Origin of the sequence: Pigmentiphaga litoralis (genome assembly GCF_014651835.1) — a bacterium.
Taxonomy (GTDB): domain Bacteria; phylum Pseudomonadota; class Gammaproteobacteria; order Burkholderiales; family Burkholderiaceae_B; genus Pigmentiphaga; species Pigmentiphaga litoralis.
The window spans coordinates 2,815,090-3,045,775 of record NZ_BMXQ01000001.1 but is presented as its reverse complement, the minus strand read 5'-3'; the positions used below and the strand labels follow the sequence as shown (position 1 = coordinate 3,045,775).

The following is a 230,686-nucleotide window of genomic DNA, read 5'->3' as shown; positions in this document are numbered from 1 at the left end:
TGGTGCGAAGCCGGAACAACTGCCGCAACTGTTCTCACGCTTCTGGCGTGGCGCCCATCGCCGCGATCATGGCGCAGGTCTTGGCTTGGCAATATGCCAGGAAATCGCGCTGGCACATGGGTGGGCGTTGTCCGCACACAGCGCAACTCCAGGGCTGCTGCTCAGGCTAACTTGTAAGACTTGATGGAAGATAAGCAACAGGACGCTGAACGCGCTGCATCTCTGGTATGAGGGCATCGTCGTGTTGCGCTTTGGCGCCTCAGGATCTAGCGGTCCACGCAGCAGTGCCGCGTCTCGCCGAGAGCCCGACAGGGTGCCCCGATCCGCGAAAGCCAAGTTTGATGCTGAAGCCCGAGTTAGTGTTGTAGAACGTGTTGGCTCGGGCTGCCGCTGTGACCTACGCGTAAATGATAGGCAACGTACGTGCTGCCCGCTATTTAGCCACTAGAGCGAGGGGCTGCACATCCCCGCCCGTAGCGCCGTCGGGATACAAGATGCAAAGAATGAGGGAGCAGAAGCCGAAAACTCGCGCAGTCGATGCCGATGAAATGCTTGCGGGTTTGAGCGGCTATCCTTCTTAATCCCGTCAACCGCTACTTGCTGCAAACCAGTGGCGGGGCCGTCCCCGCCCGGCTCGAACACGACCGGCGTACGCTGCTTGCCGGAAAACCCGCAGCATCGTGCGTATGTTATCTCCGCGCTTGCTTATCGCTGGTAACGCAGATTCGGCGCAGGTATGAGTGGCCAAGTACCGCGCTGCCGGTCCGTCTGCGCAAGGTCGTGCAGGGTAGGCAGAACGACCTTCTCCAGGCAGTTCACTCGTTTAAGCTGCTGGCAAAGAAGGCCGGCATTGCCAGCGACGCCGTACAGTACACGGAGCCGCAGAAAGCTGCAGGCCAAGTAAATGCCCCGGAAGACGACCCTGACGGGGTGGAGTCCACGCCCTGTTACTTTATCAGGTCCAAAGGCGCGCTGGCGGTCTTGAAAATGACCGTCAGCGCAGGCATGTGCTCGCCTCGCTCAACCTTGCCTACGTGAGAGCGTTGAATATCGACCAGATTCGTCAATGGGTCCTGCGTCGTACCGCGTACCATGCTTAGCGCGCCCACCCTACACACTGAAGGCCTGAGCCAGTTCGGCGACGAGGGTAGTAGCACCGGGCAGTTGGCCACGCAGGACCGAACGCTTCTAAATATAAGGAAGCGTCGATTGGCGGCATAAGCAACACTAAATCCTGCCCGACCACAGCGGGCAGGCTTACTAGGTGCGCTGCCGCAGACCGTGAAGACGTCGAATGCTGGTGTACCCCGCGCCACCACAAACTCGTCCCATCTATTTAGGGTGTTTCTCCACCCGGCCGGTAATCATAACCTACGCGATAGTAGTAATTGGCGATGAATTTTTTGTTTGCCCCGGGCCCGTCCCGGATTAATGGGATTCGATGAATGTCTGGCTCGACTTCACTGAAATAATCTGCCAGCGTACTGGATTGCAGCTCCTCTTTTTTACGTGCCACCATAATGAAAGTCCGTCCGGAGAACTGATCGGAATTGGCCCAATACGCAAACATCAACCCATTTCCGCCGAAGACTACACCACGTGCTGTCACCTGCATGGGGGTCCGAAGTTTGTCCGGACGAAGCTTGGCTGCATAGTAGGAAATTTTTGAGGCGATGTAGTATTTGTCCATCCCAACAATGACTGGAGCCTGGCCCTTCGTTTGAATCAATCCATCGTTCACGTCCTGGATATGTCGCGTTGCCGTATCCCAACCATTGGAGCGCGCCAGCGACTGAGGATATGGTAGTCCCGGGAAACCTAGAACGGCGTAGTAGAACGCTGCGGCATTGAGCATGAACAAAATCAACAACAAAGGCCTCATCTTGCGCCAGATAAAGTCAGCTCCCCAGGTTTTCCCTCTCAAACTGTCCGCATGAAGAATGGCCCATCCGGCAACCGGAAGCATGGCGAGCCAGATGGGCGCCGTCCAGTTCAGGCGAGGTTCATGTCTCAAGGCATTCAAAACAAAGACCAGCATCGGTACGAGAACCATGCAGGCAATGAACAGCCTGTTCTGGCTTTTGACATGTTCCGACTCGTCAATGGGTCGAGATTGATGCAGCCATCGATTCAGGAACAGCAACGGCACCGCCAAAAGCGGAATCGGCGTGGCGACTAGCAGCATGTTCATCAACAAAATATGCAGGCCGAACGATGGCTCGTTGTATCTGTCCCCCGTCTGAAAGAGGAATGACGCCCAATCATGCTGATAATTCCAAACAATCACCGGCATAAAGACGGCAATCGCCAGCGCGACACTGGCATAGGGTTCCCAACGAAAGAACCAGCGCCATGAGCGCCGGTCCAAGAGCACAAAAGCGAACAGCCCAAGCGCCAGCAAGGCCATGGTGTATTTTGAAAGGAGACCGATGCCTATCGCCGCGCCAACGCCCAACCAGGCGGCGCGATTGCCCATGACCAACGCCCCGTGGGAGAAATAAAGTGCTGCGGACCACGCGGCGATCAAGGAGGCGTCCGGCGTCGCCAATACTCCTGCAACGAAGAAGACGGGCAGCGCCGCCACAAGGGCGGCGGCCATCACAGCAGAGGCCTTGCCCACCAAGCGCAACGCGAACCGATAGATGAATGCAATCGTGATCAGCCCGCAAGCAAAAGATCCCAGCCTGATACCCGCTTCCGTCTGCCCCAAGAAAAACTGCCCCATTGCGATAAGCCACGCGACAAGCGGTGGATGATCGAAGTATCCGATGTCGAGGTGTTCTGCGTAGTTCCAGTAGTACGTTTCCTGTGCCAGCAACGGAAACGTAGAGATGTAAACGACACGAAGCAGCACGGCAACCGCCAGGATCGCTAATGCGGAACGCGACATGAACGTTGTCGATGTCGAGGCTGAATCAGTTCTCGACTTCTCCATGAATCGCCGGCTTGCAGCAATAAAGGCCCACCCAACAGCAACGCCACTAAGATCTGCAAACCCTCCCGGGATACCCATCCCAATGGCAGTGCTGACGATGCCGCCGCGAATCAGCAGAGCGAAAATAGCAATCGTCAACAGCGATGGCCACAAACGTTCTGAACCATGAGCAGCCCACAGGCTTCGGATAGCGAGTAATACATAGCCGATAAAGGCTCCAACAAGATGGGCGGTCCCATGACTTGCCCCCAACTCGATGACAAAAAGTGTACTTGCGAGATCGAGAGTGACGGCAAGAGAAACCCGCCCCATCGAGTGCCATGTACGTGTCGGCATCCTTGTGCCGAGCTTTTTTTCAGAAGACACGCCGAAGAAGGAATTACTGCCCGACGTAAGAGAGTCGGCATTTTCGGCCACGCGGCTTTCGCCACAATGTGGCTGCTTCATTGGGCCTTCCTCCGCCAAGTGTAAGTCGACGTAAGGGCGTAGTTCCATAAGGCGCCCGCAACTGTACCTGCAAGAGTCGCGGCGATCCAGGTGGTGCTGGCATCGAACAGGTACGATGCGATGCCGACATTCGCAAGCCCGCCGATGCTGCAGGCGAGCACGAACGATCCCCAGCCACGCACCCAGTGCCAACCGCGCAGGCGCATGTCGCGGTACGTCAGGATGTTGTTCAACGCAAAGTTGCTCGTCATGGCCACCAGCATCGCAACTGACTGGGACCAGATAAACGGGCTCTTTCCAACCTCGAACAGCATGAACATTATGCCCAGATGGACGCCCACGCCGAGCACGCCCACCAGGGCGAAGTTGAGAAAGCGAACGGGTATGATCCCGCCGAGTCTTTTGTCGAGCACAAGCATGAGAAAATCCCATACGGCTCGGCTATCCATCTTGCTTTCACCCAAGCTCCTGCTGCGGAACTCATAGGAGAGTTCCATGTACCGTAGCGGCTGCGGCCCCGAGGCGAACAAGTCGAGAAGGATCTTGAAGCCGATTCCAGACATTGACCGCGCTCGCTCCAGAAAGGCTTCCCGCCTAATCATGAAGAACCCGCTCATGGGGTCGCTGAGCTTCGTGTTCAATGCCGTCCGAGTAATCCAAGTCGCAACGCGGCTCATTCGAGCGCGTCTCTCATCCCAGTCCCCAATGTCTCCATCGGCGCCATAGCGGCTTCCAATCACCACATCGATGTCCGTGCACAGCAAGTTATCCAACATTTCCGGAAGCAGGTTCTCGTCATGTTGAAGGTCGCCATCCATGACGGCGAAATACTTCGCCGTGCTCGCAAGCATGCCCTCGACACATGCCGAAGAGAGCCCTCGTCTACCGATGCGCTGCACGCAGCGCACACGCTGGTCAAGATTCCCGAGTTGACGCACAAGGTCAGCGGTTCCGTCGGGCGAATCGTCATCGACGAATATGACTTCCCAGGAATAGTCCACGAGAGTGGCCTTTAGCCTCCGGACTATTTCCTGCACATTGTCCCGCTCGTTGAACACTGGAACGATGACGGCCAATTCGGGGCCGGGAGCCGTTTTTATGCTGTGGAACGCAGGCCATTCGGCAGCTGTTTGAAGAAGCTGTTCCTCTCGAAACATACTAGCCCTCGTCTGTAGTTGTGACATGACGACACTATGCAATCACTGGTCTTTCCGAATACTTACTGAAAGGAAATTCCTGATCAGCACGGAATTTCAGCGGAGAAGTTGGGGATGAACTGCCCCCGATTTTCAGGACCAAGGCAACCTAAGTAGGGTCCATTCCTAAGACTGAGGACGGACATCAAGAAGCGACTTACCGACGAGCAGATCATCCGCTTCCTGAAGCAGGCCTCAGCCGGTACCCCGACTGAGGAGCTGTGCCGAACACACGGCTTCAGCGATGCATCGTTACCTGTGGCACCGGAAGTTCGGCGGCATGGACATGCCGGATGCAAAGCGCCTGAAGGCGCTGGAGGCGGAAGACGCCAGGTTCGAGAAAATTTTGGTTAAATCGATGCTGGACATCGCAAGCCTGGAGGTCGTTGCGAGGGGAAAATTCTGAGCCCGCAGGCACGGCGCAACGCGGTGGTGGCCGTGCGGGCCACGACTCAACTCTTCGAACGTCGCACCTGCCGTCTGCCGGGACTGTCGCTCAGCGTGTTGCACTACGCCTCGCACCGCAAGGGCGACGGGTTGCAACAACTTCTGGTAGAGCTGGCCGGCGAGCGCCGGCGTTTCGGCTAAGGGCGTTTGCACATTTTGGTCGAACGCAAGGGCTTCGCGGTTCAACCACAAGCGCGTTCATCGCCTGCATCACGAGGCGGGCTTGCCGTGCGCAAGCGGCGCAGGCGCGAGCGAGTGGCGATCGAACGCCGGCCGCTGCAGATGCCGTCTGACTCCAACTACACTTAGTCGTAAGCGCCCGCCGAACGGACATGCACGCTCCCTCTGCCAAGCTTGCAATCTGCAATGCCTCGAAGGTAAAGATTGCACTCCTACATCCGGACTTTGACGCGACTTTTTAACCGTTGTCCCGGATGGGATTTGCCGGTTGATGCCGCTCTCCAGCTGTCGCCTCATAGGTGCCGCGATAGTGGATCGCGTTATCCGAACGGGTGTTCGACAGATAGCGGTCGAGCGCCCCCAGTCTCTTGGCCGCTGGGTCCATCACACCGGCATTGCCTAGCACGGCCAGGGTGGCATTGTATTGACGACCAAATGCGACGTAAGGGCGACCATGCCTGGCGATTGAAGAGACGTGGGCGCTGGCTTAGGATTGGCGATTCGGAGCCGAACCCGCTTTCAAGCGTGAACAGGGCTTTCAAGTCTCCGCCCGGTTCTTCAGCACCCTGCTTGCCCCAGCGCGACGGCATCAGCCCCGACGTGACGCAGGGCATCCTGGTCACGCTGTTGCCTTCCACATCGGCGCGACTTATGTCCTAGATCCCGATGTCGATCTGTTCCGTATATTTGGACGTTCTGCTGACGACCGTGACGTTACGTTCCGTTAGAAGCGCTTCGAGGGTCCGCAAAGGATTGAGATCAATATCTTGAGCCATTTCCGAGCGTACCCCTAAACGCACGCGATGATTGTGCTAAGACAATCTTTCTGCTCCGACCAAGCCGCCTCAAGCTCGTTCGCTCGAAACAAGGCCTCTTGCGCGTATTAGCGCCAGTGCTTCCTTTTCAATATCGTAGTCATAGAGCGATTTACGAAAAGCTGAGGAGCTCGAAATTTCTTTGTCGCGCTGCCCGAGATCAGTGTATTTGGAGTCATAGCGCAGCCCATTTTTTCGTGCTTCGGCCTGCACCATGGAAGTGCGCGGTCGCCGCAGCGATTCGTATGACTCCAACGCAGCTCCTATCGAACGTTTGTTCTCGCAGTCGTCAAGGAGCACGGCGAGTGCTGTTCCGTCTTCGATTGCCTGATTAGCACCCTGGCCCAAATGCGGGAGCATCGGGTGCGCAGCATCGCCGAGCAGTGCTAGGCGTCCGCTCACCCACTTATCGAGTGGTTTGCGATCGTAAAGACCCCACCAGAAGCACGTTTCGACTTTGCTCAGCAGGTTAGTGACGCGGGAATCCCAGCCGGCGTACGATGCCGCGAGTTCGTCACGGTCACCTATTGCTGACCAAGACTCAGCTGTCGCATTAGTTGTAGGAACGAAGCCGACATAATTCAACAGTTCGCCACGGCGAACAGGAAAGACCATGAAATGCTTGCCATCGCCCATCCAAACCTGGTGCGCCTCCGGTCGCCACTCAGGGATCATGGCTGCCGAAATCAAACCTCTGTAAGCACGACAACCGGCGTATTCGGGGGCTGATGGCTCAACCACGTACTTTTGCAGGACCGAGTTGATTCCGTCGGCCGCTATCACGACATCTGCGCTGGCCACATTGCCATTTTCGAAGGTCAAGTGCGCGCCAGCGGCGTCTTGGCTCAATCCAACGCACCTGTGACCTGTGTGGATCGTGCCTGAAGGAAGGCTTCCTACGAAAGCCGCCAACAGGTCCGCCCTATGCATTCCATACATCCCGTTCCAATTGCTGGAATCGGTGGTCAGAATCTTACCGACGATAGACCCATCCATTCGGTAGTACTCCGAACCTGTTCCAACCTCAGCGCCAACGGCTGCAAGGCCATCACCCAAGCCCATTCGTTCCAGTTGGCGAAGGCTGTTGGGATATATAAAAACGCCTGCGCCGACCTCCCGCAACGCGGTGGATTGTTCATAGACGGCTACGCTAATCCCTCGATGGATTAGCGCTGCTGCGGCGGCAAGCCCGCCAATACCGCCGCCGACGATAGCTACATGGATACGCTCGGACATCACAACTCCCTCATTTGACGGTCTTTTTTGAAGCCGGTCCTAGCAAGTTGCTAATGGCTCGGTACTCTTTGGAAATCTCCTCGGACAGTGCTTGGCCTGACCCCCACTCCTGCACTATTCCTGCTGGAAGCAGTTGTGCCGCGACACTTGGATTTCGGGCAGCGCTTTCCAAGGCAGGCAGGAAGCTCTCAACGATGTTTTTTGGAACACCTACCGGCATGAAGAATCCAAACCAAACGCCCAACAGGTCTGCCTTGTACCCCAACTGCCTTAACGTCGGCACGTTACGGAAAGCATGCAATGGCGACGAAATTGTTAACGCGCGGAGGGTTCCCTCTTCAATGAACGAACTGACCGCACCCAGAGCAAGAATTACGGCATCAATGTGCCTGCCGAGAAGGTCCGTGACCGCGGGTGCCGCGCCCTTGTAGTTGATCGATTCGAATGAAGCGCCAGTTGCTTCCTTCATCAACAGCACGCTTATCTCTCCAACCGACCCAGGCCCAGCGTTTCCAACGCGGAGGCCGTTAAGGCTCTGCTTTGCGTGACTGACCATCTCCTCGATAGTCTTGAACGGAGCATCCTTATGCACGACCAATACCGATGGACTTCTTGTAGTCAACGCTAGAGGCAGCAAGTCCGTCAGTGGATCGTAATTCGCATTTTGCGGATCAATCACTCGTCTTATGGTCAGCGCGCTGTTCTGCGCGTAGAGCAACGTGTATCCGTCATTCGCTGCGCGTATGACGGATTGGGTGCCTAAGGACCCACCTGCACCCGGGCGGTTAGTGATCGTGACGGGAATGCCAAGCCCTTTTGATAGTTCCATGCCCATTAATCGTGCTGCTCGATCAGCAGCGTCTCCCGTCGCAAGTGGGGTCACTAAGTTGATCGGCATGCTCGGATAACTACTTGCACGCGCGATAAGTGGGGCAACCATAAGTGGCGCCAAACCTAAAATCTTTCGTCTCGTTATCATTTTATTAGCTCCAAAAACCAATCTAAACGCCGCACCGCCATGCAACGTCAGCTGTGTGGAGTCGACTCGGGGCCGTTACGCCGCAACCATGATATGCAAAAACTGTGAATCGAAAAACGCTCGATACGGATAACATTGTTGCCCCTGTGGAACAATGATCCGACATGAAACCTCAACTGATTCACCACGTGCGCGTGTTTCTTGAAGTGGCGAAGCTGGGCAGCTTCACTGCCGCCGCTGACGTCCTGGAGATGCAGAAGTCTTCAACGTCTAGGAGTGTTACCGCCCTTGAGAAGGAGCTCGGTGTCAAATTGATCAACCGCACAACGCGGACGTTGGTACTTACAGAAGAGGGAAGGCACTATTTCGAGCAATGTAGCCGGGGGATGCATGAGATCGTCATGGCTACACAATTGGCACAAACCGCACCGGCGAGCGCGAGAGGCCACCTGCGAGTCGCTGCTCCGCCCGATTTCACAGTCAGGTTCACCGCAGAAAAAGTGCGGGAGTTTCTTGATCGCTACCCCAATGTCACGATGGACTTGCACTTCACCCCAAAATGGATGGACCCGCTTGCTGAGCGATATGACGTGACTGTGCGAATGGGAGAGCTTCCTGACTCATCGCTCGTTATTCGGCGTCTTGGAGAGCTGCCAAGGCGCCTGTATGCCTCCCCCGACTATCTAGCTCGACACGGCACCCCACGCGCGCCCGCCGAGCTAACAACTCATCAGTGTGTGCTTCGGAGTGAGCGAGGTTCAGACCAAATCGAACGGCAATGGACGTTGCGGGCCTCTCGCCGCTCCGTAAACGTCGATGTCCAAGGACGAACGGCGGTCAACAACGTCGGCTTTATCCGCAACCTCGCCGTAGCGGGAGTCGGCGTAGCTGTCATGGCGGATGCTTTCGCTGATCCAGATGTGGAAGCCGGCAGTTTGGTCCCCGTGCTATCCAACTGGAGCGCCGCAAGCTTGCCGGTGTACGCAGTGACGGTGTCGCAGCTATTGCCTGCCAAGACTCGCGCACTGCTTGATTTCTTATCTGAGCTTCTCGCTCCGATGCGGAGATAGAAACATCAAGCGTCCAAACGTCCAGACGTGACGCAGACGTCTTTAGGAAGGTTTGCGCATTGCTAGCGCGACGACAACCGTGGATGAACGCACCTAACCCTCAGCCCTTAAGACATTCTCACTTGACCCCATCGCAGTTTTTTGGTGTTAAGCCCTCCGAGAGGTGGGCACATGTGGTCGACCGAGGAGGGCTGCGTTCCTCACTGCTGCCCCCACGAGCAAGGCACTGCATGCAGCTCATATCCGAGCGGCGTCCCGGAAAACTCTGATCGGGATCGCTCGGATCACTGCACCCGCAAATTCGCCACGTAGGCCGGGCGCTGATTCGCATTTAGCTTTTTTCTGCACAAAAACAATTTTTATGCAGAAAAGGTGCTACGATTTCCTTAGAGAATAAGGAGACCATGATGGCCGAACGCTTTAACGTGGGAGGGGTGCTTCTGCCCCGACCTTTCGTGATCCGACGCCTCGGCCACTTTGGCATAAACGTCGACAACTCCGATAGATCGCTGGACTTCTACACACGTCTGCTTGGTTTTCGCATGTCGGACCCCATAGACTTTGGCGCGCGCATCCCAGTAGATGAACGTGCGAGTTACGGCTCTACGTCAGGTTATTTCCTGCGCCACGGTACAGACCATCACTCTTTGGTGCTTTTTCCTCGCACCGTGGTCGACCGGCTTAACCCACACTATCGCACTTGTCCAGAGAACACGACCAATCAGATCACATGGCAAGTCGGGAGCTTGGCGGAGATCGTCAACGGCCACGATTGGTTTAAAAACACAGATAGAAAGGTTCTGCGCGCCGGTCGCGATGTGCCTGGCTCGAATTGGCACTTTTACCCTCCTGACCCTGATGGTCATGTCAACGAGCTGTATTACGGTATTGAGCAGATAGGGTGGTCGGGCCGATCCAAGCCGCTGCAAGTTCACCAGCTGCGCCACGAACGACCCCCAACTTTGCCTTTCCGGTCTGAATACGCAGAAGTCAACGAAGCGATCGCCAACGGAACTTCGCTCGACTCGGGCAATCGCGGTACGGATCCCGCTCCTGAGACATTTGACGTCGATGGTGTGCTGCTCGGGCGGCCCTTCAAGGTTGTGAAGGTAGGCCCGATCCGGCTTTTCGTCGAGGACATCGATAAGGCTATTGCCTTCTATCGCGATGACCTCGGCCTCGACGTCACGCAAGAAGTGAACTACCTAGGACACCGCTGCGTCTTCTTCCGGGCCAATACAGAACATCATTCCCTCGGCGTGTATCCAATCGCACTGCGTGCGCAACTTGACCTTCGGCAGGACACAACGCTGCTGTCTTTTGGCTTGCAGGTAGCTACGTATACCCAACTAAAGGCGGCGTTGCAGTTCTTGCGCTCGAACGGCGTTCAGATCAAAACGCTTCCTTCGGCTCTGTTCCCTGGCATGGATTACCAGGCACTCGCCATCGATCCCGATGGCCATGCTATCCAGCTTTTTTACCGTATGGACCAGGTTGGCTGGGACGGGCAGGTACGACCTGACCAAGCACCAATCGGCCCCCCCGATGTCTGGCCAGATGCAGTCGAACCCGAAAGCGATGTCTACAAGGGCGAGGTTCTACTTGGCCCGTTCAACTAGATCGGTCCTTAGAACCGAACTCCAGGAGACTTTAGTGAAATTCGTCTTAAGCGCTTTGGCGACGGCAATTGCCTTCGCCGCAATGAGTCCTGCCGTCATGGCTCAGGATTTTCCGACCCGGCCCGTCCGGATGATCGTGCCATTCCCGGCTGGCGGTACGGCCGACATGTTGCCCCGCATTGTGTCGGAGAAAATGTCCGCCCATCTAGGCGTCCCTGTCATCGTCGAAAATCGCTCTGGCGCGGGCGGAAACATCGGTGCCGACTACGTGGCGCGGGCGGTGCCCGACGGCTATACGCTGCTGGTGGTTCCGGTGAACTTCTACTTCACCCAGCTGCTGTCAAAAGTGGCGTTCGACCCGATGAAGTTCGTAGGCGTCAGCATCATCGCGACCTATCCGAGTGTGCTGCTTGCCACACGCGAATTGCCAGCCAACAACGTGGCGGAGTTGCTGGCGCTTATACGTACCCGCGACAAGCCGCTAACGTACGCAAGCGCAGGTACGGGCACCAACCAACACCTGAGCGCCGAACTGTTCAAGTCGCTCGCCAAAGCGCAAGTAACGCACGTGCCCTATCGCGGGACGGCCCCAGCGATCACGGACCTGATTGCGGGCACGGTCGACATCATGTTCGACAACATGATTACCGCGGGCCCGTTCGTTCAAACAGGCAAGGTCAAGCTGCTAGCGGTCGGCAGCGCCGAACGCAATCGCAACCTGCCCAAAGTGCCCGCTGTGGCCGAAACGCTGCCAGGCTATGTTTCCAATACCTGGATGAGCGTTGCCGCACCGCCGGGCACGCCCGACAAAATCGTGCAGCGTCTTAATACCGCGCTAGTGGCAGCGATCCACGATCCAGACGTCCAGCAGCGGATCCGCAAATTGCAGGCCGAGCCGGTCGGCAATTCGCCCGCCGACATGGCTGCGGTCGTCAAACGCGATGTTGCCGCGTGGACCAAGGTTATTCAAGACGCCAACATCCAACCCGAGTGACATGACGACCATGACCAAATTTGATTACCGCTTGCTGACGTTCACCACGGCAGATGGATTAGCAAGACCTGGCCTATATCTTGACGGCAGGGTTGTCCCGCTGGACACCTTGCTTGGTCTCGTCGAAGGCCTGTCCTCCATTGACGACCTCCTTGTCGACTGGCCGCGGAGCGAGGAGATGATTGCGGCAGCGCTGGCACTTGGCGAAGACCCGTCGGTCACGTCGTTCCTTCTCGACGACGTCCTGCTGCTTGCACCTTTCACACCAGGCACGATCTACTGCGCGGGCGTCAATTATCGGTGCCATGTCGAAGAAATGGAAAGGGCCCATAACCGCGCGCCGCAACCAGATTTCCGGGAAACCGGCTTTGCGCCCTGGCATTTTCTCAAGCCAGGCCGTGCGTGTGTGGCAGGCACCGACCAACCCGTTGCTCGCCCCGTGGGCTGCGACAACCTAGATTGGGAAGCCGAGTTGGCCGCGATCATCGGTGCGCCTGCGCGAAACGTCTCTGTCGAGCACGCGTTGTCTTACGTGGCAGGCTATGCGAACGCCAATGATTTGTCGGCGCGCGATCTGAGCCGCCGTCCGCAACCTTCCCAAGACTCGCCATTTCGTTTCGATTGGTTGGCACACAAGGCGTTCGAGGGATCATGCCCGCTTGGCCCGTGGATCACACCGGCTCATGTCGTTGGGGATCCACAGGCACTCGATATTCGTTTATGGGTCAATGGCGTGCTGAAACAGGACTCGTCGACGGCCCGCATGATTTATTCGGTCGCCGAGCAGATTTCGCATCTGTCGCAGCACCGCACGCTGTACCCAGGTGATGTCGTGCTGACCGGAACGCCAGCAGGCGTGGGCAACGCGCGCCGTGAATTCTTGCAACCGGGGGACCGTGTGGATGTGGAAATCACGCATTTGGGTCGCCTGCGCACACCGATCCACTGAAGGACCCACGCTATGTACGATTTACTGTCGAGTCCGCTGACTATCGGCCGCAAGACGCTGCGCAATCGCATTGTGCATGCGCCCATGTCGGTGTGTTATGCAGACGATGCTGGCACGATCACCGATGCCATGGTGCAACATTACGCTCGGCGGGCTGCGGGTGGCGTTGGCATGGTCATTACAGAAAACGTCGCCGTCAGTCCCACTGGCAGGCAGATGCCCAGGCAACCAGGGCTGTGGGACGAAGAAGGGCTGCCGGGCGCGCGCGCGTTGGCGAGCGGTATCAAAGCGCATGGCGCACTGGCGGTCATGCAGATCGTGCATGCGGGCCGGTACGGTGGGCCATGGGACCAGTACGAGATGGCTCGGCGAGTCGCACCCTCAGCAATTCCTTTCCCTCTGCCCGGCAAGACCGTCACGCCGCAAGAGATAACTGAAGACGAGATCCAGGAGGTCGTCGCCTGCTTCGCTAGAACAGCCCGGCTGGCCATCGATGCTGGCTTCGATGGTGTCGAGCTTCACGCCGCCGGCGGGTTGCTCATTTCGCAGTTCCTGTCGCCCCGCATGAATACCCGCAACGACCGGTATGGCGGTAGCCACGAGAATCGATGTCGTTTTGCTGTGGAGGTAACGCGCGCCGTGCGAAAGGCCATCGGGCAAGGCGCACTCCTGGGCGCCCATCTGATGGCCGATGAGCTAATTGAGGGCGGCTTTACGCTCGCCCATGCGGTGCAAGTGGGCAAGCTGCTTCAAGACAATGGCTGCGATTTCCTAATGCCCGTCGTCGGCACCTTTGAGACGCTACGCAATGGGCCCCAGGTCGGGATCAACAAGCGGCCTTTATTCCAGCTCCAGCACGCCATCGACATCAAGCGTGGCGTCGAGATTCCAGTGATTGCGAACGGAGGCTTAGGGTGTCCTCATACGGCGGAGTCCATCCTTGCCACCACCGATCTGGCCGCGATCGGCCTGGCGCGTCCACTGTTTGCCGACCCGGATTGGGCCAATAAAGTACTCAGTGGGCAGGCTGCGCAAGTGCAGATCTGCCCGTGCGATACGAATGCCTGCCTGCGGAGTCAGTTGACCGGCGGCTTCTGCGAGATTTGGCCGGAGCATCAGAAAGCGCGGGGGTACTACGGCTTCGACTGACGCTTCAAGCCGCCGAACGGGACAGCGTCGAAAGGACACGCTCACCAGTCGCACGTAAATGGTCGAGCAGGAGCATTGATGCAGTGGTGACGTCGCGGGTGATTACCGCATCCATGATGGCGAGATGTTCCGCAGCAACATCCCGTGTTCCGGGCTGCAAACGCACAGCGAACCGCCGATAGCGTTCGCTTTGGTCGAACAAGTTATCGCACATCGCCAGGATCCGAGGAAAACTGCAAGCAGCGAGCAGCGACATGTGAAATGCCTTATGCAGCACCGTCCACTCTTCGCCACGCGCCCCGTTGCTCACGCGTTCGAAGCGCGCCAAGCTGTAATGCGCCGCAACGATACCGGCCTCCCACGCAGCATTGCCGCAACGTATAGCATCCGCCAGCGCTTCCCCTTCCATGAGTAAGCGCATCCGGGTAATGTCGCGCAGATCGCTGACGGTAAGCGGCGCGGCCCGAAATCCCCGATTTTCTTCGGACACGACCAAGCCTTCAGTGGTCAGTCGATTTAAGGCCTCACGCACTGGAGTACTGGACAGTTCCAGTTCGCGTTGCAACACCTCGATCTTCAACTTAGATTGAGGGGGAAGTTCACCCAAAAGAATCATCCTGCGCAGCTTAGCGTAAGCAACGTCGGAGTTAATCCTTGGCTTCATGGGTGTGGGTTCGATCAAACCAATCTCGGATAGTTGAAACGACATCGTTGCCACACAGGGGTGGCACGTCGCAGGCAAGTTTATCATCGAAGAAATCGTTTGCCGTGGGATCGTAAACGAATCAGTCCGCAACAGGGCTGAAAGCGCGGCGAAGCCTGTAGATAGCAAGGGTTCCCAAGCGCCGCGTCTGGATCCAGAAGACGTCATTAAAGGTATCGCATCAGGCAGAAGAGGTGCGGAGTTTCTTTTTCGCCGCAGAAACCTTGCTAGGTTTGGCTTTTGCCAGCACCGCGGTTTTGATCGCAGGCTTTCGCTTAATGGTGCTTTTGGAGGTAGCAGCCGGCTCTTTAACATTGCGATTGGTCTTGCCGCTGTCCCTGGCCTGCTCGGCAACGCGAATCGAGTGCACCAATCTTTCGAGCAGGCCGACCAATGTCAAGCGCTCATCCTCTGCCAAGTCGCTCATGATGCCTTCTAAGCGGGACCAGTGTGCGGGCAGCACCTTTGCTAAAAACTGTTCGCCTTCGACGGAAATGGAAACCAGTAATGATCGGGAATCCGCCTCGTTCAACACCTGCTTAACCAAACCCCGGCCCCGCAGGGTGCGCACGATGCCTGACAGGTTAGTCGGCTGTACGGCCATCATGGTGGACAGTTGACGCATTGCCAGCGGAACGGCCGCCCGATGCAGCACCGTAAGTACATTGAACTGAGCGCAATTGAGTCCGCTCGGAGCCAGCTCGTCAGTTTGATTCCTGTCGAGCACGGCCATCGCTCTATACATTCCTAGCAGAACGAGCAGGGACGAAGGATTGAGGTCAGGAGACTCTCGAGCACTCAAGTGCGCCTGAAGCCGGAGCCGAACTGGGAGGTTTCCAGCCGAAGGGTCGTCGTTTCTAAGGATGGCGGAACGAGTCATCGAACAACGCTTGGAGATGTGCAAAAACCAAAGGAGGTGGCGCCAGCGCTGGCGCACCGGTGGGTGGCACCAAATTACTGTTGAGTGAGACTTCGGTGGCAGCCAGGGAAGACTCCACGATAGCATGACACATGGCCATGTTCGCCCGCCCCCAGGCTGCGTCATGAACAGTGGGCACTCCTGCCGCAGCACTGACCAACTCGTCCAGGACAGCACTCCGTCCCGCGGGCAGGCCTACAATCGGCAACGTGCGACAGAAGTCATCGGCGAAAACCTGGACTCCCGTCCGGTCGATACGCAGATCGGCCTGGGTGCAGCTTGCCAGCAGCATGCCAAAACATGCTGGATGCTCACCTGGGGCAAGGCGCTCCATTTGTGCTGCAAGTCCGGCGCCATGTTTGATTGAAGGATCGCTTCCGCCGGCACGCAAAGCGCGTCGGGCACGCGCATGACCAGGCAGCGCCTGACGGCCGTTTTCGCCGATGCCAAAAGTTAGTTCTGTCGCGGGAAAGTGGTCGTACCCGCTGTAGAACAGCGTCGCAACAACGCCATCGTCGAAAGACAGAAACGCGCTGTAGCTACCGTCGCCGGGCCGCAGCGGGTCCCAATCGCCTATTGCTGCCCGCAGGGTTCGAGGGCTGCCTCCTGCCAGATAGCGCAGCATGTCGGCGTGATGGACCCCCTGGCGATGGACAACGCCCCCGCCCGCTTCGCGCTGAAACTCCACGGGCAGGCGCGCGCGATACATCCAGTCGGTGGCATTCCACGCGTTCAGTGCACGTAACTGGCCCACCGCGCCGGACACGATGAGTGCGCGCATCAATTGGATGGCAGGCTCGAAACTTTGGGAGTGACCAACCACCACCTTTCTGCCGGTCTGCGCTGCGGTGGACGCGATGGCGTCTGCCTCCATTAGACTGACGCACATCGGCTTTTCAATGATGACGTCCTTGCCTGCGCGCATGGCCGCGATAGCATGAGCCGCGTGATGATGGGTTGGGGTCGCCACATACACGGCTTCCACATCACTGGCTAGCAGATCGTCAATCGACGTCCATCGCGGCACCGACTTCGGTACGGGCGCGGCTTGCAGCGCGTCAATGCGCAGGTCGCACAAGCCGGCCAGCCGCACGTCCGGATGCGCATCCAGATATGGGAGCATGGCCAGGCCGCCGGGCCCGAGGCCCAGGATGGCTAACGAGATGCCCTCGGTCATGGCGCGTCAGGCCATCGCCGTCGACACTGGCACCGAGGCCGATCGACCTTCGGCTTGCCGAAACAAGGTCTGGACCGCGTCACGAATTGGGGAGTATCGCACCGCCTGATGGGCGAACAATTCATCGCGGAACGCCGCCCCGGAGCCATACTTGTTCTGCTCCATGGGCAGATCGATGCACACGTTCGCTGCCGGATCGCGCACAGTACCCAAGGGATCCTCATTCGCTTCGACTCGTTTCAGCTGTTCCAGAAACATCCTACGCAACATAACCACACCCACGTCGGAGGCGCCCAGCGTTTCCAGGCTACGGTCAGCAATGACTCCTTGCCCTGCCCAAGCGGCAATGTCCTGACCATCGACAAAGTCGACGATACGTTCGCCCTTAGCGTCGAAGAGCGGCACGTCATATCGCGGGACCGTGGTCTGGCGCGCAAAGGCGGTCTTGGGCCGGTAGGCCGTGTACCAAAGGTGCCAGGTGTGGGTGTCGTCAATAGGCACGCGTATCTGGAACTGGTCCATCCCGCCGCCGCCCACTCGCAGCATGATCGGGAAGACCAACGGATGGCCCACTTTCCAGTCTTCATCTTCTTCGGTTTGGCCTTCGAGCACACGCCGCTTGATGATGCCGTACTCGAACGGGTCAAAGCCTACCTTCAAGTGCTTTCGTGCCAGCACTTCGACGGGCTCCTTGCCGTTGTTTTCGATCGCGTTGTGCGCATTCATGAAGCGGCCATGCAGCCATTCCACGTGATGGGGGTCGACCGAGTTTTCCATGGCCTGCATGAAGTTAAAGTCGAGCACGCACTCCCCGACGTCGCGGATGGCATCCTCCCATACAAACAGGTCGAAATGCGGCAAGAGGGGGGCAGGCTGAGGACCCATATACGTCCAGACAAGTCCGCCAAGTTCTTGCGCCGGATATGCCTTAATGCGTACGCGTGGATTCAGGCGCGGTTCGGCGGGCTGTTCGATCACCTGACCATCATGCGCGTACATCCAGCCGTGATACCCGCACCGGATGCCCGATTTTTCACAGACGCCCACGAGCAGGTCGGCGCGGCGGTGCTTGCATTGGCGGTCGACCACTCCCACCTTGCCGTCACCGGATCGAAACACCACAAGGTCTTCACCCAGCAACCGGCGCGCCGCTGGACGCTCGCCAATGTCAGCGGAGATGGCAATCGGCATCCAGTAGCGGCGCATCAGATCGCCCATTGGTGTGCCGGGGCCCACGCGGGTCAGGCGGTCATTGTCTTCTTTGGTCAGCATTGATGTCTCCTTATTTATAGATCGGTGCTTGGCGCGTCTAGAAATGACGCCACCTGACGGCGAAATTCCGCGCCCCGCTCGATCTGTGTCCAATGGCCGCATCGCCCCAGTACGACCAGATCGGCGTTAGGCAGCGTACGCGCCATGTGAAGGCTGGTAGCCTCCAGAGGAATGATGCGGTCCTGCGCACCGTGAATGAGCAGGGTGGGTGTCGTGATGCTCGCGAGCGCGTCATCACTCAAGGCCATTGCGTCGACATGACGTTGTCGCGGCGCTGCGAAGGCGGCGTGATAGCGCTCGAGAATCCCCGGCGCGAGGCTTGCCTCGTAACGCATGCGAATTAGATCTTCGTTGACGATTCCTTTGTCGTAAGCAAAAAGGTCCATCAGCTCGCGCATCGACGCGATGCTCGCCTCATAGCCCCAAACCCGGTCAAGTGCGTCGGTGATCGGAAAACGGGTGCCCACTGCGCCCATTAGCACCATGCGCGTGACTCGGTGGGGAACCCGGTGCGCGACACTTAACGCGATCGCACCGCCCATCGAGTTGCCGATCATCGCAAAAGACTCGATGCCCATTGCAGTCATGAAGTCGATCACATGCGACACACGTGCGTCATGGCTGAACTCGATGTCCGCAGGCGCGGCGGTCGCGCCAAAGCCAAGCACATCCGGCGCGATGACGCGATACCGTTTGGCCAACTCCGACGCAAGCGTACCTTGCCAGTTCGCCCTGGCCGACACACCTGGTCCAGACCCATGAATCAGCAGCAAGACGGGACCTTCGCCCGCTTCGAGGTAGCGGGTCGACACGGCGCCATGAATCAAAGTGCGTTCCATAATGTCGCGTTGGAGTCTGTCGCCATTAACCGGTTTGCCTGGATTTACGTCGCTCATGGATTTGCTCCAACCGGCCCGTACTGCACGAAGACCTTGTTCGAATTGAAGACGTCGGTCGGAACCATCTCGCTCCATTGCAGCGGCGCGTTCAATTCTCGCATCGCACCAAGCAAGGCGAACCAATTCAGCAGCTCCTGCTGGCCGGCCCCTTCTATGTCATCCAAAGTGACGCGCTCCCAAGCGTCGTAGTCCCCAGCCCTCAGCGCGGCATAGAGCCGCTCATCAGTTTCAGTATCCGGACGAAGCCGCCACGTGCGGTCGCACAGGAACGCATGGGACCAGCTCGACGATGCGACGAGAGCAATTCGATAGGGACTTGCCTTCAACACCCGCGCCACGGCTGCGCCCATCTGCATAAAGCGTTTGGGCGACGGGGAGGGGGGGTCGAGCTCGACGTCGTGGCTGAACCGTGTGAAGAATCCCTTGGCGGAAATGACCTTACGGCCGTAGCAGTTCAGCGGCATCATGATCACCGGATGCTCGAAGCCGCGGCGATGGTAATCAAGAAACAGCGTTGCGTTGATGAACGCATGTCCGGCGCTTTTGTGATGAAGCGGCTTATACGCGTAGGCCACGTCGATCTCCTGTTGCAGCAGACCGGTTGTCAGCTCCTTCGCTATATCAGGCCGTCCCCTCAGCAGGAATGCCGCGTCCTTGCCTTCACCCCAGACGTTGACCCGGTCGTTCATTGCCGACGATTCGTGGGCGTGATCCCAAGGTTTTACTTCCATGTCTGGATAGGCGCACACGGTCCATGGAGGAATCACGTCTTCCTTGAAGTTTTCGTACTGATCATCGCCCCAGATCAGCACCGCATCAGGCTTGAATGCATCAAGTGCGTCCCGCGCCCGATCGAAGTTGCGAACCAATTCGGCGCGGTGCCGGCCCGCCGCTTTAGCACCTTTGTCGTTGGACCATTCCTCTTGCATCTGAGCCGACCAATTGATCGGGTCTTTTTCATGGGCAGGGATATCGGGATCTTCCAGCGTCCATGCAAGCAGACTCGCCATGCTGGCGTCGGGTACACACAAGAGGGGATAGTGGGACAGGCCCAAACCGAGGATCTCAGCCATTGTTAACGTCCTTGCAATTGACTGTCAGACCTTGGCCGTCGTCAATGTGGTGGGAAAAAACAGGTCGGCGGGCGTAAGCAGATCGCTCGTAAAACCTTGTTCGTGCGCATACCGGCAGATGGCGTTCAACGTCGGAAGGTTCTCTTCCACTCCGTATACGAACGGGTCGCCAAACCGCGCTCGCTCCTCTTCCGCGTAGCTCGACTCCCAGATCAAGCTTGTATTGCACGCGGCACTGTCAAGCAGATGCCCGGTTGCCGGCCGGCGCGCCGCCTCGAACGCGGTGCGCAGGTTGCCGGCAATCCACGGATACGCCTGGAGCAACGCGTTCCGAACAATCAGGACATGCATGATCGGAAAAATCCGCGAGGCGTCGTAATAACGACCTTCTTCAGCACGGTAGTCTGCAAACAGACGCCTAATGGCGGGGTCGCCCTGCGCAAACGCCTCGGGAGGGCGGGCAGTGATGATGGCGTCGATCTCTCGATCAAGCAGCGACTGCTGCAATGTCTTGCCCTCTGCCAATGTCTGGACGTCGAAGCCAGCAGGCGGTACGACACGAGACTTTTCTTTGCGGCCGGCATGCTGAAGGCCGCCAGTGCGCCAACGCACGCTACGGAGGTCGACGCCGTAATGTTCCCCCAGAATCCCGCGTGCCCATAACGATCCGGTCTGGCTCCATTCAGGTGTTCCCACCGTTCTTCCCGCGAGGTCCGAGGCATGCTCGATGCCGCTCTCGGCGTGTACGTAGATCGCACTGTGACGAAAGACGCGGGAGGGAAAGATGGGCAAAGCCGTGAATCCCCAATTAGGGTCCTCGACCGATGCCAAATACGCGCCAAATGAAAATTCTGCGGCGTCGAACTCATGGTATTTGCCCTGCCGCCAGAAGAGTTCTTCTATAGGCATCGGCAAAAAAGTCAGGTCGATTCCTGTGGGACGAACATCGCCGGTGTAAAGCGCCGAAGTGCGGTCGTACACGCCGCCGGCATAAGTGACCGGAACAGGGAGGGTCATGCATGTCTCCTTCATCTGCACGCGCTGCCGCAACGCCGCTCGTCGAATGCGTGCTTGGGTGCTGGGCCTCGCCGACCAGCCCCAATGGCCAGTTCGTTTGCGCATCATATACTGCGTTTATTGAATAGTTCAATCATTGACATATATTTTTTTGGGCACTACGCTGCGATTGCAGCAATACGATGCGTCGTCTTGCACGCAATCCGCCAACATCAGATTGGCGTCACAAAAAGCAGCGAGGAGACCATGAATCTACGACCATCTCTGACCCATGCATTGCGCTTGGCAGGCGCCTGCTGTCTGACCTTGACTGCTTCGGCTTTTGCCGCAAGCGGTGCCTGGCCCACCAACATCGTGAAGATCATCGTGCCTTATCCACCCGGCACGAGCGGCGACCTGATCGCGCGGCGCCTTTCACCTGCAATGGGCCAAGCTTTGGGAACAACTGTGATTGTCGAGAATCGCGGCGGCGCGAGCGGCAACATCGGCATGGCAGCCACCGCAAACGCGGCGTCTGACGGCTATACGGTGATCATGGGCAGCGACATCCAGTTTTCCGTTGCACCGTCGCTTTATCCAAAGCTGAGTTACGACGTGGAGACAAGCTTCGAGCCGGTTGGTCCCGCCGCGCGTTTGGAGCTCGCCTTGATGGCGTACCCAGGCGTGCCGGCAAACAACCTGCGTGAATTAGTCAAGTTAGTCAAAGACAAACCCGGCCAAATTAGTTTTGCATCGACAGGCATCGGTAGTACGCATCAGCTCTTCATGGAGCAACTGAAGATGCAGGGCGGTTTGGACATGATGCACGTGCCCTACACTGGCACTGGACCGGCTACTCCCAACCTCGTTGCCGGAGAGGTGCAGGTTATGTTCTTCGGAATTCCCCAAGCCTTAGCATTGTCGGCGAATGCAAGATTGAAGCCCCTTGCCGTCGGGTCCCTTCAGCGCCTGCCGTTGATGCCGGATGTGCCAACTATCGCGGAGTCGGGGTTTCCTGGCTTCGAAGCAAGCAATATTTGGGCGGTGTGGGCGCCTGCAAAAACGCCGCCTGAAGTTGTGCATAAGCTTCGCGACGCGTTGGAGAAAGCTGTCAACGATCCAGACGTACGAAAGTGGTATGCCTCCACGGGGTTGACGCCAATCGACGGGGGAGTCGAGGCAATGACTACCCGCATCCGAGCAGATCGGAAGAAGTGGGCGGAGGTTATTCGCGCAAACAAACTTCAGGCAACCGAGTGAGGAGGAGAGCCGTGCCTCGATTGTTTCCCTTCGCTGCAACCGTCCTGCTTGCTGCGACCTCTGGTGGACACGCTATTGCACGGCAAGCGGCCCGCACCTGCCCCAGAGGACTACTCTTATGACGGTGCGTTAATAACGGCTATTGGAAACTGATAACCACAGGATGCCGTAGCATGACTGACAAACATCAGCCCTCGACGCTCGGGAAGGAGCCTATGTTGAAAGCGCTTGGTACAGGCTAGGGTGGCGGCATTGCGTTTACGGATGTCGGGGTCGCATCTTAGCGGACAGGCACGCTAACTGTCGTGTTGCACCGTCGATTGGAGGCGGTTGTGGACGAACAGGGGGTCGTCCGCTGGCTGGTGAGCGCGAGCCACACAACCGCGGTTGCGATGGCGAGCGTCATTGCGCTGACTTCGTAAACAGGGAAGGGAAGCGAAACCAAATGCGTATCAAGCATATAGAGATTGAAAATTTCCGGCTCCTGAGGAAGGTCGCGATCGGGCTAGAGGAGCGGACGACGCTGATCGTCGGCCGCAACAACAGCGGCAAGACCTCAATAGCCGAGCTGTTTCGTCGTCTCCTTTCCGAGCGAACTCTGACGTTCAGGTTGGAGGATTTCTCCCTCGGCTGTCATGAATGCTTTTGGACAGCTTTCAACGCGTTCCGGGCCGGCGCAGATGCTCCCGATGTGCTCGGACATCTTCCATCGATCACAATCACTCTTGACATCTCCTATGATGTCGACGCACCCGACATCGGGCCGCTCAGCGACTGCATTATTGATCTCAATCCAGACTGTGCGGAGGCGCGGCTGGTTCTCACTTTTGGTCCGCGAACGACGGCGGCCGAAGCGCTATACGCCGGGATCGTCACGGCAGGCGAAGATGTGGCGGCTGACCGTAGCGCTCTGTTTCGCGCGCTCGGGAGTCGTTTGCCGGCAGCCTATGCGTCGTCACTCGAGGCAGTCGATCCAAACGATCCAAGCAATCGTAAGGCCCTGGAGCCGAAAACCCTGACCGCACTGGTCCACGGGGGCTTCATCAACGCACAACGGGGACTGGACGATGACACTCACCGCGAGCGCGATGTGCTTGGCAAAGTCGTTGAAGTGCTCTTTCAGTCGGCATTGACAGATCCGCTTGACCCGGAAAAACGCACAACCGCCGAACAGTTGCAAGCGGCGGTAGAACAGATCCAGGGTGACCTGCATGCCGGCTTCAATGCGAAGCTGACTTCCCTGCTGCCCACGTTCGATCTGTTCGGCTACCCAGGGCTAGCTGACCCCGGCCTAGTTACCGAAACCAGCTTCGATGTAGAAAAGCTGCTCAGCGACCACACCAAGGTTCGTTATTTGGGAGTGAACGGCGTCACATTGCCCGAGACTTACAACGGCCTCGGCGTGCGCAACCTCGTTTATATGCTCCTACAGCTGCTGCGCTTTTTTCGTGAGTATCAGGCGACGCCGTCGGCTGCCGGAGTCCATCTAGTTTTCATTGAGGAGCCGGAGGCCCATCTGCATCCCCAAATGCAGGAGGTCTTTATCCGTCAGCTCGACCAGATTACGAGCGCGTTTGTGGCGCAGCTCAATGAGAACCGCCCATGGCCGGTGCAATTCGTTGTGACCACACATTCACCACACATGGCGAACGAAGCGCGTTTCGAATCCATGCGCTATTTCTTGTCAATGCCCGACGGTGAAGGCATGCGCCGGTCGGTCATTAAAGATCTTCGGCTTGGAATGGGCGACGCGCCTGTGCCCGATCGGGAGTTCTTGCACCAGTATCTGACGCTGACTCGGTGTGATCTGTTCTTCGCCGACAAGGCCGTCCTCATCGAGGGTACCTCTGAGCGGCTCCTGCTTCCAGCCATGATTCGTAAGACTGACGCCGCGGCTGCTGGTGAGCCACAGCTGGCGAGCCAGTATCTAACAGTGATGGAGGTCGGGGGCGCTTACGCCCACCGGTTTTTCGATCTTCTGACCTTCCTCGAATTGCGCACACTAATCATCACCGACATCGACGCCGTGAAATCCAATGAGAAAGGGAAGCGCGTGGCCGTGCCAGTTGCGAAGGGCGCATTTACGAGCAACGGCTGCATCAAGGCTTGGTTCGAGAATGATGTTTCGCCAGTCGAATTGTTAAAAAAGACGGCAGTTCAAAAGATGGTCGGCGTTCGCCGGCTCGCCTACCAGATCCCCGAGGCAGACGGTGGACCGTGTGCGCGTAGCTTTGAAGACGCCTTCATTCTTGCAAACCCCGACCGCTTTCCACTTGGTGACGGGGATGCAGCCGAACTCGCCTATGAGCACGCCGCTGAGCAGAAGAAGTCGACGTTCGCTTTGGAGCATGCAATCGAGCAAACGGACTGGAACGTGCCCCGCTACATTTCGGAGGGCTTGCGCTGGTTGGCCCATGGCAACCTTGTCGCCCTGGAGCCACTACCGGCGGTCGTGGTCGAGATCGTTGCAGAAGTGGCTGGTGTCGCCATGAATGTCGCAGAGGCTGGCGAGAATGGCTGATGGCGTCGAAAGTCCCGCCGACGCCGCCGGTCGGGTCGCGCTTGAACGGATGTTCGCATGCCTCGACGAAGCGAGAAGCTTTCGTTTGGAGGCGGGTGCCGGTGCGGGCAAAACCTATTCACTCGACAAGGCGCTTCGCCGATTGATTGACCGTCGCGGCTCGGAGCTTCTTCGCCAGCGTCAGCAGGTCGGCTGCATCACCTACACGAACGTCGCCAAGGACGAAATACTCTCGCGTATCGGGGCGCATCCGGCGGTGCGATCAGAGACCGTCCATGGCTTTTGCTGGTCGATCCTGCAAGATTTTCAGACAACGCTCCGTGCCCTTGTGCCCGGATTGCCCGGATGGGCGGAGAGGTTGGAGCCAACGGGTGGTATCGGCGCTCGACGGGTGCACTATGAGTTTGGCTTTCCCAGCGTGGGGAATGAGCGAGTCAGCATACGCCACGAGGATGTGCTGGCCCTGATGACTCAGGTCATGGCATTTCCCAAGTTCCGGGCGGTGCTAACTGCACGTTATCCGGTGCTGCTGATCGACGAGTACCAGGACACAGACGCAGCGTTTGTTGACGCACTTAAGGTCTGGTTCCTCGATCGCGGCGAAGGGCCACTGATTGGACTGTTCGGTGATCATTGGCAGAAAATCTACGGCGACGGATGCGGCTCGGTTGAGCATGACGCGCTTGAGGTAATCGACAAGAACGCCAACTTCCGTTCGGTGGCCCCAATCGTGCAGATGCTGAATCGTATGCGCCCCGATCTGCCGCAGATGGTGAGCGACCCTGACGCGCCAGGCGAAGCGCGCGTCTTCCACACCAATGCATGGCCTGGAGTCAGACGCACCGGACAGGGCGGTGGCCACTGGACAGGTGACACCAGTGCCGACGCGGCCAGAGCCTTTTTCGGTCACATCAGGAGACGGCTCGGCGGCGAGGGCTGGGATTTCTCAATTGGGAAGACCAAGATACTCATGCTCAGCCACAGCGTGTTGGCTCGCGAACAAGGATACGCGAGCATTCCGCCGATTTACGGTCAGTTCAATGACCCCTGGCTGAAGAAAGATGATCCCCATATCAAGTTTCTGACGGACCAGCTCGAACCGGCTTGTGCGGCGTTCGAAGCGCGGCGTTACGGCGAGATGTTCGAGAGATTCGGCACGGGCATGCCGCGCATTCGCAAGCACGTGGACAAGGTCGCATGGGCTGAGGCCATGCAGACGTTGATCGCGCTACGGCTTTCTGGATCGATTGGTGAAGTGATCGAATTTCTCGCCGCGCAGCCACACATGCGGCTTCCCGAGGCGGTGGAAGAACGTGAAAGACTGCTGGCGGAAACGGGGCCTCAACCTGTCGACGGAGAGTCACGGCGTGTCACCCAACTGCGCAAGCTGCGGGCTGTCTCTTACTCCGAGGTCGTAGCGCTAGACCGATTCATTGATGGCCATACGCCGTTTGCAACGAAACATGGTGTGAAGGGCGCCGAGTTTGAGAATGTGCTCGTGGTCGTCGGCAGAGGCTGGAACAAGTACGATTTCGCCCAAATGCTCGCATGGAGCGAGGCCGGCCCGCCGGCGGACAAGTTGGAGTCCTACGAAAACAATCGAAATCTCTTCTACGTGGCTTGCTCTCGGCCGAAGGTTCGCCTAGCGCTGCTCTTCACACAGCTTCTTAACCCTGGTGCCATGACCCGGCTGACGACTTTGTTCGGTGCGGAAAACGTCATCGCGCTGCCCGCGCAACCTGATTAGAGTATGGCTAGGCATGATCGCGATACCACGATAGCGGTGCGGATGCCGAAGTTGGCGTCGTGCTGCCAGCAGGCGAGGGTAACGCGGTTGTTTGGATATCTCTCTCCTCCTAGCCAAAGCGATATGCGCGTCCCGGTTCAAAGCGGACGAGGCCTTAGGAAGGGGCGCCATCCTCCCAGCGGACGGCCCGCAGAAAATCATCCCGACTGAGGGTGCACAGAGCGAACTCGCCACGCCGCAGGGGCGCTCCCAGGCGAGCGGCCACCCCAGGGCTGGCAAGGTAGAAGATGTAAGGGCCAGCATTGAAGAAGACGTGGGCGGTAGCGCGCTTCCACTTCTCGATGAATTGCTTATTCGGGCCCATCCAGCGCATGACGGCGAACTCCTTGCCGTCGAGGTTGGTGACGCGCGAACTAAAATCGAGCGACATGCTGAAATAGGTCTCTAGGAACGAGCTTTCGCTGTGGATGTGGACCAACCAGAACATCCGATGTCCGCGCCGATAAAAGGCATCTCGCGCGATTCGCTCGTCCTCGCTGATTGAGGAGTGCTGCAGCTCGAGCACGCTGGCGCGCGGCTGCCGCTGCCGACCAAGACGTCGGCGCGGTGCAGCTCTCCCGTTGCCGGGTCGCGCTGAGCGACCTCTCGACAGGACATGTCAAAGAATTTCTTTCCAGCCGAGGTGCCAAGGTCCCTCCGGCTCGCTCCAGGGATCGCAGTCGCCTGCCTTGTGCCGCCAGTGAGGCGTGTTCTCCACAGGAATGACGGCGGAGAGCAGTCCACCGCAGTCGGGGCAGGTCGTCCGTTCTCCCTTCGCGAAGGGTGCGCGCTTCTGGTCGCCGACCCAGGCATAGAGCATGTCTACGGTTCCGCTTCAAGCATCAGCGGACGGCCAGCGCAACTTTCCGCGGCCAACGCGCAAAGCTTCCACGAGCCTTGTATTACCGGGCAGGCGGCCCGAGAAAAGGCTGGGTTTGGGATCGACCGCCGGCTTCTTGAAGGCAGCGACCCGCTGGTAGTCGGGGGTTGCAAGCCAGGTCCGTCCATCCCCCTCGTCGGTGACGATCCGGTATAGGCCGGCGGGCGGAGCGGGCTCGATGTCGAGCAGGCGCTTGTAGCGTTGGACGGACCACTTCTGGATGCCACCGCTAAGAGCCTCGGTTCGGAAGCGCGCCCATAGTGCAGAGGTGTCGGGCGTCGGCCAGTCGCCGGCGTCCGTGTAAGCCGTAATCTCATCGGATTCGAGCCAGGCCCGCATCTCCGCCGGGGTGACGAAGACTGGCTCGGCCTCCTCGATGGCCGCCATCGCCGCGCGCCGTGACGGCAGGCCAGCGCGGATCAGCATTGCCATCATGAATCGCGGGACGCCGGTTTCAACCGCCGCCGCCGCGCCGCCCGCCACCGTCTCCGGCGACCAGCCAAGAGACATGCGGCGGGTGCGGACGGCTTCGAGAGCCCAGACCAGGCGATAGGTGAAGGCTTCTTCGACCGCTCGCATGTTCTGCGATCCGATCCTGGAGACCTCCTCGCCGGACACCCAACTGTGCAGAATGGCTTTCCAATTCGCCGGCAGCGCGTTCGTCTTGTCTGAGATGAAGGGGCGCACGAATAGCAGGCGTTCGCCGAGACCACCGAGTGCGTCGACAAGTTCGTCAATGTCGCCGCTTAGCGCTGCCTGGTCTGCCCGGTCGATCAGTTCGGCCAACTCGTCGGCCATGGCGTCGATGGCGAGGCCCGTTTCGAGCCCGACGCCCATCGCGAAATGCCCGCGCCGGGCCTCCGCCGTGGTGGTTTTCCAGATGAGGTCAGCGCGCGCTTCGAATACCATCTTGTGCAAGGGGGCGACGTCGTTGTCTTCGCGGGCAATCTGGCGAGCCCAGAGTGATCCCTTGAGCGCCTCGTCCAGAAGCTTGGGTAGATCGGCGCTGTCGGCGTCCAGCGCTTCGATCAGGCCGAACACGATCGCGTCGAGGCGTTCGACGAGTTGAGACAGCGGCTCCTCGTCGATGGATTCTTCCTCGTCGTCCGTGTCTTCGTCATCGGCGTCGGGGTCGTATTCCACGGCAGCAGCCACCCGCTCGGCCACCTCGGCTTCCTCGTCGAGTGATCTCCAGGCCTCGCGGGCATTGGCGAGATATTCCCAGGCGTCGTCGCGATCCAGCACGCCCTCGCGCGACAGGCGTTCAAGGATCTCGGCGACGATCTGGATGAGGCCGCTCTTCAGAGTTCGGGCCTTTGCGGAGGCAACCAGACCGCGCCATTCGCTCTTTCGCCAGTTGACCCGGTCGAACATGACATGGACGATCAGTCCTTCGACGTCGACGAAGGCGCGCCCGGCGCGGCCCGCCACGTTCGCAAACTCTTCGCCTTTTATCTTCTCGCCCGCGCGATATAGCGCGGGCACCAGCAGGACGGCTGCGTTGAGGTTGAGGCCCTGCGATAGCGTCGGCGATGCGACGATCACCTTCACGACTCCTTCGGATAGAAGGACTTCCAGTTCACGCAGGAACGGGCTCGGAAGCCGGCCATGGTGGATGGCGACGCCCACCTTCAAGCTGGCCACGGCGGGATGATCCTCGCCCAGCCATTCCTTGCCAACCTCTAAGGCACGGGCGATCGGCGCCTCGTCATCTATCAGCGAGTCCAGATAGCCACGCTTGCAAAGGTCCACGACCTGTTTTCCGTAGCTCTCGACCCAGTTCGCCTGGGTGGAGAAGATCAAGGTGCGCTTGCCCTGGCTTGCAAACTCCCACGCCGCGAACAAAGCGAGGTGCGAGTTCTTGCGCGGATAAGGCTTCTTCTCGCGCCCGAGTGGAGGTTTTTCCACGACGAACTGGTCAAGGAAGGGACCATCGTCATCAAGGTCAAGTCGCAGCAGCGCATCTTTGCCGCGCCAGGTGAGTGCCCCGAAACGCTGGCGCGTGGGACGCCAATCGGAACGCACCGGCTCACCCGGTTCGTCGGAACGAATCCAGGCGGTGAGGTCGTCAAGTTCGTCTCCGCTCGGCAGGATCGCTGAAAGACAGACGATCCGGCGTTCGGCCGCGTCAATGCGCCGAAGCAAGCGCTGCACGAGCGTCTCGTAGCGAATTTCGCGCTCGCTCGGACCGATCATGTGGCCCTCGTCCAGGACGATCAGGCCAACATCGTCGATCAGCGACGGATCGCTTCGCAACGCGAAGTCGAGTTTTTCGGGCGTCGCAATGATGATCTCACGAATGCGCAGGACATCTTCATCACCGGCCGAAAGGCCGCTGGCACCATAGAGTGAGGAGACACCGAACCCGAGGGGCGCGAACGTCTTCCTGAAGGACCGTTCGGTTTGAGCCGACAAGGCGCGCAGCGGCGTGACAATCATCACCCGGCGGTCGGTGGACAGGGTCATCAATGCGGCCATCTCTGCCACCCGCGTCTTGCCCGCGCTGGTCGGCAGGGCAACGACCAGGTCGTCCGAGACGTCCGTGGAGCGCTGGGCCGCTTCGCGCTGCGAGGGCCATAGCTCCACCTCCGAGGTCTTGCGGGCGTAGAGCGAGGAGATGAACAGCCGCCGGAGGTCGGGGTACTTTTCCTCTGCACCCTCGGGCGGCTCAGTCGGCAGGTTCTGGTGGAGGGAGTGCTGCCACAGATCGTCGATCAGATGGCGGCAAAGGTTCGAAATCCACCACAGAGGGACGTTCTTAGCGTTGTCGGCCAGGCTGACGGCGGTGGCGAGCATGTCCCGCGCGGATTCGATCGGCTCGACCTCGCCTGTCTCCAGCGCGAAGTCGAAAAACGCCAGGGCCCGGCAGATCGTCGTGTTGAGGATGGTCGACAGCACCTCGTCGACGTCGGGGTCTTGGCCCCGCAGCGCTTCGGCGATCTGCTCATCGCCGTGAGCCTCGTCGTCCAGCCATTCGCGAACGAAGCCGCGCAGCTGGTCGAGATCGCGCAGTATCAGGTGCCGGATCGCCGTTTCGCCCGGCGAGGTGTTGAGGTCTTCCGCCGTCTCGTTGAAGAGCGAATAGGCAACGGCCGAAAAGCCGGCCAGATGGTAGGCCGCGGCAGCGATGGTGCGGCGGAACCCGCGATCGGGCGCGTCAGGGTCACCATTGCGCACCAGGGCTTCGAAAGCGTTGGCGGCTCGCTCGAAGGCCTTGCCCGTTAGGTCTGAAGCTCCATCCTGAGCGCGTAAGGCCATCGCCCCTCGAAGCACGGCGAAACCGTGCTCGGCAAGATCGGTTTCGATGGTTGCGCCAAACGGCGGCGCGTTTTGCGGTAACACGCCCTCTTCGCGCATCAATGACCAAGCCGCGCCGCGATAGAGGAGGCGCCCGAGGATGCCGTCAGCGGTGGCGGTCGCCAGGAAGGCGGTCAACTCGTCAGTCGTCTCCAAGGTGTTCCGCCTTCAAGAACATGCCTGCGATGAAGTCTTGGTGGTCTTCGACGTGGATGTTCACGACGTAGTGGTCCCGGTTGGCCCCAGTGGCGTCGAGATCCGCTTTCAACGAGGCGTGTGGGCCGTTGCCGGAGACGGTGAAGAGCATGTGGTCGATGCGATCGGCGCTCAACGACTTCAAGCCGATTTCGTCGCGCAAGCTACGCCCCAATTCGTAGTCGGCAGGGGTATTGCTCTCTAACAGGCGGTTGGCGACGAACAGCAGGGAGTCTGGCGTGCAACGGCCGCTGTCGCGGTTAAGTACCTTGCGGGCGCTCGTGACGGTGGTCCCAGAGAGCGCCTTGTTGCTCTTGGCTTCGCCTTTCAGGAGCCAAAGCTTCTCGCCGGCCGCATCGTATCCGGCGCCGATGAAGTCGTCACCGCGCATAGCCATGTTGCGGCCGTCCTTGTAGCGGAGGCGGCGCACGGGGACGCGAAGGCCGATTTCTTCCTCGACCAGTTCGGTCGCGAGGATTTCGCCGAGGTCGCCGGATCGACCCCTGGGCGTTTGAGGCATTGCGGCGTTGAGGATTTCACTAGCGACATCGTATCCGAGTCGCTTCACGTCCTCGGCAATGCGTTCGAGTTGATCGTAGTGCGAGCGGATGGTTTCGGCGAGGTCGTCGCTGATTTCGTCGCGGCCGCCATCTTTCTCGACATAGGTCCAATAATGCCTGCGCTTGTCTTTTTCTTTGGTGGACTCGCACCACCTCTCATACAGTCCCACGGCGCTCCCCCGATCAATCGGTCCGACACCAATGCAGTCATGGCTCGCTGGCAAGCGCACCGTGACAAATTCGATTACGCAGTATCGGCGCCTCGCGCAGTTTAGGTCATTATTGTGAGTTGGATGGCTACCCGCGTCCGATGGACCAGCGATGATCACTGACGAGTTTCAGTCATACTACCTGTGGCTTACTTGGTCGGAGAGAAATTTGCCCAACCAGTTGGCCGGCTGCCGATTCCCTGGATCTCGTCACTTAATGAGATCGACAGTTCCACTGAGCCCTCCGAGTTTATGTAGATCTTCGCATGCTAGGCATCGAAGGCGCGGCGGGCCGTGAAGTAGTCGAAGAAGTGGCCCCCTTGCGCAATACGATCGACTTTCGCAGGCGGGTTGAAGGTGTCGTTCTGGGCAGGGCGTCGGCCAGGGAGATTGGAGGAGGGGGGAGTGCGGCGCGATTGCCCCTACCGGCTCAGGTTACGCCTTGAAGCGGGCACCGACGGGGTCCAACGTCGCATCGCAAGTGCACTAATGATGGCATGCTCAAGTTCATAGCATTGCCGTGCGAAGGGCTAAAGTTCGATCACATGGTCGGTATGATTTGCGACGATTAACTATGAGGCCAAAAAAGTCGCTTGCTCGCAAATTGCTCCATCTCCCGAGCAAGAGATCTGCGCTTCTGACGGTGAAAGCAACGGCAACGACCCATGTCGATCACAGGCGATTCCTTCAACCGCGCGGGTTTGGGCGACCTGTTGATGATGGAGTGCCCGTGGTCAAGCGCAGCCATTGGTAACAGAGAACTTCCGGGGCCTCATGCAATGGGTGCAACTGCGAGCAAGTGATTCGAGAAGCTGTTTTCAGTTTCACATCGCCAAGTCGCCCACAGCTTGCACCCCTCAGCCGAACCAATGTCCAGCTCCAACGCCAGCCAGTTGCGCGTCGCCATGACGTGCTTGTCGTGCCCGGGGAAAGGCATCACCTGTGCGACGTACTGCACGTCGATGTTCTGCGGTTGCTTGGCATTGCTGTTCAGCCAAGAGAGGAACAGCCGCTCCATCACGCCCACGAGCGAAGGGTGAACCACAGCAGACGAGGTGAACTGATGTATCTGGGACCAGGTTTCTGCAGCGGGCAGGTCCTTTCGGTAGGCCGTGCCCCACGCCGCTACATGCACGTCGCCGGACACCAGAGACACGCGGATCTTTTTGTCACGAGCCAGCTGGGAGAGCACCTCCAAAAGTCGCTTGCGCTCACCTTCGTGGTCGTCATGGGACCAGTGGTCTTTCAAATCGTCGGCATTGCTGTCCGTGACGTGGTCTTGCCCTAACCTGTCCATGAACAGCTCCGCCAAGGGTAGCTTCGGGTGCACCACTGGCACCGAGGACATGAACAGCAGGTGCTCGCACGTACTCTTGGGTTGTGCGCCCGCGTTGCCGGATTCCAGGCTGCCGGTCCATCTCTTAATCTGGCCCCAGGTGTCCCAGCCCAACACCTGAGTCCGCGAGCGCTCGGTGCGCAGATCGGCCGCCACGAGCGCCACCGGCCCGATGGCGTAGGCCGACGTGAATCCGGGCTGGCCGTCCAGCAGGGGCAGTGCTAGCGCATCCTTGGCGAGCGCCTGGCTCCATATGATGGGTTTGAGCAATGGGTCCTGGCGAGAAAAGCCCGCCGGAGTCGTGTCTTCGAGCTCGGGCAAGTCGGCTAGCGCATGCTGCATCTGAAACACCCAGAAGGCGCGCCGCGCGTGGTGAAACAGCGTTTGAAAGAGCGGGCTGTTCTGCATCTCGCAGCTGTACGAGCCCCAGCCGTCGAAGATGTCGTGGTCGTCCCACATCATTACCGTAGGGATGGACGCCATCGCCGCACTCGCGTCCAGCGTGGCCGTGGGCGACGACCACGGCTTCCTCTCGCTGGGCAACCACCGTTGCTTGTACAGCTCGAAGTAATAGGCCTCGATCTCTCGCTCCAGTGCCTTGGTGACCTTGAAATCCAGCTGCGCCTGCCGAGGCAGGGCCACCCACTGCCGCAACTGCTTGATGTCTTCCCAGATCGAATCAAAGTAGATCTGGTCGCCCCCCATGAGCATCAGATGGAAGCGCTGTAAACCCTTGTCGTGGATGCGCTTCTCATGCCACAGCTGCTCTTTGTCCAGCAGCTTGACATCGCCAGACCCTTGCTTTCTGCGCAACGCGCGGTCGTGGCTGTAGAGCAGGTCTTCCCACACCGCATCGGACGTGCGGATGAGCTTGCGCATTACAGCCGGATCAGAAAAACCGTTGCAGGACACATAGGCCATGCGCGGCGAGAAATCCTTGCCAGGCACCGTCATGTTCCACGTCAGCCCGCCTGGAATGCCGTAACTCACCGTGCGCTCGTTCTTCAAGACTTTGCAGGACAGGTCGTAGCGCAGATAGCGTGCGCCGCGGATAGCCAACAACTCCTTCGGTACGGGACACGCTTTGCCATCCACCTCCATCGCCGGAACGGCCGCGCCTACCTTGAGACCCACGAGCGCGCTCACCTTCCAGACATCGCCTTTTCCGATGCCGCGGAACGACAACACAGGCCCCAGCACAAGATCCTTTTCATTCATGTCGGCCCCCTCAGGTAATCATTTCTTTCGCCACCACCTTGACGATCCGAGCGCGAGACACCGCCCTGCGCGCTACCAGCACCGCCTCACCGGTCTGTTGCAACCATTCAAAAAACCGTTGACTGGCGTGTCGCGTCTGCGAGTCGTCTCGGCAGTTGGCTAAGAAGGCGAATTGCACCTTCTGCACGTCATCGGCCACGAACACCCCGAAGGGGCCGCTCACCACCGTCGCGTCCGGAAACCCCAATAGCGACGTGGCCTGCGTTTCTGTCGCGCCTCGGTGACAGGCAATCAGATGTAATGGCCCCTGCGCCGAAGCTAGCAACCCGATGCGCTGGTGATCCTCTAGGAAGGGCCGTCCCACCAACTCGCGCGCGGCGGCCACGCTGAACGAGGCAGGAATCGCATGAACCACCACCGCTACGTCCTTGCCATCCAATTTGATTACCACACCGCCATCCACCGCCTTAGCGCCCTTAAGCCCGCTCAAGGCCATTTTGAGCGTCGACTCCATAGCAATTTTCCGCTGACGGAAGTCGAGCCTGGTCCAGTCTAGGGCCGCGCCGACGTCGAAGCGCGTCGACGCGGCAGCCTGCACGCCTCGTTGAGTCAGCAATATCACGGCGTCCGAGAGCGCCTCGAACACGCGCTGTTTCGCATCGGCCACTGTTTTCACCTCGCCGCCCCGGAAAGCCGTCTGCCGCGAGAGATACTCTTGGAAGCGCCGGTTGCGTTCGCTCGCCGCGCCCTCGGCATCGGCATCGGCATCGGTCACCGTCGGCAACGCCACCAAACGCACCTTCGCCTGCGCCGAGCGAAGCGCCTCCATGTATTCCGCGTGGCAGATCCCGATGTCCTGGTTGCCTGCGGCCCAACCCGAGTTGCCATTGGACAACACGATTAGCACGTCGCATTCGCGCACGGCTCGCAGACAGGCGTCCCAACTGTCTTGGGTGCCCTCGGCGGGCGGTGCGTCTTCGTTTATCCAGACTTCAAACAGCTTACGGCCTAGAGCTTGGACAGACTCGATATCGGTTTTCAGTTCCTTTCGCAGGTCAGTCAATGTGGTGCTGCTTCCGGGTGGGAAGGCGTCCTGGCATCGGCTGGAGAGCATTACGCGAATGAGAGATTTGGCCAACAAGTGCTCCTGTTCGACTTCCTACTAACTGACAACTTGCGATTTCCAAGTACACCGGCAAGGTGCCGAGCATGTAACTTAGCCAACCTCCACAATGCGTAGAACCATCTGTCGGCTCGGATTGGTCGCCCTGTCCCGCAAGCCCAGAAATTAGCGATATCCACCATGCTGCCCGACCGCCATCAACCCGATACCACCATCAGCGGATGATTCGTGACGGTGCGCAGAAAGAGACTTATGGCACTCAGCAATGCGAGGTGCTCGTTACCTATTCCGACCTTAGATAAGCCCGGCTGAACAATGCTTACACGGAAGACTACTTCTTTCTCCGTGACGCCTTTCTGAGCACAGCCGATTTCTCTAGGCTTCCTCTGATAAATCTTGAAGGGCGACCTCGGCGATGTTGGTTTCACGTACGGCCAGGTGGACAACTAAATTGGTAAAGTTCCAGGTCCATTTGGTGGAATTTCAGCCTGCTCGCAAACCGCGCAGAGGTCCTTTACACGATTGCCGGGAGCCACGCCGGAGGGAAACCTGCAGTGCCAAAGCGTGACTGTAATAGTGTTTTCGGTGTCTTCAATAGCGACTATGTCTGCGCTTTCTTCGGCATCATCATCAATGATGAAAGCCGATTGGCTTCGTGCTAGATATTCGATGAACTTCTGTTGGATTGAGCGGGGCCGAAGCTCCTCGCCGCTCCAGCGGCTTTCTTGATTCAGTAGCATGTCCTCCCATGCGAGCTGGCTGATTTCATCATGGTCGAAGACTTCGGCCAACTCTTCACGTTGTTTTAGCACTATCCCCCTGAAAGCTGCGAGCCATCCGCCAGTCGTACCAAAGGAGGATTGGTGGTGAAGAACTCAACGGCAGGCTCAACCTGTTGAACGCTTCGATGCTTATGCCAGGTCCCTCAACCAGCATGATCGAGTAGAACAGACCTTGAGCAGCATTTTCAGAGCTGCATTTCGATGTCCGCACGACCTAGCGAGAGTGCTCGGCCTGTTCGACGGAGGAACGAATGCGATTCTGAACTGGGAGCAGCAGCCGGTGCCGCCTGGCGTTGTAATCAGAAGTCGTTCGGCCTGACGTTCCAGACAACATCCACGATACCGCTGAACATTGCGTCGTTACTTACGTTCACGCTCCGCGGTCTGAGTTCTGCGCACACTTCAGCCTGATCGCCATTGACCTCAATCCGAGCTGGTACGCCTTTCCCTCTTAAGACATCAAAAAGGAATGCGGCCTGCTCTTTTCCGGCGACGAGGCCAAGACGCACGATCGCAACCCCACCGCTCGCGATTGAGCTTAGTTGGCGCTCTATGGCTTCGACGCCTCGAATACGACTTGGATACCAAGGGGGATGGTGCATGTAAAGTTTCTTATTAGCGGCTGTCGATGCGGCATTTAGCGAAGTGAGTAGGGTGCGAGCAAAAGGCGATGCGCTTATGTCCGATGCTGGCTGAGCTGGTCCGGTCGCCGATTGATCCATTAAGATGCCCCCGTTTGTGTTCCGAGCCGGGGCAACAGGCGGACCGAGGGCGCTGCGGCTGCCGGCGTGCAGCATATGTTCGGACTTTGTCGTCTTCACTTGTTCAACATTTGTACCGCGATGGCCCGAAGGTCTGTGCGCGGATCGCTCATAAGCGCCTGTGATCGTTGCGGCGCGGTGAGAGTTGAGAGGAGGCCTTGACGCTGCGCGGGTGTCGCAACTTCAGAGACGTTGGGCCCGTACTGGGAAAGCATCACAGCTGTAATCTTGTCAGCGCTGCCTGCTGAAGATTGCAGTTGGCTGATAATGAACGCTGGTATTTCTGCATCGGTGACACCGCGCAATCTAGCCCGATGGCACATCAAAGTCCATGTCGAGGGAACTGACCTGCTGGACTTGAAGGATGGCTGCGTGCAGTGGACGCCCCGCTTGTAATCGACCATATCGCACACAAACGAGCGCAGGGTGGTGTGGATCAAGCCGCCATGCGCCTGCTCCTTGACCTGCACCGTCGAGAGAACGTCTGGGTCCTGTTGTGCAACTCCGATCGATGGTCTGTGGAGGGCCCGCCCGAATACTCCGATAGTCTGGCAGTAGCTCGCGCGGTCTTGCACAGCGCTGCGGAGCGCGTGATTTTGGGGAACCGACTGGCCGCATCCGATGTACCGAAACCCTTTGGAGCCGGGTGAGCCGCCGCCAGATGATGCGCGGCTGCTGGACTTCCTTGCGCGTGCCGCAGAGCAGGACGAGCAGTTGCTGCAACAGGTGCTCGTCACCACTCCCGCGAAGCTATACACCTGACTACGCGGCCTGCCGGTGGTGCTATTGACGACCGCGCGAGCTGCGGCCCGCTTGCCGGGCGCTGCACGGGTGAAATAAACGTCCTCTGCCTCAATTTTGGCAATCGCGAACTAGGCCGGCCACGTATTTCACCCGTAGGACAACATCGTCATGGCACCGGCCTTGGCAGCTTCCTGGTCAGCTTCCCTGATGTACCAGATGAACATCCTTACCTTGACTATCTGAGTTCAGCATAGCGACACAAATTTCGAGCGTTGCCTTTGCCCACACCCCATCATGAAGCGGCGCGACGCCGTTTCGCACCGCGCCAATGAGTTCGTCGATCACTTCCGCACGAGGAACGGTAGGTTGCGGTAAGGGTATCCAATCTTTTGTGTAGTGCCCGTACACCTGAATGCCGTGCGGCATGGGGCGCAGGTCACCTTGATCAAGGGAAACGATAATCGGACCGAAATGCTGATGCCAAGATCGATGCTGTTCGGGTCCCGCAGGTTTGGGCGGCTGGTACGACGGCCCGCCATATGTGCTTTTCGCTTTAAGCTCAGCCTCCTCCTGCGCGGACGCTACGGTGTCTAACTTGCGCCTTGCCGAACCATAGACTGAGGGGTCTTTGGTCTGCCCCATCTCACCGGTCCAGTCCATCCACTCGTCCGAGTCAAAGTGGCCGTAGCCGTTGTAGCTAAGCGATGCATAGGCGCCACTCTCGAACCACAGCAGCGCCGAATAAGCGCCCTCGGTCGGCCGCGCAGGATCCCAGTTTCCGACCGCGGCGCGCAGTCGAGTAGCGCGGCTCCCAGCCAGCAACCTCACAATATCCACTTGATGTGCGGCCTGGCTGAAAACTGCACCTCCGCCCTCAGAGGTCATCAACTCTTCAGGCCGACGGGGACGCAGCAAATAATCCGTATAGTTCATCGCCTGGATCATGCGGATTGCGCCAAGTCGTCCGCTACTGACTACCTCACGGGCGGCCAAATAGGGCGTGTCAAAACTGTGACAATGGCCAACCAGCAAATGCACGCCGGCTTGCCTACAAGCATCTATCATGGCGTCGCAAGCTTCCAATGACAGGGCCATCGGCTTCTCGACCAATACGTGCTTGCCATGCGCGGCCGCGAGCCGCGTATGCTCAGCATGGAACTGGTGCGGACTCGCAATGTAGACCACCTCGACATTGCCATCAGCTACCAGGCCCTCGATGGAGTCGTACGTCGGTGCGTCGAAATCACGTGCGAACTGCGCCCGCGCCGTCTCTCGTGTGTCGCATGCAGCGACCAGTTGCAGACGCACATCGCCCAGGAACGTCGGCAACATTAAGGAGAACGCGCGTCCAAGTCCTGCGACGCCGACACGGAGGGGGGGCGAGAGAGCAACGCTCATAGATCCAACACCAGGCGATCGGATTTAGCACGGGAGACGCACACCATGATCTGGTTGTCTTCCTGTTCAGGCATCAGAACCATATCGCGGTGGTCCGCGACACCTTCAAGCAACCCAGTGCGGCAGGATCCACAGGTACCGCTTTCACATGAAAACGGCACTTTGACTTCTGCCTTACGCAGAACTGACAAAATCGACTGACCAACGGGAATTTCGAACTCAAGCCCGGATTTTGCCAGTTCGACCGTAAACGGCGTGTCGTCAGCCCGTTTTTCTCCGCCTTCCAGGAAGCTCTCGAAGTGAATGTTCGCAGGTGACCAATGCCCCGTCATATCGCGAACGGCTTCCATCAGGCCTCGTGGGCCACAGCAGTACACATGACCCTTATTCGGCTTTTCGAGCACCGGCCACAAATCAAACACGTTGTCCGGATCGGCTCCACTGTGGTGCACCTTAACGTTCTTGATCCACTCAGGCGCAGCCAATTCTTGAAGGAACGCAGTCGTCTCGGCCGACTGGCTCAAGTAGTACAGCTTCCAGGGCGCGGGTGGCAACTCGCCAAACGACCGGATCATCGACAGGATGGGCGTGATGCCGATACCGCCCGCAATGAAGATGTAGGCCGATGCCTTCTCGACCAGCGGAAAAGCGTTGTCGGGCAACGATGTGGGCAGCGTGTCGCCTTCCTTCGCCTCGTCGACCAGGCTGATCGACCCGCCCCGTCCGTTCGCATCCCGCTTGACCGTGATGACGTATTTGCTCAGGTCTTCCGGATCGCCGCACAGCGAATACTTCCGGAATTCGTCGTTGGGAACTTGCACCTTGACGTGAGATCCGGGGGTAAATGGAGGCAGATTATGGCCTTCCGGATGCACCAGCTCGAAGCTGCGAATGCCGACCGCCGCATCGGTCGCCCGTGCAATACGCAGTGGCATCATGCTATTTGTATCGTTAGCGTCTTCCATCTCAGGACCTAGATTTTGTAGGATTCGTAGGTGGCAGGATGGAATAGCTCTTCCACGGGCACCTGACGCGACGACAGTCCCTGCACGTGGTGATGCCGCACAAAGGTTTCCAGAGTCCGCATATTAGGTTGCACGCCGTAGGACCAGTAGTCCTCGCCCATCGTCTCTTTCGCGGCCTTCAGTTGCTCTTCAACGAAGGGCAGGGTAACCTTGGTGGCGGACGTGTCCGCCAGCTTGTCCAGTGCGGCAGCCTTGGACTTTTCAAACGCTTTGACCAGCGCCGCCGGCAGCCACGGGTGCTGCGCCGCCAGTTCCTTGCGCAGGCCGACCACATGCATGATGGGGAAGACGCCGGTGCGCTTGAAGTAGTCCTTGGCCACCGCGGTCGGATCATCGAACAGCCAGCCGACATTCGGGTTGTGCCTCGCGGCGCCGCCTGGCGGGCGCGGGGCCATGAAGCCATCGATCTCGCCACGATCCAGCAGGTCCGAAATCGTGCTGCCCTCGGGCGCATCAATCATCGTCACATCGCCCGGCAATTGCAGCTTGATCTTTTCAGGACGGCCCGGCTCGTCAATACCCCCGCGCACCCAGGTCACGTCTGACGGTTTCACACCGTAGTCGTCTTCAAGAATGGAGCGCGCCCAGACGTTGGCCGTCAGCTGGTATTCCGGTACGCCGATTTTTTTGCCCTTCAGGTCACCCGGCGTCTTGATCCGGTCCTTACGCACGTAGATCGATGTATGCCGGAAGGCGCGCGACAGGAAGATTGGCAGCGCAATGTACGGGCATTCGCCCTTCGCATGCTTGACCAGATAGCTCGAGAACGACAGTTCGCTCACGTCGAAGTCGATGCTGCGAAACGCGCGGAAGAACATCTCTTCCGGGTTGAGCAGCATAAAGACCGGATCGACACCGTCGATCTGCACGCCGCCGTCGAACAACGCGCGGTTACGGTCATAGTCGCCCATGGCGATGGAAAGTCGCAGGTTCACATCTGTCTCCGTGACGATCAGGTCGTCTGGTAGTTGCTGTCGAGTTGCGGGGCGTTGGCGTCCGTGGTCCACACCGGGCGGGCGGCAAAGTCACGCCAGTCAGTAGTCTTCGGAATGATTGCCTGGAACGAGCAGATTTCAGACGGAATTCGCAAGTCGCCTGTGCCGATGGCCGGCTGGCCTTCCTGGAACGCCTTGACCGCCTCCAGCATCTGGCGCCGGAACTCGACGATCGCGAAATCGCTGGCGCCCAGCCGGTCGTCTGACCGATTGGCGATTGGGCCCATCGTTACCCACATCGCGATGTCCTGATTTGGAAAGCCCGTGATGCCGGTGAAGTTGCCAGCTTTCATGGCCTGGCGATCCTGCTTGAAACGGTTATCGGCATTGCGGAATGGGTAGTATTGAGCATCAACGTCAATGCCGATCTGCGCGCCCAAGAACTTGCGCCAGGTTTCGGTATCCGGGGCTTTGGCCGGATCGCCCCAGGAAATGAAGTAGAACGCCGTATTCGTGTCGTCCATTGGAACGTTGATGTTGGCGACGTTGTACAGGTTGTTGGGCGGGATCAGCACGGTCCCTGGCGCCACGAATACGGTGGACCGCACATAGTTGTTCTCGGATGCCTTAGTGATCGGCCGGCGAATGGCCGCGTAGCGGAAACCGTAGCCACCCCACTGCACCTGCATGCGCGGCGCCTTGTCGGTCGACGGACGCAACCAGTTCTTGCCGGTCGCTTCGGCACCGCCAACGCGTGCAGGCAGAAAGTCGGACGAGTGCAGGCTGTCGCTGTGCGCCGAATCGATCGCGCCCTCCAGGATCTGCGCCCAATTGCAAGGGATCAGGATCTTGGCAATGCTGACTTTAGTGTCTTTCGTGGGTGCCCAAGGCGGCGGCACGAACTCGGGGATGTTGTCTTGAGGACCCATATAGGCCCACACAAACCCACCCCATTCCTGCACCTTGTAGGCCTTGTGCTTGACCTTCTCCGTCATGGCACTGGCCGACGGCTCGGAAACCATCTCGATCACCGTGCCTTCCACGTCCATTTTCCAGCCGTGATACAGGCAACGCAGGCCGCACTCTTCATTGCGTCCATACACCAGCGATACGCGACGGTGCGGACAGAACTCATCCATGACACCTACGCGGCCTTCGGTATCGCGAAACACTACCAGGTCTTCGCCGAGCACGCGCGCCTTGACGGGCGTGCCATCGGGCTCGCTCACTTCCTCGCTCAGACAGACTGGGGTCCAGTGCCGGCGCATCAATTGGCCCATCGGGGCATCGCCCTCGACGCGGCACAGCAGATCGTTTTCTTCGTTGGTCAGCATGATTTGCCCTCGACAGATGTTTGCAGAATCTTTATTCGATTCGTTAGATATCTAACTAAATTGGAGTGTATGAGAAGCCTGGGGTTTTGTCCAATGCAGGTTGCTCTCTGCTCGAATTACTCAGCTTTGATGCCTGCTGCCTTGATCGCGCCTTGGTAGCGTTTTCCTTCCTCGGCAATGGCCGCGGCGTAACGATCAGCGGGACCACCAACCGGCTCAATTCCAAGGGTGTTCAATTGTTTGATGACTTCAGGCGTCTTGAGAGCACGAGTCACCTCAGCGTTTATTTTGGTAACCGCGTAGGACGGCGTCCCTGTTGCGGCCAGAACGCCGACTGTCACCGCGAAATTGAAGCCGGGAATGATTTCCGAGATAGCGGGGATGTCGGGAGCAAGCGCCGAGCGCGAAGCGGAATTTGTGGCCAGGATTTTTACCTTGCCGTTCTCGGCAAATCCCGACAAAGAAGGCAGGGCGGCGAATACAACGCCGACCTGATTGCCTACAAGCGCCGGCACCGACTGACCCGACCCTCGAAACGGCACATGGCTAATTTGAAGGTTCAGAGCAGCTTTGACTGCCTCCATGGTCAAGTGGTGGCTGCTGCCGATGCCTGATGATCCGTAATTCAACTCGCCCGGCTTACTTTTGGCTAGCGCAACGAATTCCTGAAGCGTGTTGACCTTGAGCTCTGTGTTTGCGGCTAGAAACAACGGCGATGTAGCAACGAGCGATACTGGAACGAAATCCTTGGCTGGGTCGTAGGCCAGGTTTTTATAAATGGCTGGATTGATCGACATCATTGAGCCGTCAGTGACCAAGAATGTGTATCCATCCCTGGGGGCGCTTTTCAACGTCTGGGCAGCAATCACCCCGTTGGCGCCTGGCTTGTTCTCGACGACCACACTCTGCCCCATGTGTTCGGTAAGACGCTGGGCTACGACGCGGGCGACTGTGTCTGGCAAGCCGCCCGGGGCGTAAGGCACCACGAAACGAATGACTCGATTCGGGTAGCTTGCGCCGTCATCGGCTGCGAATGCGGGGCCGATGGCCACGGAGGCCGCCGTCCCAAACAATGCAAGAGCTAGGGTCAGAGGAAGCGGGGTTGCCCGCAGGAAGGACAGGGACATGGAATGCTCCAGAAGCGGATAGGCGCGTGGTGCGCAAATGGGTTGAGTGAGAAGAAGCGTTGAAGGGCATGCGGCATTCGTCGCCGTTATGGCTGCTGATCCGCAACGATGCCCTACGACTTGATGACGTCTGTCCAGCGCGCCAGGTCGCTTGCGGCGAGTGCGCGCAGGGCGTCTGGCGTGGTGGATTTGGCCTCGATGCCCTGCTGAGCCAGTGTTTCGATCACCGCAGGGTCGGCCAGCGTGTTGCGTGTCTCAGTCTGAATCTGGCGCACGACGTCGGCCGGCGTGCCTGCTGGTGCAACTAACGCAATCCAGATGTCGCTGCGGTAGGCCGGGTAGCCAGCCTGGGCAATTGTTGGTACATCAGGGAGCAACTGCGCGCGAGATTCGCCGGCGACCGCCAGCGCCCGCAATTTGCCAGACTTGATGTGGGGAAGAACAGAATTGATCGGCGCAAACAGTACTTGCACTTGACCGGCAAGAACGTCCGCAGTTGCAGGCGCAGCGCCCTTGTACGGCACATGCGTCATCCGCACGCCAGCCAATTTGTTGAAAAGTTCAGCAGACAAATGCTGGGGCGAACCGGTTCCTGAAGATGCATAGTTCAACTTGGTTGGGTTCGCTTTGGCGTAACTGACCAACTGCGCGACATCCTTGGCTGGCAAACTGGGGTTGACGACCAGCACTATCGGAACCGTGCCCAGCAGACTGACGGGTGCGAAATCCTTGGCCGGGTCGAAGCCAAGTCGGTACAACGCCGGATTCACGGACATCACGTTGTTGGCAGCGATCAACAACGTGTAGCCGTCTGAGGGAGCGCGGGCAACGAGTTCAGCGCCAATGTTGCCCGCTGCACCAAGCTTGTTCTCAACGACGACCGGTTGGCCCCATGTCTTGCCAAGATGTTGACTTAAAGAACGGGCGAGAACGTCATTGCTGCCACCTGGCGTAAACGGAACGATCATCCGGATGGGCTTCTTTGGCCAGGCTCGATCGGCGTCTTGTGCGATCGCAGGCAGGGTGACAGCAAGAGCTAGCACGCCGGCGACGGCGAGTCGGAGGGGAGATGGCATGGTGATTCCAGACGTGAGTTAGCCCTTCGCACAGACGAAACTGCGCGAGGGGCGGAGTAGAAAAGTCAGTCGTATCCGTGCGTTCAGCGGCGGGCCCGAAGTCCAATCAAATGAGTGACGAGACCACGCCAGCGCGTCAAAGCGATGAGTGCAGCCAGGACAGCCAACCCGGCCAAAGCTTCGAGCGACATGCTGCCGCCTCCGCTCAGGACGGGACTGGAATCTGCCCGGTATCTTGGGGAAGCCCAGCCGTCGACGTAATCAAATAGGTTTTTGACGCTATTCGAATAGGCCGCAGCGCCACCTGTGTTCATGCAGTTGGCGCAGGGCGTGAAGCCATGCGTTGCGCCTTCAATGAACACCAGATCCTTGTCCTTGGCCGCCGAAGCATCAAATTCCTCTTCGGAGTCCCGGATGAACAGATAGCCTCCCATCCCCATGACAAGGGTTGGCACTGAGATCGCACCTACCGCGCAGATCGTTGAGTTGTTGCTCGAACAATGGTCGATCCCATCCAGCGAGTTTGTAGAGCGCACCGCTTGGGTGGACAGGAACGAGCGCAGCGATAACTGCTTCGTACCGCGGTTGAACGACATCGTCGAAGCCAGCGTATCGAGCTCCACTGGGCTCACGGTTGTCACAAGCTGGCGGTCGATCGAGCCATCGTTGCGGATCAACTTTTGAGGACGCTGGGTTTTGCGCAGTGAAATTTGCGGATCGAGGCTATGCAGCTGCGATGCTCCGCCAGGACCTGCTCCCGGATTGCCGCCATGCGGAATCGCGAATTGATCGTTGTCGGGGAAAGGCCCTTTGCCGGCCGCAATGTCTTTGGTGCGGCGATCAGCTTCGGCGATCAGCGAATTCATGCGGCGCGACTGGGCAGCAAAATAACGCGCTTGGAAGTCGGGTGAGTAAGTCGAGGCGCCCGCAGCGTTATAGCCATTGGCGGGGCTGTAAGGATCAAGCGCCGGATCAAAGGCGCCCGGCGTTTCGCGCAACACCGATCCATTCAGGCTACGAAGCAAGATGACCGGAACACCTGGGTGCGCATCGGCGAGGATCAGACCGTCGGCTGGGGGAAGATTCGCTAGGTCGTTATTGCAGGGAACGATCTTGCGCGTGTCCTGGCAAAAACCGATGCCTTTCTCCGCTACGGCTTGGTAAAAACTTACGGTCGGCCCGCCGCCGCTATGACCGAAGAGGATCACTTTCTCGATCCCCGGCTGCTTACGCAAATATTCGACACCGACCTTTACGTCGAGTGCAATGCGGTCCCAATCGACCTGGAACTCGTTGTTCTCGAAGCGGGTGTTCATGCAGAAAACCGCATACCCGCGCTTGGAAAGCTCCGAACAACCAATGTGGCTCAAATAATTGCCCGTGCGATGCACGATGAGAAAGGCCACCTTCGGATTGGGATTTGCGTCGGGCGTGTAGTACAGCGCCTTGACACCGCCACTCGTGTAGTAAGTCGGGCGGCTTTGGGCCTGAGCAGCGCCGCTTGCGCACGCAACAGCTGCGAGCAAACAGGCCACTATCCTGATTGGGTTCATTGTCTTGTCTCCTGATGTACGTCGTTATGTGCCGCCGCATTCGATGTCGCAGGCGTGCCATGCAGTTGGGCCAGAACGCTACCTCAACCTCTTCTAAAAAAGCTAAGCAATCTAATAATTTAATTAGCTCGCTAATAGAATATTGATTAAGGTTCGGTGTGTCAAGCGCATCGAGCCGATTCGAGTGAGAGGAGAAACCCTTGAGCTGCTTGCAATCGCGTACGAACCGGCAACGCGAAGGCGTGAGCACAAATCGGGAGGAATCCAAGCGGACTGAATTAGGCGCTTCGGAAAATGTCGATTGCACGCCGCAAAGCGCTCTCCTTCGCCACTTAGTTCTTCGCTATCAAGGGCGTTTATAGTGAGTGCCTTGCAGCAGCCCGGCTATGCTTCCGCCGGGTCACCTACCTCTGGCCATCTCTTAAACATGAAGCGTTGCGAAGCATGAATTCAAACGAAGAAACGCGGACCGTCCTCGACCATTGGCGCGAGGCCGTTCCCGACGATCGCCTGGCTCACCTTGTGAAAGACGCGACGCGCGCATTGGTACGCGGCCTTCAGATGCGTCTGACGGAGCATGATGTCTCGTTCGGGCACTGGGCGTTTTTACGGATCCTGTGGGAGTCTGATGGGCTGACGCAACGCGAATTGAGTGAGCAAGCTGGCGTGCAGGAACCGACCACCTTTTCGGCGATGAAGGCAATGGAAGCTTTGGGCTACGTCGAGCGCAAGCACCTGCCGGGCAACAAGAAGAACATGCATGTTTTCCTGACGCGCAAAGGTAAAGCACTGAAAAAGAAGCTGGTGCCGCTGGCTGAAGAAATCAATGACATCGGCACCAAGGGGCTTAAGCCCGCCGAGATCCGTACTGCGCGCAAAGTGCTGCTAGCGATCATTACTAACTTGGCCGAAGACGAGGCGCACGTGAACAATGCCGAACGGCGCATGCCTTCGACGCGGGAGCTCTCCCGACGCATAGCCGAGAGCGCCGAGCTCTGAGTGCGTGAGTTGCCGACCATGTCGCCGCCTCAAGAAGTGCCCCAAAGTGACAAACCGTTCGGGCGAGGCTTTGGCAATTCCAGTGCAGTCGTTTTGATGCTTCTCGTGCTTCAATTGTTGGCGCCGGAGTCGACGATGTCTCTGCGCTACGATCGCGCCGCAATTCTTGACGGCGAGGCGTGGCGCTTGCTTACCGGGCAGCTGGTACACCTTGGCTGGACTCATTGCCTGCTTAACGTAGGTGGGTGGATAGTGGGCGCATTGCTGTTTCCCAAATTGTTCGCCCGCCGCCGATTTTGGCTGGAAGTAGGTGCGATGGCGATAGGCGTTGGGCTCGGCCTGCTGTTGCTTGACCCGAAGTTAGCCCATTACGTAGGACTGTCGGGCGTGATCTATGGTGTGTTGGTGCGAGGCAGCTTGCCATCTGCGGGCCGCGACTGGCGTATGACCACTCTGTTGCTCCTGATAGTCGGTCGGCTTGCCTCCCAGGTTTGGGTTGGGCCCGGCGCATCGGAAGAGGAGATGATCGGCGGCGCGATCATCGTATCTGCTCATGTGTATGGTGCAATGATGGGCGCGTTGCTAAGTCTCGGCCCGCGAGTCCTACGGTAATGACCGCTCTTCTTCGCCTCGAAGGGCGTCTGGTGTGAGAACTGCATTCTCTAGAAGCCATACCGCTCGGCTGGGTTTTCGACCAGGATCTGCTCGAGAACAGCCGTATCAGGAATCCAGGCGGTCATCTGATCAAGCAGATCGGCCGTATCCGGCATCGAACCCTTCAAAGGACACGTGAGGCCAGTCGCTCCCCCATAGCAGGTGGTTAGCGTTTTGTTCCAGAAGCGCTTGAACGAATGGCACCAGGTCGCTGTATGGCGGAGAGGTGTTCGACAACCGGTATCCCGCAGAGAGCTTCACCCAAGTCCTTCCGCGCCCGACGAGCCTCAGCAACGCTTGGAATCCCTGTTGGTCAATGCCGTCGGAGGCTCGCAGAGATCCCAGGTGGTCTATGACCACGTCCACTGGAAGTCGGGCCAAGGTCGACTCCATGTCGGCCAGAGGCACGCCGCCTCCATCGTTCATCACGTGCAACTGCACATGCCAGCCCAACCGCTTAATCCTTTCGGCCAGGATGGGCATCTCGGTCAGCGGGGCGGCTCCCGCATGTTTAATCGTGTAACGCACGCCGCGCACGCCAGCTTCGTGCATTGCGTCGAGGTCTGGGTCCGGCGTATCGGCCCGTAACGCAGCGATCATCCGGGCTGGACGCCCGACTTCGCGCATCGCGTCAAGATGGCGCCGATTATCTACGCCGTACCCGCTTGGTTGAACCAGGACAACACGATCGATTCCCAGCCGATCAAGCGTGCCTGCCAAATCTGCGGGAAGCGCCTCGGGCACATCGAAAGTCCTCGTTGAAGCGAGCGTGTAATCGCTGTTCGGGCCGTAGACATGGACGTGGCAATCGGTCGCGCCCTGAGGCGCACGCACAGTGGGGCGGCGTTCCGAAGTCAACGGTGGTTGGCAAAGGATAGGCATAGGGTGTGCTCGGGGATGTCAGTAGATAAGGGAGCTTGATACGTCACTTGGCAGGCGTTATTCGAACCACTGGTCTTCATGCAGGCGATATGCGACTTCCTTGTTCTTTTCCGAGTAGCCATCGAAAGGCATGCCGTCAGGATCGACACGCGCAAGCACATCGGTATCCGGGTTGACGGCAGCGCCAATGCGCAGCATCACGAGCGGCTCGTTTGCTTCAGCCTGGAACCAGTAAAACGCGCCGCAAGGAATCAGCACGCACTCGTTTTTCACCACACGCCGCGTTTCTCCCCGCGGGCCGTAAAACAAGGCACTGCCTTGCATGACGACAAAGACATGATCCTCGTTCGAATGAGCGTGCAATTCGTTTTCACCGCCGCTCGCATAGGTCTTCAGCACCACGTTCATGTGCCGTGACGCGCCCAGTACCTGATTGGTGCGGCCCTCGATCGGAAGTCTCGCGCGAATTTTAAAAAAACTCGGTACGGCCGACTGCGACAAGCGGGCCATCTCATCTCGCCATTCATCGGCACTATTGGCAATAGGCGCGACGGGAGCAGCTTCAGTTGTGGGCAAACTCGACATGATGATTCCTTTATTGAGGGGCAATGCTGAATTTAAGGGGCGACGCGGAATCGCCGGGTTCATTGGATCTTGATTGCAGCGCGCTCGATGACGGGCTTCCAGCGGGCAGATTCCGCCCTAATCAGCTGCTTGAGCTCTGCGGACGTGCCGGCCTTTGGCACCAGACCGGCTCCCAACAGTTTTTCTTGAACGTCAGGCTTCTTTAAAGCAGCGCTGACTCCTGCCTCGATTTTTTGGATGACCGCGTCGGGTGTCCCGGCGGGAGCAACTAGCGCCATCCAAACAGCTACGTTCATCTCGTGCAAGCGCGGGTGATCGGCCGCTGGGCTCAATGCGGGCAGGTCCGGGATGCGAGTTTGGCTGAGGTTCGCAAGGGCGTGGAGCTTGCCACCCTTGATATGGGGAAGAGCTGTGGCAACGCCGTCGATGACGAACGTGACATCTTGTGAAAGCATCCCTTGGATTGTTCCGTTACTTCCGCGATAGGAGACGCCGACCATGTCCAGCCCCAGCTCACTCTTCAACATCTCGCCAGCCAACTGGGATGTGATAGTTCCGTAGCCATGAGAAATCTTGCCCGGCTGAGCGCGTGCCAATGCAGCAAGTTCATCAAGCGTCTTCGGGCCATCCTTCCCACTGACCAAGATCAGTGGAGAATCGGCCACCTTGGCGATTGGAGAAAAATCTTTCACCGGGTCATAAGAGAGCCGGCTATGGAGGAACTGATTCATGACGAGCGTGTTGTCCACAGCCATTAGCAGTGTGTAGCCGTCAGGAGCAGAGCGGGCGACCAGCTCGGCGCCTATCAACGTATTCGCGCCTGACTTGTTCTCCACAACGAAAGGCTGCCCAAGACTCTCTGAGAGGTGCTGGCCAAGCACGCGGGCCAAGATGCCGGTCGGTCCACCGGGCGGGAACGGCACCACCATACGGACGGGACGGCTGGGATACGCATTGCGCTCGGCAGCATGCGCCGGGGCCGTCGTTAGGACCATACGGGCTGCCATCATTGATGCAAAAGGGCGCCATCTCATATCTTGTCTCCTATCGAATTTTTATAAGATCTCGAGAATATCGTTCGAGTTCTAAGTATTTTATGGACTGTCAGACGATGCGCAATGTGCGATGACGCATTGAGCCTATTCGTTAGATGAATAGGGGAGCGGTGCCCGCAAAGACAGGCTCATTGAAATTCTGAATACTCTGTATTCGCGTCCACCGCTTGGCGGGCCAGCGGGCATGCTGAAGAATCCAGCCAAGCAAAAAAGCCGGCAACACGGCATGCCAACGGAGGACGACATGAACATTGCACATGGACCGGGCGCGTTATCCCGAACGGACTCGTGAGACAAATCAACTATGGGACGCGGGCCCGGCTGGGGCTGATCTTGCCTTCAGGAAATCAGCTCGCCGAGCCGCAGCTGGCCGCATTGATGCCTTCTGGTGTGTCCATGCACACGACCAGACTTGCGTTGACTGGATCGTCGCAGCATGAACTGATGCGGATGGCAGATAGCGTTGAAGAGGCGGCAAGCCTGCTGCGCGATGCTGAACCGGACTTGATCCTTTTCCATTGCACCGCCGTATCGTCATTCAGCGCAGCGCTGGAAGCGCAGCTAGTGCGACGTATCGAGTCATCAAGCGGACGCCGCGCAACCACCACTGCACAAGCCCTCATTGCGTCGCTAACGGCCGTGGAAGCGAGACGCATTGTGATGCTGTCGCCCTACTGCGACGAGGTAAACGCCAGAGAAGCAACGTTCTTCGGAAGTGCTGGGTTTGATGTTTGTTCGGTGGGGGGATTCGGCTTTCGAGGAGTTGCCGACATGATGGCCATTACCCCGGAGCAATGGAAGGAATTTGCGATCGACCATCGCGATCCGTCCGCAGACGCATACGTCATCAGTTGCACGGCGACACGATCGTTAGAGACGGTACATGACTTGGAAGCGACATTGGGGCGCCCCGTTGTGACGAGCAACAGTGCAGCGTTCTGGTACGCCATGGCGCTCATGGGGATCGACGATCCTATCTCGGGAGCCGGTCGGCTTTTGATGCAACCCCTCCGCTCCGCTCGATAACAATTCCGCGATCAGGACAAAACATGCTGCTCAAAAGCCCTTTCACCGTTGTGCTGTCGTGCGCCTTGATCGCTTTGATGCCGATCAAAGTTCTGGCTGACTCAGCGTCGTACCCGTCCCGCCCGGTACGCTTGGTCGTACCGTTTCCCGCCGGCGGGCCAGCAGACATCCTTGGCCGGATCATCGCGCAAGGTCTGAGCGAATCGTTGGGTCAGCAGGTCATCGTCGACAATAGAGGGGGAGCCAATACAGTTATCGGTGCGCAGACGGTCGCCCGTGCTGCTCCGGATGGTTACACATTGCTCTTGGCGATCGATTCCACTTTGGCAATGAATCCAAGCCTATACAGCAAGCTCGCCTACGATCCTGCAAAGGACTTCGAACCGATTGGCCTTGTTGCAGAAGTGCCTTGCATCATTGCCGTAAACAATTCGTTTCCGGCAGAGAATCTCGCACAGTTGTTGGCACTGGCCCGGGTAAGTCCCGGCAAGATCAACTTCGCCCATGGAACTGTGACCATGCATGTGGGCGGCGAGCTCCTCAATCAAATGGCCAAGGTGCGCATGACTCCGGTGGCATACAAGGGTGGAGGGACTTCGATAGTCGCTGTCATGGGAGGCGAGGTCCAGGTGACTATGGAAGCAGCGGCCACTATTGTCCCGAATGCACAGGCTGGTAAGGTCAGGCCGTTGGCCGTGATGGGCGCTCGTCGCATAGCAGCAATGCCCGATCTACCCACAGTCGCAGAATCCGGAGTCCCTGGCTATGACGTCTCCGTTTGGCAAAGTTTGGTCGCACCAGCCGGCACACCTCCGGAGATTATCAACCGACTCAACCGGGACGTTACGGCGCTTATGAATCGCGCAGACACGAAGGCTAGGCTAGAAAAGGTCGGTCTTGCGCCCCTGACGAGCTCACCGCAGGAGCTTGCCGCACTCATAAAAGCAGAAACGGCCAAATGGTCGGCCGTGATTCAGGACGTTGGGCTGCGTATCAACTAGACAACGCACGGCCGAACTTGGGGTAAAGCCTCGCCTACCAGTAGACCAGATCGTGGGATGATCTCGACTTTTGCTGGGTGGCTTTATGGGCTTACACGGACTGGACCTGAACTTTCTGCTGGTATTCGAAGCGCTGTGGGAGACACGCAGCGTGTCGAGGGCAAGCGAAAAACTTGGCCTTAGCCAGCCAGCGACGAGCCACGCACTCGCAAAAATGCGGTCGTTGTTCGATGACGCACTTTTTGTGCGTGTAAAAAACGACATGCAGCCTACTCCTCGCGCCGTCGAGATGGCCCAACCGATCCAGCAGGTCTTGGAAGTTACGCGCGTCCAGATACTTAGCACGCAGCCGTTCGACGCAGCGCGCGCAGACAAGACGTTCACATTCTGCATGACCGACGTTGGCGAAACCGCCTATCTGCCGGCGATCGTCGAAGAAATTCGGCGAACCGCACCGGATGTCCGTCTCAGGACCGTTTCGCCAATTGCCGCCAAGATTGAAGAGACACTTGAATCAGGAGTCGTTGATCTTGCGCTCGGTTATTTTCCTGATCTGAAAAACCAGGGCATGTTTCAGCAGAACATTTTACGGACCAGCGGCTTCGTCTGTTTGACCGATAAAGACAATCCGCGGCTCGACGGCGGGCAGTTGTCTATGGATGCTTTTATAGGCAGCACTCACGTCGCGATCAAGACTGAAGGGCGAAGCCAAGAAGTCATCGATAAGACGATGCAGGATCTGAAGATCAGGCGCCGTATTTTCCTCGTCGTTCCTCACTTTCTTAGCTTGCTAAGCTTGATCCCGCACACGGAACTGGTTGCTATCATCCCGGTGGACGTATCGTTGGCGTTTCAGGACAACCCATGCCTGGTAATCCATCCGCTGCCCTTCTTGAGTCCGACCGTAGAAGTGACGCAGGTATGGCATGCCAAGCATCACAAGGACGCATCGAATTTGTGGTTAAGGACTCTTGTGCGGCGGGTGCTCCAGCATCGTTGATCCGGCGGGGTTGAGCAGCCATTGCTTCCACCGACAGTCGGCATCCATCACGACCTCTAATAGCCGAATCACTCTTGGACCAGATCGTTCATCAACCGTTGCGAGCCAGCAGGCAAGCCCTTGTCCTACCTGACTGCTTCGAACTTTAGCCGCTAAAACTGGCCCACGTTCAAGGATCGGGCTGCTGAAAAGTACCGTACATACTGTTGGGTATGTACGGTACTTTTATGCCGGGTAGAAACTAGCTCGTGCGGACTTCGAGAACATGCCGCCGTTGCGATCATGGCTACTGGATAAGAGGTGGCCAAGTGAATATTCGCTGTCTTTAAGTGCAAAAGCGCATGGGTCAGAGCACATCGCGAAAATTCAGGCGGAAGTGGTTTTGCCATTCGCAGGAGTTATTCCGGCCTGCTCCACTATCCAATCCTCGATTCGGTCATGCCATTTGCGCAAGAGATCTAGCGGTCGCCTTCGATAGTGCTTCTCCGCGATAGCAGACGGTTTATGGCCTTGAATCTGAGCGACTACGCCGACAGGGACTTCCACCCATTCTGCTAATGTGCCGAAGGAGCGTCGTAGGCCATGCAAACTGACGTGCGGTAACTCTGCTGCTGTTAATGCTTTTACATGCGCGGCTCTAGGTTCGGCAATTTTCCCATCCGCTGAGGTTAAGCTTGGAAATACCCAAGCAGTCGGAGCCCAGGACTCGCCGCGCGCTACGAGTACCGCTTGGCGGCGGCCACTTGGGGCCGTCTCTGCTAGATCTTTAAGCTCTCCAAACAGGGAGGCAAGATACGGCGTTAACGGTATGACTCGTCCTCCTGTCCCTTCCACTTTGTCGTCGAGTGTGAGGCTACGCCACACAAGATCAACATCTTGCCACCGCAGACCTGCCATCTCCTTGCGCCGAGCTCCGGTAAGCAGCAGGCTCTGAAGGTATACGGAGTGCACTCGGTTGGGGATCCGCCGGACGGCGTTGAACCAAGCTGGGAGCTGTTCCCGCTGCAAAACGTCGCCTTCTTTTGCCCTAACCCTTGGCACGGCATCTTTTACGTCTCGAGCTTTGTACGCATCGGATGAAGTCAGCCCTGCATATTTTTTGTTGTCAGCCGCCCAACGTAAAAAGGCCCGTAATTGGCGAAAAGAAAGCGCTGCCATTGTCGGCCGTTTGGAAGCTTCTTCCGTCATCCATGGAGCGATCCGTTCTCCCGTCAAATCGGATAACTTAAGCGTCATTAGAGAGGCCAGTGGGCCCGGTTCGGTTAGGCCCTTGCCTCGCTGCCGAGGAACACCGCCTAAGTCAGCGTTTTTCAGATGGTCATCGTAGTGTCGCTGGCTCCAGAACGGTTTTCTAGCACCTATGTATACCGCCCAAGCTTCAGCCAACGTTGCATCTCGGCGTTCAGCATCGACGCGACGAGCTTCATGTGCAGCCTGTTGCTCGGCTCGATGCTCTCGCGGATCAATGCCACTATCTACCAAGGTCTTGAGACGAGCTGCTTCCGTCCTGGCTCGTCCAAGCTCCCACGTACGCACGTCGCCAACAGTTGTACGGATGGTTCTACCGAACAAGCGTGACTCAAAGATGAAAGCCCTCGCTCCTGCCGCAGTGACTCGGAGTCCTAGACCTGGTGCCTTGCTATCCCAAAAGATTGATTGCGACTTGCCAGCGTCGCACGCGAACGTCTCGACGCGCGCCGTGGTGAATGCCTGCTTTGCCATTTTTTCCCTTAAAGGCGTTCCGCCCATGTAGGCGCTATGTAGGCAGATTCTAGGTAAATGGAACAATGTCAGTCAACGTTTGTTCGATCGATTTGATCGTTAAGTCGTTGATCCTGCTGTGTTTTGTTATTTTCCTGCATGGCAATCAACGTAGGTCAACGACAACTTACTCGGATTGAAAATCCGCGTGTCGGTGGTTCGATTCCGCCCCAGGCCACCAAGGTTATTCGCGAAAGGCCAGTTCTTCGGAACTGGCCTTTTTGCATTGGCGGCGAAAACTATGGCATTGGCACCGCCAAAGAGCGCCCCTCATCACCCTCCACGCGCGCTCGTGTTGCGATGTCACCAAGGCAAGCCAAGCCGAATCCATGTCGGCTGTTTTCGGTCGAGGCGCTGGCGCTAGCCGTAAGCGCGGCTAGCGTCCACCCCAGACTCTGTACGCTGACCCGCATTGGCCTTGACCTGCGCAAGCAGCACACTGACCGGATGCGGCAAGGTGGCTTGGTCGACAAGCTTGGCTTGGCAGCGGCATGAATACCCGGTCGCGGCCAGGCGTCCTTGCAGGGCAGGGTGCGTGACGTGCTTTGCCCAGCTCAAGTCGTAGATGTGTTCGGACTGAGCCCGGTTGGCACGCTCGTGACCGTACAAGCCTGCCATGCCGCAGCAACCACTGGCAACCATGTTGATGTCGACGCCAAGGCGTGCGCCCACCTTGACCCATGCTGCAGTGGCTGCCGGTGCGTTGGTGCGCTCGGTGCAATGCGGCAGCACGGCCCACGAGGATCGGGGCGCGGCATCGAAGTTCGGCAATGCTGTCAGATGCTCTGCCAACCATTCCTGGATCAGCATCACTTTGGGTGCCCGGTCTGTGCCGAGCGCCTTGGCATATTCGGCGCGGTACGCAAGCGTCATGGATGGGTCGATGCCGATCAAGGGCACGCCCGAACCGGCAATCTCGTTGAGCAGTGCGGCGTTGGTGGCCGCGGTCTGGTCGAACCTGCGCAGGTACCCCAGCACGTGCTGCGGCTTGCCGTTCGGGCGGTATGGGACTAACCAGGGCAAGAAGCCCAAGGCCGTCAACAACTCGCACAGGTCAAGCACCACATTCGTGTCATAGAACGATGTGAACGCATCTTGGACGATCGCAACACTACGCTGCTTGTCGTCAGGCGTCAGGGCGGCCAGCAACGTGCGTGACGCCAGGCACGCGCCTCGCCGGGAAGCCTCGACGATCAGGTCGGTCCCTGTCAGCGCGGGCAGGGCGACCAGGCCCAGTGTGCCGAGCATGGCACGACCTGCGGGGCTTTGGGTGACTCCGTTGACCAGACGCGGCAACGTTGCTGCCACAGGAAGAAACCGTTCGAGCGAGGCGACGAGGCCGTCTTTCGCCGGTCGCAGATATCGCCCGTGGTACAGCTCCAGGAACCGTGATCGGAACGCGGGCACGTCGACCTTGATCGGGCACTGGCCCACACAGGATTTGCAGGCAAGGCAACCATCCATTGCTTCTTTGACTTCGATCGAGAAGTCCGGCTTGCCTCGGCGTGCGGACCACGCATTGACAGCGCGCCGTCCCACACTCATTACGTTGCGCCAGCCGGATCTTGCACGTGCCTCGACCGCCATCTCTGACGAATCGACACCGTGTTCAGCCAGCATGCGCAGCCATTCGCGCATCAACGATGCCCGTCCTTTCGGCGAATGCCGGCGCTCGCGGGTGCCTTTCCATGACGGGCACATCGCGTCGTCGGGGTCGAAGTTGAAGCAGGCCGCGTTGCCGTTGCAGTGGAGCGAATCCTGATTGGCCGCCCGCACCGCGATCGGAATGGTTCTGTCGATCGCCCCACGCGTCGGCACGGCATCGATCCGCGTCAGGGCCTGCCCGGGCGGTGCGGCGATCTTGCCCGGGTTCAATTGATTGTTCGGGTCGAACGCCGCTTTGATCTGCTGCATGCGCGGGTACAGGTCGCCGAAGAACTCCGGCGCGTATTCAGACCGGAAGCCTTTGCCATGCTCGCCCCACAGAACACCGCGATATTTGCGCGTCAGTGCCACGACCTCGTCCGTGATGTCGCGAATCAAGGCTTCTTGCGCAGGGTCTTTCATGTCGAGGGCTGGACGCACATGCAGGCACCCCGCGTCGACGTGACCGAACATGCCGTAGACCAGTCCGCGCCGGTCCAGCACTGCACGAAATTCGGCAATGTAGTCCGCAAGGTGTTCGGTCGGAACGACCGTGTCTTCCACGAAGGGCACCGGACGGCGTTCCCCAGGCATATTCCCCAGGAGACCCACCGATTTCTTTCGCATGGACCAGATGGCCTTGGCTGCCACCTCGCCGTGCGCCACCGTGTAGCCCCGCCTGCCTGACCCGCTCGCATCGCGTGCCAGCACGGCTTCGACACGGGCGAGCTTGTGGGCCAGCGCTGCCTCATCTTCTGCCAGGAGTTCGACTACGTTGATGCCCTGCGGCGGACCGCTTGAATCGTCTGGAAAGTACTGCGCCACCTCCAGCCAGATCGCGTCCTTGCGCGCAAGGGCAAGGACGGTCGCGTCGACGGTTTCAGTCGCGGCGGCTTCCAGCCGCATCAGTGCGGCGGCATCCCGCAACGCGGCGTCAAAGCTGTCGTACCGGATATTGAGCAGCGCCGTGCAACGCGGAATGGGCGTCAGCGAAATCCTGGCTTCGGTAACGAAGGCAAGGCTGCCTTCCGCGCCACACAACACCGAGTTCAGGTCGAAACGCCCGCAGTGGTCACAGAGATGCACAAGGTCATACCCCGTGACGCAGCGATTGAGCTTGGGGAATGTCGAAGCAATCAAATCGGCGTCGTCGACCCGGATACGGTCAAGCAAGCGATGGACGGCGCCCACCCTGTCCGGACGCGCCTTGGCCAACGCGAACGCAACAGGGTCCAGCGGGCGGGAATCCCAGGCCGTGCCGTCGAGCAAGACCGTCTTCAGTTCAAGAACGTGATCGCGCGTCTTGCCGTACAGCACGGAACCTTGACCGCTTGCATCGGTGGCGATCATGCCGCCAATGGTGGCGCGGTTGGAGGGCGACAGCTCGGGTGCGAAGAAAAGACCGTGCGCTTCGATGGCAGCGTTCAACTGATCCTTCACCACGCCCGCCTGCACGCGCGCCCACCGCTCTTCCACATTGATCTCGAGGATCGCGTTCATGTGACGCGATAAATCGACGGCGATACCCTCCGTCAGGGATTGACCGTTGGTGCCTGTGCCGCCGCCGCGCGGCGTGAACGTCACCGCTTCAAAGCGTGGATCGTTGGCGAGCTTGGCCACCCGGATAACGTCCGCCTCGTTGCGGGGAAAGACGACGGCCTGCGGAGCCACCTGGTAGATCGAGTTGTCGGTGGCGAAAACGGTCCGGTCCGCATGACTTCGGGTGATATCCCCTTCGAATCCTCGCAGCCGCAACTCGGCCAGAAAATCCACGGTCAACGAGGTGGGACGATCACTGGGCGACAGGCGGGGAATCATCAGGCGGGATACTCAGCGTCAGACCGTCGCGGACGCATCACGGCGTGCCCGTTCACTGCGTTGCACAAAGGCTTCCCACACGTCGGGATTGACGATGCGTGGGGCGCGAACCCCCTTGAACATATCGATGATCTGGGTCGCGGCCATGGCTGCCACGTTGTGCCGCCCTTCATGAGACACGCCAGCGGTATGGAATGTCGCCACCACGTTGTCCAGGCTGAGCAGCGGGTGATCGAGCGGGGGAGGTTCGGGATGCCAGACATCCAGGCCGGCGCCGGCAAGATGGCCCGTACGCAGGGCATCGGCCAACGCATGTTCGTCGTGGATGCCGCCGCGAGCCGTGCTGATGAACAGCGCGCCTGGCTTCATTGCCGCAAAGCGCGCTGCATCGAACAGGTTCAGCGTGGTCTCGTCCCGGGGGCAATGCAACGACACGATGTCTGCTGTTCGTACCAAGGTGTCGAGATCGACCGGTTCGGCGCCGCGCGATCGGATGGTGTCACCGGTCAGCAGTGGATCGCAGGCCAGTACCTGCATCCCGAACGCCTTGGCCAGCGCCGCTGTTTTCGTACCGGCGTGCCCGATACCCACCAGGCCCAGCGTCTTGCCGCCGATGTCGCGACCCATGACCGATTCCCGCGAAAACCCGCGCACGGTGCGAAGCTTCCGATCGGATTCGACGATTCGCCGCGACACGGCCAGCATCAAGCCGATCGTCATTTCGGCGACGGCGGAGGCATTGCCGCCAATCTGGCTCACGACCAACACCCCGGCACGCGTACACGCGTCCACATCGACCGTGTCATAACCTGCACCTGTCGAAGAAACGCACAGCAGATCAGGACAGCGTTCAAGCAACGCGCGATGCGCATGGAAGTGCAGCGGCAGCTCGTCCTTGGCGGCAGTGATCTGGTAGACGTGGGCGCGCGTCAGGACGTCCCAGGCCTGACCATCGTTGCCGTGGGTCGGGGCAACCGCCACCGAGATCAAAGGTTCCTGTCGCAACCGTTCGTCGAAAACAGGATTGATCCAGAGATCGAAGCGTGCAACACGCCAGGGCGTCGAGCTGTTCATGACATTGTCTTCCATGCAGGGGATATCAGCCGATCACTCTTTCGGTTGGGCGTTGGCAAGTGCGCGCAGGGCAACCTTGTTTCGTTCCAGCGATTGCTGCCATTGGTCGCCGCCCAGATACGCCAGGACTGGCGCGTCGGCGGACGCCGTGGCGATGAATTCCGGGTCGCGCAGGCTTTCAGCAATGGCCATGTCCAGCCGCTTCACTATCTCGGCCGGGACGCCCTTCGGCGCGGCAAAACCCCGTTCAGAACTCATGGTGACCTTGGTCCCCGTCTCGGTTGCCGTCGGGACCGCGGGCAATGCCGAAGACCGGGTCTCGCCAAACTGGACCAGTGCCTTGAGTTGTCCCGTGCCGTTGCCATGCAGCTCCGGCACTTCGCCGGCGCTGACCAGGCCGAAGCTCAGGTGTCCGCCAAGCACGTCGGTCTTTTGTGCGGCGGTGCCTTTGTAGGGGATGGCATTCACTTCCACCTTGGCTTCCCGCTTTAACAGTTGCAGGGCGAGTTCGCCATTGGTGCCGACACCGTTATGACCAAAGCTCAACGCGCCAGGTTGCTGGCGCATCGCAACCAGCAAGCCTGCGAACGTTGCGACCGGATTATCTGCGCGCGTCACGATCAGCGTGGGATCGTCAACGACTCTGGCAATCAGGGTGAAGTCCTGTGGCTCGTATTGCGACTTCTTGATCATCGGGACATACAGAAAACCTGGCACGTTGATTACCGCCAACGTATAGCCATCGGCCTTCGACTGTTTGACATGGGCGTTGGCGATCTCGCCAGCCGCGCCAGGTTTGTTGACCACGATGAACTGGGCCTTCGGACCTAGCCGTTTCTGCACGAAGGGCAACAGCTTGCGCGCCATCAGGTCGGTGCCGCCGCCGGGCGCGAATCCCACTACCACTTCGATCGGTTTGTCATCGGGCCAGGCAGCCTGGACGGTTGGGGCTGCGGCAACCAGCATGGCTGCGGCGGTAAAGGCAGAAATATTGTGCAGTGTCATCGTTGTCTCCTTTCTTGTGGGAGCATCATCGACGGCACCGCTGTTTCCTTCAAGCGATAAATTCGAATGAAATATCAGTCGTTTTGCGACTTCGCGAACGATGTCAGGCATTCCGGTGGCGACTGGAAGTCGGTCGCGCGGGCCACGTAGTCTTGCATTGTCTCTAGCAAGGTGCGACTGTCATCGGCACGGTGAAAGAAGCAATAGTTCAGGCTCGGCAAGGACGGCTCGCTGTTCAGCGCGACAAGCGTGCCCTCCTTCAACCAGGGCTTCATGAAATGCGAAGGAAGAAAGCTGATACCCATGTCAGCCAGCACCAGTGCGACGATGGCCATCAGGCTGTTGCACCCCAAGGTCCGTTGCAGAGTAATGCCTTGTTCCTGGGACCACACTTCGATGGCACGCGTCAGTCCGGAGCCTTCCGTCATCGTGATGACCGGGTGGCGTTCAAGTTCCTGGCGGCTCAGCACCGTACCGGCGTCGATCCGTCCGGGTGATGCCACCCACGTGAAGTCGACGCGGCCCACTACCTTTGCCGTGACCTGTGCGCCCTGGCCCGGTCCGGGCGCCACGGCAAAGTCCAGTTCGCCACGCACCACCTTGCGTTCCAGATGCCTTGCCAGGTCCACGTAGGGCTCCAGCACCAGGGCAGGGTGGTCCCGGTTCACCATCCGCGTGAACGTCGGCAGCCACGTCAGTGAAATCAGTTCGCTGACGCCAAAGCGGCAGACCCCGGTCAGGCGTGCCCCGGTCAGATCGATGGCACGAAACTGCTCCGACAGATCGAGCATCTGGCCCGCAAGTGCAATCAGGCGTTGACCACATTCCGTCAGTTGCGCACGCCGGCTCGATCGATCGAACAGAGGCGCCCCGACTGATTCTTCCAATTCCGCAATCCGTTTGGATAACGACGACTGGGTCACGTGCAGCCGGTTGGCGGCGATGCTGAAGCTGCCGAGATTGGCGGCCCAGTAGAAAGCTTCGATTTGTTTGAGTGTCATGGGTGGTCTTCCTGTTGTCACTCACGTGCGAGTACATGGCGGTCCAACTAATCGAAAAAAGCGATCGGTAAACCCCATTTCTTTTCGTTTGTTTCGATCCCGACAACTGTCCAAAATGGCTCCAGGCTTACCGGAGACAAGCATGGACACCTCGCAAAACGACAATCAAGTCGACCTTCGTCGATTCGCCGGCCAATTCCCAACCGGCGTCGCAGTTATCACCACAGCCGATACCGACAACAAGCTTCATGGCCTCACGATGAGTGCAGTGACGTCGCTGTCGTTGACGCCTCCGCTTTTCCTTATCTGCCTTAACAACACATCGAACACGTTGACCGCAATCAAGCAGAGCGGACATTTCGGCATCAATTTTCTATCTTCGGACCAGGCAAATATTTGCAAGATATTTGCCTCCAAGGCCGATGACAAGTTCGGGACCGTCGCTCACACCTTTGGACCGGCAGGAAGTCCACTTATTGACGGCGCTCTGGCACACGGTGAATGCCTCGTGCAATCAACGATCGGAGAGGGCGATCACACCATCGTTGTCGCCCGTCTTGTTCATACCGAAGTCAGGGATGTTGCGCCGCTGGTTTACCACGCCGGCAAGCTGACTGCACTCGCTGAAGCCGTTCCCGCCTGACCAATCCTATCAAGCAAAGAAGTCGGATCACCTGCGTTTTTCGTACCGGTGATGCGATTCCGCACGTCTGTCGACTTCGAAGGAATACACATGCCAAAGCAGATCCGCATCAACGCGTTCGACATGAACACGGGAGTTCATCAGTCTCAAGGGCTGTGGCGTCACCCACGGGACCGTTCATCGGAATACACCACGATTGCCTATTGGCAAAACCTTGCAAAGACATTGGAAAAGGGAAAATTCGACGGCATTTTCCTTGCCGACGTGACGGGTGTCTATGACGTGTTCGGTGGCAACCGCGACGCGGCGCTGCGCAACGGGGTCCAAGTTCCAAACAACGACCCGTTCCTACTCGTACCCGCCATGGCAGCAGTGACGGAGCACCTTGGCTTCGGCATTACGGGCTCATTGACTTACGAACCTCCATACACCTTCGCAAGAAAGATGAGCACGCTCGATCACCTGACGAATGGCCGCGTAGGCTGGAACATCGTCACGGGATACCTCGACAGTGCTGCAAAAGCTTCTGGTGCAACGAAGCTGACAAGTCATGACACGCGATATGACATCGCCGAAGAATACATGCAACTCATGTACAAACTTTGGGAAGGAAGCTGGGAGGACGGCGCGGTCCAACGGTCTGCGGATAGCGGTATCTACGTTGATCCGACCAGAGTGCATGCCGTGGAGCACGACGGGGAGTACTTTCGGCTGAACGGAATTCACCTGTCCGAGCCATCGCCCCAGCGGACGCCCGTGTTGTATCAGGCAGGCACCTCACCTAAGGGCCAGGCATTCGCAGGCAAGCATGCGGAATGCATTTTTATCAGCAGCCCGACCAAACATGTGATGAAGCAGTCGGTCAAAAAGCTCCGGGCTGCGGTGCAGGAACAGGGGCGCCCGGCTGATGCAGTCGTCGTCTTTGCAATGATGAACGTCATCGTGGGACGAACCGAAGAGGAAGCTCAGGAAAAGCTGCGCGACTATCGGAAGTACGCAAGCTACGAGGGTGCACTGACCTTGATGTCGGGGTGGACCGGAATTGATTTCTCCTCGTGCGACCCGAAGGATACGGTCAAACATATGCGCAACGACAGCATGCATACGGCCATCGACCGTTTCACCATCTCGGATCCGGATCGGGTGTGGACGGTTGGCGAGGTTGCCGAGCATTTGGCGGTGGGTGGATCGGGGCCTGTGATTGTCGGCTCTGTGACGCAGGTAGCAGACGAGCTGCAGCAATGGATGGAAGAAACCGACGTGGACGGGTTCAATCTGGCCTACACCGTCGCTCCGGAAAGCATCCAGGAGTTTGTCGATCTTGTGGTGCCTGAACTGCAGGCGCGTGGCGTCTACAAGACCGAATATGCTCAGGGAACGCTGCGCGAAAAGCTTTTCGACGGTGCTCCCCGACTTCTGTCCCCCCATCCGGCCGCCATGTATCGGCGGTCACGCTAAGACTTACCCGCATGCAGCTACGTGGGGCAGGCGGACACGTCGCGCCCCCGCTCAAAAATTACATCTAAAAGAGAATGCGATGGAGACAACCGTGGGCAATCGTATGCCGGTCGATCATCATGTCGACCCAGTGCATCTGGCATCAGGAGGCGCAAGCGCCGCCGACCGAAAACGTTCGCTGAAAGCTGCCGCCGTGGGAAACATCCTCGAATGGTATGACTGGACGATTTACAGCACATTTTCAATCTATCTGGCGGGCGCTTTCTTCTCGAAATCCGATCCGACCTCCGCTTTCCTGTCGACGTTAGCGATCTTTGCAGGCGGCTTCCTTGCCCGTCCAATCGGCGGCTATATCTTCGGTCGCATGGCAGACGGAAAAGGCCGCAAGCTGGCCCTGGTCACCACGATGATCATGTTGGCAATGACCAGTCTGGGAATTGCCTTGCTTCCGAGCTACGCCGAGATCGGGTCATGGGCGTCGTTGGCACTATTCCTGATGCGGATCCTGCAGGGCTTCGCGCACGGTGGCGAGTCTGGCGTGTCGTACGTGTACGTTGCGGAAATCGCGCCGCGTGAACGACGAGGCCTGTGGGCAAGCTCCGTGTACATCAGCGTCATCCTAGGGGTAATGCTCGCGACAGGTGTTGCCGCCGGGCTGAGCGCTCTCCTTACCAAGGAAGACATGGGCGAATGGGGTTGGCGCGTCGGCTTCGCACTTGGGGCGGTGCTGGGAATCTATGCGCTGTTCATGCGCCGCAAAGCCGTCGAGACAGAGGCATTCGTTGCGCTCAAGACCGAAGACAAGCTCAAGGCGGTCAGTCAGAAACTATCCATGCGGACGATTCTGAAATTCAGCCTGCTGGTAATTGCCCTGAACGCGGCGATGAATGTCTGGTACTACATCTGGGTGGCCTTCGCTCCGGCAATGGCGATCTCCGCATACAACATGGACCCGAAAGGTGCATATACCTCAAGCCTCATTGCACAGGCGATCGCACTGGTATTCATTCCCATCTTCGGGCATATGTCCGACCGGATCGGCCGTCGAAAAACCGTCATGACCTTCGCGCTCCTGGTTGGTGTGATGGCCATTCCCATTCAGATGATGTTGTCGGAGCAACCGTGGACCTTGCTGCTTGCTCAGGGTCTTGGTCTGGTGATCTGGTCGATCGGTGTGGGGCAGTATCCGGCCCTGATGGCGGAGCTTGTGCCAGCGCGCGTGCGGGGCGTGGGCGTGGGCGTGTTGACGTCGGTAGCCATTGGCCTGTTCGGCGGAACCGCGCCCTACCTCAACACTTGGTTACGGTCGATCAATGCAAGCTGGGCATTCCAGGCGTACATCATCGTGCTTGCAGTCATCGCTCTGGTTGCGGCTTTCAGCATGAAAGAAACCGCGGGCATGGACCTCAAGGAATCGACTGGGGCCGAGTCAGGAAAAGGTGCTTGATTGCTCGCACAGATCCACGATGTCCTCGACGAGGCGAGATGATGTCTGTTTGGTGAACACTGCCGTGAATGGCATCTCGAGCCCGGCGGGTTCAGTGCGGATCGGGGTCAGTTCCTTGCGATGCACGGCGTCTTCGAAGATGCCGTGAGGCAGCAGGCTGACTCCCACACCTGCAACGGTCAGCGACTTGACGGCCGCAAGGCTATTGCAGGAGGTTCCAAGGTGCTTCTTGGAAGTGCGGATGCCGAGCCAGGTGTTCGTTGCTTCTGTCGTATAGGAGTCGGTGCCTTGATAGACGATCGGCCAACGTCGCAGGTCACGTGCGGTCATGAGCTCATTCGTTGGATAGAGATCTGGACTGCACATCCATGAGAACAGGACAGTGCCGAGCGGACGAGCAACGAACGTCGTGTCGGTCGAAGGCCCCGCAATGATGGCGATGTCGAAATCACCTTTTTTCACTCCTGCGAGGAGTACCGGGTTCAGTCCGACTTCGAACTCCAGGATTACGTTCGGAAATTTCTTGCTCACCGCTCTTGTAAAGCTCGGAAGCCACGTCAGTGCAACCAGTTCGGCGACACCTATGCGTACGATGCCGCCGATCGCAGCGTTGGAGCCTAGCTGTTCTTTGATTTCGCGAAAGATGTGTGTCACCTGCTCCGCGTAGGCCACAAGCTGTCTCCCTTTGTTCGTCAGATGCACCTGGCGCTGTGATCTGTCGAACAGACTAATTCCCAGGTCGTCTTCCAGCTCCTGAATGCGTGCGGAAACAGTGGACTGGGTGACATGCAGTCGTTCGGCGGCCGCGGCAAAGCTCCCGAGTTGGACGATTGCAAGAAAGCTTTCGAGCTGTCGGTTATTCATTCCAGATCCCGGACATTCCGCTTTTATCTGTAGGGTACAAAATGAGATTTGCCAACGTTGCCGCAGCCATCTCGGTGTTTGCCCAGGGTGGTATGGTCGTTGTCACGGACGACGACGATAGGGAAAACGAAGGTGACCTTATCATGGGCGGTTGCTTCTGCACGCCAGAAAAAATGGCGTTCATTATTCACCACACCTCCGGCATTGTGTGCGCTCCGATGACACGCCGAAAGGCCAACATGCTGGATCTGCACCTGATGGTCGAAACCAATCAGGACTCTTTCCAAACAGCGTTTACGATTTCCGTGGATGCCAAGGCGGGCAACACGACCGGGATTTCTGCGCAGGACCGGTCCAACACCGTTGTCATGTTAGCCACCAGCTGTCGACCGGAAGACTTTGTACGACCGGGGCACGTCTTTCCCCTGCTAGCCAAGGATGGCGGCCTTTTTGAACGTCCAGGCCATACCGAAGCCGCTGTCGACTTGTGCAGAGTCAGCGGGGTGGCCGAGGTCGCGGTAATCGCCGAGTTGATGAACGTCGACGGGACTGTCATGCAGGGCACGCAGCTGGCGGACTTCGCAGCGACGCATCATCTGCCGAAGGTCTCGGTATCAGAACTGATTGCGTACCGTCTGGACACGGAACAGGTAGTTCAGCGGATATCGGAAGACCAGGTCAACACTCGTTATGGGCTGGCCAGGCGATATCGGTACGTCGACAGCTATGGAATGGACCACTACGATGTCATCAGTTTTGCAAGCGGCAGCCCGAAACGGCCAGTTCCTCTGCAGGTTTGCATCGACGGCCTTGCAGGAGACGCGTTTGATCTTGATGGTGTCCATGATGCGCTGCTGAAAAAGACGGCAGCCTCGGGCGGAGTGATCATTCGTCTCGATGCGCCAGCCATTTCCGCGCGGGGTGATGATCAGCAGACAGCCTCTGCACGTTGTCGAAAGCAGCAATGGCAACGCGGGGGACTGATCCAGAAGATCTCGCAACATCTTGGCGTTGCTGTCCAGGCTTGGCCAACCGTCGATGCGTCGACGCAGCGAGATTCAGCCATCGTGGGTCGCCGATGATGAACGTCCGCCGTTATCCGCTGGCCTTGATTGTCGCTGCTCAGTTGTGCGGTACGTCGTTGTGGTTCAGCCCGAACAGCGCCGCGGAAAGTCTGGCGACCGCATGGGCGTTGTCAGCCGCGCAACTGGGCCAGCTGACGGGGTCGACACAGCTGGGTTTCATAGTGGGCACGTTGCTACTCGCCACCAGCGGTGCAGCGGATCGCTATCCGGCGACCCGTCTGTTTACGACCGCCTGTCTTGTTGGGGCGATGCTGAACGCGGCTTTCGCGTTGCTCGCAACAAACTTTCAGCAAGGCATCGTGATCCGCTTCGCAGTCGGCGTCTGTCTCGCGGGCATATACCCGCTTGGCATGAAGATGGTGATTGGCTGGACACGCGAAAGAGCCGGCGCTGCGCTTGGCCTGCTGGTAGGCATGTTGACCCTTGGGTCAGCGTTGCCGCACGCAGTGCGTGCAGCAGGCGGTGGGCTGTCCTGGGAGGCGGTGATACTGACGTCCAGCGTGCTCGCTATCGTTGGCGGTAGCCTGGTCCGGTTCTTGGGCGACGGCCCGTATTTGCCACCCGTCACCGCAAAAAAGGCACAGTGGGGCGTCGCCTTGACTGCCTTCAAGGGGGCGGAATTTCGCGCCACCGCGTTGGCCTACTTCGGGCACATGTGGGAGCTGTACGCGTTCTGGACACTGGTGCCGTTCTTCGTAAAAGATCTGGTGTCAGTTGCGAATGCAGACGCCGACATGACGGCGATCTGGGTGTCAGCACTTTCCTTTGCGATCATCGGTATAGGCGCTCTAGGGAGCGTTCTGGGCGGCTGGCTGAGTCAACGGCGGGGTAGCGTTGCCGTAGCAGCGGCAGCGCTTGCGACCTCCGGTTTGATGTGCCTTGTGTACCCGTTCGTGCGGCCTTTCGGATTGGCGTTGTGCGTTCCGGTGTTGCTGTTGTGGGGGCTGACGGTGATCATGGACTCCGCCCAGTTTTCAGCACTGTCAGCCAAGGCCTGCCCGCCCGAACTGGTCGGGGGTGCGCTGGCCATCCAGAACAGCATCGGATTCCTCGTAACAGTGGCCTCCATCACTTGGGTCACGCGCGACTTCTCGGACAGTGGTGTTTACGTCGCCTGGTACCTGTTGCCCGGCCCCTTGCTTGGCCTTGTTTTTTTCATGCCCGTCATAATGCGTGCTCGCAAAGACCGTTTGAAGGCGTGATGCTCGACAGGTGGCCTCGCGCCCCCTTACGCTGCCCGCTCCCGAAACGCCCGCCGAAAGCCTGACGGCGACGTGCGCACCAGTTTCGCAAAGTGCTGACGCAATGACAGCGCGGTCCCAAACCCGACATCGGTTGCAATCTGCTCGATCGACAGGTCTGAAGCTTCCAGCAAGTGTTGAGCACGGGCCACCCGTTCAGCAGCCAGCCACTGAACAACCGTGCCGCCCGTAGCCTCTTTGAAGCGGCGCGTGAACGTGCGGCGGCTCATGCTGGCTTGGTCGGCCAGCGTATCCACCGACAACGTGTCAGACAGGTGTGCACGCGCCCATTCAAGAACGCCCGGCAGCCGGCTTTCGCTGGGCCGCTCGGGCACGGGGCGCTCAATGTACTGCGCCTGCCCGCCTTGACGATGCGGTGGTGTCACCAGCAGGCGTGCCACCTGGTTGGCCACGTCCGTGCCGTGGCGTTGGCGGATCAGGTTCAGGCAGCAGTCGATGGCGGCGACTGTTCCGGCCGATGTCACGACCTGGTCGTCGTCCACATACAGCACGTCCGGATGGAACTCCGCCTGCGGAAAGCGCTGCATGAACAGGTCCCGACAGGCCCAATGCGTGGTGGCCCTGCGGCCATCGAGCAGGCCGGCGTCACCCAGGACGAAGGCGCCCAGGCACAGGCCTACGATTTGTGCGCCGCGGGCATGCGCGGCCTTCAGCGCCCGGGTCAATGCCGCAGGTGCAGCCGTTTCAGGATGATCCCAGGCAGGAACGATAACGATATCGGCGGATGCCATGGCGCGCAGGCCCTTGGGCACGTCGATCGTCATGCCTTGGTCGCAACGGATGGGGCCTCGCTTGGGGGCGCAAAAACTGACCTCGTAGGACGGCAGGTCGCTTAACGCCGACGTGGCTCCAAACACCATGCCAGGCACCGATAGATGGAAAAGGCTGGCGCCTTCGAAGACGACGACGGCCACTCGAACAGCATGCATTGCGCGCCTGGATATCAGAAGTGAGATTGGCCCGATTATATCGTTCGCTGTCATTCAGGCCAATGGCAGCAAGGCGCGTCAGCACGCAGAATGGGTACCTGACAAACCTATTGCGCAAGGCACTCCATGAAGCCCAGTTACCTTCTTTTTTCCGTCGCACTGTTGACGGGCGTCTTTTCGTTGCCGGTACAGGCTGCAGAGCCAGCGACGCAACAGGTCGCGTTCCAGCAGATCCGCAACGCCACCATCAAGCTGAACTACGCGGGCACCACCTTCCTGATCGACCCGATGCTGGCGAAGCGTGGCGCCTATCCGGGCTTTGCCGGTAGCTATCGCAGCGAGCTTCGCAACCCGCTGGTCGAATTGCCCATGCCTGTTGCCGACGTCATCAAGGCCGATGCTGTCATCGTCACCCACACCCATCTGGACCACTGGGATGACGCCGCAAAGCAGGCCTTGCCCAAAACCGTGCCCCTGATCGCGCAGGACGACACCGACGCACAGGCGATCCGCAAGGACGGCTTCAAGGACGTTCGTGTGTTGCGTGACGCGGTCGACATCAACGGCACCCGCATCACTCGCACAGAAGGACAGCACGGAAGCGCCGAGGCGATCCGCGCCGTGCCCATGCTCAACCCTGTCATGGGCCTTGTGTTCCAACGTCCTGGGTACAAGACGGTGTATGTGGCGGGCGACACGATCTGGAACGGCCAGGTCGAAGCTGCGATCAAGCAATTCCAGCCCGATGTCATCATCTTGAACACCGGCTACGCACGTATCCAGGGTCTCGACGGCTCCATCATCATGGGCAAGGCCGATCTGCAGCGGGCGTATGAGTTGGCACCCAAGGCCAAGATCATCGGCAGTCACATGGATGCCGTGAACCATGGCATGCAGACCCGGGCAGAGCTGCGTGCTTTCATTCATGCGACCGGCATGGACTTTTCGCGGGTGCTGGTGCCGGAAGACGGTCAAACCTACCAGTTCTGATGTGCGGTCAAGCGCCGGCGGTTCTTGCGGTCGGCCGCCACCAGGCGCCAACGGCCATCACGGCTGCGGCGGCGAGCAGTGCCGCCGTGACGCCGGCCTGGTCCCGCAGCACACCATATGCCGGCGCGCCCACGGCTTGCCCAAGCGCCATGACAAGAAAGGGGATGCCAAGTCCGATGTCGGGTCGGTCTGGATACAGCGATATGCCCCACAGCAGAAACGCGCCTGTCGAAACGATATAGGCAGCGCCGAACAGGCCCATGGCGCCGTATGCCAGTGCAGGCGGAAGTCCCGCCTGCATGAATGCGCACAGGGCCAGGACCATGGCCAGAAGCGCCATGCGGTGTACGGCCGCGACGCCAAAGCGGTCGGTCAACACGCCGGTGACCGCGCCCAGGGTTGCGGCCGCGCCAAGGGCGATCCAGGCATAGGCGACGTGTTGGTGGGTGAACTGGAAGCTTTGCTGCAAGAGGTCGGCGCCGAAGGTCCACACGGAGGTGCTCGCTGCGCCCATCAAAAACGCACTGGTGCACAGGCCCGCCCAGCCGGGACGCCGCAGGGATGCGAGGGTAACTGAATTGGCGGTTGCTGAGCGGGACGCAAACGGGATGGCGAAGAACGCCCATGCTGTTACTGCGACGCCGATGCCCGCGAAGAGTACATACAGCGTGCGCCAACCGCCGTCGAAGATGACAACAAACAATCCTGACAGGGCAATGCCGCCCGCGGTGCCTGCGTTGATGAACCCATTCGATCTTGAGCGCGCCGGCGCATGGATGTGATGCGACACTGCGGCGGCAAGGGGTGGAGAGGTCAGCCCTGTCCCGAGGCCGGCCAGCGCAATAGCTGTTCCGAGCACCCACGGCGACGACGCAATGGACACCAGAATTATCCCTGCCGTCGCCGTCGCCCCCGCCAACGCAGCAACACCGCGCTCTCCAAGTCGGGCCAGGGTCATGAAGGCGATGACCACGCCGACGCAATACGCCGCAAAGGAGCTTCCGCCAATCCAGCCTGCGCTGGATGCGGTCAGGGCAAGGTCGGGACGTATGTCGGGCAGCAACAAGCCATACGCGAACCGGCCAAGGCCGTAGGTCAGCGCAGTAAGCGCAAAGCCCGCGCCGACCAGGTTGATGTCACGCTTCATTGAGGAGCTGGAACATGGATCGTCGGGCACCTATTCTGCAATTCAAGTTCCTGCTGGCCAAGAGCGTCCCAGCTGGATGGCCACTCATCGTAGCGCATTAGGTTCAGGCGCCGGCCTTGCCTTGTCTTCCGACCATGCCCGTTGACGTGTGCGCCTGTAACGCGGCTGCCCGATCATCCATCAGCTCATACCACATGGCATTGAGCACCGCGAAAGTCGCCGCAAGCGGCAATCCTAAAATCCAAGCGAAGTACCACATCGTCATTCTCCAATGAAAGGTCGAGTTCAATAGGCGTGGCCGCGGCCGTCCTGGATGTCGCTGGCGCTGACCTTGCCCCACAGCACGCGGTAGACCCAGGTGGTGTACGCAACGATCAGTGGCAGAAAGATGCAGGTGCTGATCAGCATGATGAACAGCGTCAGGTGACTGGACGAGGCGTCCCACACCGTCAGGCTTGCCGAAGGTTGAATGGAGGAGGGCAGGATGAACGGAAACATTGACGCTCCGACGCTCAACACGATCCCGGCAATCGACACGCTGCTGACCAGCAGCGTGACGCGTTCCCACGTCAAGCACAGACCCAGCGCGGCCAGCAGGGCGCCGGCCAAGCCCGCGATGGGCGCAGCCATGGTCCAGGGGTGGGCCAGGTAGTTGCCGAACCAGGCGCCCGCTTGCGGCAGGGCGGTCTTGAAAAGCGGATTCGACGGTCCGTCGGTCAATACCGCGCTGGTGACGCGATAACCGTCGATGCCGGCCCACAGCGCCACGCCGGCTATCGCGTACAAGACCAGGACGGCCAGTGCGGCAACGATGCCGTAGCGTCTGGCCCGGGCAGCCACGGCGCCTTCGGTCTTCAGCACCAGCCAAGCCGCGCCGTGCATCAGCATCATGGCCAGCGAGACCAATCCGCAGAGCAAGGCAAACGGGTTCAGCAGATCGAAGAAGCTGCCGTCGTAAAAGATGCGCATGTCGGGCGTGAGCCGGAAGGGCACGCCCTGCAGCACGTTGCCCATCGCCACGCCAAAGACGACGGCCGGCACGATGCCGCCAAGCACCAGACTCCAGTCCCATGCCGACCGCCATCGGCGCGATTCATGTTTGCTGCGGAACTTGAACGCCACGGGGCGGACGATCAAGGCGAGCAGGATGGCGAACATCGCAAAGTAGAAGCCGGAGAACGACACGGCATACAACTGCGGCCAGGCTGCGAAGATCGCACCGCCCCCCAGGATCAGCCAGACCTGATTGCCTTCCCATATGGGTCCGACGCTATTGATGACCACGCGTCGTTCAAGGTCGGTACGGCCGACTGCCGTCAGCAGCGCACCGGTCCCAAGGTCGAAGCCATCGGTCACCGCAAAGCCGACCAGCAGCGCGCCCAGCAGCGCCCACCAGATGACACGCAAGGTGTCGTAGTCCATCAGTTGGTACAAGATCACAATGTCATTCCTCAGAGATCATCGGTGCGGTGCGCAGCCCGCCGCCATGGCCAAGAATGGGAACGGCCGTGCCGGTCGACTTTTCGTGTTCGTGCTCCGGCCCCTTGCGGATGGCCTTGAGCATCAGCTTCGTTTCAATGACGAGAAGGACGGTGTAGAGCGCGGCAAAACCGATCAGTGTGGTCAACACCGTCTGGACCCCCAGGTTGGATACCGCCACCGCCGTGGGCAGGACGCCTTCGATGCTCCAGGGCTGGCGGCCGAGCTCGGCCACGATCCAGCCGCATTCGGCCGCTACCCAGGGAAGCGGGATGGCGGCCACGGCCACTTTCAGCAGCCAGGGATGGGCGTCCAGACGGCGCCGGGCAGACAGCACGAAGAAGGTGGCGGTCAGGACGATGAAGAACATGCCGAGGACGACCATCACGCGAAACGACCAGAACAAGGGCGCCACTTGCGGAACGGTGTCCCAGGCTGCCTGGTCGATCTGCGCGTCGGTGGCATGGCGAGGGTCGTCAACGTATCGCTTGAGCAGCAGCGCATAGCCGAGCAGATGACCATCGGCTTCGAAGCGTTCGGCAAGGGGCGGTGAAATGGCGGTGGCACTGCCCTCTGCGCGAATGTGTTCCAGAGCGTCGTACGCACGAATGCCTTGTCGTATGCGCACCTTGGCCAGATCCACCAGTTCATGGATGCCAGGGATTTCAGTCGTGAGCGACCGGGTACCGATCAGCCCCATGACCCACGGAATGTGGATGGCGTAGTGGGTGTCGCGTGCGCCCTGGTCTGGGAGGCCGAACAGGGTGAATGCGGCGGGCGCCGGCTCGGTGTGCCACATGGCTTCGACCGCGGCCAGCTTCATTTTCTGGTGTTCGGTCGACAGGTATCCGCTTTCATCGCCCAACACCACGACAGACAGCGACGCAGCCAGTCCAAACGACGCCGCGACCGTCATGGACCGTTTTGCCAGCTCGCCATGACGGCCTTTGAGCAGGTACCAGGCTGACACGCCCAGCACGAAGATCGACGCCACGACATACCCGGCGGACACCGTGTGCACGAACTTGGCTTGGGCGACCGGGTTGAAAATCACCGCCGCAAAGTCATGGATTTCCATGCGCATCGTTTGCGGGTTGAACGTCGCACCGACCGGATTCTGCATCCATCCGTTGGCGATCAGGATCCACAAGGCGGAAAAATTGGTGGCGATCGCCACCAGCCACGTCACTGCCAGGTGCGACACCTTGGACAGCCGGTCCCATCCGAAAAAGAAGAGGCCAACGAAGGTGGCTTCCATGAAGAAAGCCATGAGGCCTTCCAGGGCCAGCGGCGCGCCGAAGATATCGCCGACGTAATGGCTGTAGTAGCTCCAGTTCATGCCGAACTGGAACTCCATCACGATGCCGGTCGCCACGCCCATGGCGAAGTTGATGCCGAACAGCGTGCCCCAGAATTTGGTCATCTGCCGCCAGATCGGTCGGCCGCTCATCACATACACCGTCTCCATGATCGCAACCAGCACCGACAGGCCAAGTGTCAGGGGTACGAACAGAAAGTGGTAAAGCGCCGTCATCGCAAACTGCAGGCGGGATAGCCCTACGATATCGAGTTCCATGGAAGTCCTTGCTCTAACGAGTCAACAGGTCAATCTGGACGCAGCGCTGACAGCGCTGCGTCGAATTCGGGGGTGCCTCGGCGGACATCGTGTTCCACTGCGCCGGCGCGCATCATCAGCAGGCGGTCCGCCAAGGCGGCTTCACGTCGAAGGTGGGTCGCGATGACGACGGTGCGGGAGCCTGCGCGCCGGGCCAGCACATCCAGGACGTCTCGTGCGGTAGATGCATCCAAAGCTTCGGTCGGCTCGTCCAGCAGCCAGACGGGGCTGTCATGCAGCAGCAAACGGGCAAGCGCCAGCCGCCGGGACTGCCCACCCGACAGGCCAAGCCCGCCTTCACCAAGCAAGGTGTCCAACCCCTGGCCACATTCCGCAATGTCATGGGCCAGCCCTGCATCATTGAGTGCGTTCCAGAGTCGCGTGTCCTCCGCAGTGGGGTCTGCCAGGCGCAGGTTGTCCCTCAGGGTGTCCTGGAACAGTTCGGTGCGTTGGGTGAACCACGTGGTGGGCAGTCCTGCTGCGTCGCCTTGGCTTGGCGTCACGTCGCCTGCCAGCAGCGACAGCAAGGTGGATTTGCCGGCGCCACTTGGCCCGATGACGGAAACACGTTCGCCTGCGGTGATCGATACCGTGACGCCATCGAGCGCTGCGGCGTGCTCTTGCGAATACCTGACAGACGCATCGACCAGGCGGCATGCGACCCCTTTGGCCGGTGTCGGGCGGGCACGCACGCAATCGCCTTCTGCGTTCAACCGAGGCGCGATGCGCCGGGCGGCCAGCCATGTGCGTCCTGCTTCCAGGGCGCCGCGCCGCAGTGCGCTGAAGGGTTCGATCGACGACTGGGCCACAAGCACGGCCAGCGCCACCATGGGCACGGTCGCGATACCCGTGGCGGCTAGTTCCGCTGCGGCAAGCAGCACGGCAGCCACGAATATGGCACCTGCTACGCCTTGGGCCCACGCCGCCATGACATCGAGTCGGTTCAGCGCAAGGTCGGCGCGTGCAAGCTGCCGGTCGCTCTCGCGCAATCGCGAGGTCTGGGCGTCCAGTTGCCCGGCCATGACCCATTCTGTCTGGCCCGCGACCAGGTCTATGGTGCGGGAGCGCACACGTTCCACCGCCTTGGCACGGCGCACCGCATGGGGCCACCCCCGGCGCATCACGACCACGGATCCGCCCAGGCCGACCGCGCACAGCACGACGAACGCGGCCACGCCCAGCCACGCATCCAGGCCGGCAAGCAAGAGGCCCGCAAGCACGGCCGCGCCGACGGCAGCGGCGCAGGGCGCAGCCAGGCGAAGGTAGACGGACTCGAGCGCGTCCAGGTCAGCCGTCAACCGGAACAGCCATCGCGACGGACGAGCAGCAAGTTCGCGGGCAGCCTCGGGCTGCGCCCAGCCCACGAACAGCCGTTCACGCAGTTGCGCCAGGACGCCCAGCGTGGCGTCGTGTGTGACCACACGTTCGGCGTACCGGGACACGGTTCGCCCGAGCGCAAGCAGGCGTATCGTTGCCGACGGCATGAACACCTCGAACCCGATGGCCGATGCCACCGACAAGCCGGCGATCGCCGTTGCCGTAATGAACCACCCGGACACGCCAAGCAAGGCGATTCCCGTGGCGACCGTTACTGCTGTCAGTACGATGCCGAGCAGAAGCGAACGGGGGGCTGCCCGCAGAAAGAAGCGCCCGATGGTCGCCAGGTCAGTGCGCGGGGTCATGCGAGTGCCTCGGCATCGATGTCGACGATCCGGTCCATGCATTGCGCCAGCCTGGGGTCGTGCGTGGCCACCACCAGCGTGCGGCCCGCGGCCATCTGCTGCAAGGCCGCAATCACCCGCCGCGCGGTGTCGTTGTCGAGATGGGCAGTCGGTTCGTCGACCAACAGAATGTCGGCGCCTGGCCTTGCTGCCACGCGTGCCATGGCCAGCCGGATGACTTCACCCCCCGACAGCCCAAGACCCCCTTCACCGAGGCTGCGGGATCCGCCGTGGGGCAGCGCGTCAGTCAGGCCGACCGCCTGCAAGGCCTGTTCGACGTGGGCGCGCGAGACATCAGGATGCCCCAGCGAAACGTTGGTAGCGACGGACCCGGCAAAGACATGCGGCTTCTGGCCCATCCACGCCATGCGCTGCCGCAACGTGGCGGCCGTCTGGTCGTTGAGTACTGCACCCCCGATGTTGACGGTACCGCTTTGCGCCTTGATCAGACCGGCCATCAGGGACAGGAGCAGCGTCTTGCCGCTGCCACTCGATCCCCACAAGGCGACATGCTGTCCTGCTTCGATATCGAGGTCGGCAAAGTGCAGCGCTGATGCCCCGCCGTGTCGGTCGGCACGCAGGCCGTGCAAGGCGATCAAAGGTGCCGACGACGCGACAGCACCGCTGGCTGATGGAACCGTGTCGAGGACAGACGTCCCAGCGTCAGGCGGGCCTACCAGGCCCTTGCCCGCGTCGATCAACTGGGCAATTGCATCACGGGCCGCCTCGCCGGCAGCGCGGTCGTGCCAGGCTGCCGACAGGTCTCGCAGGGGTTCGAAAAACGCAGGCGCCAGAAGCAGGATGAACAGACCTTCCGCGAGCGTCAGTGTGTCGCCCCACGCACCGAACGTCAGCTCGCCAAGCAGATGAAAGCCGATGTAGACAGCGGTAAGGGCGATACCCAAGGCAGCAAACAGCTCGAGCACGGCCGACGATAGAAACGCGATCCGCAGGACATGCATGGTGCGTGCCCTGAGCGATTCAGCGTGGTCGCGCAGCCGCTGCGCCGTCATCGGCACCGCACGCAGTGCACGCAGGGTGGTCAGTCCCCGCAACCTGTCCAGGAGCAGGGCATTCATGCGGCCCAGCTCGACCAGTTGTGCTTCGCTTGCTGCCTTGGCGCGCCAGCCGATAAGGGCCATGAAAATCGGTACCAGCGGCGCCGCTGCCATCAAGATCAAGGCTGCCGTCCATGACAGCACTCCCACGGCCGCCACAATGACCGGCGGCACCAGCATCACGCGCCACCGGGCCGGTGCATAGCGGGTCAGCCACGGAACAAGGGTCTCCGCCTGTTCACCGATCACGCTGGCTGCCAGGCCGGATGCCGGACGCGAGATGTCCAGGGGGGACCGCGCTGCAAGGGCACCAGCTGCCTGGGCTCGCAGCGCAGAAACGCAAGCACGGGCATCCCGGTACAGCCGGCGGGCGGCCCAGGCGTCCAACGAGGACCGCAGCGCACCCAGACAGAAAAACCCCAGCGCGTGCAGCGCGACGGCCTGGGCGCCGCCGCCGAGCGCCACGGTGTGGACAGCCGCCGCGATCAGGCCGGCCTGAGGGATCCATACCAGGGCTGCCAGCGCCGATATGACGCTGCCCACATTGCGTGTTGAAAGCCCTGGATTTTCCATATTTCAGTAATTGGTGAAAATTAAAAGCGAAGGGAAGGCGCAAAAGATGCGCCGTTGCGGCATGCCGCGTTTTCTGGAAAGCCTTAGCGCGGTTTCTTTCTGAGCGGGGCGGTGGCTCGATCCTTGACTGCCAGCAGCTTCTGCACCTTGCGGCCCAGGCTCATCAGTTGCAGCAACGATTCCGGAGACAGGTCCTGCAGTTCTTCAAACCAGTTGTTGGACATCTCGGCCAGTTCATACATCTCGCGCATGCGCTCCAGCGCATAACGATCGGCCGCGTTGGCCCCCGGTTCCAGCAGCGACTGCCGCAGCATGGTCAGGGTCGGCTCGACTTCCCGACGGCGCCGTTCGGCCGCGACCGCCTTGAAGATGTCCCATACGCTACCAAGCGTGCTGTAGTACTCGCGACGATCGCCGGGCGTGCGTGTCAATCGAACCAGTTGCCAGGCTTCCAGTTCCTTGATGCTGATGCTGGTATTGGATCGGGATATGCCCAGCGTTTCGCCGATCTCGTCGGCGTTCAAGGGTTGCGGCGAGACAAACAGCAATGCGTACACCTGACCGACGGTACGGTTGATGCCCCACCTACTGCCCATTTCGCCAAAGTGCGCAACGAATGATTCGACGACCGGTGACATATCTTTCCAGATTTCAATATTTTATGAATATTAGCAGGAATGTTCATGACGGTGCTGGCTTAGCGCTATGCACCAGTCCCCATGACGTCATGCTTGCAGACAGACGACTGCTGGGTGGTTGGGTCGCCGACGGGTTTCAGTAGGAGAACGGCCCGGACCCTGCTGGGGCGCTCGGAGCGGCCAAAGCAAAGGCGCAATCGAAATACTTTTCGGCCTCGCTCCATGGCGCGTTTTCGTGCCATAACATCAGGAAGGCACGGCTGGCGTCCACTACGCTGGGACTGGACTGCAGGGTTTGCAGACCCAACGCGTCAAACGTGTCTTCATGGTCGTGCAACGTGCCCACCTGGCCGGCGTAGCTGTAGAACTGGCTGATCTTGCCAGGCTGTGCAAATCGCGGCATAGCGTCGCAGGACGCGCCGCTTTCCGGCTCGCGGCCCGCGTGGGCCTGCGAGAAACTGTCCTGCAGCATGTGCAGCAGCGCCCCGACGGCGACCTTGTCCAGATCCTTTCGCACTTCGATGATGCCGGTCGCAAACAGGTTCGTTGCCGTCATGTCACCCGGAAAATAGCCATCGAGCTGGCCTACACCAACGTCTCGGACGAAGTCCGTGACCGGAACGGTCTTGACTGCGATGCCCCAAAGGAATTCAGCCCACATCTTCATTCGCCGCTGTGTCGCAGCGGCCACCTCGCCGTCATGCGCAGCCATGGAATGGAAGAATTGAAGGTCACCGAAATGCGAGCGGTACAGCAAGTAATCGCCAGGACCGAAAGCAGGCTCGCCTGGCCGGCTTGCCGTGCGCGCTTTGGCAGTCCGCTCGGCATCCGTGAATAGCGCCTTCCAGCACTTCGGCTGCGCCGTCGAGCGCAAGGTAACTCTTGGATTGCAATCCGCGATGCGAGGAGGCGATGCGCGGTTCAGCGCAAACGGCGGATCGTCGGGCCAGCGCACGCCATAGAGCAATATCTGATTGTCACGGATGGCGGTTTCCGTCAGGCACTGCGACTCCGATCCTGGCTGCGCCACGCAATCAAGGGCATTCAGGGTAATTGCTTCGTGAACCGGACTTTTGATCATGGGAAGCGCGTTGCCAACGATCCATTGTCCAATCCCATCAACCAGCCGGTTGCCGCCCAAGCCCGTAAGCTTGCGGTCCACGTCGCTGAGACGGGGTAGAACCTGAAATGCTTGCGCGGCTGATGGCAGCAGCGCGATGGCAAACCACACGACAACTAGGCAGCACTTCAGTCCGGCATTCTTCATGAACAGGATCCTTCGGTCGCTTCGTAATGCCCGCACATGCAACGCAGGGGCGGAACGAAACCCATCGTAATCGAAAGGGCGAGTGGTGGCCTTTTCGATGTGCGCGCTGCTCATTGAATCCCACGTAAGGCTTGGATGAAGGGGACGATCCCTCGCCAGTCACACACTTTCCCGCCAGCCGGTAAACTGGCGCTCGCTTCTTTCTGCATCGATATAAGTGACATGACCGACACCAACGACACCAACGACATCACCGCCAACAGCGACACGCTTCCCCCTTTGCCCGACCACCTTTCGATCGACCCACGCAGCCCGCACCATGTGGCCGCTGCGTTCGAGCGCGACATCGGCATCCGTTTCAACGACGTTGAACGGACCGACGTCGAGGAATACTGCATCAGCGAACGCTGGATCCGCGTGCGATCCGCCAAGGCCAAGGACCGCAGGGGCCAGCCGCTGCTGATCAAGCTCAAGGGCAAGGTCGAGGCCTTTTACCGCTGATTGCGGGGCGGTCGGGTGGGTCATATGCTGCCGCGTCTACACCGTGGGCACCGTACCGCCGTCGATCACGTGTTCCGATCCCGAGATGGCCGCGGCCCTGGGCGACACCAGAAACACGATCAAGTCCGCCACTTCCTGCGGCGTGGCCGGTCGGCCCAACGGAATCCCGCCCAACGATTGCATGACGATCTGCTTGCCGCCGTCATAGTCGGTGCCGGCCTGGTGCGCCAGGCGCTTGACCAGCGCCTCGGCGGCCTCGGTCTCGATCCAACCGGGCGACACGCGCACCACCCGCACGCCCTTGGGGGTGACTTCTTTGGACAGGGCCTTGCTGTAGGTCGACAGCGCAGCCTTGGCAGCGGCATAGGCGGTGGTCGATTCGGGCAGGGGCAACACACGCTGGATGGAACTGACATGCACGATCACGCCCGATCCTTGCGCCAGCATGGCGGGCAACAGCGCGCGGTCCAGGCGCACGGCCGGCATCAGGTTCTGATTCAGCTCGTCGAACCACCTTGCATCGTCCAGTGCCGCAAAGCCCCCGCCCGGGGCGCTTGATCCGCCCAGCGTGTTGACCAGGATGTCGATGCCGCTCCAACGATCGAGCACGGCCTGGGCGACGTTTGCCGCCCCTTCTGCGGTCGACAGGTCAGCGGCGACGAAGCAGGCGCCGCCGTCAGTCATTACGGCCGTGTCGGGCACCGAGCGTGCCGCCGCCATCACTTGCACACCGGCATCCAGCAAGGCCTGAACGACCGCCGCGCCAACGCCCTTGGTGCCTCCCGTGACCAATGCACGCCGGCCGCGCAATTGAAGCTCGAAGGTCATGGCGTGATCTCCAGCGACGCGATCAAGCCGCCTTCCAGGCGAAAGCGATAGTGAAGATCAACCGGGCTGCCGGGAAAGTTGCCGGCGACCCGGCTGCGAACGATGTGCTGTCCGTCCTGCTGCGTGATCGTCAGCGGTTCATTGGTGTAGGTGTACTTAGTGGACGCGTCCGCTTTCCATGCCTTGATGGCATCGCGGCCGGTATGGGTATGACCTTCGTCTTTCACCACCGCGCGTGCGGTAAAGCAGCGGGCCACCGCGTCGGCGTTATGGATGTCGGCGGTGAAGTAGGAAGCGATGGGTTCCGGGAAGTGCAGGGTGTCCATGGTGGCGACTCCGTGTGTAAGAGTCATCAGGATGCGCGCTGGCAGCCATGTAGTGAATCACCTGGAATCTGCATGAACCATGAAGGGATTCATGCATAATGCGCCGCGCCGAAAAAACATCGGACCGACCCGTCTGTCAGCACGCGCACCCGATCACGCCACGGGTCGCTCCGCATTGAGCGCCAGCACCTTCTTTACAGCGCGTCCGGTCTCGCGATAGTGCCGAGCCAGCAAGCCTGCAGCCTGGTTGGCATCACGCGCCACCGCGGCGTCGACCAGTTGCCGGTGTTCAAGCGCCACGTCGCGCTCGCGGCTCCAGTATTTGCCATCCTGCAGGCTGGGGCGGCGATACCTTTCCGTTTGCGCATACAGCTTGGCCGACAGTTCAAGCAGCCACTTGGACCCACAGGCTGCCAGCAGGCTGCGGTGGAAGGCGTAGTGGCACTCTTCCAGTTGTTCGTCGGCGGGGGAGGTGGGGTCGGGCGCCTGCTCGGCGTGCTGTTCGGTCGCGGTCACAAGCGCGCGGAATGCATCCATCAACGTCGCTTCCCACACATCGTCGCCCCGGGCGAGGGAACGGCGAAGCGCTTCACATTCGATCACGATGCGCGTCTCGATCGCGTCCCACATCTCTTCTTCGGAAAAGGGGGCGACACGAAACCCCCGAGACGTTGTCGAGACCACCAGCTGCTCGCTTTGCAGCCGGTTGAGCGCTTCGCGCAGCGGCGAAAAGCTGATGCCATAGCGGGCCTTCAGCGATTCCAGGCGCAGCGGCTGGCCGGCGGGAAGCGCGCCGGCGATGATGTCCCGGCGCATGGCGCGATGGGCCTGCTCGGCCAGGGTGATGGCTTCGTAATCGGCCTCGAGCGTCGAGGCTTGCGGCGCGCCGGCCTTGACCAGCCTGATTCGCGGCTTCATGCCGTTCCCCTTGCGTGAGACGTCGGTGGAGGTGGGCGCATCGGTGTCACGCGGTAGCCAAAGACGCAATTTTACTGAATGTTCCGGCCATCTCGGGATGGGTCGTTGCGGCCGGCCGCGTCCGGGCTGCTGTTCAAGTCGGTTTCTGGCTCGTCGATGTCGTCGTCGAACCTGGCGGCCTGCAGCGACCGCCGGTTCACCTTCAGATCGAAGATGTCGAAGCGGTTGTAGTGGCCGGTGATGTCATGCATCTGCCGTGGCTGGATGCAGCGTGCCAGGTCGATGTCGGCATAGACGATCCCTTCCACGTCGATCAGCGGCTCGCCCAGTATGCGCCCATCGGGCCCGAGCACGCCCGAAAAGGCGCTGTTCGATCGGGTCAGCAGCGCGCGTGCATCCGGAAAGTCGGCTTCAAGTGCCGCAATGATCTCTTCGGAAATGGTCGAGCACGACACCACGGTGAACAACTTGCCTTCAAAGCTGTGCGCCGCGGCCCGCACCTTGATGGCGTCCGCCATGTCGTAGTCGGGCGGTGCGACCGGCAATGAAATGTAGCTGGCCACATGCACCAGTTCGCCTTGTGCGATCAACGCAAAGCGCGCCAGGGTGTTGGTGTTCTCGCCGCAGGCCAGTGATCCCAATGGGCCGACTGACGTCTTGTGGACGCGCAATGCCGACGCGTCGCCGGGCGTCCAGGTCAGCTTTTCGGCCCAGGTGGGCACCAGCTTGCGGTGCCTGCCCAGAATGCGTCCATCGTCGCCGATGGTGACAAGCGTGTTGTAGATCGTGCCGATGCCATAGCGACTGCGTTCGTTGACTCCGACCACCACATTGATCCGGAAGCGCTTGGCGGCATCAGCGATTTTGGTGATCTCGGGGCCGGGAATCTCGATCGATGCGCGCACCAGTTTCTCGAACCACCGGCTGCCCTGCAGCGGGGTGCCGATCCAGTTCCAGTAGGGGTAGCCCGCCACGAACACTTCGGGAAACGCCACCAGCTGCGCGCCATTGCCCGCGGCTTCGGCGATCAGGCGGACCACCTTGTCGACGGTGGCATCGGTATCCAGAAAGACGGGGGCGGTCTGTACGGCCGCGGCCTTGAACACGGGAAGGTCAAGCATCGTTGGCATCCTTGATTTGCATGGCGTCGAGAACGGCCTGGACAAGCGCTCCCTTGGGATCGCAGAGGGTTCGTGCAACGTCGAAATGGTTGTAGCCGGGCATGGCGATGAGACGGCCAGCATGGCCCGCCGCTTTCCAGCGTCTGAAATAGGCCTGCGTCTGGCTTTGGAAGGCGTCGGTCTCGATACCACCGACCGAGGCAAGCAGCACCGACTGGCTGCGTGCCGGAATGTGCTCGATGGGGGACAGCGCAGTCAGGTCAGTGGGTCGCAGATTCAGCCAGGTCCGTCAGACGGCGACGATAGGATTGCGCAGGGTGCCGATCTTTTCGACGGTCGCCTCGACCACATCGCCGGGCCACATCCATTCCTGTGGACTGCGGCCCGCGCCCACGCCTTCGGGCGTGCCGGTCGCGATGATGTCGCCCGGCTCGAGCGTGATCGCCGCGCTGATGTCCGAGATCAGGAAGTCGACCTTGAACAGCATGTGGCGCGTGTTCGAATCCTGCTTGGTCACGCCATTCACTTTCAGGCTGAGGTCGAGCACCTGCGGATCGGGAATCTCGTCGGCCGTCACGATGACCGGACCGAACGGCGCAAAGGTGTCCTGGCCCTTGGAATAGATCCACTGGCCGGCGCGGCGGTTGTCACGCGCGCTGATGTCGTTCATGACGCTATAGCCAAACACATACTTCAAGGCGTCCGCCGTGCTGACGCGCTTGGCTCGCGTGCCGATGATCGCGGCCAGCTCGACTTCCCAATCCAGCTGCTGGGTGAGGGCGCGATTGTGTTCGATCGCGTCATCCGGACCGATCACCGACGTGGGCGGCTTCGAGAAGATCACCGGTTGCTTGGGCAGTTCCTTGGACGTATCGAGCGCGCGGCTCGACTCGGCCACGTGCTCCACATAGTTCAGGCCGATGCCGAACACGTTCTTGCGTGGCCGCGGGATCGGCGCCAGCAACTTGACGTTGACCACCGGCTGCGCCACGCCGACCGGCCAGTTGCCTTCGTACGCCGCCAGCAGTTCGGTGGTCGACCGCACGGCGCCAGGGCCAAGGTCAATGAAGTCGAGCATGTCCGAAGGCAAGGGCTGGCCCGCGTGGACCCCCAATGCCTCCAGGTCGATGACATCGTCATTTACAAGGGCGCCTAGCCGCGCGGCGGCGCTGACATGGGCGCGATAGGTCACGAGACGCATGAACTTCTCCAGCTGAGGCCGCGCGCTGGCGGCCGGATGCGATGAAAGAAAATCGGAAGAAACAAACGCCACACATCCGCCGAACGGACGCGCAGGATCAGGTCCGCAGACCGGGTACCGGAGCGTGGACGGGCTGATGTCCGCCGTTGTCGGCCAGCGACTCTTCGAAATAGAGCGCCAGCTTTTCCATGACGGGCAGATCGTTGAAGCAGAACAGGCATGCATCATCGCTGCCGCTGTCGTTGGCATGTTCGTGCCATGCCCACGACGGCACGCAGAAAATGTCCCGCTCCTGCCAGTCGAAGCGCTGCCCATTGATGATCGAATGCCCCTTGCCCTTCGCCACCTGGTACAGGAAGCTGCCCGTGTGCCGGTGCGCCTTGCCCACAAAGCCCGGCCGCAACAGTTGCATGCTCGCGCCCATGGTGGCCATGACATGTCCGCCCGTCACCGGGTTCGTGTAGTGCATCAACGCACCGTCGTACGGGTTGTCTTCACGTGCCTGCGCGTAGCGGCGCAGCGCTTCGTAAGTCGGTTCCCACTGGTACTTGAAAAGGGGCGAATACGGCTTGGTCCAGCCGGCATCGTGCGGACGCAGGCTGGCCGCGCCCCACACATTCGTTGAGTCGTCGACCGGATGACCCACGGCCTGATGCAGGTCCGGATGCACCGCATAGAAGCCGGCTTCCAGCGCATTGACCAGCGGAATGTCGAGGCCGTCCTGCCAGATGCAGGGCAGGCCATCGGCTTCGACACCATGCTCATGCCAGGTGCCATTGGGCGTCAGCACGAAGTCGTTCGCGCCCAGTGTCATCTTGTGGCCATCGACGATCGTGTACGCGCCCTTGCCTTCCATGATGAAACGCAGCGCCGATGACGAATGCCGGTGGGCCGATGCCACTTCGCCCGGATGCATGACCTGCAGGCCCGAATACAGCCAGCCCACCGCCGCGGCCTGCTCGTGCCGCCCGGGGTTGTTCAGATAGATGACGCGGCGCCCCGCCTTCTCGGGCGTGACCAACGACACCGATCGCAAGACATGGTCACGCAGGTCGCGATAGCGCCAGAGCACGGGCAGGGATTCGGACTTGGGTTCCCACGGTTCGATCTTGTTCGCCACGGTCCACAGGGCCCCGACCTGAAGGGCGTCGAGCTGCTTGTAGAACGACAGCAGTTCGGGCGTGTCTTCGACATCTGCGCGACCGGCGACCTGCTCGCGATACTGATCGTGGGATCTGTTGTCCATGCTCACCTCGTCATCGATGGCCGGAGTATTTCATAAAATATTGGCCGGATAAGCTGGTGGTTACCCTTGATACGAGAGCGTTTCTGCTCGTTATGGTGCGTCGCAATGTCTTGAATGTCGAAAGTTTTATAAAATTTCGTCCACTGAGCTTTGCTTTGGCCACATGGGTATCTATGTAGCAGGTCGCTTAGAATCTCTGTCAGGTCATGAAGAAGGCAACACACAATGCGCGGATCCGAATTTGCCGAACTGAAGGCGTTTGCCGCGGTGGTCGAGCGCGCAAGTTTTGCCCGTGCTGCCGAATTCCTTGGCGTGTCTCCGTCTGCCTTGAGCCAGACGATTCGCCTGCTGGAAGCCCGGCTGGGCACGCGGCTGCTGAACCGCACCACGCGCAGCGTGGCGCCGACCGCACCCGGCGCGCAGTTGTACGACCGCGTCGCACCGCTGTTTCGCGACATGGACGACGCCGTCGCCGAAGTCACCGCCGCCGCCGGCCAGACCCGCGGCACGCTGCGCATCAACACTTTGGGCATGGCGGCACGGCAGGTCATCGCGCCGCGCCTCGGCCGGTTCCATTGCGCCCACCCGGACATCACCCTGGATATCGTGGTGGACGACAGCCTGAGCGACCTCGTGGCCGGCCGCTTCGACGCCGGCATCCGGGTCGGTGGCCGCGTCGAAAAAGACATGATCGCCGTGCGCCTGACGCCCGACGTCAAGATGATCGCCGTTGCCTCGCCCGGCTACCTCGCGCGCCGCGGCGTGCCGCAGGCACCGGCCGACCTGCATGACCACGCGTGCATCAACTGGCGGCTGGGCGTCGACGGCCGCGCCTACCGCTGGGAATTCACCCGGCGCGGCAAGCAGCTTGAGATCGCGGCAGACGGCCCGCTGGTCACCAACGATTCATCCCTCGGCGTCGCCGCGGCCGTGCAGGGTTTGGGTATTGCCTATGCGTTCGATCGGCAGCAGGTTGATGCGCACGTGGCGGATGGGGAACTGGTGCAGGTGCTTGTCGACTGGTCGGTCGTCAGGCCGGGATTGTTCTTGTACCACCCCAGCCGCCGGCATGTGCCGGGGGCGTTGCGGGCGTTTATTGAGTGTTTGGTGGATAGCGATATAGGCGTGTAGCTCGCGCATACCCGGTGTGAGGCCCGCTAGACTTGCGCGGCTTGGAACTGCCGGATTTCTTCCCTCCAATCTAGGGCGCCCCAGCATTCGAATTCCGTAGGTGTCTTCCACGAAGAAACGATAAAGCCAAGAAACCCTGAATCATTCCGATAAGTGGAATTAACAGATCCAGATAAAGCGGATTCTATCCATGCGCCGACTTGAGTATCGTCTGGGTCATGGAACGGGGCCTCTCCCGATCCCCTTCGGAGACGACCCATGAAGCTCTATCACTTTCCTCTGTCCGGCCATGCGCATCGCGCCGTCCTGTTCGCTTCGCTGATCGACATCCCTCACGAACTGATCGAAGTCGACCTGGCGGCGGGCGCGCACAAGCGGCCTGGCTTCCTGGCTCTCAATCCTTTTGGCCAGGTACCCGTGCTGGACGACGATGGTGTCGTCATTGCGGATTCCAATGCCATCCTGGTCTACCTCGCGAAGAAGGCGGGGCGCACGGACTGGTTGCCCGACGACGCGCGGGGTGCTGCCGCGGTGCAGCGCTGGTTGTCGGTCGCGGCGGGCGAGGTCGCGTATGGCCCGGCGGCGGCCCGGCTGATCACGGTGTTCGGTGCCAAGTTCCATGCGGACGAAGTCATTGCCCGCGCCCACGCCATCCTGGCAAAGATCGAGCAGCACCTGGCTGATCACGAATGGCTCGCAGGAGACGGTCCAACGATCGCCGACGTGGCGATCTACAGCTATATCGCGCAGGCCCCGGAAGGCAATGTGGACCTGTCGGGCTATCCAGCCGTCAATGCGTTGCTGCGCCGGGTCGAGGGCCTGCCAGGCTTTGTGCCATTCAAGAAGACGCCGATCGGCCTGGCGGCGTGAACATGGCGGCCTGAGTAATCACGCCTGAGCAATCAAGCCTGAGCTCTGATGCCCGCCCCGCGCCGCCTGACCCCGGCGCTTGCTGCTCCTTTCAAGGATGTTGATGATGACAACTACCCTGTCCACGCTGCCGACCTGGCACGCAGGTGAAATAGCCCTTCAGGAACAGCTGGGGGTTGCGGACCGCATGGCGGCGATCGGGCCGCGGATCGTGCGTGACCACATGCCTGACCAGCATCGCGAGTTCTATGCGCAATTGCCATTCGTCGTGGCGGGCAGTGTCGATGGGCAGGGCGACGCCTGGGCCACGATGCTCGCGGGCAAGCCAGGGTTCATGTCGTCACCGGACGCCACGACGCTGGACATTGCGGCGCATGCGGACAGCAACGATCCGGCGCAGGCAGGCCTGCACGCTGGCGAGCCGGTCGGCCTGCTGGGCATCGAGATGCACACGCGCCGTCGCAATCGCATGAACGGTGTCGTCGAGCCCGCTGTGAACGGCCTGCGGGTGCAGGTCGATCAGAGCTTTGGCAACTGCCCGCGGTACATCCAGGTGCGCGATGTGGCTCTGGTGCGAGATCCGGTGCAGCCCTTCACTGGACCGGTTGAGGAACTCAACGTGTTGGATGAAGCGGCCGCCTTCATGATCCGCGCCGCCGACACCTTCTTCGTGGCGTCGTACGCCGACGTGGCGTCGCGTCGTCAGGTCGATGTGTCGCATCGTGGTGGCAAGCCCGGCTTTGTGCGTGTCGACGATAGCGGGCTGCTGACCATTCCGGATTTCAGCGGCAACCAGTTTTTCTCGACGCTCGGCAACCTCGTGATGAACGGGAGGGCGGGTTTGCTGTTCGTCGATTTTGCGACCGGTGACATCGTGCAGATGACAGGGTATGCCAGGGTGGTCCTGGATTCGCCCGACATGGCCACGTTCGAAGGCGCGGAACGGCTGTGGACCTTCCGCCCAAGGCGCATCGTGCGCCGGCCCGGGGCGCTTGCGCTGCGCAGCAGGGGCGCTGGGTGATTGCGGACCCTTGCGCGTAACATGCCGGAAACCGATTGAACGGGATGGCAGAGTGGATCGTTGGCAGTCAATGCGGATCTTCGTGAAGGTCGCGGAAACAGAAAGCTTTTCCGAGGCCGCGCGTCAGTTGCATATGAGCCCGCCGGCGGTCACGCGGGCCGTGGCGGCGCTTGAAGACGCCATCGGCGCGCGGCTGCTGGTGCGCACGACACGCTCGGTCAAGATGACGGAGTCCGGCCACCAATACCTGGACGACTGCCGCCGCATCCTGGCGCAGATCACCGAGGCCGAAGCGTCTGCCGCAGGTTCCTACGCCACGCCTTCTGGCACCTTGACCATCACTGCAGCGGCGCTGTTCGGACACATGCACGTCCTGCCTGTCGTCCACGAATTCCTGCGCGCGCATCCGTCCGTCAATGCCCGAACGCTGTTCGTGGATCGGCCGGTCAACCTGGTGGAAGAGGGCGTCGACGTGGCCGTGCGCATCGGGAACCTGCCGGACTCGGGCTACACGGCGATCCGGGTCGGCACGGTCAGGCGCGTCGTGTGCGGCGCGCCGTCGTACTTCAAGGCCCATGGCACGCCTTCGGTGCCGGCCGACCTGCGAGCGCATCGCATCGCCGCGTCTACCGGTGCGTGGGTGTCACTGGAATGGCGCTTTGCCGGCGACCACAAAGTCACGGTGCAGACCTGGTTGCAGTCGAACACCAACGAAGCCGTCATCGCCACCGCGATCGCGGGGATGGCCCTTGCACGGGTGCCGGAATACCAGATCGCGTCGGCATTGCAGGACGGCCGCCTGGCGATCGTGCTGGCCGACCACGAAGAGCCGCCGCTGCCCATTCATGTGGTGTATCCCGCCGGGCGGCATGCGCCGGCCAAGGTCAGGGCGTTCGTGGATCTGGCGGCAAAGCGGCTGTCGAATCGGGATTAGCCGACCACCGCCTTGCATCGCGCCGATCAATACGGAAATACTTCCAGCGTCTGGTTGCCCACTTTGACGTCGGGCCAGCGGCGCGGTACACGATGCACGTCGCCGCGGTCGATCGCGGCCAGCCAGGCCTCCAGGTTGTGCTGTTGGTTATAGCTGCCCAGCCGGCCCTGGCGTTGCCAGCCCGTGGCTGACCGGATATGGAGCAGCGCCTGCACGCTTCCCCGCACGTCCGACATCACGACCATCTCGCGTTCGCCATCGTTGTCGATGTCCACCATCCAGATGGCGCAGCGTTGCGGCTCGACCAGGCATACGGTGTCGAAGTCTTCTTCCTTGTTGGCTGGGTCGGCAAGCCACCGGGCCGTGGTGTCGTCCAGGGACTGCCCGTCAGGCTTGACCGGCACCTGGCGTGTCGCCTCCAGGCGCGCGTCCGCCAGTTGCGGCGGGGGTTTGCGGACGGTGTCATGGTTGACCAGGGCGGCTGCAGCCAGACGCTTGATCTCTTGCTGCCGCGTGTCGCCGTTGTCCTGCGCGGCAAGCCTTGCCAGCGCGTCGCGGCCATAGGGACCGGTCTCTGTTGCCAGGTAGCGCCAGTCGAACTCCTCTGGCGTGACCTTGCCCTGCTCGAGCCGGTTGACCTGGTCGGCCGTCACCAGCCTGCGCGAGTCGGCCACCGGGCTGATCAACGCAGCGGCCAGCAGCACGCCAACGATGGCGACGGCAATGTTGGTGGACGGCACCGTGTGCATCCATGGGCCCAGTCGAAACAAAGACATGGCGTACCCCACGCCGTACATGGCCAGCAGCACCCAGACCAAGCCACCCCACAGCCGGTCCGTGGTCAGGCCATGTTGCAACGTCCGTTCCAGCAGCGCCCATCCGGCCAACGCAAGGAACACCGGGATCGTCAGCCAGAGCCATTGCAGTGCGCGTGCCAGCCGATGGCGATAGGCAGGCGCTTCGTTGTCGAACCGGTACGCGACGTTGACGAACTTGACCGCCAGCGCGCAAAACCACAGCAAGTACAGCGCCGCATGCCTGGTCGCAAACAGCGGTTCGATGCCCGTAAAGGCAAGGGCGGCCACCCAGACGGCGGCAAAGACCAACGCCACCGGCAGCAGCCAGACCGTCAACGCAAACCAGAAGCGGCGCAGCGTGGCGTGCACTTCGGGACGCGTCAGTCCCAGGCCGATCGACAAGCCGAGCACAGCGCCCGTGACCGGATACCGAAAGGCCTCATGATTCACGACACGTTGCACTGCCGTCAGGCCGATGCTTTCCATGAGCGAGGCGGCTGACCACAACAGCATCCAGAACAGGCCGGTGATGGCGCCCGCCACCGCCACCAGCATGGCATTGCGCCAAGCCATCTCGAACAGCCGTCCATACACGATGCGTCTGCGCGCAATGTCGACACCGCACGCCAGGCAGACCATGACAAAAGCCAGCAGTGCACTGACGAATGCGAATGACACCGGAAAGAAGTCGTGCACCGGATGGAACATGCGCGGCGCGGCGTGCGCCCCAAAGCCTGCAAACAGCAGTGCCATGAATGCCGCGAACGCGATCCGCGCGCGGGGATGGGTGATGCCGTCATGAGAAAAGTGCCATGCCGACGGCGCGATGGCGGTCGCATACATCAGTGCAACAAGCAGGGGACCATAAGCCGACTGGAACGTCGTCTCGGCAAGCTCGAACAACGCCCACAGGCCGGCGCCCTGCGCCGCGCCAAGGACGACATGCAACCAGAGACGCGGTGCGGTGTGGGGGATGGGCGCGGTGGAAGTTGTAGAGGCGATGTGAACCATGTCTTGTAGCGGGATCGGTGGCGGCGTGGCTGCGGGGTTAGGCGCGGCGGTCGCCTGTAAGAAGGGCAGACGGGCGGGTGATGCACGACAGTGTGCCTTCGTACCTGGCAACTGGCTACTGCAGAGCTGGCGCCCGACATGCCTGCTTACCAGAGTGAACCGCCTTCGTGACAAGGAAGCGGGCTCCCTCCGGCAAGCCAGGCGGCCCCAATTCCATTGCTTTCACCCCTGATTTGACGGTAGCTTGAACGCCATCCATTCCCTGGAGCGTTCGCATGCACCGCCGCGCATTCATCACGTCCGCTGCCTCGGTGATTACCCTGCCTGCCTGGGTCCACGCGCAGGCGCAGCCATCGCCCCTGGCCCCGCTCAAACCCGCCGCGCCGTCCGACCACGCGTATCACAACATGTCCAAAGGGGGCGCGCCGCATCACCTCACGCCGTCTGAAGAAGCCCAACGCGTCTTCGAGAGCCCGGCGCCAGCGGGGCCGCTGGGCCGATGGGAAGCGCGCGCTGCCATGCCCATCCCGCGCAGTGAGATGGCCTGGGCAACCGCATGGCAAGGGCGCATGCATGTCGTGGGCGGATATGGCGAAGGACGCTTCGACCGCGCCTATCACACCGTCTACGACCCTTCCAACAATGCCTGGTATGACGCCGCGCAGGTGCCCCGCGGCGCCAACCACATTGCGGTCGTGGCCGACGCAGGCCGCGTCTATGCCCTGGGCGGATTCATCGAGCAGAACCGCCGCTGCGACACCAAGGCGTTTTTCTACGACGTCAAAGAAGACCGCTGGTTCGACATCGCGCCCCTGCCACGGCCGCGCGGTGCGGCTGCCGCCGTCGTGCTGAACGGCAAGGTGCACCTGATTGGCGGCGCGACCGACCCGGCATCGGAGCGCGCCAGCGTCGCCTGGCACGAGGTCTACGACCCGACCAGCGACAAGTGGGAGCTGCGCCGCCCCATCCCCGCGGCCCGAGACCACGTTGGATGCGTCACGTTCGGCAACGCGATCCACGTGGTCGGCGGCCGCTTCAACAACTTCCAGTTCAACACCGACCTGCACCACGTCTACGACCCGCAGAAAGACAACTGGGACCTGCGCGCGCCCATGCCCACCGCGCGTTCCGGGCACGGCATGGTTGTCTATCGCAACCGCATTTTCTGCATGGGCGGCGAAGGCGGCATCCTGCAGAACGGCGTTCCCGTGGTGGCCGCCATCTACGGGCAACTGGAAAGCTACGATCCGGCCACGAACACATGGCAGCGCCACGCGCCCATGATCAGCTCCCGCCACGCGGTCGCCGCGACGGCGATTGGCGACTGGATATATGTCGCGGGCGGTGGGCCGGTACTTGGTGGATCGTTGCAATCATCCGTACACGAAGCGTTTACGTTGGGCTGAGCACTTCTGCCCGGCCATCACGACAACTTGAAGGACACTGCAAAAAAGGGGATGGAGTCGGTGGGAAAGCATTGATCCGAACTCCAGCATCGTACTTTCCCGTGTGATTTCTTCGTCTCAGTTCATACGGCGTTGCAACCAGATCGGGTTACAATTGCATCGCAAATGCATCGCATGGAGCTGATATGAAGACCGCAACATTTCCGCCGTTACGTGTTGATCCCGAACTTCGCGAGGCAGCCGAAGGCGTCCTTGGCGAAGGCGAAACCCTGTCCAAATTTGCCGAGCAGGCGATCCGCTGTCAGGTTGAGCGGCGCCAAGCTGAGGCTGCATTCGTCGCTCGTGGCTTGGCGTCCCGGGACCGTGCAATGAAAACGGGCGTGTATGTGTCGGCTGATTCTGTGCTGGAGAAACTGACGCTCGCACGGTCCAAGGCTCGGGATCGAAAGACCAGTAAATGAGCTATCGGGTCCGCTTCACGCAAGAAGCCGAGCGTGATCTGCTTCGGCTTTACGACTTCATTCTGGAGCGCGACGAGGGCAACGAGGTGATCGCGGATAGGGCGCTTGCTGCAGTCAGACACGGAATTGCACATCTTTCGCTAGCACCCTTTAACTGTCGAAAAGCTTACCCAGGCAGGAATCCCTACCTGCGTGAACTGATTGTTCCCTTTGGATCGTCCGGATATGTCGCGCTGTTCGAGATCGAGCCCCATCAGATCGTGACCGTTCTTGCTTTACGGCATCAACGGGAGGACGACATCTTTTAGGGTACTGTCCCAACTGCTAAGCCGCATTCACAACCCCAAGCAGTCCGCGCCACCCAATGGCCGCCTCTTCCGCCCGTATTCAAAAAAGTGGTGTGACCCATCAGGCTCGTTCAGCCCCCTTCAGCCTGCTGGCGCCGTGCACCGGAAGCTCGCTGCGCTGTCGAAGCTGCCGCTTCCCACGTAACTCGCGATGTTGGGATAGGCGCAGATCGGCCGCTCGCGTCCCGGGAAGCGGGCGCCCCTGGCCAGCATGGATTCCGGCGCAATGCCCTTTTCCACCCACTGATGGATCGCCGTCACGGGATCGAATTCGTCCAGCGACCAAGGGGTGCTGCGGTCGCAGCAGGCGTCGTACCTGTGGAAGCGTCGTCATCGCCGCCACCGCAGGCGATCAGGATCGGCATTGCAGCCGCCATCGTCAACATCGTGATCTTCATGTCGTCCTCCAGTACCTCGTTGTCGTTCTTTTCAGTGGGCGTATGTCAGTCCGACGTTCAGAACAAATGCCGGATCCCCAGATCGAACCCGAACTGCCCGTACCCCGGCGTGGTCGCGTTGATCATCTGGTATCGCGCGCCGTTGCGATTGTTGATCTTCGCAACCGAGCTATACAGATTGGTGCGCTTGGACAGCTGGTAGGTATAGCCAAGGGCCAGATGCGTCGCCTTTGCGTCGGCGTTGGCGATCTTGCGCTGGTCGTCGGCATAGGTGACGGCGCCGTACACCGTGTGCCTGCCGACCGGCACGCGGGCGCCCAGGCTGTACAGGTTGACGTTGGTGTCCTGCTTGGTCACGCCGGGCACACCATTGAGGTCGGACCGCAGCCGCTGGATGTCGCCGAACAGCACGACCGGTCCCAGGTCATAGTTCGCGCCAAGCATGGTGCCGTAGCTGGTCGCCGTGCCGGTGGCGTTGTTGGCGCTGTAGTGCCCCAGCGATGCCTTCAATGCGCCGCTCTGGTAGAGCACCGCCGCAGCGTACGACCGGCCGGCAGACGTGCTCAAGGTGCTTTCGCCGGCGGCATACATGATCGATGCGGTCAGGCCGGCAAAGGTCGGCGTCTTGTAGATGGCGCTGTTGTTGCTGCGCGTAAAGCCGTTCTGCAGGTTGATGGCCGCGCCCATCATGCCGACGCCAAAGGTGTCGCTGGTCAGGAAGGTCATCGAATAGAACGGGGTGTACTGACGACCCAGGCTCAGTGAGCCCAGCCTGGTGTTTTCGATCCCGACGAAGGCCTGGCGTCCGAACAGCGCGCCCAGCGTGGATGTGCCGTCATCGGCATTGATGCCCATCTCCAGCGTATAGAAGGCCTTGTTGCCGCTGCCCAGGTCTTCGATGCCGCGCAGGCCAAGGCGCGAGCCGGACTGCCCGCCGCCAGTGATGCTTTTCTTGCTGCCGCTGCCGGTGATCGGGTCTGACTGATACACGAAGCCGGAGTCGACGATGCCGTACAGCGTGACGTTGCTTTGCGCATGGGCGCTGGTGAACGCGGTGGAGGTCAGGGTGGCGCAGGCGAGCGCGAGCGTCGCGGTAACGCGAGAGGTCATGGTGTCTCCGTCGACAAGAATGAGGGGGCGAAGCGATCCCACGCCTGCGTTCTATTGACGCAGTGCGTGGATCTCCGTGACCACAACCACTTGTGATGGGAGCCGCGCTGTCTTTGATTGGATGAATGATGCGCCAGCGCGGCGGTCACGACAGCCCGAACTGTACGCAGCGCCGGCACCCGTGCCTATGACGCTGCGTACAAGGCTGCATGACCGCGCGTGCATCAATGAAGGGTTATCCCTCCATCGGCCATGACGTCAGAACGGCATGGCCGTTGACGATGCCGCTGCGCCGGCAGGCGTCGGGCTGTTGCAGAAGCTGGGGTGGTATTGATAGACCCAGTTCGTCTTCGGGATGGCGGTCGGCGCCACCCATGAGGCCATCTGCGTCATGGTCGTGAAGATCAATTCCGATCGCTGCGTGACCTTGGTCGTGAAGTCGCCGTCGCTCTCTTCAACCTTGAACGATGCTTCGGCCACGGCCGGTGTCGTCGCGCTGGCGTTCAGGTACCAGAGCGAGACCGAGAACTCGGCGGCTTGCTGGCCAATGTCGCTGATCGCGCCATCATAGGTTTTCTCGTAGATCGTCAGCCCACTGACGACTGCCATCGTGGCATCGCCCGTCACGGTCAGCCCGGTCGCGATCGGGTACAGGTCCTTGATGTCCTTCATCTTGTTCAGGTTCTTGCCGGTCGAAAAGTCCTGCTTCGTCGACCGCGAATAGGCCACGACCGATGCCGTCTTGTCCATCTCGAACTTTGACGACGCATTGCTCTCGCTACCCTTGATGGTCACGCCCGCTGCAGCCGACTGCGAGGTCGAACGGAACTTGAGTGTCGATTCGCGCTTGCTGTCGACACGTTCGCGAAACGAATACGACTGCGCGCGCAGTTCGCAACTTCCAGGCGAGTCATAGAACCGCACGGTGCGCTCATCGTTCTTGGCAAACGTGCCTGAGATCGTGCGGTCAAAACCCGCCGACGCCAGCGCCGCTTTCAGATCGGCCAGGTAGGCATTGGACGCGTTCTTGGGTTGGTTCGCGAACAGCGATGGGCTGAGCAGCACCTTGTATTCGCGCGAGGTAGGCACATCGCCATGCGCCAGGCCCGACAGCGCAAGCGACCATCCTGCCGCGTTTCCGGAATTCCGAAACAGCGGCCGCCATCACGCTTCGCGGGCCTTTTATTTCGCGATTCCGAAACACGATGCGGCTTTCGTGTTGAGCTGCCTTCAAAGAAACCCGATCCACCGCCCCGCCACCAGCACAGCCACCCAACTGACCGCCGACAGCAGGGCCACGCCGCGTACCACGCCATGCACCGGTCCACCCACCAACGCCTGCCGATAACGCCGATTGCCATGCTGCAAGGCGACGTTCAACAACGCGCAGGCCAGCAAGCCCATCTTGATCAGGAACGCCGTGTTGTCGACATACTCCGCAGGCTTGACCGAGAACAGCCACGCCCCGGTCAGCAGCGCCAGCAGCAGCCCGCATGCCGCCGCGCGCGACAGGAAGGGCGCCAGCACCTGCAGGGGAAAGGATCGAAACAGACCGGCCAGCCGCAGATCCAGCGGCAGGATTGCGCCGACCAGCATGCCGATGCCCAGGATGTGCGCGGCGTTGACGAACAGGTAGGCGGTGCCGGATCGGGTCAGCCAGACGGCACCTGGCCAGGCGGCGATCGCCTGCAGCAGGTCCATGCGCTACGTGACGCCGATTACTTGGACTGGATCCGTTCCGGATACATGTCGAAGTTGCGGCCATCGAGCGTGATGCGCACCGCCTTCATCACCATGTCCTTGGGATTCTGCGAGCGGTTGCCGAGCACCTTGATGGTGTCCCCGGCCTTGGCCGACTGGCCGGTAAAGCCGGATCGTTCGGTCTGGTTCGGGTTGCCAAGGTCGATCTGCCAGACGGCGCCATCGGTAGCCTTGACCTTGAGGGTGGGGTGCGGGGGCGCCATCGAGATCGACTGGATGGTGCCCGACAGTTCGGTCTGCTCGCCCTCGGCCCACGACCACCCGTGGTGCGCGAAGGCGGGCAGGGCGGCGCATGCGGTCAGGGCAACGGCGGCCCATTGGATCAGGTGGCGTCGGGCGATCGTGCGGGGAGTCGGGATCGGGGTCATGGAGAGCTCCAGGGCGATGCGCCTGTTCGAGTCAGGCGCGAGAGGGGCAGACGGCGCAGGTGACACGTCCTGCCCCAGCCCGCGTGCTGTCCTGACATGCTAGCAGGTCATCGCGCCCCGACGGGGACATAGGTGTCACGGTTATCCCGCAGCCAGGCATCGGCCAGTCCGCTCTCGTGTTCCGATGGATGGAAGTCGCTGGAAAAATACCGTCGCCATGCCTTCAGATTCGCGCCGAACAGGCCTTTGCGGCCGAGCAGCAACCGCGCGGCACTGGCCCACGTGGACCGTTTCCACAGCTGCTTTTCTTTGTTCAGATTCGCAGCCGTCTGGCGCAGCAGGTCGCGCAGGAACATGGAAGTCGTGACCGCGAACCAGCGCTTGCGCGCTTTCTCGGACCCACCTGCCGCGCGGTACAGGTCGAAGGCGGTGGTCTTGTGTTCGGACTCTTCGGCGGCGTGCCACAGCCACATGGTTTTCAGGCGCGGCTCGGCGTTATCCAATACCTCGGGACGGGCGAGCAGCCAGTCCGCGAACATGGCCGTGAAGTGTTCGTTGGCGGCCGTGACCGCCAGCGCATGGCGCGGGTCCAGGCCTTCGAGCCGGGTCGCCCGTTTGGCCGCGCGCGGCGTCCAGCCATCGACCAGCCCCTGCCGTTCAAGGTGTGCGTTGAACAGGCTGTGGATGCGCCGGTGCGTGGCTTCCTGGCCGATGAATCCTTTGACTTCGGGCTGCCAGCGCGTCTGGGCGTCGGGCGGCAAGGTAACGAGCACGCTGCGCAGGGCGTCGATAAAGAACTGTTCGCCGAACGGGAAGCTCATCGACAGGGCATTGAAAAAGGCCGTCGCAAACGCATCGCCGCCGCACCAGGTACGCGGGATGGGCGGCTGCAGGTCGATCAACAAACGGCGGACGACGAGGTCGGTCATCAGAAGCTCCTTTACGACGCGGGCGTGATGTCATAACGGTTGGTACGATCGCGTACCAACATGATGCGACTGACATCTGGTACTGTCAAGTACCAACTTATTCGTGATGTGCACCATGGCTTCCGCTTCGCCGAACTCAACGACCCGTACACCCGACGCCACGGCGCCCGCCGCCATGCCGCACGAGCACTACCTTCGTCTGCTCGGCGGCATGGCGCAGGCCCTGGCCGCGAAGGGCTATGCGGACACGAGCATCGCCGACATCGTGCGCGAGGCCGCCGTGTCGCGCCGCACGTTCTACGAGCATTTCGAGACCAAGGCAGACTGCCTGCTTGCGCTGTATGCGATGGCCAGCCAGCAGGCGCTGGCCGCGCTGCAGGGGGCGGTCGACCTGTCGCGTCCGTGGCAGGATCAGGTGGAAACCGCGTTGACGGCTTACCTGGATTTCCTGGCGCAAGACCCAAGGTTGCTCAAGACCTTGTTCGTCGAGATCCTGGGCTGCGGCTTGCCGGGACTTCAGGTGCGCCGGCAGGCCAACGCGCAGATCGCAGCATTCGTGCAGTCGGCCACGGCAGATGCAGACGGCCGCATGCTGCCGGCCGACATGGCGATGGCGGTCGTTGGCGGTATCAACGAGTTGATCTTGCAAACCATCGAGGCCGATGCCTCGGCCGGCCTGCGCCACCTGGTGGCTCCGGCAACGCGGCTGGTGATTTCTGTGGCGGGCGCGACGCGCTAGCGCTGCCCTGCCCACCAAAAAAAGGCCATCCCCGCAAGGATGGCCTTTGTCATTCTGGCGGCGCGTCAGCCTGCCGATCGGATCAGTCGCGCATCACAACGCCAGGTCGGCGTCGGTCTGCTCTTTCTTGCGCTGCGGCACGTTGCCGGTGGGTGGCGCGGGCGGCGGGGTCATGTCGATGGTCGGCGGCGTCGTCAATTGCAGGGTGGACGCGGTCGCGTTCCATTCCTGCTGGACCTTGGCCGGGCTGCCATTGAGCGTCGTGCCATAGCTGGGGACCAGGTCACGCAGCTTGGCCTGCCATTCGGGGGAGGCGACCTTGTCCTTGAAGACCTTGCCGACCAGATCCAGCATGATCGGGGCTGCGGTCGACGCACCAGGCGATGCGCCCAGCAAGCCGGCAATGCTGCCGTCGGCGGACGTCACGATCTCGGTGCCGAGCTTGAGCACGCCGCCCTTTTCCTTGTCGCGCTTGATGACCTGCACACGCTGGCCGGCCTGCCACAGGCGCCAGTCTTCCTTCTTCGCATTCGGGAAATATTCCTTCAGTGCGTTGAAGCGGTCATCATCGGATTGCATGAGCTGACCGGCCAGGTATTCGACCAGCGGATACTGCGCCACGCCCACTTTCATCATGGGCCAGACGTTATGCATCGTTGTGCTTGTCAACAAGTCCAGGTATGAGCCTTCTTTAAGGAACTTGGTCGAGAAGGTTGCAAAGGGTCCGAACAGGATCACGCGTTTGCCATCGAGCACCCGCGTATCCAGGTGGGGCACCGACATCGGCGGCGCGCCCACGGCGGCCTTGCCGTAGGCCTTGGCCAGATGCTGCTGGGCCACGGTCGCGTTTTCGGTCACCAGGAACGATCCGCCGACCGGAAAGCCGGCGTAATCCTTGGCTTCCGGAATGCCCGATTTCTGCAGCAGGTGCAGCGCGCCGCCGCCTGCGCCGATGAAGACGAATTTGGCATCGGTCTGCGAGGTCTGGCCGTCTTTCAGGTTCTTGTATTCGACGCGCCACGTGCCGTCCTTGTTGCGCGTGATGTCCTTCACGTCGCTGGACGTCTTGAGCGAGAAATTGGGCGTGGTTTCCAGATGGCCCACGAATTGGCGGGTGATCTCGCCGAAGTTCACGTCGGTGCCGATGGGCGTCCAGGTCGCGGCGATTTTCTGCGCGGGGTCACGGCCTTCCATCATCAACGGAACCCACTTCTTGATCTGTTCCTGGTCTTCCGAATATTGCATGCCCGCAAACAGGGGGCTGGCCTTCAGGGCGTCATAGCGCTTGCGCAGGAAAGCGATGTCCTCATCGCCCCAGACGAAGCTCATGTGCGGCGTCGAGTTGATGAACGAGCGAGGGTTCTTCAAGACGTTGCGATTCACCTGCGACGACCAGAACTGGCGCGACACCTGGAAGGCTTCGTTGATTTCGATGGCCTTGGAGATGTCGACCTTGCCGGTCTTGTCCTGCGGGGTGTAGTTCAGTTCGGCCAATGCCGAGTGACCGGTGCCGGCGTTGTTCCAGCCGTTCGAGCTTTCCATGGCGACCTTGTCCAGGCGCTCGACCATTTCCATGCTCCAGCCCGGCTCCAGTTCGTGCAGCAGGACGCCCAGGGTGGAACTCATGATGCCTCCGCCGATCAGGAGCACATCGACCTTCTTTGTTTCGGCTGCATGCAGCGGCAGGACGGCCACTGACGCAACCAGGCCCAGCATGGCCGGGATCATTCGCTTCAACATTGATTGACTACCTTTTGAACAGATACGACAAGGACGAGCCACAAGGCAACCGCCTCGGTCTCGTTGATCTGTCTCCTGCACCGGCTTTGGGATTTCAAGGAAATACCGTCAGCGTCCGGCGCAGCGCTGTTTTTGATTCGTGCGCTGCGGGCCGGCACTCGGACCCCGGGCGAGCAGGTGTCGCGGGGGCGGCCCGGCATGATCCGGGCGAATGGGAAGCGGCGTTGAGGAACGCCGCAGGGAACCTGGGGATTGTACCAAGAATACGCGGGATAACCCTAGGGGCATCCCGCGCCGTGCGATCAACTCTTCCGTGCCGACCAGGTTTTGCCGCCGGCCGCAGTGCCCTTCATTGCGTTTCCGTCGACCATGCCCTCGTAGCGCACGCCGTTGGCGGTAAAGGCGATTTTCTTGCCTTCAAGCTTGGCGTCGCTGATCGCATTCGATCCCAACGTGCCTTCCAGGTTCTGGAACGATTGTTTGAGCGTCAGGCGCTGGCCGTCCATCTGCCACGTGCCCGCGGCCTTGGCGGGCACCACCCACATCAGCGCCGTGCAGTAGTTGGAGCAACCCTGGCTGACGGTTTCCGAACGGTCCGGTTTCCAGTCGCCCATGGGGAAGGAGTTCGACACGACGCGCGTGCCTGCCGGCAGTTCAAGCAGCTTGGGACGCAGCCGTTCGTTGATCGTTGGCAGCAGAAACATGGTGATGACCGTGGCTTGCGACAGGTCGATTTCAAACAGGTCGGCGGTCTGGAAGGTCGCCATTTTGGAGACGCCTTCCTTTTCCGCGTTGGCGCGGGCCAGCGCCGCCATGTCCGGGTTGTATTCGACGCCGTGCGCCTTCACCCCCCGTTTGGCTGCCGTGATGACGGTGCGTCCATCGCCGGATCCCAGGTCCAGCACCGTGTCTTTGGGCGTGATGTTGGCCAGTTCGAGCATCTTGTCCACGACCGGTTGCGGCGTGGGGACCCAGACCACGTCCTTGCCCGCCTGGCCGACGTCGGGGGTGTAGGAGTAGCCGGGCGACTGCGCCAGGGCCGTCGTGCCGAAGGCAAGGGCGGCGACCAGCACGGCGGCGAACGCGGGGCGGCTGCGGGCACGGCGATGGAAGGCGGGCATGGCGGACGACTTGGCAGACGACGACACAGACAGCGTAACGGACGACGTAACGAACGGGACAGGCATGGCGACATTCCTCTGGTGGCCCTCGATAGGGCGCGGGTTGGCAGGATCCTCGCTGCGCGGAGCGGGTACTGCCCACAGCAATACCATGGCTGACAGGAAGCTGACTATCGACCGTTTGTTAAAGTTTTTGCAGCCGCCTCCCGTGTTGCGATCAACGTGTCCCGATCGCCGTATGCGGCGGCAGCCACACTTCGATGGTCGATGGAGAGCTGGGATAGCGGGCCGACAGCGGCCGAGGCGTGACGGGTCCGGGCAGGGTCAGGGTCTGTCGTGCGACCGGCCACAGATAGGCCGCACAGGCTGCGGCGTCGCTGCGGTGGTAGCGGATCGTGGGCTCCGTCACCGGCGTCAGGTTGGGGCGGCCCCGCGCCTCGGCGGATTGCTGCACGTTCTCGATCGGCTGGAACCGTGCGTGGATCGCTGACCACGGCGGGCGCAGCCGGGTGGCGGCGGCATAGGACTCGGGGTCGTACACCTGCACGAAGACGGCGACGTCGCTGCAGGCCGCGCGCGCTTGCGCATCGGGGGCGCTGCCCGCGGCCGCAATCGTTGCGCCCTTGTCCTGCGCAAACCGGCTCAGCCACAGGTCGTGCGTCGTCAGTCCGGCAAGGCGCTGCAGGTACTGATAGCCGTCGTTGACGCTTGCCATCACGCTGCGAACGACGGCTTCGCCGGGCACGCCCAACGCGAATGTCCCGAGCCGGCATCCGGCCGCAGGCGGGTCGACTGCGTCGGTGATCGTGACCGGCATCGCCTCCAATCGAAGGTCCTGGCGGTACATGTCGCAAGGGTGCAGCAGGTGCGGCGATGCCTTGGTGGTGTAGTCGTAGGCCCAATAGGTTTCGTAGCGTTGCGGTGGCCGTTCCAGCACGGGTCCCAGGCAGGTGTTGACGGTGCGGCTGGCGGGGTTGCCGACCGATTGCAGCAGCACGGCGCACGAACGCGAAGCCAGCGCATCGAGCTTGCGGCATTCAGCAAAGGCGTCGATGGCAATCTCGCGCGCCAGCCCCGGCTGCTGGAACCAGTCGGCCTGCCCGTGCGCGCATACCCGGTCGGCGGTGTAAAGGAGCGTGGTCGCCAGCCGCGACACGGCCTCGACCCGCTGCGGCGTATCCGATGCGCGCGCGCGTTGCGTGTCCAGCCAGGTCGATGACAGGCTGGACAGTGCCGTGCGTTCGGTGTCCACGGTTTTTTCGCGCGCACTGCGCCAGGCTTCCAGGCCTTGCCAGGCCGAAGCTCCGATCGCTGCAACGGCGGTCAGGCCGACCGTCGCCTTCACGGTCGACACCGCAATCCGTGCCGGAATGCGCGAGATGGCCTGCATCGGCGTCGCAGGCGGGCCGGCCGGCATCGCGCCCTTGTCGCGCGTCATCGCCTTGTCGAGCGTCGAACTCGTGTCCTGCACGAAATAGGCCTCGGGCGCCGCGGCGATGCAGGTCAGGAGGTCGCTCGACAGCGCCTTGCCCATTTCCTGACCGAGCAGGAAATAGCTTTCCCATTGCGATTCGGAAAAGAACTGGTCTGACGTCGGCTCCTGCGGGAAGCAGGGATTGGCGGCCTTGAAGTTGACGAGATCCACCGGCAGGCCGATGAAAAAATTCGGCTTCATGTAGACGAGGATGCCGGGGTGCAGCGGATCTTCGGCGTAGATGACGGTGGCCAGCGCCATGCACGCATTGCTCTTGGACGAGGCCAGATCATCGATGGTGCCGAACTGCGCCAGCTCGGCCACCGGCGGGCTCAGGCGCAGGTCGGGCGGATTGCGCGGCCGCATGAAACGGATGTCGGCGTTGAGGTCGATGCGCGCCTTGCGCACCAGGTTTTCCAGGTCGCCAAAGGCATAGGTCGGGTCGGCCCCGGCGTCCGAGACGACGATGACGCGGCAGCGTTCGGCCAGCAGTGCATAGGCGCCGGTGTTCTCGAAGTGCCCGCCATCGGTCAGGAACCAGTCGGGTCCTTGCGTGCCCTGGAAACGGCCGCGCAGTTCGTTCAGGATACGGCGCGACTTGCCGGTCCACGCGTGCACCGACCGCGTGGCTTCGCCGTTACGGCGCTCGCTGCTCCACCAATACCCCAGACGCAGACCGGAAAACATGGCCAGCGCCGAGATGCCGCCCCGCGTGAGCGCTCCCAGCGCCGGGGCAATGGCCGCCCCGGAAATGGCGATGAAGGTACCCAGACTCAGCGGCTCTTCGCGCCGCATTTCCGACCAGTTCTCGATGCCTTCGCGCATGTAGCCGCCCGACACGATCGTCAGTGGCAAACCCTGCCGGTCACGGTTGAAGATGCCCCCGCGCGGATCATTGGTCTGGTTCACGCACATGGTGATCAGGTGGACCGGACCGCCTGCATCCATGGGCCGGTAATCGTTGATGGCGACGTCGTCATCCAGGTGGACTTCTTCGACTTCGCTCACGACCTTGCCCAGCGGCAGGTTGGCCGGGACGGGCGTCAGCGTGCCTTCGTCGAGGGGACCGGCGGCTTCGAAGCGCCGGTAGTTGGCTGCGCCCAGATAGCTGCGGACCAGGCGCGCGCGATAGAAGGAATGCAGCGACGACAGGTTGAGGAATTCGATGTTGCGCCCGGTGACCGCCAGGTAGATGGCCATCGGCAACATCAGGAGCACGGCGACGGTCAGCGCCGGCAAGAAGGCCAGCGTGGTGCGGTCAAAGTACGCGCCAAGCACCGCGCGATAGGCCAGCGATATCCAGAACGCGGCCAGCAGTGCGACGATCACATAGCCGAGTCCCCGGCCGATCAACATCGCGATGCGCACCCCCGCGGTCGGGTTGGTGAGCCGCGACGCAAAGGGCAGGGCGGCGCGCAAGGCGGGCGCCACGATCGTCAGGAAGATGCCGACGGTCGCGGTGTCGAAGCCGCTGGGCTCGAACGCAAGATGCCACGCAAAGCGCTCGACCACGCCGAGCGCAAGAAACGCGATGCCCCAGCGAAAGGTATTGGACAGGCGTTGTGTCAGGACACTGAGCACATCGGCGGCGGCCGAGCTGGCATCCGGCAGGCGCCGGCGTGCCTTGATCCAGACGCGCTGCGCATACAGCGCGCCAAGCAGCCAGCAGAACATCAGGGCGACCATGGTCACCCACAAGCCTTCGCGCACGACGCTGCCGGGCCGCCCCGGCGCGGTGTCGAACAGCGGGTGCAGCGCCACGATGGCGATCATCGCAGTGATCACGACCGTGAAGGCGCGCCGCGACGCACCTCGTTTCCGCACATACGGAAAGCACCAGAAAGCGGAGGTCTGCACGGCGCCGATCACCGTGAACACCGCCAGGGCGATCCACGGCACGGGCAGCCAGGGCGACAGCCATCGGAAGGCGTCGAAAAAGGTATCGCCGCCTATCCACCCCAGCGCCGCCAGCCCGGTCCACACGAACAGGTTGATGCACGCCAGCGCGATGCCGGCGAGCAAGGCCAGCAGCGCCAGTTCAAAGTGCACCGCCAGCACATTCCGCACATACAGCGCAACGATCAGAGTCGAGTCGAGCAGGCCGCTCGGAATCAGATAGCGCCCGTTGGCCCGCAGCCACCAGGTCGTCCAGGTAGCTTCGTCCCGCGCCAGACCGTCCTGCACGGCGCGTGCCGCATCGCCCGTCGATCCCTTGCCGGCACCTCCGGCTGCCGCCTTGGCGCGCACCCGGTCGAACAGCCGGCCGATGGTCGCCCCCGCATACCCGCCACCCGATACCGTCGACAACAGGTCAAAGCGCAGCAGCATTTTCTTCTTGGCCAGCGCGGTCACCAGGCCCAGCGCAAAGGTGGCGCTTCGTATGCCGCCCCCCGACAGCGCCAGGCCCCATTTGTTGTCGTGCCCTTCCGGCACGTCCGGGTCCTGCAGGATCTTGCGCCGTTGTTCCACCAAGGTATCGAGCCGCTTCACTAGAACCCCCGCAGCTCGTCGACCGGTGTGGACAGCGCGCCCCCGGTAATGCGCTCCAGCGTGCGGGTGACGACCGCGACATCGTTGTCGAAACTGCCATGCGCCGCTTTCTGCTGGACCGGTTCGCCATTGGCTTCGGTGCCCACGCGCACCTTGGGCGTCGCGACCACATCCAGCACCTTGCCTTCGGCACCATCGAAGGCTTTGCGCCATGCCGAGAGTGCTTCGGCCGTGTCCGACGATCCGTCCCATCCCGAGTAGTCGGGATTCCAGATGTTCGACAGGCCAAGGATGGGCGTGCGCAGGTCCGCTTCCAGCGCATTGGACACGAGGTACAGCAGCGACTTGCGATAGATGGCCGACACCGTATCGGCGCGCTCCACGTCATCCGACAGCACGTCCAGAAACAGGCGGTTCATGAAGCGCGCGTCGCTGGCGTAATGCTTGTTGGCAAACGGGACGGTGCATGCCGGCGCATACAGGTGGATCGACGCGACCCGGTCGGCCAGGGCGCCCCGCTCACGCAGTGCACTGAGCAAATGCCCAAGAATGATCGAACCGGCCGAATGCCCGACCAGATGCAGTTCGAACTGATCGCCCCAGGTTTCTACCAGCGATGCAAGGGCGTCGAGCAGCAGTTCGCCCCCGCGCCGCGGTGCAAAGGCCAGCTCGGCATTTTCTTTCATCTCTGACCATATCGGACGCGCCAGGCGGCGGGCAAAGGTCTTTTCGATCAGCGCATCCGACGCATCGGTCCACGCGCCCGCCAGGTCCCCGCGCGCCGCCGGGGTGCGGACGGCTTCGGACAGCATGCCTTGCAGCGATTCGAGCAGCCCCGTCTTCCAGACCAGGAACAGCGGATAGCAGCCGTTGGCAACGAAGTAGCGGCCCATGGCGCTGGCCCGATCGATGGCTGCTTTTTCGCTGTTCAGGCCGCCATGGGCATACAGCACCAGCCGCTTCTTCGGCTGCGACCGGTTTGTTCGGAACCAGTGATCCGGCAGCGCATAGACCTGCTGTTGCAGCTTGCGCGGTTTTTCGTCTTCGCTCACATACCGCATGACGCGGCCATCATTGCCCAGCACGATACTGTGTTGATAGGCCACCGAGGCATCCCACCACTTGCTCTTATCGACCCGCGCGCCCGCCACGCCGCTGCCGTCGTGATTCAATGCGACCAGCCGGCCTTCGATGACGCCCGCCACGCCCAGGGCCACGACCCAGGCATCCATCGCGTTGGCCAGCCAGTCGCGATAGGACAGGATGGCGAAGCCGCCCGCGCCCCAGCCGGGACCCCACGAGTTCTGCACGATGAAGCCGCGCGCATCGAACCCGACCAGCGCAAAGGCATGGCCGTCGACCTGCGACGGGCGGCCATCGAATTCGATCTCGGGCAGGTCCTGGTGGCCCGTCGGGCAACTGCCCACATCCGGCACGTCCAGCCAGCCATCGTGAGTGAATGCCGAGACGAACACTGCGCCGTGCTGCCGAAGCGCCGCCTGCATATCCGTGATCGACCGCGTCTCGACGCGGTAATAGACCCCCAGCGTCGTGCTGGCTGCGCGCTTGGCGTAGCCATAGTGGGGCGGATTGGATTTTTCGGGCGAATAGGGCCAGTCGGATTCGAGGCAGACGCCATGGCTGAACCAAGCCTTGATCGCGCCGCGGCAACTCGATCCTTCGTAGTTTTCGCCTTCGTATTCGTCGTAGCGGCGGGCCAGGGTGTAGAGCATGCGCGGGCTGACCGAGATGAAGTCCTTGTCAGGGTGCTTGGCCTTGATCCAGCGCAGATAGTTGATGACGCAAGACAATCCGAAACCGGTGCAGGCGCCTTCGCGACCCTGGTCCAGGATCAGCCCGACCTGGGTGTAGCGGGCCAGGTACTTTTCCACGTCGCTGGACAACGGGAATTCGTTCGGCAGGCTGATGGCGCCAGGCTGGTACAGGCGATCGCGCAGGTCGTCGGTGTCCTTCTTGGTCTTGGCGCTGGTCAACGACGTGCGGCGCGACGCGTAGGTGGGAGACTTGCCCGCGCCCACGCCACGGGTTGCCGTACTCCACGCCGTCTCGGCGAGCGAAAACACACTGCGGAAGCGGTCCAGCCCGTGGGTGCCGCCGTTGACGCACTTGCGCGCGGCGGCCAGATCGCCTGCCTCGCAGGCCGGCCGGAACCTGCCGGCCACGTCGCCAAGAAAGGTGGCCAGCAGCAGCGCGGCAACTTCGGGCGCGTTGGCCAGATCGGGCTGCGCATCCAGCGGAAAGTCGATCTTGGCGGCGTACTTCCGATAGTTGAACTTGCCCGTCAGCTGGACGAAGCCGCGGCCGCGATACCGGAAGCCGTCGCCCGGCACGTCGTTGCCCAGGCGGCCGTCGTAGCGATTGAAGGGCGGCGCGCCGGGGTCGCTGTTGAACTTGGAAGGGAACTCGGAGATCGGCACGAAGCCTTCCGATTCCGACCGTATCGTGCCCAACGCGCCCAGCACCATCGGCCGGTCGGTCAGGTCAAGCACGCCCAGCGCGGCTTCGATATACGGAAGGTAGCGGGCGATGTTGGCCGGCTTGGTTGCCGGGAACAATCGGCTGACCGCGGCGACGGTCAGGGGCGTGCTGCCGAACTTGCCGCCTTGCGGCTCGATCATTTCCAGCAGCACCTGGCACAGCGGGCCGACGACCCCATCGGCAATCAGTCCCACGCCTGCCTGCCATCGGCGGATCGCGGCGTCGAAGCCCGCATCGATCGTGTCACTGCCCGCAAGCGTCGGGAAGTCGGCCGCGTCGTCGCCCAGTTCGCGTTGCAGCGCCCCGGCCAACCTGCCGACTTCCGCACCGGTGGATCCCTTGATCAACAGCATCGTCATTGCCAACTCCTTTGGTGAGTCGCAAAACTGAGCAAGATGGGACGAGCGGCGCGCTCGCAGGCGCGTGGCTCCTTGTGCGGTCGATATGCTGCTGCAGGACGCACCGACCCGCTTGGCCGACAGGGTGGCCAAGGAGGTAATCGGAAGGTGTAAGAGGTGCCCCGACAGAGAAGATGCGCCGCCAGACCGCGAGGCGGCGTGCCTAGACTATTCCGTCGATCGGTTGAGAGATATCGTCCAAAAGTTGGAGTCCGTGAACGGTCTCAAGGTCGCCCGGGTGCGATAGTCGGGAAGACGACAGGTGCGTCAGATCCCCGTTTCCATGAACTCCAGGACGTGCTTTCCCAGGACATCTTCATGGGTGTTGAAGTGCGCAATGATGGAGGTGTGGTTATGCCGCGGCAGCCACACGAAGCGCGGTGCGCGCCGTCGGATTTGCGAAAGCGTCGAGAAGAGTTCGGCGCAGTGCACGTCAATCAGCGGGTTTTCGTATTGGGCGACGGCGATCATCGTCGGCAAGGAGGCGGCCGACACGTGGCTGATCGCCGACCCCGCAGCCATGTCGTCCAGCGACGTTCCGTAGTAGGCCTCGACGCGCTTTGCGTTGGGGTTCTCGCTGGAGTTTTCGGCGCGCACGCGGCCAGACACGACGATCAATCCCGCCAGTCCATGGCCCCCGACCGGATGGTAGCGGGCGTCGTAGGCGTAGTGCGCCGAATGCGCGCCGCCGGCTGAATGTCCCATCAGGAAGATGCGATCCGGGTCGCCGCCATAGTCCGCGGCATGCGCCTTGACCCAGGCCACGGCAGCGGCGACGTCTTGCGTGCCGCTCGGGAAGGTGTGGGTCGGCGCCAGGCGAAACTCGACGTTGACGCCGATGATGCCGTGGCGCGCGAAGTACCAGAGCACGTTGCTGTAGATCTCGTCGGTGCGGTCCTTGTCGCCTTCTACGAACGCGCCGCCATGCACGAACATCAGGACAGGGCGGGGCGATTCGTTTTTGCTATTGGGCTCGTACACGTCCAGGCGCTGCCGCGGGTCGCTGCCGTAAGGCAGGTCGCGATGGGCCGTTCCTTCCTTGGGCGCGTCTTTCAGGATCTTGGAGTACGCCTCGATCATCGTCCGGACGTTGGCCTGAACGGTCGATCCCCACCGGGGACCGATCTCGTCCATCAGGCGGTACAGCGAATCGGGAATGCGGGGAGTGGTTGTCGTCGTCAATCAATCCACCTTGCCAATCTTCTTGACTGCCGCCACGACGCGTTCGGCGTCGGCCTTCCAGTAGGTGGCAAATTCAGGCGCGTCCATGTATTCGATCGGGCTGCCCAGGTTGCTGAAGACCTGCTTGAGCGCCGGATCCGCGGTCACCACCCGCATCGCGTTGCGCAGGGTCTCGAGGACCGCGGGCGGCGTCTGCGCCGGCGCCATCAACGCGGACCACTGCACGAATTCCGCGTCGTAGCCCAGGGACTTCAGGCTGGGCAGGCCGGGATAGGCAGGCAGCGGCTGGCTGCCCCAGTGGGCCAGTGCGCGCATCTTGCCCGTCCTGATGAAGTTGCCGGCGTTGGCCGGGCCGCTGGCCGCCGTCTGGATCTGGCCGCCAAGCAGGGACACCATGGCCGGTCCGCCGCCCGAGAAAGGCACGTGCGTGATCTGCGCGCCGCTGGCCGCCTTGAACATTTCCATGGGGATGTGCATGGCGCCATACACGCCCGACGACCCGTAGTTCAGCGCTGTGGGATGTTGCTTGCTGTCCGCAACCAGTTCGGCCACCGATTTCCACGGGGCATCGGCGCTGACCACCAGAAGGTTCGGATCGGCGGTGACGCGCGCGATCGGCACGAACTGATCGAGCTGGAAGGCGGGCTTGCGGCCCAGCAGCCGGTCGGCTTCAGGCAGGCCTGATATTGCAGACAACGTCAGCAGCAACGTGTAGCCATCCGGCTTGGCGCGCGCCACGAATCCGGTGCCAACCACACCGCCCGCGCCGCCCTTGTTTTCGACAATGACGGACTGCTTGAGAACCTTGCCGAGCGCGTCGGCAACGGGCCTGGCAATGTTGTCGGCCAGTCCGCCCGCCGCGTACGGAACGATGACGGTAATCGGGCCGCCCGGGTAATCGGCGGCAAGGGCTGTGCCCTGCGCGGCTCCCTGCAAGGTCAGGGCGGCGAACATCACGGCAACGAAGCGGGGAGTGGTCATGGGTGCGGTTTCCTGATGGTGCGATGCAATAGGCCCAGTCATACTGCGGCGGTTCACCCCTTGTCACAATCGATATATAGTCAACTCGCTTGACCAAAACTCAACGATCAACGTCCATGAAACTGCCGCCGCTGAACCCGCTCAGGATGTTCGAATCCGCATCACGCACGCTGAGCTTCACGCAGACGGCGCGTGAACTGCACGTCACGCCCGGCGCCGTCAGCCGGCAGATCAAGGTCCTGGAAGACTTCCTGGGCATGCGCCTGTTCGAGCGCGCGAACCGCGAAGTGCGCCTGACGCCGGGCGGTCTTCAGTACCGGGACGATCTGCACGGCGCGTTCGAACGCATCGAACAGGCCACCGTCAGGGCGCTCGCGCCCCCCGCGGCCAAACCTCTGCAGATCTGGTGCCAGATGACGTTTGCCATGCGCTGGCTGCTGCCCCGCATGCCGGCCTTTCACGTGGCGCATCCGGATCGCGACACGGTGTTCACCACGTCCTTCAAACCTTTGCGCACCTTGGGCGACGCCGATGTCATGATCGGCATCGGGCATGGCGATTGGCCGGGTGCGATCTCGCGCCGTCTGGTGGATATCGAATTGCTGCCGGTGTGCAGTCCGCAACTGCTGACCGGGCCCAACGCGATCACCACACCGCGGGATCTGGCGCGCCACACCTTGCTGCAGTCCACGGCGCGTCCCGATTATTGGCGCCGATGGCTGGACGCCAACCATGTCGGCGATATCGATCCGACCCACGGGCTGACATTCGAGAATGTCGCCCTTGCCTACCAGGCCGCGCTGCAAGGGCTGGGCGTGGCGATGGGCCAATACGCGCTAGTCAAGGATGACCTGGCCGCCGGCCGACTGGTCGCGCCGTTCGAAAACCGCCTGCTCATCGATTCGGCGTTCTACCTGGTGTATTCCGAAAGGCTGCAATACGACCCGCATCTGTGCGACTTTCGCGACTGGCTGCTGGACGAGGTGGCGAAGGGGTAGCGGTTTGCGCCCCTGCCTTGGCGGTCTGCGTCCACGTCGGTGGACAGCGTAAAATGCGCCACCCTCGGCCGAATGACCCTGCTCGCCGGCCCTCCCTTTCGCTTCCTGATCTTTCTTTCATGACCCCTCACTCTCTCGACTCACGGCGCGCGCCCAACCCGCTCGTCGGCATCGCCGTCTTCGTCCTTATCGCGTTGGCCGGTCTGGCCTACGTGAAGTGGTACCCCTACTACAACCGCGCATTCGTTGCGGCCAGCAACCATTCGATCGGCAATTCGATCCTGATGGGAACCGCCGCCAGTGCGCCGTCGCCGTCGTGGTCCGCTGCGCTGGATTACGCGATGGTGTACGGCAAGGCCATCTGGCAGGCGATGGTGCTGGGGCTGCTGCTGGGCTCGGCCGTGCAGGCCCTGCTGCCACCGCGATGGATTGCCAAGGCACTGGGCGGCGCGGGGTTTGGCAGTGTGTTCGTGGGCGGCATGATGTCGCTGCCCGGGATGATGTGCAGCTGCTGCGCGGCGCCGGTGGTGGCGGGGCTGCGCGAGCGGCAGGCTTCGCCGGGCGGGGCCGTGGCGTTCTGGTTGGGCAACTCGGTGCTGAACCCCGCCACGCTGGTGTTCATGGGTCTGGTGCTGGGATGGCACTGGGCCGGGCTGCGGCTGGTGCTGGGGATCGGGATGGTGTTCGGCCTCGGGTACCTGATCAACCGCATGGTGTCGCCTGCGGAAGCCGAGGGGGCACGCGATCGCGTGGCGCATCTGCTCGAAGGCAACGTGGATGACCACAGCCTGTCTGCCGGCGAGTATTGGAAGCAGGCTTTCACGCGCTGGGGTCAGATCCTGTGGCGCATGACGATTCGCCTGGTGCCCGAATACATCGTGCTGGTGCTGCTGCTGGGCGCCGCGCGCGCGTGGCTGTTCCCGGTGATCGGTCCGGACATCGGCAACCACCTGATCTGGATCGTGGCGCTGGCCGTGGCCGGCGCGCTGTTCGTGATTCCGACGGCCGGCGAAGTGCCGATCATCCAGGCCATGCTGTCACTGGGCATGGCGGCGGGTCCGGCGGGTGCGTTGCTGATGACATTGCCGCCGATCAGCCTGCCGTCACTTGCCATGGTGGCCAAGTCCTTCCGTCCGCGCGAACTGGCCACGGTGGCGATCGGCGTGGTGGCCTTCGGGCTGCTGGGTGGCGGGCTGGCCGTGGCGCTTGGGTTCTAGGGCATCCTTGATCTGAAGCGGCCTGCAACCTGGGGTTATCCTTGACGCTTCGGTTCGCGGAGCTTCCCAGGTGCTAGTTGTAGAGAATGTCGGCAAGTCTTTCACCACGGCCCAGGGCACATTGCCCGTACTTCGCGGCGTGGACCTGCAGGTGGCAACCGGCACCAGCCTGGCCTTGATGGGCGAATCAGGCAGCGGCAAGAGCACCTTGCTGCACCTGATTGCCGGCCTGGACCGGCCCGACAGTGGCCGCATCGAAGTCGCAGGCGAAGCACTGACCGGCCGCAATGAAGCCGATCTGGCGCGCTGGCGCCGCGAGGGCATCGGCCTCGTCTTTCAGCAATACAACCTCATCAGCAGCCTGACGGTCGGCGCCAACCTGGCCTTCCAGGCGCGTCTGGCCGGTCGCAACGACCTCGCCTGGAATACCCGCCTGGCCGAACGACTGGGCCTGGGGGCGCTGTTGTTGCGTTACCCGGAACAACTGTCGGGTGGCCAACAACAGCGGGTCGCGATTGGCCGCGCGCTGGCCGGGCGCCCGTCGCTGGTCCTGGCCGACGAACCGACCGGCAGCCTGGACGAAGCCAGCAGCGATACCGTGCTGGACCTGCTGCTGGAACTGGTGGGCGAAGCGGGCAGCACGCTGCTGATGGTGACGCACAGCGCCCGGCTGGCCGCGCGCCTGAACCGCCGCGTGCATCTGCAAGGCGGGCGCGTGCTGCCTGCGGAGGCCTGATGCGCACGCTGCGGATCACCTTGCTCGCGCTGCTCAGCCATTGGCGGCGGCACCCCCTGCAGTTCTTCAGCATACTGATCGGCTTGTGGCTGGCCACGGCGCTGTGGACGGGCGTCGAGGCGCTCAACAGTCAGGCGCGCGCCGACTATGCCCGCGCCAGCGCCATGCTGTCCGCGCCCTCGCAATCGCAACTGGTCCCAAGGCAAGGACAACGTTTCGACCAGGATCTGTACGTAGCCCTGCGGCGCGCAGGTTGGGCGGTATCGCCGGTGCTGGAAGGCCGGGTGCGCTTTGCCGGCGAGACCCTGACCAGTGTCGAAGTGCTGGGCATCGAACCACTCAGCTTGCCGGTGGGAACGTCGGTGGCCGGACAGGCCGAACGCGCCTTCGACCTGACCGGCTTTATCGGAACGCCAGGCGAAGCCTGGATCGCGCCCGACACCTTGCAGCGCCTGGGCCTGACCGCGGGTGCGCAGGCCACGACCAGTGACGGTCAGCGGCTGCCGCCGCTGGTGCCGCGCGGGGAGCTGGCGCCCGGCGTGATCGTCGTCGACATTGGCGCGGCGCAAGCGCTGCTGTCGGCGCCCGGGCAGGTGTCGCGTCTGCTGGTCGATGCGGATCTGGCCGGGGGCCAGCCGCCGCTCCCGGCCGCTGCGGCGGCCGCATTGCAGTGGCGCGCGTCCGAAGATGGCGGCGATCTTCAGCGACTGACCGAAAGCTTCCACCTGAATCTGACGGCGCTCGGGATGCTGGCTTTTATCGTGGGCCTGTTCATCGTGCATGCGTCGATCGGCCTGGCGCTGGAGCAACGTCGGGGCGTGTTGCGCACGCTGCGCGCCTGCGGCGTGAACCTCAGCACACTGATCAGTGCACTGGCCGTCGAGCTGGGCGCGTTCGCGATCATCGGTGGACTGGCCGGCGTGATCAGCGGCTATCTGCTGGCCAGCGTCCTTCTGGGCAACGTCGCGTCCAGCCTGCGCGGCCTGTATGGGGCCGAAGTGTCGGGGCAACTGAGCCTGTCGCCAAGCTGGTGGATCGCCGGCGTGGCCATCAGCCTGCTTGGCGCCTTGCTGGCGGGCTGCAGCAGCCTGTTGCGCGCCGCGCGCCTGCCCCTGCTCGCCATCGCTCAGGCCCAGGCCTGGCGCATTGCGCAGGGGGTGTGGCTGCGGCGCCAGGCCGTGCTCGCGATCGTGCTGGCGATCCTGGCCGTGGGGTGCTGGCAGTTTGGCAACAGCCTGCTCAGCGCCTTGCTCATGATGGGCGCGATCCTGCTGGCCGGCGCCTTGTTGCTTCCCGCGCTGCTCGACGCGGCCCTGGCGGGCCTGGCGCGGGTATGCCGGGGGCCGCTGACCGAATGGTTCATTGCCGACAGCCGCCAGCAATTGCCCGCCATGGCCCTGGCCTTGATGGCCTTGCTGCTGGCCCTGTCCGCCAGCGTGGGTGTGGGCAGCATGACCGAGGGCTTCCGCCAGACCTTCCTGGGCTGGCTCGATCAGCGCCTGTCGGCCGACCTGTACCTGACGCCACGCGACCCGGCCCAGTCCGCCGAGATCGCGTCGTGGGCCGCGGGCCAGCCGGGCGTCAAGGTGGTCCAGCCGCAGTGGCGCACCGACTTTCGCCTTCAGGGCTGGCCGGTGCAGGCGCAGGGCATCGTCGTGCAGCCGGCCTTTCCCGAACAGTGGCCCTTGCTGGAACAGGCCGATCGGGCCTGGGATCGGCTGGGTGCAGGGCAGGGTGTCATGCTCAGCGAACAACTGGGTCGCCGCCTGCATGTCGGCCTGAACGACACGCTGGTGCTGCCGTCGCCCGATGGCGAGCAGCGCCTGCCCATCGTTGGGGTCTACGCCGACTACGGCAATCCCAAGGGCCAGGTGCTGCTGGCTGCCGACAGGTTGCGCCAGCACTGGCCCGAGGCCGTCCTGACCAACCTGAGCATGCGGCTCGAACCCGGCCGCGCGGCCAGCCTGGCCGAAACGCTCAAGGATCGTTATGGCCTGGACAGTACGCGCGTGATCGACCAGACGACCATCAAACGCTGGTCGATCGATGTGTTCGAACGGACTTTCGCGGCGACCGGTGCGCTCAATACCCTGACGTTGGCGGTGGCGGGTATCGCGCTCTTTATCAGCCTGCTGACCCTGGGCCACAGCCGGGTCGGGCAGCTTGCGCCACTCTGGGCCCTGGGTGTCCGGCGCAGCCGCCTGGGGTGGCTCACCCTGGGCCAGACCTTGATGCTGGCGTGCCTGACGGTCTTGTTGGCAATGCCGCTCGGTCTGCTGCTTGCATGGTGCATGGTTGCGGTTGTCAACGTTCAGGCCTTTGGCTGGCGGCTGCCGCTGTACGTGTCGACGCTGCAACTGGTGCAGTTGGGATTGCTGGGTCTGCTCACCAGCCTGCTGGCAGCATGCGGACCCATCTGGCGGCTGGCGCGTCGTCAGCCTGCCGATCTGTTGAGGCAATTCGCCGATGAACGTTAAGCATTGCGCATTGCGCATGGGTGCGGCGCTGGCCGTCGTGGGCATGCTGTGCATGTCCGTGTTGGTGAGCGGCTGTGACCAGCCGGCCGAGGCGCCCCGCAGCGGCTTTGCGGGCCTGGGCGCCGACGCCGCCGCGTTTGCGCAGGTGGAACGCGGCAGGCCCTTGCGCTTTCCCGCGGACCATGGCCCGCACGACGGCTACCGGATCGAGTGGTGGTACGTCACTGCGAACCTGAAAGACGCGTCGGGCAAGGACTGGGGCGCGCAATGGACTTTGTTCCGTTCGGCGCTGCGACCGGGCGCCGATGTCGCTGGCTTTGGCAGCCCGAACGTGTGGATGGGCCATGCTGGTCTGACCAGTCCGACCGGACACCGCTATGCCGAAACGCTGGCACGCGGCGGCATCGGCCAGGCGGGTGTCACGGCCGCGCCGTTTCGCGCGTGGATCGACGACTGGCAGCTCGAAACCGCCGGCGGCCGCGACATCGACCGGCTGGCCATGCAGGCCACCGGCAAGGACTTTGCCTACCGGTTGCAACTGTCCACCCATCGCCCGCTCGTGCTGCATGGCGACGGCGGCTACAGCGAAAAGTCCGGCCTGGGCCAGGCCTCCTACTACTACAGCCAGCCGTTCTACACCGTCAATGGCGACATCGACGTCGATGGAAAGAAGATCGCCGTGACAGGCACGGCCTGGCTCGACCGTGAGTGGAGCAGTCAGCCCCTGGCCGCGACGCAGCAGGGATGGGATTGGTTTTCCCTGCACCTGGACAGTGGCGCCAAACTGATGCTGTTCCAGGTGCGGCAGACCGACGGCGCGCCCTATCGGGCAGGGACCTGGATCGCCGCCGAAGGCACGCTGCACGCACTGCGCGGCGAGCAGATCCAGCTCGAACCGCTCGCATCGACCCGGCAGGACACGGGCCGCAAGGTGCCGACGCAGTGGCGCGTGCGGGTGGCCGACATGAACGTGGACGTGACCGCCGAAGCGATCCAACCCCGCGCATGGATGGCGACCTCTTTTCCGTATTGGGAAGGGCCGGTGCGCCTGACGGCGGGCAAGGGCGGCGCGCCTGCGGGCCGCGGTTATCTGGAAATGACCGGCTACTGAGCCTTCTGAAGGGTGCGGGTATTCACTGACCCGTCGCCCCGCAAGGCGCGCCAATGCTGGACTATTGATGCAGTTAATTCTCGGGATTTTGCCCTGTTAATAGCTGCACAGGGCGCGAGTGATTAGACTGCGGGCAGAACCCCGGGAGACGGCGAGCGATCCAGCCCGCGACGGGGAAGATAGGCCCAAGACCTATGTCCTACACGATCACCCTGCATCCAAGCGGGCACACCTACCCTTGTTCCGCTGATACCCCCATCCTGAAAGCAGGCCTCGACACCGGCCTGTTCATGCCCTACAGCTGCCGCTCGGGCGTCTGCCGCACGTGCCGCGGCCGCGTGGTCTCGGGCGAAGTGGACTATGGCGGCGTCCACCCCAATTACCTGAGCGACGCCGACAAGGCCGAAGGGCTGGCGCTGTTGTGCTGCGCGAAGCCGCTGGGCGACCTGGTTGTCGAAGTCAACGAACTGGATCCGCAAGACGCGATCAAGTCCAAATTCATGCCGTGCCGGGTACTGAAGATGGAGCCGGCCAGCGATGACGTCATGATCGTTACCCTGGGCTTGCCCATGAACGAGCCGACGCTGTTCCGCGCCGGCCAGTACCTGGACATCCTCCGGCCGGACGGCACGCGCCGCAGCTATTCGATCGCGAACGTGCCGAGCAACGACGGCGTGCGTCAGGTCGAACTGCATATCCGCCGCATGCCCGGCGGCAAGTTCACCGAGCACGTCTTCACGGCCATGAAGCTGCGCGAAATCCACCGCATCGAAATGCCCCTGGGATCGTTCTTCTTGCGCGAAGACTCCGATGCGCCGATCGTGATGCTGGCGTCGGGCACCGGCTTTGCACCCATCAAGTCGCTGCTGGAGCAGACCCTGCAGCGCGGCCTGCGCCGGCCCATTACCTTGTACTGGGGGGGACGCACGCGGGCCGATCTGTACATGGCCAGCCTGGCCGAGTCCTGGGCCGCCGCGCACGACCACATCACGTTCATCCCTGTACTGAGCAATGCCACCGACGCATGCGCATGGACCGGCCGCACGGGCTTTGTCCACCAGGCCGTGATGCAGGACTTTCCGGACATGTCGGGCGTGCAGGTCTACGCCTGCGGCGCGCCCGTCATGGTCGAATCCGCGCGTCATGATTTCACGATCACCTGCCGGCTGCCCGAGGACGCATTCTTTGCCGATGCCTTCCTGAGCGAAGCCGACCGCAACCGGCCGCCACAGGCCTGAATCCCCACCTACGGAGACTGTCATGCTGCCAGAAAATTGTCGTGTCGATCCTCCCACCCACCCGTCCGTCGTCAAGCCTTTCTGCCTGGGCCACGGCACGCTGGAGTGTTTCAGCCTGAAGGCGTCGCGCCGCTTCTACGAGGAGTTCCTGGGCCTGGAATGCGTGCGTCATGGCAAGCCCGCCATGGCCGTGCGGCTGGCGCAGCGCTTCCACGTGATCTGCGTCGAAGTCGGTGATCAGGTCCATCCGACCAACCTCCTCAATCACTGGGGGCTGGACGTCGAGACGCGCGAAGAAGTGGATCAGGCCCACGCAGCCGCGGTCCGCGACAAAGACAAGTACGGCATCCGGCAGGTGTTGCCGCCGCAAGAAATGCACGGCGTGTATTCGTTCTACCTGGAAGACCTGGACCACAACTGGTGGGAAATCCAGTGGTACGAAAACGGCTTCCAGCATGACGATCTGTTCGACTACGGCGACCGGTTTTCGATGGACGACGCCGCCGACATCGGCAGCCTGGAAGAACTGAAGGTCAAGGGATCCGCATCATGATCCAGCTCGTGACGATCGAGCACGAAGGCGCGCGCAAGACCGGCCTGCTGCACGAAGGCAAGATCTACGCGTCGCCGCGCTATGCGGGCGTGCAGGAAGTGCTGGAAGACTGGCCGCGCGCCACGGAAAAGCTGGCGACGCTGGGCCGCGAGCTGCCTGGCCGCGAGTACGTGTCCGGCGCCACGCTGCTCGCGCCGCTGCCAGCGCCGCGCACCATCTACTTTGCGGGCGTCAACTACAGCGACCACGTGGAAGAGATGAAGCGCGTGCTGGGCATGCCGCTCGAAGGCGACCCCAAGAGCAAGGGCTTTCTGCCCTGGCACAACATCAAGGCCGGCGGCGCCACCGTGGTGGGACCCGATGCGCACGTGCGCATTCCGGCGGGCTCGACCATGCTGGACTGGGAAATCGAGCTGGGCGTGGTCATTGGCCGAACCTGCAAGGACGTCCCGGTCGACGAAGCCATGGACTATGTGGCGGGCTACGTGGTGACGAACGACCTGTCGGCGCGTGACTGGGTGTCGCGGCCCAATGTGCCCGACACGTCTCCGTTCCGCTGGGACTGGATCGGGCAAAAGTCGTTCGACGGTTCGTGCCCGATGGGCCCGGCGATCACGCCCGCGCAGTTCATTGGCGACCCCATGTCCCTGTCGATGAAGCTGTGGGTCAACGGCGAACTGATGCAGGACTCGAACACGTCGCAGATGCTGTTCACGATTGCGGACCAGATCGCGCAGCTCAGTTCACGCATCACGCTGATGCCGGGTGACCTCATCCTGACAGGCACGCCGTCGGGCGTGGGCATGGCGCGCAAGCAATTCCTGAAAGCGGGCGATGTGGTGCGTCAGTGGATCGAGAACATCGGCGAGTTCGAATTCACGATCACGGAGTGACCAGGGGCGTTCTTCATGCCGATGTACGGGGCGCCGTCAGCGGATTGATCTGGATGTCGTGCACGCACTCGATCACCTGCTGGCGGAACCACAGGTTGGCCGGGTCCTTGTGGAAACGGTCATGCCAATACAGCGCGACATCGAAATTGCCCATGGGCATGGGCAGGGGTTTGACGGCCAGGGGGAAATGCTTGCGAAGCTCAACCACCAGCGATTCCGGGCAGGTCCAGATCAGGTCCGAGCGCAGCACGAGATGGGGCGCGGCCAGGTACTGCGGCATGCGCACGCGGATGCGGTCCTTGGCGCCGGCATCGATCAACGCGCGCTCGAGCAGCACGTGACCGCTGCCGGCGTATTCGACCAGCAGGTGCTGCTGCGACAGAAAGCGCTTGAGCGTGAGTTCGGCATTTGCCAACGGGTGGTCGTTGCGCATCACGCACAGGTAGCGCTGCTTGAACAACACCTTCTTGTGGATATTGCGTTCCAGCGCGGGCAGGTAGCCCAGCGCGACATCCATGCGGCCGGTGGACAGGCCGTGCACCGTTTCTTCGATGGGAGCGAACATGACGTTGATCTTGACCCGCGGCGCGACGTCTTCCATCCGGGCAAACAGGTTGGGAAGCACAACGACTTCGCCCACGTCGCGCGTGCGGATCGTGAAGGACCGGGTGGACTCCCCCGCATCGAACGAGGTCTGCACGCCGGTCGTCTTGCGGATGGCGTTGAGCGCCTCCAGCAATGACGGCGCGATGCTGGTTGCCATCGCGGTGGGTTCCATGCGCCGGCCCGCCAGCATGAAAAGCTTGTCGCCATATTCATCGCGCATCCGCTTGAGCGCGCTGCTGACGGCGCCTTGCGTCACGTCCAGGCTTTCGGCCGCAATGGTGACCGAGCGGTCACGCCACAGGGCTTCGAACACGTACAAAAGGTTGAGGTCTTTCATGTCGCGCCTGATCGGGAAACTATCAATGAGTTTAATACCGCGGAATCAATCAGCGCGATGGCCGGTAAACACGCCGGACCACATAATCGCTGCATAACAACGATGAGCCGACAGGCTTTGGGAGACACGCAATGAAAACGACGATGGTGATGGTGCTCGGCCTCGCGGGCCTCTGTACCGCGCCTGCAATGGCGCAGGTCAAGATCGGCTTTCTGGGTACCCTGTCCGGCCAGGCCGCCGACGTGGGCCGCGACCAGGCCGATGGCTTCATGCTGGCCGTGGAGCAGGGCAAGGGCAAGCTGGGGGGCTACGACGTCAAGGTCATCCAGGAAGACGACCAGATGAAGCCCGACGTCGGCATGCTGGGCCTGACCAAACTGCTGGAACGCGAGAAGGTCGACATCGTGACCGGCCTGACCTACGCCAACGTCATGATGGCCCTGCAGGCCAAGATCGGCGCCAGCAAGATTCCATTTGTGGGTTCGGTATCCGGCCCGTCGCCCCTGGCCGGCGCGCAATGCAAGCCCAACCTGTTCGTCACGTCATGGCAGAGCGATGCCACGGCCGAAGCCATGGGCAAATACCTGAACGACCAGAAAGTGGCCGACATCAGCATCATCGCGCCCAACTTTCTTGGCTCCAAAGACAAGGTCACCGGCCTGAAGCGCTTCTACAAAGGCAAGATCTCGAACGAAATCTACACGTCACTGACGCAGCTGGATTTCTCGGCCGAGCTCAGTCAGATCGGCGCGGCCAAGCCCGCCGGCGTGTTCGGCTTTTTCCCGGGCGGGCAGGGCGTGTCGTTCGTGCGCCAGTACCAGCAGATGGGCATGGGCAAGACCATCCCTCTGTACAGCGTGCACACCCTGGAGCCGACCAGCCTGGGCGCCATCGGCAAGGTCGCCTACGGCAACATCGTGGCCGAAGCCTGGCAGCCCAGCGCCGACAATGCGCAGAACAAGCAGTTTGTCGCGGCCTACGAAAAGAAATACGGCCGCACGCCCACGTCATTCGCCGCCTTCAGCTATGACGCCGCCATCTTGATTGGCGAAGCGCTGAAAAAGGTGGGGGGCAAGGCGTCCGACTCGCAGGCCTTCATCGACGCGATCCGCACCACGCCCTTCCCGTCGGTGCGCGGCGACTTCAAGTTCAACAAGAACAACTATCCCATCCAGAACTACAACATCTACCAGGTGGCCGAGGGCGCCGATGGCAAGCCTGCGTTCAAGATGCTGGTGAAGAACGTGCTGGCCTCGCATGGGGACGCGTATGCGGAGCAGTGTGGCGCCGCGAAGTAAGGCGTATCGACGTCCACAGAGTTGAGCCCAACGGCGCGTGGCCAGACTTCTGCATCTGGTCACGCGTTTTTTTGAGGTCCGATCACTCCGTCGGTCGGCATGCGTTTCTTCGGAACGACCCCTGCAGAGCATGCCAGGGCCGAAACCGCATGTTCCCGCAAAAAATATTTCTAGCGCGCGTCGCCCGGATCCTGCACCAAAGCAGGGGGCGCGGCTGGCGTTGATGCGTTTGTCAGGCAGGTGCCGGCCTCGTGGAGGGATGAGGCCGGATTCATCCTTGGTGACCCCCAGGCACGCCTGTGGTGCAGCCGCGCCGCAAGTTGGGCAACCAGCCCCGGCAGCGCAATACCGGGTTCCTCCAGGCAGCCCGTCGCGGCGATGCGATGAGCATGCTCAAAATTGAACGGCAGACTGCATCGCGACGGACAGGACGCACCTGACTGGGTCGTCCAATACCCTGCCGCCACCGCGCGGTGCACAGGCGATTCATCGCGGTGCATGGCCTTTTTCGCGCGATTTTCACCCTCTTGACGTTGCTCCGCCCCACGCTTTACCTTCCGTCCAGGTGCTGCGCCGCAGCACTTCGCTGGCAACCTCGGCCCCTCCCCCGTGGCATCCGCCCACGCTGTGGAGAACACGACCCCGCGGCAGTATTTAGCACTCGCAAGAGTTGTCCGAATACCGGGGCGCGTCTCAGTCGGGATCGCCCCTTGCAAAAGGGAATCCCATGCTACGTCACCGCCTCACCCTGCTTGCCGCGTGTTGCGCGGTATCGTTCGCCGCGTCCGTCCCGGCAGTTGCCGACGACTATCCCACCAAGGCCGTCAAACTGGTTGTCGGCTATACGCCAGGCGGACCGAACGACATCATGGCGCGCGCGCTGGCCGCGGAGCTGAATCTGGGCCAGACCGTCTACATCGAGAACCGAGGCGGCGCGTCGGGCAACATCGCCGCGGAAATGGTGGCGCGCGCCCCGGCCGACGGCTACACCTTGATGATGGAAACATCGAGCGGCGCCGCCAACGCGACGCTGTACCGCAAGCTCAATTACGACCTGCGCAAGGACTTCACCCACATTGCCTTCGTGGCGGCCTATCCGCTGGTGCTGGTGGTCCACCCCAGCGTACCGGCGACCAACGTCAAGGAACTGCTGGCGCTGGCCAAGGCCAAGCCCGGCGCATTGAACTATGCGTCGGGCGGCAGTGGCGGGGGCGCCCATCTGGCCACCGAATTGTTCAAGACCATGGCAGGCATCGACATGATGCACATCCCTTACAACGGCACGTCACCGGGCTTGCTGGGTGTGGTCGGTGGACAGGCGCAGGTCATGTTCGCGGCGGTGTCGGCAGCCATGCCGCACGTGCAGTCGGGACGCTTGCGTGCCTTGGGTGTGACCGGGCCGACGCGCACCGCCAGCGAGCCGGATATTCCCACCATTGCCGAGGCCGGGGTGCCGGGCTACGAGGTGCTGGGGTGGCTGGGGCTCGGCGCGCCGGCCGGCCTGCCGCCCGCCATAACCGCGAAGCTGAATGCCGCCGTCGCGCGTGCGGTGCGGTCGCCGCGCATGGCCGAATACATGGCCAAGGAAGGGTGGCAGCCCATGGTGATGAGCTCCGCCGAATACACCACGTTCTCGAACAACGAGATCGAGAAGTGGGGCAAGGTCGTGACGGATTCGGGTGCGCGTGTCGATTGACCATGCCGGCTCCTGGATCGCGGTGGGCCGCCCGGACGGCGCCCGCCGCTGTCGCTGCGCGTGCCTACCAGCCCGCGGCGATGCCGTCGCGGCGGCTGTCGCTGGCCGCCACATAGCCGCGGTCAGGATCGTCCGACAGCCGCCAGATGAACTGGCCCGACCCGAAGTCCATGTACGAATCCTCGACCGACTTCAAGACGTGCCCGCGCGCCTGCAGGCCCGTCACCACGTCGGCGGCCAGGGTCGTCTCCACGTCCAGGGTGTAGTCGCGGTTCAGCTTCCAGCGTGGCGCGTCGCAGGCGGCCTGCGGCTGCTGGTGGTAGTCGATCATGCGCACCAGGGTCTGCAGATGGCCCTGCGGCTGCATGTCACCCCCCATGACGCCGAAGCTCATGACCGGCTTGCCGTGCTGTGTCAGGAACGCCGGGATGATGGTCTGGAACGGCCGCTTGCCGCCCGCCACGACGTTGGGCGAACGGGGATCCATGGAAAAACCGGTGCCCCGGTTCTGCAGGCTGATGCCGGTGCCCGGGACGACGATGCCCGATCCGAAGCCCTGGTAGTTGGACTGGATGAACGAGACCATCATGCCGCTTTCGTCGGCCACCGACAGGTAGATGGTGCCGCCCGTGCCCGGCATCCCCGCCTCGGGCTGCGCCGCGCGTGTCATGTCGATCAACTTGGCGCGCTCGGTCAGGTAGGCGTCGTCGAGCATCTGGTCGGGCGTGACTTCCATCGAGCGGGGATCCGCGACGTAGCGGTAGACATCCGCAAAGGCGAGTTTCATGGCCTCGATCTGCAGGTGCTGGCTGTCGACGCCGTCGTTCGCCAGGCTGGCCAGGTCGAATTTGTCGAGGATGCCGAGTGCAATCAGCGCGCCGATGCCCTGACCGTTGGGGGGCAGTTCATGCACGTCGTACCCCCGGTAGGACTTGCTGATGGGCGTGACCCAGTCGCATTGATAGCCGCGCAGATCCCGGCCGGTCATGGCAGCGCCGTGGGTCGCCGAGTGCGCCGCCAGCGCTTGCGCAATCGCACTTTCGTAGAAGTCGCGCGGTCCCTGGTCCGCCAGCCGCTTCAAGGTACGCGCCGCATCGGGATAGCAGATCTTTTCACCTGGCGCAGGTGCGCGGCCATGCGGCAGGAACACGTCTGCGAAACCGGGCTGGCCGCGCAGTTCCGGTACGGCGGCAGCCCACTTGTAGGCAACGATGGCTGCGACCGGATGGCCACGCTCGGCGATCTCTATCGCCGGCTGCAGCAGATCGCCGAAGGGCAGCGATCCGAACTTGGCGTGCAGGGCTTCCCACCCCGCGATGGCTCCGGGCACGGTCACGGTGTCCCAGCCGCGCGCCGGACGTTTCGCCAGCCCTTTGCCGTCCTCGCCGTACTTCTTCCGGAAGTAGTCGGGAGACCAGGCGGCGGGCGATACACCGGACGCATTCAGGCCATGCAACTGGTGCCTGTCCCAGACGATGGCGAAGGCATCGCTGCCCAGTCCGCAAGAGACCGGTTCGACCAGCGTAAGCACGGCCGCGGCAGCGATGGCGGCGTCGATCGCATTGCCGCCTTGCTGCAGGATTTTGAGGCCAGCCTGCGCGGCAAGCGGATGGGAAGTGGCGACGACATTGCGGGCGAACACTGGCAATCGTACGGTGCGGTAAGCATTGTTCCAATCGAAATCGGGCACGTCGAACTCCTTGAAGACTCGGGTTGATCGTCCGGACAAAACACCTTTTTTCTTGCGCTTGAGAGAAATCACAATCTACACTTGGTGCAAGCAAGTAGAAAATAAAACCAATAAAAACGCACTAAAAGAATTTCGAATCTTTGTCTTAGCAGTTCAGCTTTTTCGATTGCCCAATGTTTGATTGAGGCCATGACGATGATCGAAGTTGAGGGAAGCAAGCAAAACGAAGCTCTGTGCGTTCTGGCGGATGAGATCCGTCACGCGTGCGCCGGGTGTACCGACGACATTCCCCATGCCTTGCGGCGCGCCCTGCGATCGGCGATCGCTCAACCCACTTTCCTGAGTGCGGCGCAGCGTGTCGGTCGCGCCGACAGCTACGCTCGCCACCTTCTGTACGCCGACGACGCCGGCCGCTTTTCGGTCGTCGCGATCGTCTGGGGCGCCGGCCAGTTCAGTCCCGTGCACGGCCATCACACCTGGTGCAGTTATGCCGTTGTCGCGGGCGTGCTGCAGGAAGAGTGCTACGCGTGGTCGGCAGACTGCCGGGCCGTGCGGCTGCAGGAACGGCGCACACGCTGCGTCGGTGATATCACCTTCACGTATGCGGGCATCCAGGAGGCGCATCGCCTCGGGAACCCCGGCGGCGAGGACGCCGTGTCGATCCATGTCTACGGCATCGACAGCCCCCGCGTCGCCACCCATGTCAATCGCCTGGTGCAGGCGGTCCTGTAAGCGGTCCACCCCAAGGAAGAACGATGAGCGAAAACACCATGAAAGCCTTGCTGCTCTCGCAGCACGGCGACCTGTCCGAACTGAAAGTCGTCTATGACTTTCCCAGGCCGCAAGTGATCGAGGGCCATGTCGTGATCCGCGTCGGCGCGTCCTCGTTCAACTACCACGATGTGTTCACGGTGCGTGGCATGCCGGGCATCAAGGTGCCGTTGCCGGTCATCATCGGCCTGGACATGGCGGGCGAGATCGTTGACGTCGGCGCGGGCGTCGAGGGCTGGGCGGCAGGCGACCGCGTGCTGGTCAATCCGCTCAACAAGAAGAAGGGCTTGATGGGGGAGATGCTCAATGGCGGCATGGCCGAATACTGCCTGGTGTCGAGCGACCAGCTGATCCGCATGCCTGACCAGGTCACGTTCGAAGAGGCCGCCTCGTTGCCGGTGGCCTACGGCACGGCGCACCGCATGATCGTGACGCACAACACCATCAAGAAAGGCGACAAGGTATTGGTGCTTGGCGCAAGCGGCGGCGTGGGCACCGGCTGCGTCATCCTGGCCAAGCTGCTGGGCGCGGAGGTGATCGCCTGCGCGGGTGGCGAGGACAAGATGGCACGGCTCAAGGATCTGGGCGCGGACCACGTCATCAACTACAAGGACGTCGATTTTTCGAAGTGGGCCATCGAGAAATACGGCAAGCCGCAGCGGCGGTCGAACGAAGGGGGTGTCGATGTCGTCATCAACTTCACGGGCGGCGATACCTGGGTGCCGTCCCTCAAGTGCATCAAGCGCGGCGGACGCCTGCTGGTCTGCGGCGCCACGGCCGGCCACGACCCCAAGGAAGATCTCCGGTACATCTGGAGCTTCGAGATCAACATCATGGGTTCGAACAGTTTCTACGACGACAACCTGTCCGCCCTGATGACGCTGATCCAGGAAGGCAAGATGAAGCCCGTCATCGACAAGGTGCTGCCGCTCGAACAGGCCGCCGAAGGCCTCGCCATGATCCAGGACCGCAAGGTTCTCGGCAAAGTCGTCATCGTTCCTTGAACCCCATCCGCTACCCCGACGCCCAGGAGGCTTTATGACCGACGACATCCTTACCGCAGAGAAAGTACAGGCCATGCTCACGCGGGGTCCTTTTCATCAATGGCTCGGCATCGAGGTGCTGAACGTGGGCGAAGGGGAAATCACCCTGAAAGCGACGTGGCGCGAAGAATGGGTGGTGAACCCCGACCGCAAGTACACGCACGGCGGCATTCTGGCCACGCTGGTCGACCTGACGGCCGACTGGGCGCTGGTATCCAAGACCGGCCGCGGCGTGCCGACGATCGACATGCGCGTCGACTACCACCGTGCCGCCATGCCCGGCGACCTGACGGCGACTGGCAAGGTGGTCAAGTGGGGATCGCAATTTTCAGTGGCCGAAGCGCATGTGTACGACAAGGACAAGGCGCTGGTGGCGAGTGGCCGCGGCGTGTACCTGACCGCACCGCCCAAGGCGTAGTCGCCCATGTCCGCGCCTTCGGTCGATCATGCCGTCATCAACGTCCTGTACGACATGGACGCCGCGGCGGACGTGTTCCGCGCGCTGGGATTCCATCTCACGCCGCGGGGCTTCCATTCACTCGGTTCGATCAATCATTTGATGATGTTCGGCCACGATTATCTGGAACTGGTTGGTCTGCCGACCGGCACGGACAAGATACGGCGGGAAGTGGCGGACAGTCCACGCGGCCTGAATGGCCTGGTGTTCCTGAGCAAGGATGCCGATGCCGAGTACGCCCGGCTGCTGGCTGCGGGGGTGCCGACGGAACTGCCGCTGGCTTTTGGCCGACCGGTCGACCTGGACGGCACGACGCAGGAAGCCAGGTTCAGGACGGTCCGGCTCAAGCCGGGATTCGTGCAAGGCGGCCGGGTGTACTTCTGCGAGCAGCGCACGCGCCATCTGGTGTGGCGGCCGGAATGGCAGACGCATGCCAATGGCGCCATCGCCATCGCAGGCTTCACGGTGGTCGTGCCCGATCCCGATGACGAGGCCCGGCGGTATGCCACGGTGCTTGGCGATGTCGCCATCGAGCGCAGCGCCGACACGGCAACCTTGCGGCTGGGTGATTTTGTGCTTGAGTTGATGACGGCTGGCGGCTATGTCGACCGATACGGCGACCAGGCGTTTGTTGCGGAGGGCCGCGACGCGTACATGGGCGCGGTCACCTTGCGGACGACGTCATTGGCGCAGGTCGATGCCTGCTTTTCCGCAGCCCGGGATCACGGAATCGATTGCCGTCGCGATCCCACGCGCGCCACGGTGTCGGCCAGTTCCGCTTTCGATTCCGTTATCGCTTTCATTGAATGACCGTGGCGCAAGGAGACAGCGCATGCATGCCCTGACCAATCTGGGTGATCTGTTCGACCGGAACAAGCCCGACAAGCCTGCGATCATCGACCTGAGCGGCGACGCGCCGCGCACCTACAGCTACCAGGAACTGGATGCGATGGCCAAGGGCGTGGCGCGTTCGCTGGTGGCCAAGGGCTATCGCCGGGGCGACCGGATCGCCATCCTGTCGGCCAACAATGCCGAATACGTTGCCGTGCTCTACGGCACGATGCGCGCAGGCTTGATTCCGGTGCCGGTCAACTTCAAGTTTCCCCGGGCCTTGATCCATTACGTGATCGAGGATTCCGGCGCCCGCATGATCTTCCACGATGAAGCCCGTCGTGACGACTGCCCGTCGGGGATGCCGGCCGTGGCCTTCGGCACTACCGGTGAACAAGGCTTCGATGCCTTTCTGGATCCGGGCCCCTTTGATGCCATCGTGCCGCAGCAGGGCGAGACGGCGGTGTTCCTGTATACGTCGGGATCCACCGGCAAGCCCAAGGGCGTGATGTTGTCGCATCAAAGTCATCTGTGGGTCGTTGCATCGCGCCTTGCCGGGCAGGAACTGGAGCGGCACCGCTATCTGATCGCGGCGCCGCTGTATCACATGAATGCGCTGGCGCTGACGCAGCTGTCGAGCGCCGCGCATGCCACTGTCGTGCTGCTGTCGCAATTCACGACGGGGTCCTACGCCGATGCCATCGGGCAGTACCAGTGCACATGGTTGACGGCCGTCCCGCCCATGATTGCGATGATGCTCCGCGATACCGAAGCCGTCGCACGCGCCGACCTGTCCAGCGTCGAATTCCTGCGGATGGGATCGGCGCCGGTCAGTCCCAGCCTGATTGCGGGTATCCACGCGGCCATGCCGAACGCAAAGATCAGCAATGCCTACGGCACGACCGAAGGCGGCCCGCTGGTGTTCGGTCCCCACCCTGCGGGTATCCCGCAACCGACCCTGTCGGTCGGCTACAAGCACCCGCTGGTCGACCTGCGGCTGGTTGACGGTGACAACCAGGATGCCGACCGCGGGCTGCTGGAAATGCGCTGCCCGTCGTTGATGACGGGCTACCACAACCGGCCGGACCTGAAGCCACCGTTTACCGAAGACGGGTTCTACAAGACGGGTGATGTGTTCACGCGGGACGAGAACGGCTTCCACTACTTCGTTGGCCGTGTCGACGACATGTTCGTATGCGGCGGCGAAAACATCTACCCGAGCGACGTGGAAAAAATGCTGGAGCGGCACCCGGACGTGGCCCAGGCCTGTGTCGTTCCCATCGACGACGAAATCAAGGGCCAGAAGCCGGTGGCCTTCATCGTGCCGCGCGAAGGCGCAACGCTGACCGAAGAGGCCGTCAAGACATTCGCGCTGGCCAACGCGGCGGCCTATCAACATCCGCGTTTCGTCTGGTTCCTGCCAAGGCTGCCTTTGGCCACCACCAACAAGATCGACCGCAACGCCCTGATCGAGATCGCGAAGACCCGCGCAGGCGCCGCCCTGGCGGGTTGACCGCCGCCGACCGACACAAGGACATGACATGCATCCCATGAACGAAAATTTTCGTAGCTTCCTGGACCGGCTGCGCGCGGCCGATGAGCTGGTTGACATCCATCAGCCCGTGGACATCCGCCATGTGGCCACCCTGGTGGACCAGAGCGACAAGGCCTTGTTGTTCCATGACGTGATCGGCTACGACATGCCGCTGCTGTCCGGCATTATCCGGACGCGCAACCGCACCATCATGTCGATGGGCTGCGAGACCTATCGCGAAATCGAAGCCAAGCTCGACCACGGCATCAACAATCCGATTTCTCCGGTGTATGTCGATCATTCCCCAGCCAAGGAAGTGATCATCACAGGAGACGACATCGATCTGTACAAGCTGCCGATTCCCATGTCGTCGATCTTCGACGGCGGCCCCATGATCACCGCTGGCGTGATCATCGCGAAGGACCCGGAATACGGGGTGAACACCGGCATCTACCGGCTGATCGTGAAAGAGAAGGGCTTGACCGGCATCGACATCGTGACGCCGAACAACATGCGGCGTTTTGCGCAGCGCGCCTATGAGGCCGGCAAGCCATGTCCGATTTCGATTTCCATCGGCACCCACCCCATGGAAATCATGGGCGCCGGCTACCGCGCGCCCATTGGCGTGGACGAGATGGCGATCGCCGGTGGCATTCGCGGCTGCCCGGTCGAACTGGCGCAGTGCGAGACGATCGATCTGCCCTTCATTGCCGATGCCGAAATCGTGATCGAAGCGGAGATCCTGCCGACCGGCTGGACCCAGCCCGAAGGGCGGTTTGGCGAATTCACTGCATTGATGGGCGGCCTGCACTGGAACCCCAACGTCCGCATCAAGGCGATCCTGCATCGGCGCGACGCGATCTACTACGCCCTGCACATGCCGTGGGAAAACACGTGGCTGGCGGCCCCGACGCGCTATCAGGCCATCCGCACGGCGCTCAAGACGGCGGGCGTACAGGTCAAGGACATCAACGTGACCCTGGGCGGGCGCGCCTTCTGGCATGCGGTGATCTCGATCAAGAAGCAGGCGGGTGAGGGCAAGAATGCGCTGCTGGCGGCGCTGTCGGTCATGGACCTGAAACACGTCGTGGTCGTTGACGATGACATCGATGTGTTCAATGGCGAGGAAGTCGAGTGGGCGATCGCCACGCGCGTGCAGGGCGACCGCGACATCTTCATCATTCCCGGGGCGCGCGCCAAGCCGCTGGATCCCAGCCTGGCAGTCATGCCGCCCGGCGTGGTGCCGACCGGCGCCAAGGTGGGCATCGATGCGACGATTTCCGAGGGCATTCCGCATGAGCGCTTCGAGCGGATTTCGTATGCCTACGCGGATACGGCCAAGATTGCCGACTACCTGGCCGGCAAGGCGGACCCGAACGTGGTGGCGGGCATCGAGAAGGTGGGCGAGGCGGCCGACGCCATCTTTGCCGCCATCGAGACGGCGCCCTTGTACTACACCGAGATTGCCGACCGGTTCGCGGCCGATTACGACTTCAACACGATTGCCCGCGCCCTGGGGTCCTTGCACGAAGCCCAGCGGCTCTGGCAGACCGCCGAAGGCCGCATGTGCGTGCGCGGATCGTCGTTTGCGGCAAAACCGCCCGGGTCACGCTGATCACTCCGCGTCGCTGCTCTCATCCAGCAGCGGCAGCGCCGTGGAGTATTTTATTTTTTCCATGACGAAGCGGGAACTGACATCGAAGACTTCTACCGCGCGGATCAGTTTCCGGTACACCGCGTCGTAGCCTTCGATGTCGCGCACGACAACGCGAAGGAGATAATCGACGTCACCGCTCATGCGGTAGACGTCGACGATCTCGGGCACTTCGCGCACGATCTTGGCAAACTTGCGCAGCCAGGCATCGTTGTGGCGGTTCGTCCGGATCTCGACGAAGACCGTCAATTTCAGATCAATCTTTGCGGGGTCGCATAGCACCACCTGTTTGGTGATGACGCCGTCTTCCCGAAGCTTTTGCACCCGCTTCCAGCAGGGCGTTGTCGACAGTCCGACACGTTTGGCCAGCTCGCTGACAGGCAGCGTCGCGTCCTCTTGCAGGACCGTCAGGATCCTGCGGTCGATATCGTCCATGGTTTCTCACAGGCTCGGTAATCGGAGCGTACTCGCCCGATGATGGGTGGTCCGCGAGTGTACCGAATCCTGACGGCATCACGTGGACTCAGAGCTCGGCATATTCCCTCTGGGGCAGGGGCGCCGGAGCCGTCACAGGCCGCAAGCCGCGTACGTGCAGCGACACGGCGGGGGTCGACCCGACATTGCGCAACCGGTGGACCGTCGCATTGCCTGGCAGGCGGTATTGGACACCTCCTGGCAGCACGGCCGAGCTTGTCGCATGCTGCGCATCGGCGCCCGCACTGCCGTGGTCGTACAGGTCTTCACGCAACCAGCCATCGATGATGGCCAGCGCGCGCCAGGTGTCGTGAGCGTGAACGGTGCTGACCTGACCCGCCTGCCACGTCATGACGTCGATGCGGAATCGGCCTGCGGGATCGATGTACGCGCCATGGGGCCGGAAGGGGCGGGTGCCCGCCAGATCGCGCACCGTCCGCACTAGGAGTTCGTCGGTGGCATGGTGCCGCAAGGCGCCCAGCAGACGATGGACGAAACGCGCTGGGGCGCCAGTGCATGCGCGTTCGATGTCGGTGATGAGTGCCTCGGGTAAAAGGCTTTCCCGCTCGCAACGCGAGTCGCCATGCAAGGCAATGACGTTGGCTTCTGCATCCATATTCGGCAGTCCCTCGCAACGAAAGATCGACGCCTTGAGTCTACGCGGATGCAGGGTTGGAGTGGCGAAGGATTTTCTATCGATTTTGCGCAGCAAAGAAAAAAATACTTATGGCGAACGCTTCACACGGCAGGTCGCCGGGCGACCAGATCGACCTCGATCAGTGCGCCGCGCGCCAGGCCGCTGACACCGATGCAGGTCCGCGCGGGCCGCCGGCCGGGGGCAAAGTAGCTGGCATACACGCCATTCATCGCAACGTAGTCGCGATCGAAATGCAAGAGGTAGATGCGGACCGACACGACGTCCGGCAGTCCCAGTCCGCAACCGGTCAGCACCGTCTCAAGGTTGGCCATGACCTGACGCGTTTGTGCCTCGATTCCCTCCGGATAGGCGGAGTCATTGGCGCGGCCGGTAAAAGGCATCTGTCCGGTGACAAAGATCCAGCCATCGGATTCGACGGCATGGCTGAACGGCGCCACCGGATCGGGCGCGCCGGTGATCATGTGAAAGACGGTAGACATGGGGACTCCAGGATCAATAGCCGCGGTCGCCGTCGACCACATTGGTCAGGGGCGCACCATCGAGCAGGGCGAGGGCATTCCGGATGGCGATGCCCAGGGCATCGACGATATACCGGTCTGCGTCGTCGGACGAAATGTGCGGGGTGATGATCAGGTTGGGCGTGGACCACCAGGGCGAGTCGGGCGGCAGCGGCTCCTGTTCGAAGACGTCGATCACGGCGCCTGACAGATGGCCGCGGTGCAGAGCCTCCCGCAGCGCGCTGCCGTCGATCACGCCGGCGCGCGCAACGTTGATGAGTCCTGCGCCGGGGCGCATGGCAGCGATCCGCGAGGCGTTCAGCAGGTGTCGCGTCGCTGCGGTAAGGGGGGTGGCGAGCACGACCATGTCGGCTTGCGAAAGAACGCTGTCGAGTGCGGCAATGGAGTACATCACGTCCGCATCGGGACTGGCGGCGCCACGGCGCGTCGCGGCGATCACGCGCATCCCCAACTGGCGCGCCGCGCGTCCGGCGGCGCGACCCATGTCGCCAAAGCCGATGATCAACACGGTCTTGTCTGCAGCGCGGCCGGTAAAGACCTGATGCCACGACGCCGCGTGTTGCCGCGTCATGATCTGCGGCAGGCGGCTGTTCAGCATCAGCAACGCCATCAAGGCAAATTCCTGCGCTTTGGCGGCGTGGACGCCGCTGCTGTTCGTGAACACGACGCCGTCGGGCAGCCAGTCGAGCGGCAGCATGCCGTCGATGCCGGCGCCGGTCGCATGCACGCAGCGCAGTCGTGGCGCATGGCGGCGCAGGTCGAGGGCAGGCACCCGGGCGCACACAAGCATGTCGGTCTGCGGCAGGGCCTCCGCCAGACCTTCGCCATCCCATCCGATGCGAATGGCGATGCGATCCGCGGCGGCGGGGTGCTCGGCCAATGCGGCTTGCGCCGCAGCGGCTGTCATGTGAAAGACCGGATGTTTGCTCGACACGTTGTCGAGATGGATGCAAAAGCGAGGCGCGTCGGTCATGTCAGATCGGGATGACCAGAAGCGTGTCGATCTGGCTCGATTCGCAGATCACTTCGCGCCGCAGAAAGCGCGGGCCGGACGCCGACAGGGCAATGACGTCTTCGTAGCAGCCGCTGGAAAACAGCGTGCTTTCGCCCGTGCGCATCGTGCGCACGAGCACGTACGAGGTGCGTGCGCGATAGGTGCCATCAGGCAGCCGGGCGATCCAGGGCGAACCCGTCACGTGCCGATAGCGGTGCGGCTCGAACACATTCACGCGGCGCAGCCCGCTGATCCGGTCGCGCATCATGGCCGCGCTTGTGCAATACATCATTCCGAGCGGGTGACCCATGTCGCGGCTTTCGCGCGAGCGGATCTGGTAGAAGCATTGCTCGGCAAAGAAGGCCGGCCAGCGCTCATACTCGCCATCGTCGAGCGCGAAGGCATAGTCCCGTATCAACGCTTCGACCGCCATACGTTCGTCGGGCGTCACGGGCGTGGTCTGCATCACCGTCAGGTCAGGCCTGCTAGACATGGAGCAACTCGCGATAGAACTTGTAGAAGCCGCGCACCGACGTTTCGGTCGCACGATTGTCGGCGGTGCCGACACCCCTGCCGCCCATCTCGACCAGCGCATCGATGTCCGGATCGCCTGCCACGCCGCGCTGCACGAAGCCGCCGATGGCGCCGTCCTCCATCGATACAAAGCCATGCGGCCCAACCAGATTGCTCTGCTTGAGGCGGATCTCTGCCTGCTCGGGCGTGTCTTCTTCGAAGCCCAGCAGGGTCCAGATCAGTTCGCACTTGTCGACGCCGATCGGGTGGGTCTGACGGGTACCGATGGAATTCAGGATCTGCTGCAACACGAAGCCCGGAAACAGGCTCTGGATCGAATTGGTGATCTGGTCAGGGAACTCGATCCACTGGTCGATCAGGGACGGGTCTTCCAGGCCATAGTCGGTCTTCATGGCCCGCAGGGTGCCCGAGCTGTATTCGGCCGATCCCACATCCGTGTGGCGTTTGGCGAACACCAGGTGGTGGCGCGAGTCGGCATCGTGCTGCACGCCGCCGTCGGCCGACAGCCGGTTCAGCTTGAAGGTCGCAAAGAAGCTGTGCAGCAGGCTGGGATGATAGGTGTCCCGGCTGTTCTCGATATACAGCTTCCAGTTGTTCGGCATGATGTGTGAATAGCGCGCCAGGACCTTGAGCGTGCGGCCGCCCAGAGTGCGTTCCACGTGATGCAGCATCTCGGGGCCCAGGTACTCGCGCAATGGCGCAACGCTGTCGCTGAAGGTGGCGAACACCAATCCATGCAGCACTTCGGCGCGCAGCACGCGCAGCGTGACCTGGCTGCGATCGAAGTCCGCGGGCATGCCGCCGCGTCCCTGGATGCCCTTTTCAAACGCGACGCTCAGGCACTTGCCGTCCAGGTCGTAGATCCAGTTGTGATACGGACAGACCAGGCGCGCATGCGTACTGTGGCCCTGCGGCTCGTAGCAGATCAGCGAGCCTTTGTGCGCGCAGCGGTTGACCAGGGCGCGGACCGAACCATCGGCGGCACGCATCACGACAACGGGTGTATCGCCGATGCGCGAGGTCAGGAAGTCGCCTTCGTCGGGAATCTCGTGCGCCAGCCCAAGATAGTTCCAGGTCGGTCCGCGAAACAGCAGGTCCTGTTCGTCGCGGTACACCTGCGGGTCGCTGTAGATGCGCACGGGGATGCGCGACAGGCCCTCGGGCGGCCAACGCAAGGTCGGGCGCAGCGTCACGACTGCCGGGTCTGCGCTCATTTCATGGCCTTCGACTTTTGATAGGGCTCGGGTGCGAACGCGGAGTCGGGCAGGGTACCCTTGACGGCGCCCACGCTCTTGAAGATCTCGAACTCGCGCTTCAGGGTGGCGATGTCGGCGGGTTCCATGCTGACCATGTAGATGCCGTTCCACAGATTGGCGTAGTCCTTGGCGTTGGCTTCGGGCATGTTGGCGTACTTCACCAACGCCTCGACCACGGCGGGTTTGTTCACCTTGCCGAATTCATAGGCCTTGCGCATGCCGACCACCAGCTTCGCGGCGGCATCGGGGTTCTTGTCCAGGAAGTCCTTGCGCACCAGCCCGACGCCCAGCACGGGTTTGGCATCGCTCTTGGTCAGGGTCTTCCATTCGTTTTCGGCGGTGGCCAGGGTGCGCAATTTGACGCCCGGCATCTGCGCGATGGTGACCGAACGGATCGCCGCCACATCCACATCCTTTTGCACCAGGAATTGTGCAAGGCGCGGTTCGTTGCCTGGCACGGCTTCATAGGTGCCGGGCTTCATGCCGTGATTGCCATCCAGGATCGCGGCCGTAATGCCAGAGGTCGCGCTGCCCGCGGGCGACATGCCGATCTTCTTGCCCCGCAGATCGGCCATGGTCTTGATGGGCGAGTCTTCCAGCACCACGAAGCTCAGTTCGGCGATCTGTGTGGCCAGCATGATCTTGAGCGGCAAGCCATCCGCCGTGACACTCAATGCGCCCCCGGCGCTCGCGCCCAGGGCGAAGTCGATGGCATTGGCCGCGATCGCCTTGGTGGGCGCATTGACATCAGGAAAGTGGACGTACTCGACCTCCAGTCCTTCCTTCTCAAAGAACTTCTGCGCTTCCAGAACGGCCCCGAAACCCAGGCTGACGCCACTGGTCCAGTAGCCGACGCGGACCTTCTGGGCGTGCGCGGGCGTTGACGCCAGAGCGAGCAGGGTCAGCGCCCCCATCCAATGAATGAAGCGGTGTGAGATGCGCATACGTTCTCCCGGGGTGAGGGTGGGGGTGTCCTGGTCGGCGATGCGTCAGGACTGGACAGGTCGTTTCCAGCGAAAGAGGTGGTTTTCCAGCGGCTTGAGGATCAGCAGTTCCAGGACGACCATCATGCTGACAAGCGTGACCGTCCAGGCGAACACCTGATCGGTCTGGACAAGGTCGGCGGCTTGCCGCAGGCGATAGCCGATGCCGTTGCTCGAGCCCAGGGTCTCGGCAATCAGGCTGACGCGCCAGCCAAAACCGAAGGCGAGTCGCGCGCCCGAAAAGAAGTAGGGCAGGATGCTGGGCATGTAGATCTTGCGCAGCACCTTGGCGCGGGACATGCGGAAGGTCTTGGCCAGATCGATGTATTCAGAGTTGACGGTCTGCGTGCCCTGCCAGACGTTCGTCAGCACCAGGGGCATGGCCGTCATGAACACCACAAAGATCGTGGTGGCGTTCGAGATGCCGAACCAGATGATCGCAAAGATGGCCCAGATGGCCGACGACACCGTGTTCATGACGGCCAGCACCGGCTCGAAGAAGTCGGCCAGCGCCTTGTTCGAGCCGAGCACCATGCCCAGTACCGTGCCTACCACCGCGGCAAGCAAGAAGCCCACGACGACGCGATACAGGGTGATCGACAGGTCGGCAAAGAACATGCCGTTGGCAATCAGTCCGACAAAGGCATGCCAGACCCGCAACGGACTGGGCAGTACGAAGGGCTCGGTGCCCAGGGACGCAATACCCCAGATCGCGATGACGATCAGCAGCAGGGCCAGGCGCTGGCCGACACGCGTGGCGCGGCGATGATCGCGCTTTCGGGTGGCCGGCAGATTTCGTTCGATCACTGAAGCCATGCCGGCCTTCCTTGTCAGATCAGCGGACGCAGGCGACGTACTTCGTCGCTCACGACCTGGCTGTTGGGGTCGCGCGGACGCGCGAGCGGGACGGGCATGACGGAGCGGACTCGGCCTGGGCGAGGCATCAGCAGCACCACCTGGTCGGCGAGCACCACCGCCTCTTCCACGTCGTGGGTAACAAAGACAATGGTCATGTCCATCATGCTCTTGATGCGCAACAGCTCGTCATGCATCTGCGACCGGATCATCGGGTCGAGCTTGGAAAACGGCTCGTCCATCAGGAGCAGTGTCGGCCGCGTGACCAGGCTGCGCGCCAGGGCGACGCGGCTGCGCATGCCGCCCGACAACTCATGCGGGAAGGCGGCGGCGAACTGCGCAAGGCCTACCAGTTCCAGTGCGGCCATCGCCCGGTCGTTACGCTCGCGTTTGGGCAAGGTCTCGGCCTCGAGGCCGAACGCGGTGTTGTCCAGCGCGGTGCGCCAGGGCAGCAGGCGGTCTTCCTGGAACATGTAGCCGACCGAGCGCCAGGCCTTGTAGTCGGCCGCTGCCGTGCCATGGATGAAGACGCAACCGCGATCGGGCGTCAGCAGCCCGGACATGATATTCAGGATCGTGCTTTTGCCGCACCCGGACGCACCCACCAGCGCGACGACTGACTGTTCAGGAACGTCGATCGACACGTTCTGCAAGACGGTCAGCGGTTCCTTGCCACGCGTGTCGAACCACTTGCTGATGCTTTGCAGCCGCACCGCGGGCGCGGGCGCACCGGCTGGCAGCGTGTCGGCACAGTGTGCGGCAGGCATCTCGCTGGACATTACGGCAGCGTGCGTCATGACCGCGCGCTCAGCGATCGTGCCGGCACGGGCACCGGCACATCGGCGTTGGCGTCACGCAAGCGCTGCATGACCCGGTCCAGGGTCATGTCACGAAAGACCTCGATGTGGCGGCGGGCAATCTGTTCCGCGCGTCGGGCATCGCCCGTCACCAGCGCGTCGATCAACGCATTGTGGTCATGGCGGATGTCAGGACTGTCGCCGCGTGCGACGAAGCCCAGGGCGACCAGCCGCGCCATTTCATCCATCAAGCCGGCAAGGGACTTGTGCAGACGCTGGTTCCCCGATGCCTTGGCGATGGCCAGGTGGAACTCGCGATTGGCATCCAGGAAAAAGCCGATGCGGTTGCCGCTATCGGTCGATGCGGTATTGCTGCGGCAAGCGTCTTCAAGCCGTTGCAGATGACTGCCGTCAACCTGGCCGGTGGCCAGCCGCGCGGCATACGGCTCGAGCTGAAGGCGCAGCGCAAAGATCTCTTCGACGTCGTTCAAGGTGATGGGGATCACGGTGTAGCCGTGACGCGGCATGGAGCGCACCAGGCCTTCCTGGATCAGGCGGACCAGGGCAATACGGACACTGGCCTTGCCGGCCTCGAACATGTCCATGATGCCGGCTTCGGTGAGGGTGGCGCCGGGCAGGATGCGGCACGACAGGATGCTCTGGCGCAGGCGCTCGTACGCGACGTCGGCGCGCCGCGTGGGATCGAGCGACGGTACCGCCGCACTCGAATCCTGGATTTCCGACACGGGAACTGCTTGCCTGGCTTTCGACATAGAGCATCTCTCCAAACTCTGGTGAGCAGTCTACAGGTCGAAGTTTTGGATTGGCAAGATGAGATTGCGGCAGCGCAGCAGCTTGGTCATCGCTCAGGCGAGCCACACATGGCCGTTGCATGTAACGTCCGCAAGGAGTAAAGTAGCGTTACATGCAACGCTGACAGGATAGTGAAATGGCCCGCATAGACGTCAACACCCGGGTTCAAAAGCATCGCGATTCTTTGCGGATGGCCGGCCTGCGCCCTGTTCAGATCTGGGTGCCGGACACTCGTCGGCCCGACTTTGCGGAGGAGTGCCAGCGCCAGTCGCGCCTGGTGGCAAAGGCAGACGCGTCGACTGATTTCGATGCGCTCAGTGACGACGCTTTGGCAGATATCGACGGATGGACTGAATGAGGCGAGGCGATCTGGTCACCATTGCGGTTCAGGGCGACTTCGGCAAGCCCCGACCTGCGCTGGTCATCCAGGCCGACCCGTTCGTCGATACTGCTACGGTCACTGTCCTGCCGGTCACGAGCACCTTGGTCCCTGCACCGCTTCTTCGTATCACGCTGGAGCCGAGTCCCGACAACGGGTTGAGGAAGGCATCCCAGGTCATGATTGACAAGGCCGTTACGGTCAGGCGTGACAAGGTCGGCGTGCCCTTCGGGCGGGTCGAAGCCACCGAACTGGTAGAAGTCGATCGTTGTCTTGCGGTGTTCCTCGGGATCGCCAAGTAGGCCCACTCACAACCCCGCGACACCTCCCAACGCTCGCATGTCCACGACCTCATCGATCCTCATCGCCTCGGCATGGATAGCGGCGACCCGATCCTCGGGCCATGCCCGCCGTGCAATGTCGAAGAACTTGGCTTTGTATTCTTCCGGGTCCGCAGGATTGGCAGGCTCGCCGCGAATCACCTCGGTATGCCCTGACAGCACCGTGCGATCCTTCAAAGTAATCACCACGTCGCACAACTGCCTGCCCGGGAACTGCGCGCTGTAGTTGTCGTCCTCAACCATCTCGATCTTGGCGACCAGTGCGTGGATCGTATCGTCCGCGGCGGCTGCGTCGTCGAAACATTCGAGGCCGTGGCTGCGGTGCACGATTACGCTGGCGACAGCGAACGGGGTGGAGAAGCGGGTGGCGAAGGCGTTGCGGATGTCGCGTCGGTTGAGGAACGCTATGAATTTGAAGCCGCGGATCTGGATATGCGCGATGTCGTCGGCGCGGGGCCAGTGCGACGGGTCACCAGTGCTCGCCAACGCCTGGCGGACGGCGTCGAGCGCAGCGTGGATGGGGCGGCCGCAACCATACAGCTTGATGTAGCCGTCGGCAAGAAGCCAGCGCTTGCCAAGGTCACGTACGACGTCGCCGGGGCGGAAGTTGTCGAACAGGACTTCGTCGCAGGTCGGCGTGATGCCGTCGCGCGGTCCGGTAAAGCCGCTCTGGACCAGCCGCACGGCGGTCTGGCCCATGATCGCGCTGTGCGACGCATACCAGTTGCGCAGCGTGGCGCCGTCTTTCATGCTCTGGCGATTGCCTGCGATGGGGGAGGAGCCGGCCAGGTTGATCAGCTCCCGCATTTCGGTCACATCCAGTCCTTGCAGGCGCGCGGCGGCAACGGCGGCGCCGATCACCCCATACGTGCCGTGCGGGTGGATGCACATGCGCATATCGCAGGCGGCGCCCACGCGCGCGATGATTTCGTAGCCGATGGCGCACGCAAGCAGAAAGTCGGCGCCCGAACTGCGGCGCTGCTGGGCGACGGCCAGCGCGGCCGGGATGACCTGAATACCCGGGTGGCCGTTGCTGGCCAGGTTGCCTTCATCCAGTTCCAGCCAGCAACCGGCGGCGGCATTCAAGGCGGCGGCGTCGATGGGATTGAGCCGCTGGCCGGTGCCGACGACGCTGGCATGACCGCCCGCCACTTCGTCCATCTGTCGTGCAAGCAGGGCACGCATCTCGGGTTCCTGATTGCCCGCGGCAAAGGCGCCCAGGGTGTCGGCAATGATGACGCGCAGGTGTTGCAGCGCGCGCGGATCGATGTCGGCCAGGGTCGTCGTGCAGGCAAAGTCGGCGAGTTGATCGAGGTAGTGGGAAGCGGACGCAGAGGTGTCGGTCACGGCGGAAACTCGCAGGCGGTGGTGCACAGGATTGGGGCCGAATGCCAGCAGGCCGTGCGCCCATCCAGGGCGCGCTGCACGATGCTGAACGGGCCGGAAAGCCAGGCAAGTGGCGCCTCAATATAAATATATTTTTATGTTGCGTACATATATTTCATTGAGAGATACTTTTCGCACCCCTTCGCTCAACCCTTTTCAGGACGCGCGCCGTGATCCCTCTCTTTCACTTCTCACTGGCGCGTGCCTGTCTGCCGCTGACGCTGTTTGCCGCAGTGGTTGCAGCGGTTCCTGCAGCGGCTCTTGCCCAGACCTTTCCCGACCGCCCGCTCAAATTGATCATCCCGTTCGGTGCCGGCAGCGCGGTCGATACCATTGGCCGGGTGGTTGCCGCGCAGGTATCCGAACAGATCGGCCAGAGCATCGTCATCGACAACCGCACTGGCGCGAACGGCATCATCGCGGCCGAGATGGCGGCGCGTGCGCCGGCCGACGGCTATACGCTGTTCATGCCGAACGACGGGATCATGGCCGCGAACCCGGCTTTGTACGCCAAGCTGCCTTATGACCCGCTCAAGGATTTCACCCCGGTCACGCTGACGTCCACAGTTCCGCTGGTGCTGGTCGCGAACCCGAACTTCAGTGCAAGAACCATTCCAGAAGTGATTGCATTGGCCAAGTCCAAGCCGGGATCGATCGACTATTCATCGACGGGATCGGGATCGGCGCAGCACCTGGCGATGGAGATCTTCATCGATGCCGCCGGCATCAAAATGACCCATGTTCCGTACAAAGCGATGGCGCCTGCGATCTCGGATGTCGTGGCCGGGACGGTGCCGCTGATGTTCTCGGGCATGTCCAACGTGATTGGCTTCGTCAAGGAAGGCAAGCTGCGGGTACTGGGTGTCAGCACACCAAAGCGGTCCGCGGCCGCGCCGGACTGGCCTACCATTGCCGAGGCCGGCTTGCCGGGCTACCGCTATGCCGCGTGGAACGGCATCGTCGCGCCTTCTGCCACGCCACCTGCGGTGGTGGCGCGGCTGCACACCGAGTTTGCCAAGGCCATCGCGACACCCGCCGTGCGGGACAAGCTGGCGAGCCTGGGCTTCGATCTGGTGGGATCGGGACCGGACGAGTTCGGCGCCCTGATCAAGGCCGACGTGGCGCGCCTGGGCACGCTGGTGAAAAAGGCCGGGATCCAGGCCAATTGATATGACGATGGCAACGACACCAACCGTTCAGGTCGACTACCTCGATCAACTTGCACGCTTCGTGGGCGAGACCCGCTACGAGGACATTCCCGAAGCCGTACTTGCCCGCACCCGCGACATTCTGGTCGACACCTTTCCCGTGATCGCGAGCGGCATGCGCACGTCGGAACTCGTGGCCCTGTCCGACAAGCAGGTCAAGAGCGGATCGCCAGGACGGTCGTGGGTAATTGGCCGGGGTGTCACGACCAACCGGTTCGATGCGGCCATGCTCAATGGCATTGCCGGCGCCTGGCTGGACTATGACGAGGGCAACTTTTTGGCGAACGGCCATCCAGGCATGCAAGTGATCCCGGCCGCGTTCGCGGTGGCGCAGGAACGGGGGCTGTCCGGCAAGGAATTGCTGGCCACGATCGCGCTGGCGTACGAGGTGGTGGCCCGCATCGGCTGGGCCACCAAGGTCAAGCTGATCATCAATCCCCATGGCACGTTCGGCGTGGTGGGCGCTGCGCTGGCAACGGCCCGGCTGACGGGCATGCCGGCCAGCGACCTGCGGCAACTGGCCAGCCTGGCCGCGTCGTCGTGCATGGCCACCAACCGCCACACCATGCTGGATGGCGCAACGGTGCGCAACTGGTATGCGGGTCACAGCGGCTTCATGGGGCAGATGGCGGCGCGCCTGGTCGAGTCCGGTTTCAGTGGCCCGGCCGATGGGGTCAACACCACGTTCAGCCTGGTGCTGGGCGATGGGTTTTCGAAGGACACCGCGGTGGCCGGCCTGGGCGAGCGATGGCTGCTGACCGAAGGTTATCTGAAGCTCTACCCGACGGCGCGGTATGCACATTCGTGTATCGACGCGCTGTTCGATGCGCAGGCCAAGGCGCCGCGCCGCATCGATCCGGATGACGTCGACCGCATCGATGTGCGTGCCTATCGGCTGGCGGCCTACCTGACGACGCAGCGGCCCAAGGACTGGTTCGGCACGCGCTTCTCGTTGCCGTTCGCGGTGGCGACCTTGATGGTGGGCGGGCGCAACGGCCTCGATGCATTCGGCGATGCCGCCGTGGCGGACCCTCGCATCGTGGCGCTGGCCGCGCGCGTGACGGTGGCCGAGGAACCCGATTTCACCGCGCGCTATCCGGAGGAACAACGAGTGACGCTCGCGATTCATTTGCACGACGGTACCGTGGTCACCGGTGAATGCGTGATCACCAGTGGCGAGCCGGGCCGTCCGCATGCCGCCGAAGATCTTGAACGCAAGTACCGTGACCTGGCGGAACCGCTGTGGGGCGCAGACCGCGCCGCGCAACTGCGCGAGGCATTGATGCATCTGGACGACTGCCCCGATGTGTCGGCGCTTGTCGACTTCTGCCCCTGACCGGCTTGCCATCATTCCGATTGCCGCATTCGATTCCCACCCCTTGCCGCCCGACTGGAACCGCCATGAAAAGCCCCTTGATTGCCCTCTGGACGATGTCTGCCTGTCTGGCGTCGCCCGCCCTGTATGCCCAGCAGCCCGCCCCGGCGCCGTGGCCGACACAACCGATCCGCCTGATCGTGTCGCAATCGGCCGGCGGCAGCATCGACATAGCCGCGCGCCTGATCGGCCAGAAGCTGTCCAATGCGATCGGCGCGGCGGTGGTGGTCGACAACAAGGCGGGCGCCAATGGCCTGATCGCGGGCGAGGCCGCCGCCCGCGCCACCGACGGTCATACCTTCCTGATGACATCGCCCAGCACACTGACGATCAACCAGCACGTCTACAAGTCGATGCCCTATGACACGGCGCGCGACTTCCGGCCGGTCACGCAAACCACGTCGATCGCCTTCTTGCTGGTCGTCAACGCGAACTCGCCGTACAAGACGCTGGAGGACCTGATCGGCGCCGCCAAGGCCAAGCCCGGATCGATCCGTTTTGCATCGGCCGGCATCGGCAACCAGTCGCAGCTGGCGGCAGAACTGCTGGCGGGCGCGGCCAAGGCCGAGATGCAGCATGTGCCGTACAAGGGCGAGGCGCCCGCGATCGTCGACCTGATCGGCGGACGGGTGGACTTCATTTTTGGCACGATGCCTGCGCTCCTGCCGCAGGTGCAGAGCGGCAAGCTGCGCACCCTGGTGGTCGGCCAGCCAACGCGGTCGGCCGCCGTGCCCGATGTGCCGACAACCGCGGAAGCCGGCCTGCCGTCGGTCGTCGTCACCGGCTGGACCGGTATCGTGGCGCCGGCATCGGTGCCCGCGGCGGCCATTCAGCGCATGCACAGCGAGGTCGTGAAGATCCTGGCGCAGCCGGACGTGCGCGAGACCCTGGTGAAAGCGGGCGCCGAGCCGGTAGGCAGCACGCCCGCCCAGTTCGGCGAGTTCATCCGCACCGAAACGGTCAAGTGGGGCGCCGCGGTCAAACAGGCAGGAATTACGCCCGAGTAGCCCGGAACCCTCGCGCGAATGTGAGAAACTTGCGGCATGAGGAGCCAAAAGAAAGTTTTCACGAAAGCCAGCGACCGGATCCGGATGGAGATCGAAGAAGCCATCAAGGATGGGTCGCTGCTGCCTGGCGAATCGGTCGACGAGGCCGAGCTCGCGCTTCAATACGACGTGTCGCGCACGCCCGTGCGCGAGGCCTTGCTGCAGCTGCAGGCGCAGGGGCTGCTGACCAGCCTGCCGCGCGGCGGCATGATCGTCGCCAAGATGGATCTGCAGCAACTGCTGTCGCTGTGGGAATTGCTGGCCGAGCTGGAAGGCGTGGCCGTGCGGCTGGCCTGCCAGCGCATGACCCCCGAAGAACTCGACATCATCGTCCGGCACCACGAGGCCAGCCGCAAGGTGGTCGAGGCCGACGACGTGGCGGGCTGGCAGGAAAGCAATCTGCGTTTCCACGAGCTCATCTATCGCGCCACGCGCAACCCCTATCTGCGGCAGGAAGTGCTCCGGATGCGCACGCGCACCGGCTACTATCGCCGGCACGCCTTCGCGGCGCTGGGCCAGATCCGCAATTCCTTCGAGCAGCACCGCCGCGTGGTGGAAGCGTTCCAGAAGGGCGATGCCGAGTCGGCGTCCAGTGCGATGGTGGACCACATGCGTCCGGCAAGCGACGCCAATGGCCTGACGGACTTCATCGTCAATCTGCCCAAGGAAGTGCTGGCGCCCTGACCGGATCGCGATCCCCCCTTTACAAAGGAAGCGCATGGCGTCGTCCGCCCCTCAGCAACTCAAACGTGGTCTCAAGAACCGTCACATCCAGCTGATCGCCCTTGGCGGCGCGGTCGGCACCGGCCTGTTCCTGGGCATCGCCCAGACCATCCGCATGGCCGGCCCGTCGGTGCTGCTGGGGTACGCCCTGGCGGGCATCGTGGCCTTTTTCATCATGCGCCAGCTGGGCGAGATGGTGGTCGAAGAACCTGTGGCGGGATCCTTCAGTCATTTCGCCAACGTCTACTGGGGCCGCTTTGCGGGCTTTGCGTCGGGCTGGAATTACTGGGTGCTGTATGTGCTGGTGAGCATGGCCGAACTGACTGCCGTGGGCATCTACGTGCAGTACTGGTGGCCCGGCGTGCCGACCTGGGTATCGGCCGCCGTGTTCTTCGTGTTGATCAATGCGATCAACCTTGCCCACGTCAAGATCTACGGCGAGATGGAGTTCTGGTTCTCGCTGGTCAAGGTCATTGCCATCGTCGGCATGATCGGTTTTGGCAGCTATCTGCTGGCAAGCGGCAAGGCAGGACCCGACGCCGGCATTGCGAACCTGTGGCAGCTCGGCGGCTTCTTCCCGAACGGGGTGGGTGGCCTCGCCATGGCCATGGCGGTGATCATGTTTTCGTTCGGCGGGCTGGAACTGGTGGGCATCACGGCGGCCGAGGCAGACGATCCGGCGCGCAGCATCCCACGCGCAACCAATCAGGTCATCTACCGGATCCTGCTGTTCTACATCGGGTCGCTGGTGGTGCTGCTGTCGCTGTATCCGTGGCCCAAGGTCGTGGAAGGCGGCAGCCCCTTCGTACTGATCTTCCACGCGCTGGACAGCAATGTGGTGGCGACAGTGCTGAACGTGGTGGTGCTGACGGCTGCACTGTCGGTTTACAACAGCAGCGTGTACTGCAACAGCCGCATGCTGTATGGCCTGGCGCAGCAGGGCAATGCGCCGCGCGCGCTGCTCAGTGTCAGCCGGCGGGGCGTGCCCCTGGCGGCCCTGGGCGTGTCGGCGGTGGCGACCGGATCCTGTGTCGTCATCAACTATCTGATCCCCGCGCGGGCCTTCGAGTTGTTGATGTCGCTGGTCGTCTCGTCGCTGGTGCTCAACTGGATCATGATTTCCGTCACGCACCTGAAGTTCCGGCAGCAGAAGCGGCTGGCCGGGGCACGCACGCAGTTCCCCAGCCTTGGCTACCCCGCCACCAACATCATCACGCTGGTGTTCCTGGCAGGCATTCTGGTGGTGATGTGGATGACGCCCGGCATGCGCCTGTCGGTGATCCTGATCCCGGTGTGGCTGATTGCGCTGGCGATCGGATATCGCCTGCGCACGCCTTCGACCGGCTGAGCCGGGCGTTCATTCCTGTTCGATCTTGCGTTCGCGCATCACGCCTTGCAGGCTGGCAATGTCGCGCTCGACGCGTCCGCGGAATTCCGCAGGCGTGCTGGCCTGAGGCGAGCCGCCCCAGTCGGTCAGGCGCTGGCGGATCTCGGGTTGAGCCAGCACTGCCCGCAGGGCATCGTTGAGCTTGGCAACGATCTCGGGCGGCGTGCCGGCCGGCGCGGCAATGCCGAGCCAGGATTCAAACACCACATTGGGCAGCGTATCGGCCACTGTCGGCACCCCGGCGATCGGGCTGCCGCCCTTGGGCGCGGTGACCGCCAACGCGCGCACGCGTTGTTCCTTGAGCAGGGTTGCCGTGCTGGTCATGGTGTCGATCATGACGTTGACGCGGCCTGCCAGCAGTTCGCCCAACGGCGCCGTGCCGCCCTTGAAGGGCACGTGCACGGCAGTGATGTTGGCCTCGCTCAGGATCCACTCGCCCACCAGATGCATGGCCGTGCCGACCCCGACCGACGAGTAGGTGAGCGTGTTGGGGGCAGCCCGCGCGCGCGCGATGAAATCGCCGAAGGACTGGATGGGCGAGTCGGGTGCGACAACCAACGCCAGGGGATAGGTGGTGACGGTGGAGATCCATGCGTAGTCGTCGACCGGCCGGAAGGGCAGGGACTTTTTCATGGCGGCATTGCTCGCATGGCCGCTAGGCAGCAACACCAGCGTGTAGCCATCGGGCGTGGCCTTGGCGGCCTGCTCGGCTGCGATGTTGCCACCGGCGCCTGGCTTGTTTTCCACGATCACGTTCTGACCCAGACGCTCGCCCAATGGCCGTGCGACCAGACGCGCAACGATGTCCGACCCGCCGCCCGGCGCGAAGCCGAGCAGCAGCCGGATAGGACGATTGGGGTAGCCCTGCGACGTGGCAGGCGCCGCGCCGGACTGCGCGTTGGCCAGGGTCGATACGATCAGGCAGGCCGCGCCGAACAAGGTCGCGCGCAGGCCGCCACACAGGCGTGAAGGGTGTCGCATACCGTCTCCTGCTGAACCCGGGCCGCCTGGCATGGCCGCCGGGCTGTCGCTCAATTCAGTCTATTTTTATCAATATGCGACAAATGTACATCATGGCTGCCAGTGTGTCTCGTCTCCTGACAACTTGCGATCCAGGAACGATGCGGCGCTGATCAATGCCAGATGCGTCAAGGCTTGAGGGGTGTTGCCCAGATGGCGCCCACGTCGATCGAACTCTTCGGCGTACAGCCCAAGGGGGTTCGCATAGGTCAGCAATTTCTCAAATTCAGACCGGGCCTCGTCGATGCGGCCCGCGCGCGCCAGGCACTCCACGTACCAGAAAGAACACGCGGCGAACGCGCCCTCATCCCCCTTCAGCCCATCGCAAGGCGTCTCGTCCATCAGGTAGCGCTTGACCATGCCATCGCGCACCAGCCGGTCGCGGATCGCGTCGAGCGTTGCGAGCCAGCACGAATCGGTCGCACCGACAAATCGCACCAGTGGCATCAAGAGCATGGCGCCGTCCAGCGCGCGGCTGCCCAGGCGCTGCACGAAATGCCCGGCTTCCTTGTCGAAGAAGTTTTCCCAGATGTCGGCATGAATCGCCGCGCGTTCCGCATTCCAGCGCTCGAAGGGGGCGGGCAGGGATCGTTTTTGCGCCAGCCGGATGGCGCGATCGACGGCGACCCAGCACATCAGCCGCGAGTGCAGGAAGTGCTGCGGTTCGCCGCGCATTTCCCAGATGCCGACATCGGGGGTGCGCCAGTCGCGACAGGCCTGGTCGACGATCTGCACCGTGTGCCGCCAGCCCTTGTGCGAGATGGCCGCTCCGTACTTGTTGCTCAGATAGACGCCGTCGAGCAGCTCGCCATAGATGTCGTGCTGCACCTGCTTGTACGCTTCGTTGCCGATGCGCACGGGACGCGAGTTGGCGTAGCCCATCAGATGATCCAGCGACTCTTCCTTCAGGTCCGGATTGCCGTCGACGGTGTACATGACGGCAAGGATCTTGTGCGGGTCGTGGCCTTCGTTATCGTTGGTGTCCACATAGGCCGGCACCCGTTCCGCCGCCCAGTGCATGAAGGCGTTCGCCTCTTCGGTAAAGCCCAGCCGCATGAAGGCATAGATGGTGAAGGACGCGTCGCGGATCCAGGTGTAACGGTAGTCCCAGTTGCGTTCGCCGCCCAGGTCTTCGGGCAGCCCGAAGGTCGCCGCAGCCAGGATGCCGCCGTGACGGCGCGAGGTCAGCAGCTTGAGCGCCAGGGCCGACCGCGACACGAACTCGCGCCAGCGGCCGGTATAGCGGGACTGCGACAGCCATCCGCGCCAGTACTCCATCGTGCGCTTGAAGCAATTCTGCGCATCGTCGGCCCGCACGAACGGATCGTCGGCGCCGCCCAGCACGAACTCGGCGGTCTCGCCTTCTTCAAGCCACAGGTCGGCGATGGCGGCGTTGTCATCGATGGACAGCGGGATGCTGCCCGACAGGCGCATCGAGGGCTGACCTCCCGCTTCGAAGCACACGTCGGCGCCGTCAGTGCGTGCGCGGGTATCGGCGCGCGCATAGTCATGGCGCACCGCGCAGCGCAGGCGGATCCGCGCGCGTCCGCGCACCGCCTTGATCGTGCGAACCACGCGCGACAGATCGTCCTCGTCATTGACGGGCATCAGGTCGGTCAGCTCGACGATGGCGTCTTCGTCCAGCCAGCGTGTCAGCAACACATTGGTATCGGGCAGGTAAACCTGCATGTGGCGCGCATCGGGCAGGTCGGGCGCAAGCTCGAAGGCGCCCGCGCGCGGCGTATCGAGCAGGGACACGAAGACCGAGGGACTGTCGAATTCAGGCCAGCAGAAAAAGTCGACCGTGCCATCGTCGGCAATCAGCGCCGCCGTGCGCATGTCGCCGATGATGCCGTGGGCTTCGATAGGCCGTTGCGTCGGGATGGGACCGGTGTCGGGCAAGGGGTTGGGGTACACCATGGACTCAGCCATTGTTGATGAATCCTGGGTAGAGACACATGCCGCCATCGATGGTCAGCGTCGTGCCGACCACATAGTCGGACAGGTCCGAGGCAAGCCACACGACCGCATTGGCGACATCTTCGGGATCGCCGATGCGCCCATACGGAATCAGCTTGAGCAGCTTGCGGCCTGCCGCGCCCTTGGTCTCGGTCTCGTTGATCGGCGTCCGGATGGCGCCGGGCGCAATGCCATTGATGCGGATGCGCTGGTGCGCGAGTTCCTGCGCCAGCGTGCGCATCAGCATGTCGACGCCGCCTTTGGAGGCCGCATAGTTCACATGACCCGCCCAGGGGATCGTCTGGTGCACGGAACTCATGTGGATGATCTTGCCGGCCGCACGCGACACGTTGTCGAGCACACCCTGCGCCTTGAATAGCCGGATGGCCGCGCGGGCGCACAGGAACTGCCCCGTCAGATTGACTGACAGCACCGTGTTCCAGTCTTCCAGGGTCATGTCTTCGGCCGCGGCGTCTTTCTGCATGCCGGAATTGGCGACCAGGATGTCAACGTGGCCGAAGGTGTCGATGGCCTTCTGGAACATCATGTCGACCTCGTCTTCATTCGACACGTCGGCACCGACGGCGATGGCCTGGCCGCCATCCTGCTTGATGGCCTTGACCAGTTCGCGGGCAGGTTTTGCTTTGGAATGGTAATTCACGACGACCGCGGCGCCCGCCTTGGCAAGCGCGCGGGCAGCGGCCTCGCCCAGGCCTGAACTGGCCCCCGTGACGATCGCAACCTGGTTTTCGAGTGTGATCTGCATGAACTCCCCATCAGGAACGAAGGTTGGTCGTGCAGTCGAGCAATAAACATGCCTCGATCAGGTCTGGCCCCACCGGCGGATCAGGTTGTGATAGTGGGCGGTCAGGGCCACGGTTTCCGCGCTGTCGCCATGACGCGCGCGCAGCGCCTGGATGGCAACGTCAAGCTCATACAGTTGGTTGCGTTGCCCATCGTCCTGCACCAGGCTTTGCGTCCAGAAAAACGCGCTGATGCGCGCGCCGCGCGTGACGGGTTCGACGCGGTGAATGCTGGTGGCCGAATACAGGATCAGGTCACCGGCAGGCAGCTTGACCTCGTGTTCGCCATAGGTATCGCGCACCACCAGTTCGCCGCCATCATAGGTGTCGGGCTCGGACAGGAAGAGCGTGGATGACACATCGGTGCGCAGGCGTTGATCGGTGCCCGGAAGGATGCGCACCGACCCATCGACATGCGCGCCATAGTGCTCGCCGCCTTCATAGCAATTGAACAGGGGCAGCATCGTGCGCGCCGGCAGCGCGGCCGCAAAGAACATGGGATGGGACGACACCGCGTGCTGCACGATGCGTCCCAGTTCGAGGGCGAGCGGCGAGCCTTCGGGCAACTGGCGATTGCGCTTGACGCGCGCGCCCTGGTCACCAACTGTGGCGCGCCCATCCGTCCAGTTCGACGCATCGAGTCGTCCGCGCAATTCGGCGGCCTGGTCAGGCGTCAACACGCCGGGGATATGAAGCATCATCGCGGGTAGCCTCGAAATGAAAAAAGCCCCTCCGCATCGGAGAGGCCAGCGCACGACGCCGGTGCGTGATCAGAAGCGGAAGTTGGCGCTCAGAAGGGCATAACGCGGCACGCCGGGCGTGTAGCGATAGCCACTTTTGTTGATGTTCGCAACGTAATCCTTGTCGAACAGATTGTAGACGTTGAGCTGCAGGCTCAAGTTGCGGTTGATGGGGTAGAGCGCCATCGCATCGAACACCACATACGAGTCGGTGTAGCGCGGCGTGCCGACCGCGCCATCGGTGCCGCGTTGCAGTTTGCCGTTGTAGCGCGCGCCGCCGCCGATGGTCAGGCCAAAGGGCGTCTTGTAGGTGGTCCACAAGGTGAAGGCGCTTTTGGGCGTGTAGTTGAGCGCGTTGCTGCCCGGGTCGGCGCCGACATTGGGGCCGTTGGTGACTGCCGTGTGCATGGTGGTGTAACCGGCATTGATGGCCCAAGCCTTGGTGATCTGGCCGACGGTGGAGAGCTCGACACCTTGCACGCGTTTCTTGCCGGCCTGGATGTACGTCGCCGGCGAGATGGGATCGGTAATGATCTCGTTCGTGATCTCGGTTCGATAGAGCGACGCGGCAACGCCAAGCTGACGATCGAGGAAGTCCCATTTCGTCCCGATTTCGGCGGTCTTGGCTTTCTGCGGATCGTAGGCCGTGTTGTTCGCATTGTTGGATGCGGTGCTGAGCGCGAAGGCGCCACCGCCGGGGGGTTGCTGCGACACGCCATAGGCCGCGTACAGGCTGCCGTTGTCGGCGGGCTTGTACAGCGCACCCAATTTCCAGCCGAACAGATTGCCGGATTTGGATACGTCGAAGGCCGGTGCAGTGGCAGTCGCGGTGAATGGGTTCGACGCGAATTCAGTCTTGTACCGGTCGTAACGCAGGCCACCATTCACCGAAAACCGATCGCTGATCTGGATCGTGTCGAATGCGTAGATGGCGGCGGTCTTGGTCGTGCCAGCGGATTGGCCCGGCCGCCGGATCCGGTTGAAGCCCGGCGCATTCGAATCCGGATGGTACAGATTGGCCGGCGGCGCCGTCCCTGCCGCACCCGAGTTGCGTGCGACGAACGCATAGTTGATCTGTTCTTCGCGCGTCAGTTCCAGGCCGGTGCTGAGGGTGTGCTTGAGCCCGCCGGTAGTGACCGTGGCGCGCAGATTGGTCTGGTTGGTCAGGATGGTGTTGCGCTGATCGACATTGGTCGGCAGGCTGCGTGCGACCGTCCATGCGGATTGCGGACCAGCCAGGTTCAGGTTGTTTCCGGTCGGCATGAACGCGTTGAGCATGTAGTCATGATCGGTGCGGCCGTACCGTGTCGTGTTGGTCAGCAGGTTGCCGTTGCCCAGGTCATGCTCGACGCGCGCCGTCAGCATGTTGGTGGTGGCGTCGTCGAAGTCGCCGCTGGTGCCATAGAAGTTGCGCGAGCGCACGCGCGGCGCGCCGTTCAACTGGTTGAGCTCGGACTGCGTTGCCCCGGGCAGCGGGCCCGGATTGGCGGGGGTCGGATTCTGGGGGATGGCCACCGCAGCCGGCGCGCCATACCCTGGAAGCCCGATGGTCGGCACACCGCCATCCGGCACGTTGTTCTGCTTGGTGTGAATGAAGTTGACGAAGGCTCGGGTGCTGCCGTTCAGGCCGAACGCCAACGACGGCGCAATGCTCAGGCGATCGTTGTTGACGTGGTCGCGGCCGGGCACGTCGCTGTCCTGCTTGATCACGTTCAAGCGAAACGCCGCGCCGTTCCACCCTTCAATCACGCGATTCAAGTCTGCCGTCACGCGGCGCTGATTCTGCGTGCCGACGCTCAACGTGCCGGCCGCAAAATTTTCCAGCCGCGGTTGTTTGGTCACCAGGTTAATTGACCCGGTAGGCGACGTGCGGCCATAGTCGGAGCCCGACGGACCCTTGATGACTTCGATGCTTTCGATGTTGAAGACGTCGCGCGATGCCGTTGATGTATCGCGCACGCCATCGATGAAGATGCTGCTGCTGGCGTCGAAGCCGCGCATGTAGACGGCGTCGCCCGTGGTCGTGTTGCCGTTTTCGCCCAGGAAGAAGGTGCCGACGCCCGGGGTGTTGCGCAGGGCTTCGGTCAGCGTGGTGGCGACCTGTTCCTTGAACAGGCTTTCCTTGATGATGGTGACGGTGCGGGTCGTGTCGATGAGGGGTTCGGTGAACTTGGGCGAAGACAGGGCGTCGGCCTTGTAGTCGCTTTGCGCGTCACCGCTCACGGTGATTTCAGGCAGCGATGTCGTTGGGCCGGAGGCAGTTTGCGCGCTGGCCGGGTGCATGGCAATGCCCGCGGCAAGGGCGGCGGCGGTGGCCGCGGCGGTCGGATGGCGGCGCGGCGCAGCGGGATGCTTGCGGCTCTTGATGTACGACATGGGTGCTCCTGTAGGTGGGGATCCCCCCCTGGGCGCTTCGCGCCTCCCCCAGGGGCGGCACTGGCGGACTGGCGGAGCCAGATCCGCTGTGCCCTGGATGAGGCGTTGTATGCCGGGTGTAATTAATAATGCGAATGATAATGGATATCATTTGAATTGTGAAGAAATGTAGAGTTTTTTAGAGGGACCGTGGCTATGGTCGTGCGGGTCCGGTTCGCTCGCGTCCCGCATTGGTGCGCGAAGGGGGGCAACCGGCATATGCGGCGCTTCGGCGTGCGCACGTCTTGCGACACGGTCGGCCGGTGGACAGCAAAAAGCGGCGTGCCGCTTGTCGCAGCACGCCGCCCTGGGCAGCGAAAGACGAAGGTGATCAGTTGCGTTGGCGAGGCGGAATACGTGTTTCCAGTGCGGCAGGTACGTAATCCGGAAGGAAGCGGCATCCTGCGCCGTATTCGGCTTCGAAAGCAGGGCAGGCCGCGGCGATGCTGGCCGGTGTCGGCTTGGTGCCTTGGGTCACCCATTTGGTCAGCGATGACATGATCGTCACGTAGGCGGGATCGCTCAGGTAGCTGTGCGCGCTGTCATTCGTGAAGGTCTGCACCAGGTGATCGGCGGTGCCGGCCTGGGTCATCGTGCGGCCAAAGAAGTTGGCCATTTCAACGAACGCCGTCGGATCCTGCGTGCCGCGCATCGTCAGCACCGGCACGGGAATCTTGCCGTTCGGATCGGTGTCGGCGGCAAAGCGGGCCACGGCGGCGGGATTCGCGGCATAGCGCAGCACGCCTGCGTTCAATGCCGCGTCGTCGTCGGAACCGCTGTAGCGCACGCCGATGTTGCCGAAGGGGCTGGCGCCGCCGGTGCGTTTGCTCGAGATGTCCTGGAAGTGAAAGGTGCCCCAGTTGAGGTGCGACTGGATCGAGCTGGCCGGGATCTTGATGACGTTTTCGATCGTGCGGATCTTGCGGGTCTCTTCTGGCGTGCGCTGCGCGGCGGTCTTGTTCAAGCCCAGGCATTCGTTGACGCGGCCGGTCAGGTCGGCGGAGGTCATGGTCACGCCGGCCGGCAGACCCAGGTTGAGCGGATACGCCGCTTCGGTCGGACGCGGGTGGTTGTTGCACAGGTACTGATACACCACACGCAGGTCCAGCCGGAAATCATACGAGTAGCTGCCGCCAGCAATCACGCCGCTGGTCAGCAGGACGCCGTCGTACGGTGCCTTGCCGTTGTTGGTGGCCGCGGTGTATGTCTCGGCAGCTTTGGCAGCGACGCCGCCGCCCCATGACTGGCCATGCAGAATGGTCAGCTTGGGCTTGGCCACATGTTCAATAAAGATCTTGCGCAGGCGTTCGGTGTCTTCCGCCGCGGCACGCACTTCGACACCGCCCTGGCGGAAGGTGGAGCCGGCCCAGGCGTAGCCTTGTCTGACCATGATGGTCCAGCGTTCCAGGTCTTCTACGGCGCGGGCCGGTGTGGGGGCATCGAGCGACGGGCCGCCATGCGCATGCATGACCAGGTCGCCGTTCCACTTTTCGGGCATGGCGATCAGGTAGTAGGCGCCGGCCGAATCCTGCCCGGACAGGCACTTGGCGGTTGCCGGTACGACGGATGGGCAGGCGGCCGACGTGGGTGCCTTCTCGCCCGAGGCGACCGGGCCGGTGTCGTTATGGTTGTCGTCACCGCCGCCGCAGGCGCCGAGCAACATGACGGCGGCAACGGCCGCGCCAAGGGAAAGAGGGGTGGTGCGCATGAAGTGTCTCCGGATGGATGTAGTGTTGTTCTGCACAACCATCCTAGAGACCTGTCATATTGGCGTCAAATATATGGAAACACGGTTCTGCATATGTTTTTCATATGAAGGAGGGCATTGTGCATGTTGAGCCGGGCAGCCCGGGGGAGCCGCGTACTGGCAGCCGAGCACGGCGCCAACTAAGGCGCGCGAAGTGGCGCAGCGCGCAGCATCGCGCGGTTCGCGTCGAAGTCGGCGCGGATGCGCGCAACGAAGGCCTCGCGCGTGTCGGTGGCGGGCAGGTTGTCGGTCACGGCCAGGCGCTGCTGGAAGGTCGCCGATGTCACGGCCGTGTTGATGGCTCGATTGAGCACGCTCAATAACGCGACAGGCGTTCCACCCGGCGCGAACACGCCGAACAAGGACGACAGGTTGGCCTGCGCGAACCCAAGCTCGGCAAAGGTCGGCACATCCGGCAGCACCGGCAATCGCGCCGGCGCGCCGACGGCCAGTGGCTTGAACTGGCCGGCGGCAATGGCGCGCAGCTGCATCTCGCTGACGTTGGTCGACAGCAGTTCGAACTGACCGCCCAGGGCATCGCTGATTTGCTGGCCGCCGCCTTTGTACGGCACATGGACGATGCGCGTGCCGCTGGCGCGGCTGACCTGCTCCATGACCAGGTGACCCGTGGTCGCGATGCCCGAGGAAGCCCAGCGCAACTGCCCGGGGTGGGCGCGCGCGTGGCGCAAGGTGTCGGCCAGCGTATCGTAGGGCAGGGCGGGCGTGCCAACCAGCAGCAGCGGTGTGTGCATCACGCCCGCCACGGGCGCGATGTCGCGCAGTGGATCATAGGTGACCGCGCCCACCAGCGGCCGCACCGTCAGCGGCGTGATCGCCGAGAACACAAGGGTGGTGCCGTCCGGCGCCGCGCGCGCGATCATGCCCATGGCCACGCTGCCGCCATCCCCTGCCCGGTAGTCGACGATGACCTGCACGCCCAGTGGCCCGGCCAGTTCCTCGGCCAGCACATGCGCCAGCGTTGCGCTCACGCCGCCGGGTGGGTAGGCCACGACCAGACGCAGGGGCCTGGGCAACAGAGGGCGCACCCGCAGCGCAGTGTCGTCGGCTGCCTCCGCCCGCTGCGTCGTCATGCCCGGCGCAAGCAGTGCAGCGCCAGCCAGCACCAGGCGTCGCCGTGTGATGAGCGCGCTCATTGTTGAGCAGCGACGCGCGCCGTTTCGCGGCACAGCGTCACGAACCGCGCTGTGGCGCCCACGCAATCGGCGGTCCGATAGACCAGGGTGATCGGAGCGTCCAGCCTGGCGCTTTCGCGTAGCGGCCGATAGACCACCTCTTCGGGATGCAAGGTGCGCATCGAGGCCGGCACGACCGACACACCCATGCCCGAGGCCACCAGATTGATGTTGGTGGTCATGCGCTCGACCTCGGCATAGATGCGCGGTTGCAGTCCTTGTTCGTTGAACAGCGCCAGCAGGTTCTGGTACAGGCCCGGCGCCCCGGGCTTGCGCACCAGGATCAGCGATTCATCTCGCAGGTCGTGGATGGACAGGGGCTGCGCGGCGCCGCGGCCCGTGCGCTGCGCCAGCGGGTGATCGGACGGCAGCGCCACCATGACGGGCTCGCGCAGCAAGGTCTCGAACGACAGCCCGGCGGGGGTTGCGACTGGCACGCGCAACAGCCCGCAATGCAGGCGGGCATCGGCCACGGCTTCGGTGATCTCGGCCGCGTTGCGTTCGGTAATGGCCAGCGCGACCGACGCCACGCTGAGGCGGCAGGCGCGCAGCACGCGCGGCGTGAACGCGTGGGCGCCGGCCGAACTCGTGATGCCCACGTCGAGCCGGCCGGTTTCGCCGCGCGCGACCAGCGCCATGCGGGCCTGCATGGCCTCGGTATCGTTGACGATGCGGCGCGCTTCGGCTTCGAACAGGCGGCCGCCATCGGTCAGGCTGACGCCTTTGGGATGCCGGTGAAAGAGGGCCAGGCCCAGCTGTTGTTCGAGGGCCTTGATCTGCTGGCTGAGCGGCGGTTGCTGGATGCCGAGCTGCTCGGCCGCGCGGGTAATGTGTCCCGCGTCGGCCACCGCAAGAAAGTAGCGCAGGTGACGAAATTCCATATGGAAATCATATCGTGTGCGCCCTGTCCGATATATCTGACGTTTACCCTTGGCGGAACCCGTACAGCGCCGCCGGGTTGTCGATCAGAATGCGCCGGCGCTGCGCCCTATCCGGCACCCAGCGCGCGAGCAGGGCAGCCAGGGACGCGTCGTCCGGCTTGACCGGTTCGGTCACGTGTGGCCAGTCGCTGCCCCACACGAGGCGGTCCGGCGCGGCATCGAGCCAGGCCCGAGCCACCGCGTCGGTATCGTCATAGCCACCCGCTTTGCCCACCCGGGAATCCAGGTACGGGCCCGACAGCTTCAGCCACGCCTTGCCGCTATCGAGTTGACGGCGAATGATGCCAAACGCCGGGTGGTTCACGCCGTCATCGACCGGCAGGCGTCCCAGATGGTCGAAGACGATGGCGGATGGCAGACGCCGCAGCAGGGCCTGGTGTTCGACGATTTGCTCGGCCGTCCAATGCAGTTGCACATGCCAGCCGAGGTCGTGTACGCGCTGCGACAGCGGCTCGACCATGTCGAAGCCGACCACCGCGTGCTCCGGCGTGTAGAGGGTGAAACGGATGCCGCGAATCCCCCCGTCGTGCAGCGCCTGCAATTGCGCATCGGTGACATCGTTGCGCACCACCGCCACGCCGCGGGTGTGGTCGCTGCCCAGGGCCTGGATGGCGGCCAGCGTGACGCGGTTGTCGGTGCCGAAGTTGCGCGGCGTGACGACCACCGTGCGGCGCGTGCCGATCACGGGCTGGATGCGGCAGTAGTCGTCGACCGTGCCCACCACGGGCAAGGCCGGCGCGCCTTGCGGAAGAAACGCCGGGTCGTAGATGTGCATGTGCGCATCGCACGCCAGCGCCGGATCGATCGCCTCGGCAGCCGCACGATCGTGGACATCCGCAACGGTTGGCGCCGTCAATGTTGCCGCTGTCATCGTTGCCGCCGTCATCGTCAGATCCGTTATCGTTGCATCCGACAACTTGCCATCCACCGCCGTCACAGCACCGCGGCGCTGGCGCGCAGTGCGGCAATCTCATCGTCGCCGCGGCCGGCCAGCTTCAGCACGGCGTCGGAATGCTGGCCCAGCGTCGGCGCCGCGAACGGCTCGGGCCCGGGCGTGCGTCCGTGCACCATCGCGCGCTTGAAGCCGCGATAGGTACCCAGCGACGGATGCTCGAACACCGCCACCATGTCTTCGGCCTGCACCTGGGGAAAGTCGAACATGTCCTCGACCGACCGGGCGGCCGAGCAGGGCACTTCTTCACCGAACAGGGCTTCCCACTCCAGGGCCGATCTGGCTTGCAGCGCGGCGTGCAGCTTGGGCACGATTTCGGTGTGATGCTGGGCGCGTTTGCGCACGGTGTCGTAGCGGTCGCCGGCCAGCAGGTCGTCCAGCGCCGTCTTCATGCACAGGGCTTTCCAGAAATGCGGCGTGTTGGCGGAAATGTAGATGTACCCGTCACGGGTCGGATGAATGCCGGTGATGCCGCCCGACCGCATGTCGCGGCCCACGTCCTTCGGTTCGCCATCGGCCCACACCATGCGCGCGGACTGCAGCGCCAGCGCGCTGCGCAGCAGCGACACGCCCACATACTGGCCTTCGCCGCTGCGTTCGCGCTCGAACAGGGCCGACGCCACCGCGCCTGCCAGCAAGGAGGCCGCGTAGTAATCGACGATGGACCCGTACAGGATCTCCGGCGGGCCGTCCTGCTTTCCCTGCAGCACGCACATGCCCGTCATGGTCTGCAGCACCTGGTCGTACCCGGCCTTGTCCTTGAGGGGCCCGCTTTCGCCATACCCCGTCACCGCACAGTAGATCAGCCGCGGATTGATCGCGCGCAGCGTGTCGTAGTCGATGCCCAGGCGCGGCGGGACGTTGGGCCGGAAATTGTGCACCAGCACATCGGCATCGCGAACCAGGTCGCGCAGCACGTCCAGCGCGGCCGGCTGCTTGAGGTCGAGCGCAATGCCCAGCTTGCTCCGGTTCACGCCCAGGAACGCCCGGCTTTCGGCCTCGAGGGTGGACGGGTATTTGCGCAGGTTGTCGCCCACGGGCGGTTCGATCTTGATGACTTCGGCGCCCTGATCGGCAAGCAGGGTGCAGCCGTAGGGGCCGGCAATGTAGGCGCTCAGGTCGAGCACGCGGATGCCCGTCAGGGGCCCGCGCTGGGAAGAGGGGGAAGTCGTCATGGATCCTGTCAGGCAGTGTTGGCGCGCGGCGCACGCGCGCACGGACAAGGCGAGGATCCTAGAACAGCCGGATGATCCCGAAAAGCGACGTTTCGTAAACCGAAGGGTTACCAAATCTGTAGGTCGCGATCCGCGGGCCCATTCTGGCACCGGACCTCGGTTAACCTGCATCGGTAACCCCGTATGGGCACACGCTGGAAGTTGGCGCACACTGCCAGCCCGCTTGCTGCCTGTCCACCCTCACGGATTTGCCAATGACCTGTCCCCGTTTCGAAAGAGCTGCTGCCCTGGCTGCTCTCCACGTCGAATCGCCCACGCCGCTGACGGCCATGGCGATTTACCTGGAACTGACCGTCAACGACAGTGACGACGACGCGGTGCGGGCGCTGCTTGCGCAGACCGAAGCGACCACGCTGGCCGCAACGACATCCGCCGCGGCGCTTGCTGCGGCACCCCCGGCTGCCGCGCCACCTTCGGCTCAGCCGGCCGCCCCGGCCACCACGGTGGACAAAGGCACGGAACCCGCACCTTCCAGCGATACCCCCGTTCGAAATCGCTGAACCGGTCCGTCTGCCTGCCTGGCGCCTAGACGCCGGTTCGCGGAAACGTGGCAGTGAACGTCGTGACACCCGCCGCGCTGGAGGTCACGTCGACCTGTCCACCGTGCGCCGCAGCAATCCCACGAACAATGAACAGACCCAGGCCCACGCTGCGGGCGCTCTCCGGTAAGTCATAGCCCCGCGTCATCGGCTCGAACATCGTGGCCAGCACGGAGTCGGCAATAGGCGTGCCCCGATTGCGCACTGCCAGACGGAACGCCTGCGCATCGCCGCTGGTCATGACTTCGACTGGGGTATCGGCCGAGCCATAGGCCATCGCATTCGCGACCAGGTTGCCCAACAGTTGCGTCATGCGATCCGGATCGGCAATGCACGCACCATCACCTTCATGGCGGTAGGTCAGGCGCCTGCCCGGGAACGCAAGCTCCAGTTCGGACACCGCATGCGACATGACGTCGTGCAGGTCGATGGGCTGCGGCGCGACATGGACCCCCTGGCCGACCCGCGCCAGCGTGAAATCCAGCAGATCGGCAATGAGACGGGTCGATCGCTCCGATGCCCGCATGATGAACTGCAGCAGCTTCAGCTGCCTGGCGTCATGTTGACCCAGCAGCAGCGCTTCGGTCGCCACCATGATGGTCGACAAGGGATTGCGCAGATCGTGGCTGACGATGCCGACCATCTGTTCCGCAAAGTGCGCGCGGTCTTCGGCGGCCTTGCGAAGGTGGGCCTGCGCAAGCGCCAGGCTGGCCTGCGCCGCCCGTTCGCTGGCCAGGCTATCTTCGGCCTGCTGCCGCGCCCGAAGCAACTCGCTTTCGTATTTGGCCCGGTCCTTGGCAATGAACACCGCCACTTCATGCTGCACGCCGCTGTCGTGGGTGCGGCGCACGGCGTTCATCAAGAGCGGAATCCGGGTGCCGTCGGCATGGACGATGTCGACCTTGATCTCGGCCACCGAACCCTGCATCCGCAACAGCGGCGCCCAGTGCGTTTGATGGAAGATGCGCGCACCCATCGTGAACATGTCCTGCAGGCGCCTTTGGCCGACCAGGTCGGACTCGGTCACGCCGGCCCACCGGCAGAAAGTGGCATTGGCGCGCACAATCGTGCCGTCTTCGCGCGTCACCAGCAGGCCGCAGGGCGCTTCCTCGAACAGCCGCGCGACATCGTGCGTGTTGCCTGCCGTCATGGGCTACCTTTGCTGCGCCGCCAGAAAGTCGTCCATGGCGTCGATGCAGGCGGACGGCGCACTTAAATGCGGGCAGTGACCGACGTTGTCGATGACGCGAAGCGTGCTGGCCGGCAGGACGTCGTGCAGGTACTGGCCAACCGACTGCGGCGCAATCAGATCGTCGCTGCACTGAATGATCAGGCTGGGCGTGGTCAGTTCGCGCACTTCCGCCCGGTTATCCGACAGGAAGGTGACGCGGGCAAATTGCTTGGCGATCTTGGGATCGGTGCGGCAGAAACTGTTGGTCAGCTCGTCGGACAGTTCCGGTTCGCCCGGGGCACCCATGATCGCGGGCGCCATGGTGCTGGCCCAGCCCAGGTAGTTGCTTTCCAGCGTGTCCAGCAGGGAGTCGATGTCGGCGCGTGTGAAACCGCCCACATAACTGCCCTCGTTGATGTAGCAGGGTGACGGCCCGATCATGATGTGCGCGGCGATGCGGCCAGGCTTGGCCAGGTCCGCCAGCACCCCGATCATGGCGCTGACCGAATGCCCGACAAAAATCACCGGTCCGGTCGCGAACTGGTCGATGATCTCGACGACGTCGCTGGCGTAGCCCTGCAGGGAGTCGTATTTGGCGGGATCGTAGGCCGACAGGTCCGAGCCGCCACTGCCCACCAGGTCGAACAGCACGACGCGATACCGCTTGGCGTAGTCCGGCGCCAGGAACCGCCACATGTTCTGGTCGCAGCCGAAGCCGTGCGCGAACAGGACGGTGGTGGGACCTTCCCCGGACACGCGAACCCAATTCCGTTGCGTTACATCCATGAGCAACCCTTGAACATATTGGACCCGCTCTGGCTGCCCGGCGCGAGGCGTGGCCGACGGCGCGCGCTACGGCAATTTACCGCATGCTCATTTTTGGCGTCGAGAAAGTAGCAAGCGCCTGCATCGTTCCAGCGGACGCTGCGGCGCGGCTGAAGGGATGCGGCGCGCCTGAGGCGTCCCGTGGCTACAGATGCAAGGTGCAACGGTCGCCCGACGCGCGCCGGGCGACAGTCACGCGCACCAGGCCGGGCAGCGCCGGCTGCAGGGCCGATGCGATGAAGGCGCACAGGCCTTCCAGCGTAGGCATCGTCAGGCCAGGCACTTCGTCGAGCAGACGGTGGTCGAGCTGCTCGCGCACACCCGCAAGCGCCGCGCGGAAGTGGCCAAGGTCGATCAGCATGCCGGACACCGGGTCGGGCATGCCCCCGACCGTGACGTCCGCGTGATAGGTGTGCCCGTGGATGCGCAGGCTGGAGTCGGTTTCGATCTCGCGATGCAGGGTATGCGCCGCTTCGAAATAGAACTCCTGGGTCAACTCGTACTTCATCGTATACCGATCACTTTGTGGGATTGCACGCTCAGGCGCCACATCGGATGCTGCATGCACCAGGCGATGGCCCATTGCACGTTCCTGGCCTGGTCCGGGCCGTCCATGGCCTGGACAAAATAATGCTCGAAGGGCAGGGCTTCGAGCGCCAGCAGGTCGACTTCCGCCTGCGGCACCACGACTTTCAGTTCGGTGCCGCGGGTCTGGTTCAGCGGGGCGCTGCTTTTCGGGCTGACGCAGATCCAGTCGATGCCGTCGGGCGCCGCGATCGTGCCATTGGTCTCGACCGCGATTTCGAAGCCGCGCGCATGCAGCGCGTCGATCAGGGCGGAATCCACCTGCAGCAGGGGTTCGCCGCCGGTCAGCACCACCAGCCGGGTTCCGCCGGGCTCATCGGGCCACTGGCTCGCGATCACGTCGGCCAGGGCGTCCGCCTGCGGGTACTTGCCGCCCAGCGTGCCGTCGGTACCGACAAAATCGGTGTCACAGAAGGTGCAGACAGCGGTGCTGCGGTCGGCCTCGCGGCCCGACCACAGGTTGCAGCCGGCAAAGCGGCAGAACACGGCCGCGCGGCCGGCATTGGCTCCCTCGCCCTGCAAGGTATAGAAGATTTCTTTTACTGCGTAGGTCATTTCAACTCTCTGAAACGAGGGCGCGGTGTCGCGCCATCGTGTCCCGATCAGTCTTCGGGAATCGCGCTTTCGTCAAAGCCGATGATCTTGCCGGACTGCCGGATGATGGTCACATACACCCGGTGCCGGTACAGGCGTTCGAACTCGGGATCGTGGGCGCCGAGCTTGAGCGTCTTTTCGAATTTCTCGATGATGAGTGCGTCTTCGTTGACGCCGTCATACACATCGACCCCGACCACCGTGAAGTCGAACTTGGCGCCGCGTTCCTTGAAAAAGGCGCGCGCCTTGATTTCTTCGGGATCGTCGGCGTCGAAGTCCTGGAACAGGTAGTCGCGCGTTGCGTCGTCGAGCGGCTCGTCCTCGAAGTGGTCAGAAAAGCGGTAATCCATGGCGAATCCTGGCGGCAAGACCGTGCGCGCGCGGGGTCGCGCGGCGTGTCAACCCGCTAGTATCGCCGAAAACCCGGTGTTGACGCGCTGCGCAGCGTTGCGTGCGCCCGTCATCCGGCCCGCAGCCGTTGCTGGCTGGATGCCAGCGCGCCGGGCAGTTCGATGCCCACCAGGGTCCCTTCGACGCCCTGGCCGTCGGCATCGCGCACCTTGCCTTCGGCCCACACGTGGCCGCCATGCATGCGGGCCACGGCGCGCACGATCGCCAGTCCGAGGCCATGCCGGGCCGCGTCGCCATGGGCCGAGCGGGCCGCATCGGCGCGGTAGAACCGGTCGAACATGCGCAGGGCCACCCCGTGCGGGACGGGCTTGCCCGTGTTGAAAACAGCAATGCGCACCGCGCCGGGTAACGCTTCGATGCGGGCCGTGATCTGGCGGGCGCCGTCGGCATGGCGCACCGCGTTGGTCACCAGGTTCGCCATGGCGCGGCGGATCAGGGCCGGATTGCAGACGGCGGTGGCCTGGCCGACGCGGCTGGCGGTCGCGCCCGCGTCGTCCAGAATCGGACCGCAATAGGCCAGGACACCATCGACCAGCAGACCCAGGTCGACCCGTTCCAGCGACCGGGCGCGCTCGCCCTGGTCGGCCCGCGCCAGGAACAGCATGTCGTTGACGATGCCGGCGACGCGCTCCATTTCTTCAAGGTTGGACGCCAGGGCGTCGCGCAGGGCGTCGGCCGAGCGGGGCGCGGACAGGGTGACCTGCGCGCCATTGATGGCGCTGGCCAGGGGCGAGCGCAGTTCATGCGCGACGTCGGCCCCGAAGCCTTCCATCTGCCGGTAGGAGGCCTCGAGCTTGCCCAGCGCGTCGTTGAACGCGGCCACCAGATCGCCCAGTTCGTCATCCACGTGCCGCGTATCCAGCCGGCCGCCGATCGAGATGGCGCGGGCTTCGGCCGACAGGCGGCGCAGATTGCCGGCGACCCAGTGCGCGACCAGGGCCCCCAGCAGCGACGTCAGCAGGACGCCCGCCAGGCCGGCCCCCAGCAGCACCGTGGCATACCGTTGCAGCCGGGCTTCACGGTAACGGGTGTCGACCTCGAGCCGGGCGCGGGCGATCGGGCCATGGGTGAGGGCGATGTCGACCGCGTCGCGCACCACTCCGTCTTCGCCTGTCCGGCGATAGGGCTGTCCAGGCGGCACGGCGGCAGCATCGGCCGGTCCGGGCAGCCAGGTGACTTCCATGTCTTCCTGGCCGCGCATCATGTCGTTGACGCGCCGGTAGGACGATTCCGGTGTGTTGTCGGCGTGCGCTTCGTCCATCAATTGCAGCACCAGCCGCGACTTGGTCTGCAACTGGTCGTGGTCGGCGGCGATCAGGCGCGTTTCGAAGCCGCTGTGCAGCGACACGCCGATGGTGGCAAAAATCGGCAGCGACACCAGGGCCAGCGCAGCCGCCAGCCGGCCAGCCAGCGAGCGCCTCACGGCGCGCGTCGCTCGAGCACGTAGCCCATGCCGCGCACGGTGTGCAGCAGCTTGTCGTCGAAGGGCTCGTCCAGCTTGAGACGCAGGCGGCGGACCGCCACGTCGATCACGTTGTTGTCGCTGTCGAAGTTCATGTCCCAGAGCTGCTCGGCCAGTTCGCGGCGTGACAGCACTTCGCCCTGGCGCTTCAGAAAATACGCCAGCAGCATGAATTCCTGCGCGGTCAGGTCGATCTGGCGGCCGGCGCGAAAGGCCTTGCGGCGGCGCGGGTCCAGTTCCACATCGGCCAGCCGGTCGCGGGCGGGTTCGGCCAGGCTGCCGCCGGCCCCCCGCCGCATCAGCGCATGCGCCCGCGCCAGCAATTCCGAGAACGCAAAGGGCTTGACCAGGTAGTCGTCGGCGCCGCCGTGCAGGCCGCGCACCCGGTCTTCGACCTGGTCGCGCGCCGTCAGCATCAGCACCGGCGTCGTCTTTTTCTTGCGCAGGTCCGCCAGCACGTCAAAGCCGTCCAGGCCAGGCAACATGACGTCCAGCACGATCAGGTCGTATTGCCCTTCAATGGCCAGATAGCGGCCATGCAGGCCGTCGTGCGCGATATCGACCAGGTAGCCCGCTTCGCTCAACCCCTGGCACAAGGACGCCGCCAGTTTCGGTTCGTCTTCGATCAGCAGCAGGCGCATGGTGGAACTTTATCCCTGTCGGGCGAGGGCGGCGTCGCGCTGGCGGACCAGCGATTCGCGGCGGATGAAGTCGGCGACAAAGGTGTCGGCCGGCCGATGGTGCAGGTTATACGGCGAATCCCATTGCCGCAATTGCCCGCCTTCCATCACGCCGATCCGGTCGGCCAGCGCAAACGCTTCCGCCTGGTTGTGGGTGACCAGGATGGCCGTGTGGCCAGACGATTTCAGGATGTCCCGCACTTCGAACGCCAGGTGCTCCCGGGTATCCACATCCAGGTTGGAAAATGGCTCGTCCAGCAGCAGCAGATCGGGGGACGCGGCCAGCGACCGGGCCAGGGCCACCCGCTGCTGCTGTCCGCCCGACAGCTCGTGCGGAAAGCTGTCGGCCGTGGTGGGCAGCCCCACCATTTCGAGCATGGCGGCCACTTGCATCGCGCGTTCGCGTGCGGGCCGGCGCCGCAAGCCGAAGCCGACGTTTTGCGCGACCGTCAGGTGGGGGAACAGGGCGTAGTCCTGGAACATCATGCCCACGCGCCGGGTTTCGGGCGCGCGGTGTTCGGTGGTCGAGGACAGCACCTCGCCATCGAGCAGGATGCGGCCACCGCGCACCGGCTCGAAGCCGGCAATGGCGCGCAGCACGGTGGACTTGCCACAGCCCGACGCGCCCAGCAGGCAGCCGATCGCGCCCGTGTCCAGGTCCAGCGAAAAGTCCGACACGACACTGCGCTGGCCGTGCGGCGTGTCGTAGGCCAGGAACAGGTTTTCCAGCCTCAGCGCAGGCGCAGCGGGCGGCGCGGGGTGTACGGGAGCAAGTGACATGGTCAGCGGCCTATCTTCAATTGGGTGCGCGCCAGCAACATGACGGGCAGCAGACCCGCCAGCACGATCAACAGCGCGGCAACGGCGCCTTCTTCATAGGTGCCACGGGCGGCTTCGGCATAGAGCCAGGTGGCCAGCGTATCGAAATTGAGCGGACGCAGCAGCAGGGTGGCGGGCAGTTCCTTCATGGTATCGACAAATACCAGCAGGGCCGCGGCGGCCAGTGCGGGCCGCAGCAAAGGCAGGTGGACACGGCGCAGCGTGCCGCCCGCCGTCTCGCCCAGCAGGCGCGACGCCTGTTCCAGCGAGGGAGGGATGCGGGTCAGCGCCGCATCGACACTGCCGGCCGAGATCGCCAGGAAGCGGATGGTGCAGGTAATCACCAGCGCCGTGACCGATCCCATCATGACCAGCCCGGTGGTGCCGAAGGTGGCCCCCAGCAGGCGGTCGATGGCAATGAAGGGCGTCATCAGGCCGATCGCCAGCACGGTGCCCGGCACCGCATAGCCCAGGCTGGCGACGCGGGCACAGGCGCGGATCGGATCGAAGCCGCCGCCTTCACGCAGGGTGCGGCTGGCCCACCCGACGACCAGGCCGCAGGCCACTGTCAGCACCGTGGCAGCCAGCGCCACCGTCAGGGTGTTGCGCAGGCCGCCCAGCAACGCGTCGGACACGCCGCCGACTTCGTGCAGCCGCGTCCAGGTCTCGGCCACCAGGTAGGACACCGGCGCCACGAAGCCGATGGCGACCGGGATCAGGCCCAGGGCCAAGGCAAGGGCTGCCCGCGCGCCGCGCAGCGGACGCGGCGGCATGGGCCGCATCCGCTGGGTATTGGCATAGCGCTGGCGGCGTCGCGCGTGGCGTTCGAGCAGGATCAGCGCCACGATGATCGCCAGGGTCGTCAAGGCCAGTTGCGCAGCGCCGGCCAGATCCGACCGGGTGATCCAGGTGGTGTAGACGGCCACGGTCAGCGTCGGCACGCCCAGGAATTCGGATGCGCCAATATCGTTGAGGGTCTCAAGCAGTGTCAGGCTCAGGCCCACCGCGATGGCCGGCCGCGCCATGGGCAAGGCGACACGGCGAAAGGCTTCTGCCCGCGTTGCGCCCAGCGTGCGGGCGGCTTCCATCAGGCTGGCGGCCTGGCTCATGAACATGACGCGCGTGCTCAGGTACACGTAGGGATAGAGCACAAAGCCCAGCACGAAGATGGCGCCGGGTAATGATCGCAGGTCGGGCAGACGAAACTGCCGTGGGCTGTCAAAGCCCAGCACGGCCCGCAGCGCCGTCTGGATCGGACCGATTGGATGCAGCAGATCCAGATAGGCAAACGCGACAATATAAGTGGGCACCGCCAGCGGCAGCAGCAGCGCCCAGGTCAGCGCCTGGCGGCCCGGAAAGGTATAGGCAGTGACCAGCCAGGCGCTGCCCGTACCCAGCAAGATCACCAGCACCCCGACGCCGGCCAGCAGCAACAGGGTGTTGGCCAGGGCCTGGGGCAGCACATAGCTGGCAAGGTGCGACCAGTGCCCGAAGTCGTTATCCAGCGCGAACCAGGCCAGCGTCGCGATGGGCGACAGCACGATCAGGGCAATGACCGCCGTGGCGATCGCGGCGGCACGGCCCCGTTCGGGGCGGAGCAGCCTTCGTTGAGACCAGGCCAAGATCAGTTGTCGAACCCGACCCTGTCGATCAGTTCGCTGGCCTGCTTGCGGTGACGCGCGATTTCGGCCACCGACAGGGGGTCGACCTTGAGCGGGCCGAGCGACGCCATGACCGGGTCGAGCGCGATGCCGGCGCGCACCGGGTATTCATAGTTGACGCGCGCAACCATTGCCTGGCCGGCGTCGGACACCAGATACTCCATCAGCTTGACTGCATTGGCCGCGTGCGGCGCATGCCTGGCGACGGCGGCCCCCGACACGTTCACGTGCGTGCCGCCGCCCTTGGCGAAGGTCGGGCGCACCACCTTGATGGCGTCGCCCCATTTGCGGCCGTCGGTGCCCGGCGCGGAGTTCTTCATGTGACCGACGTAATAGGCATTGGCCAGGCCAATGTCGCAGATGCCGCCCAGGATGTCGCGCGCGACATCGCGATCGCCGCCGGTTGCCTTGCGCGCCAGGTTGGCCTTGACGCCGCGCAGCCACGTTTCGGTGTCGGCCACGCCATCGTGCGCGATCTTCGCGGCGACCAGCGCCGTGTTGTAGGGGTGCTGGCCCGCGCGGATGCAGACCTTGCCCTTCCACTTCGGATCGGCCAGCGCCTCATAGGTAAAGGCCTGCACCGGCAGATCCTTTTCCACATACAGAACCCGGTCGCGCAGGGACAGGGCATACCACTGGCCTGCCGGATCCCGCAGGTTCTCCGGCACGGCTTTATCCAGCGTCGGCGACTTCACGCGTTGCGTCACGCCACCTTCGACCAGGTCGACCAGGTTGCCGATGTCCACCGTCATCAGCACGTCGGCAGGCGACCGCGCACCCTCTGCCTTCACCCGCTCCAGCAGCCCGTCCTTCACGAATACCGTGTTGACCTTGATGCCGCTCTCTTTGCTGAACGCATCGAGCAGCGGCTGGATCAGCGCGGGCTCGCGGGTCGTGTAGAGGCTGACTTCTTCGGCAGCAAACGCAGGCAATGCAACAGCAGTAGCCGACGTGGCGATGGCCAGCACGGCCGACCGCAGCAGACGCGCGCGGGCAGTAACGGTAAGGGTCATGAGGCAGATCCTGTAAGGCAGGGACAAGGAGAAACGCGAGGCCGATTCTAGGGGAAATACGAATCGTTCTCCTTAATGCCCGAGCGCTCGGTAGGGTTTCCTGACAGGAAGCTGTCATGTCCGGAAAGACATCACCCCCCAGTCATGCCGGATTGCCCAGGTCATCAGCCGCGCATCGGGGTCGACGGCGATTGGCCGCTTGACCGCCTGCAGCAAGGGCAGATCGTTGAACGAATCGCTATAGAAGCGGCTGTCGTCCAGCCGGGTCAATGACGTGCCCAGGGTGTGCAGCCACGCATCCACCTGTCGGACCTTGTCTTGCCCAAAGCAGTCGGTGATGGCGTGATCGACACCCAGGTGCGCGGCGACCGGGGCCACCAGCGCGCTGCCGGTGGCGCTGACGATCACGGTCATCAGCCCCTGCTTTTTCAGATCAGTGATCGTCGGTATCGCGGCGGGCGCGATGGCCGGGATCAGCAGATCCTGTTCGAAGGCACGCCGCCAGCCAAGCTCGGCATCGGCAGGCAGGGAGGCATCGAGTTCCACCCGGAATCGCCGCAGGGCCGGGTAGTCGAGCGTGCCGCGCCGATAGTCTTCCATGAACCCTTCGTGCTGGATCATGGCGGCGGGGCTGACGGCGTTCTGGCGCAGCAGAAACGCCATCCACAGCTGGTTGCTGTCGTCCACCAACAAGGTGTGGTCGAGGTCAAGGAAGGCAATACGCATGGCTCAGTCGATCAGGGCGCCGGTGGGGTCGTGGAAGGGGTAGGGGCCATCAAAGGTGCCGGTATATGCCGTGTGACTGACGATGCGGCCCAGGCCGCCGGGCGCGCCGTCCCGGGCTGGCAGGGCGTGGATACCGAAACCCGGCGGTTCCAGGTTCCATGACGACGCGGCGTCGGGTGCCAGGTCCAGGCGCACCTGATGGGCGCACGACGGGACGGTCACTGCCATGCCCGCGCCGAAGCGCACCTGGATCGCGCGGTGCAGGTGGCCGCAAATGACGCGCTCGACATTGGGATGACGGTTCAGCAGCGCTTCAAGCTCCGCCGAGCCTGCCTGCAGACCGATGGCATCCATATGCCCGATCAGCGTCGCAAAGGGCGGGTGATGCATGGCCACGATCACGGGCCGGTCACGATGCTGGTCCAGCTCGTCGGCCAGCCATGCCAGACGATCGGCGCACAAGGACCCTTCGCTGGCCTGCGGCACCACGGTATCGAGCGCGATCAACTGCAGATCGCCGATGCGCACGCTGTATTGCACGAAGCCCTCGGTGCCCAGGTAGGTGTGCTCGGGAAAGCTCGCGCGCAGGGTCTGGCGGTCATCATGGTTGCCGGGCATGAGATAGAAGGGCACGGCCAGCGGGGCCAGCAAGGCACGCAGGTGCGCGTATTCGGCAGGCCGGCCGAAGTCGGTCAGGTCGCCCGTCAGCACGACGGCATGGGGCTGCTGGGGCAGCCGGCCGATGGCCGTCACTGCCTGCGCAAGATACGGCGCCGTATCGAGCCGGCCATAGGCAAGCTGCCCCGGTTCACGAATATGGGTGTCGGACAGCTGGACGAGAAAAGTCGTGGGCATGGTCGTGGTGGTCAGCAGCGTAACGGTGTCAAGGCGGAGTGTGATGGCAGAGTGTCAGGCCAGGGCATCAAGGCAGGGCATGAGCCGGCCGTCGCGGATGCGCACGCCCACCCGGTCGCCGACCTGGGCCGGGTGATCGCGGTCCACGTCGGCATGCAGGTCGGGCTGGTCGGCCAGCTTCAGCGTCAGATGCACCCGCTCGCCAAGAAAGCGTCGGCGCAGCACCGTGGCCACGCCCCATGCGGCCTGCACCGCACCGACATCGATGTCTTCGGGGCGGACGAGCAGCTCGGCGGGTGGCGGTGCGGACGTCATGCCGACAGGGTACGCCTGCGGCTGGCCGCCCAGGTGCACCCCGTGACCGCCGGCATCGGTGCGCAAGCGGTTGACGCGTCCCAGGAAACTGGCGACGAAGGGATGCGCAGGATTGCGGTACAGGGTCTCGCCATCGCCGACCTGCACAATGCGCCCGGCCTGCATGACGGCCAGGCGGTCAGCGATGGCCAGGGCTTCCTGCTGGTCGTGCGTGACGTGGATGGCGGTGATGTGCAGTCGGCGCAGCAGTTCGGCCAATTCGTCCCGCAGCGATTCCTTGAGCTTGGCGTCGAGCGCCGTCAGGGGTTCATCAAGCAGCAGCACGCGGGGCCGCACGGCCACGGCGCGAGCCAAGGCAACCCGCTGGCGCTGGCCGCCCGACAGTTCAGCAGGCCGCTTGTTCTCGAGTCCGCTCAGCCGCACCAGGTCGATCAGCTCGCCCACGGTGCGGCGCTGCACATCGGGCGCCACGCCGCGTATCCGCAGGCCATAGGCGATGTTGGCTTCGACCGACATGTGCGGAAACAGTGCGTAGTGCTGGAACACGATGCCGATGCCCCGGCGCTCGACCGGCAGCGCCACCACGTCGTCGCGCCCGAACAGGATGCGGCTGCCGGCGTCGGGCGTTTCCAGGCCGGCGATCAGGCGCAGCAAGGTGGTCTTGCCGCAACCGGACGGCCCGAGCAGTGCGACCACTTCGCCCGGTTCGATCGACAGCGATGTCGGGTGCAGGCCGCGGGTGCCATCGGGATAGGTCTTGGCGCAATCGATGACGTCGACGCGGGTGCGTTCAAGTTCCAAGGTGTTTCTCGATCAGGTGGCCGAGCCATTGCAGGCCCAGCATGACAGGCAGGATGACCAGCAGGAAGACCAGCGTGTAGGCCGAGCCGATCTCGATGCGCATGGACGCATAGCTGTCGGCCAGGCCCACGGGCAGCGTGCGGGTCAGCGGCGTGTGCAGCATCCAGGTCAGGTTGAATTCGCCCACCGATAGCGTGAATACCATCAGGCTGGCGGTCACGATGGAGGGCAATACGGCAGGGACCAGTACGCCCAGAAAGCGTCGCGTGAACGAGGCGCCAAGGGACCGCGCCGCTTCCTCCATGGCCAGCAGCGCATCCCGCCGGAAGGCGGCGCTGACCGCGTGCACCATGAAGGGCAGGGTGAACACGATGTGGCCGACCAGGATGAAGGCAAAGCTCTGCCGGAAGCCGCGGATCTGCCCATAGGCCAGGATCAGCGCCAGGGCGGTGGCCAGCCCGGGAACGGCCACCGGCAGCGTCAGCAGCTCTTCGAACAGCCGTGCCCACCGCGAGCGGCTGCGTGCCAGTGCATAAGCGCAGGGAATGCCGAGCAGCAGGGTGCCAACGACGCAGGCCAAAGCCAGCATCAAGGAGGCCGAGATGGTGCCGCCATACACGTCGATCACCTCGCCCAGCCAGCGCAGCGTGAACCCGCTCCGCATGCCCACGCTGTAGTTGTTGACGAGGCCCGCCAGCACCGACAGCGCGATCGGCGCGAGCATGAACGCACTGACCAGCACCGTCAGCGCCGGGAGCAGAAGGGGAAGTTGTCGGGGATGCCGCATGGTGTCAGGCTCCCGTCGTGGCGGATCGTGCCGCGCCGCGAGTCAGGAACAGCGTGAGCCAGGTCAGCAGACCCAGTGCGATCGACAGGCTCGCGGCAAGGCCGAAGTTGGCGTAGTTGGTAAACTCGTCATAGATCGTGATGGGCAGCACTTCGAACTTGCTGGCCAGCGTGAACGCGGTGCCAAAGGCGCCCATGGCGGTTGCAAAAATGATGGCGCCGCAGGCCCGCGTGGTCTGCGCCAGTCCGGGCATCCACACGTGGCAGGCCACCTGCCAGCGCGACGCCCCCAGCGACCGGGCGGCTTCTTCCAATTGGGCGTCCATGGCGCCTGCGGCCGCCGTATAAGTGGCAATCGCACGTGGCAGCGAAAAATAGACGTAGGCCAGAAACAGGCCGGTCAGCCCGTAGGCAAAGGTGTTGCGGCCCAGCCCCAGCCATTCCGTCAGGTCCGCCACCAGACCCTGGCGGCCGCCCAGCAGGATGATGAAGAATCCCACGATCACACCCGGAAAGGACAGCGGCAAGGTTAGCAGGGACAGCAGCAGTCCCTTGCCGCGAAAGCGCAGGCGGGCCAGGGTGATGCCCACCAGTGCGCCAAGCACCAGCGTGACGAGTGTGACCGTCAACGACAGTCCCAGGGTATTGAGCAGACTGCGCAGATAGCGGCCGTGGGTCAGCACGGCGAAATACGCCGCGCCGCCCTGCGCTGCCGGCAGGGTAAACAGGCGCGCGACCGGCAGCAGCCAGAAGGCCGCCACGAAGGCCACGGCAGGCGCCGCAAGAATGCCCAGCAGGCGGGAAGAAGACATCATGCAATCAACTGCGTGGTGATCAACGAACGTCGGACAGATAGCGGTCGGAAAACGCTTTCTGCACGGCGGCCATCTTGCCGTAGTCGACGCTCTTGGCACGGGCATATTCGGTGGCCGGAAGGAAGCGGGCCTGCACTTCCTTGGGCATGGCCGACGCGCGAACCGGACGCAGATAGGCGTTGGCCCACAGTGCCTGGCCTTCGTCGGACAGCACAAAGTCCAGCACCTTGTTGGCGTTGTCGCCATGCGGCGCGTTGGCCACCTTGCTCATGACATACGGGACCACCAACGTGCCTTCGGCCGGGATCACGAACTGCACATTGGCCTTGTCCTTGTACTTGGCGCGATAGGCGTTGAAGTCGTAATCCAGCAGGATCGCGATCTCACCCGACAGCACGCGGGCATAGGCCGTCTGCTTGGGCACGATAGGTTCGTTCTTCTGCAGCGCCTTGAAGTAGGCAATACCCGGCGCAAAGTCGTCCAGCGTGCCGCCGCGCGCCTGGTTGGCCGCGACTGCGCCCACATAGCCGACAAAGGCGGAGGCGGGATCCAGATAGCCGATCAGACCCTTGTAGTCCGGCTTGAGCAGGTCGGCCCACGATTGCGGCACCGGCTTGCCCTTCAAGGCATCGACATTGACCATGAAACCCATGGTGCCCGAATGGATCGTGAACCAGTGTCCTTGCGGATCCTTCAGGCCATCCGGAATGTCGGCCCAGGTCGCGGGCTTGTAGGCAGCGGTCACGCCTTCCTTCTGCGCCTGGATGGCGAAGGTCACGCCCAGGTAAGCCACGTCGGCCACGGGGCTGGCCTTCTCGGCCACCATCTGCGCCAGCGACTGGCCCGAGTTCTTGTTGTCGGGCGGCACGGTCACGCCGGTCTTGGCCTTGATGGCCTTGATCTGCGTGCCCCAGTCGGCCCACTCGGGCGGGCAGTTGTAGCAGATGGCGTTCTGGGCAAAGGCACTGGCGCTGGCGGTCAGGGCGACAGCCGCCAGCGTGGCATGGACGACACGGGTCAGAAAGGTGGGCATGAAGAGTCCAGGGTCGAGGAAGGAACAGAAGCGACGCGCTTGCGCCGCGGGGAAGAGGAAGCATCGGGCGCACGCGCGCACGATTCGCCGGTACGGAATCCGTGGGGCAGCAGGCGGCTGGCTTGCGGCGCCAGCGCCTGGCCGTCGGTCAGTGCGCCCACCAGCCATTGCACGCTGTCCCGGCCGATGGTGTGGTTGGGCTGGGTGATCGTGCTGAGCGCAGGCGTCAGGTCGTTGCCCAGCGCAATGCCGTCGAAGCCCGCAATACTGATGTCGTCAGGCACCGTCAGGCCCGCCAGGTGCGCAGCGCGCAGGCTGCGGATCGCGATCAGATCGTTCGAACACACCAGCGCCGTCGGCCGGGCGGGCGTTTCCAGCAAGGCGCGGATGTCCTGAATGGCCGTCTCGATAAAGGGCACTTCCAGGCAGTCATCGGCGTGCAGGCCGTGGGCGTGCATGCCCTCGCAAAAACCGCGCTGACGTTGCATGGCGCGGTCCGACGCCGCCAGCTGGCCGCTGATGAACGCAATCCGCCGGTGACCCATCGCCACCAGCCGCGCGACCATCTCGATGACCGCCGCTTCGTTGTCGACCGACACACAGGGGTGGGCCGCGTGCCGGTTATAGGCGAGCACATAAGGAAGCGCCGCGGCGCGCAGCCGGTCCAGCGCACGCGACGTTGCGGGCTGCGACACCACCAGCACCATGCCATCGACGTCGGCTGCGATCAGTTGCAGCACCGCCTGCTCTTCGCGTTCCAGCTCGTAGTCGGTGGTGATGGGCAGGATCGCATACCCCGCCGCGCGCGCAGCCTGTGCCATACCGTCCAGACATTCGGCGAACACGGGGTTGAGCAGGGTGGGCAGCACGATGCCCAGCACCTTGCTGCGCTGCGTGCGCAGGCTGCGCGCGCTGGCGTTGGGCAGGTAGCCAAGTTCCTGCGCGATGCGCAGCACATGCTGGCGCGTATCGGCGCGGACCTTGTCGGGAAAATTGAATACCCGCGACACGGTCGCCATCGACACGTCGGCGCGGGCGGCCAACTGTTTGATGCTCACGGTGGCGCTCCAATGAAAACGTTTACATTGGACCGCGCGAACGTGAACGCTTGATGACACGGCGTGCGCGGCGCCGTGTCGGTGACTCAGGCTGCGGCTACACCGGCAGCACGATCAAGGTATCGATCTTCTTCGAGTCCAGCACCACCGCGCGTTCCTTGAATCGTGCGGTCTCGCCTTCGACTTCCATCCGATCTTCATACTGCCCCGACAGGAACAGGTCAGTCGTACCGTTCTGCATGATGCGAATCACCGCAAAGCCGGTCACGGCGCGATGCGCGCCATCATCATCCGTGCCCAGGAACCGCGTCGGTCCGAGCAGATGGCGGTAGCGGTGCGGCTCGAAAATGTTGGCTTTGCGCAGGGCAGAGACGCGATCGAGCAGCATGCCTTTGCTAGAGCAATACAGGATGCCGATCGGCAGGCCGCGGTCTTCGCTTTCACGGGTCGCGATGCGGTAGCGGCAGGCGTCGACGAACAGAGTGGGCCAGTCTTCATAGCGGCCGTCGTCGATGCAGAACACGTAGTCGTTGATCAGCGCCGTAATCGCGGCGCGTTGGCTCAGGGTGGTCACAGGCGTCTCCATCACAGGTCCATGTGCCGGCGGTAGCGCTGCCAGAAACCCCGTACCGAGGCTTCGCTGACGCGCGATTCCTGGTTTTCCACGGTGCGGCCGCCCATTTCCAGCACGGTCTCGCCGTCGGTTTCTCCATGCAGGGCGCGCTGAACGAAGTTGCCGATCACGCCGTCTTCAAGGGACACCAGACCTGCCGGTCCAACCAGATTGCCGAGCGCAATCCGGATATCGGTCTGTTCGGGCGTATCACTTTCATAGCCGAACAGGATCCACAGCAGCTCGCATTTCTCGGGCCCTTGCGGCACCAACAGGCGAATCGCCAGCGAGTTCTGGATCTGCTGGATCACGAGGTTGGGGAAGATGCCCTGGATGGCGTGGGTGATGCCGTCGTCGAATTCCTGCCAGCTTTTCAGCAGGCTCGGGTCATGCAGCTTGAACTCGTCGTCTTGCGCGCGCAGGGTGCTGTCGTCATAGCCCGCGCCGGTGTCCGACGCCATCTGCGAAAAGCTGATGTGATGACCGCCATCGCCTTCCATGACCAGTCCGCCGCGCATCGACAGGCGGTTCAGCTTGAAGGTCGTGAAGAACAAGTGAAGCAGGCTCGCGTGGTACGAGTCCTTCACGTTCTCCATGTACAGCTTCCAGTTGTTGTGCATGACCTGCGAATAGCTGCCCAGGATGCGGATCTTGCGATGGAAGATGCGTTCCATGTGTTCGCACATGCGCGGGCCAAGAAAATCGCGCAGGGGTTCGACGGTGTCCGAGAAGGTCGCGAAGACCAGGCCTTGAAAGACCTCGACACGCAGCGCGCGCAGGTTGTGCCTGGACTTGTCGAAGTCTTCCGGCATGCCGCCGACGCCCGCGACGCCGCGATGGAAGGCCACCGTTTTCAGCTGGCCTTCCAGGTCATACGACCAGTTGTGATAGACGCAGGTGAAGCGTTTGGCGCTGCCGCGTTCTTCAATGCACAGGGTCGCGCCGCGGTGCGCGCAGCGGTTCACGAACACACTGAACTGGTCATCGGCACTGCGCACCAGGACCACGGGCGTTTCGCCCACGGTCGATGTTTTGTAGTCGCCCACATTGGGCACGTCGATGTCGAGTCCGACAAAGCTCCAGATGTCGCCCTTGAAGAGCTTTTCCTGTTCTTCGGCGTGCAGGCTTTCATCGCTGAAGACGCGGAACGGCACGCGGCTGACGCCTTGCGCGGGCCATTCGATGCCATGGGGCCGCACGGGGGACGAGGTGTCCATGAATGCTCCTGTTGCGCGGCCTGGGTGGCCGCACGGTGTGTGGTGTGGTGTGGTGCAGGTAGCGGGCAGCGCTTATTGCGCGGTGGTGCCCGAGTCCTTGATCGCCTTGGACCACAGCGCCAGTTCCTTTTTCTGGAACACGGCCATGTCGGTCGGCGTGCTGCCCACGGGCGTCGCGCCCAGCGTGATCAGCCGGTCGCGAAAGGCCGGGTCCTGCACGCTTTTCGATACGCCGGCGGCGAGCTTCTCGATGATCTCGGGCGGCGTTTTGGCGGGTGCATAGATGCCGTACCAGGCCGTGACCTCAAAGCCCGGCAGGCCCTGCTCGCGATAGGTCGGCACGTTCAGGCCAGGGACGCGGTCGTGGGTCGCGATCGCAATGGCTTTCAACTTGCCGGCATTGATGAACTGCGCGGCGGCGGTGTATTCGACTGACACAAAAGTGATCTGGCCGCCAAGCAGGTCGGCCAGCGCGGGGGCGGAACCCTTGTAGGGCACGTGCGTCGCTTCGATACCCGTCATGGACTTGAGCATTTCGCCGGCCAGATGATGCGGTGAACCGATGCCGGCCGATCCGAAGGTCGCGCCCGGATGGCTCTTGATGTAGGCCAGCAGTTCCTGAAAGGAATTGACGCCCAGCGACGGGTTGACGACCAGCACATGCGGGATCGTGGCGATCAGGGACACGGGCGCAAAGTCGGCGGGGGCGTACGAGATCGTCTTGTACAGCGACGGGTTGATGCCGTGCGTGGTGGTCGATCCCAGCAGAAGGGTATAGCCGTCGGGTTCGGCGCGCGCCACGTAGGTCGAGCCGATGATGCCGGCGGCGCCGGCGCGGTTGTCGACCAGGAAGGTCTGCCCCATCTGGTCCGACCACGACTGCGCGACACCGCGCGCGATCATGTCCAGCGCGCCACCTGGCGCAAACGGTGCGACCAGGCGGACCGGGCGGCTGGGGTAGGGCGACTGGGCGAAGCCGGCTGAACCGAGGCCAAGGCCACAGGCAAGCAGGCTGAGCGCAGTGGCGCCAAGGGCAAGGCGCCGGCCGGCGGACGGCAGGTCTTGATTGAGTGAGACACGCATGTTTTCAACTCCCGAACTGCGAATGACCGGCCCGGCGCCGGCAGCCTGAGTGTCTCTCTCCAGCCTCGATTTTGGTATATCGTATACGATCCTGATTCGTCGTCAACGGGTTTTTTTCAGTTGCGTGACAGCGCCTGCCGCGCCCTGCAGGGCAGCCGATAACGCCGTCGCCACGCCCTTTTGCCTTGCGTCGTTGCGGTAAACTGCGAGCCCACGAGAACACGCGCCACCCAGCCGCGCCGTGGTCCGGAAGCGATGTCAGTCATGCCAAAAAAGAACGAGAGCAAGCCCACCGAACGCATCGTCGCGCGTTCTTCCATGGTGTCCCAGATCCTGCCGCGCCTGCGTCAGGACGTCGTCGAAGGAAAGTGGAAGCCGGGCGAACGTCTGATCGAGCCGGTGTTGTGCGAACAGTTCGGCGTCTCGCGCACGCCGATGCGGGACGCGTTGCGGGTGCTGGAATCGGAAGGGCTGGTCGAACTGATTCCGCATGTGGGCGCGGTCGTGACCAAGCCCGAAGCCGCCGATATCTCAGGCACCTTCGACATCCTTGCGGTGCTCGAGGCGACCGCGGCCGAAAAGGCGACGCGGGAGCGTTCGCCCATCTTCCTGGCCAAGCTCAAGAAACTGGTCGCGAAGATGGATGCCGCGGTAAATGCGGGCGACGCCGCCGCTTACATCAAGGTCAATGACGAATTCCACCGACGCATCGTGATCGAGTCGGGCAACCCGGCGCTGATCGACATCCATGAACACCTGATGTGGCACGTGCACCGCGTGCGTCACGCCACCTATCGCAGTCTGCCCTTCACCAACGAGACGGGTCGGCATCACGATGAACTGCTGGCATTGATGGAGCAGGGCGATGCGCCCGGCGTCTTCGCCGCCATGCGGGCCCACATGCTGGACGTGGGCCGCAACGTGATGAGCGCGTCGGGGTGGCAGCAGGGCGTGGAACCCTCGGCCGAAGTGGCGTAAAAAACGGGCAGTCGAATTCGATCTGCCCGTTCCATGATGCGGCGTGCCGTGTGGCATGGCGCCCGGTCCCCTGCAACTACATCTGCGCGATGCCTGCCGCCTTCACCAGCTTGGCGTTGGCGTCGATTTCTTCCTTGATGTAGGCATCGAAGGCTTCGGGCTTCATGGTCCACGCATCGGCGCCGAGCTTGGCGAACCGTTCCTTCACTTCCGGCGAGGCCAGCGCCTTGACGACTTCGTCGTTCAGGCGGTTGACGATTTCGCGCGGTGTCTTTGCCGGGACCATCATGCCGATCCAGAAGTTGAATTCCGATCCGGGCACGCCGGCTTCGGCAGTGGTCGGCACGTCGGGCAGGGCGGCCGAACGCTTGGGGGACCCGACTGCCAGGGCAAGCAGATGTCCTTCCTTGATCTGGCCGATGACCGGAGCGATCGGCGAGAAGTAGTAGTCGACGCGGCCGGCCAGCACTTCGCTGACGGCTTCGGCGGATCCCTTGAACGGGATGTTGGTCGCGTCGATCTTGGCCGCCATCTTGAACTTCTCGGCGTTCAGGTGCGTGGCGCTGCCTTGTCCTGCCGACGCAAAGTTCAGGCTGCCGGGCTTGGCGCGCGCCTTGGCCACCAGGTCCTGCAGGGTCTTGATGTTCTTGGAAGGCGAGATCACCAGCGCATTCGGCAACGACGAAATCGGCGTGACGGCGGCAAAGTCGCGCACCGTGTCGAAGGGCAGCTTGGCAAACGTGGAAGGGTTCACCGTGTGCGACGATGAATGGATCATGATCGTGTAGCCGTCGGCCGGGGCACTGGCCACTGCGGCCTGCCCGATCGTGCCGCTGGCGCCGCCGCGGTTGTCGATCACGAAGGTCTGGCCCATGCTGGCGCCCAGCTTGTCGGTAATGGCGCGGGCGATGATGTCGGTGGTGCTGCCGGCTGTGAAGGGCACGATCACACGGACCGGTTTGTTGGGATAGTCGCCTTGGGCGCTCGCGGCAAACGGCAGAGCGGCTGTCAGGCACGCCAGCGCGCCGACGGTGGCACGGATGAAGTTCATGCTGTCTCCTGTGGATGGATGCTACGGCGTTGCCAGGGGCGTTCCGCTGGACGGAAGCCCCACTGCCTTGTCTTTTAATTCACCGTTAAGTTAATTATCGGTAGCGGAGCGCCTCGCGTCAATGCGTTCTTCTGGCCGCCGGATCCGGAGATACCCTTAAGGGTCCCGCTGTGGTGGCCCAGCTGCGGGGCGGCGATCATCCAGGTGGTTGATGGACAGCATGGTCCTCCGGTCATCGTCAGGTAGTTAACCATTTGGTGATTTAACAGGCGCGATGAACGCGGTTGACGCCCGCTCCCGTCCAGCCCTGCCCTCGGCTGGGGTTACAGTGTCACCCAGCGCGGCGGACGTGCCGACGCGTCGAATGAGGCCTTTGCTGCATGTTTACGACCACCCTTACGCCCCAGGACCGCCGGCTCCTGATGTTCGTCCTCGTGGCCGCGCCCTTGCTGGATCGGCAGCGCACCGGCCGGGACATGCCCGACGACGATCACGCGAGCGTGTTGTCGCGCTGGCTGCAAAAGAATGACCGCAAGGTCAGCCTGATCACGCGGGCTCGGTTTCTCAGCTATTCCAGCCGCTTCACCAAGCAGCTGATCCGGACCCAGGCGCCGGAACATATCGCCATCCTGTGCGCAGCGCTGCGTCAGGCTTTCGAAGGGGGCGAACGCCCGCTGCTGGCCGAACAACTGATGGCCGACTGCACCCAGTTGCTGGTCGAACACAAGCTGGACCGTTGATCCGCCATGTCCAGTCTGACCCGCATGCTGGCCGTGTTGACCCTGTTTGAAAAGAACGTGCCGACGCTGGACGCCGACACCATCTGCGCGCGTCTTGGCTACTCGCAGCCGACTGGCTATCGCTATATTGCCGAACTGGTTCGCGCGGGCTTGATCGCGCGGATTGGCGTTGGCGCTTATGGGCTGGGGCCGCGCATCATCGAACTGGATTATTCGATGCGAGAAGCCGATCCGGTGCTTGGGGCCGCCAAGCCGGTCATGGCCGAACTGGTGCTGGTCACCGGCGGCGACGCCACGCTGGCCGCCTGTTACGGCGATCACTTCGTGACGACCCACCACCACGCCGGACCGGAAGGCATGAGCCTGAGTTATGGCCGCGGCCGGCCCATGCCGCTGCTGCGCGGTGCGCTGTCCAAATGCCTGCTGGCGTGGTTGCCCCGGGCGCAGCAGCAGCGCATCTACCAGCGCGGCATTGCGGATCTGGACCCGTCGCCCGACGACCTGGCCGAGCGCCGCGCCAGCTGGACAGCCATCCGCAAGCAGGGGTTCGCCGTGTCGATCGGTGAATTGGATCCTGGCGTGGTGGCCGTGGCCGCGCCGGTGTTCGATGCGGAAGGCGCCATCCTGGCTGCGGTGGCTGCCGTGCTGCGCAAGCAGCGCTATGACCTGGTCAACAAGACGCAGCTCAACGACATGGTGATCGACGCCGGGCGGCGCATCGGCCGCGCGGTGGCGGCCCCGTCGTTGTTGTCGGCGTCGGCCGAGCCATGAAGGCCGTGCGCTGCGCGCCGGGCGCCAAAGTGTCACCGCGCCAACCGATCACCGAATCCCTTTCCTGAAGTTGAAGCGAGCCCATGCCCGAGATCTCTCCGTTTGTCGCATTCACCGCCTTGGCACTGGTGCTGATCCTGATCGGGTCGATGTGGCTGTTCGGCGGCCGCCGGCCCCGCCGCGATGCCGGCCCGCGTCTGCGGCCCGTGCGCCGGTTCATCGGGCTGCTGGTGTTGCTGACGGGCCTGCTGTCTGCCTTTCTGGGCTTCACGGTCTATCGCTACCTGCAACTGTTCGACGACGAACCCGTGGCGGTCATCACGCTCAAGCAGCAAGGTCCGCAGCAATTCCTGGCGACGGTCACGCTCAATAGCCATGACGTGATTGGCGCTCCGCCAGCGGTGCACGAGTTCACGGTCAACGGGGATGCCTGGATGATGGACGCCCGGGTGCTGCGCTGGCAGCTGCCGGCGGCGCTGGCCGGCGTGCCGTCCTTGTATCGGCTGGAGCGCCTGTCGGGCCGCTATGACGCCGTCGAGCAGGAACGCACCGCGCCACGCACCGTCTACGAACTCGGCAACGCAGCGGCGCCCGATCTGTGGTCGCTCAAAAAGCAATTCCCGACCTGGCTGCCGTTTGTCGATGCGCAGTTCGGCAGCGCCACCTGGATGCCCATGTTCGACAACGCGCAGTACACGGTGCTGCTCAACGGCCGGGGTGGCTTGCTGGCAAAGCCGGCGGACGCGGTTACGGCGGAAGGATTGCGCAAGCGGGGCTGGTAGGGCTTTAGAGATGATTCGCGGCCAGCGCGCTTTTGGTCGGCGCTCGCCTCTTACTGAGCAGGGCGTTCAACCAATTCTCGTTTGCTCGGTCAGGACGAACATCGTTCGTGCGCCACATAGCTGCGGCATAGGTGCGGGTATGACTGAGCGCCTCGACCAATAAGCGCTCGTCAAAGTCGTTGAAGTACCGGCCGTTCAAAACGCGCTCCTGCGTACCGAGTTTGAACGAGCAGTAAATAGAACCTTCATCGTTCAAGGCGGAAGCCAATCTATTGATAACTCCGGAAAACGAACTGCGAGCCACGTGAAGCAGGGAGGCGCATGCCCAAATACCGTCAAAAGGATGCTCCCATTCGAACTCCTCGAATCTTATGAGCCTTGTTGGAACATCGGCAAAGCTCTCAGTCGCCTGCACCATGGCCGGAGACGAATCGAACGCCTCAACCTTGAATCCATGTGCCTTGAACCATGCGGAGTCGCGACCTGATCCACTGCCTGCGTCAAGAATCGATCCCCCCGCGGGCAAGCGGCGAACGAATTCCGCATAGGCTGCGCTCATGTCCGCATCGCGTGTTTGGGAGATGAACAGCTCTGCGTTCTCTTCGTAAAACTCGTTGGCATTCAAATTGTCTGATCTCCTCTTTGTGGCGGCTCCCAGACGTGAATCAGGTTGGCCTTGGCCTCACTGTGTATCGCCTGCAGGAATGAGCGTCGCTCGCTGTCCGTTGCTCCCGTCTGCGCGATCAATGTCTCGCGCAAGGGATGATGACTCGAAATCAAGAATTCGTTGCGCTGATGGAGCCGTTCCAGCAACCCTGTGGTGGGCAAACGCGCAAACTTGCCTGATGAGCCACGGTTGCAATCACGGCAGGCAAGCACGAGATTCCAGACGCCATCCACTATCAGTCTTGGTAGGCTTCTTCCGGTGACATGGGGAATGAAATGGTCAACATCGGCGAGCGGACCAGCGGAGTTCGTTATCGAAATTGCTTGAAAGCAGTAAAAACATCGACCTTTCTGATATCCGTTGAGTGCGGCTCGCGACGAGGTTACAGAGATTCGACGTCGATCTTTCAACACCCATAAAAATTGCGCATCGTCATCGTGCTCGACCCTGATAAGCTGCTTGGATAGGCCCAGATCCCAAGCTGTTTCAACCAGTCTCCAGCGAGCGTCGATCTCATCGATTAAAGCAACTCGGTCGGGGCCAGCCTTTAAAGACAGCAGTTCTTCAGTTAAGCGTATGCCGCCGTTGATCTTTCGCTCGTCTACGAAGAAGCGCACGTTTGTCGGCTGCTGATTTACGACGTGAAATGCATCAAGAACGTTGTTGAATCCAAATCGCTGCGTAGCTACATGAAGTTCAACCGCAGATAGCTCGCCAGAGTTGAACTTGGCGCACGCACTCAAATAACGACTGCTGGAAGAGGTCGACTGCTTGGGAGCAGCTTTCAAATGACCGCATAGATGACGGGCGAACGGCTCTGATAGATCTTCTAGTGAGACAAAGTCGCTTCCCTGGTCTCTAAGCTCCAAAAGAGCATGTGCGAGGGCAAATTTATAGGAGGCGACGTTCCGGCCGAATAATACGATCGATCGCCAGTAATTCTCTCGAGTGGGCTGATATTCAAGGAAGTTGGCCATGCCGATATTGTTGTCGCGATTGCTGAAAATAAAAAGCAGGCAGTGTATTTCTTGCGATCAACGTAACACCATGCAGTCGTCGACCGTGTATCGCTGCTCAGTTATCCGACGCTGTGGCCGGCTTGATATGTAAAGCGCGGCCCTTAGACGTTGCATAGCTCCTCAAGCCGGCAATCTCAGTTCCGCCTGCGCGCACGCATGGAACAGCCGTGCCAGCTGCGCATGGGGCGCGCGGCCGGCCCATAACAAGCCCATGCGCCGCACGGGCGCGGGATCCGGCAGTCGCAGCTTGACCAAGGGCAAGGTGTCGAGCCAGGCTGGCGCCCAGTCGGGCACCAGCGACACGCCCAGGCCCTGCGCGACCATGGACGAGATGGCCATCAGCCCATCGATCTCCAACCGTTCATGCGGCCGGATGCCGTGCTGGCGCAGGTAACGATCTGCCATCCGCCCGCCCCACACCGACCGGTCGTACCGGATGAAGGGTTCGCTCGCCATCACGGCGTGTGCATCCTGATCTGTCAGGTGAGCAGGGGCCAGCACCACCAGGGGTTCTTCGGCCAGCAGCCGCCACTCATATTCCTTGGGGATCGCAAATTGCGGTTCCACGATGAGGGTGGCGTCCAGGTCACCGGCCGTCGTGCGGTGATACAGGTCGCGTGAGGTGCCCGGTTCGACGTAGATGGCAAGCTTGGGATGGGTGTCATACACGCGCCGCAGCACGGGCGGCAGCAGGCCGATCAGGGCCGAGGTGGAGGCGCCCAGCCGGAATTCACCCAGCGGCGTGTCGTCGGTGGCGGCCGCATGCAGGTCGCGTACTTCGCGCAGCACCTGGCGCGCGCGCTCCATGACCTTGAGTCCGGCTTCGGTCGCCTTGACGTTGCGCCCTGCGCGTTTGACGAGCGCGACCCCCAGGTCTTCTTCCAGGGACTTGACCCGGGCGGCAATCGCCGCCGGCGTCAGGTCGAGCCGCCGCGCGGCTTCGGCCAGCGAGCCGCACTCGACCACGGTCACGAAGCTCTGCACATATCGGGTATCCATCGGCGATCCGCAGCACGAACGACAAGGACCGAACGATACCGGGTTTTGCGGCCGCGGCATGACGTTTGCTCGATCGTGGACACCTTCAACGTTCGGAGGCGGCCATGACCTCGACCCCAACATCATCCACGTCCTCGTCCCCCTCCCGCTATCTGGTGCAGACCTACCTTCCCCTGTTCGACAACGCCGGGGATCGACTTCCGCGCGCCTTGCACGACCGCACCCTGGACGTGCTGACGGAGCGCTTTGGCGGCGCGACCGCCTACACCCAGGCGCCCGCGGCCGGCCTGTGGGCCAACGAGGGTGAGGTCGTCGAAGACCGCATCATCCTCGTCGAGGTGATGGCGGACACGCTGGACCGTGAGTGGTGGGCCGCTTTCCGTCAGCAGCTGGAACGCGATTACCGCCAGGACGTCGTGCTGATCCGCGCCGTCGCCTGCGAAATGCTGTAATCCTGGATTAATTTGTAACTAACGCTAACGTATTAGTCTTTACTGCCGATAACCCACGAGTATGGTCAACGAGTCCAAAGTGGCTCATCCCCTGGGGATCACAAAAATGACAATGTCGGACGGCTTGTGGATACTGATGGCTGCAGTGTGCCTGGGCACGCTGGGCTTCCTGGGTATTGGCATTGCGCGGGGCGTCCGGGTTCTGGACCCCCGAGAACACGCCAAGCCCGCGTCGACCAACACGGCTGATCAGCCGGCGCCGATCACATCGAGCGCTGACCACCCGGCACTGACCACCGGGCACTGACCACCCGGCACTGATCACCGGGTACTAATCATCGGGTACTAATCACCCGGCGCTGATCCGTCCGCTTTCTCAGCCTGCTTCCGTCGTCCGCCTGGTCACCCCACGGCGGCCGCCACCCACTGCGCGACCTCGACGATCGCCGCGTCCCGCCTGGCCGGGGCCGTCGCAGCCGCCTCGGTCAAATAAGTCGTCACTATCACCGGGCCTCTGGTCTTGCTGCCGTTCGCCTGCCCGGCGCTCATCCCCCGTCCCGCCGGCCACATCACTGCAATGTCGTTATGGGTGCCGTTGGTGCCTGTTCCCGTCTTGTCCCCCACCGTCCAGCCTGCCGGCACGCCTGCGCGCAGCCGCGTATCGCCCGTCCGGTTCGCTACCAGCCATGCCACGAACTGCTCGCGCGACGCCGGCGACAGCACCGATCCCAGCGCCAGCGCACGCAGCGTCGAGGCCATGGCGGCTGGGGTGGTCGTATCCCGTGGATCACCCGGGATCGCGCTGTTCAGGGTCGGTTCGTTCCGGTCCAGGCGGGTCGTGGCGTCACCGATGGACCGAAGCCAGGCGGTCAGCCCGTCAGGCCCGCCAAAGCTGGCAAGCATCAGGTTGGCTGCCGTGTTGTCGCTGAGCGTCGTCATGACTGAGCAGATGTCAACAACGGTCATCCCGTCGCCCCCCGCATGCTTTTCGGTGCCGGGCGAGTAGTCGACCAGGTCCGCCTTGGAAAACCGCACGCGCCGGTCCAGCCGTTCCTGCCCCTGGTCGACCCGATGCAGCACGAAGCCCGAGGCCAGGGTCTTGAAGGTGCTGCACATGGGAAAGCGTTCGTGCTCGCGGTAGCCGTAGCGAGTGCCGGTGTGGGTGTCGATCACGCCGACACCCAGGCGGCATCCGGTCGTCTGCTCGATGGCGGCGAAGCGTCGTGCCGCGTCGGCCGCGCGCGGATCCGGGGTATCGGGTCGGGTCGCTTCTTTGGCCCACATTTTCTGGGCACATCCCGTTGTCGCCAGACCCAGAAGGGCTGCGCCGGCGGTCAGGGAAAAATGTCGTCGGTCCATGTGTCGTCTCCGTTGTCCCTGCAAAATGCGGGCAAAAATGTGTCTGGAGCCGAAAGATAGCGCCGGCAGACGGTTGCCACAATCAACGATAAACTCGCCCACACCCAAGAAAAACTGGGGCATCCGCCACCATGCATCTGCCACTCAATGCCTTGCGCGCCTTTGAAGCGTCCGCGCGCAACCTGAGCTTTACCCGCGCCGCCGCCGAGCTGAACGTCACGCAGACGGCCATTAGCCAGCACGTCAAGAACCTGGAAGACCGGGTCGGCGCGCCGCTGTTTCGCCGCTTGCCACGGGGTCTCGCGTTGACGGACGAAGGTCTTGCGATGCTGCCGGGGCTGACCGACGCCTTTGAACGCATCGCCAACCTGCTTGAGCAATGCAGCGATCAGCGCGCGCGCGAAGTGCTGACGGTGGGCGCCGTCGGTACCTTCGCCATCGGCTGGCTGCTGCCGCGCCTGCGGGCCTTCCAGCAGGCGCATCCTTTCGTGGATTTCCGCCTCTTCACCAACAACAATCGTGTCGACCTGGCAGGCGAAGGGCTGGACTATGCGATCCGTTTTGGTGATGGCGCGTGGCACGGGACCGATGCCGAGTACGTCTTTGATGCGCCGCTGTCGCCGGCCTGCGCGCCATCGATTGCGGAACGCGTGCGCCATCCGGCAGACCTGGCCCGCGAAGTCCTGCTGCGCTCCTATCGGTCGGATGAATGGTCGCGGTGGTTCGATCAGGCAGGCGTGCCGTGCCCGGTCTTGCGCGGCACGGTGTTCGATTCGTCGCTGACCCTGGCAGAGGCGGCCGCGCAGGGCGAGGGGGTCGCCCTGCTGCCCACGCGCATGTTCACGCGGGACCTGCAGCAGGGCCGACTGGTGCGGCCGTTCGACCAGGAAATCACGACCGGGGGCTATTGGCTGACACGCCTCAAGTCCCGGCCGGTCACGCAGGCCATGGACGTGTTCCGTGCATGGCTGCTGGAGAGTGCGTCGGTCCGGATCAGCTGACCACGCCGATGTTCCATGGCACGAATTCGTGGTTGCCCAGCCCGAGCAGTTCGCTCTTGCTGCGCTCGCCCGACGCCGTGCGCAGGATCTGTTCAAAGATGCGCTGCCCCACTTCCTGCAGCGTGGCCGTGCCGTCGACGATGTCGCCGCAGTTCACGTCCATGTCTTCGGTCAGCCGTTCGTACATCGGCGTATTGGTCGCCAGCTTGATCGACGGCACTGGCTTGGCGCCGAACATCGACCCGCGGCCGGTCGTGAAGCAGATCAGGTTGGCGCCGCCCGCGATCTGGCCGGTGGCCGACACCGGGTCGAAGCCCGGCGTGTCCATGAACACGAAGCCCGGCTGCGTCACGCGTTCGGCATAGCGGTAGACCTCCATCAGGCCGGTCGTGCCGCCCTTCATGGACGAGCCCAGCGACTTTTCAAAGATGTTGGCCAGGCCGCCCATCTGGTTGCCCGGGCTGACCGCGCCGTTGATCTGCACGTCGCGGCCGGGCGAGTATTCCTCTTTCCACCAGCGGATGCGTTCCACCAGTTTCTGGCCGACTTCTGGCGTCCGGGCACGGCTGGTCAGGGTGTGCTCGACGCCGTAGATCTCGGGCGTCTCGGACAGGATGGCGGTGCCGCCATGGCGCACCAGAATATCCATGGCCGCGCCCAGCGCGGGGTTGGCGGTGATCGATGAAAAGCCGTCCGAGCCGCCGCATTGCAGGCCGATCTTCAGGTGGCTTGCGCTGACGGTTTCGCGCTGCACCTTGTTCGCTTCGGGCAGCAATTGTTCGATGGCGGCAATGCCGGCTTCGATGGTCTTGCGGGTGCCGCCCGTGTCCTGCATGACGAAAGTGTGCAGACGCGCGCCGTCGCTCAGGCCCTGGTCTTTCATGAGCAGGTTCAACTGGTTGCGTTCGCAACCCAGGCCCACGATCAGCACCGCGGCAAAGTTCGGGTGGTGCGCAAAGCCGCCAATCGTACGGCGAAGCAGGTCCATCGGTTCACCCGACATTTCCATGCCACAGCCCAGGCCGTGGCTGAGCGCGACCACGCCGTCGACATTCGGGAAGTCGGCCAGCCGGCGATCATTGAAGGCTTCGGCAATGTGATGCACCACCGTGGCCGAACAGTTCACGGTCGACAGGATGCCGATGTAGTTGCGGGTGGCAACTTGTCCGTCGGCGCGCACGATACCCTGGAAGGTCGCGCGTTGCTCGGGCGGTAGCAGCGGGGTTTCGACATAGTCGCGGCTGTAGGCATAGTCGCGGTCGAATTCGCGGAACACCGTGTTGTGCGAATGCAGGTAGGTGCCGGCCGGGATGTCGGTCGCGGCAAAGCCGATACAGACGTTGTATTTCAGGATGGGCTCGCCGGCGACCAGCGCCCGCGCCGCGATCTTGTGTCCGGCGGGCACCTGGCTGCGCGCCGTGATGCCTTCGGACGGAATGGCCGCGCCGATACCCAGCGGAACGCGCGCCACCACGACATTGTCGGCATGGTGCAGGCGGATCACGGGTCCGGTGACGTGTTTCTCGGAAATGTCGATCATGAATGCCTCGGATGAATGGTGGGAACGCGCGCCGGCCGGGCCGCGGTCAGCAAGATACAGGGATCATTCGGCCTTGATGCCGAATTCCTTGATCAGCGTGGACCACTTCGGCACTTCGTTCTGCACGAAGCGGCTGAAGTCGGCGGGATTGCTGGCCACGGTGGTCAGGCCCTGATCGGCCAGCTTGGCCTTCAGGTCGGGCTTGGCCAGGGCCTGCTGCATTTCGGTATAAAGCTTCTGCACGACCGGGGCGGGCGTCTTGGCCGGGGCGAACACGCCGTACCAGGTCAGCACTTCAAAGTCCTTCATGCCGGCTTCGGCCATGGTCGGGATATCGGGCGCCGTGGGATTGCGCTGCAGGCTGGTGATGGCCAGTGCGCGCAGCTTGCCCGCCTGGATATGCGGCATGGCAACGGGCAGGTTGGCGAACATGTACGGAATGTGGCCGCCCAGCACGTCGGCAAGCGCGCCGGATTCGCCCGAGTACGGTACGTGGGTCACGTCCGCGCGCAGCATGTGTTTGTAGAGTTCGCCCGCAATGTGCTGCGGGCCGCCCGCGCCCGACGACGCATACGACATCGAGCTCGGATTGGCCTTGATCTGCTTCGTCAGTTCTTCGACCGTCTTGGCGCTGACCTTGGCCGGATTGACGACCAGCAGCAAGGGCATCGATACCAGTTGCGAGACAGGCGTGAAGCTCTTGAGCGGATCGAACGGCAGCTTGGGATAGATGTTGGGCGCAATCACCATGGTCGACTGCGAACCCAGGAACAGCGAATAGCCATCGGCCGGCGACCGCGCCACGCTGTCGGCCGCAATGGTGCCGGTCGCGCCCGGACGGTTTTCCACCACCACCTGCTGGCCCATGCTTTCCGACATCTTGGCCCCCACCAGGCGCGCCACCACGTCCGCGCCGCCGCCGGCAGCAAAGCCAACGACCATGCGCACCGGCTTGTTGGGGAACGTGCCCGTATCGGCATGGGCGGCCTGAAGCGTGGCCATGCCGAACACGGCTGCGCCGACCACGGCGCAAAGATGCCATGCCGAGCGGGCAGGCGCAGTGCGGACAGACGTACAGGGGAAAGGGCGGAAAGTCATGCGTGTCTCCAGCGATTCGTATGAGGACGATGACGGCAGCGAGGCCATCACCGGTAAGCAGGCGCTCATTCTGGTCGCGCGGGATGCAAAGAACAATGTGGTTGCCCTGTGTTCAGACAACAAAGATTTTTTGGTCTGGCAGCGGCATGACAGCCGTTTGCATGACCAGGGTTTTCCCGATTCGTCTCAGCCAGTGAGAAATTTCGTTGACGCTGCCCGGCGTCCGGCCAGATAGTGCGGGCATTGCAGCAATCGACGGAAACGACCATGGAACTGCGCGCTTCTCTCAATCACCTGAATGTGACGACACCCGATCCGGCGGCCATGGCCGCGTTCTACTGCAGCACCTATGGCATGACGCAGGCCTCGGCCGGCGACGCCATTGTCTGCACCGGACCGGGACGCGTCGTGGCGCTGACCCGCGGCCCGGCCAACAAGCTGGCCTATGCGCACTACACCTTCAACGACACGCCGGCCTGGCTCGCCTTCCGTGATCGTGTGCCGGGCGCCGCCCAGATAGACGTGCCGGCGCTGGCGCGCCCCGCCCCCGACGCGGTGGCGATCAAGGACCCCGATGGCAATGTGATCGTGTTTTCGCCGCCCGATATCGCGTCCGATGTCGAAGTGCGCGCCGATGACATGCCCCAGGCCATCCTGCAGCATTTCGCACTGCGCACGACGCAGCCGCAGGCCATGCTGGCCTTCTACCAGAGCCTGGGTTTTGTCCTGTCCGACGAGGTGCACGATCCGACCGGCGCGGTGCGCGCCTGCTTTCTGCGCACGGAACATTTGCACCATTCGCTGGCGCTGTTCGGCGCGCCGGCCGCCGGCTTCGACCATCAGTCCTTCGAGACCGACACCTGGGCCGACATGCGTGTGTGGGGCGACCGGATGGCCGAGCTGCGAGTGCCTATCGTGTGGGGCATCGGCCGGCACGGTCCGGGCAATGACGTGTTCTTCATGGTGCGCGACCCCGACGGCAACCTGGCCGAGATTTCGGCAGAGATCGAAGTATGTGAATCGGAGCGGCCGGCAGGCGTCTGGGTGCATGAAGAGCGCACCCTGAACCTGTGGGGCAAAGCGATCATGCGCGATTGACCATGGCTGGACGTAGCCGCCTGCTCCGCATCCTGGCGTCGTTCGACCTGTCGCGTCCCGTGCTCAAGCCCGCCGAACTGATGGACGAGCTGGGCGTCTCGCGCGCCAGCATCTATCGCGACCTGGCTGACCTGGAACATGCGGGACTGCTGGAACGGGTGGCCGATCGCGGGTATGCGCTGGGGTCCCTGATCGTGGAACTGGACCGGCAGATCCGGCTGGCCGACCCGCTGCTCAATGCATCAGGCACCCTGCTGCGCAAGCTGGCCGACGAGACCGGCGGGACGGTGCTGTTGTGCCGGGTGCATGGCGCCAAGGTGCTGTGCATCCACCAGGAAGCGACGCAGGCGGGGCAGACCCCCGTCAGTTATGAACGCGGGCGCGCCATGCCGCTGTATCGCGGCGCCACGTCCAAGATCATTCTGGCGCACCTGCAGGACAGCGCGCTGGCTGCCCTGTGGGAACGGGATGCCGACGAGATGCTGGCGGCCGGATTGCCGCCGACCTACCAGGGTCTGCGCGACGCCATGCAGGCCATCCGCAATGATGGCTACTACATCACCGAAAGCGAACTGGATCGCGGCCTGGCAGGCTTTGCTGCGCCGTTGATGGATGGCGTGCGGGTACTGGGCAGTCTGAGTGTGGTGACCCCGGCGCAGGACCTGACCGACGCGCGGCGCAAATCGGTGCTGACGCGTGTGGTGACCGCGGCCGCGACCATCGAATCGCGCATCGAGGAAGAGCGCCTGAAGGCGCGCAACAAGAAAGGCAGACAACGATGACTCCCACCCCCCGCCATATTCCGATCGTGATCCTGGGCGCCGGCCCGACCGGCCTGGTGCTGGCCAATCTGCTCGGCACCTACGGCGTGCCGGCCATGGTGCTCGATCGCAATCCGTCTACCGTGGACGAGCCGCGCGCCGTGTCCATCGATGACGAAAGCCTGCGCACGCTGCAGACGGCCGGGCTCGTCGACGAGGCGCTGACGCAGATCGTGCAGGGGTACGGCGTCCACTATTTCTCATGGTCGGGCAAGCCCTTTGCCAAGGTCGAGCCGACCTCGCGCGAGTACGGCTACACCAAGCGCAATGCGTTTCGGCAGGCCGTGCTGTGTGCGCAACTGCGAGACGGGTTGCAACGGTTCGGGCACATCGACGTGCGCTTTCGGCACGAGGTCACGTCGTTCTCGCAGACGGCCGATGGCGTGCGCCTGGAGGTCGATGCGGAAGGCACGCCCACCGTCATCACCTGTGACTGGCTGATCGGTTGCGATGGCGGCCGCAGCGCCACACGAGAACGCCTGGGCATCGCATTGACCGGCAATACCTTTGCCGAGAAATGGCTGATCGTCGACCTGCTGGACCGGCCCGATCCCTTCCGGCACACGCGCACCTATTGCGATCCGGCGCGGCCTGCGATCCGGCTCCCCGGGCCCGACGGCACGGTGCGTTACGAGTTCATGCTCAAGGGTGACGAGACCGCCGAGGACGTGCTGGATGACGCGCGGCTGCGCAGCTGGATCGCCCACCGCGAACCGCGCGACGCCAACCTGACCATTGCGCGCAAGGTGGTCTACACCTTCCATTCGCGGATCGCCGAGCGGTGGCGCGAGGGCAGGGTGCTGCTGGCCGGCGACGCCGCCCACCTGACGCCGCCCTTTGCCGGCCAGGGCATGAACAGCGGCGTGCGCGACGCGACCAATCTGGCATGGAAGCTGGCCGCAGTCGTGCGGGGCGGCGCCGATGCCAGCCTGCTCGACACCTACGCGTCGGAGCGCAAGCCGCATGCATGGGCGCTGATCAAGATGGCGATGCTGATCGGCAAGTACATGCAGCCCAAGTCGGTCATGGGGGCGATGGCCGCGCAGTTCGCGCTCAAAGCCATCAGTCTGTATCCGCCCGCGCGTGACTACGTGCTGCAACTGAAATTCAAGCCCAAGCCGCGGTTTCTTGAGGGCTTCTTCGTGCCCGATGTCGCGATCGATGCGCCCATCCGGTCGGGCCAGTTGATGGCGCAGCCGCAGGTCGAATTGCCGGGCGGCCGCCGCATCCTGCTCGATGACTGGCTGGGCGCGGGCTTTGCGTGCGTCAACTGGCACGACGAAACCGCGCCCGTCTCCTGGCCGTCGATCGGCGGGCTGCCCTGCCGCACGGTGCGCCTGGTGCGCCAGGACGAAGACTTTCCGCTGCGCATCCGTGACGGCGACGCCGTGGCGCGTGATTGCGATGGCGTGCTGGCCAGCATCCTGCGCCGCGCCCAGGCCCGTGCCATGGTGCTGCGGCCCGACCGCTACGTCATGGCCTTCATTGCCGATGACGACGGCCCGTCGCATCCGTCCACGGTCACCGCCGTTGGCGCGCTGTATCAGCGGTATGGCATCACGATCGACGCGCTGCCGGGCGTTGCGGGTCGTTCCGATGCAGTGGTTGAATTTGGCAACGATTCGCCGCAGACTGCAGGGCGGCGCATCGAAGCACACGAACCTTTTATAGCAACAGGTCCTGGAACTGCCAGGGCTGTCATAACCGGAGAACATGCATGAAATTCCTCAGCTTCGTCCACAACGGCAAAGCCAGTTGGGGCACGGTAGTCGGCGATGGTGTGGTCGACCTGACCTCGGCCGAATTCCCGACGCTGAAGTCGGCGATCGAAGCCGATGCGCTGCAACGCCTGGGCCAGGGCGCGCAGCAGTCCAAGCCGGTTGCCTCGCTCGATGCGATTGAATATCTGCCCGTGATCCCCGATCCCGGCAAGATCGTGTGCGTGGGCCTGAACTACGACGACCACGTCAAGGAAACCAAGCGCGACAAGACCGAAAACCCCACCATGTTCCTGCGGGTTGCGGAGTCGCAGACGGGTCACAAGCAGCCCATTCTGCTGCCGCCGGAATCGCATGAACTGGATTACGAAGGCGAGATCGCGATCATCATCGGCAAGGACGGCCGCCGCATTGCCGAGGCGGACGCCTGGGATCACATTGCCGGCTATGCGCCGTACAACGACGGCTCGATCCGCGACTGGCAGCGTCACACCATCCAGTTCACGGCCGGCAAGAACTTCAACGAGACCGGCGGCTTCGGTCCGTGGATGGTCACGCGCGACGAGATCGCCGACGGCGAGACGCTGTCGCTTGAAACGCGCCTGAACGGCCAGGTCATGCAGAAGTCGTCGACCGACATGATGATTTTCGACATCCCGCGCCAGATCAATTACATCTCCACCTTCACGACTTTGAAGGCTGGCGACGTGATCGTGACCGGCACGCCGGGCGGCGTCGGCGCCAAGCGCAACCCGCCGGTCTGGATGAAGGAAGGCGACGTGGTCGAGATCGAAGTGGGCAAGGTCGGCACGCTGGTCAACACCATCAAGGCCGAGTAAAGCGGCAGGCCGGCGGCGTCGTCATGGCATGACGCGCCGGCAATGCGTTCAGTGCACTGACGGCCTGAACGGCAATCAACGCGGGCGGATGCGCGCGCCAGGGACAACCTTGGCGGGTTCATCCGCCCGTTTGCGTTGCAGGAACACGTCGATCAACTGCTCGCGAAACCACTTGTGCGGCGGGCTGCGATGCGTGCGTTCATGCCAGCCCACCGCGATCTTGCCCGTCGGGATCGGCACGGGCAATTCGAACAGCTTGAGCGTGCTGCCCAGGCTCAATGCCAGCGTGCGCGGGAAGACCGCGGCAAAGTCGCTTTCGTACAGGATGTTGGTGGCCAGCATGAAGCTCGGCACCGAGGCCACGACCTTGCGCGCCATGCCGTGTTCCGCCATCGCCGCATCGATGTCCCCGACAAAGCTGCCGCCCATGGGCGACACGATCACATGGGTCAACGAACACAGGTCTTCCATCGACATGACCCGTTTGTTGAAGGGGTGATCGCCGCGCAGCGCGCACACGAAGGACTCGGTCGATACATGCCGGGTGTGCAGCCGCTCGGGCATCATCGACAGCACCGTCAGCAGCAGGTCGAGCTGGCCGGTGGCCATGCGCTGGTCGATGTCGGGCTTGTTCAGTCGTGTCAGCGGAATGAAGGCCAGGCGGATGTTGGGTGCGCGTTCGGCCCACGTCGCAAAGGATGTGGCCAGGCCGTTATGCATGGCGTCGGGGCTGCCGATGTGGATCGTGGCTTCGGATGTGAGCGGGTCGAAGTGATCGGGCTGGACGATCGCCCGGAATTCACCGATCAGCTCCGACAGCCGCGGGGCGATTTCCAGTGCGCGCGGAGTCGGCGTCATGCCGCGCGATCCGGCCACCAGCAAGGGGTCGTCGAACATGGCGCGCAGCCGCACCAGCTGCGCCGACAGCGCTGGCTGGCTGGTCTGCAGGCGCGCGGCCGCCCGGGTCACATTGCGTTCGGTCATCAGCGCATCGAGCGCCAACAGCAGATTCAGGTCGAGCTTGCGGGTCATGGCGGCGCGTTGCAGGCAACGGATCGGTATAAAGGCGAAATATACCAGCGATACGTCGTATTGATAGCCGTGATTGCGGACCTGGCGGGCAGCGCAGAGCCCGAGTTGCGCCGCCGGCCCCTGCAGTGGCTCAGTCGGCGCCGAAGCGGTAGCCGATGCTGGTCAGGAACAGGGTGTCGGTCTTCTTGATGCCAGGGCGCGGATTGCTCTGGAAACGGTTGGACAAGGTGAGCTTGAGCTCGATCTTTCTGGTGATCGAGGTCGCCAGGCCTGCGTCGAACTGCGCGCGCAGGCCGCTGTCGGTCAGGTTCGGATACAGCGCAAAACGCTGGTTGAGCGACGTCGTGTCAGTGATCCGATGCTGCGATTCCTCGCCGATCAGAAATTCCATGCTGTTGCGCGTCTCGTTCGTGAAGCGCTCATGGTTGTAGGTCAGACCCGAGAACACGTCGAATATCGTGTTGTCGTTCTTGATCAGGTGATAACCCACACCGCCTGCGGTCACGGCACGCAGATCCAGTTCCTGCAGCTTGTCATGTTCGGTGTCGAGCGAGCCGAACGCAAACACGTTTTCGTTCAGGTTGCGGTCGTACTTGGCGCCGGCGCGAAACAGGTTCGCGGTTTCCTGGCTGCTGCCGTCTTTCTTCTTGGTGCCGTACAGGGTGGTCAGGTAGAAATTGAGCTTGTCGTCCTGGCTTGCCTTGGCGGCGTTGGCCGAGACATTGAAGGACGTCGCGTCCGTGTTGCCCGAGGCAACACTGGCGCCGGCGTTCATGGCGCCGCGCCATTGGTTGTCCTGTTTGACGGGGGCTTGCGCAAGCGCGGAGCCGGCAGCAAACAAGGCGATCAGAGGGACGAGACGTTTTTTGACTGGCATCGGTGGGTTCTCCTGGGGGACGGCAGGCGACAGTGCGCGCTGCGACAATGGCGTCGGGCCGGGCAGCGGGATGCCCGGCAGACAGGGAAGGCATTCAAGGTGACGATGATGCAGCGCGCAGGCGCGCGACGGCGGTGGACACGCGCCATAAGGCATGGCGGCGCCTGTACGAACGGCGCGCAGGCGCGCCGAGGAATGCATGAGCCTTGAAGACTACACTGTGCGTCCCGATGCACGAGGCGTCTGTTCCGGACTCGTCATCGACCCATACACCTGTTACGTGCAGATACGTCGGCGTTTTCTTCCTCTTCCATGCAAGCCATTCTTTCGTTTTTTACCGATGTCCGGGACAGCGTGTCCGCATCGAGCACGCTCAGCCAGTTGTTCGCTACCGTGGTGGTGCTGGTCGCCGCCATGATGGTGACGCGGTCCGCCGCGAAGTACTACCGGGGCAAGGACTCCGGGTCCACCGGCGAGCGCCGCACGGCCTATACCGCCGTGCGCAATGGCGTGGCGGTGGTGGTATTGATCCTGCTGCTGTTTTTGTGGGGCGGCCAGTTGCGGCACTTCGCGCTGTCGGTTGCCGCGCTGGCCGCCGCGGTGGCCATCGCGAGCAAGGAGTTCGTGATGAGCGCGCTCGGCTCCCTGATGCGCGCCACGCAGCGGCCGTATGCGGTCGGCGACATCATCGAGATCAACGGCATGAAGGGTGAGGTGCTGATCATCGACCTGTTCAGTACGACATTGCTCGAAGAGGCGCAGTCAGGTTATGTGACGGGCCGCACCTACCAGTTCCCGAACATGCTGTTGCTGCTGAACCCGGTGCGCAAGTCGTCGACCATGGGCAGCTTCGTGCTCGAAGCGGTGCGTGTGCCGCTCGATCCGGCTGACGATGTGGTGGCTGCCGAGAACCGCTTGCTGCAGTCGGCCGTGGTGGTGTGCGAACCCTGGGTGCAGCAGGCCGATGCGCACTTCCGGCGGATAGAAGGCGCCTATCTGGTGGCCTTGCCCGAAAGCCGGCCCGTGGCGTTGATCGAACCGGTGGATGCCAAGCGGGTCGACGTGGTCGTGCGCTTTCCGTGTCCGAGCAATCGGCGCATGGCGGTGGGGCAGCAGATCCTGAACGGGTACTACTCGATGATCCGTGAAGACAAGAAGGCGCGGGCAGCCACCCCTGCCGCCAGTGCGGCGGCCAACGCGGCCGCGCCGGCCGCCGGTACCGCGCCCGCTCCTGCGCCTGCCTCCGGCGCGGCTCTGCCCGACGCCGCAGGCGTCACGCCTTCGCCAGCCACAACCTATACAGCCCCGCAAACGCCGCCGGATAGGCCTGTTCCACTTCGTCCCATTGATCCGGTGTGAGCGTGGCCGGATCCTGATCCACCACGCAGCGCGCCATGGCGGCGGTCGCGGCAGGCGCATCGACCGCCAGCAGTTTCAGGCCCTGGCGCTGCGCCAGGGCCACCCATTCGGTCATCGGCAGCGCGCATTCACGCACGTGGAACAGCAGGTCGCGCAGCCCGCTTGCGGCATGAAAGTCCGGCGACCGCGCGACCACGTCGCACAGTGACGCGCCGCCTTCCTGGATCAGCGTCCGGCGAAAGGCCAGTCGGCCATCGGCATCATCGGTCCGGCCCTCGGCCTGGATGCGGCGTCGCAGGGCTTCGAACGGCGCGCGTGCGCGAGCGCTGTACACCGCCACATGCATCACCGCATCGGACGCCATGACACTGGCCAGCGCCGCCACGCCGGCTTCCGGATCGGGAAGGTGCGGCAGGAGGCCTACGCATTCGATGGCGCGGAAGGTCTGTCCCAATTGCGCCACCTGATGCAGGTCCATCGCGTGGAAGTCCACGTCGTCCAGTCCGGCTTCGGCGCATTTGTGCACGCCATGCGCCAGGGCATTCACGCTGAAATCGATCGCCGTGATGCGTGCCAGCGGATAGCGGTCATGGGCCACAAAGATCTGTTGGCCCGTGCCGCACCCCGCCACCAGCACCTGCGCCCCCGTGGGGGGCCAGGCGGCGACACGGCGCGCCACGGGCGCAGGCAGGTGGGCTGGCATGCCGAGGGGTTCGCGCACCCAGCGAGGGTAGGGATGAGCTTCGTAATGGTCGCGGACAGGGTCGCGCGCGCTTCGTGTCGCCGCCACCCGCAGTCGCTCGCGCACGGCAAGCTCGCGTGACGCCGCCTGCACCCGTTCGATCAAGGGCCCCAGGCCCGGCCATTCGCGCTGCGCCTGTGAGGATCGCAGCAGGACCACCAGCGGACTGTCGGCCAGCGGCATGGCTGTCGCCACCAGTGCGATATCCGCCGCGTTGACGGGCGTGCCGGTCTGCAGGCGAGCGAGCAAGGCGGCTTCCAGGGACTGGGCGCGTGCCAGCATGTCGCGGGACGGCGGCTCGATCCCTTCGGTCAGATCGTTCTGCAAGGCCAGGGCCAGCGTCAGGCGCAGCGGCGTGTCGCGCTTGCCCTCGTGACGCCGCGTCAGCAGCAGATCGCGCAGGCGGGCCAGCAGGGTCTGCCAGTCGGCATCGGCCAGGATCGCCACGCGCGCCACCGCGCAGAACACGGGCTGGCTGTCCAGATGGCCGGCCGCCGTCAGCACCTGGCGCGCCGAGGGCGGCTCGCGTGAAGTGGCATGGGTCGACGGGATCAGCGCCTGCGCTACCGCGGGCTCCGCGGCCAGGTAGGCCAGCACCGCCGGCGCCAGTTCGCTGGGCCGCACCCATGCCTGACCGAGCGCCAGGCATAGCACCCGGTCGACGTCCGCATGACGCCGGGCAGGGCAGTGCGCCACCAGGAACTGGCCCAGCGCCGCGCGGGCACGCGCCGATTCAGGCGCCAGGGCAATGGCGGCATACAGGGCGTCGAAGGCCTGCCGGTACTGCCCCGACGCGGCGGCAGCGCGTGCCTGGGCCAGCAGGTGATCGACAGACGGAGCAAGATGAGAAGGCATGGGAGCCGCCTGCGCATGCCGGCGTGAAGGGCCGCCGATCCACCCTGGCGGCTGGGGCCGCCGTGTCAGCCGCCACTGTCGCAGACTTGCCCGCCCGACGGGTGAAGATTGTGTGACTGCCGCTCCCGGCATGAACGGTAAACTCAGGCATCCCTTGCCTGGCGGTCATGCCGCCAACCGTCTTCTCTTCGAGCCGCGCCATGAACACTTCCCGCTCTTCCGCCTCGACCATCATCGTGATCGGTACCGGCATCGCCGGCCTGGCCAGCGCGCTGGCGCTTGCCCGCAAGGACCAGGACGTGGCGCTGCTCGGCCCGAAGGCGCCGCTGCCGCCGGCCCGCGCAGGCGAGTTCGATCCGCGTGTCTATGCCATTTCGCCGGCCAGCCAGCAATTTCTGGCCGAGCTCGGCATCTGGGACCTGCTGCCCCCCGACCGCGTGACGCCGGTCGACGCCATGGAAGTCTTCGGCGACGCCGCGTCGGCATCCGCCGATGCCTTGCGCCGCCTGCCGGCGCCGTCGACCGGGCGCGTGGAACTGTCGGCATGGCAAGGCGGCCTGGCCGCGATGGCCTGGATCGTCGAGTCCCGCGAGCTGGAACGGGCGCTGCGCCAGGCCGTGCAGATGTTCAACATCCGCTGGATCGCCGACCGCTATGCCGGCCTGGAGCGCCACGCGCCCGATGCCCCCCTGATGCTGCGGACCGCGAACCACGCAAGCCTGCCCTGCGGTCTGGCCGTGGGGGCGGATGGCGCCGAGTCGCCCTTGCGCGAGTCGATCGGTCTGCCCGTGACACGGTCGGCCTACGATGCGACCGGGCTGGTCATGCACCTGTCGGTGGCCTTGCCGCATCAGGGCCGCGCGCGCCAGTGGTTCACGCCCGATGGCGTGCTTGCCCTGCTGCCCATGCCCGATGCCGACGGTCAGCCGCAGGTGTCGATGGTCTGGTCGATGCGCACCGCCAAGGCCGACGCCTTGCTGGGCATGGATGCGGCCACGCAGCGCGTCGCCATGGGCGAGCGCCTGTTCGAAGCCACTGGCGGCCTGTTGGGCGCCCTGACGGCCCGGACATCGCTTGTGGGCTTTCCGCTCGCCTTGCAGACGGCGAGCCAGATGGTGGCGCCCGGCGTCGCGCTGGTGGGCGACGCGGCGCACCTGGTGCACCCGCTGGCCGGGCAGGGCCTGAACCTGGGCCTGGGCGACGCCAAGGCGCTGGCCGACACCCTGGCCGCGCGCGAGGCCTATCGCAATGTGTACGACCTGCGCGTGCTGCGCCGCTATCAACGCGCCCGCGCCGAACCCCTGCTCGCCATGCGCCTGGCGACCGACGGGCTGTACCGGCTGTTCGACTCGCAACTGGCCCCCGTGAACTGGCTGCGCAATGCCGGCATGAATGTCGTGGACCGCCTGCCGCCGCTGAAGCGCCTGCTGGTGCAGGGCGCGTCGGGGCGCTGAACCGGACCCACGCGCTATCATTGGGCGATCAAGAAAGGAAGACTATGAAGCGAACCGTAGCGGGCTGCCTGTCCGCCCTGATGTTGTCCCTGGCCCTGCCTGCCGCCGTGTCGGCCCAGCTGTCGCCCGCCAAGGCGCCGACTGCCGCGGCCATGACCGCCCCGGCCGCCAAGGCCGCCGCGCCTGCGCCCACCGCCGCCGAGAACACGGTCAGGAAACTGTTCACCGATCGTTTCGGCGCCGTCGCCATCGACAGCGTGACCCGTACGCCCTACGGCCTGTTCGAGGTGCGCATCGGATCGGACCTGCTCTACACCGACGAAAAGGTCAGCTTCGTGCTGGATGGCACGCTGATCGACGCGGCCACCAAACGCAACGTGACCCGCGAACGCGTGGAAAAACTGCTGGCGATCAACTTCGACGAACTGCCGCTGGACCTGGCGATCAAGCAGGTGCGGGGCGACGGCTCGCGCCGCATCGCGCTGTTCGAAGACCCGAACTGTGGTTATTGCAAACAGTTGCGAAAGTCCATGACCGGCATCGACAACGTGACGGTGTACACCTTCCTGTACCCGATCCTGGCGCCGGACTCGACCACCAAATCGCGCGCGGTGTGGTGTTCGGCCGACCGTGCCAAGACCTGGGATGACTGGATGCTCAATGGCAAGACGCCGACGGGCGCCGGCACGTGCGACACCCCGATCGAGAAGGTCGTCGCGCTGGGCAAGAAGTTGCAGATCACCGGCACGCCCACGATCTTTTTCGGCGACAACACCCGGGTCGGTGGCGCGATGCCGCCGGACCAGCTGAAGGCCAAGCTGGACTCGATGGGCAAGGGCTGAGCCCGCCCTGAATTTGCCTTTTCAAACGAAAAACGCGCCGGTGTTCCCGGCGCGTTTTTTTGCGGTTGCAGGGACCGGCGTGGCGGCGCCGGGTCACCTTAGCGCTTACCGCGCAGGCGCCGGCGCGCCTTCACCCTTGGGCCACAGCACCCACATCTTGCTGGGTTGCTTCATGCGGCCGGCCTGCTCGCCGGCTTCATCGCCATACCCCCAGAACACGTCCGCCCGGGCCGGTCCCTTGATGGCGCTGCCCGTATCCTGCGCAAACACCATCTTCTGCAGCGGCACCTTGGAGTTGGGCATGGTGGTCGACAGGAACGCTGGTGCGCCCAGCGGAACGATGGCCGGATCCACCGCAATCGACCGCTGCGCCGTCAATGGCATTCCGAACGCACCCTTCGGGCCTTCTTCGGGATTGACCACCGGCTCTTCCCGGAAGAACACCACCGCCGGGTTCGCGTTCAGCATTTCCTTCACCCGCGCCGGGTGGGCTTTGGCCCACGCCTTGATGCTTTGCATCGACGCCTGATCCAGCGTCAGTTCGCCCTGGTCCACCAGCCAGCGGCCGATCGACACGTACGGATGGCCGTTGTGCTCGGCATAAGCCACGCGGATAACGCCGCCCTTGCCCGGACCGTCGTCCAGCGAAGCACGCCCCGTTCCCTGCACCTGCAGAAAGAAGGCATCGACCGGATCGCTGACCCATACGATCGCCGCCGGCTCGCGGCCGGCGCGTTCCAGTTCGGCGCGGCTGTCATACGGCACGACGCGCTTGCCATCGAGTTTGCCGCGCACCCGCTTGCCCGCCAGTTCCGGGTACAGCGAGCCCATGTCCAGCACCAGGAGATCGTTCGGCACGGCATACAGCGGCCACTGGTACGGGCCGCCGCGCACGCGGGACGCGCGCACCAGGGGCTCGTAATAGGCGGTCGCCAGGCCCGTGGCGGCTTCGCCGGTGGGGGTGCGTACGGTCCAGGGTTCCAGCCATTTTTCAAGGAAGGCGCGGGCCTGCGCCGGGCCGGGATTGCGCAGCGACGGATCACGCGCCGCGGCGCACACCTGCTGCCACGCGTAGGGATCGACGGTCTGCGGCGCGGCAAGCGACACCGGGCGACCCGTGCGCAGCATGATCGAACGGCAATTGTCCTGGAAGGTCGTCCATGCGCTTTCGACGGCGTCCGCCTGCCAGCCGCTGACCGAGGCCCACCCGCTGCGCACGAAGTGTTTGCTGGCCTGCAGGGCAGGCTTGCTGGCCGGACGAGCGACCGGGGCTGCCGGCGGGCGTGCAGCGGCCGGCGGCAGCGCGATGCCGCCCGGCGTCGTGGTGGGCGCCGGATGCACGGGGTCGGGGGACACGGCCGTGCCGCCGGAGGGGGCGGGATAGGCGGACCCCGGCGATCCATAGGCCCCGGACGTGCCAGACGAGCCCGACGGGCCGGCGTCGCCACCCGAATCGGGCAGGACGGTCACGGGCGCACCGCCGCAGCCCGCCAGGGCCAGCGCCGCGCACAGCGTCAGCACCGCGGGGCGCAAGCGGTTACAGTGGGACAAGACAGACTTTTTCGCAGTGACCTTGCGAACGGACATTATGTGGTTGCTCCTTCTGGAAGCGGCATTGGCGCTTGCCTTGCTGGTATTCATCGTGATGTGGACCGTGTGGCCGAAGCGCAAGCAGCTCGGTCAGGAGCTGCGCAAGCCCCCGGCTGCGGACGCCGCCGATCCCGGCACGAAGCAGGATCCGACGCGCGACCCGCGCGGTCAGTGAAGGGTGCGTGGCACGGCCAGCACGAATTCGGGAATGTCGACTTCGAACGGGCTGCCGTTGTCGCCGACGCAGTGATACGTGCCGCGCATGGTGCCAACCGGGGTCGATAGCGGACAGCCGCTGGTGTATTCGAAGCTCTGGCCCGGTTGCAGCAACGGTTGCTGACCCACCACGCCCAGGCCGCGGACTTCCTGTTCCTGCTGGTTCCCGTCGGTAATGACCCAATGGCGGCTGATCAACTGGACAGGCTGCGACCCCGAATTCGTGATGCGTATCGTGTAGGCGAAAATGTACTGATTCTCGGCCGGATCGGACTGATCGGCGAGATAGCGCGGTTCAACGGTGACCGACAATTCGTGAGATTTCATGCGTGCGCCATATCGATACGACAAATTTCATACAATTCACGGGATGACCGGTGCGGATTGCTCCGCAGCCTCCCGCCTGAGGCGCCCGGCCTGACATCTCTGCACTGGAAGCTTCCATGACCGATCTGACGCCGTTCGACCCGCACGCCACCCGCATTGCTCCAAGCATTTTATCCGCCGATTTCGCCCGGCTCGGGGAAGAGGTGCGTAACGTTGTAAGCGCCGGTGCGGACTGGATCCATTTCGATGTCATGGACAACCATTATGTGCCGAACCTGACGATCGGTCCGCTGGTGTGCGAAGCGATCCGGCCGCATGTGCAAGTGCCGATCGACGTGCACCTGATGGTCGAGCCGGTGGATGCGCTCGTGCCGATGTTTGCGAAAGCCGGGGCAAACATTATCAGCTTTCACCCTGAAGCGTCACGTCATGTGGACCGCACGCTTGCATTAATCCGGGATCACGGCTGTCATGCGGGGCTGGTGTTCAACCCGGCTACCCCGCTCGATTACATGGACTACGTCATGGACAAGCTGGACGTCGTCCTGCTGATGTCGGTCAACCCCGGCTTTGGCGGGCAGAGCTTCCTGCCGAGCACCTTGCCCAAGCTGCGGCAGGCGCGCGCCCGCATTGACCGCTGGCGCGCCGAGACCGGCTACACCATTGCGCTGGAAGTCGATGGCGGCGTCAAGATCGACAACATTGCCGAGATTCATGCGGCAGGCGCCGATACCTTCGTGGCGGGCTCGGCCATTTTTGGCAAGCCGGATTACGCAGGCGTCATCCGGGACCTGCGTGCGCAGATCGCCAGGGGCGCCTCGCTGGCCGCGTGATGCCGGTCCGGTGCGGACGCCGCGGGCACGGCACTTGCCGTATGCTTGGCTCACAGTGTCCGCGCCGCTTCAAAAACGTCTTGCGCACCCCCCGCGTACCCCCTCATCCAGGAATTGCCATGCCCTTGCACGCTGTGTTGTTCGACCTCGACGGTACCCTGGTCGACTCGGTGCCTGACCTGGCCTACGCCGTCAACGCGATGCGTGTCGACCTGGGCATGTCGCCGCTGCGCGAAGACGTCATTGCCACCTACGTGGGCAAGGGCGTGGAAAACCTGGTGCATCGCGCGCTGGCCGCCAGCATGGACGAGGCGACCGAACATGAACGTTTCCCTGAAGCGCTGGCATCGTTCCGCCATGCGTATCACATGATCAATGGCGAAAAGACGCGCATCTTCGACGGCGTGATCGAAGGCCTGCAGGCCATGCGCGCACAGGGGCTCAAGCTGGCCGTGGTCACCAACAAGGCGGCGGAATTCACCGGGCCGCTGCTCAAGAACCTCGGGCTGCATGCCTTCTTCGACGTGATCGTCAGCGGCGACACGGTAGAACGCAAGAAGCCCGATCCCCTGCCCATGCTCTATGCCTGCGAACAGCTTGGCGTCGCGCCTGCCGATGCACTGGTGATCGGCGATTCCATGAATGACGCGTCATCGGGCCGTGCGGCCGGGTGCACCGTGCTCCTCGTGCCCTATGGCTACAACGAGGGGCGGGATATCCGATCCATCGAGGCCGATGGTATAGTCGCAAGCATCAAGGAAGCCGCCGAGTGGACCGCGTCACGCACCGCCTCTGCCGCTTCCGGATCCGAACCCTTGCCGCTGACGATGCACTGATCCACGGCAACATCGCTGACTTGTTCAACGTTTACGAATTCAATCATCCGCATGCTGACCATCACCCTCGCGATCCCGACCTGCGCCACCTGGCGCTGGTGGCGTTCGTCAGTCGGGTGGTGGTGATTCTTCCCGGCCGATCGTTCAGCGACTGAACGTCCGGCCATCGTTTGACCCCAAGTTTTCGAATCGACCCCGCCCGTGTCCTGAAGGACCGGAGGCGTCGTCATGTCATGTCCGACTCCGGAACCCAAGATGCGGGTGGTGCCCCAGACACCGCATGTTCTCGAGGAAACCATGACAGAAGTCGAATTCCAGGCGCTTGCCGCCCAGGGTTACAACCGCATCCCGCTGGTCGCCGAAACCTATGCCGACCTCGATACGCCGCTCGCGCTGTACCTGAAGCTGGCCCAGACCGGCCCGGCCAAGGGCGCCATGAGCTGCCTGCTCGAATCGGTCGTGGGCGGCGAGCGCTTCGGCCGCTATTCTTTCATCGGCCTGCCGGCGCGCGCCTTCATGCGCACCCATGGCACCGTGACCGACGTGGTCGAAGACGGCGTCGTGACCGAAACCCATGACGGCGATCCGCTGGCCTTCGTGGCCGACTACCAGAAGCGTTTCAAGGTGGCGCTGCGCCCCGGCATGCCGCGCTTCATTGGCGGGCTGGCCGGCTACTTCGGCTACGACATGGTCCGCCACATCGAGAAAAAGCTGGGCCCGTGCACCAAGCCCGATCCCGCCGGCATGGGCGATCCGGTGCCCGACATGCTGCTGCTGTTGATCGATGAACTGGCCATCGTCGACAACCTGACCGGGCGCCTGTACCTGGTCGTGTACGCCGATCCTTCCTTGCCCGAAGCCTATCCGCGCGCCCGCAACCGGCTGCGCGACCTGCGCGCCCAGCTGCGCAAGCCTGTCGACATCCCCTACAGCCAGGCCAGCCTGCCGACGGAAACGCAGCGCAATTTCCCCAAGGCCGACTATCTGGCTGCGGTCGTCAAGGCCAAGGAATACATTGCCGCGGGCGACCTGATGCAAGTGCAGGTGGGGCAGGTGATCGCCAAGCCCTTCCGCGACTCGCCGCTGTCCTTGTACCGCGCGCTGCGCTCGCTGAACCCATCGCCGTACATGTACTTCTGGAACTTCGGCGACTTCCAGGTCGTGGGGGCGTCACCCGAGATTCTTGTGCGACAGGAAGTCGTGACCGAAGGCGGCGCGACCCGGCAGAAGGTCACCATCCGTCCGCTGGCGGGCACGCGGCCGCGCGGCGCGACGCCGGAAGAAGACGCCGCCCTGGCGGATGAGTTGCGCGCGGATCCAAAAGAAATCGCCGAGCACGTCATGCTGATCGATCTGGCCCGCAACGACGTTGGCCGCATTGCGGACATCGGCTCGGTGGTGGTGACCGACCAGATGGCCATCGAACGGTATTCCCACGTCATGCACCTGGTGTCCAACGTGACCGGCACCCTGCGTGAAGGCATGAGCTCGATGGACGTGCTGCGCGCCACCTTCCCGGCGGGCACGCTGTCGGGCGCGCCAAAAGTGCGCGCCATGGAACTGATCGACGAGCTGGAACCGGTGCGCCGCTGCATCTATGCCGGCGCCGCAGGCTACCTGAGCTACGGCGGCGAGATGGACGTGGCGATCGCGATCCGCACCGGGGTCATCAAGAACGGCATGCTGTACGTGCAGGCCGCGGCAGGCGTGGTGGCGGATTCGGAGCCTGAAAAGGAATGGGCCGAGACGGAAGCCAAGGCACGCGCGGTGCTGCGTGCGGCCGAGCAGGTGCAGTCGGGGCTCGACGACCCGATTTGAATCAGGCGCGCAGGGTGTGCAAGTTCAGGTGTGCGTGCTGTCGTGGACTGCGCTGCTCACGTCGATCCACTGCCGGAACGCTAGCCATGAACGCGGGATTTGCTGGCCGCCTGCTGCGCGACATGCTCATGCAGCACGTCAATGAAACTCTGCGCCGCGGGGGACGGCGCGCGGCGTGACATGCCGTACACGCAGATGGTGCGATGGAAGGCGGGCTTGATCAGCGGCACCATGACCAGGCCATGCGCCTGCACCGTGCGGGCCGCGTAACTTGGGCAGACCGTGACGCCCAGGCCCGCCTCGGTCATGCCAAGCGCGGTCGTGATGTAGGACACGGACTGCGTCCCCGATGCCGACAGGGCTTCGCGCGCGGGGGTGTCGAGTTCGGGCAGCACGCGCCGCAGAAAGTCGCGCGTGGGGGCGATGAAGGTCTCGTCGGCCAGGTCGGTCCATGCGACCTGACGACGGCGGGCAAAGGCGTGGTCCGCCCGGCAGACCAGCCAGTGCCGATCCTTGAACAGCGTGTGGCGCTCGAACGTGTCATCGACCTCGATGTCCTGGCCGATGGCCAGTTCGACTTCGCCCGACGGAATGCCGGCCAGCAGATGCTCGGGCGGCGTGTCGGCAAGGCGCACTTCGATGGCCGGGTAACGCGCGCGGAATGCGGCGATCACGGGCGGCATCCAGGTGCAAGCCATGAACTGCGGGGCTGCCAGACGCAGCACGCCGCGCCGTTTGTCGCGCAGGTCGGTCAGGCCGGACACGGCCGTGGCCAGGTCTCCCAGCATGCGCTGCACCGCCGGCTGGAATTCGCGGCCCGCTTCGGACAGCACCACGCGGCGGGTATGGCGATCAAACAGCCGCACGCCCAGGTCGGCTTCCATTTCACGGATGAGCACGCTCAACGCAGACTGCGTCAGATGCAGGGTGGCCGCGGCCGCCGTAAAGCTGCCCGTGTCGGCCACGGCGGTGAATGCCCGGAGTTGGCGCAGGGTGAGGTTCATGGCGTCGGATTCATGGTGTCGGACTCATCGCGTCGAATCCACATCATCAGATAATCGTATTCATACAGTCTGTTCATGAGTCGATGAAATAATTTCGATTGAATCATAGGTTGGCCCGCAGTCCAATGAGCGTCATCGATAACAGGAAGGAGCGGAGACATGACCACGACACCTTCTGCTGGCGCCGGGACGACTGCAGCCTTGCACACACCGACGCAGGCCAACCCACTCAACCGTCCGGCCCAGGCCGTGCCGGTGCTCGGCCTGCACCACTTTGCGTGGCGCTGCCGTGACAGCGAGGAAACCCGCCGTTTCTATGAAGATCTGCTGGGCCTGCCCTTGGTGCATGTCATCAAGAGCGACCACGTGCCCAGCACGGGCGAGTACTGCCCGTACGTCCACATCTTTTTCCAGATGCGCGACGGCTCTTACATCGCGTTCTTTGACCTGGGCGACGACGTCAAGGCCGAGCCCTCGCCAAACACCCCGTCCTGGGTCAACCACATTGCCTTGCGTGTGGAATCCGTGGCGGCGCTGCTGTCGGCCAAGGCCCGGCTTGAAGCCGCGGGTGTCAAGGTACTGGGCGTGACCGATCACCACATCATCGAGTCCATCTATTTCTTCGATCCCAATGGCATCCGTGTCGAACTGACGACGCCCACCGTGCCGCAGTCGGAAATGGATGCGCACGCCTTGCATGCCCGCGCCGATCTGGACGAATGGACGGCACGCAAGGCCGCCAGGATGGCAGGGCAGGGCGCCCATGTCTGAGCTCAAGATTGCCGTCATCGACGTCAAGCCAGGCGCGTCGATGGAAAGCCAGTCCGGACTGCAGATGCTGCGGCCCCGCATCTTTGGCGCGTACCGGGCGCCGGCGGACCGCCGCAAGGTGGCCGCCATCGTCATGCACCCGACCAGCAATTTCGTGGGGCACTACCTGATCGAACCGCTGGCCGAGCGCGGGATCTGCTGCATGGGGCTGAACTCGCGCTACATGGGCAACGACACGCTGCTGCTGATGGAGCGCGCGATCCAGGATCTGGGCGCGGGCGTCAAGACCCTGCGGGATGCGGGCTACGAAAAGGTGGTGCTGATCGGCAATTCGGGTGGGGCCGCACTGGCCAGCTTCTATCAGGCGCAGGCTGAGCGGCTGACCGCGACCCATTTTCCGGATGGTGACCCGACCCATCTGCATGCGGACGATCTTCCACCGGTCGATGGCATTGCGCTGTGCGCGGCCCATCTGGGCCGCAGCCGCCTGATGCGGGACTGGATCGATCCGTCGGTGACCGATGAACACGATCCGATGTCGGTGGACCCGGCGCTGGACATGTATGACCCGCGCCATCAGGTACCTTACGACGCGGACTTTCTGGCGCGGTTTTCGGCCGGACAGCAGGCACGGCTCGACCGGATCGAACAGTGGGCCGTCGACAGGCTGCAGCAGTTGCGCGCCACCCCCGGCGCCCCGCGGGATCAGGCCTTCATCGTGTATCGCACGCATGCCGATCCGCGCTCCCTGGACTTGTCGATCGACGCCAACGACCGGGCGCCCGGCAGCGTGTGGGGCGATGCGCGGCAGGTGAACTACTCGGCCAATGCGATGGGCCGCACGACGTCACTGACGGCGTTCCTGTCGCAATGGTCGTCGCGGTCCCAGGCCGATGGTCCGACCAACCTTGCGCAAACGTCGGTGCCCGTCCTGCTGCTGACCTACACGGCGGATCAGTCCACCTTTCCAAGCACGCGCGAGGCATGGCTTGCCGCAGGCGGCGACCGCATACGCAACGTGGATATCGTTGGCGGCAACCACTATCTGGCCGGGCAACCCGCGCTGGTGCCGCAGGCGGCGGACGCCATTGCCGGCTGGGCGGACGCGCTGTGACGCGCGTTTCCGCCGATGTCATTTGCTGCCGGCAGGCGTACAAGGTGCAGAGGGTCTCCCCATGAATTCCCCCATGAACTCTCAGATGACATCCCCCATGACATCTCCATTTCCCACTGCGCGCCCTGGTGACGCCAGCACCGGGCCGCTGCCGCCGGTTGCCGGCGACATGCCGCCCTCGGTCGGCGCCTTCCACTACACGCGTTACACGTCTCCGGTACCCGCATTGATCGACGGCGTTGAGCCGGGCCTGCACCCCGTTGTGATCGCGGGCGGCGGGCCCGTCGGCATGGCGCTCGCCCTGGGCCTGGCCAATCATGGTGTGCGCAGCGTGATCCTGGAGCTGGACGACACCGTCTGCGTGGGCAGCCGCGCGGCCTGCATTTCGCGCCGCAGCCTGGAGATCGTGGAGCGCCTGGGCGCCTTGCCCGCGTTTCTTGACAAGGGCCTGCCGTGGACCGGCGGGCGCAGCTACTACAAGACGGACGAGGTGTTCCGCTTTGCGATGCCGCACGACGACACGCAGAAGCTGCCGCCCATGATCAACCTGGAGCAGTACTACATCGAGCACTATCTGCTGCAGGAAATCGAGCGCCGCAATGCCGCCACGCCGGGTGTGATCGATGTGCGGTGGAGCACCGAAGTGACCGCGCTGGCGCAGCACGACGATCACGTGATGCTGTCGGTGCGCCATCCGGGCGGCGGCTATCAGCTGCGCGGTGCGTGGCTGGCGGCCTGCGATGGCGGCCAGAGCTTCGTGCGCAAGTCCCTGGGGCTGAGCCTGGAAGGCACGGCCTACGAAGGCCGCTACGTCATCATCGACATCGAACTGCACAGCAGCCATCCGACCGAACGCCGCGCCTGGTTCGACCCGCCGTGGAATCCGGGGTCGACGGTGCTGATGCATCGGCAGCCCGACGACATCTGGCGTATCGACTACCAGTTGCGGGAAGGGCAATCGACGGAAGAGGCCTTGCAACCGGCCGCCGTGGCCGAGTTCGTGCAACGGCATCTGGACGCCATTGGCGACGGCCATCTGCCATGGCACACGGTATGGACATCGGTGTATCGCGCCGGAGCCATGACCCTGCCCAGCTATCGTCACGGCCGCGTGCTGTTCGCCGGCAACGCCGCCCACGCCATGCCGATCTTTGGCGTGCGCGGATTGAACTCGGGCTTCGACGATGCCGACAATCTGGCCTGGAAGCTGGCGCGGGTCGCGCGGGGCGCCGCCGGGACCGGCCTGCTCGACAGCTATTCCGACGAGCGCATCGCAGCCTTCCATGTGAACGCCGAGAATGCGATGCGCAGCACCGAGTTCATGTCGCCACCGTCCCGTGGCTTCGACCTGCTGCGCGAGGCGGCGTTGTCCTTGTCGGGCCGCCATCGCGATATCGCAAACCTGATCAATCCGCGGCAGACGCAGGCCGTTCGATACGCCGCGTCGCCACTGTCGTCGGACAGCGATGACCTGCCCGCCGGTCCGCTGCCGGGGGAGGTCATGCCCAACCTTCAGCTGGGACCAGGTAGCCACCTGAGCGAGCTGCTGCAGGCACCCGGGTTTGTGGTGCTGGCAGTGGGCACGGAGCCGCCCGAACGCGCGGCGATCCAGGCATGTTCCCGGCTTGATGCCGCGATCGCGATCCACGTCCTGCATCGCGATGACACGCCCGAAACGGCACTCGCGGCGCTCGGCGCTACCGGTGCTTCGGGGGCAACCTATCTGTTGCGGCCTGACTGCCACGTCGCCGGCCGCTGGGCGGGCACGCCGGCGAACGATGTGCTTGCGCAGGCGCTTGCCCGCGCCCTATCGTTGCCTGCATCAACGTTGTCATTGTCAACGTTGTCACCCGCAACGTTGTCATCGTCAACTTCCCTGCCGGAGACCCCATGATTTCCCTGCTGGCCCCCGACGCGCGCGACCGCCTGTATGCTGCGTGCGCGAACGCCGTGACCGAAGCCGGTCCGGAACGTGAATCCCTGTTTCTTGCACGTCTGGCCCTGCTGCTGTTCGAGCAGGTCGGCGACGAGGCGCGCTGCCGCCAGGCGCTTGCCGACGCGCTGGAGGACCTGCCCATGCCTTCGCTTTCCTAGCTTCGTATTTCCCTGGAGACGTCAACAATGACACTGCAACGCAGAACTTTCCTGGCCGGCATGGCGGCCGCCGCCACATCGGCCACGCTCCCGTCCCTGGTCCGCGCCCAGGGCTACCCCGAGCAACTCGTCAAATGGGTCGTGCCCTACCCGGCTGGCGGTGGCACCGACGTGATCGCCCGCACCCTGGCCGACGCCATCCGCCCGGGTCTTGGGCAATCGCTGGTGATCGACAACCGTCCGGGCGCATCGACCAATATTGGCGCCGACCTGGTCGCCAAGAGCAAGCCCGACGGCTACACCATCATGTCGGCCGACAACGCCGTGCTCGCGTTCAACGAATTCCTGTTCGGCAAGCTGCCCTTCAATCCGGAAAAGGACTTTACCTACATCGGCGCGATCGGGCGTTTCCCGCTTGCCCTGGTGGTGAACCCCGAGTTCCCGGCCAAGGACTTCAAGGCTTTCCTGGCCTATGCCAAGGCCAACCCGGGCAAGCTCAATTACGCGTCGCCCGGTAACGGATCGCCCCACCACCTGGCGATGGAGATGTTCAAGAACCGTACGGGCACCTTCATCACCCACATTCCGTACCGCGGCGCGGCGCCTGCCATGGCCGATGTGATGGGCGGGCAGGTCAACTGCATGTTCCTGGACCTGGCGTCGGGCCTGCCAATCATGCAGGCCGGCAAGGTGCGCGTGCTGGCGATCGGGTCGGCCCAGCGCAGCAAGCTGCTGCCCGACATCCCGACCCTGGCCGAGGTCGGCGTGCCCAACACCGAGGTGTTCGCCTTCCAGGGCGTGCTTGGCCCGGCGGGCATGCCCCCGGCCGTGGTGGCCCGGCTCAATGCCGAACTGAACAAGGCCTTCAGCAACCCGGCGGTCCAGAAGCGGTTCACGGACTTTGGCATGGAAGCGCTGCCGGGCACGCCCGAACAGTTCGCGGCGCTGTCGCGGGGCGAGGCAAAGCGGTGGGGGCCGATCATCAAGGCGCAGGGAATCCGGTTGGATTGAAGCCACAATCCGGTCTGCTACGGATGAGTTGGCGGCGCCAACAGGTTACATTAGTAATGAGACATATTCTCATCACTGACATAACTTTGGATTTCCAGCATGCGTCGTCTTGTCGTCTCGGTGTGCGTTTTGAACGCATCATCGCTTGCCTGGGCTCAACAGCCCCCGGGTGCCCCTTCCGCCGTTCAACTGGACGCTGTCACGGTCTATGCGCCCGGCGAGACGGCCGATGGCCCGGTTTCAGGCTATCGCGCCACCCGGTCGGCAAGCGCCACGCGCACCGACACGTCGCTGCAGGAAACGCCCCAGTCCGTGACCGTCCTGCCGCGTGACGTGGTGGAAGATACGGCCGCCACGCGGCTGATCGACGTCCTCGATTACGCAGGCGGCGTGGGTCGGGTCAACAACTTTGGCGGGCAGGGGCTGGCCCTGTTCAGCGCACGCGGCTTTACCAGCGGCGAGTTCTATCGCAACGGCTTCCCCATCAATCGCGGCTACCCCACGGCGCCCGACGCGTCCACCATCGAGCGGCTGGAAGTCGTGCGTGGCCCGTCCGCGGCCCTGTATGGACGCGGCGATCCGGGCGGCACCTTCAACATCGTGTCCAAGCAGCCCCTGTCGCGGCCCGCTGTCACGGTCGGCAGCCAGCTCAGCGATCAGGGCTTGCGGCGCGCGACCATCGACGCGACCGGGCCGCTGGATGCCGAAGGCAAGCTGGCCTACCGGCTGAACGCCGTGGCCGAGGGCGGCAAGACCTTCCGGGACGGGGCCGATACCGAACGGTATGGCGTGTCGCCCGTGATCAGCTGGCAGTTGACCGACGCCACCCGCATCATTTTCGAAGCCGACCTGATGCGCAACAACCACCCGCTGGATCGCGGGCGGACCGCCTACACGACGCAGCGGGGAAGGTCTTCGCGCAGCGTCAATCTGTGGGAGTTGGGCAATGGCAATCTTCTGCATAGCGACAACGCCATGGCGCAGGTGCGCTTCGACCATGTCATCAATGACAACTGGACCCTGGCGGGCGGCATGCAGTGGATGGACGGCTCGCTCAAGGGCAATGCCGTCGAGGCCAATGGTTTGCAGGCCGACGGCCGGACCCTGGGCCGTAACGCGAACTACCGCAGGCTCGACTGGACCGACCGCACCCTTCAACTGAACCTGACCGGCAAGGTCGATACCTGGGGGATCCGGCACACGCTGTTCACGGGCATCGAATACGACAACTACGACTACGCGTCGATCATCCAGCGCTCGGCGGCGGGTGCGACGGCCTATCCCATCGATATCTTCAATCCGGCGGTCGGCCAGCCCTGGCCTGCATTGACCCGCACGACCACGCACGACCGCGAATCGCTCAACACCTGGGCCGCCTTCGTGCAGGACCAGATCACCCTGACCGACAAGCTCAAGGCCCTGGTGGGCGTGCGGCTGGAACGCTTCAAGCACGACTACACCGACCTGTCGCCGGCCGCGCGCAGCTTTGCACAGGCCGACACGGCCGTCACGCCGCGGTTTGGCCTGATGTACGACGTCACGCCCACGCTTGCGGTGTACGCCAACACGGCGCGGTCCTACAAGCCCAACACCGGCGCCAAGCGTCTGGGCGGGGGGTTCGACCCCGAAAAGGGCCGGTCCAACGAAGTCGGCATGAAATGGGAAGCGCTGGATCGCACCGTCAGCGTCCAGGGCGCGCTCTATCACACGGTCAAACAGAACGTGCAAACGGTCGACCCGGTCGATTCCAGCTACCGCCTGGCCACGGGCGAAGTGCGCAGCCAGGGCGTGGACCTGAACGTGATCGGCAACATTACCCCGGCCTGGCGCGTGATTGCCAGCTACGCCGTGGTCGACGCCGAAGTCACCAAGGACAACGTCGCCCCAGCCGGCACGCGGCTGGCGAACATTCCGCGCACGATGGCCAGCCTGCTGAACGTCTACACCTTCCAGGACGGTCCGGCCCGCGGGCTTGGCCTGGGCGCCGGCATCAAGCATGCGTCGGACCGCGCCGCCAGCACCGGCACGGGCGCCTACACCATGAAGCGCTACACCGTGGTCGACCTGCTGGCCTTCTATCAGGTGAACAAGAAACTGCGCGTCAATCTCGACGTCAAGAACCTGTTCAACAAGGATTACGACGAAGGGTCGTTCCAGTCCTACGTCTACCCCGGCGTGCCGCGCACGGTCCAGGTCGGCATGGCGTATACCTTCTGATTCTGACGGCCAAGTGGGCTATCCGTCGGCGCCATCGCGCCGGCGGATGTGGGAACGCGTCGGAGTCAACGATTCATCGAAGGGATCGGCCAGCAGGGCGCCGAACGCTTTGGGGTGGCCGGCTTTCGCAAGGTGGCGCATCTGCACGGTTGCTGGTATTCTTGCCCACGCGCCGTGAGCTCAAGCCCGGCGCGATCATTTGACCGATCTCTCAAGCTCAACAATGATGTCGATGACGCCGATTCGTATTGCCAAGTGGTGGTGGCGCTTCTTCTAAGAAGCGGCATGCTTACGCGGTACGAATCCGCACCTTGCCGCCGTTCCAGGACAGGCAAGGTATCGGAATCCTCTCTCCAGGCGCGGCGGCTCACCTTAGAGACCGATCGATGCCCAGCACGTTTCACCCTCCTGTTCCAGCGTTCGCACTGTTCGCACCACGACTGCCCCGGCAGCCGCTGAGTCGCGTCCATGTGCTTCGCGCCCCTGTGTTTCGCCTCCCCGTGTTTTGTCTCCCTGTGTTTTGCCTGCGTCTGCTTCGCGCATCCGCAGCAACACCTTGTCGTCCCGCCGCTGGCGGACGATGGCGCCCTGTCGACTAGCCCTTGCCCGCCCGGATTCCTTCCGCGCCCCATCGACATTGCTTTGATCGCGACCGATTCGCGAACGACAGGTGCCCCATGCTGCTCATGCTCGACAACTACGATTCCTTTACCTACAACCTGGTCCAGTACTTCGGCGAACTCGGCGAAGACGTGCGTGTGTACCGCAACGACGAGATCACGCTCGACGAAGTCGAGCGCCTGGCGCCCGATCGCATCTGCGTGTCGCCGGGGCCGTGCTCGCCGGCCGAGGCGGGCATTTCAGTGCCCCTGATCCAGGCCTTTGCCGGACGCGTGCCCATCCTGGGCGTGTGCCTGGGTCATCAAGCCATCGGCGCCGCGTTCGGTGGCAAAATTGTTCGCGCGCAGCAGTTGATGCACGGCAAGACGTCGGTGATCACCCACCGCGGCACCGATGTGTTTCGCGATCTGCCGTCGCCCTACACCGTGATCCGTTACCATTCGCTGGCGATCGATCGCGACGAGGTGCCGGCGTGCCTTGACGTGACGGCGCAGACGCTGGACGGCGAGATCATGGGCGTGCGGCATCGCACGCTGCCGGTGGTAGGCGTGCAGTTCCACCCCGAATCCATCCTGAGCGAACATGGTCACGCGCTGCTGCGCAATTTCCTGACGCTGGCCGCATGAACCACGCGCAACGATTCCCCAAGGAGACCGTGTTGCCCATCACCCCCAACGAAGCACTGGTGCGCTGCATCGAACATCGCGAAATCTTTCACGACGAGATGCTGTCGCTGATGCGCATGCTGATGCGCGGGGAGATGGCGCCCGCGACGGCGTCGGCCCTGATCATGGGACTGCGCGTCAAGAAAGAGACGATTGGCGAGATCACCGCGGCCGCGCAGGTCATGCGCGAGTTCGCAACGCGCGTCGACGTACCCGACACCAGCAGCCTGGTGGACCTTGCCGGCACCGGGGGCGATGCCGCCCACACCTTCAACATTTCCACCGCCGCCATGTTCGTGGCCGCAGCGGGCGGTGCGCGCATCGCCAAGCATGGCAACCGCAGCGTGTCTTCCTCGTCGGGCAGCGCCGATGTGCTCGAGGCCCTGGGCGTCAATGTCATGCTGCCGTCCGACGCCGTGGCCGAATGTATCGAGGCCACCGGAATTGGTTTCATGTTCGCGCCGTCCCATCACAGCGCCATGAAGAACATCGCGCCGATCCGCAAGGAACTGGGCGTGCGAACCATCTTCAACCTGCTCGGTCCCTTGACTAACCCCGCCAACGCGGCAAACCAGCTGATGGGCGTGTTCCACCAGGACCTGGTCGGCATCCAGGTACGCGTGTTGCAGCGTCTGGGCTCGCGTCACGTGCTGGTCGTGTACGGCAAGGACGGCATGGACGAAGCGTCGCTGGGCGCGGCCACCCTGGTCGGTGAACTGCGTGATGGCGAAGTGCATGAGTACGAGATCCATCCGGAAGACTTCGGTCTGCAGATGGTGTCGAACCGGAGCCTGAAAGTGGCGAACCGCGACGAGTCACGCGACATGGTGCTCGAAGCGCTCGGCAATGTGCCTGGCGCGGCGCGCGACATCGTTGCGTTGAACGGGGGGCTCGCGCTGTATGCGGGCAATGTCGTCCCGTCGATCGCCGACGGTATCCAGCGGGCCTTCGAGATCATTGCGAGCGGTCAGGCGCGGGCCAAACTCGACGCCTTCGTCACGTTCACGCAGTCCGCTTCACGTACCCCTAGGTAGTTTCTTCATGAACGACATTCTCAAACGTATCCTTGACGTCAAGGCAGAGGAAGTAGTCGCGGCGCGGCGCATGCGCAGCGAATCCGAATTGCGCCGCGAGGCCGAGGCGCGCCAGGACGTGCGCGGTTTTGCGGCCGCGATCGAACGCCGCATCGAAGGCGGCAGGGCCGGTGTGATTGCCGAGATCAAGAAGGCGTCGCCATCCAAGGGCGTGATCCGCGAGAACTTCCAGCCAGCCGAGATCGCGGCGTCGTACGCCGCGCATGGTGCGGCCTGCCTGTCGGTGTTGACCGACATGCAGTTCTTCCAGGGGTCCATGGACTACCTGCGCCAGGCGCGCGCCGCCTGCGCCTTGCCGGTACTGCGCAAGGACTTCATTGTCGATACCTACCAGGTGGTGGAAGCCCGCGCGCGGGGCGCCGACTGCATCCTGCTGATCGTGGCGGCGCTGTCGCCGTCGCAGCTGCGGGATTACGAAGCGCTGGCCATGGAACTGGGCATGGACGTGCTGGTGGAAGTGCACGATGCCGCGGAACTGGACATTGCGCTGGACCTGCGCACCACGCTGCTGGGCGTGAACAACCGCAATCTGCGCACCTTCGAAACGTCCTTGCAGAACACCATCGATCTGCTGCCGCGCATTCCCGAAGGCAAGCGGGTCGTGACCGAAAGCGCGATTGCCAGGCCTGAAGACGTGCGCTTCATGCGCGAGCATGACGTCCATGCCTTCCTGGTCGGTGAAGCGTTCATGCGCGCGCCGGACCCGGGTGTCGAACTGGCGCGGTTGTTCGCGTGAGGGATCTGTTCTCGGACCTGGATGCGCCCGATGATGACGGCGCGGCCAAGGACGCCAGGGTGGCTGGCAGGGTGACTGCCAAGGCGGCGCAGCGTGCCGGATCGCCGGATGCGAACACAGCCGCAACGGCCGCATCGGCATTCACACCCCCCGTCACCGCCGGCAATGTCCTCGACACATCACTGCGCGATCAGGTGGCGGCCTTGCCGCCGTCGTGGCGGTCGCTGCTGTCGGATGTCCTGACGTCGTCCACCTTCGACGCGCTGGCGCATTTCGTGGATGCGCGTCGCGAGGCCGGTGCGGTCATCTATCCGACGCGGCCCTTTCGCGCGCTGGATCTGGCGACGCCTGCAAACACGCGCGTGGTGATCCTTGGTCAGGACCCGTATCACGGTCCTGGGCAGGCGCAAGGATTGTCGTTTTCGGTGCCCATGGGCTTCAAGCGGCCGCCCAGTCTGCGCAACATCTTCAAGGAAGTGGCGGCCGACTTTGGCGGCAATCCGGTTGCGTTCAACAACGATCTGACGCGGTGGGCCGAGCAGGGCGTGCTGTTGCTCAACACCGTGTTGACGGTGGAAGACGGCCTGCCGGCGTCGCATGCCAAGCGGGGCTGGGAAGCCTTTACGGACGAAGTGATCGCACAAATTGCGCGCGAACCGGCGCCCAAGGTCTTCATGCTGTGGGGGTCCCACGCGCAGGCCAAGCAGGCCTTGCTACCGGCCAACACCGGGCACCTGGCGCTGATGTCGAACCACCCGTCACCCCTGTCGGCCTCGCGGCCGCCCGTCCCGTTCCTGGGCTGCGGGCACTTTGCCACGGCCAATGCGTGGCTGAAAGAACGGGGCCTGGCGCCGATCGACTGGCGCTAGGGGCCGCTACGCCGCTGCCGTCAGCACGCAATCGAGCGCGGGCGGCGCGGCCAGCTTCAGCCTGACGCTGCGCAGTTCGTCGCGGCGGAAGGCATGCACCGTCACCGTGTCCCCCGCCCGATAGCGCCCCAGCACCTTGTCAAGATTGGTGGCCGTGACCCGCACGCCGTCGATCGCCACGATCACGTCGTGCGCCGACAGCCCCGCCTTGTGCGCCGGGCCTTTCTCGATCACGGCCGACAGCCGCAGGTCATCGCCCTGCTTGCCGGTGCGAGCGCCGATCGATGGCAAGGTCGACGCCGCCTTCCACTGCACGGTAATGCCCTGGCGCGCCAGCAGCGCTTCCAGCGGCGGATCCTCGCGGCCATCCACATAGCGCGCAAGGAAGTCGGTGATATCGACGCCGGTGGCTTCCTTGACCAGCTCGGCCATCGCATCTTCGGGTACCCCCAGGCCGGCGCCCTGGTAGAAATCGCGGCCATACCGGTCCCACAGCAGGCGCATCAGGTCATCCAGGCTGCGGCGATGGCGCGTTTCGATGCGGATGTGCAGGTCCAGTGCCAGCGCCACCAGGGACCCCTTGGTGTAGTAGCTGACGATGGCATTGACCGAGTTTTCGTCCTGCCGGTAGTACTTGGTCCACGCATCGAATGAACTTTCGGCTACCGATTGTTTGAGCCGGCCTGGCGCCCCGAGCACCGAGGTGATCGTCTTGCCCAGGGTGCGCAGATAGTCGGTCATGCCGATCACCTGCGCGCGCACCAGGAAGAGGTCGTCGTAGTAGGAAGTAAAGCCTTCGAACAGCCACAGCAGGCGCGTCGGATTTTCCTTGTCGAGGTCGTACGGCGCGAACGCCGCAGGCTTGATGCGCTTGACGTTCCAGGTGTGGAAATATTCGTGACTGACTAGGCCCAGGAAGTTGCGGTAGCCGTCGGTCTGGCCAGGCACGCCGCGCACAGGCAAGTCGCCCCGCGCCGTCATGAGCGCAGTCGATGCCCGATGTTCCAGACCGCCGTAGCCGTCGCCCGTCACCATCGTCATGAACACATAGCGGTTCGAGCTGTCCAGGAACGGGGCCTGCCGCGTGCGCGGTTCGAAGAAGGCAATCTGCGCGTCGCAGATGCGTTGCACGTCTTCCGCCAGGCGTTCCAGATCCAGGTTGGGCATCGCGCCCGTGAACACCAGTTCGTGCGTGGCGCCGTGCGCGGTAAACGTCGCCACCTGGGGCGTGCCCATTTCGATCGGGTGATCCAGCAGCGCGTCGTAATCTGGCGCGCGATACATGCCGAAGCCATGGCGCGGCGCGGCCTGCGCGTGACCCTTGGCTTCGGGCAGACTGGTGTAGACACGCCAGGGCAGTTGCAACGCATCGCGTGGCGGCTGCAGATCGAGCAGGCAGGGCCGGCGTTCCTGTCCATGCACGCGCAGGAAGACGCTGGTGCCATTGAAGAACCCGTGCGTGTCGTCCAGATGCGCGGCGCGCACCGACAGGTCCCACGCGTAGATGACGCAGGTAATGACCAGCGGACCGCGGCAGGGCGCGGCTTTCCAGGTGTGCTTGTCCAGCTTGTCGAGCGGCACGCGGCGTCCGCCTGCGCGGGCGTCGATGGTCTCGATGTTGCGCGCGAAGTCACGGATCATGTAGCTGCCCGGAATCCAGGCGGGCAGGCTCAGGGTCTGGCCTGCGGGGTCCGGATGCGGCACCGTCAGCACGACCGTGCAACGGTGGCCGGCGGGGTCGGACGGGGAAAGCTGATAGGTGATCGCGTCGTGCATCGAGGAGTCGGTCATCGAGGTCGGGTTCCGTGAAGATGGCTCTATGTTAGGGCAAGCTGCCGGCGGTAACGAAGGCCGTCGCAGATCCGCGCCCTTCACCCCATCGCCGTGCGCCCGACCCGCGGCGTCGTCAGCGCTTCGGGTGTGTCGACATCGAACAGGCAGCCGGGGTCATCGACTTCGATCAGGGTGAGCCGGCCGCGGATCAAGGACCGTGCGCCTTCGTCGCCTTCCAGTGTGGCCAGCGACGCGCTCCAGTCCGATCCGAACAGCACCGGATGGCCACGCACGCCGCGATAGGCGGGCGCCAGCACGCATTTGCGGCGGGTGGCGGCGGGCAACTTGCGCCACACGTCCAGCAATCGCACGATGGTGGCGGTCGAAATCCGCGGCATGTCGGCGGGCATGACGCACCAGCACGGTGGTTCGTTGCCGGCTGCGGCTTCGCGTGCGCTGGCCTGCATCACGGCCTGCGCCAGCGTCACGCCCATGCCTTCGGATGCGCGATCGCACACCAGCACTTCGCAGCCGGCGGCAGCCAGCGCCTTGCCGACATCGGGGGCGTGCGGCGAGGTGGCCGCGATCACGCGCAGTTGCGCGTTCTTGAGGGACTGCGCGGCGCCGACACAGACGGGCTGGCCGTCGATGCGGGCGAGCAACTTGTTGCGGCTGGCGTCGGGCGAAAATCGGGTGCCGCGTCCGCCGGCGAGCAAGAGGCCCAATACCGTACGGCCGCTGCTTGCTGAAAGGGTCATGCCAAAGTCTCCAAGGGTGGGGCGCCGCGGATGTCGCGCGCCCCGGGTCGTGCTGTTATTGGTGGATCAGGGGAGCGGGAAGATCACTTGCACACGCAAGCCCCCAAGGGTGGGCGAACGATCGAGCAGGATCGTTGCGCCATGTCTGTCGGCGATCGCCTTGACGATCGCCAGGCCCAGGCCGCTGCCGACACCGGTGGCGTCCGAGGCCCGATAGAAGCGGTCGAAGACGCGCTGGCGTTCGGTGTCGGGAATGCCCGGGCCGCTGTCATCGACGGTCAGGGTCGCGCCAGGTGTCGTGGATGCATGCGGGGTCGGCGCTGTGCGGCTGATCCCAACATCTACACGCCCCGGGCCAGGGGTGTACTTCACCGCGTTGTCGATCAGGTTGCGCACCAGCACGACCAGTTCGTCACGCGGAAGGGGAACACTGTCCATATCGCCCTTCGCGTTCACCACCGGGTCAGCCGCAGGGTCATCCACCACGCCAAGGTTGATGTCCCCGGCCTGCGCCAGTGGCAGCACGTCGGCGATCGCCACTCCCACCGCATCGCGCAAGGAGGTGGATGGCATTTGTGCAGCTGGCGCGGGGCCGCCTTCCTGCCGCGCGAGCAACAGCAGCTGTTCGACCAGGTGCGTTGCCCGATCGATGCCTGCCGCGAGCCGCCGCGTTGCGGTGTCGCGTGCCGCGTCATCGGTCGCGCGCTGCAGCGACTGGATCTGCAACTTGAGCGCGGCCAGGGGCGACCGCAGTTCGTGCGCCGCATCGCCCACGAAGCGCTTCTGCGTCGCAAAGGCGTCCTGCACGCGTGACAGCAGCAGGTTCAGTTCATGCACCAGCGGCCGCACTTCATCTGGCAGACCCTGGTCACCGATCGGCGACAGATCATTGGCCTGCCGTGTCGCCACCTGCCGGCGTGCGCGGTCGACGGGCCGCAGCGACACGCTGATCACCCAGCCCACCACCAGCATCAACAAGGGCGCCAGCGCAGCGATCGGCCACACGGCGCGCAAGGCCAGGGTACGGGCCATGCCCGTGCGCACGGCCATGTCCTGCGCGACCTGAATCACTTGCGATCGCGTCTGCAACGAGAACACGCGGTACGTGGCGCCCTGCCATTCCAGGTCCGAAAAGCCTAGCACGGTGCGATCGGGCAGGGGCAGGCGGGGCGCGGATCGGAACACTCGCACGCCATCGGGCGTCCAGACCTGGATCACCAGATCGCGGTCTTCGGGTACCTCGCCTGCTTCGTCATTGCCTTGCATGTTCGCAATGGGATTGCCGGCGCTCAAAGAAAATGCCGTGCGCTGCAAGTGGTAGTCGAAGATCTCGTCCGCTTGCGTCAGCGCGCCGCGATAGGCGACGCCGCCCTGTACGACGGCAGTGAGCAAAATCGCGGCGAGCAGGAAGAACAGGAGGCGCGCGCGCAGGGAATGAAGGATCGACAGCGTCATGCCATGGGGTGCGTCTTGGGCACCAGGTATCCGACCCCGCGCACGTTCTGAATCAGGTCATTGCCCAGCTTTTTGCGCAGGCCGTGCACATACACTTCGACCGCATTGCTGCTGATGTCGTCCTTCCAGCTGTACAGCTTTTCTTCAAGTTGGGCGCGCGACAGGATCATGCCCGGGCGCGCAAGCAACGGCTCGAGCACGGCCCACTCGCGCGCCGTCAGGGTCACGGGCTGGCCGGCCACCACCACTTCGCGCGTGGCCGGCTGGATGCTGACATCGCCATGTACATAGACGGGCTCGGCGCGGCCTGCGCTGCGGCGGATCAGCGCGCGGATGCGGGCCAGCAGTTCATCGACGTCATAGGGTTTGACGACGTAATCGTCGGCGCCCGCATCCAGCCCGGCAATGCGCTGTTCGACCGCATCGCGCGCAGTGGCGATCAGCACGGGCAGGCGTTCCTGCCGGGCCCGCAGCTCGCGCAGCACGTTCAGGCCATCCCCATCGGGCAGGCCCAGGTCCAGCAGCACCAGGTCGTACTGCTCGGTGCGCAGCGCCGTGTCGGCCTGGCCCGCGCGCTTGACCCAGTCCACCGCGTAATGCTCCGCGCGCAGCACGTCCAGCACGGTCTCGCCGATCATGATGTCGTCTTCAACCAGCAGGATGCGCATGGGCAGGGAAGTCCTATCGTTTCTTGTCCGTAAAAGCGTACAGCAGGGCCAGCACCGGCAGGGCCAATGCCACCCATAAGGTGGTCATCCATCCGCCATGGGCATAGGTCCAAACGCCCAGCGTCGAGCCGGCGGCACCACCGGCAAAGAACAGCGCCATGAACACGCCGTTCACACGGCTGCGTACATCGGCGCCGATGGAGAATATGACACGCTGACTGAGGATCAAGTTCGCCGACACCCCCATATCGATGACGATGGCGGTCACGACCAGCGCTGCCAGCGCGCCTGACATTGGCGGTGGCACGACGATCGCAAGCACCAGGGCGGCCGCCACCAGGCCCAGGGCCAGGAAGGTGCCCGACCGCACCAGGCCGCGATCGGCCAGGCGTCCCGCCACGGGCGCTGCCACCGCGCCCGCCACGCCGGCGAGCGCAAACAGGGCGATCTGCGTTTGCGACATGCCGAATGCCGGGCTGGCCAGCAGCAGCGGCACGGTGGTCCAGAACAGGCTGAAGGTACCGAACGCAAACACGTGATACACCGCGCGGCGGCGCAGCAGCGCCGACGTGCAAAGCAGGTCCCACATCGATCGCAGCAGGGCCGGGTAGGCCATGCTGGACTGCGGCTGGCGGCGGGGCAGGGTGCGCAGCAGGAACACCGCCAGCGCCAGATTGGCGATGGCCGACCCTGCGAACACGGCGTGCCAGCCGAACATGTCGGCAACCAGACTGGCAATGGGCCGAGCCAGCATGATGCCGGCGAACAGTCCGCTCATGACATTGCCCACGACGCGTCCGCGTGTCGCTTCCGGCGCCAGGTTGGCCGCAAACGGCACCAGGATCTGCGCGACCACCGACCCCAGTCCCACGCCTATCGATGCGACCAGGAACACCGGCGTGGAGCGCGCGAACGCAGTGACCGCCAGGGCGCCCGCAGTCAGCATCAGCACCCCCACGACGAGCTTGCGGTTTTCAAGCCGGTCGCCCAGCGGCACCAGGAACAACAGGCCGAGCACATAGCCAATCTGCGTCAACGTGACGATGACACCGGCCACTTCGGGCGCCAGGTTCAGGTCGCTGCTGATGGGACCGATCAGGGGCTGCGCGTAATAGAGGTTGGCGACGATGATGCCGCAGGCGACCGCCAGCAAAAGGGTGGTCCACCCCGACAGGGGGCGAGCGGCGGGAACAGCGGGCGTGGCAAGGGGAGAGGACATGGACTCTGAAGGCGCGTGGCGGCTGGGGGACAGGTGCAGCGCCATAGTACCCGTCGAGGGGGGCACTACAATGGCCGCTTCCATCTGCCATGTACGCTTTTGTTTCAGGGACTTTGCCCGTGCCGGCCCGTTACGAATCCAAGATCCTGACCCCCCAGGCCTGCGCCGATGCCATTGCGCAGCAGCGCTGGCCGCGCCCGCTGGTGTTCACCAACGGCGTGTTCGATATCCTGCATCGCGGCCACGTGACCTATCTCGATGCCGCCGCGCAGTTAGGCAGTGCACTGATTGTTGCGATCAACACCGATGCGTCGGCGCGCCGGCTGGGCAAGGGACCTGACCGCCCGCTGAATACCGAGGCCGATCGCGCCGCCTTGCTGGCCGCGCTGGCATGCGTCGATGCCGTCACATGGTTCGATGAAGACACTCCCGAAGCGCTGATCGCGCTGCTGCGGCCCGACCTGATCGTCAAGGGCGGCGACTACGACATGGAGACGCTGCCCGAGACGCATCTGGTGCGCAGCTGGGGCGGCGACGCGGTTGCGATCGACTTCGAGCATGACCGGTCGACGACGCGGCTGGTGAAGAAGATCCGCGGCGAGTAGGACTCGCGGTCGGGCGGGGGTGGCCGCGCGCGCCGGGGTCAACAGTTGCCGACCGTCTGCCGCGTGAACGTCGTGCGCGCATCCTGCAACGCCTGCTGCTGGTCGGCCGTCACGTTGCGGACCACCAGCCATGAACGAATCGTGCCGCCAGGGCGGGTCACGACCTTGGCGTTACGCACGCCTTGTCCCTGCAGCATGTCGACCTGACGGTGCGCGCTGTCTTCATTGCGGAAGACACCGAGCGAGATGGCATTCTGGTACGGGCCCGCTTCCTGGATCACGAACAGGTCCTTCACGCCGCGCCGGTTGAGCTGGATCGCGGCCGCCTGCGCCGTATCGGCATCGGAAAATGCCGGGACGATCACCATCCAGTTGGGGCGGTCGCCGACGCGCCGGATTTCTGCCCGGGCGCCCGTCAGGCGTTCTTCGGCCCAGCGCTGCGCCGCGGGCAATTCGGCATCGGTAAAGCTGCCCCATTCAAGGCAGGCCAGCGCGGCTGCGGCTGGCGGCGCGGCGGGGGCGGGCGGGACAGGCGACGGCGCAGCGGGCGGCGCGGTGGCTGGCACCAGCACGGCGGCGGCGCCCGAGCCGGCCGCTGCCGCAGTGGCCGCGCCCCCGGGTGCCAAGGCCGTTGCCCCATTTGCCGCCAAGGGCGTGCCCGACTCCAGACCCGACGACCGCGGCCCGGTTTCATTCACGCCCGGCATCCTGGGCACTTCGATCGCTTCTTCGCGGATCTGCTGATTCAGCCGCGCCGGCTCGCGCCCGCGTTGCGACTTGGCCTGGCCGAACCAGCCGTGGCCGATGCCGAACAGGGCCAGGTTGGCGAGGAGCAACACGACGAACACACTACGCATGGCGGGGAGATTTCACGAACGGTGGGAAGACAGGGAATAGGAGGCGGCCTCGGCAACACAGGCCAGTCCGTCCAACACCGGATTATCGACCACACGGATGATCTGCGTCGATCCAATGGCGCCCAGCAAGTGTTGTACTTCCGTCGCAATCGACAGCCAGGCCCCGCCGCTGACGTGCAGCAGGGGCGGGCGGCCGTACCGGTCGCGCACCGCCAGCCACTGCCGCGCCACCGCGCCGGCCTGGGCTGCGGCCACGCCCGAGGCAATGGCATCGTGCGTGTCGCCGGGGAAGGGCTGGATGTGGCCTTCGGCCGCCGGCAGGTTGGCCGTGCCGGTCGCCAGTGATCGCCGCATCATCTCGCGGCCGGGCAGGATCAGCCCGCCCGTGAAATGCCCGGTCTCGTCGATGGTATCGAGCGTCGTCGCCGTCCCGAAATGGGCCAGCAGATGCACGGTGGGCAAGGGCGCCGTGGTCAGAAATGCAGGCCGTTGCGCGCAGGCCCAGATGCCGACCATGCCCAGCCAGCGGTCCGGGCCCAGGCGGGTCGGTTCCCGATAGCCGTTCACCAGGCCCAGCCGCGATGCCGTGGCGGTCTGCCACTGCACGGTCGCTCCGTGCGCGGCCAGCAGGTCGTCCAGCATGCGCTGCACGGCGGCGCCGGCGACATTGGTGCCCAGCACGGCCGGGATCGCGGCCGCAACGCCGTCCGCCGCCGCACTGCCGTAAGGCCCGGCAGCGACCCCGTCCGCCGCCACCAGCCCATCCAGCCAGGCCGCGATCGCCTCGGGCTCGTCGTACCCGAACGCGCGCTGCGCCGTTTCGCGCGGCGCAGGCATGGCCGAGTAATCGCGGTCTCGCCGCAGCCCGAACTTGACCCGCGTATTGCCGGCGTCGACCAGCAGCGTGGTCAAGGGCGGCGATGCGTCAAGTCCGGGCCTATCGGATGGCGCCGCGCCAGCAGGCGTCCCGGCCGTTGTCATGCGCTGCGCACCGACACGTCGCCTACCGTCACGGCCCGCAGGCCGTCCGAGGTCGATACCTGAAGCCGGCCGGTCGCATCCACGCCGCTGGCAATGCCTTCGAACAGCACACGATCGCCATCCAGCACGCGCACGGTGTGCCCGCCAAGCGCGTCGTGACAGGCAAATCGGGCCACGAAGGGTGCAAAGCCTTCGGCGGCATAGACATCGATTGCGGTGCGCCAGGCCTCGGCAATTGCCGCCACCAGGTCGGCCGGATCGGCGCGCCCCCCCGTCATCGACCAGTCGGCCACCGCCCGGCCCAGGTGCGTGGACAGCGCGGCGCCGCCGCGCAGGTTCACGCCGATGCCCAGCACCAGCC

213 protein-coding genes and 1 pseudogene (2 of these 214 running past the window's edge) are annotated in these 230,686 nt (G+C 63.1%); 85 read left to right on the top strand and 129 right to left on the bottom strand.

From position 1 onward, the window contains the following. Positions 1–184, top strand: the end of a protein-coding gene (locus IE116_RS13835; protein ID WP_189613299.1) for an ATP-binding protein. The gene continues 1,184 nt to the left of window position 1, outside the view; 184 of the gene's 1,368 nt are visible here — the last part of the coding sequence; its start codon lies off the left edge, out of view; it ends in the stop codon at positions 182–184. A 1,152-nt stretch (positions 185–1,336) separates the two neighbouring features. On the opposite strand, the gene IE116_RS13830 is transcribed toward IE116_RS13835, so the two are convergent. Further along, positions 1,337–3,382: an ArnT family glycosyltransferase gene (locus IE116_RS13830; RefSeq protein ID WP_189613297.1), complete on the bottom strand. Its 2,046-nt coding sequence runs from the start codon at positions 3,380–3,382 to the stop codon at positions 1,337–1,339. Further along, a complete protein-coding gene (locus tag IE116_RS13825) occupies positions 3,379–4,539 on the bottom strand; it encodes a glycosyltransferase (protein ID WP_189613295.1) in 1,161 nt (386 codons plus the stop codon). The genes IE116_RS13830 and IE116_RS13825 overlap by 4 nt, the downstream gene beginning before the upstream one ends. 183 nt (positions 4,540–4,722) lie before the next feature. Between IE116_RS13825 and IE116_RS25920 the strand changes: the two are divergent. Beyond that, positions 4,723–5,331, top strand: a pseudogene (locus IE116_RS25920) (transposase); the annotation flags it as partial. Between the two features lie 719 nt (positions 5,332–6,050). Here the strand turns inward: IE116_RS25920 and IE116_RS13815 are convergent. Further along, positions 6,051–7,256 (bottom strand): FAD-dependent monooxygenase, encoded by a 1,206-nt coding sequence (locus tag IE116_RS13815; protein WP_189613294.1) that lies wholly within the window; start codon positions 7,254–7,256, stop codon positions 6,051–6,053. A 10-nt stretch (positions 7,257–7,266) separates the two neighbouring features. Continuing rightward, a complete protein-coding gene (locus IE116_RS13810) occupies positions 7,267–8,196 on the bottom strand; it encodes a tripartite tricarboxylate transporter substrate binding protein (RefSeq protein ID WP_189613292.1) in 930 nt (309 codons plus the stop codon). A 203-nt stretch (positions 8,197–8,399) separates the two neighbouring features. On the opposite strand from IE116_RS13810, the gene IE116_RS13805 reads away from it, so the two are divergent. The 5 genes from IE116_RS13805 to IE116_RS13785 all read left to right on the top strand — a co-directional run bounded on the left by IE116_RS13805 (position 8,400) and on the right by IE116_RS13785 (position 14,016). Then, on the top strand, positions 8,400–9,305 hold the full coding sequence (locus IE116_RS13805) for a LysR family transcriptional regulator (protein WP_189613291.1): 906 nt from the start codon (positions 8,400–8,402) through the stop codon (positions 9,303–9,305). A 404-nt stretch (positions 9,306–9,709) separates the two neighbouring features. Beyond that, positions 9,710–10,924 (top strand): VOC family protein, encoded by a 1,215-nt coding sequence (locus tag IE116_RS13800; RefSeq protein WP_189613288.1) that lies wholly within the window; start codon positions 9,710–9,712, stop codon positions 10,922–10,924. 34 nt (positions 10,925–10,958) lie between these two features. Then, positions 10,959–11,918, top strand: coding sequence for a Bug family tripartite tricarboxylate transporter substrate binding protein (locus IE116_RS13795; protein ID WP_189613286.1), 960 nt, complete (start codon positions 10,959–10,961; stop codon positions 11,916–11,918). A gap of 1 nt (position 11,919) precedes the next feature. Beyond that, complete coding sequence (locus IE116_RS13790; RefSeq protein ID WP_229828162.1) at positions 11,920–12,867, top strand: fumarylacetoacetate hydrolase family protein; 948 nt, start codon at positions 11,920–11,922, stop codon at positions 12,865–12,867. A 12-nt stretch (positions 12,868–12,879) separates the two neighbouring features. Beyond that, positions 12,880–14,016 (top strand): oxidoreductase, encoded by a 1,137-nt coding sequence (locus IE116_RS13785; protein ID WP_189613284.1) that lies wholly within the window; start codon positions 12,880–12,882, stop codon positions 14,014–14,016. Positions 14,017–14,020: 4 nt separating this feature from the next. On the opposite strand, the gene IE116_RS13780 is transcribed toward IE116_RS13785, so the two are convergent. The 7 genes from IE116_RS13780 to IE116_RS13750 form a co-directional block, all read right to left on the bottom strand. Then, positions 14,021–14,698: a GntR family transcriptional regulator gene (locus IE116_RS13780; protein WP_189613282.1), complete on the bottom strand. Its 678-nt coding sequence runs from the start codon at positions 14,696–14,698 to the stop codon at positions 14,021–14,023. Positions 14,699–14,900: 202 nt separating this feature from the next. After that, positions 14,901–15,452, bottom strand: a complete 552-nt coding sequence (locus tag IE116_RS13775) for a MarR family winged helix-turn-helix transcriptional regulator (protein WP_189613280.1) — start codon at positions 15,450–15,452, stop codon at positions 14,901–14,903. 124 nt (positions 15,453–15,576) lie between these two features. Further along, a complete protein-coding gene (locus tag IE116_RS13770) occupies positions 15,577–16,815 on the bottom strand; it encodes a Gfo/Idh/MocA family protein (protein ID WP_189613278.1) in 1,239 nt (412 codons plus the stop codon). Between the two features lie 6 nt (positions 16,816–16,821). Beyond that, positions 16,822–18,087, bottom strand: a complete 1,266-nt coding sequence (locus IE116_RS13765) for a Rieske 2Fe-2S domain-containing protein (protein WP_189613276.1) — start codon at positions 18,085–18,087, stop codon at positions 16,822–16,824. 14 nt (positions 18,088–18,101) lie between these two features. Beyond that, the gene (locus tag IE116_RS13760) at positions 18,102–18,983 is read right to left on the bottom strand and encodes an alpha/beta fold hydrolase (protein ID WP_229828161.1); all 882 of its coding nucleotides are present in this window, start codon (positions 18,981–18,983) and stop codon (positions 18,102–18,104) included. Further along, the gene (locus IE116_RS13755) at positions 18,980–20,059 is read right to left on the bottom strand and encodes a DODA-type extradiol aromatic ring-opening family dioxygenase (RefSeq protein WP_189613274.1); all 1,080 of its coding nucleotides are present in this window, start codon (positions 20,057–20,059) and stop codon (positions 18,980–18,982) included. The genes IE116_RS13760 and IE116_RS13755 overlap by 4 nt, the downstream gene beginning before the upstream one ends. 24 nt (positions 20,060–20,083) lie before the next feature. Then, positions 20,084–21,076 carry an ABC transporter substrate-binding protein gene (locus IE116_RS13750; RefSeq protein WP_229828160.1) on the bottom strand — a complete coding sequence of 331 codons (993 nt, stop codon included), beginning with the start codon at positions 21,074–21,076 and terminating at the stop codon, positions 20,084–20,086. A gap of 84 nt (positions 21,077–21,160) precedes the next feature. Between IE116_RS13750 and IE116_RS13745 the strand changes: the two genes are divergently transcribed. From IE116_RS13745 to IE116_RS13735, 3 genes are all read left to right on the top strand, one after another. Further along, on the top strand, positions 21,161–22,315 hold the full coding sequence (locus IE116_RS13745; RefSeq protein ID WP_189613272.1) for a Bug family tripartite tricarboxylate transporter substrate binding protein: 1,155 nt from the start codon (positions 21,161–21,163) through the stop codon (positions 22,313–22,315). A gap of 445 nt (positions 22,316–22,760) precedes the next feature. Next, on the top strand, positions 22,761–24,836 hold the full coding sequence (locus IE116_RS13740; protein WP_189613270.1) for an ATP-dependent nuclease: 2,076 nt from the start codon (positions 22,761–22,763) through the stop codon (positions 24,834–24,836). Continuing rightward, positions 24,829–26,583, top strand: coding sequence for a UvrD-helicase domain-containing protein (locus IE116_RS13735; protein WP_189613269.1), 1,755 nt, complete (start codon positions 24,829–24,831; stop codon positions 26,581–26,583). Before IE116_RS13740 ends, IE116_RS13735 begins: the two co-directional genes overlap by 8 nt. Before the next feature lie 154 nt (positions 26,584–26,737). On the opposite strand, the gene IE116_RS25915 is transcribed toward IE116_RS13735, so the two are convergent. The 15 genes from IE116_RS25915 to IE116_RS13660 all read right to left on the bottom strand — a co-directional run bounded on the left by IE116_RS25915 (position 26,738) and on the right by IE116_RS13660 (position 46,175). Beyond that, positions 26,738–27,070: a hypothetical protein gene (locus tag IE116_RS25915; RefSeq protein WP_229828159.1), complete on the bottom strand. Its 333-nt coding sequence runs from the start codon at positions 27,068–27,070 to the stop codon at positions 26,738–26,740. 387 nt (positions 27,071–27,457) lie between these two features. Further along, positions 27,458–30,955 carry a DEAD/DEAH box helicase gene (locus tag IE116_RS13725; protein ID WP_189613267.1) on the bottom strand — a complete coding sequence of 1,166 codons (3,498 nt, stop codon included), beginning with the start codon at positions 30,953–30,955 and terminating at the stop codon, positions 27,458–27,460. Further along, a complete protein-coding gene (locus IE116_RS13720) occupies positions 30,942–31,724 on the bottom strand; it encodes a HamA C-terminal domain-containing protein (RefSeq protein ID WP_189613265.1) in 783 nt (260 codons plus the stop codon). The genes IE116_RS13725 and IE116_RS13720 overlap by 14 nt, the downstream gene beginning before the upstream one ends. An 811-nt stretch (positions 31,725–32,535) precedes the next feature. After that, complete coding sequence (locus IE116_RS13715) at positions 32,536–34,317, bottom strand: alkaline phosphatase D family protein (RefSeq protein WP_189613263.1); 1,782 nt, start codon at positions 34,315–34,317, stop codon at positions 32,536–32,538. Positions 34,318–34,327: 10 nt separating this feature from the next. Continuing rightward, positions 34,328–35,455 (bottom strand): DUF4062 domain-containing protein, encoded by a 1,128-nt coding sequence (locus IE116_RS13710; RefSeq protein ID WP_229828158.1) that lies wholly within the window; start codon positions 35,453–35,455, stop codon positions 34,328–34,330. Between the two features lie 431 nt (positions 35,456–35,886). Next, positions 35,887–36,231 (bottom strand): hypothetical protein, encoded by a 345-nt coding sequence (locus tag IE116_RS13705; RefSeq protein ID WP_189613260.1) that lies wholly within the window; start codon positions 36,229–36,231, stop codon positions 35,887–35,889. A 290-nt stretch (positions 36,232–36,521) separates the two neighbouring features. Continuing rightward, positions 36,522–36,824: a hypothetical protein gene (locus IE116_RS13700; protein WP_189613258.1), complete on the bottom strand. Its 303-nt coding sequence runs from the start codon at positions 36,822–36,824 to the stop codon at positions 36,522–36,524. Between the two features lie 215 nt (positions 36,825–37,039). Next, positions 37,040–37,423: a hypothetical protein gene (locus IE116_RS13695; protein WP_189613256.1), complete on the bottom strand. Its 384-nt coding sequence runs from the start codon at positions 37,421–37,423 to the stop codon at positions 37,040–37,042. 499 nt (positions 37,424–37,922) lie between these two features. Next, positions 37,923–39,125, bottom strand: a complete 1,203-nt coding sequence (locus IE116_RS13690) for a Gfo/Idh/MocA family protein (protein ID WP_189613254.1) — start codon at positions 39,123–39,125, stop codon at positions 37,923–37,925. Next, positions 39,122–40,090 carry a PDR/VanB family oxidoreductase gene (locus IE116_RS13685; RefSeq protein WP_189613252.1) on the bottom strand — a complete coding sequence of 323 codons (969 nt, stop codon included), beginning with the start codon at positions 40,088–40,090 and terminating at the stop codon, positions 39,122–39,124. The genes IE116_RS13690 and IE116_RS13685 overlap by 4 nt, the downstream gene beginning before the upstream one ends. Positions 40,091–40,098: 8 nt before the next feature. Beyond that, positions 40,099–41,061, bottom strand: coding sequence for an ABC transporter substrate-binding protein (locus IE116_RS13680; protein WP_189614632.1), 963 nt, complete (start codon positions 41,059–41,061; stop codon positions 40,099–40,101). A 41-nt stretch (positions 41,062–41,102) separates the two neighbouring features. Continuing rightward, positions 41,103–42,419, bottom strand: coding sequence for a Rieske 2Fe-2S domain-containing protein (locus IE116_RS13675; protein WP_130355626.1), 1,317 nt, complete (start codon positions 42,417–42,419; stop codon positions 41,103–41,105). Between the two features lie 116 nt (positions 42,420–42,535). Beyond that, on the bottom strand, positions 42,536–43,546 hold the full coding sequence (locus tag IE116_RS13670) for a Bug family tripartite tricarboxylate transporter substrate binding protein (protein ID WP_130355625.1): 1,011 nt from the start codon (positions 43,544–43,546) through the stop codon (positions 42,536–42,538). A gap of 113 nt (positions 43,547–43,659) precedes the next feature. Beyond that, positions 43,660–44,622 (bottom strand): Bug family tripartite tricarboxylate transporter substrate binding protein, encoded by a 963-nt coding sequence (locus IE116_RS13665; protein WP_130355624.1) that lies wholly within the window; start codon positions 44,620–44,622, stop codon positions 43,660–43,662. Positions 44,623–44,705: 83 nt separating this feature from the next. Then, positions 44,706–46,175 carry an alpha/beta hydrolase family protein gene (locus IE116_RS13660; RefSeq protein ID WP_130355623.1) on the bottom strand — a complete coding sequence of 490 codons (1,470 nt, stop codon included), beginning with the start codon at positions 46,173–46,175 and terminating at the stop codon, positions 44,706–44,708. A gap of 444 nt (positions 46,176–46,619) precedes the next feature. On the opposite strand from IE116_RS13660, the gene IE116_RS13655 reads away from it, so the two are divergent. Next, complete coding sequence (locus tag IE116_RS13655; protein WP_189613250.1) at positions 46,620–47,174, top strand: MarR family winged helix-turn-helix transcriptional regulator; 555 nt, start codon at positions 46,620–46,622, stop codon at positions 47,172–47,174. Further along, complete coding sequence (gene rrtA / locus IE116_RS13650; RefSeq protein WP_130355621.1) at positions 47,175–47,786, top strand: rhombosortase; 612 nt, start codon at positions 47,175–47,177, stop codon at positions 47,784–47,786. 132 nt (positions 47,787–47,918) lie between these two features. Here the strand turns inward: rrtA and IE116_RS13645 are convergent, their stop codons facing one another. The 3 genes from IE116_RS13645 to IE116_RS13635 are packed head-to-tail and all read right to left on the bottom strand — an operon-like array spanning position 47,919 to position 50,329. After that, a complete protein-coding gene (locus tag IE116_RS13645; RefSeq protein WP_229828157.1) occupies positions 47,919–48,710 on the bottom strand; it encodes an amidohydrolase family protein in 792 nt (263 codons plus the stop codon). A 57-nt stretch (positions 48,711–48,767) separates the two neighbouring features. Then, on the bottom strand, positions 48,768–49,295 hold the full coding sequence (locus IE116_RS13640; RefSeq protein ID WP_229828156.1) for a cupin domain-containing protein: 528 nt from the start codon (positions 49,293–49,295) through the stop codon (positions 48,768–48,770). Between the two features lie 59 nt (positions 49,296–49,354). Next, positions 49,355–50,329 carry a Bug family tripartite tricarboxylate transporter substrate binding protein gene (locus tag IE116_RS13635; RefSeq protein ID WP_130355620.1) on the bottom strand — a complete coding sequence of 325 codons (975 nt, stop codon included), beginning with the start codon at positions 50,327–50,329 and terminating at the stop codon, positions 49,355–49,357. A 309-nt stretch (positions 50,330–50,638) separates the two neighbouring features. On the opposite strand from IE116_RS13635, the gene IE116_RS13630 reads away from it, so the two are divergent. From IE116_RS13630 to IE116_RS13620, 3 genes are all read left to right on the top strand, one after another. Continuing rightward, on the top strand, positions 50,639–51,376 hold the full coding sequence (locus IE116_RS13630) for a maleate cis-trans isomerase family protein (RefSeq protein WP_229828155.1): 738 nt from the start codon (positions 50,639–50,641) through the stop codon (positions 51,374–51,376). 23 nt (positions 51,377–51,399) lie between these two features. Continuing rightward, on the top strand, positions 51,400–52,377 hold the full coding sequence (locus tag IE116_RS13625) for a Bug family tripartite tricarboxylate transporter substrate binding protein (protein WP_189613248.1): 978 nt from the start codon (positions 51,400–51,402) through the stop codon (positions 52,375–52,377). 70 nt (positions 52,378–52,447) lie between these two features. Further along, entirely contained in the window at positions 52,448–53,377 is a 930-nt protein-coding gene (locus tag IE116_RS13620; protein WP_229828154.1) for a LysR family transcriptional regulator, read from the top strand. 366 nt (positions 53,378–53,743) lie between these two features. On the opposite strand, the gene IE116_RS13615 is transcribed toward IE116_RS13620, so the two are convergent. The 5 genes from IE116_RS13615 to IE116_RS13595 all read right to left on the bottom strand — a co-directional run bounded on the left by IE116_RS13615 (position 53,744) and on the right by IE116_RS13595 (position 61,680). Then, positions 53,744–55,099 carry a tyrosine-type recombinase/integrase gene (locus IE116_RS13615; RefSeq protein WP_189614629.1) on the bottom strand — a complete coding sequence of 452 codons (1,356 nt, stop codon included), beginning with the start codon at positions 55,097–55,099 and terminating at the stop codon, positions 53,744–53,746. Between the two features lie 399 nt (positions 55,100–55,498). Beyond that, a complete protein-coding gene (ydiJ, locus tag IE116_RS13610) occupies positions 55,499–58,600 on the bottom strand; it encodes a D-2-hydroxyglutarate dehydrogenase YdiJ (protein ID WP_189613246.1) in 3,102 nt (1,033 codons plus the stop codon). An 18-nt stretch (positions 58,601–58,618) separates the two neighbouring features. Beyond that, positions 58,619–59,674, bottom strand: coding sequence for a hydroxyacid dehydrogenase (locus tag IE116_RS13605; RefSeq protein WP_189613245.1), 1,056 nt, complete (start codon positions 59,672–59,674; stop codon positions 58,619–58,621). 33 nt (positions 59,675–59,707) lie between these two features. Continuing rightward, positions 59,708–60,790, bottom strand: coding sequence for a tripartite tricarboxylate transporter substrate binding protein (locus tag IE116_RS13600; RefSeq protein ID WP_229828153.1), 1,083 nt, complete (start codon positions 60,788–60,790; stop codon positions 59,708–59,710). Further along, positions 60,754–61,680 (bottom strand): LysR family transcriptional regulator, encoded by a 927-nt coding sequence (locus IE116_RS13595; protein ID WP_189613243.1) that lies wholly within the window; start codon positions 61,678–61,680, stop codon positions 60,754–60,756. Before IE116_RS13595 ends, IE116_RS13600 begins: the two co-directional genes overlap by 37 nt. Positions 61,681–61,822: 142 nt before the next feature. On the opposite strand from IE116_RS13595, the gene IE116_RS13590 reads away from it, so the two are divergent. The 3 genes from IE116_RS13590 (at position 61,823) to IE116_RS13580 (ending at position 65,228) form a co-directional block, all read left to right on the top strand. Beyond that, positions 61,823–62,323 carry a flavin reductase family protein gene (locus IE116_RS13590; protein ID WP_189613241.1) on the top strand — a complete coding sequence of 167 codons (501 nt, stop codon included), beginning with the start codon at positions 61,823–61,825 and terminating at the stop codon, positions 62,321–62,323. 90 nt (positions 62,324–62,413) lie between these two features. Continuing rightward, a complete protein-coding gene (locus IE116_RS13585; protein WP_189613239.1) occupies positions 62,414–63,781 on the top strand; it encodes an LLM class flavin-dependent oxidoreductase in 1,368 nt (455 codons plus the stop codon). 79 nt (positions 63,782–63,860) lie between these two features. Next, entirely contained in the window at positions 63,861–65,228 is a 1,368-nt protein-coding gene (locus IE116_RS13580) for an MFS transporter (protein WP_229828152.1), read from the top strand. On the opposite strand, the gene IE116_RS13575 is transcribed toward IE116_RS13580, so the two are convergent. Further along, the gene (locus tag IE116_RS13575) at positions 65,211–66,092 is read right to left on the bottom strand and encodes a LysR family transcriptional regulator (RefSeq protein ID WP_189613237.1); all 882 of its coding nucleotides are present in this window, start codon (positions 66,090–66,092) and stop codon (positions 65,211–65,213) included. The two genes, IE116_RS13580 and IE116_RS13575, sit on opposite strands and share 18 nt — an antisense overlap. A 41-nt stretch (positions 66,093–66,133) precedes the next feature. On the opposite strand from IE116_RS13575, the gene ribB reads away from it, so the two are divergent. Continuing rightward, the gene (gene ribB / locus IE116_RS13570; protein ID WP_189613235.1) at positions 66,134–67,174 is read left to right on the top strand and encodes a 3,4-dihydroxy-2-butanone-4-phosphate synthase; all 1,041 of its coding nucleotides are present in this window, start codon (positions 66,134–66,136) and stop codon (positions 67,172–67,174) included. Further along, positions 67,171–68,379, top strand: a complete 1,209-nt coding sequence (locus IE116_RS13565) for an MFS transporter (protein WP_229828151.1) — start codon at positions 67,171–67,173, stop codon at positions 68,377–68,379. Before ribB ends, IE116_RS13565 begins: the two co-directional genes overlap by 4 nt. Positions 68,380–68,405: 26 nt before the next feature. Here IE116_RS13565 and IE116_RS13560 read toward each other — a convergent pair whose 3' ends face one another. Then, positions 68,406–69,368: a GlxA family transcriptional regulator gene (locus IE116_RS13560; RefSeq protein ID WP_189613233.1), complete on the bottom strand. Its 963-nt coding sequence runs from the start codon at positions 69,366–69,368 to the stop codon at positions 68,406–68,408. 126 nt (positions 69,369–69,494) lie between these two features. On the opposite strand from IE116_RS13560, the gene IE116_RS13555 reads away from it, so the two are divergent. Continuing rightward, positions 69,495–70,358, top strand: coding sequence for an MBL fold metallo-hydrolase (locus IE116_RS13555; RefSeq protein ID WP_189613231.1), 864 nt, complete (start codon positions 69,495–69,497; stop codon positions 70,356–70,358). Between the two features lie 7 nt (positions 70,359–70,365). On the opposite strand, the gene IE116_RS13550 is transcribed toward IE116_RS13555, so the two are convergent. The 8 genes from IE116_RS13550 to IE116_RS13515 form a co-directional block, all read right to left on the bottom strand. Further along, positions 70,366–71,505 carry an MFS transporter gene (locus IE116_RS13550; protein WP_189613229.1) on the bottom strand — a complete coding sequence of 380 codons (1,140 nt, stop codon included), beginning with the start codon at positions 71,503–71,505 and terminating at the stop codon, positions 70,366–70,368. 103 nt (positions 71,506–71,608) lie between these two features. Continuing rightward, a complete protein-coding gene (cydX, locus tag IE116_RS13545) occupies positions 71,609–71,764 on the bottom strand; it encodes a cytochrome bd-I oxidase subunit CydX (RefSeq protein ID WP_189613227.1) in 156 nt (51 codons plus the stop codon). A 26-nt stretch (positions 71,765–71,790) separates the two neighbouring features. Beyond that, entirely contained in the window at positions 71,791–72,945 is a 1,155-nt protein-coding gene (gene cydB / locus IE116_RS13540; protein WP_189613226.1) for a cytochrome d ubiquinol oxidase subunit II, read from the bottom strand. A gap of 4 nt (positions 72,946–72,949) precedes the next feature. Next, positions 72,950–74,560, bottom strand: a complete 1,611-nt coding sequence (locus tag IE116_RS13535) for a cytochrome ubiquinol oxidase subunit I (protein ID WP_189613224.1) — start codon at positions 74,558–74,560, stop codon at positions 72,950–72,952. Positions 74,561–74,589: 29 nt separating this feature from the next. Continuing rightward, the gene (locus tag IE116_RS13530; protein ID WP_189613222.1) at positions 74,590–76,281 is read right to left on the bottom strand and encodes an amino acid ABC transporter ATP-binding/permease protein; all 1,692 of its coding nucleotides are present in this window, start codon (positions 76,279–76,281) and stop codon (positions 74,590–74,592) included. Continuing rightward, positions 76,278–77,921 (bottom strand): thiol reductant ABC exporter subunit CydD, encoded by a 1,644-nt coding sequence (gene cydD, locus IE116_RS13525; RefSeq protein WP_229828150.1) that lies wholly within the window; start codon positions 77,919–77,921, stop codon positions 76,278–76,280. The genes IE116_RS13530 and cydD overlap by 4 nt, the downstream gene beginning before the upstream one ends. Positions 77,922–78,034: 113 nt before the next feature. Next, a complete protein-coding gene (locus tag IE116_RS13520) occupies positions 78,035–78,589 on the bottom strand; it encodes a GbsR/MarR family transcriptional regulator (protein WP_189613218.1) in 555 nt (184 codons plus the stop codon). A gap of 136 nt (positions 78,590–78,725) precedes the next feature. After that, entirely contained in the window at positions 78,726–79,856 is a 1,131-nt protein-coding gene (locus IE116_RS13515) for a hypothetical protein (protein ID WP_189613216.1), read from the bottom strand. A 222-nt stretch (positions 79,857–80,078) separates the two neighbouring features. Here IE116_RS13515 and IE116_RS13510 point away from each other — a divergent pair, with 222 nt between their 5' ends. Further along, a complete protein-coding gene (locus IE116_RS13510; protein ID WP_189613213.1) occupies positions 80,079–80,357 on the top strand; it encodes a DUF3297 family protein in 279 nt (92 codons plus the stop codon). 36 nt (positions 80,358–80,393) lie between these two features. Here IE116_RS13510 and IE116_RS13505 read toward each other — a convergent pair whose 3' ends face one another. From IE116_RS13505 to IE116_RS13475, 7 genes are all read right to left on the bottom strand, one after another. Continuing rightward, positions 80,394–81,185 carry an SDR family oxidoreductase gene (locus IE116_RS13505; protein ID WP_189613212.1) on the bottom strand — a complete coding sequence of 264 codons (792 nt, stop codon included), beginning with the start codon at positions 81,183–81,185 and terminating at the stop codon, positions 80,394–80,396. Beyond that, the gene (locus tag IE116_RS13500) at positions 81,182–81,511 is read right to left on the bottom strand and encodes a nuclear transport factor 2 family protein (RefSeq protein WP_189613210.1); all 330 of its coding nucleotides are present in this window, start codon (positions 81,509–81,511) and stop codon (positions 81,182–81,184) included. The genes IE116_RS13505 and IE116_RS13500 overlap by 4 nt, the downstream gene beginning before the upstream one ends. A 153-nt stretch (positions 81,512–81,664) precedes the next feature. Then, positions 81,665–82,429 carry a GntR family transcriptional regulator gene (locus IE116_RS13495; RefSeq protein WP_189613208.1) on the bottom strand — a complete coding sequence of 255 codons (765 nt, stop codon included), beginning with the start codon at positions 82,427–82,429 and terminating at the stop codon, positions 81,665–81,667. Between the two features lie 71 nt (positions 82,430–82,500). Then, positions 82,501–83,550, bottom strand: coding sequence for a carbon-nitrogen hydrolase family protein (locus IE116_RS13490; protein WP_189613206.1), 1,050 nt, complete (start codon positions 83,548–83,550; stop codon positions 82,501–82,503). Continuing rightward, positions 83,543–83,761, bottom strand: a complete 219-nt coding sequence (locus tag IE116_RS13485; protein WP_189613205.1) for an alpha/beta hydrolase family protein — start codon at positions 83,759–83,761, stop codon at positions 83,543–83,545. Before IE116_RS13485 ends, IE116_RS13490 begins: the two co-directional genes overlap by 8 nt. Before the next feature lie 78 nt (positions 83,762–83,839). Beyond that, positions 83,840–84,751, bottom strand: coding sequence for a fumarylacetoacetate hydrolase family protein (locus tag IE116_RS13480; protein WP_189613203.1), 912 nt, complete (start codon positions 84,749–84,751; stop codon positions 83,840–83,842). 97 nt (positions 84,752–84,848) lie between these two features. After that, the gene (locus IE116_RS13475) at positions 84,849–85,997 is read right to left on the bottom strand and encodes a cupin domain-containing protein (RefSeq protein ID WP_189613201.1); all 1,149 of its coding nucleotides are present in this window, start codon (positions 85,995–85,997) and stop codon (positions 84,849–84,851) included. A gap of 225 nt (positions 85,998–86,222) precedes the next feature. On the opposite strand from IE116_RS13475, the gene IE116_RS13470 reads away from it, so the two are divergent. The 4 genes from IE116_RS13470 (at position 86,223) to IE116_RS13455 (ending at position 89,953) form a co-directional block, all read left to right on the top strand. Further along, positions 86,223–87,128, top strand: a complete 906-nt coding sequence (locus IE116_RS13470) for a LysR family transcriptional regulator (RefSeq protein ID WP_189613199.1) — start codon at positions 86,223–86,225, stop codon at positions 87,126–87,128. 258 nt (positions 87,129–87,386) lie between these two features. Continuing rightward, positions 87,387–87,998, top strand: a complete 612-nt coding sequence (locus IE116_RS13465; RefSeq protein ID WP_189613197.1) for a glutathione S-transferase family protein — start codon at positions 87,387–87,389, stop codon at positions 87,996–87,998. Between the two features lie 103 nt (positions 87,999–88,101). Further along, the gene (locus IE116_RS13460; RefSeq protein WP_229828149.1) at positions 88,102–89,019 is read left to right on the top strand and encodes a pyridoxamine 5'-phosphate oxidase family protein; all 918 of its coding nucleotides are present in this window, start codon (positions 88,102–88,104) and stop codon (positions 89,017–89,019) included. A 52-nt stretch (positions 89,020–89,071) separates the two neighbouring features. Next, positions 89,072–89,953 carry a LysR family transcriptional regulator gene (locus IE116_RS13455; RefSeq protein WP_189613195.1) on the top strand — a complete coding sequence of 294 codons (882 nt, stop codon included), beginning with the start codon at positions 89,072–89,074 and terminating at the stop codon, positions 89,951–89,953. Between the two features lie 26 nt (positions 89,954–89,979). Here the strand turns inward: IE116_RS13455 and IE116_RS13450 are convergent, their stop codons facing one another. Beyond that, the gene (locus IE116_RS13450; RefSeq protein ID WP_189613193.1) at positions 89,980–91,761 is read right to left on the bottom strand and encodes a DUF4153 domain-containing protein; all 1,782 of its coding nucleotides are present in this window, start codon (positions 91,759–91,761) and stop codon (positions 89,980–89,982) included. Positions 91,762–92,036: 275 nt separating this feature from the next. On the opposite strand from IE116_RS13450, the gene IE116_RS13445 reads away from it, so the two are divergent. The 3 genes from IE116_RS13445 (at position 92,037) to IE116_RS13435 (ending at position 93,936) form a co-directional block, all read left to right on the top strand. Further along, positions 92,037–93,167 (top strand): Kelch repeat-containing protein, encoded by a 1,131-nt coding sequence (locus IE116_RS13445; protein ID WP_189613191.1) that lies wholly within the window; start codon positions 92,037–92,039, stop codon positions 93,165–93,167. A gap of 185 nt (positions 93,168–93,352) precedes the next feature. After that, a complete protein-coding gene (locus tag IE116_RS13440; protein ID WP_189613188.1) occupies positions 93,353–93,628 on the top strand; it encodes a YlcI/YnfO family protein in 276 nt (91 codons plus the stop codon). Next, positions 93,625–93,936: a type II toxin-antitoxin system RelE/ParE family toxin gene (locus IE116_RS13435; protein ID WP_189613187.1), complete on the top strand. Its 312-nt coding sequence runs from the start codon at positions 93,625–93,627 to the stop codon at positions 93,934–93,936. Before IE116_RS13440 ends, IE116_RS13435 begins: the two co-directional genes overlap by 4 nt. Positions 93,937–94,056: 120 nt before the next feature. On the opposite strand, the gene IE116_RS13430 is transcribed toward IE116_RS13435, so the two are convergent. From IE116_RS13430 to IE116_RS13400, 7 genes are all read right to left on the bottom strand, one after another. After that, positions 94,057–94,236: a tannase/feruloyl esterase family alpha/beta hydrolase gene (locus IE116_RS13430; protein ID WP_229828148.1), complete on the bottom strand. Its 180-nt coding sequence runs from the start codon at positions 94,234–94,236 to the stop codon at positions 94,057–94,059. Continuing rightward, positions 94,233–94,373: a hypothetical protein gene (locus IE116_RS13425; RefSeq protein WP_189613185.1), complete on the bottom strand. Its 141-nt coding sequence runs from the start codon at positions 94,371–94,373 to the stop codon at positions 94,233–94,235. The genes IE116_RS13430 and IE116_RS13425 overlap by 4 nt, the downstream gene beginning before the upstream one ends. Before the next feature lie 57 nt (positions 94,374–94,430). Continuing rightward, on the bottom strand, positions 94,431–95,483 hold the full coding sequence (locus tag IE116_RS13420) for a porin (RefSeq protein WP_189613183.1): 1,053 nt from the start codon (positions 95,481–95,483) through the stop codon (positions 94,431–94,433). Between the two features lie 258 nt (positions 95,484–95,741). Then, positions 95,742–96,572, bottom strand: coding sequence for a hypothetical protein (locus IE116_RS13415; protein WP_189613181.1), 831 nt, complete (start codon positions 96,570–96,572; stop codon positions 95,742–95,744). Positions 96,573–96,713: 141 nt separating this feature from the next. After that, on the bottom strand, positions 96,714–97,184 hold the full coding sequence (locus IE116_RS13410) for a DUF6644 family protein (protein ID WP_189613179.1): 471 nt from the start codon (positions 97,182–97,184) through the stop codon (positions 96,714–96,716). Positions 97,185–97,201: 17 nt separating this feature from the next. Beyond that, positions 97,202–97,612 carry a DUF6152 family protein gene (locus IE116_RS13405; protein ID WP_229828147.1) on the bottom strand — a complete coding sequence of 137 codons (411 nt, stop codon included), beginning with the start codon at positions 97,610–97,612 and terminating at the stop codon, positions 97,202–97,204. A gap of 107 nt (positions 97,613–97,719) precedes the next feature. Further along, complete coding sequence (locus IE116_RS13400; RefSeq protein WP_189613177.1) at positions 97,720–98,541, bottom strand: metal-dependent hydrolase; 822 nt, start codon at positions 98,539–98,541, stop codon at positions 97,720–97,722. 115 nt (positions 98,542–98,656) lie between these two features. Here IE116_RS13400 and IE116_RS13395 point away from each other — a divergent pair, with 115 nt between their 5' ends. Next, a complete protein-coding gene (locus IE116_RS13395) occupies positions 98,657–99,280 on the top strand; it encodes a TetR/AcrR family transcriptional regulator (protein ID WP_189613175.1) in 624 nt (207 codons plus the stop codon). 93 nt (positions 99,281–99,373) lie between these two features. Here IE116_RS13395 and mqo read toward each other — a convergent pair whose 3' ends face one another. The 6 genes from mqo to IE116_RS13365 all read right to left on the bottom strand — a co-directional run bounded on the left by mqo (position 99,374) and on the right by IE116_RS13365 (position 111,165). Continuing rightward, complete coding sequence (gene mqo / locus IE116_RS13390) at positions 99,374–101,020, bottom strand: malate dehydrogenase (quinone) (RefSeq protein ID WP_189613173.1); 1,647 nt, start codon at positions 101,018–101,020, stop codon at positions 99,374–99,376. A gap of 302 nt (positions 101,021–101,322) precedes the next feature. Beyond that, positions 101,323–102,207: an SAM-dependent methyltransferase gene (locus IE116_RS13385; RefSeq protein WP_229828146.1), complete on the bottom strand. Its 885-nt coding sequence runs from the start codon at positions 102,205–102,207 to the stop codon at positions 101,323–101,325. Between the two features lie 151 nt (positions 102,208–102,358). After that, on the bottom strand, positions 102,359–106,105 hold the full coding sequence (locus tag IE116_RS13380) for a patatin-like phospholipase domain-containing protein (RefSeq protein WP_189613171.1): 3,747 nt from the start codon (positions 106,103–106,105) through the stop codon (positions 102,359–102,361). Further along, the gene (locus IE116_RS13375; RefSeq protein WP_189613169.1) at positions 106,105–108,963 is read right to left on the bottom strand and encodes a C1 family peptidase; all 2,859 of its coding nucleotides are present in this window, start codon (positions 108,961–108,963) and stop codon (positions 106,105–106,107) included. The genes IE116_RS13380 and IE116_RS13375 overlap by 1 nt, the downstream gene beginning before the upstream one ends. Before the next feature lie 306 nt (positions 108,964–109,269). Then, positions 109,270–110,184, bottom strand: a complete 915-nt coding sequence (locus IE116_RS13370) for an alpha/beta hydrolase (protein WP_189613167.1) — start codon at positions 110,182–110,184, stop codon at positions 109,270–109,272. Beyond that, the gene (locus tag IE116_RS13365; RefSeq protein WP_229828145.1) at positions 110,185–111,165 is read right to left on the bottom strand and encodes a Bug family tripartite tricarboxylate transporter substrate binding protein; all 981 of its coding nucleotides are present in this window, start codon (positions 111,163–111,165) and stop codon (positions 110,185–110,187) included. Between the two features lie 116 nt (positions 111,166–111,281). On the opposite strand from IE116_RS13365, the gene gcvA reads away from it, so the two are divergent. From gcvA to IE116_RS13325, 8 genes are all read left to right on the top strand, one after another. Then, the gene (gene gcvA, locus IE116_RS13360; RefSeq protein ID WP_189613164.1) at positions 111,282–112,163 is read left to right on the top strand and encodes a transcriptional regulator GcvA; all 882 of its coding nucleotides are present in this window, start codon (positions 111,282–111,284) and stop codon (positions 112,161–112,163) included. Positions 112,164–112,282: 119 nt separating this feature from the next. Beyond that, positions 112,283–113,380, top strand: coding sequence for a permease (locus IE116_RS13355; RefSeq protein ID WP_189613163.1), 1,098 nt, complete (start codon positions 112,283–112,285; stop codon positions 113,378–113,380). Between the two features lie 70 nt (positions 113,381–113,450). Beyond that, positions 113,451–114,116, top strand: coding sequence for an ABC transporter ATP-binding protein (locus IE116_RS13350; RefSeq protein ID WP_189613161.1), 666 nt, complete (start codon positions 113,451–113,453; stop codon positions 114,114–114,116). Further along, on the top strand, positions 114,116–116,593 hold the full coding sequence (locus IE116_RS13345) for an FtsX-like permease family protein (RefSeq protein ID WP_189613159.1): 2,478 nt from the start codon (positions 114,116–114,118) through the stop codon (positions 116,591–116,593). The genes IE116_RS13350 and IE116_RS13345 overlap by 1 nt, the downstream gene beginning before the upstream one ends. After that, positions 116,583–117,704 carry a lipocalin-like domain-containing protein gene (locus IE116_RS13340; protein WP_229828144.1) on the top strand — a complete coding sequence of 374 codons (1,122 nt, stop codon included), beginning with the start codon at positions 116,583–116,585 and terminating at the stop codon, positions 117,702–117,704. The genes IE116_RS13345 and IE116_RS13340 overlap by 11 nt, the downstream gene beginning before the upstream one ends. A gap of 194 nt (positions 117,705–117,898) precedes the next feature. Beyond that, positions 117,899–118,942 carry a CDP-6-deoxy-delta-3,4-glucoseen reductase gene (locus IE116_RS13335; protein ID WP_189613157.1) on the top strand — a complete coding sequence of 348 codons (1,044 nt, stop codon included), beginning with the start codon at positions 117,899–117,901 and terminating at the stop codon, positions 118,940–118,942. Between the two features lie 22 nt (positions 118,943–118,964). After that, on the top strand, positions 118,965–119,495 hold the full coding sequence (locus IE116_RS13330) for a VOC family protein (RefSeq protein ID WP_189613155.1): 531 nt from the start codon (positions 118,965–118,967) through the stop codon (positions 119,493–119,495). Further along, positions 119,492–120,388 carry a fumarylacetoacetate hydrolase family protein gene (locus tag IE116_RS13325; RefSeq protein ID WP_189613152.1) on the top strand — a complete coding sequence of 299 codons (897 nt, stop codon included), beginning with the start codon at positions 119,492–119,494 and terminating at the stop codon, positions 120,386–120,388. The genes IE116_RS13330 and IE116_RS13325 overlap by 4 nt, the downstream gene beginning before the upstream one ends. Positions 120,389–120,401: 13 nt before the next feature. On the opposite strand, the gene IE116_RS13320 is transcribed toward IE116_RS13325, so the two are convergent. Then, on the bottom strand, positions 120,402–121,331 hold the full coding sequence (locus tag IE116_RS13320; RefSeq protein WP_189613150.1) for a LysR family transcriptional regulator: 930 nt from the start codon (positions 121,329–121,331) through the stop codon (positions 120,402–120,404). 131 nt (positions 121,332–121,462) lie between these two features. On the opposite strand from IE116_RS13320, the gene IE116_RS13315 reads away from it, so the two are divergent. Both IE116_RS13315 and IE116_RS13310 read left to right on the top strand, forming a co-directional pair. Continuing rightward, positions 121,463–122,629 carry an ABC transporter substrate-binding protein gene (locus tag IE116_RS13315; protein WP_189613148.1) on the top strand — a complete coding sequence of 389 codons (1,167 nt, stop codon included), beginning with the start codon at positions 121,463–121,465 and terminating at the stop codon, positions 122,627–122,629. 727 nt (positions 122,630–123,356) lie between these two features. Further along, positions 123,357–124,325, top strand: a complete 969-nt coding sequence (locus tag IE116_RS13310; RefSeq protein WP_189613146.1) for a tripartite tricarboxylate transporter substrate binding protein — start codon at positions 123,357–123,359, stop codon at positions 124,323–124,325. Between the two features lie 64 nt (positions 124,326–124,389). Here IE116_RS13310 and ggt read toward each other — a convergent pair whose 3' ends face one another. After that, a complete protein-coding gene (ggt, locus tag IE116_RS13305) occupies positions 124,390–126,015 on the bottom strand; it encodes a gamma-glutamyltransferase (protein WP_189613144.1) in 1,626 nt (541 codons plus the stop codon). 189 nt (positions 126,016–126,204) lie between these two features. On the opposite strand from ggt, the gene IE116_RS13300 reads away from it, so the two are divergent. Genes IE116_RS13300 through IE116_RS13275 form a run of 6 tightly spaced genes read left to right on the top strand, consistent with a single transcriptional unit; the run spans position 126,205 to position 132,266 of the window. Further along, the gene (locus tag IE116_RS13300) at positions 126,205–126,747 is read left to right on the top strand and encodes a cysteine dioxygenase family protein (protein WP_189613143.1); all 543 of its coding nucleotides are present in this window, start codon (positions 126,205–126,207) and stop codon (positions 126,745–126,747) included. Between the two features lie 38 nt (positions 126,748–126,785). After that, positions 126,786–127,790, top strand: coding sequence for a zinc-binding dehydrogenase (locus IE116_RS13295; protein ID WP_189614619.1), 1,005 nt, complete (start codon positions 126,786–126,788; stop codon positions 127,788–127,790). A 34-nt stretch (positions 127,791–127,824) separates the two neighbouring features. After that, the gene (locus IE116_RS13290; protein WP_189613141.1) at positions 127,825–128,247 is read left to right on the top strand and encodes a PaaI family thioesterase; all 423 of its coding nucleotides are present in this window, start codon (positions 127,825–127,827) and stop codon (positions 128,245–128,247) included. 6 nt (positions 128,248–128,253) lie between these two features. Next, on the top strand, positions 128,254–129,096 hold the full coding sequence (locus tag IE116_RS13285) for a VOC family protein (protein ID WP_189613139.1): 843 nt from the start codon (positions 128,254–128,256) through the stop codon (positions 129,094–129,096). Between the two features lie 22 nt (positions 129,097–129,118). After that, positions 129,119–130,630: a class I adenylate-forming enzyme family protein gene (locus tag IE116_RS13280; protein WP_189613137.1), complete on the top strand. Its 1,512-nt coding sequence runs from the start codon at positions 129,119–129,121 to the stop codon at positions 130,628–130,630. 28 nt (positions 130,631–130,658) lie between these two features. Then, complete coding sequence (locus IE116_RS13275; RefSeq protein ID WP_229828143.1) at positions 130,659–132,266, top strand: UbiD family decarboxylase; 1,608 nt, start codon at positions 130,659–130,661, stop codon at positions 132,264–132,266. Here IE116_RS13275 and IE116_RS13270 read toward each other — a convergent pair whose 3' ends face one another. The 10 genes from IE116_RS13270 to IE116_RS13225 all read right to left on the bottom strand — a co-directional run bounded on the left by IE116_RS13270 (position 132,267) and on the right by IE116_RS13225 (position 140,120). Continuing rightward, positions 132,267–132,740 carry an Lrp/AsnC family transcriptional regulator gene (locus IE116_RS13270; protein ID WP_189613135.1) on the bottom strand — a complete coding sequence of 158 codons (474 nt, stop codon included), beginning with the start codon at positions 132,738–132,740 and terminating at the stop codon, positions 132,267–132,269. A gap of 88 nt (positions 132,741–132,828) precedes the next feature. Then, complete coding sequence (locus IE116_RS13265) at positions 132,829–133,395, bottom strand: cupin domain-containing protein (protein ID WP_189613132.1); 567 nt, start codon at positions 133,393–133,395, stop codon at positions 132,829–132,831. 122 nt (positions 133,396–133,517) lie between these two features. Then, the gene (locus IE116_RS13260) at positions 133,518–133,916 is read right to left on the bottom strand and encodes a RidA family protein (RefSeq protein WP_189613130.1); all 399 of its coding nucleotides are present in this window, start codon (positions 133,914–133,916) and stop codon (positions 133,518–133,520) included. Positions 133,917–133,929: 13 nt separating this feature from the next. After that, positions 133,930–134,928 carry a D-2-hydroxyacid dehydrogenase gene (locus IE116_RS13255; protein WP_189613128.1) on the bottom strand — a complete coding sequence of 333 codons (999 nt, stop codon included), beginning with the start codon at positions 134,926–134,928 and terminating at the stop codon, positions 133,930–133,932. 1 nt (position 134,929) lies between these two features. Beyond that, positions 134,930–135,442, bottom strand: coding sequence for an aromatic-ring-hydroxylating dioxygenase subunit beta (locus tag IE116_RS13250; protein WP_189613126.1), 513 nt, complete (start codon positions 135,440–135,442; stop codon positions 134,930–134,932). Continuing rightward, positions 135,435–136,697 carry an aromatic ring-hydroxylating dioxygenase subunit alpha gene (locus IE116_RS13245; protein WP_189613124.1) on the bottom strand — a complete coding sequence of 421 codons (1,263 nt, stop codon included), beginning with the start codon at positions 136,695–136,697 and terminating at the stop codon, positions 135,435–135,437. The genes IE116_RS13250 and IE116_RS13245 overlap by 8 nt, the downstream gene beginning before the upstream one ends. Next, complete coding sequence (locus IE116_RS13240; RefSeq protein ID WP_229828142.1) at positions 136,694–137,683, bottom strand: ABC transporter substrate-binding protein; 990 nt, start codon at positions 137,681–137,683, stop codon at positions 136,694–136,696. The genes IE116_RS13245 and IE116_RS13240 overlap by 4 nt, the downstream gene beginning before the upstream one ends. 45 nt (positions 137,684–137,728) lie before the next feature. Continuing rightward, the gene (locus tag IE116_RS13235; RefSeq protein WP_189613123.1) at positions 137,729–138,538 is read right to left on the bottom strand and encodes an ABC transporter permease; all 810 of its coding nucleotides are present in this window, start codon (positions 138,536–138,538) and stop codon (positions 137,729–137,731) included. Between the two features lie 14 nt (positions 138,539–138,552). Beyond that, on the bottom strand, positions 138,553–139,374 hold the full coding sequence (locus IE116_RS13230; protein ID WP_229828141.1) for an ABC transporter ATP-binding protein: 822 nt from the start codon (positions 139,372–139,374) through the stop codon (positions 138,553–138,555). Continuing rightward, a complete protein-coding gene (locus IE116_RS13225; protein ID WP_229828140.1) occupies positions 139,371–140,120 on the bottom strand; it encodes a GntR family transcriptional regulator in 750 nt (249 codons plus the stop codon). The genes IE116_RS13230 and IE116_RS13225 overlap by 4 nt, the downstream gene beginning before the upstream one ends. A gap of 203 nt (positions 140,121–140,323) precedes the next feature. Between IE116_RS13225 and IE116_RS13220 the strand changes: the two genes are divergently transcribed. Continuing rightward, entirely contained in the window at positions 140,324–140,545 is a 222-nt protein-coding gene (locus IE116_RS13220; RefSeq protein WP_189613119.1) for an antitoxin MazE family protein, read from the top strand. Beyond that, the gene (locus IE116_RS13215; protein ID WP_189613117.1) at positions 140,542–140,868 is read left to right on the top strand and encodes a type II toxin-antitoxin system PemK/MazF family toxin; all 327 of its coding nucleotides are present in this window, start codon (positions 140,542–140,544) and stop codon (positions 140,866–140,868) included. Before IE116_RS13220 ends, IE116_RS13215 begins: the two co-directional genes overlap by 4 nt. A gap of 6 nt (positions 140,869–140,874) precedes the next feature. Here the strand turns inward: IE116_RS13215 and IE116_RS13210 are convergent, their stop codons facing one another. Continuing rightward, positions 140,875–142,254 (bottom strand): MmgE/PrpD family protein, encoded by a 1,380-nt coding sequence (locus tag IE116_RS13210; protein WP_189613115.1) that lies wholly within the window; start codon positions 142,252–142,254, stop codon positions 140,875–140,877. Between the two features lie 209 nt (positions 142,255–142,463). Here IE116_RS13210 and IE116_RS13205 point away from each other — a divergent pair, with 209 nt between their 5' ends. The 5 genes from IE116_RS13205 to IE116_RS13185 all read left to right on the top strand — a co-directional run bounded on the left by IE116_RS13205 (position 142,464) and on the right by IE116_RS13185 (position 147,993). Next, positions 142,464–143,462 (top strand): Bug family tripartite tricarboxylate transporter substrate binding protein, encoded by a 999-nt coding sequence (locus tag IE116_RS13205; RefSeq protein WP_189613113.1) that lies wholly within the window; start codon positions 142,464–142,466, stop codon positions 143,460–143,462. A 7-nt stretch (positions 143,463–143,469) separates the two neighbouring features. Then, the gene (locus IE116_RS13200; protein ID WP_189613111.1) at positions 143,470–144,837 is read left to right on the top strand and encodes an MmgE/PrpD family protein; all 1,368 of its coding nucleotides are present in this window, start codon (positions 143,470–143,472) and stop codon (positions 144,835–144,837) included. A 65-nt stretch (positions 144,838–144,902) separates the two neighbouring features. Next, positions 144,903–145,883: a Bug family tripartite tricarboxylate transporter substrate binding protein gene (locus tag IE116_RS13195; protein WP_189613109.1), complete on the top strand. Its 981-nt coding sequence runs from the start codon at positions 144,903–144,905 to the stop codon at positions 145,881–145,883. A gap of 36 nt (positions 145,884–145,919) precedes the next feature. Continuing rightward, positions 145,920–146,606, top strand: a complete 687-nt coding sequence (locus IE116_RS13190; protein ID WP_189613107.1) for a GntR family transcriptional regulator — start codon at positions 145,920–145,922, stop codon at positions 146,604–146,606. A 34-nt stretch (positions 146,607–146,640) separates the two neighbouring features. Beyond that, complete coding sequence (locus tag IE116_RS13185; protein ID WP_189613105.1) at positions 146,641–147,993, top strand: amino acid permease; 1,353 nt, start codon at positions 146,641–146,643, stop codon at positions 147,991–147,993. 9 nt (positions 147,994–148,002) lie between these two features. Here the strand turns inward: IE116_RS13185 and IE116_RS13180 are convergent, their stop codons facing one another. The 10 genes from IE116_RS13180 to IE116_RS13135 form a co-directional block, all read right to left on the bottom strand. Continuing rightward, a complete protein-coding gene (locus tag IE116_RS13180) occupies positions 148,003–149,013 on the bottom strand; it encodes a Bug family tripartite tricarboxylate transporter substrate binding protein (RefSeq protein ID WP_189613103.1) in 1,011 nt (336 codons plus the stop codon). A 90-nt stretch (positions 149,014–149,103) separates the two neighbouring features. Then, positions 149,104–150,984: a glycoside hydrolase family 15 protein gene (locus IE116_RS13175; RefSeq protein WP_229828139.1), complete on the bottom strand. Its 1,881-nt coding sequence runs from the start codon at positions 150,982–150,984 to the stop codon at positions 149,104–149,106. Then, on the bottom strand, positions 150,977–151,777 hold the full coding sequence (gene fabG / locus IE116_RS13170; RefSeq protein ID WP_189613101.1) for a 3-oxoacyl-ACP reductase FabG: 801 nt from the start codon (positions 151,775–151,777) through the stop codon (positions 150,977–150,979). Before fabG ends, IE116_RS13175 begins: the two co-directional genes overlap by 8 nt. Before the next feature lie 57 nt (positions 151,778–151,834). Further along, positions 151,835–152,515 carry a Fe2+-dependent dioxygenase gene (locus tag IE116_RS13165; RefSeq protein WP_189613099.1) on the bottom strand — a complete coding sequence of 227 codons (681 nt, stop codon included), beginning with the start codon at positions 152,513–152,515 and terminating at the stop codon, positions 151,835–151,837. A 69-nt stretch (positions 152,516–152,584) separates the two neighbouring features. Then, on the bottom strand, positions 152,585–154,930 hold the full coding sequence (locus tag IE116_RS13160; RefSeq protein WP_189613097.1) for a catecholate siderophore receptor Fiu: 2,346 nt from the start codon (positions 154,928–154,930) through the stop codon (positions 152,585–152,587). A 370-nt stretch (positions 154,931–155,300) separates the two neighbouring features. Beyond that, positions 155,301–156,677: a hypothetical protein gene (locus IE116_RS13155; RefSeq protein ID WP_189613095.1), complete on the bottom strand. Its 1,377-nt coding sequence runs from the start codon at positions 156,675–156,677 to the stop codon at positions 155,301–155,303. Between the two features lie 179 nt (positions 156,678–156,856). Beyond that, a complete protein-coding gene (locus tag IE116_RS13150) occupies positions 156,857–157,870 on the bottom strand; it encodes a tripartite tricarboxylate transporter substrate binding protein (RefSeq protein WP_189613093.1) in 1,014 nt (337 codons plus the stop codon). Further along, positions 157,867–158,790: a LysR family transcriptional regulator gene (locus tag IE116_RS13145; protein WP_189613091.1), complete on the bottom strand. Its 924-nt coding sequence runs from the start codon at positions 158,788–158,790 to the stop codon at positions 157,867–157,869. The genes IE116_RS13150 and IE116_RS13145 overlap by 4 nt, the downstream gene beginning before the upstream one ends. Positions 158,791–158,833: 43 nt before the next feature. Then, the gene (locus tag IE116_RS13140; RefSeq protein WP_229828451.1) at positions 158,834–159,625 is read right to left on the bottom strand and encodes an amidohydrolase family protein; all 792 of its coding nucleotides are present in this window, start codon (positions 159,623–159,625) and stop codon (positions 158,834–158,836) included. 158 nt (positions 159,626–159,783) lie between these two features. Then, the gene (locus IE116_RS13135) at positions 159,784–160,977 is read right to left on the bottom strand and encodes a CaiB/BaiF CoA transferase family protein (RefSeq protein WP_189613089.1); all 1,194 of its coding nucleotides are present in this window, start codon (positions 160,975–160,977) and stop codon (positions 159,784–159,786) included. A gap of 254 nt (positions 160,978–161,231) precedes the next feature. Here IE116_RS13135 and IE116_RS13130 point away from each other — a divergent pair, with 254 nt between their 5' ends. Beyond that, entirely contained in the window at positions 161,232–161,537 is a 306-nt protein-coding gene (locus IE116_RS13130) for a hypothetical protein (protein ID WP_189613087.1), read from the top strand. A 25-nt stretch (positions 161,538–161,562) separates the two neighbouring features. On the opposite strand, the gene IE116_RS13125 is transcribed toward IE116_RS13130, so the two are convergent. The 20 genes from IE116_RS13125 to IE116_RS13030 all read right to left on the bottom strand — a co-directional run bounded on the left by IE116_RS13125 (position 161,563) and on the right by IE116_RS13030 (position 180,099). Further along, positions 161,563–162,726 carry a PAS domain-containing sensor histidine kinase gene (locus IE116_RS13125; protein WP_189613084.1) on the bottom strand — a complete coding sequence of 388 codons (1,164 nt, stop codon included), beginning with the start codon at positions 162,724–162,726 and terminating at the stop codon, positions 161,563–161,565. 3 nt (positions 162,727–162,729) lie between these two features. Continuing rightward, entirely contained in the window at positions 162,730–163,533 is an 804-nt protein-coding gene (locus tag IE116_RS13120; protein ID WP_189613082.1) for an alpha/beta fold hydrolase, read from the bottom strand. Between the two features lie 184 nt (positions 163,534–163,717). Continuing rightward, on the bottom strand, positions 163,718–164,080 hold the full coding sequence (locus tag IE116_RS13115) for a 6-pyruvoyl trahydropterin synthase family protein (RefSeq protein ID WP_189613080.1): 363 nt from the start codon (positions 164,078–164,080) through the stop codon (positions 163,718–163,720). Next, on the bottom strand, positions 164,077–164,712 hold the full coding sequence (queE, locus tag IE116_RS13110) for a 7-carboxy-7-deazaguanine synthase (RefSeq protein WP_189613078.1): 636 nt from the start codon (positions 164,710–164,712) through the stop codon (positions 164,077–164,079). Before queE ends, IE116_RS13115 begins: the two co-directional genes overlap by 4 nt. 47 nt (positions 164,713–164,759) lie before the next feature. Further along, positions 164,760–165,101, bottom strand: coding sequence for a hypothetical protein (locus IE116_RS13105; RefSeq protein ID WP_189613076.1), 342 nt, complete (start codon positions 165,099–165,101; stop codon positions 164,760–164,762). 110 nt (positions 165,102–165,211) lie between these two features. Continuing rightward, a complete protein-coding gene (locus IE116_RS13100; protein WP_189613074.1) occupies positions 165,212–166,585 on the bottom strand; it encodes a heavy metal sensor histidine kinase in 1,374 nt (457 codons plus the stop codon). Continuing rightward, positions 166,582–167,265 (bottom strand): heavy metal response regulator transcription factor, encoded by a 684-nt coding sequence (locus IE116_RS13095; protein WP_189613073.1) that lies wholly within the window; start codon positions 167,263–167,265, stop codon positions 166,582–166,584. Before IE116_RS13095 ends, IE116_RS13100 begins: the two co-directional genes overlap by 4 nt. A 9-nt stretch (positions 167,266–167,274) precedes the next feature. Continuing rightward, positions 167,275–168,084, bottom strand: coding sequence for an ABC transporter ATP-binding protein (locus IE116_RS13090; RefSeq protein ID WP_189613071.1), 810 nt, complete (start codon positions 168,082–168,084; stop codon positions 167,275–167,277). A gap of 2 nt (positions 168,085–168,086) precedes the next feature. Continuing rightward, on the bottom strand, positions 168,087–169,748 hold the full coding sequence (locus IE116_RS13085) for an ABC transporter permease (protein ID WP_373303047.1): 1,662 nt from the start codon (positions 169,746–169,748) through the stop codon (positions 168,087–168,089). Next, complete coding sequence (locus IE116_RS13080; protein WP_189613068.1) at positions 169,748–170,797, bottom strand: Fe(3+) ABC transporter substrate-binding protein; 1,050 nt, start codon at positions 170,795–170,797, stop codon at positions 169,748–169,750. Before IE116_RS13080 ends, IE116_RS13085 begins: the two co-directional genes overlap by 1 nt. Positions 170,798–170,911: 114 nt before the next feature. Beyond that, on the bottom strand, positions 170,912–171,523 hold the full coding sequence (locus IE116_RS13075; protein WP_189613067.1) for an HAD family hydrolase: 612 nt from the start codon (positions 171,521–171,523) through the stop codon (positions 170,912–170,914). Between the two features lie 3 nt (positions 171,524–171,526). After that, positions 171,527–172,378, bottom strand: a complete 852-nt coding sequence (locus IE116_RS13070) for a phosphodiesterase (RefSeq protein WP_189613065.1) — start codon at positions 172,376–172,378, stop codon at positions 171,527–171,529. 54 nt (positions 172,379–172,432) lie between these two features. Then, the gene (locus tag IE116_RS13065; RefSeq protein ID WP_189613064.1) at positions 172,433–173,494 is read right to left on the bottom strand and encodes an ABC transporter ATP-binding protein; all 1,062 of its coding nucleotides are present in this window, start codon (positions 173,492–173,494) and stop codon (positions 172,433–172,435) included. Beyond that, entirely contained in the window at positions 173,484–174,281 is a 798-nt protein-coding gene (locus tag IE116_RS13060) for an ABC transporter permease (RefSeq protein ID WP_189613062.1), read from the bottom strand. The genes IE116_RS13065 and IE116_RS13060 overlap by 11 nt, the downstream gene beginning before the upstream one ends. 4 nt (positions 174,282–174,285) lie before the next feature. Beyond that, on the bottom strand, positions 174,286–175,092 hold the full coding sequence (locus IE116_RS13055) for an ABC transporter permease subunit (RefSeq protein ID WP_373303046.1): 807 nt from the start codon (positions 175,090–175,092) through the stop codon (positions 174,286–174,288). A 22-nt stretch (positions 175,093–175,114) separates the two neighbouring features. Beyond that, positions 175,115–176,128 carry an ABC transporter substrate-binding protein gene (locus tag IE116_RS13050; RefSeq protein ID WP_189613057.1) on the bottom strand — a complete coding sequence of 338 codons (1,014 nt, stop codon included), beginning with the start codon at positions 176,126–176,128 and terminating at the stop codon, positions 175,115–175,117. Continuing rightward, complete coding sequence (locus IE116_RS13045; protein ID WP_189613056.1) at positions 176,113–177,186, bottom strand: LacI family DNA-binding transcriptional regulator; 1,074 nt, start codon at positions 177,184–177,186, stop codon at positions 176,113–176,115. The genes IE116_RS13050 and IE116_RS13045 overlap by 16 nt, the downstream gene beginning before the upstream one ends. Before the next feature lie 97 nt (positions 177,187–177,283). Further along, positions 177,284–177,760, bottom strand: a complete 477-nt coding sequence (locus IE116_RS13040) for an aromatic-ring-hydroxylating dioxygenase subunit beta (RefSeq protein ID WP_229828138.1) — start codon at positions 177,758–177,760, stop codon at positions 177,284–177,286. An 11-nt stretch (positions 177,761–177,771) separates the two neighbouring features. Next, positions 177,772–179,016: an aromatic ring-hydroxylating oxygenase subunit alpha gene (locus IE116_RS13035; RefSeq protein WP_189613052.1), complete on the bottom strand. Its 1,245-nt coding sequence runs from the start codon at positions 179,014–179,016 to the stop codon at positions 177,772–177,774. Between the two features lie 72 nt (positions 179,017–179,088). Continuing rightward, complete coding sequence (locus IE116_RS13030) at positions 179,089–180,099, bottom strand: Bug family tripartite tricarboxylate transporter substrate binding protein (RefSeq protein WP_189613049.1); 1,011 nt, start codon at positions 180,097–180,099, stop codon at positions 179,089–179,091. 264 nt (positions 180,100–180,363) lie between these two features. Between IE116_RS13030 and IE116_RS13025 the strand changes: the two genes are divergently transcribed. Then, complete coding sequence (locus IE116_RS13025; RefSeq protein ID WP_189613047.1) at positions 180,364–181,077, top strand: GntR family transcriptional regulator; 714 nt, start codon at positions 180,364–180,366, stop codon at positions 181,075–181,077. A gap of 76 nt (positions 181,078–181,153) precedes the next feature. Here the strand turns inward: IE116_RS13025 and IE116_RS13020 are convergent, their stop codons facing one another. After that, positions 181,154–182,128, bottom strand: a complete 975-nt coding sequence (locus IE116_RS13020; RefSeq protein WP_189613045.1) for a tripartite tricarboxylate transporter substrate binding protein — start codon at positions 182,126–182,128, stop codon at positions 181,154–181,156. Positions 182,129–182,508: 380 nt separating this feature from the next. Here IE116_RS13020 and IE116_RS13015 point away from each other — a divergent pair, with 380 nt between their 5' ends. The 3 genes from IE116_RS13015 (at position 182,509) to IE116_RS13005 (ending at position 184,421) form a co-directional block, all read left to right on the top strand. Next, positions 182,509–182,868, top strand: a complete 360-nt coding sequence (locus IE116_RS13015; protein WP_189613043.1) for a hypothetical protein — start codon at positions 182,509–182,511, stop codon at positions 182,866–182,868. A gap of 6 nt (positions 182,869–182,874) precedes the next feature. Beyond that, positions 182,875–183,639: an IclR family transcriptional regulator gene (locus IE116_RS13010; protein WP_189613041.1), complete on the top strand. Its 765-nt coding sequence runs from the start codon at positions 182,875–182,877 to the stop codon at positions 183,637–183,639. Between the two features lie 83 nt (positions 183,640–183,722). Continuing rightward, positions 183,723–184,421 (top strand): hypothetical protein, encoded by a 699-nt coding sequence (locus IE116_RS13005; protein WP_189613039.1) that lies wholly within the window; start codon positions 183,723–183,725, stop codon positions 184,419–184,421. 4 nt (positions 184,422–184,425) lie between these two features. On the opposite strand, the gene IE116_RS13000 is transcribed toward IE116_RS13005, so the two are convergent. From IE116_RS13000 to IE116_RS12990, 3 genes are all read right to left on the bottom strand, one after another. After that, complete coding sequence (locus tag IE116_RS13000; RefSeq protein ID WP_189613037.1) at positions 184,426–185,046, bottom strand: class I SAM-dependent methyltransferase; 621 nt, start codon at positions 185,044–185,046, stop codon at positions 184,426–184,428. Then, the gene (locus IE116_RS12995) at positions 185,043–186,065 is read right to left on the bottom strand and encodes an HNH endonuclease family protein (protein WP_189613034.1); all 1,023 of its coding nucleotides are present in this window, start codon (positions 186,063–186,065) and stop codon (positions 185,043–185,045) included. The genes IE116_RS13000 and IE116_RS12995 overlap by 4 nt, the downstream gene beginning before the upstream one ends. Before the next feature lie 162 nt (positions 186,066–186,227). Further along, positions 186,228–187,106 carry a LysR family transcriptional regulator gene (locus IE116_RS12990; protein ID WP_189613033.1) on the bottom strand — a complete coding sequence of 293 codons (879 nt, stop codon included), beginning with the start codon at positions 187,104–187,106 and terminating at the stop codon, positions 186,228–186,230. A gap of 104 nt (positions 187,107–187,210) precedes the next feature. Here IE116_RS12990 and IE116_RS12985 point away from each other — a divergent pair, with 104 nt between their 5' ends. Together IE116_RS12985 and IE116_RS12980 are read left to right on the top strand one after the other, a co-directional pair. Further along, positions 187,211–187,558, top strand: a complete 348-nt coding sequence (locus IE116_RS12985) for a hypothetical protein (protein WP_189613030.1) — start codon at positions 187,211–187,213, stop codon at positions 187,556–187,558. Positions 187,559–187,664: 106 nt separating this feature from the next. After that, a complete protein-coding gene (locus tag IE116_RS12980; protein ID WP_189613028.1) occupies positions 187,665–187,865 on the top strand; it encodes a hypothetical protein in 201 nt (66 codons plus the stop codon). 95 nt (positions 187,866–187,960) lie between these two features. On the opposite strand, the gene bla is transcribed toward IE116_RS12980, so the two are convergent. After that, positions 187,961–188,917 (bottom strand): class A beta-lactamase, encoded by a 957-nt coding sequence (gene bla / locus IE116_RS12975; RefSeq protein ID WP_189613026.1) that lies wholly within the window; start codon positions 188,915–188,917, stop codon positions 187,961–187,963. Positions 188,918–189,048: 131 nt separating this feature from the next. Here bla and IE116_RS12970 point away from each other — a divergent pair, with 131 nt between their 5' ends. Beyond that, positions 189,049–189,918, top strand: coding sequence for a LysR family transcriptional regulator (locus IE116_RS12970; protein ID WP_189613024.1), 870 nt, complete (start codon positions 189,049–189,051; stop codon positions 189,916–189,918). On the opposite strand, the gene IE116_RS12965 is transcribed toward IE116_RS12970, so the two are convergent. Next, positions 189,911–191,458 (bottom strand): UxaA family hydrolase, encoded by a 1,548-nt coding sequence (locus tag IE116_RS12965; RefSeq protein WP_189613022.1) that lies wholly within the window; start codon positions 191,456–191,458, stop codon positions 189,911–189,913. The genes IE116_RS12970 and IE116_RS12965 overlap by 8 nt on opposite strands. 63 nt (positions 191,459–191,521) lie before the next feature. Next, positions 191,522–192,556, bottom strand: a complete 1,035-nt coding sequence (locus tag IE116_RS12960) for a Bug family tripartite tricarboxylate transporter substrate binding protein (RefSeq protein WP_229828137.1) — start codon at positions 192,554–192,556, stop codon at positions 191,522–191,524. On the opposite strand from IE116_RS12960, the gene IE116_RS12955 reads away from it, so the two are divergent. From IE116_RS12955 to IE116_RS12935, 5 genes are read left to right on the top strand one after another with little or no spacing between them, the layout of a single operon-like run. Beyond that, a complete protein-coding gene (locus tag IE116_RS12955; RefSeq protein ID WP_189613020.1) occupies positions 192,555–192,791 on the top strand; it encodes a hypothetical protein in 237 nt (78 codons plus the stop codon). The genes IE116_RS12960 and IE116_RS12955 overlap by 2 nt on opposite strands. 32 nt (positions 192,792–192,823) lie before the next feature. Further along, on the top strand, positions 192,824–193,654 hold the full coding sequence (locus tag IE116_RS12950; RefSeq protein WP_189613018.1) for a VOC family protein: 831 nt from the start codon (positions 192,824–192,826) through the stop codon (positions 193,652–193,654). A gap of 2 nt (positions 193,655–193,656) precedes the next feature. Then, positions 193,657–194,436 carry an IclR family transcriptional regulator gene (locus IE116_RS12945; RefSeq protein WP_189613016.1) on the top strand — a complete coding sequence of 260 codons (780 nt, stop codon included), beginning with the start codon at positions 193,657–193,659 and terminating at the stop codon, positions 194,434–194,436. After that, complete coding sequence (locus IE116_RS12940; protein WP_189613014.1) at positions 194,433–196,196, top strand: bifunctional 3-(3-hydroxy-phenyl)propionate/3-hydroxycinnamic acid hydroxylase; 1,764 nt, start codon at positions 194,433–194,435, stop codon at positions 196,194–196,196. The genes IE116_RS12945 and IE116_RS12940 overlap by 4 nt, the downstream gene beginning before the upstream one ends. Next, on the top strand, positions 196,193–197,032 hold the full coding sequence (locus IE116_RS12935) for a fumarylacetoacetate hydrolase family protein (protein WP_189613011.1): 840 nt from the start codon (positions 196,193–196,195) through the stop codon (positions 197,030–197,032). Before IE116_RS12940 ends, IE116_RS12935 begins: the two co-directional genes overlap by 4 nt. Before the next feature lie 75 nt (positions 197,033–197,107). On the opposite strand, the gene IE116_RS12930 is transcribed toward IE116_RS12935, so the two are convergent. Further along, positions 197,108–198,064, bottom strand: coding sequence for a LysR family transcriptional regulator (locus IE116_RS12930; RefSeq protein ID WP_189613009.1), 957 nt, complete (start codon positions 198,062–198,064; stop codon positions 197,108–197,110). Between the two features lie 130 nt (positions 198,065–198,194). Continuing rightward, entirely contained in the window at positions 198,195–198,941 is a 747-nt protein-coding gene (locus tag IE116_RS12925; protein WP_189613008.1) for a DUF481 domain-containing protein, read from the bottom strand. A 312-nt stretch (positions 198,942–199,253) separates the two neighbouring features. Between IE116_RS12925 and IE116_RS12920 the strand changes: the two genes are divergently transcribed. Then, positions 199,254–200,300, top strand: a complete 1,047-nt coding sequence (locus tag IE116_RS12920) for a mechanosensitive ion channel family protein (protein ID WP_189613005.1) — start codon at positions 199,254–199,256, stop codon at positions 200,298–200,300. On the opposite strand, the gene IE116_RS12915 is transcribed toward IE116_RS12920, so the two are convergent. Further along, complete coding sequence (locus IE116_RS12915) at positions 200,215–201,897, bottom strand: class I SAM-dependent methyltransferase (RefSeq protein ID WP_189613003.1); 1,683 nt, start codon at positions 201,895–201,897, stop codon at positions 200,215–200,217. The genes IE116_RS12920 and IE116_RS12915 overlap by 86 nt on opposite strands. A gap of 200 nt (positions 201,898–202,097) precedes the next feature. On the opposite strand from IE116_RS12915, the gene IE116_RS12910 reads away from it, so the two are divergent. Further along, positions 202,098–203,351: an FAD-dependent monooxygenase gene (locus IE116_RS12910; RefSeq protein WP_189613001.1), complete on the top strand. Its 1,254-nt coding sequence runs from the start codon at positions 202,098–202,100 to the stop codon at positions 203,349–203,351. A 44-nt stretch (positions 203,352–203,395) separates the two neighbouring features. Beyond that, entirely contained in the window at positions 203,396–204,193 is a 798-nt protein-coding gene (locus IE116_RS12905; protein ID WP_189613000.1) for a DsbC family protein, read from the top strand. Positions 204,194–204,298: 105 nt separating this feature from the next. On the opposite strand, the gene mltA is transcribed toward IE116_RS12905, so the two are convergent. Further along, on the bottom strand, positions 204,299–205,549 hold the full coding sequence (gene mltA / locus IE116_RS12900; RefSeq protein WP_229828448.1) for a murein transglycosylase A: 1,251 nt from the start codon (positions 205,547–205,549) through the stop codon (positions 204,299–204,301). Between the two features lie 232 nt (positions 205,550–205,781). Here mltA and IE116_RS12895 point away from each other — a divergent pair, with 232 nt between their 5' ends. Then, complete coding sequence (locus tag IE116_RS12895; protein ID WP_189612995.1) at positions 205,782–205,958, top strand: hypothetical protein; 177 nt, start codon at positions 205,782–205,784, stop codon at positions 205,956–205,958. Here IE116_RS12895 and apaG read toward each other — a convergent pair. After that, positions 205,952–206,326, bottom strand: coding sequence for a Co2+/Mg2+ efflux facilitator ApaG/CorD (gene apaG / locus IE116_RS12890; RefSeq protein WP_189612993.1), 375 nt, complete (start codon positions 206,324–206,326; stop codon positions 205,952–205,954). The two genes, IE116_RS12895 and apaG, sit on opposite strands and share 7 nt — an antisense overlap. A 116-nt stretch (positions 206,327–206,442) precedes the next feature. Here apaG and rpe point away from each other — a divergent pair, with 116 nt between their 5' ends. The 4 genes from rpe (at position 206,443) to IE116_RS12875 (ending at position 209,813) form a co-directional block, all read left to right on the top strand. Further along, on the top strand, positions 206,443–207,159 hold the full coding sequence (gene rpe, locus IE116_RS12885) for a ribulose-phosphate 3-epimerase (protein WP_189612991.1): 717 nt from the start codon (positions 206,443–206,445) through the stop codon (positions 207,157–207,159). A gap of 119 nt (positions 207,160–207,278) precedes the next feature. Next, the gene (locus IE116_RS12880) at positions 207,279–207,995 is read left to right on the top strand and encodes a phosphoglycolate phosphatase (protein ID WP_189612989.1); all 717 of its coding nucleotides are present in this window, start codon (positions 207,279–207,281) and stop codon (positions 207,993–207,995) included. 20 nt (positions 207,996–208,015) lie between these two features. Then, positions 208,016–208,150 (top strand): hypothetical protein, encoded by a 135-nt coding sequence (locus IE116_RS26070; protein ID WP_268249235.1) that lies wholly within the window; start codon positions 208,016–208,018, stop codon positions 208,148–208,150. A gap of 142 nt (positions 208,151–208,292) precedes the next feature. Continuing rightward, positions 208,293–209,813, top strand: a complete 1,521-nt coding sequence (locus tag IE116_RS12875; protein WP_189612987.1) for an anthranilate synthase component I family protein — start codon at positions 208,293–208,295, stop codon at positions 209,811–209,813. Between the two features lie 80 nt (positions 209,814–209,893). On the opposite strand, the gene IE116_RS12870 is transcribed toward IE116_RS12875, so the two are convergent. Beyond that, on the bottom strand, positions 209,894–210,817 hold the full coding sequence (locus IE116_RS12870) for a LysR family transcriptional regulator (RefSeq protein WP_189612985.1): 924 nt from the start codon (positions 210,815–210,817) through the stop codon (positions 209,894–209,896). 159 nt (positions 210,818–210,976) lie between these two features. Here IE116_RS12870 and IE116_RS12865 point away from each other — a divergent pair, with 159 nt between their 5' ends. The 10 genes from IE116_RS12865 to IE116_RS12820 all read left to right on the top strand — a co-directional run bounded on the left by IE116_RS12865 (position 210,977) and on the right by IE116_RS12820 (position 222,009). Further along, positions 210,977–211,588: a VOC family protein gene (locus IE116_RS12865; RefSeq protein WP_229828136.1), complete on the top strand. Its 612-nt coding sequence runs from the start codon at positions 210,977–210,979 to the stop codon at positions 211,586–211,588. Continuing rightward, positions 211,581–212,702 carry an alpha/beta fold hydrolase gene (locus IE116_RS12860; protein ID WP_189612983.1) on the top strand — a complete coding sequence of 374 codons (1,122 nt, stop codon included), beginning with the start codon at positions 211,581–211,583 and terminating at the stop codon, positions 212,700–212,702. Before IE116_RS12865 ends, IE116_RS12860 begins: the two co-directional genes overlap by 8 nt. 97 nt (positions 212,703–212,799) lie before the next feature. Then, positions 212,800–214,596, top strand: coding sequence for an FAD-dependent monooxygenase (locus IE116_RS12855; RefSeq protein ID WP_189612981.1), 1,797 nt, complete (start codon positions 212,800–212,802; stop codon positions 214,594–214,596). After that, positions 214,593–214,796 carry a hypothetical protein gene (locus IE116_RS12850; protein ID WP_189612979.1) on the top strand — a complete coding sequence of 68 codons (204 nt, stop codon included), beginning with the start codon at positions 214,593–214,595 and terminating at the stop codon, positions 214,794–214,796. The genes IE116_RS12855 and IE116_RS12850 overlap by 4 nt, the downstream gene beginning before the upstream one ends. 33 nt (positions 214,797–214,829) lie before the next feature. Further along, on the top strand, positions 214,830–215,807 hold the full coding sequence (locus IE116_RS12845) for a Bug family tripartite tricarboxylate transporter substrate binding protein (protein ID WP_189614610.1): 978 nt from the start codon (positions 214,830–214,832) through the stop codon (positions 215,805–215,807). A 99-nt stretch (positions 215,808–215,906) separates the two neighbouring features. Then, positions 215,907–218,024, top strand: a complete 2,118-nt coding sequence (locus IE116_RS12840; protein WP_189612977.1) for a TonB-dependent siderophore receptor — start codon at positions 215,907–215,909, stop codon at positions 218,022–218,024. 677 nt (positions 218,025–218,701) lie between these two features. Beyond that, complete coding sequence (locus IE116_RS12835; RefSeq protein WP_189612976.1) at positions 218,702–219,271, top strand: aminodeoxychorismate/anthranilate synthase component II; 570 nt, start codon at positions 218,702–218,704, stop codon at positions 219,269–219,271. A gap of 32 nt (positions 219,272–219,303) precedes the next feature. Continuing rightward, entirely contained in the window at positions 219,304–220,344 is a 1,041-nt protein-coding gene (gene trpD / locus IE116_RS12830) for an anthranilate phosphoribosyltransferase (RefSeq protein WP_189612974.1), read from the top strand. 7 nt (positions 220,345–220,351) lie between these two features. Next, complete coding sequence (trpC, locus tag IE116_RS12825; RefSeq protein ID WP_189612972.1) at positions 220,352–221,140, top strand: indole-3-glycerol phosphate synthase TrpC; 789 nt, start codon at positions 220,352–220,354, stop codon at positions 221,138–221,140. 182 nt (positions 221,141–221,322) lie between these two features. Next, positions 221,323–222,009, top strand: a complete 687-nt coding sequence (locus tag IE116_RS12820) for a uracil-DNA glycosylase (protein ID WP_229828446.1) — start codon at positions 221,323–221,325, stop codon at positions 222,007–222,009. Between the two features lie 6 nt (positions 222,010–222,015). Here IE116_RS12820 and IE116_RS12815 read toward each other — a convergent pair whose 3' ends face one another. The 5 genes from IE116_RS12815 to IE116_RS12795 form a co-directional block, all read right to left on the bottom strand. Next, positions 222,016–223,800 (bottom strand): M61 family metallopeptidase, encoded by a 1,785-nt coding sequence (locus IE116_RS12815; protein ID WP_229828135.1) that lies wholly within the window; start codon positions 223,798–223,800, stop codon positions 222,016–222,018. A gap of 80 nt (positions 223,801–223,880) precedes the next feature. Further along, positions 223,881–224,540 carry a nucleotidyltransferase family protein gene (locus tag IE116_RS12810; RefSeq protein ID WP_189612969.1) on the bottom strand — a complete coding sequence of 220 codons (660 nt, stop codon included), beginning with the start codon at positions 224,538–224,540 and terminating at the stop codon, positions 223,881–223,883. 66 nt (positions 224,541–224,606) lie between these two features. Next, on the bottom strand, positions 224,607–225,995 hold the full coding sequence (locus tag IE116_RS12805; protein WP_189612967.1) for an ATP-binding protein: 1,389 nt from the start codon (positions 225,993–225,995) through the stop codon (positions 224,607–224,609). Then, positions 225,992–226,663 carry a response regulator gene (locus tag IE116_RS12800; protein WP_189612965.1) on the bottom strand — a complete coding sequence of 224 codons (672 nt, stop codon included), beginning with the start codon at positions 226,661–226,663 and terminating at the stop codon, positions 225,992–225,994. The genes IE116_RS12805 and IE116_RS12800 overlap by 4 nt, the downstream gene beginning before the upstream one ends. Positions 226,664–226,676: 13 nt before the next feature. Continuing rightward, positions 226,677–227,882 carry an MFS transporter gene (locus tag IE116_RS12795; RefSeq protein WP_189612963.1) on the bottom strand — a complete coding sequence of 402 codons (1,206 nt, stop codon included), beginning with the start codon at positions 227,880–227,882 and terminating at the stop codon, positions 226,677–226,679. Positions 227,883–228,001: 119 nt separating this feature from the next. Here IE116_RS12795 and rfaE2 point away from each other — a divergent pair, with 119 nt between their 5' ends. Continuing rightward, complete coding sequence (gene rfaE2 / locus IE116_RS12790; RefSeq protein WP_373302994.1) at positions 228,002–228,487, top strand: D-glycero-beta-D-manno-heptose 1-phosphate adenylyltransferase; 486 nt, start codon at positions 228,002–228,004, stop codon at positions 228,485–228,487. A 38-nt stretch (positions 228,488–228,525) separates the two neighbouring features. Here rfaE2 and IE116_RS12785 read toward each other — a convergent pair whose 3' ends face one another. From IE116_RS12785 to IE116_RS12775, 3 genes are all read right to left on the bottom strand, one after another. Beyond that, positions 228,526–229,344, bottom strand: coding sequence for an SPOR domain-containing protein (locus IE116_RS12785; protein WP_189612960.1), 819 nt, complete (start codon positions 229,342–229,344; stop codon positions 228,526–228,528). 12 nt (positions 229,345–229,356) lie between these two features. Continuing rightward, entirely contained in the window at positions 229,357–230,256 is a 900-nt protein-coding gene (locus tag IE116_RS12780) for a type III pantothenate kinase (RefSeq protein ID WP_229828134.1), read from the bottom strand. 65 nt (positions 230,257–230,321) lie between these two features. Next, positions 230,322–230,686: the 3' end of a biotin--[acetyl-CoA-carboxylase] ligase gene (locus IE116_RS12775; protein ID WP_189612955.1), read on the bottom strand. 493 nt of this gene lie beyond the right edge of the window; only the last 365 of its 858 coding nucleotides appear in the window; its start codon lies beyond the right edge, outside the window — the gene reads right to left on this strand; it ends in the stop codon at positions 230,322–230,324.

Bases quoted from the DNA above. Each gene is read 5' to 3' on its own strand.
- IE116_RS13830 (WP_189613297.1), bottom strand. From the start codon at position 3,382: ATGAAGCAGCCACATTGTGGCGAAAGCCGCGTGGCCGAAAATGCCGAC.
- IE116_RS13825 (WP_189613295.1), bottom strand. From the start codon at position 4,539: ATGTTTCGAGAGGAACAGCTTCTTCAAACAGCTGCCGAATGGCCTGCG.
- IE116_RS13815 (WP_189613294.1), bottom strand. From the start codon at position 7,256: ATGTCCGAGCGTATCCATGTAGCTATCGTCGGCGGCGGTATTGGCGGG.
- IE116_RS13810 (WP_189613292.1), bottom strand. From the start codon at position 8,196: ATGGTTGCCCCACTTATCGCGCGTGCAAGTAGTTATCCGAGCATGCCG.
- IE116_RS13805 (WP_189613291.1), top strand. From the start codon at position 8,400: ATGAAACCTCAACTGATTCACCACGTGCGCGTGTTTCTTGAAGTGGCG.
- IE116_RS13800 (WP_189613288.1), top strand. From the start codon at position 9,710: ATGATGGCCGAACGCTTTAACGTGGGAGGGGTGCTTCTGCCCCGACCT.
- IE116_RS13790 (WP_229828162.1), top strand. From the start codon at position 11,920: ATGACGACCATGACCAAATTTGATTACCGCTTGCTGACGTTCACCACG.
- IE116_RS13785 (WP_189613284.1), top strand. From the start codon at position 12,880: ATGTACGATTTACTGTCGAGTCCGCTGACTATCGGCCGCAAGACGCTG.
- IE116_RS13775 (WP_189613280.1), bottom strand. From the start codon at position 15,452: ATGGCCGTGCTCGACAGGAATCAAACTGACGAGCTGGCTCCGAGCGGA.
- IE116_RS13770 (WP_189613278.1), bottom strand. From the start codon at position 16,815: ATGACCGAGGGCATCTCGTTAGCCATCCTGGGCCTCGGGCCCGGCGGC.
- IE116_RS13765 (WP_189613276.1), bottom strand. From the start codon at position 18,087: ATGCTGACCAAAGAAGACAATGACCGCCTGACCCGCGTGGGCCCCGGC.
- IE116_RS13760 (WP_229828161.1), bottom strand. From the start codon at position 18,983: ATGAGCGACGTAAATCCAGGCAAACCGGTTAATGGCGACAGACTCCAA.
- IE116_RS13755 (WP_189613274.1), bottom strand. From the start codon at position 20,059: ATGGCTGAGATCCTCGGTTTGGGCCTGTCCCACTATCCCCTCTTGTGT.
- IE116_RS13750 (WP_229828160.1), bottom strand. From the start codon at position 21,076: ATGACCCTCCCTGTTCCGGTCACTTATGCCGGCGGCGTGTACGACCGC.
- IE116_RS13745 (WP_189613272.1), top strand. From the start codon at position 21,161: ATGGCCAGTTCGTTTGCGCATCATATACTGCGTTTATTGAATAGTTCA.
- IE116_RS13740 (WP_189613270.1), top strand. From the start codon at position 22,761: ATGCGTATCAAGCATATAGAGATTGAAAATTTCCGGCTCCTGAGGAAG.
- IE116_RS13735 (WP_189613269.1), top strand. From the start codon at position 24,829: ATGGCTGATGGCGTCGAAAGTCCCGCCGACGCCGCCGGTCGGGTCGCG.
- IE116_RS25915 (WP_229828159.1), bottom strand. From the start codon at position 27,070: ATGTTCTGGTTGGTCCACATCCACAGCGAAAGCTCGTTCCTAGAGACC.
- IE116_RS13715 (WP_189613263.1), bottom strand. From the start codon at position 34,317: ATGAATGAAAAGGATCTTGTGCTGGGGCCTGTGTTGTCGTTCCGCGGC.
- IE116_RS13700 (WP_189613258.1), bottom strand. From the start codon at position 36,824: ATGCACCATCCCCCTTGGTATCCAAGTCGTATTCGAGGCGTCGAAGCC.
- IE116_RS13690 (WP_189613254.1), bottom strand. From the start codon at position 39,125: ATGAGCGTTGCTCTCTCGCCCCCCCTCCGTGTCGGCGTCGCAGGACTT.
- IE116_RS13685 (WP_189613252.1), bottom strand. From the start codon at position 40,090: ATGGAAGACGCTAACGATACAAATAGCATGATGCCACTGCGTATTGCA.
- IE116_RS13680 (WP_189614632.1), bottom strand. From the start codon at position 41,061: ATGGGCGACTATGACCGTAACCGCGCGTTGTTCGACGGCGGCGTGCAG.
- IE116_RS13675 (WP_130355626.1), bottom strand. From the start codon at position 42,419: ATGCTGACCAACGAAGAAAACGATCTGCTGTGCCGCGTCGAGGGCGAT.
- IE116_RS13670 (WP_130355625.1), bottom strand. From the start codon at position 43,546: ATGTCCCTGTCCTTCCTGCGGGCAACCCCGCTTCCTCTGACCCTAGCT.
- IE116_RS13665 (WP_130355624.1), bottom strand. From the start codon at position 44,622: ATGCCATCTCCCCTCCGACTCGCCGTCGCCGGCGTGCTAGCTCTTGCT.
- IE116_RS13660 (WP_130355623.1), bottom strand. From the start codon at position 46,175: ATGAACCCAATCAGGATAGTGGCCTGTTTGCTCGCAGCTGTTGCGTGC.
- IE116_RS13655 (WP_189613250.1), top strand. From the start codon at position 46,620: ATGAATTCAAACGAAGAAACGCGGACCGTCCTCGACCATTGGCGCGAG.
- IE116_RS13645 (WP_229828157.1), bottom strand. From the start codon at position 48,710: ATGCCTATCCTTTGCCAACCACCGTTGACTTCGGAACGCCGCCCCACT.
- IE116_RS13640 (WP_229828156.1), bottom strand. From the start codon at position 49,295: ATGTCGAGTTTGCCCACAACTGAAGCTGCTCCCGTCGCGCCTATTGCC.
- IE116_RS13635 (WP_130355620.1), bottom strand. From the start codon at position 50,329: ATGAGATGGCGCCCTTTTGCATCAATGATGGCAGCCCGTATGGTCCTA.
- IE116_RS13625 (WP_189613248.1), top strand. From the start codon at position 51,400: ATGCTGCTCAAAAGCCCTTTCACCGTTGTGCTGTCGTGCGCCTTGATC.
- IE116_RS13615 (WP_189614629.1), bottom strand. From the start codon at position 55,099: ATGGCAAAGCAGGCATTCACCACGGCGCGCGTCGAGACGTTCGCGTGC.
- ydiJ (WP_189613246.1), bottom strand. From the start codon at position 58,600: ATGATTCCCCGCCTGTCGCCCAGTGATCGTCCCACCTCGTTGACCGTG.
- IE116_RS13605 (WP_189613245.1), bottom strand. From the start codon at position 59,674: ATGAACAGCTCGACGCCCTGGCGTGTTGCACGCTTCGATCTCTGGATC.
- IE116_RS13600 (WP_229828153.1), bottom strand. From the start codon at position 60,790: ATGCCTGACATCGTTCGCGAAGTCGCAAAACGACTGATATTTCATTCG.
- IE116_RS13595 (WP_189613243.1), bottom strand. From the start codon at position 61,680: ATGACACTCAAACAAATCGAAGCTTTCTACTGGGCCGCCAATCTCGGC.
- IE116_RS13590 (WP_189613241.1), top strand. From the start codon at position 61,823: ATGGACACCTCGCAAAACGACAATCAAGTCGACCTTCGTCGATTCGCC.
- IE116_RS13585 (WP_189613239.1), top strand. From the start codon at position 62,414: ATGCCAAAGCAGATCCGCATCAACGCGTTCGACATGAACACGGGAGTT.
- IE116_RS13580 (WP_229828152.1), top strand. From the start codon at position 63,861: ATGGAGACAACCGTGGGCAATCGTATGCCGGTCGATCATCATGTCGAC.
- IE116_RS13575 (WP_189613237.1), bottom strand. From the start codon at position 66,092: ATGAATAACCGACAGCTCGAAAGCTTTCTTGCAATCGTCCAACTCGGG.
- ribB (WP_189613235.1), top strand. From the start codon at position 66,134: ATGAGATTTGCCAACGTTGCCGCAGCCATCTCGGTGTTTGCCCAGGGT.
- IE116_RS13565 (WP_229828151.1), top strand. From the start codon at position 67,171: ATGATGAACGTCCGCCGTTATCCGCTGGCCTTGATTGTCGCTGCTCAG.
- IE116_RS13560 (WP_189613233.1), bottom strand. From the start codon at position 69,368: ATGCATGCTGTTCGAGTGGCCGTCGTCGTCTTCGAAGGCGCCAGCCTT.
- IE116_RS13555 (WP_189613231.1), top strand. From the start codon at position 69,495: ATGAAGCCCAGTTACCTTCTTTTTTCCGTCGCACTGTTGACGGGCGTC.
- IE116_RS13550 (WP_189613229.1), bottom strand. From the start codon at position 71,505: ATGAAGCGTGACATCAACCTGGTCGGCGCGGGCTTTGCGCTTACTGCG.
- cydX (WP_189613227.1), bottom strand. From the start codon at position 71,764: ATGTGGTACTTCGCTTGGATTTTAGGATTGCCGCTTGCGGCGACTTTC.
- IE116_RS13535 (WP_189613224.1), bottom strand. From the start codon at position 74,560: ATGGAACTCGATATCGTAGGGCTATCCCGCCTGCAGTTTGCGATGACG.
- IE116_RS13530 (WP_189613222.1), bottom strand. From the start codon at position 76,281: ATGACCCCGCGCACTGACCTGGCGACCATCGGGCGCTTCTTTCTGCGG.
- IE116_RS13520 (WP_189613218.1), bottom strand. From the start codon at position 78,589: ATGTCACCGGTCGTCGAATCATTCGTTGCGCACTTTGGCGAAATGGGC.
- IE116_RS13515 (WP_189613216.1), bottom strand. From the start codon at position 79,856: ATGAAGAATGCCGGACTGAAGTGCTGCCTAGTTGTCGTGTGGTTTGCC.
- IE116_RS13510 (WP_189613213.1), top strand. From the start codon at position 80,079: ATGACCGACACCAACGACACCAACGACATCACCGCCAACAGCGACACG.
- IE116_RS13505 (WP_189613212.1), bottom strand. From the start codon at position 81,185: ATGACCTTCGAGCTTCAATTGCGCGGCCGGCGTGCATTGGTCACGGGA.
- IE116_RS13500 (WP_189613210.1), bottom strand. From the start codon at position 81,511: ATGGACACCCTGCACTTCCCGGAACCCATCGCTTCCTACTTCACCGCC.
- IE116_RS13495 (WP_189613208.1), bottom strand. From the start codon at position 82,429: ATGAAGCCGCGAATCAGGCTGGTCAAGGCCGGCGCGCCGCAAGCCTCG.
- IE116_RS13490 (WP_189613206.1), bottom strand. From the start codon at position 83,550: ATGCTTGACCTTCCCGTGTTCAAGGCCGCGGCCGTACAGACCGCCCCC.
- IE116_RS13480 (WP_189613203.1), bottom strand. From the start codon at position 84,751: ATGCGTCTCGTGACCTATCGCGCCCATGTCAGCGCCGCCGCGCGGCTA.
- IE116_RS13475 (WP_189613201.1), bottom strand. From the start codon at position 85,997: ATGGACAACAGATCCCACGATCAGTATCGCGAGCAGGTCGCCGGTCGC.
- IE116_RS13470 (WP_189613199.1), top strand. From the start codon at position 86,223: ATGCGCGGATCCGAATTTGCCGAACTGAAGGCGTTTGCCGCGGTGGTC.
- IE116_RS13465 (WP_189613197.1), top strand. From the start codon at position 87,387: ATGAAGCTCTATCACTTTCCTCTGTCCGGCCATGCGCATCGCGCCGTC.
- IE116_RS13460 (WP_229828149.1), top strand. From the start codon at position 88,102: ATGATGACAACTACCCTGTCCACGCTGCCGACCTGGCACGCAGGTGAA.
- IE116_RS13450 (WP_189613193.1), bottom strand. From the start codon at position 91,761: ATGGTTCACATCGCCTCTACAACTTCCACCGCGCCCATCCCCCACACC.
- IE116_RS13445 (WP_189613191.1), top strand. From the start codon at position 92,037: ATGCACCGCCGCGCATTCATCACGTCCGCTGCCTCGGTGATTACCCTG.
- IE116_RS13440 (WP_189613188.1), top strand. From the start codon at position 93,353: ATGAAGACCGCAACATTTCCGCCGTTACGTGTTGATCCCGAACTTCGC.
- IE116_RS13435 (WP_189613187.1), top strand. From the start codon at position 93,625: ATGAGCTATCGGGTCCGCTTCACGCAAGAAGCCGAGCGTGATCTGCTT.
- IE116_RS13425 (WP_189613185.1), bottom strand. From the start codon at position 94,373: ATGAAGATCACGATGTTGACGATGGCGGCTGCAATGCCGATCCTGATC.
- IE116_RS13420 (WP_189613183.1), bottom strand. From the start codon at position 95,483: ATGACCTCTCGCGTTACCGCGACGCTCGCGCTCGCCTGCGCCACCCTG.
- IE116_RS13410 (WP_189613179.1), bottom strand. From the start codon at position 97,184: ATGGACCTGCTGCAGGCGATCGCCGCCTGGCCAGGTGCCGTCTGGCTG.
- IE116_RS13405 (WP_229828147.1), bottom strand. From the start codon at position 97,612: ATGACCCCGATCCCGACTCCCCGCACGATCGCCCGACGCCACCTGATC.
- IE116_RS13400 (WP_189613177.1), bottom strand. From the start codon at position 98,541: ATGACCGACCTCGTCGTCCGCCGTTTGTTGATCGACCTGCAGCCGCCC.
- IE116_RS13395 (WP_189613175.1), top strand. From the start codon at position 98,657: ATGGCTTCCGCTTCGCCGAACTCAACGACCCGTACACCCGACGCCACG.
- mqo (WP_189613173.1), bottom strand. From the start codon at position 101,020: ATGTTGAAGCGAATGATCCCGGCCATGCTGGGCCTGGTTGCGTCAGTG.
- IE116_RS13385 (WP_229828146.1), bottom strand. From the start codon at position 102,207: ATGCCTGTCCCGTTCGTTACGTCGTCCGTTACGCTGTCTGTGTCGTCG.
- IE116_RS13375 (WP_189613169.1), bottom strand. From the start codon at position 108,963: ATGACGATGCTGTTGATCAAGGGATCCACCGGTGCGGAAGTCGGCAGG.
- IE116_RS13365 (WP_229828145.1), bottom strand. From the start codon at position 111,165: ATGACCACTCCCCGCTTCGTTGCCGTGATGTTCGCCGCCCTGACCTTG.
- gcvA (WP_189613164.1), top strand. From the start codon at position 111,282: ATGAAACTGCCGCCGCTGAACCCGCTCAGGATGTTCGAATCCGCATCA.
- IE116_RS13355 (WP_189613163.1), top strand. From the start codon at position 112,283: ATGACCCCTCACTCTCTCGACTCACGGCGCGCGCCCAACCCGCTCGTC.
- IE116_RS13345 (WP_189613159.1), top strand. From the start codon at position 114,116: ATGCGCACGCTGCGGATCACCTTGCTCGCGCTGCTCAGCCATTGGCGG.
- IE116_RS13340 (WP_229828144.1), top strand. From the start codon at position 116,583: ATGAACGTTAAGCATTGCGCATTGCGCATGGGTGCGGCGCTGGCCGTC.
- IE116_RS13335 (WP_189613157.1), top strand. From the start codon at position 117,899: ATGTCCTACACGATCACCCTGCATCCAAGCGGGCACACCTACCCTTGT.
- IE116_RS13330 (WP_189613155.1), top strand. From the start codon at position 118,965: ATGCTGCCAGAAAATTGTCGTGTCGATCCTCCCACCCACCCGTCCGTC.
- IE116_RS13325 (WP_189613152.1), top strand. From the start codon at position 119,492: ATGATCCAGCTCGTGACGATCGAGCACGAAGGCGCGCGCAAGACCGGC.
- IE116_RS13320 (WP_189613150.1), bottom strand. From the start codon at position 121,331: ATGAAAGACCTCAACCTTTTGTACGTGTTCGAAGCCCTGTGGCGTGAC.
- IE116_RS13315 (WP_189613148.1), top strand. From the start codon at position 121,463: ATGAAAACGACGATGGTGATGGTGCTCGGCCTCGCGGGCCTCTGTACC.
- IE116_RS13310 (WP_189613146.1), top strand. From the start codon at position 123,357: ATGCTACGTCACCGCCTCACCCTGCTTGCCGCGTGTTGCGCGGTATCG.
- IE116_RS13300 (WP_189613143.1), top strand. From the start codon at position 126,205: ATGACGATGATCGAAGTTGAGGGAAGCAAGCAAAACGAAGCTCTGTGC.
- IE116_RS13295 (WP_189614619.1), top strand. From the start codon at position 126,786: ATGAAAGCCTTGCTGCTCTCGCAGCACGGCGACCTGTCCGAACTGAAA.
- IE116_RS13290 (WP_189613141.1), top strand. From the start codon at position 127,825: ATGACCGACGACATCCTTACCGCAGAGAAAGTACAGGCCATGCTCACG.
- IE116_RS13285 (WP_189613139.1), top strand. From the start codon at position 128,254: ATGTCCGCGCCTTCGGTCGATCATGCCGTCATCAACGTCCTGTACGAC.
- IE116_RS13280 (WP_189613137.1), top strand. From the start codon at position 129,119: ATGCATGCCCTGACCAATCTGGGTGATCTGTTCGACCGGAACAAGCCC.
- IE116_RS13275 (WP_229828143.1), top strand. From the start codon at position 130,659: ATGCATCCCATGAACGAAAATTTTCGTAGCTTCCTGGACCGGCTGCGC.
- IE116_RS13270 (WP_189613135.1), bottom strand. From the start codon at position 132,740: ATGGACGATATCGACCGCAGGATCCTGACGGTCCTGCAAGAGGACGCG.
- IE116_RS13265 (WP_189613132.1), bottom strand. From the start codon at position 133,395: ATGGATGCAGAAGCCAACGTCATTGCCTTGCATGGCGACTCGCGTTGC.
- IE116_RS13260 (WP_189613130.1), bottom strand. From the start codon at position 133,916: ATGTCTACCGTCTTTCACATGATCACCGGCGCGCCCGATCCGGTGGCG.
- IE116_RS13255 (WP_189613128.1), bottom strand. From the start codon at position 134,928: ATGACCGACGCGCCTCGCTTTTGCATCCATCTCGACAACGTGTCGAGC.
- IE116_RS13250 (WP_189613126.1), bottom strand. From the start codon at position 135,442: ATGTCTAGCAGGCCTGACCTGACGGTGATGCAGACCACGCCCGTGACG.
- IE116_RS13245 (WP_189613124.1), bottom strand. From the start codon at position 136,697: ATGAGCGCAGACCCGGCAGTCGTGACGCTGCGCCCGACCTTGCGTTGG.
- IE116_RS13240 (WP_229828142.1), bottom strand. From the start codon at position 137,683: ATGCGCATCTCACACCGCTTCATTCATTGGATGGGGGCGCTGACCCTG.
- IE116_RS13235 (WP_189613123.1), bottom strand. From the start codon at position 138,538: ATGGCTTCAGTGATCGAACGAAATCTGCCGGCCACCCGAAAGCGCGAT.
- IE116_RS13230 (WP_229828141.1), bottom strand. From the start codon at position 139,374: ATGACGCACGCTGCCGTAATGTCCAGCGAGATGCCTGCCGCACACTGT.
- IE116_RS13220 (WP_189613119.1), top strand. From the start codon at position 140,324: ATGGCCCGCATAGACGTCAACACCCGGGTTCAAAAGCATCGCGATTCT.
- IE116_RS13215 (WP_189613117.1), top strand. From the start codon at position 140,542: ATGAGGCGAGGCGATCTGGTCACCATTGCGGTTCAGGGCGACTTCGGC.
- IE116_RS13200 (WP_189613111.1), top strand. From the start codon at position 143,470: ATGGCAACGACACCAACCGTTCAGGTCGACTACCTCGATCAACTTGCA.
- IE116_RS13195 (WP_189613109.1), top strand. From the start codon at position 144,903: ATGAAAAGCCCCTTGATTGCCCTCTGGACGATGTCTGCCTGTCTGGCG.
- IE116_RS13190 (WP_189613107.1), top strand. From the start codon at position 145,920: ATGAGGAGCCAAAAGAAAGTTTTCACGAAAGCCAGCGACCGGATCCGG.
- IE116_RS13185 (WP_189613105.1), top strand. From the start codon at position 146,641: ATGGCGTCGTCCGCCCCTCAGCAACTCAAACGTGGTCTCAAGAACCGT.
- IE116_RS13180 (WP_189613103.1), bottom strand. From the start codon at position 149,013: ATGCGACACCCTTCACGCCTGTGTGGCGGCCTGCGCGCGACCTTGTTC.
- IE116_RS13175 (WP_229828139.1), bottom strand. From the start codon at position 150,984: ATGGCTGAGTCCATGGTGTACCCCAACCCCTTGCCCGACACCGGTCCC.
- fabG (WP_189613101.1), bottom strand. From the start codon at position 151,777: ATGCAGATCACACTCGAAAACCAGGTTGCGATCGTCACGGGGGCCAGT.
- IE116_RS13165 (WP_189613099.1), bottom strand. From the start codon at position 152,515: ATGATGCTTCATATCCCCGGCGTGTTGACGCCTGACCAGGCCGCCGAA.
- IE116_RS13160 (WP_189613097.1), bottom strand. From the start codon at position 154,930: ATGTCGTACATCAAGAGCCGCAAGCATCCCGCTGCGCCGCGCCGCCAT.
- IE116_RS13155 (WP_189613095.1), bottom strand. From the start codon at position 156,677: ATGCGCACCACCCCTCTTTCCCTTGGCGCGGCCGTTGCCGCCGTCATG.
- IE116_RS13150 (WP_189613093.1), bottom strand. From the start codon at position 157,870: ATGAGCGCGCTCATCACACGGCGACGCCTGGTGCTGGCTGGCGCTGCA.
- IE116_RS13145 (WP_189613091.1), bottom strand. From the start codon at position 158,790: ATGGAATTTCGTCACCTGCGCTACTTTCTTGCGGTGGCCGACGCGGGA.
- IE116_RS13140 (WP_229828451.1), bottom strand. From the start codon at position 159,625: ATGCACATCTACGACCCGGCGTTTCTTCCGCAAGGCGCGCCGGCCTTG.
- IE116_RS13135 (WP_189613089.1), bottom strand. From the start codon at position 160,977: ATGACGACTTCCCCCTCTTCCCAGCGCGGGCCCCTGACGGGCATCCGC.
- IE116_RS13130 (WP_189613087.1), top strand. From the start codon at position 161,232: ATGACCTGTCCCCGTTTCGAAAGAGCTGCTGCCCTGGCTGCTCTCCAC.
- IE116_RS13125 (WP_189613084.1), bottom strand. From the start codon at position 162,726: ATGACGGCAGGCAACACGCACGATGTCGCGCGGCTGTTCGAGGAAGCG.
- IE116_RS13120 (WP_189613082.1), bottom strand. From the start codon at position 163,533: ATGGATGTAACGCAACGGAATTGGGTTCGCGTGTCCGGGGAAGGTCCC.
- IE116_RS13115 (WP_189613080.1), bottom strand. From the start codon at position 164,080: ATGAAGTACGAGTTGACCCAGGAGTTCTATTTCGAAGCGGCGCATACC.
- queE (WP_189613078.1), bottom strand. From the start codon at position 164,712: ATGACCTACGCAGTAAAAGAAATCTTCTATACCTTGCAGGGCGAGGGA.
- IE116_RS13105 (WP_189613076.1), bottom strand. From the start codon at position 165,101: ATGGATTACCGCTTTTCTGACCACTTCGAGGACGAGCCGCTCGACGAC.
- IE116_RS13095 (WP_189613073.1), bottom strand. From the start codon at position 167,265: ATGCGCCTGCTGCTGATCGAAGACGAACCGAAACTGGCGGCGTCCTTG.
- IE116_RS13090 (WP_189613071.1), bottom strand. From the start codon at position 168,084: ATGTCACTTGCTCCCGTACACCCCGCGCCGCCCGCTGCGCCTGCGCTG.
- IE116_RS13080 (WP_189613068.1), bottom strand. From the start codon at position 170,797: ATGACCCTTACCGTTACTGCCCGCGCGCGTCTGCTGCGGTCGGCCGTG.
- IE116_RS13075 (WP_189613067.1), bottom strand. From the start codon at position 171,523: ATGCGTATTGCCTTCCTTGACCTCGACCACACCTTGTTGGTGGACGAC.
- IE116_RS13070 (WP_189613065.1), bottom strand. From the start codon at position 172,378: ATGCCCACGACTTTTCTCGTCCAGCTGTCCGACACCCATATTCGTGAA.
- IE116_RS13060 (WP_189613062.1), bottom strand. From the start codon at position 174,281: ATGCGGCATCCCCGACAACTTCCCCTTCTGCTCCCGGCGCTGACGGTG.
- IE116_RS13055 (WP_373303046.1), bottom strand. From the start codon at position 175,092: ATGTCTTCTTCCCGCCTGCTGGGCATTCTTGCGGCGCCTGCCGTGGCC.
- IE116_RS13050 (WP_189613057.1), bottom strand. From the start codon at position 176,128: ATGCCCACCTTTCTGACCCGTGTCGTCCATGCCACGCTGGCGGCTGTC.
- IE116_RS13035 (WP_189613052.1), bottom strand. From the start codon at position 179,016: ATGGACACCTCGTCCCCCGTGCGGCCCCATGGCATCGAATGGCCCGCG.
- IE116_RS13030 (WP_189613049.1), bottom strand. From the start codon at position 180,099: ATGCGTGTCTCACTCAATCAAGACCTGCCGTCCGCCGGCCGGCGCCTT.
- IE116_RS13025 (WP_189613047.1), top strand. From the start codon at position 180,364: ATGCCAAAAAAGAACGAGAGCAAGCCCACCGAACGCATCGTCGCGCGT.
- IE116_RS13020 (WP_189613045.1), bottom strand. From the start codon at position 182,128: ATGAACTTCATCCGTGCCACCGTCGGCGCGCTGGCGTGCCTGACAGCC.
- IE116_RS13015 (WP_189613043.1), top strand. From the start codon at position 182,509: ATGTTTACGACCACCCTTACGCCCCAGGACCGCCGGCTCCTGATGTTC.
- IE116_RS13010 (WP_189613041.1), top strand. From the start codon at position 182,875: ATGTCCAGTCTGACCCGCATGCTGGCCGTGTTGACCCTGTTTGAAAAG.
- IE116_RS13005 (WP_189613039.1), top strand. From the start codon at position 183,723: ATGCCCGAGATCTCTCCGTTTGTCGCATTCACCGCCTTGGCACTGGTG.
- IE116_RS12995 (WP_189613034.1), bottom strand. From the start codon at position 186,065: ATGGCCAACTTCCTTGAATATCAGCCCACTCGAGAGAATTACTGGCGA.
- IE116_RS12990 (WP_189613033.1), bottom strand. From the start codon at position 187,106: ATGGATACCCGATATGTGCAGAGCTTCGTGACCGTGGTCGAGTGCGGC.
- IE116_RS12985 (WP_189613030.1), top strand. From the start codon at position 187,211: ATGACCTCGACCCCAACATCATCCACGTCCTCGTCCCCCTCCCGCTAT.
- IE116_RS12980 (WP_189613028.1), top strand. From the start codon at position 187,665: ATGACAATGTCGGACGGCTTGTGGATACTGATGGCTGCAGTGTGCCTG.
- bla (WP_189613026.1), bottom strand. From the start codon at position 188,917: ATGGACCGACGACATTTTTCCCTGACCGCCGGCGCAGCCCTTCTGGGT.
- IE116_RS12970 (WP_189613024.1), top strand. From the start codon at position 189,049: ATGCATCTGCCACTCAATGCCTTGCGCGCCTTTGAAGCGTCCGCGCGC.
- IE116_RS12965 (WP_189613022.1), bottom strand. From the start codon at position 191,458: ATGATCGACATTTCCGAGAAACACGTCACCGGACCCGTGATCCGCCTG.
- IE116_RS12955 (WP_189613020.1), top strand. From the start codon at position 192,555: ATGCGTGTCTCCAGCGATTCGTATGAGGACGATGACGGCAGCGAGGCC.
- IE116_RS12960 (WP_229828137.1), bottom strand. From the start codon at position 192,556: ATGACTTTCCGCCCTTTCCCCTGTACGTCTGTCCGCACTGCGCCTGCC.
- IE116_RS12950 (WP_189613018.1), top strand. From the start codon at position 192,824: ATGGAACTGCGCGCTTCTCTCAATCACCTGAATGTGACGACACCCGAT.
- IE116_RS12945 (WP_189613016.1), top strand. From the start codon at position 193,657: ATGGCTGGACGTAGCCGCCTGCTCCGCATCCTGGCGTCGTTCGACCTG.
- IE116_RS12940 (WP_189613014.1), top strand. From the start codon at position 194,433: ATGACTCCCACCCCCCGCCATATTCCGATCGTGATCCTGGGCGCCGGC.
- IE116_RS12935 (WP_189613011.1), top strand. From the start codon at position 196,193: ATGAAATTCCTCAGCTTCGTCCACAACGGCAAAGCCAGTTGGGGCACG.
- IE116_RS12930 (WP_189613009.1), bottom strand. From the start codon at position 198,064: ATGACCCGCAAGCTCGACCTGAATCTGCTGTTGGCGCTCGATGCGCTG.
- IE116_RS12925 (WP_189613008.1), bottom strand. From the start codon at position 198,941: ATGCCAGTCAAAAAACGTCTCGTCCCTCTGATCGCCTTGTTTGCTGCC.
- IE116_RS12920 (WP_189613005.1), top strand. From the start codon at position 199,254: ATGCAAGCCATTCTTTCGTTTTTTACCGATGTCCGGGACAGCGTGTCC.
- IE116_RS12915 (WP_189613003.1), bottom strand. From the start codon at position 201,897: ATGCCTTCTCATCTTGCTCCGTCTGTCGATCACCTGCTGGCCCAGGCA.
- IE116_RS12910 (WP_189613001.1), top strand. From the start codon at position 202,098: ATGAACACTTCCCGCTCTTCCGCCTCGACCATCATCGTGATCGGTACC.
- IE116_RS12905 (WP_189613000.1), top strand. From the start codon at position 203,396: ATGAAGCGAACCGTAGCGGGCTGCCTGTCCGCCCTGATGTTGTCCCTG.
- IE116_RS12895 (WP_189612995.1), top strand. From the start codon at position 205,782: ATGTGGTTGCTCCTTCTGGAAGCGGCATTGGCGCTTGCCTTGCTGGTA.
- apaG (WP_189612993.1), bottom strand. From the start codon at position 206,326: ATGAAATCTCACGAATTGTCGGTCACCGTTGAACCGCGCTATCTCGCC.
- rpe (WP_189612991.1), top strand. From the start codon at position 206,443: ATGACCGATCTGACGCCGTTCGACCCGCACGCCACCCGCATTGCTCCA.
- IE116_RS12880 (WP_189612989.1), top strand. From the start codon at position 207,279: ATGCCCTTGCACGCTGTGTTGTTCGACCTCGACGGTACCCTGGTCGAC.
- IE116_RS12875 (WP_189612987.1), top strand. From the start codon at position 208,293: ATGACAGAAGTCGAATTCCAGGCGCTTGCCGCCCAGGGTTACAACCGC.
- IE116_RS12870 (WP_189612985.1), bottom strand. From the start codon at position 210,817: ATGAACCTCACCCTGCGCCAACTCCGGGCATTCACCGCCGTGGCCGAC.
- IE116_RS12865 (WP_229828136.1), top strand. From the start codon at position 210,977: ATGACCACGACACCTTCTGCTGGCGCCGGGACGACTGCAGCCTTGCAC.
- IE116_RS12860 (WP_189612983.1), top strand. From the start codon at position 211,581: ATGTCTGAGCTCAAGATTGCCGTCATCGACGTCAAGCCAGGCGCGTCG.
- IE116_RS12855 (WP_189612981.1), top strand. From the start codon at position 212,800: ATGACATCTCCATTTCCCACTGCGCGCCCTGGTGACGCCAGCACCGGG.
- IE116_RS12850 (WP_189612979.1), top strand. From the start codon at position 214,593: ATGATTTCCCTGCTGGCCCCCGACGCGCGCGACCGCCTGTATGCTGCG.
- IE116_RS12840 (WP_189612977.1), top strand. From the start codon at position 215,907: ATGCGTCGTCTTGTCGTCTCGGTGTGCGTTTTGAACGCATCATCGCTT.
- IE116_RS12835 (WP_189612976.1), top strand. From the start codon at position 218,702: ATGCTGCTCATGCTCGACAACTACGATTCCTTTACCTACAACCTGGTC.
- trpC (WP_189612972.1), top strand. From the start codon at position 220,352: ATGAACGACATTCTCAAACGTATCCTTGACGTCAAGGCAGAGGAAGTA.
- IE116_RS12815 (WP_229828135.1), bottom strand. From the start codon at position 223,800: ATGACCGACTCCTCGATGCACGACGCGATCACCTATCAGCTTTCCCCG.
- IE116_RS12810 (WP_189612969.1), bottom strand. From the start codon at position 224,540: ATGACCCTTTCAGCAAGCAGCGGCCGTACGGTATTGGGCCTCTTGCTC.
- IE116_RS12805 (WP_189612967.1), bottom strand. From the start codon at position 225,995: ATGACGCTGTCGATCCTTCATTCCCTGCGCGCGCGCCTCCTGTTCTTC.
- IE116_RS12800 (WP_189612965.1), bottom strand. From the start codon at position 226,663: ATGCGCATCCTGCTGGTTGAAGACGACATCATGATCGGCGAGACCGTG.
- IE116_RS12795 (WP_189612963.1), bottom strand. From the start codon at position 227,882: ATGTCCTCTCCCCTTGCCACGCCCGCTGTTCCCGCCGCTCGCCCCCTG.
- IE116_RS12785 (WP_189612960.1), bottom strand. From the start codon at position 229,344: ATGCGTAGTGTGTTCGTCGTGTTGCTCCTCGCCAACCTGGCCCTGTTC.